This window comes from Hyunsoonleella ulvae (genome assembly GCF_016827605.1).
Classification (GTDB): Bacteria; Bacteroidota; Bacteroidia; order Flavobacteriales; family Flavobacteriaceae; genus Jejuia; species Jejuia ulvae.
In genome coordinates this window covers 921236-1151921 of record NZ_JAEPJQ010000001.1, presented here as the reverse complement: position 1 = coordinate 1151921, position 230686 = coordinate 921236, and the positions used below count along the sequence as shown (strand labels likewise).

Sequence of the window (230686 nt, the reverse complement as noted above, 5' to 3'; positions counted from 1 at the left end):
CAGCATCTGCAATAGAATCTACATCGTTACTATATATGTATTGTGCTATTTGTTTTGCTTGCATTAATGTTTGTTCCTCTGTTTTTATTCCAGCAACCTCTTTTTGGGTATAATCTTTTTTACCAAAATGTGTCGTAAGTGTTTCATCTGCACTTTTAAATTGCTGATAAATTTGGTCATATTGCGTTTTTCGCTGTGTCCATTTAGAGTATTCTTTATCATATTCAGCTTTTGCTGCAGCATAATCTGGATGATTGGTGTTTCCGCTAGCTAAAATCCTAACATATTCTAATTGTTCGTTATAACCTTCTCCTAAGAAATTCCACCCATGAACATCGTCGATATAACCATTGTTATCATCGTCTTTTCCGTTTCCTGGCTTTTCATCTTTATTAGTCCAAATATTGTCATCTAAGTCTTCGTGGTCAATATCAATTCCAGAATCTATAACAGCAACAATTACTTTTTTACCTTTCTTGTTTTTTATAATTTCTGTGTAAGCTTTATCTACACTCATTCCAGGAATGGTGTCTACTAACAAATCTAAATGCCCCCAGTTTTGTTTTTCTGCTTTAGTTAAATCAGAAACTTTTAATGGTATTGTATCAATATTTTCTTCTGGAGTTAATAGAATTGCTCCTGTGCTTCCACATCCTGACAGTATTGATGAAACCAATACTATTACTATTAGTTGTTTAAATGTTCTCATGTATGTATTTGAATTAGTCTTTCTTAATTAAAAATGTCTTTGGCAGATAAAATATTCTCTAGTCGCACGCCTTTATCTGAGTGTTTAACAGTTACAACCTCATTATGAGCATCATGCTCTAAAAACAAATAAGAACCATTATCTGCGGCCATATTTAAAAACTTCTCTTTTTCATTTAAAGTTTGTAAAGGGCGCATATCGTAACCCATAACATAAGGTAAAGGTGTATGGCCTGCGGTTGGTAGTAAGTCTGCCATAAAACAAATAGTTTTGCCTTTATAATGTATTATAGGTATCATTTGTTTATCTGTATGTCCATCAGCAAAAAAAACATCAAAACCCAAACTAGAGTTTTGAAGTAAATCTCCATTAGGAACATCAATAAATTTTAATCTACCACTTTCTTCAATGGGTAAAATATTTTCCTTTAAAAACGAAGCTTTTTCTCGGGCGTTTGGGTTGGTTGCCCATTCCCAATGGTTTTTATTGCTCCAAAAGTAAGCGTTTTTAAATGCAGATTCATAACCCGTTCTATCTTTATTCCATTGAATTGCTCCGCCACAATGGTCAAAATGTAAATGTGTTAAAAACACATCTGTAATATCGTCTCTATGGAAGCCATGCTTCTTTAAAGATGTGTCAATGCTATCATTACCCCACATGTAATAGTATCCAAAAAACTTGTCTGATTGTTTGTTTCCCATACCTGTATCAATTAAAATCAGCCTATTACCTTCTTCAATTAACAAACATCTTGCGCAAAGATCAATCATGTTTTTTTCATCGGCAGGATTGGTTCTGCTCCATAATGATTTTGGCACCACACCAAACATGGCACCACCGTCTAATTTAAAATTTCCTGAATTTATGGGATATAAAGTCATAGCGAACGAATTTACAAAATAAGATGAGAATGTTAAAAACACTTAAGAATTTATTAAGAAACCTCTCCTTTTTTAAAAAAGTGTATTCTTATACTTTTAAAGATTGATTTTTCAATTATATGAATTATCTTGTGCTTTCACTTAAATTGAAACCAACAAATATATTATGCTAGAACTTGCGGGCATTATTATTCTTGGAATTTTGGCACAATGGGTAGCTTGGAAACTTAAGATTCCTGCTATACTTCCATTAATCTTGATAGGATTATTGGTAGGCCCCATAGCCTCTGAGTTTTTAAGTGAAGATGGTACTAAATGGATAGAACCTATTTGGAATGGGGAAAAGGGCCTGTTTCCAGGAGAAGGCCTGTACTATTTTGTGTCTTTAGCCATTAGTATCATTCTTTTTGAAGGTGGGCTTACACTTAAACGCTCTGAAATACGAAACGTTGGGCCTGTAATAACGAAGTTAATTACTCTAGGCTCTGCCATTACTTTTTTTGGTGCAGGTGCTTTAGCTTACTTTATTTTTAACTTAAGTTGGGAGTTGTCCTTATTGTTTTCGGGTTTAATAATAGTTACAGGACCAACAGTAATTACCCCCATTCTTAGAAATATACCTCTTAAAAAAGATATATCTACGGTTTTAAAATGGGAGGGTATTTTGATAGATCCTATTGGTGCATTAGTTGCGGTTTTAGTTTTTGAGTTTATTAGCGTAGGAGGAGATAGTGGTTTTACTAAAACAGCACTTATAGAATTTGGAAAAATTTTGCTTTTTGGTACAACGTTTGGTTTTACGTTTGCACATGCGCTGGCTTTTGCGGTTAATAAGAAACTCATTCCGCACTATTTATTAAATGTAGTGTCCTTATCTGCTGTTCTTTTGGTGTTTGTAGAGTCTGAAATTTTTGCACACGAATCTGGCTTATTGGCCGTAGTTGTAATGGGTATGGTATTGGGTAATGGAAAATTAGAAAGTATTAAGGAGCTCTTATACTTTAAAGAATCGTTGAGTGTACTGCTTATTTCAATTTTATTTATCCTTTTAGCAGCTAATATCAATATAGAAGATATGCGACTGCTGTATACATGGAAAACAGCGGCTTTATTTGGCTTGGTAGTGTTTTTAATAAGGCCATTAGCTGTTTTTGCAAGTACACAAGGCTCTAAGCTAAAATTTAATGAAAAACTTTTTATTAGCTGGGTTGGCCCGCGAGGTATTGTAGCTGCGGGTATAGCTTCTTTATTTGGAAGTAAGCTTATAAAACAGGGTGTGCAAGGAGCTGAATATATTACACCTTTAGTATTTATGATTGTGCTTGGCACCGTATTGTTAAATGCAACTACTGCTCGTTTTTTTGCTAAAATAGTTGGTGTGTTCCTTAAGCGCTCTGAAGGTATTTTAATAGTTGGTGCATCCCCGTTTGCTAGACTTATTGGCGACTATTTAGAAAATAATGGAAGGCATGTAGTACTTATAGACAGCAACCAAACCAATATACAAATAGCACAAGAACAAGGCTTAGATGCCATTAATACTGATATTTATTCTGAAGAATTAAACAACAATATAGAGCTTAGTGATGTAGGTTTTTTAATGGCACTAACAGGGAGTAAAGACATAAATAATTACGCCATAAACCGTTTTAGGGGCCAGTTTGGGGAGAGTGGTTACTTTAGATTGATTACTTCTGATGAAATTGATGATCCTGACAGCATACCAAAGGAAGCCTTATTTTCTCCAACAGATGATTTTAGCTCTTTAACCGAGGTGTCCCGAAAATTTCCTGAAATACATGAAACAGATATTAACAGCAGAGCACATTATGAAGAACTCATAGAGATAACTAAAGCACAGGAAGATATGATACCACTTCTTGTAAAAGATAAAAAAGGAGTACTTGAAGTAATATCTTCCCATAATAAAGCGATTGAGAACGTTGGTGAGGGTTACAAATTTGTGTACTTGGGTAAATCAATTGATAGTAAAACTGTTGCTGCTAAGGCTAAAAAATAAACAAAACACATTTTTTAATAAAAAAAGCCTCCTAATTGGAGGCTTTTGCTTTTTAATTCACAAGATGTTTACCCAACAATATGTAACTCCGTAAACTCCTTTGTTAGGGTTAAAGAGTTGTCACCGTTTATTTTTAAGTCTTTTAAAGGTATATCTTCATTATCCACTTGTACCTTTTTAATCTTAAACGGTAGCCCGTGTAAGTCTAATTTAAAGGTTTTATAGGTAGTTGTGAATTTACCTGTTTTGTGTTGCTGAATGATAAGTTCTTTTTTCTTTCCAAGAAGTTTAAAACTGCGCAAGCTATATCTACCCTTTATATAGTCGTAACCGTCGCCAGCATCTTCATAAACCATAGACTCTTCCTTACCTTCGGTGTAGTACACATCTAAAAGTAATTCATCAATGGTTTTCTCACCTACGTATTGTTGTATCGGGTATTTTGGAATAATAGCACCTTTTTTTACAAAAATAGGCATACTGTCTAAATCTGCATCTACCCATATTTCTTGACCACCAGTAACTAATTCATCCGTCCAGAAATTATACCAATTACCTCTTGGGACATACATACGTCTTCCTTTTTGATTAGGGCCATTTACAGGACAAACCAAAATTTTCTCTCCAAAAACAAACTCATCATTTCTGTAATGCGTTTGTGGATCTTCTTGATCGTAAAGTACCAACGATTTTAAGATAGGAATACCTTCTTCGGCGTAACGCCAAAATGCTGTATACAAGTACGGTAGTAACTGATATCTTAATTCTATAAACTTACGCACTACATTGGTTATCGTTTCTCCAAAAGCCCAAGGCTCTTGATCTCCATGGTCTCCAGAAGAGTGTGTTCTACAGAATGGATGGAAAATCCCTAACTGGATCCAACGAGCATAAAGCTCCCCATTAGGTTGTTCTGCAAAACCACCAATATCAGACCCTACAAATGAGAATCCAGACATGGCCATACGTTGTGCTTGCAGGTTCGCAATATTTAAATGATCCCATGTTGCTATATTATCACCTGTCCAGCTTGAGGTATAACGTTGGGTTCCTGAGTATGCCGCTCTAGTAATTACAAAAGGGCGTTTAGGATACGAAAACTTTTTTAAGCCTTGGTATGTAGCTCGTGCCATTTGCATACCATAAACATTGTGTGCTTTTCTATGGCTACAAGGGTTTCCATCGTAATCGTGTCTTACATCATTAGGAAAAGTTTTTCCAGGAACGTCCATTACAGCAGGTTCGTTCATATCATTCCACACACCTTTTACGCCTATATCTTCAATAAGTTCCTTAAATAAATCAGACCACCAATCCCTTACTTCTGGTTTTGTAAAATCTGGGAAATAACACTCACCAGGCCATACTTTTCCTTTCATGTACGGACCATCAGCACGTTTACAGAAATAATCGTTTTCTAAGCCTTCTTTAAACACAGAGTAATCCATATCTATCTTAATCCCCGGATCTATAATCACAATAGTTTTAAAACCATCGTCAGCCAGCTCTTTTACCATGCGTTTAGGATCTGGGAAATATTCCTTACTCCAAGTAAAACACCTAAAGCCTTCCATGTAATCAATATCTAAGTATATGGCGTCACATGGAATCTGTAATTCCCTAAACTTTGCAGTAATTTCTTTTACGTTAGATTCCGGGTAGTAGCTCCATTTACATTGGTGATAACCCAAAGCCCATAAAGCAGGCATTTCATGAGGTTTTCCTGTTAAATCTGTATAGTTAGCAACAACTTCAGACATTTCAGGACCATAAATAAAGTAATAATTCATTTCCCCACCATGAGCCCAAAAACTTGTAATATTTCTACGTTCGTGACAGAAGTCGAAAAACGTACGGAATGTATTATCGAAAAATACACCGTAAGCTTTTGAATGATGTAATGCGGTGTAGAACGGGATTGCCTTATAGATTGGATCTGTTTCCCTTCCATAGGCATAAGAATCTGTTACCCAATTTTCAAAACGCTTGCCTTTAAGGTTATTATCTACAGGTTTATCACCTAAACCGTAAAAACTTTCTCCTGGTTGTGATGTTTTAGACATTTTTACAACATCGCCACCAAACTCATAGCTTTCTTCCCAATGGAAACCAAGTTCGTCTTCGCAAATTAAAGTATTGTCTTTGGCATCAAAAATAGAAGCTCTTAGATCTGTTTTTGAAATTTTACAAATTAACTTTGATGTTGTGATGATGTAGCTATCGTCATCTTCAGTTACCTCCAGATGGTTATATCCTCTACTAGAGTATTTTGTAATGGCATAAGAAAAATCATTTTCAAAAATACCAGTAGTTGTAAATCGAAAACGTAAAATACTGTCGCGACGTACTGTAACTTCTAAAACAACACCGTTTTCGGCAGTAAATGAGAGAACGTTAAGGTTTTTTTCGTATTTAACTATTTTGGAAGGAAATAAATTCCCTTTATATTCTAATTCTGTATTTAATATCATGGTATTGGTATTAAAATTAATCAACGAAAGTACTAAATTTTAGGTGTTTATGAAGTTTCATTTCAGTAAAAAAATCATTAAAAAAGAGAACAGAACTTAAATAAACTGATAAAAATTTAGGGAATTACTAATTGCGCGCAAAATGCATACTTTTTTATGCTATTTATAGCTAAATGAGAGATAAAATTGATAGCAATTTTAGAAGGAAAAAATAAAATTAAAAACACAACACACTGTGCGTCAGAATAATCAACAAGCCACAGGCGTAATTTTTTCTATTTTGACTATGGCTTGCTTTAAAAATATTAAGCTTTAAATTTAAAAACAGTTACAGCTAATGGTGGTAAAGTTATTTCTGCTGAATAGGCTTTACCATTCCATTCTGATTTTTTAATAGTAATTTGTTTTGCATTTGCAACGCCACTACCACCAAATGCTTTGGCATCGCTGTTAAAAATTTCAATAAGCTTCCCTTTTGCATTAACCCCAATCTTGTAGCTTTTGCGAACAGATGGCGTTAAATTACAAACTACAGCCACATTGTCTTCATCATTATACCCTTTTCGTATATAGGAGATTACACAATTTTCGTGATCACCGTAGCTAATCCATTCAAAACCTTCATGATCAAAGCCTTTTTCATATAGTGCAGGTGTAGACTTGTATAATCCGTTTAAGTGTTTAAAATAGTTCTGCATGTCTTTATGTGGTTTAAAATCTAGCAAGTTCCAATCTAAACTACCTTGAAAATCCCATTCGTTATACTGACCAAATTCGCCACCCATAAATAACAGCTTGGTACCGGGATGGGTAAACATATATCCATACAATAGCCTTAAATTGGCAAAGCGTTGCCACTCATCTCCGGGCATTCTTCCTAAAATTGAATTTTTACCGTAAACAACTTCATCATGAGACAGCGGTAACATAAAATTTTCTGTAAAGGCATAAGCTAAACTAAAAGTAATCTCGTTATGATGGTATTTTCTATAAACAGGGTCTTTTTTAAAGTATTCTAGAGTATCGTGCATCCACCCCATCATCCACTTCATACCAAAGCCTAAGCCTCCTGAAAATGTTGGTTTAGATACCATTGGGAATGCGGTAGACTCTTCTGCAATGGTTTGTACATCTGGGAAAGATGCATATACTTCTTCATTTAATTGTTTTAAGAAGTCTATAACTGCTAGGTTCTCACGTCCGCCATAAATATTAGGTTCCCATTCGCCATCTTCTCTGGAATAGTCTAAGAATAGCATAGATGCCACAGCGTCTACACGCAAACCGTCTGCATGATATTGATCTAACCAGAAAATGGCATTACTTATCAAGAAGGATCGTACTTCGTTACGCTCATAATTAAAAATTAAACTTTTCCAATCTTGATGGTATCCTTTACGCTTATCTGGGTGTTCATATAGATGCGAACCATCAAAAAAGCCTAAGCCATGAGCATCTTCAGGGAAGTGAGATGGTACCCAATCTAGTATTATTCCTATATCGTTTTGGTGTAGTTTATCTACTAAATATTTAAATTCTTCTGGATAACCATAGCGTGATGTAGGTGCAAAATAGCCTGTTATTTGATACCCCCAAGATGGGTCGTAAGGGTATTCCATTATGGGCATTAATTCTACATGAGTAAAATTCATTTCTTTTACATAGCTTACCAGTTCATCGGCAAGCTCAAAATAAGACATAAATCTGTTTTCCTCTACATGCTTTTTCCAAGAGCCTAAGTGTACTTCATAAACAGAATAAGGCGCATCTATAGCATTGTTTTTTTTACGGGTTTTCATCCATTTGCTATCCTTCCACTTATAAGTATCATCCCAAACAATGGATGCTGTTTTAGGTGGATGTTCACTGCGTCTTGCATAAGGATCTGCCTTTTCTGTTTTTACATCATTATGATGGCTTTGAATTTTATATTTGTAAATAGCACCTTTGCCTACCATTGGTATAAACCCTTCCCAAATACCGCTAGAATCCCAACGTACGTTTAATTGATGTTCGCCTTCCATCCAATAATTAAAATCTCCAATTACAGATACTTGTTTAGCACTTGGTGCCCAGACAGCAAAATATACACCTTCAATACCATCAACGGTTACAAGGTGTGATCCAAATTTTTCGTATAATCTAAAATGTTTTCCTGCTTTAAATAAATTAATATCAAATTCTGTAAATAAACTGTAAGGTTTAACGTGTGCCATGGTTTGTTGTTAGTTGTTTATAATGTTTGAAATTCCCTTTAAAGGAATAATTGCCCACCCAGGGCGAGAATTAAGCTCGTAACCTAACTCGTAAACAGCCTTTTCTAGTAAGGCGTATTTTAATAAAAATATGCGTTCTTGGTTGTAACCAATATTTAAATTGGCATTTCTTACTTCAGTAATGTATGTACCTAAAAAGAGTCCGATAATATAATCGTACAAGACTTCTCCTGCTTCGAAAAGTACTGGTGAATTATCTTCTTTTGATTGATTAAAAATGGTCGTGTAAATTGCATAATGAAAGCTTCTAAATAAACCTGCTACATCTTTTAATGGTGGTTGTTTAACTTTTCTATCGCGAATTGTACTTTCTGGTTCTCCTTCAAAATCTAAAATGTAAAAATCGTTATCTTTTACCAGAATTTGTCCAAGATGGTAGTCTCCATGAACTCTTATGCGTTGGCCTTTTAACTTTGTCCAATCGAAATTTACAAAGCGTTTACGGATGCTATTTTTTTTATCTAAAAACTCTTGGGCCAATTGCAAAGCCATTCCTTGAAGTTTACCCATATTGTTTTCTATGGTATTCAATCTATTTTGAAATTGATAGAGTAATCTATTTTTTAGCCATACTTCGTAATCCCCATTGTAATGTGTTGGTGTAAAAGCCATTTCCTCAAATTCAGAACCCAAAGCTATGTGCATTTCTGCTGTACGTTTTGCTAAGGTTTGGATTTTCTTTAAAAAATCAAGTCCTACCCAATCGATTAAAATGGGAGGCATATCATTGATGCTTAACTTTAAAAAACGTTCTGTTTTTGGAATATCATGCAATAAAATACCCTTGTCTAGAAATGCCTTAAAGATTTTTTGGAGTTCTTTTAACATATAATCCCAAGCGTCTCCTTCATTGGGAATTAACTTTTGCATCAAGGCAATGGTAATGATATCTTTTTCAGAATCTATAATATTTATACTTCCTAGATATGGCGGAGTGTTTGTAAATCCTTGTTTTTCAGAAAGGTATCTACTCATCTCGTAATCGGGATTTTTATCTGAATATATCCTTCTAAAAAACTTTAATACATATCTATCATTATAAATTATTGATGTATTGCTTTGCTCTAGTCCCATAAATTTAGAGGACTGGTAAGACGCTCCTTTTAGTTGTGCGCTTTTATGGTATCTTACTTTAGTAAGGTCGATAGGTTCAGCAGTTAGAATACGCTCAAAAACTAGTTTTCTAAAGGATTCTAGATTTACGGCGTCTATTATGTACCCCTTTTTACTTTTGATAGAAATGGGTAAAATCCTGTCTTTTTTTGCTAAGGTTTCATGTGTTACAAAAGCTATGGGTAGAAAATAGTGTTGGTAAAACGCCTCAACAAAATTAACTTCCAGAATTAAACCATAATAAACCTCTTCATTTTGTTGAATTCTGAAATATTCTGATAACTCGATATATTTTAACCTACTTGCTTTACCACCATACCATCGTTGTTTTTGAATATACGCTTCTAAAATATCAGAAAGAAACACCGACATAAAGTTTGAATCGTCAAGGAGTTGCTCCCAAGCCACATTAGTAGCCCATGGTGTTTCTACGTTATTTTTAGAAGAGGTTTCAACCATATATTACTTGTTTATTTGAAATATATGAAATGGTAATGTAGGGTGTAGCTCCACAAAATTCCACTCATTATGCCAGTTGTAGCGATTGTCTGTAATCAGATCATGCATCTCCATATTGTGGCCAGCATGTACACCAAGTTCGTGCAAAGGCATTTGTATTGTACCTTGTTGGGAATTGAGATGATCTAGGCTTATAACAACCAGTATGTGATTTGTTTTAGCTTCATTCCACTTGTAGAAAGCAATTAAATTATCATTTTCAACATAACAGAATTTAATGTTATTTGTTTGCTGAAGTGCTTCATTGTGATGCCTGATATAATTTATTTTTGCTATAACGGTGGTTAGTTTGTTTTGTATCGTCCAGTCGTAATGTGTTATTTGAAATTTTTCAGAATTTAAATACTCTTCTTTTCCTAATAGGGAATCGGATAGCATATATTCAAAAACAGGACCATAGATACCAATAGAAGAACTTAGTGTCGCTGCAAGCGCATAACGTTGAATGTGCTTAGAATCTCCGGTGCCTTGCAGATGAAACGGGTTAATATCTGGGGTGTTAGGCCAGAAATTAGGTTGCATGTATTCTTTGAGCTCTGTTTTGGTTAACTCCTCTACATACTCAATTAATTCGTGTTTATTGTTACGCCATGTAAAGTAGGTGTAGGATTGTGTGTACCCTTGTTTTGCGAGTTGTTGCATTACTTTTGGTGCTGTGAATGCTTCTGCTAAAAAGATGATATTGGGATGTTTTTCTTTTACTTTGGTAATTATCCAATTCCAGAAGTAAAAGGGCTTGGTATGTGGATTATCAACTCTAAATATTTCTATGCCACAATCAATCCAATGCATTAAAATATCTAAGCATTCTTCCCAAAGGGCTTTGTATTCTTCACTTTCCCAATATATTGGTAAAATATCCTGGTATTTTTTTGGTGGGTTTTCTGCATATTGTACAGTGCCATCGGGTCGCCATTTAAACCATTTTGGGTGTTCTTTTACCCAAGGGTGGTCTGGAGCTGCTTGCAAAGCATAGTCCATGGCAATTTCTAAATCTTGCTCTTTAGCCTTTTTTACTAAAGCTTTAAAGTCATCTAAATTTCCTAATTGAGGATGAATAGCTTTATGCCCACCAAGCTTGGAACCTACGCCCCAAGTAGAACCTACATCGTCTTCTTTGGCTTCAGTAGTATTGTTTTTTCCCTTACGGTTTACTTCTCCAATGGGATGTATTGGGGGTAGATAAACAACATCAAACCCCATATTTTTTATCCTAGGGAGTAAACGCTCACAGTCTTTAAAAGTACCGTGTACACCTTCATGCTCGGAAGCTGAACGTGGGAAAAACTCATACCATGTGCTAAACCGTGCTTTTTTTCTATCCACATAAACCTTGTAGGGGTTTGAGGTGTTTTCTAGAAATTTAATAGGGTTATTATAGAAAATATCATGAAGTTTATCTGAAATGGCTTCGTTAATTGCCTCTCCGTAGGTTTGCTCATTCTTAAAAATAGTTTCAAGATGTTTTAAGTAGGCTTTGTCCTCTTTTGAAGATACTTTTTTTAAAATCTGATTAATGTATTCGGCACCTTCTAGTAGTTCAGAAATAACATATTGGTTATCTTCAATTTTTCTAATAATACCATGTTGCCAATTTAGTGCATAATCTACCCAAGCCTCTACTTTATAGGTATAAAACCCTTGTTTTTCTACTGTAAAAGATGCCTGCCATTCATTATTAAAATCTAGCTGCATTCGGGTTTCTTTCCAGGTTTTTTCTTTTTCGTGCTTGTATAATACTGAAGCTCCTAAAACATCATGGCCATCGGCAAGAATAAAAGCTCTTACATTTACAATTTCGTTTACAACACGTTTTATATGAAATGTACCACAGTTTACGCTTGGCGATACATAATCTATTACAACACGTTTTTGGTCTAGCATCTTAATTATATTAAAAATGTTGGTTTATTGAATGGTAAATTTTTTCGGAAGGATAGCCCCTTTTTTAATCACTACTATCCCATCTTTAATAAAATAGGTGTCGGTTTCGGTGTCTTCTAGGTGTTTACCTCCGTTTATTCTAACATCGTCTCCTATTCTACAATTTTTATCTATAATGGCATTTTTTATAAAACACCGCTCACCAATACCCATTAAAATTTCAATTTTATCCCTATCTATTTCCAAAAGGTTTTCATATTTATCACAACCCATCATATAGGTATTTATTAAGGTGGATTCTGCACCTATTCTTGATCGAATACCAATAACAGAATTTTCAATTTTAGCAGCACCAATAATACACCCTTCAGCAATTACCGTTTTTTCGCACGTGGTATTGGATAGCTTAGTAGTGGGTAACATTCTTGCTCTAGTGTATATTCTTCTTTTTTTGTCATATAAGTCAAATAAAGGAAGATTGTCGGTAAGCTTTAGGTTAGCCTCAAAGAAAGAGTCGATATTTCCAATATCTGTCCAATACCCTTCATACTGATAACTAAGGGTTTTATGTTTTTCAATATTTTGAGGAATAATTTCTTTACCAAAATCAATTGTAGAGTCATCCTTCATTAAACTAGATAATAAATCTCTGTTAAAGATATAGATACCCATGGAGGCTAAATAGTTACGACCTTGACTTTTCATTTCATCACTTACCTCTGAGGTCCAATCTGGTAAGAGATCTGCAGCTGGTTTTTCAACAAATGAGGTAATAACGTTTTCATCATCAGATTTTAAAATACCAAACTCCGTAGCTTCTTTGGCTGTTACGGGAATAGTGGCTATAGATATTTCAGCGCCACTTTCTTCATGGGCATTAATCATCTCTTCATAATCCATCTGGTATAGTTGGTCTCCTGACAATATTAAGAAGTACTCAAAATCATGTCTTAAAAAGTGATGCATGCTTTGGCGTACAGCATCGGCAGTTCCTTGAAACCATGTTTTGTTTTGTGGTGTTTGCTCTGCAGCTAAAACATCAACAAAAGCACTACTAAAAAAACTAAAATGATATGTATTTTTAATATGACGGTTTAAAGACGCCGAATTAAACTGTGTTAGTACATACATTCTTTTAATATCGGCATTGATACAGTTTGAAATAGGGATGTCTACCAATCTATATTTTCCTGCAATGGGGACTGCTGGTTTTGATCTGTCTTTTGTTAACGGATACAATCTTGAGCCTTGCCCACCGCCAAGGATAATGGCTAAAACCTTATTATTAATCATAGTTAGAAATTTTAGTTAGTTGAATTTTTTATAGTAGTGATTTATACAAATCAGATGTTTGTTTTGCTATAGATACCCAGTCGAAATAGTCTTCTACGCGCTTTCTTCCTTTTAACGCCATGGACTCCCTTAGGTCTTTATCGTTAATTACTTTATTAACGCCATTTGCCAAATCTCTAGCAAATTTATCAGGGTCTATAGGCTCAAAAGGTGCCTCTGTTTGTTGTTCTAAAGGAATTAAAATACCTGTTTCGCCATCAACAACAACTTCTTTAATACCCCCCACAGCACTTGCTACCACAGCTGTATTACAGGCCATGGCTTCTATATTTATAATGCCAAAAGGTTCGTAAATTGATGGACAGCAAAACACATCGGCATGTGAATATAACTGAATAATTTCTGGTTTGGTTACCATCTTATCAATCCAAATTACATTGTTTCGTGTTTTTTTAACTTCATTAACGGCATCTTCCATTTCCTTGCCTATTTCTTTCGTATCGGGAGCACCGGCACATAATACAACCTGTGTGTCTTTGTCTATGTATTTAATGGCGTTTACCAGATGAATGATTCCTTTTTGGCGTGTAATTCTACCCACAAAAAGCACATAAGGTTTTGTTTTGTCTATACCATATTCATCTAAAGTTGAGGTTTCGGGTGTTTGTACATACTGTTGTAAGTTTATGCCATTGTAAATTACCTTAACCTTATCTTCATCAACATTAAAATGTTTTATCACATCTTCTTTGGTTTCTTCAGAAACGGCTATTAAGGCATCTGCCATTTCTATAGCTGTTTTTTCTACCCAAGAAGAAGCATCGTAACCTCTACCCAATTGCTCTCGTTTCCAAGGACGCAAAGGTTCTAGAGAATGAGTGGTTATTACTAAAGGAGTACCATAGCATAATTTTGAAACAATACCTGCAAAGTGGGCATACCATGTGTGGCAATGCACAACATCGGCATCTACCGCGTCTGCATTCATATGCAAACCAGTTGTTAATGTTTTAAAAACAGATTTTAATTTGTCATCAGCATCTTTAAAAACACCATCTTCAAAAGGATAACCTTTTACATTTAAATTATCATTTTTGGAATCTTGATCACCAAAACACCTTACATCCAAATCCATTAGTTTTGATAGCTCATCGGCTAAATATTCAACATGTACTCCTGCTCCGCCATAAACATAAGGCGGGAATTCTCTGGTGTAAAAAAGTGCTTTCATATAGAGATAATTGTCAATTTTTAGTAAAAATTTACTTCAAAAAAACGGAATTTTATAAACACCCTACTTTATATTAAGGTTATTATTTTAAAAATTATTAAATCGATTTTAGAACCTTGTAATCATTTGGGATATAATAAACTGCATCTCTAAAAATGCGAAATTGTTAATAACATTTTTTGTTTTTTTAAATTAAAACTCAATATTCCAAACGATTAAAAATATAGTATTTTTGCGGTTTTTAGCCATTTATCTAATAACAGACAAAGCTAGAGAGGTAATTTACAAAATAAATTATTAACATTTTTGAGGCTAAAAATTTTTGCCGAAAAAAGAGTGTTTTGCCAATAACAAGAAAATATCAATAAAAATTTTAAGGTAATGCTAAATACCGTTGAAGAATTTTAAGAGTTTATTCAAAAAAAATGAATAAAATAAAAAGGCTACTCTTTGTTTAAACAAAGCATAGCCTTTTATGTTATTTTTAGTTGAAATTTACCTTCTATTGGCCAATGCCCATACCAGAGAAATTCCGAAAATATTATTCTTATTAATTAGTCCCCAAGTACTATTATCTTTAAATTCCCCTCCGCCTTCTGGCTTAAACGTATTTCTTACATGTGCCAACATGTTGGTTTGTAGCATTAATGAAAGTTGGGTGGTTAAAATAATTTGGAAACCTACAACTAAAGCTAGGGTTAATCGTGTAAAGTCGGTTTTGCCATTATCAAATTTATCAGCCCCAAAGGCATAGGCAAGCATAAGCCCATACATAAAGTTAACTTGTTTGTAACGGGTAATAGGTGTAAACATAAGTGCCCTAAATTGTACTTCTATTAAAGACCTATTAAAGGTATTTCCACTTAGTCCACTATATAATGCACCTAAGGAAACATACAGTGCTGAATTCGCAAACATTGCTGCCCTTAGATAATAAGCTGCATGAAGACACCATAGTGTGTCATCGCTTCCAAACCCAAAGCCAGCACCAAGAGCTAATAAAGTTCTAGCAAAAATAGCAACGACCTCTTCTGGTTTTTGGTCTTCTATGGCATAGGAGTCTCTAAACTCATCTGTAATGCCAAATAGTTCATCGGATTGGGTTTCTAAATTTGTTTCTTCATAAGATGCAATAGCGAATGTATCCTGTGTATTGTCTAGAATTGCTTTAAAAATGTTTTCTTGCGAAAACATAGTGCTGGTAAACAGTAAAAGCAATACAATACAAACGAAATTAGGGTGTTTGGTTTTCATAATGAATGGTTTTAAATTGATTATGGCTAAAATTAGCTTGAAACTGTATTTAGAAGCAATACCAGAGTTCAGGTAGATTTTAAATGGAAATGGATGATAGTAGGTATTAAAAAACAAAGAGGTCTCAATAAAAATTGAAACCTCTCTTTATCAAGATTAGATATTTCATCAATTTAAAACATACATCTTGAATGGTTGCTTGAAAAACATTGATTAATAGCTTCTTTTAATTTTTTATCAATTTTCTTGTAATAGTTACATTTTCTGATGTTGTTCCCTTAACTATATATATACCTTTTGATATGTTTTTTATTGAGATTGAGTTGCTTCCAGATTCTAAAATTTGTCTTCCGTTTGTGTCATAAACACTTATTTTTTGTACTGTTTTATCTGAAAATGAAACAAGCCCTTTTGATGGATTAGGATAAATAGTAATATGTTTTTCGTTAAATGAAACGTCATTTACATTTAGAGTTAAGTTTGATATGTTTAAATCAGTTTTTAACAAGATTCCATAGTTGGTAAGGAAAACCATTAAAGCATGATTGGCATCATATTGTATAGCTTTAGCTTTTTTGATGATTAAATCTTTAGGTTGGTCTTTCGTGACCCAAGACACATCTGTTATATCTCTTTCTTCTGGTAATAAGTTTTTTGTTACTGGATCAATATTTTTAAGATAAACATATTTACCGTAAAAAGTAAGTGCTGAAGAAGTACTAAATTGTTCTAAACCTATTAGAATTGCTCCAATAAATTTTGTTGCCTCATCATCTGTAAGGATCAATTCTGTTACTACCTTTACATCTTCGTTGGTATTATCGTTATTAGTATCTGTTGTTATACTTGTAGTTTTGGTATTGCCATCATTAGCATCTTCAACTAGGTTTACAACATCTTCTTGGGGTGGTGCAAAAAATGAAGCAATATTTATTAAATCATCTAAAACAAAACTAAAAACTACAGGATCAAAACGGGGAAAGACATCATGTATTCTATCCCAGTTACTTACGGCTGGTTGGTTAGATTCCCAACTTTCACTAGTTCGTTTTAATGCTCCAGAGGCATCTGTTTTTACTGCAACTACATCTATTTTGTTTGTTGCAGGGTCTTCATTTGCGCCAAAAATTATATTTTTAGTAAGATCTCTATCGTTGGTAAAAATTTCTTCTAAGACAGAGCAGTTTCCAGTATTAGTATCGCACTGCGTTTTATACACACGATAATTAAAAGCAGCATCAAAGGCCTTGGTAAGGATATTAATGATGCCATCATCTGAATCCTCCAAAGCTGTTTTTTTGGAACTAATAACTAAATGATTTGATAAGTTATGACTAAAAGAGGTGTTATTATCATTCTCATCAATAAATGAGAAGCTTTCATTTGAATCAACAATAAAAAAACCATTATCACTTAATATTGAGAATGCTGGTTGTGGTAATGTTACTGATGTAGCAGGAGAGAAAGTTCCATCAAATGTTTCTGGTGTTATAGAAAAATAGAACAGTGTATCGCTTCCATTACAAGCACCAATATCATATTTACCATCTGATGTTTTACGTACATTCATATCTGTTACATAGTTTATATCCACTCGCAGAGGTGCTCCCATATAGTTAAAATCAATATAGTCACAAGAGTTCGTTGGGTTTGAAGGATCAAAAACATATGTATTCTCAGCAGATAACTGTGCACCGCTTGCTACAATTTTACCATCGGAAGGTGTGGATGAAAACTGAACCGTTTTAAACATATTCTCTTGTATACAGCTGTTGCCATCATTTGTAAAATTTTGCCATGTGCAGGTGTTAAAGTTTACGGTATAGAATCCAAAAGTATTGGCACTATTTGGTTGTGAAGTTCTTGCTACAATTTCTCCTGAATTGGGATGGACATCAAGCTCAAAAACAGGAGAAAAGCTAGGTGGTGTACATGATGTAATAGTACCATTAGGCTCTATTTTATTGATGCCTTCGTATGAGCCTACAAGAAGGTTGTCATTAGTATCAACAAACAAATCATTTATAAAATTACTTAATAGGTTAGAGTTATCCTTTGTATAATTTACCCATGTATCAGTCGCTTTTGTATATTCCCATAGTCCATTATTTGTATCTGCAATAAAAAGTTTTGTACCTGCGTTGTTTTCTATCATATCCTTGGGTCTTATACCGGGAGTAGCCACTTCAGTAAGTGTACCGTTTTCAAAAATTGAATAAGACTCATTGTTAGAATCATTTTCATTAAAAATATATAACACATTATTGTTATTGTAATATAGATTGGGTCCTGTAAAGGGGTTTACAGCATTTACACTAACTTGATTAGTTTCTACGCCATTGGTAAAAATAATAACGCGATCATTTTCACCTAAAGCAAAACTATTTCCATTATTCGGATTTACAGCAATAGAAAAACAGTTTCCAATTGCAGTTTTTTGTGTGGTTAAATTCTTTACTTCAATAGTATTAAAGTTATTGTCGAGCTTTTGGTAACCAATATTAGTAGCATAGTGATAATTTCCGTTAGGCCCTTTTACCATTTGGTTTATAGATAGTGGTCTTGCATATTGGTACCAGTTATTATTTTGTGCGTTTATTTGAAAACAAAGAAATAGAAAGGTTCCTAAAAATAATTTAGTAATCATAACATGTAGTTTTAAATTGATGGAATAAAACTAACTTAAGTACCATCGGAGCACAATACCAGAGTTCAGGTAGATTTAACGAAATTATATAAGATAAAAGGCTTCTCTGTTTTTGAGAAGCCTTTTTGCTTAGGAACAAAAATTAAACTAAAACTTATATCTCACACCTAATTTAAGTGGATTATCTTTGTTGAGCAGCAAGCTTGTTCCGTCAGTTTTAAACTCGCCTCCAGCTTCTGATTTAAACGTGGTACTTTCGTAAATGAAAACTGGAAACTGACCGAACAAAGACCAATTTTCGCATACCCTGATGTTTACTCCACCATAAGCACAGCCTACTATTCCTGTAACATCGTCTTTGGAAAAACCATTGTCGTTTGTTCCAAAATTATAGTTACCCATTAGACCTACTACGAGTTGGGTTTGTTTGCTCGGAGTAACTGCAGTATGATATTGCAGTTTGGGCCCGATTTTAATTCTATTAGATTTAGAATCGTTAAATGACCAACCAGAATAACCCACTTCAGCACCAACATACCAGGCATTCTCATCGCTACCATAGGTTAATTTTTTTAAATATTCAGCAGATACGCAGTATGATATTTCTTCAAAATCTTGTTGGGCACCAATACCTACGCCTCCACCTATATATTGTTCTGGCATTAAATCATCAATACTATCTGTTAATGGTTCAGATGAAATAGGTTCTTCTTTTATGGCACAACATTCCAGTGAATGAATGGTAATTTTAGAATCCTTAGGTTGGTCAAACGTCATTTTTGCGTGTGTAAAAATACCGTTTAGGGTTCCTGTATATTCATAACTGCCGCTTTTTACTTCTGTAGGGTCTAAACCATTGTTACAAATACAATTTACCGTTACGTAGGTGCTAATTTTCCATGTGATTTTTGGGTAGTTAAATTTTATAATTTTTACGTCAGAAGTAGCTTCTGTTCTGCAATTGCCATTCAAATCATTATCATGTTTGGGTGTAAACTCTAAACCATCTAAGAATTTTTTCAAGGATTTATAATAGGATCTTATTTCATCGATATCCTTGTAAACCATACCGCTACTTGATGTACGTTCCCCTTTAATGCCTCCTATATCTTTGCCTGTAAAACCATGTACGAAATCGGCGAAGTTTTTACTATTATTAATGGCGTTTAGCGCTTTATCTTCTAAGGTGTTAAACATACCTTTGTCAAAAGTTTCTGAAGTAATAGGAGGTTGTATGGTGCTGTATATGCCATTTATGGCAAAAGCAATATTACTGGTATCTATGGCTATAATTGAGGTGGGGACTTTACCCATTAAGTCTTTTACTTTACAAGGTTTTGTGTCTTTCCAGTTAACTATATTCTGTGTTTTATGCATGGTATTGAATGCACTAATTAAGTTTGCTGCTGCCTCTTGGTTTTTAGTGTACCTATAATTTGTGTTTTGCTGTGAAAAGCCAACAAAATAGGTAATACACGCGAGCAGGGTTAAAGTGTGTTTTGCTTTCATAATGAATTGTTTTAAATTGATTATGGGTAAAATTACCTTGAAAGGCTGTTAGAGCACAATACCAGAGTTCAGGTAGATTTTCAGGCTATGCTTTTAAACAAAAGAGGTTTCAGCCTAAAGCTGAAACCTCTAAACACAAGATATGTGCCTAATCAATTTAAAACATACATCTCGGTGGTTGGTTACGAGAACATCGATTAATAGCATTATTCTTTTTGAGATATAAGCGTTTAAAAAGATATTTTAAAAGTAGACCAATTAAGGGGTAGAATACAATACCAGAATTCTGGTAGATTTTAAATTATTTTGGTATTGAAATAAGAACAGATGTTCCTTTATTTGGAATACTATCTAAAGCGAATGTACCCCCTATCTGATGAACCCTAGATTGCATATTTTTAATGCCAAGTCCATTTTTAGTGTTTAAAACATCAAACCCATTACCGTCATCTTCAATTGAAATGGTAAATCCATCTTCAAGCCCCATAAGTTGTACATCTACCTGTGTTGCATTAGCGTGTTTTATGATGTTATTAAATGCTTCTTGAATTACTCTATATAAAGGCGTTACAATACTATCATCTAATGTTTTGGGGAATTGATAACTATTAAAATTTATCTTTAGTGACGTTTGGCTAGATAGTGTTTTTGCTAAATCTTCTACACTATCTTTAAATCCAACCATTGTTAAATCTGAAGGAGAAATTTCATGAGATAAATTTCTAACGTCGTTACATATGGTATCAATGGTTTCGGTAACTTTTTCATCCTTAAATGTATCTGAAACAAACCGTTTTAAATAACTTAATTGACTACCTATATTGTCATGAAGTTCTTTACCTATACGTTTGCGTTCTTGATCTTCGCCTTTTATAAATGCCGTTAGGTTTTCTTTTTCTTGCAACACTATTTTTTCTGAGAGTGTATTACGTTCGTCATAGATGTCCTTAACCATAAATACTACGGTAAAAGTCAATAATAAAATTTCTAAAAACGAAGTATAAAATAAAAGCGGTAAATCGTAAAAATAAGTATTTACTATGCCATAACTATGGTACAAAATACTGGCCATTGTTCCCAAAATCATAAAAATATAAGCCAAAGCAAAAAGAGATGTACGCTTATTGTTTTTTTTGTAGTAGATGACTATTTGCACTATAATGATGCAAATTAAAAATATAAAAAATGCATACCATATCTTCATAAACAAGGTAACAGCATTCTCAAAAACATGTGTAAATACAAAATGTATAGCTAATCTTATAATAATAACGATGCCTAAGAGGACTTCAATAGTTTTTTTAAGTTTGGGTGTATAAGTTTTAGCTTCAAGTATTTTTTGAGAGAATAGCGCAAAAAGAATTAATGAAATTTCACTAAAAACTACATAATTGGTGTATTTGTTTACGGTAGTATTTTCGTTGAGAAAAATTTGAGAAAACACACCAATATATGCACTAATAAATAAGCCTAAGAAAATAATATAGGCGGCATAGATTAAGTAAGTACTCTTTCTTAAAAAAGAAAAAATAAATAAACTAAAAATAACAGAAAGGAGGCTAACCCCAAAATAAGCGCCAATAATAATCTGCTGAATAGTGTTGTCTTTTGCAAATGTTTGTTCACTTTTTAAATATACCGAAGTAGCTAAAGGTTTACCTTTTTCTTTTTTTAATTTGAGTTGATAGGAGGCTGTTTCCTTTGGGTTTAATTTAATGGGCAATGTAAATAGCCTATGTTCAATAGGTTTTGTATCTATTTTATAGTTAATCCCTGTGGTTGCTTTGGGAACAAGAGTATTGTGTTCATATTTGCAGAGTACAATTTCTTGTATATATACATAAGTAAGTTGTAGAAAGATGGTTTTAGGGGAGCTTAGCTCATTTTTTAAAGTAAAATCAATAGTGTTAAAGATGTTGTTAAAGCTGAAGTAATAGTAATCTCTCTCATCATTTGTCTCAAGGCTATTTTTGTTAATTTTTGAGAAAGGTTTAAGGTTAATTGAAGAAAAGCTAGAGTCAATGAACAAAGTATCTACCTGCGCTTTCAAATTCAAGCAAAAGCTTAAACCTAAAATAAAAAAAAGAGCAATACAGTTATGATAATAACTTTTTCTCATTTACGAGTTTTACAAGGTCAATGGAATTATGAATGTTTAGTTTCTTGAAAATATTCTTCTTGTGCGTTTCAACGGTATGGGAACTAATAAAGAGCTTTTCAGCAATTTCTGGAACGTTAAGCCCTTCCATCAGTTCGGCTATTATTTCTTTTTCCCTTCTTGTAATATTAATTTTTTGAAGAAACCCATCTGTCTCTGTTACCTCATTTTTTACACCTTTACCTTTGTAAAAGGTATGATTTTCAAAAACGGCGTCCAATGCATTCAATAAATCTTCAGAAGAGCAATTTTTAAGTAAAAACCCATTGGCATTTAGTTGTTTTACTTTTTTAATAATACTTTCGGTATTATACATAGTAAGTATAATTACCTTAATTTTTGGGTGTATTAGTTTTACGTCTTTTAAAATATCAACCCCATTTTTATTGGGAAGGTTAAGATCTAACAGAATAGCATCAGGTACATATTTTTCAATGGCAGAAATTACTGTATTACCATCATTTATAAAGCCTATTACATGATAGTCAGGTTGATTTTTAAATATAGAAAGTAGCCCATCAATAACAATTTGATGGTCTTCGCAGATTAGGATTTTTTTTGGCTGGCTTTCCATGTAAGCAATCTACATGAAGAAAGATACAAAAAAGATTAATCATTCAACTTCAATACCGCCATAAACGCTTGCTGAGGTATTTCTACATTACCTACTTGTCGCATACGTTTTTTACCTTTTTTCTGTTTCTCTAAAAGTTTACGTTTACGTGAAATATCACCACCGTAACATTTAGCAGTTACATCTTTACGAAGTGCTTTTACCGTTTCACGAGATATAATTTTAGCACCAATGGCTGCTTGAATAGGAATATCAAATTGCTGACGAGGTATTAACTCTTTTAACTTCTCGCACATTTTTTTACCAATGGTCTGCGCATTTTCAGCATGAATTAGAGCCGAAAGCGCATCAACAGGTTGTGCATTTAATAAAATATCTAAACGCACTAATTTAGATTGTTTCATACCTATCGGGTGATAATCGAAAGACGCATAACCTTTAGAAACAGTTTTTAATCTATCATAAAAATCAAAAACAATTTCAGCCAAAGGCATTTCAAAAATTAATTCAACACGCTCAGTAGTTAAATAGGTTTGATTTGTGATAATACCACGTTTTTCAATACATAACGACATGACATTACCCACAAAATCTGATTTTGTAATGATGGTAGCTTTTATATATGGTTCTTCCACACGATTTAAGGTGGAAGGTTCTGGTAAATCTGATGGGTTATTTACAATGATGATGTCGTCTGGTTCTTTATTGGTATAGGCATGGTAAGATACGTTGGGTACGGTAGTTATAACCGTCATATCAAACTCACGTTCTAAACGCTCTTGAATAATTTCCATGTGTAACATCCCAAGAAATCCACAGCGGAAACCAAAACCTAATGCTGCTGAGCTTTCTGGTTGAAATACCAAGGAAGCATCATTTAATTGTAGTTTTTCCATAGAAGCACGTAGGTCTTCATAATCCTCAGTGTCCACAGGGTAAATACCAGCAAATACCATCGGTTTTACATCCTCAAACCCTTCAACAACATTCTGTGTGGGTTTTGCAAAATCGGTAATAGTATCTCCTACTTTTACCTCTTTAGCTGTTTTTATACCTGTAATTAGGTAACCAACATCGCCTGCTTTTACGGTTTGTTTTGCAACTTGGTTTAGTTTTAAAGTCCCAATTTCATCTGCATAATAGTCCTTATCAGTAGCTACGAATTTTATATGTTGTCCTTTTTTAATCTCCCCGTTAAATACTCTAAAGTAAGTTTCAATCCCTCTAAACGTATTGTAAACTGAATCAAAAATTAAGGCTTGTAATGGTGCATTGGGGTCACCTTCAGGAGCAGGAACACGCTCAATAATGGCTGCTAAAATATTATCAACACCAAAGCCTGTTTTTCCACTAGCGTGAATTACCTCTTCAGGATCGCAACCTAGTAAATCTACAATATCATCGGTAACTTCTTCAGGATTTGCACTTGGTAAATCTACTTTATTTAGTACAGGAATAATCTCCAAATCATTTTCTAAAGCCAGATATAAATTAGAAATGGTTTGCGCCTGTATACTTTGAGCAGCATCTACAATTAAAAGCGCACCTTCACATGCAGCTATGGAACGGGAAACTTCATACGAGAAATCCACATGTCCAGGAGTATCAATCAAGTTTAGAACATATTTTTGGCCTTTATATTCATAATCCATTTGTATGGCGTGACTTTTAATGGTAATACCACGTTCACGCTCCAAATCCATATTATCTAATAATTGGTCTTGTTTTTCCCTTGCGGTTACCGAACCTGTGTAGTCTAACAAACGGTCTGCAAGGGTACTCTTACCATGATCAATATGTGCAATAATGCAAAAATTTCTAATCTGCTTCATAAAGTAATCTTACCCTAAAATGTAGGGTGCAAATATAGCTGTTTTTTCGCTGTGAATCTCGTTGAAATATTACTCAAAAAAATCTTCATTATTTTTGATGTAAAACGCATAGTTCTATGGGATTAAGCAAAACAAATTTCATCAACAAAATCCACCTCGTAATTTCAGTAATTATAGTGGTTCCTGTAGCGTTTTTGTATGGTTTTAGTCCAAGTTCAGAGTTCAATATCCAACTTAATACTATTGACGAGCAAAATGCCTTTAAAGCCATTATGGGCTTGTATTTGGGTTTTTCAATACTATGGGTTTTAGGTGTTTTTAAAACCAATTTTTTAAAACTAGCTTTGGTTAGCAATATGATTTTTATGCTGGGGTTAGGTTTTGGAAGATTGTTGAGTTTAGTTCTTGACGGCACACCCACTTTCGCCTACGTTTTTGGAACCGCGGGCGAATTGATATTAGGGTTTTACGGACTTTGGATTTTAAAATCCGGCCATCATCGCTCCACAAATACCTAAACTGATAATCAGGTAAACTACAGCAATAATAAACAGTACTTTGGCTGCTTTTTTGTTTTTACTGCGGATGCTAAATCCGATAATAGTTAACAAAATTGATGGACCGAACATGATCAATAAAATGATAATGAACAAACCTGTAAAATCCATATTTGGGCTTAGAAGAGATATCATATTCAAACTTTTAAATCATCATACTTCCGCATACACCTAAACTGATCAAAAGATAAACAATTCCAATAACGTAGAAGGTTTTTGATTGTTTAGTGTTTTTGTTTCGTAAGCAGAATCCAATACTTATAAGTACTAGTGGTAAGCCAAAAGAAAAAAATATGGCTAGAATTATTGCAACTAAATATCCTAAATCATTTCCCATTATAATTGGTTTTTTAGTTCCTCCAAACGCTCCCGTTTATCATCCCGATATAATAAGTTCATGGTTTCAAACGGAATAATCTTATTGTCCTTATCCACAATATGAACACAAGATTTTTTTATGGCACGCACATCAAAGTTATAAGCATCAATAAATTGCATGATAATAATACGAAATAAATTGTCGTAACCCAGATTTGGCGCATCAATATTTGGTAAACAACACATAATACTTTTTAGGTTTTCCTCGGCAACCTCTACAGAATTCCCTGTGCTAAACACCTCAATCATTTTTCCATGCAGTTGTTCATCCTGTTCGTAAATAATGGTGTTTTTGCTGTTGTCCAGTAAATCGTTAGGGTTAATGTATCGGGTTAGCGGAAATACCTCGCCATCCAATTTTAAGGCGTACCCCATCACCAAAGCATCTGGATTACAAGGCACGGGCAATAAATCGTCCGAAGTAAAAATATCGGTCTGCTCCATGATATTTCGGCGTACTTCGGTAAGCGTCATTCTATCGGTTTCAGGATTAAAATTATCCAAGCGCCCTGCAATTTGAGTTGGCTGAAAGGTTACCCCTCGCACGCATTTTTGTTGCAATGCAAAGTCAATAATTTTTCCAATCTCATGGTCGTTCAAGCCTTTTTGAAGTGTTACAACCAAGGTAGTCGATAAATTCAGTGAATTTAAATGCTCTAAAGCCTGAGCGCGAATATCCCATAAATCGGCACCACGTAATTCTTGCAATACCGAATTCTCAAAAGAGTCAAACTGCAAATAGATTTCAAAATCGGGCGCATAGGTTTTTAGGCGTTTTGCAAACTCAAAATCCTTAGCAATTTGTATCCCGTTGGTATTTAGCATTAAATGCCGAATAGGTAACGATTTTGCATAATCCAAAATGTCCCAAAACTGCGGATGAATCGTCGGTTCTCCGCCTGAAATTTGTACCACATCAGGTTCTTTTTCGTTACGTACAATGGTGTCTAACATCTCTTTAACTTCTTCTAAAGTACGATGCCTACCATAGGTTGGCGAAGAGCCCGCATAGCAAGTAGGGCAAGTTAAATTGCAACGGTCTGTTACCTCAACCACCGTAAGGCACGAGTGCTGCTCATGATCTGGACACAACCCACAATCATAGGGGCACCCATAATGTGTTTTTGTGTTAAAGGTATATGGCGTTTCACTCGGTTTATTGTAGTTCCGTATGTTTTTGTAATAGTCAATATCGTCCGCGATCAACACCTTAGAATTCCCGTGCTCTGCGCAACGCTTCAGCATATACACCTTCCCATTTTCAAACACAATTTTCGCATCCACACGCTGTAAACACTCAGGGCACAAGCTCAAGGTAAAATCGTAATACGTATATTTTCTTGTTGGCATAGTTTAATTTTTATTAGGGCGTTACCCTCGATGTCACATCCGTCCGAAACATTAAACATTCATCCTCGGGTCGGGCTTTCGGCAGTCGCTCTCTCCTGCGTCGAGGAGCTTCAACAAATGCCTCAATCCCTAACGCGGGTGTGTTTGCTAAGGTAAGGTTTTATCGTTTTAATGGGACTTTTTTGAGAGTTGGTTTAATAGTTGTTATATGTAGGATTTTACATTTATAAAATCAACTTTAAAGTTTAAATATTGTTAATAAAGTGTTTAAAAATAAATTTTAAAGTTGATTTTTAAAGATGGTTTTCTATATTTGCAAAGAAATCAACGCATTAATTATGGTAGACAGATCAGTTGTAAAATCTTTTTTACAAGAACTGAAACAAATAATTAAAGTATGGGGTGTCATCTTCTCCAATCGCCCCAAGAATAGCATTCAGAATCTTGCAGATTTAAGTATTACAGCCAAAATGCGTGAAGAAATAATTTTCAATTTAGAGTTTGAAGATTATAGTGAAGGCCCTTTAGAGGAAACTCAACAAGGAGGAACAGAAATGTGGGTTTTTGGTAAAATAATCAAAGGCCAACAAGTATACATTAAGTTAACTATTTCTAGAATTTCAGGTGTCGCAATTTGCATTTCTTTTCATAAGGCTGAGTTTCCAATGAAATTCCCTTTTAAGGATTAAAAACTAATAAAATAAACGATTATGAAAAGTCCATTCACAGGTAAGGAAATGACCTTACAAATTGAAAAAAGTATTTTGGTTTTTCGAAAGGAAGAATTTGAGTATCACCACAAGAGTTATTATTGTGAAGATAGTGGGGAGTCATTTACAACAACCGAATTAGATGAGTTCAATTTGAATCAAGTTTATAATCAATATAGAGATAAACATAATATCCCGTTTCCTGATGAAATAATTAAACTAAGGGATACTTATGGCTTATCGGCTGGAATGATGTCCAGAATATTAGGTTTTGGTATCAATAGTTATAGAAACTATGAAAAAGGAGAAGTTCCAAGTTTGGCAAACGCTAACTTAATCAAGACAATTTCAAATAGTATACAGAATTTTAAATTATTGGTTGATTTAAACAACGATTTGAGCAGTAATGAAAAATCAAAAATTCTTAAAAAGATTAAAATTGTTATTGATAATTACAGGGAAAATAAAGACGATAATAAATATGTAGGTATTTTATTTGAAGATAGATTGCCAGATAATTTTTCTGGATATAGAAAGCCAAATATGGAAAAAATGGTACATATGATTATGTTTTTTGCCCAAAAGTTAAATCCTACAGAAACTACTATGAATAAGTTGTTGTTTTACTCTGATTTTTATAATTACAAAAGAACAGCTTACTCAATAAGTGGAGCAAATTATAGGGCCCATAATTACGGACCTGTTCCTTTTAGGTATAGTGGTATTTTTGATTATGCAGCCACAAAAGGATATATCTTTATGAATATTGAAGATTACGGTAATGGTTATTGGGGGAAATGTTTTTATAAATCAAAAAATAAAGATTTTAATTCAGAACTGTTCACAGTAGATGAACTAGAATCATTAAACTCGGTTTCCGAAAAATTCAAAGGCTTTAATGCAACAAAAATTATGGAGATAAGTCACGAAGAAAAAGCATGGATTGAGAATGAAAAAAACAAATCTTTAATAGATTATAACTATTCTTTCGAATTACTCCATGTCTAATATAATTTAGGCTTTTATGTTCTGAAAATATCTCACTCCATTTCAGTTCCTCCCCTATTAGGGAGGTTAGGAGAGGCTTTTAAATAATACACCCAACAAACTACGCATAAAATTGGAATCATACTCAATCCAAACACAAAAAACACATTCGGTTTTAAAAATTCAATACAAAATCGAAATCCGAAGTAGAGCATCATAAACCATTTAAACAGGTCGCCATTGGGTAATGCGCGGTATTTTTTGGAGCCATTTTAAACTAAAAAAAAGCAGAATTAAAAACACCAATTTATACAAAGAAGTTGGGTGTCGTAATAGGCCATCACCCAAATTGTTTAAGCGATTAAACCGCTATTATTTTTTACATTGTTGCAAGTAGTAGTTTTTCGAACTTTTTAAAAACTATATTTTATCCCTAACTGTGCTCTCCAACGAGAATTAAATAAATCTGTCACATAAGGTTCTGTTCCTTCTGGAATATTGAATTGAAACTGGGGTTCATTGTTTTCAATACCTCTAAAATCCAATAGGCTGAAACTGGAATTAACCACATTAGGAACAAACACTAAACGCCCCCAATCTTTATTAATAAAATTAAAAACGTTAAGCATATCCACAGATAAGGATATGGCATCGCCATTTTTTAAACTCAGTCCATATTCTAATTTCATATCTAGTTCGTGGTTCCAAGGTGTTCTGGCGCCATTGCGTTCTGCAACCTGTCCTCTTCGCTCTCTTAAATATGGGTCTCTTTCAATAAAGTTATTTAATCGTTGCCATTGTTCGGTGGCACTTACAGTTACATTTCCAGAGGCATCTGTGATATCAACTAAATTAATTTCAGAGGCATCTCTTGGAACATAAATAATATCGTTTCTTGAAGACCCATCACGATTTAAGTCACCTCTATAAACATAGGAAAAAGGACTACCTGCTCGCCCGTTGTATAGAAAAGAGATAAATCCAGTACTTTTTTTCCCAATATCAAAATTATAGGAATGGCTACTTACAAATTTATGTCTTAGGTCAAAATTTGAAAAGGATAACGATGGGTCATTGGCAATTAAAGCTTGATTCCATTCAAAATTTGCCGCTGGCGAACTGCGCACGGTACTGGATATATCTTTACTCACTCCATAGGTGTAACCCAAATATCCGCTGTAATCACCTGCCTGTTTACTAATACCAAAAGTAAGGTTATATCTAAAGCCTTTATCTGTATTGGTAAGTAAAAATACATTTGTGAAGTTAGGATTTATCTTTATAGCATCTCCTGTTTCTAAAAAGTATGGACGATTATCTGCGCCGCTAAAATTACCAACGTTGTTTTGTCTATTAATAGATTGAAAGAGTAATCCATTTACGACTTCGGTATAAGTCCCTTCTATATCTATTGTCCATTGATTTGGTAATTTGGCTTTAAATGCAATATTTGTTTTCCAATCTCTTGGAAGACTAAAGTCAGGGTCTAAAAGATTTATTTCCGCTAAATTAGGTTGTAGGCTTCTTAAGTCTTCCAGATTTTCGGTTAATGGTACGGCTTCGTCTGGCCTTAAATCAATATTAAAATATTCGGTACCCGAAATATATTCCGCGTAAGCGAACCATAAATAAGGAATTCTACCTGAGAAAAGTCCTGTACCACCTCTTATGGTAAACTTTCCATCTTCATCTATTTTGTAATTGAAGCCAAATCTTGGATTGAATTGTGGTGCTTTGGATATGGTGTTGTCAAATCTTGAAAATTCTGGGGTATTTTGCACTGCTTCGCTCACAGGCAATCGTTGTGTTAAATATTGAGCATCTAACCGAATACCTGCGGTTACTTCGAGCTTTTCGCTTACGCGAAAGTTGTCCTGAAAAAAAGCAGCAGCTTCCAATACCCCAATAGTGGCCGAAGGTCGACTATTTATAAATTCAAAACTATTATTATTGATATTGTAAACTCCTCGTATTCGTGCTGGTCTATCATTTAAAAAATCATCAACTGAGCGATATTCCCAACGACCGTTCCAAGCAGAAAGAAATCCGTAATCTACATCGTGTAATTGACCAAACACACCAGCGGTAAAATGGTGTTGCCCATAATCAAAAGTATAAGTGTCTGCAATCTGTAAAGTAGAGAAATCGGTGTTGTACACAGAGGCCTCTCTATAGGTTCCTGCAAAAATGCGAGCTGCCGAAGATGTAGCAATTTGAATATGAGGGAATACACGCCCCTCAAAATCACGATTTTCTTGTACTGTATTATATCCTACAGAAAGTTTATTGGTGCTTCCGGACTTGAAATTTGATTTTAATTCAACGGCAAGACTGTTTGCAACGCTATTATGGCGGTATCCCTGATTTCCAAAATTGAAGAACGTACTATTCCATTCCAAATTATCTGTAAAACTATTCACATAATTATTACGAAGTGTTATTTTATGTACATCGGAAAGGTTATAGTCCAATCGAGTAAATAATTTTGTACTTGCGGTTTGTAGGTCTGCACTTTTAAAAGCGCCAGGGTCATAGTTATACTCATTTAATAATCTGTCTCGTATTGCTGTAACATCTTCAATAGTAATGTTAGATGTACTGCTACCAGGTGCATTAAGCACAGGAAAGTTAGATAATGCTTGTTCAAAATTAACATAATAAAACAATTTATCTTTTACAATAGCACCACCAATACCACCGCCAAATTGTACATCAAAAAATGATTCTACATTCTGTTGAGCACCACCAGCAAAACTACCTATCAAATTTTGATTGTTACCGTAGCCATAAATTTCAGCTTTGGTTGTATTCGTTCCATTTTTGGTCACCAAATTAATGCTTGCGCCATTAAAATTACCAATACTAACATCAAATGGTGATAGTTTTACGCTCACTTGTTTAACGGCTCCAAGTCCAATAGGTTGACTTCGGGATAAACTCCCTGGCGTTCCGTTTGCAGAGGAACCCGATGCACCGCTTGCTGGTTCCTGAAAGCCTATGATATCGTTATTGGCTATACCGTCAATATTTAGGTTGTTAAATCGGTTACTCGCACCACCAAAAGAATTCAGGTTGTTTTCAGGAAGATTTTTTGTCAAATCTTGGATACTTCTATTAATGGTAGGCGTTGCTTTGATGGTTTTACGGTTAAGTAAAGTTTCATTTCCGCTTTTCTTAGGCGTGGATTCTGCAGTTAAAACAACTTCTTGTAATGATGTATTCTCTTCCAGTAAAACAAAATCCTTTATAGTAGCAGTACCCAAGTTAATGGTAATATTAGTTTGCTCAATGGTTTTGTAACCCAAAAATGAAATAACGATTTTATATGAATTCCCTGGTTGTATATTGTTAAGTCTGTAAAAACCATTTTCTTGTGATATCGCACCATAATTAAAATTGGTTTCTGTATCTGTTAAAACGATATTGGCAAAAGAAACAGGGTTATTTTGACTGTCTTTTAAGTTGCCTTGAAGACTTCCTGTGGTTTCTTGAGATAATGCTATTGTGCTTAATAATAGTGAAAATAGAGTAGTTAGGTTATATTTCATGTATTGTAAAAAGATACTAAGGCTTTAAAATTCATTATTTAAGCTTTACTCTGGTACTATATAAATAAGAAAAGTCGAAAAGAGCGGTTTTAAATTACAACCGTAGGGTGGAATCTTTATTATTTTTCAGTTTTAATATTCAGGGGATTGTTTCTTTACTATTACTAGCAATGGCTCACGGATATACCTGGTTTTAATGACTTATATCCGACGTTAAACGAAGTTATCGTTTTTTTCTGACAAAGTCAAGAAACAATCATAGCATACCACATTCAATTTTTAATTACTTTAACTATTGTGTTTCTGTAGTAAAGTAAACAAACTACACATAAAATTTGAATCGTACTCAATCCAAAAACATAAAACACATTCGGTTTTAAAAATTCAATACAAAATCTAAATCCAAAGTAGAGTATCATAAACCATTTAAAGAGGTCGCCATTTGGTAATTCACGATATTTTTGGAGCCATTTCAAACTAAAAAAAAGTATGACTAGAAACACCAATTCATACAAAGAAGTTGGGTGTCGTAATAGGCCATCACCCAAATCCATTCCCATAAAAAAATCGGTTACCTTTCCATAAGTAAATTCATTAATACCCGATAAAAAACAGCCAATACGCCCAATAAAAATTCCAAGAATAATAGGAAACACAAACAAATCGCCGGACGATTGGGTTTCACCAATATATTTTTTGGCGAGTTCTACACCTAAAAGCCCTCCAAACAAACCACCCATAATGGTTTTTGTATTCAACAACTGAATGATGTTTTGTTGCGACCATTCAAACACAGGGTTTTCTAAAATACCAACTACACGAGAACCAATCAACGCTCCCAAAGCAGCCCCAAGAATTATAGATAAGCGATTGTTTGATGAAATATGGTCTTTACTTTTTTGGCGTAATATCACATAATATCTAAATGCCAAAAAGAAGGCGAGATATTCTAAAATCAAGTGGATGTTTATGTTATAGCCTAAAACTTCGGGCTCAAAAGGAATTTGCAACAGCTGAAATTTTTATAAATATAGAGAAAAGCAGTAATTTTGTTGAAAAATTGAACCTTTGGTAAAAATAGACAGCATAGAATTGGGCGAATTTCCTTTGCTTTTAGCGCCTATGGAAGACGTAAGCGATCCACCGTTTCGTGCCTTGTGTAAAGAGCAAGGTGCTGATGTAGTGTATACTGAGTTTGTGTCTAGCGAGGGTTTGATTAGAAATGCTGCCAAAAGCGTAATGAAGCTGGATATTTATGAAAAGGAAAGACCAGTAGGGATTCAAATTTTCGGAGCCAATATGGATAGCATGCTCCAAACCATTGATATCGTGGAGCAATCTAAGCCAGATATCATCGATATTAACTTTGGATGTCCTGTAAAAAAAGTTGTGAGTAAAGGTGCGGGTGCAGGTATTTTAAAAGATGTGTGCTTAATGGAAAAGCTCACTGCGGAAATGGTAAAGCGTACTAATTTACCAGTTACGGTAAAAACACGTTTAGGTTGGGACCATGATTCTATTAAAATAGTTGAGGTTGCAGAACGATTACAAGATGTAGGTATAAAATCTATTGCCATTCACGGGCGCACACGAGCGCAGATGTACAAAGGTAATGCGGATTGGAAACCCATTGCAGCGGTTAAAAACAACCCTAGAATGCACATTCCTGTATTTGGAAATGGCGATGTAGATACGCCTGAAAAAGCTGCTGAAATGCGTGATAGTTACGGATTAGATGGTGCCATGATTGGACGTGCTAGTATTGGGAACCCTTGGTTTTTTAAACAAGTAAAGCACTTTTTTAAGACAGGAGAGCATTTAGTGCCTATTTCCTTAGAAGAACGTGTAGAAGCAGCGCGTAGGCATTTACAAATGTCCATAGATTGGAAAGGCGAAAAATTAGGTGTTTTTGAAACGCGTCGTCACTATACCAATTACTTTAAAGGGATTCCACATTTTAAAGATTACCGTATGAAAATGGTAACTAGCGACCACTCTGAAGATGTATTTGCTACTTTTGATGAGGTACTTGAAAAGTTTGCGGACTATCAGTTTACAGAATAGATTTGATGTAAACAAAGCCCAGAAATTTTAAGAGCTGATTTACAAATATCTTTAGTACATTTAGTCGTGTAACTATATACTAAAAAATCAGAACTCATGCGCCACTTTTATACTTTCATTTTACTTATAAGTCTTACATGTTATTACAGTGTACAAGCGCAAGAAAACACGATGCGATTTTCTGTAGACCATTACGCTATTAATGTTTCAGATTTGCAACGTAGCGTTGACTATTATCAATCTGTCTTTGGCATAAAAGAAATCTACAATGGTACAGAAAAGAAACATATTAGATGGTTTCGATTGGGAGACCAACAAGAACTACACGTTATTGCTGTAGAAACATTAAAATTGCAAATACCTAAAGGCGTACATTTAGCATTAACTACTGCAGATTTATCTTTATTTATCAAACATTTAGAAACATTAGAAATTACATACTATGATTGGCCTGGGAATAAAGGTTCAGTATCAGTAAGACCCGATAAGGTTAAACAAATATATATTCAAGATCCTGATGGATATTGGATTGAAATAAACGACGGAGAAAAACGCTTTAAATAATACATAAATAGATTAGCTATGTTAAAACGCCTATTTTTTTTCTTGATAGCCACATTTTCATTAAGCTTTATTCAAGCTCAAGAGGCTTATAAATTCACTGAAGTAATCGATTTAGATGCTACACCTGTTATTAGTCAAGGTAATACTGGTACGTGTTGGAGTTTTTCCAGCACTTCTTTTTTAGAATCTGAAATTATTAGGCTTACAGGTAAGCAAATTGATTTATCTGAGATGTACACTGTACGCAACACCTATCCCAAGAAGGCCGAAAACTTTGTAATGCGTCAAGGGAAAGCACAATTTAGTGAGGGCGGATTAGCACACGATGTGATGAATTCTGTTGCAGCGTATGGTTTGGTACCAAATTCGGCTTACAGTGGTTTGTTATTTAACGAAGTTAACCATAACCATGCAGAACTGTCGGCAGTTTTGCGCAGTATGGTGGAAACCTATGTGGATAATCCAGGTAGAACATTGAGTAAGAAGTGGAAAGGCGCTGTGGATGCAGTTTTATCGGTTTACATGGGAAAAAACCCTAAGTCTTTTGAGTATGAAGGGAAAACCTATACACCACAATCGTTTTTAGAAATGACAAAGCTAAACCCTAATGATTATGTGAGCATTACGTCTTTTACCCATGCACCATTTTATTCAAAGTTTATTTTGAATATTCCAGACAACTGGAGTAATGGTAGTTTTTATAATGTGCCTTTAGATGAAATGATGACTACTATTGATAATGCTTTGGAAAACGGATTTACAGTAGAATTAGACTGCGACGTTAGCGAGCGTACATTTTCATCAGAATACGGTGTTGCTGTTATTCCTGAAAATCCAGAAAACAACAAAAAAGCTTTAGAAGCTATTTACCCTGAAAAGCAAATTACCCAAGCATACCGACAAGACGAATTTGAAAACTACACCACTACCGATGACCATTTAATGCACATCACAGGTGTTTTAAAAGACCAAAACGGCACTAAATATTACAAAGTAAAAAACAGTTGGGGCACCGATGCCTCCAGAAATGCCAATGGCGGTTATATGTATTTTAGTGAAAGCTATATGCGCTTAAAGGCGATTAGTATTACGATACATAAGGATGCTATTAAGAAAAAAACTATGGAACAACTGCATTTTAATTAACTAAAGCCTGATAGTGCACAAAAAAATCAGAGGGAGTTATTTAGAAATTGATGCGCTATAACATCAACTACCTTATGATTTGCATCCCAAGAGTCATAGGTACTCCATGCCCACTTTTTTATCCATTCTTTAGTTTCAGATGGACTTTTTGGCTTTTCTAATATGTCTGTTGAAGTTATTAAACCACGTTGCATAGTTTCAGGAGGGATTAATACTTCATATTGTTTTTTTGATTTGTAGATGTTAAGCTGATTGCTAAGTTTTGGAGACATTTTGTACGTCCAATTGATATCATATTTAAATATTAGATGTAATCGAGTTAAATGAAAATGATTGCTCCATCTACCATGGATTTCAGGGTGTTGTAACGCATGCGCGTCAACAATCAAAAATTTGAAAATATGATTTTGAAGTTTAGAAACATCTATTCCAATATCTAAATTAAAGATTTCTAAACACTCGTGAATACCGTGTTTGGTGTTTGCACCGCAAAATTGGCATTTCCCTTTATCTAATAGAACAATGTTTTTTTTATGTGCAAAAGCGATGTAGTCTTGCATTACTTTTTTTCGAAATATATAATAATTATTAGAAACTCTCGCGAGAAGGATTGAACGGTATGTTTGAGCTCCTCGCAGAGAGCGAGTAGTGAAAGCCTGTTTGCCATTTTTTTTTGAAATGGCAACTTGCCCAAAAACACCTAATTACCTGTAACTAGTTTTTCTGTAACCCTTGTGGCACTTATTTTAGAGGAAAGTATACCTAAAATAGAGATTGTAAAAAATACTAAAATAAAGTTTTCTAATTTTATACTTACAGGGTATGCTAATGTTGGCGTGATAGCTACAAGCCCAAACGTTTGTTGTAAAAGTACGATGAGAAGCCCTAATATTAAACCAATACAACAACCAATAAGTGTAATTGCCGACCCTTGAAGGAAGAAGATTTTACGCATGTGTCTTATGGTAACACCCAAATTATATAAGGTGTTTAGAGATGATTTTTTTTCTAAAATCATCATGATAATAGAACCAATGACATTAAAAATAAGTAATGCTGAAACGAGTGTAAGTAACAGGTAAATAAGTAGGTTTTCACTGTTAAGCATTTTGTACAATGCATCGTTTAGTTGTACACGGTTTTTAATAGCTACTTTATTACCTAGAATATTTTGAAGTTGAGCTTTTATTGCGGTTTCGTCAGCGTCTTTGCTCAATTTAAATTCGATAGCTGAGATTTGATTGGGCTTATAGTTTAATAATCTCCGTGCTAAACTTATAGAGGAATACACATAAGTATCGTTTAACTTCTCATTAATATCAAAAATACCAACGTTTATGGCTCTTACGGTATTAAAAGCATTTTTTGTTGAAGTTATTTGTCCCTTTCCTGGTTTTGGTACATAAATGTTAATGCCTTTTGTATAATCTAAAACACCAAAAGATAGGTTTTGAGACACGCCCCAACCAGCAACAACTTGATTGGTTTTTTGCTCCAGCCAATTCCCATACTGCAATACGGAATCTATACTACTTACTTTATTAAAGTTTTCATCTACACCCTTTATGGTGGCCAAATAGTTTTTACCTTCAGAGTAAACAATAACGTGTTCTTCTATAATTTTGGAGTAGTGCGCAATCCCATTGATGTTATTAAGTTTTTGGCGTTGAGCATCATTTAGTACAAAGGATTTACCAATTATGGTTTCTACCTTTAAGTCTGGATCTACTACGGTTGAAAATTGAAGAGTAAAATCCTTTAATCCAGCAAAGCCAGATAGCACTACAAAAAGAGATGCTGCACCTATAATTACTCCTATTAGAGCAATTATGGTAATAAAGTTAATAGCATTGTTACTGCTTTTTGAGTGCAGGTAACGTTTGGCTATGTATAGCGGAAAATTCATTCTTCTAATGTAAAAAAGAAAAATAAATTTAGAACCATAAAATTCTTAAATGAAAGTTTTTCAAACCACACTAATTAGGACTTCTTTCTTTTATCCAATAAGTCAGGGTTTTCAATAGGATTGTCTTTGCCCTTTAGAGATTGTTCTATACGGTCTATATACTCCAAAGAATCATCAATAAAGAACTCAAGATTTGGCATGCGGCGTAACTGGTTTTTGGTACGTTGTGCCATTTCATGACGAATTAAAGGGGTGTTGCTCCTTATACCTTCTATCAATGCTTTTGCTTTATTATTTGGAAAAATACTTAAATACACTTTTGCAACAGATAAATCTACCGTTACTTTTACTTTAGAAACAGATATAATTACACCTTGCATACCACCTTGTGTTGCAGCTCCTTGGAGTACATCAACTAAATCTCGCTGTAATACCGAACCTATTTTTTTTTGCCTTTGACTTTCTTCTGCGTTACTCATTCTTAAGTTTTACACTGCAAAAATAGTGCATATTTTGTATCTTTCTGTAAAAGTAGTATTTAATGAACAAAATAGAGCATATTGGTATCGCAGTTAAAAGCCTAAAGGAATCTAATAGATTATTTGCAAAACTTTTTGGTAAGACTGAATATAAGATTGAAGCGGTTGAGACTGAAGGTGTAAATACTTCATTTTTTAGAGTAGGGAATAATAAAATTGAATTGTTGGAAGCGACAGAAGAAGACAGCCCTATTGCAAAATTTATTGAAAAAAAAGGAGAAGGGATACATCATATTGCATTTGATGTAGATGATATAGAAACTGAAATTAAACGCTTGCAAAGCGAAGGTTTTACTGTGTTGAATAAAACCCCAAAAAAAGGTGCAGATAATAAGTTGGTAGCTTTTTTGCATCCAAAATCCACAAACGGAGTATTAATAGAGCTTTGTCAAGAGATTAGCGAATAAATTTCTTGTAGAGTTTTAAGAAATATAGTAATATTGCACACTCTTATTTTTAAGAGGATTACATTTTATGTAATAGGGCCTATAACTCAGTTGGTTAGAGTATCTGACTCATAATCAGAAAGTCCCTGGTTCGAGCCCAGGTGGGCCCACCTTAGAAGCCTAAGCTAGAAATAGTTTAGGCTTTTTTTGTGCACTATTCTTTAGTGTAACTGCATTGTATGCATTAATTGCATTTTCTTTCTAAAAGTCAACTTATCAAGTTTCTTGGCAGAAAAAGGTTGCATATTAGGTTGCAATTCAAAATAAAAAGGTTGCAGTTATTTTAATGGATTATAATATCAACTTTCTCTCCGTTTTTAGCTATATGGGTCTTAATTAACTTGCTGTTTTCATCAAATTCCTGCATATCTCCTTCAATTAAATCATTCACATAAAGGGCTTTGTATTTAATATTGCCATTTTCAAAATATTCATAACCGTATCCCTCTCTTTTTCCATTTACAAAGGTAATTTCATGAGACAGTTTTCCATTTTCATAATAAGCTTTAATAAGACCATCATAGTTGTCGTTTATTTTTTTGAAAGATTGTTTTAATCTTCCATTTTTATGATAGTTATATATTATTTGGGAATATTTGGATGTAATAGTATCTAGGGTGGTAATTTCAATACCACTTAGAGTTTTATCATCAAAATAAAACTTACATGTATCTTTTGCTAAATCATTCCAATATTGACATTCCTTTTGGATATTTCCATTCTCATGGTACCTAATAGATTTTCCATGAACAATATTATCTTTTAAAAAATTAACTTCTTCAAGTTGTCCGTTTTTATAATAATGATAAGACTTACCGTTTTGTTTTCCATTAATATTAGTGGTCTTACTTTTTAATTTTCCATTCTCCCAATAGTCCTCTCGGATGCCATTCAAAGTATCATTTTTATACTCAACAATTTGTTTTATGGTTTCACCATCTTTATAATAGAATATCCATTTTCCTTGTTGCATATTGTTTTCATATACACCCTTTGCTTTAAGATGTCCTAGATTTGAATGATATTCATAATAATACCCGTTAATACGTGTAGTTTTTACAATGGAGTCTTGTCTGTAATAATCTGTGTATGTTAATTCATCGTTAAGATTAAAATATTTAATTATCCTATTAGGAAAACTATCAATAACTTTCATTTCAACATATCTGTTTCCATTTGGAAAGAAATAGGTTGAGAAAGATTTAGGTGGTTTGATTTCTAAATCTGGATTTATTTTTCTCCATTCCCCTGCTTTACCTTCTTCTTGATAAAAAACATAGTTTTCATTCCTATATCTTTCATTAGAAATATCGTCTTTACAAGAGAATAATATAGCCGTAAGGAATAAAAGGCAAATTGATTTCAAGAAACAACTTTGATTTAAGTGTCTTACAAATATAATTTTTTCCACTAAAAGAGATTATACAAATTTCTCTAACAACTAATCAATTAAGTTTTAAGAAATGAACTCAAATACCTATTTAATAGAATAAGAAAAGATAAAAGAGCCTCACTTTTGTGTAGAAAGACTTGATAGATAAATGTATTGTTATTCTTCTTAGATTTGCTCTACTAATCTTTCATTTTATGAAAAAAACATTATTTTTTGTTTTACTGTTAATTACTCTAAAAGGTTTTGCTCAGGATTCAAAATTTTCTATTGGAGTAAATTATTCAATTCCATTTGACCATAATTTTATTGCAGATAATTATAATGGCGTTATAGATTTAGGTCTAGATTACAAGTTATATTCAGCTAAAGTATTGAGTTTAGGACTAGCTATTAATGTAGGTCTTTTAATTAGTGATAATTCAGTTATTGATTTAAATATAAAATCTTATGTGATTCAACCTAAATTATTTGCTGAGTTTAATATCTCTAGATTTCATCCGTTTTTAAAAATTGGTTACTCTTCAATGATATTTAGAACTAAGGGGTTTAGTGATAGGTTTTTACGCTTTAGATTTGATGGTATGAGTTTAAATAATACACAAAGTGGTTTAAATATTAATCCTGGTTTAAAATATGATATAAATAATGATTTTTTTGTTCAGGCTCAGTATGATTACATTTTATTGGGTGCAGAATCACCAATACAAAACTCTAGATATAATGTAGCTGTACATATTATTAAGTTAGGGTTAGGAATAAATCTTTAACAAGATTACTTTGAGGATTATAGGTTAAAGAGTAGTTAACTTCCCTCTTTTCCTATATTATCAATTTCATCTTTAGGTTTTTTTCTAAGTAATTTATTGGAATATCTAAAACATAAATAGGCTAAAAGTCCAGCTAAGGCTAACGCTGTTAAATGTTCAAACTTTTCAACCGTACTTGTTCCTATTAATTTTCCAGAAAGTAAGCCCATAATATTTCCAATAATACTTAGAATAAAAAAAACTCCTAGTAAACGGATGAAATAAGCCCAAACTTTTTTAACCATTTAATCCCATCTATTAATTTTATTTTTTATTCAATCCACGTTTCAAAACATTCTGTATTCCTTCTAAATGCTCACTAAACTGCATCATTTGTGCAAGTACTTGTGCCATTTCATTTTTGTCCCCAAAACCTTTAAGTTTATTGTTTTTTACAAAAGTATCCTTAATAGCTTGCCAACGTTCTACATCAGTTTTATTTAAGGAGCCAGTAAGTGCTTTGTATTTTAACAAGTTGGCTTCGGCAGCACTAGTAAGTGTTTGCGATTCGTTTTCGTAATGAGATAGTAAAAGTGTTTCTAATTCTTTGGCATTCATTATGGGCACCACTTTGGCTACTAATTTACTCATATCTCTGTAAGACCCTTGTAGTTTAAATGAAGGTTCGGTACGATAACTATCATCCATAGCTGCCGACTTTATATATGTTTCATTTACCTTTAACACTGTATCTCTAATACTAACTACCTTATCTAATACAGCTAGATAATCTTCAACTTCCTGTTTCGTATGGTTGCCTTTTAATGTCAAACTTTCACGATTTCCAGATTCTACAACTTCAATTAGTTTGTAAATATCTTCAAAATATTTACTACTTAATTGGTGTAAGATAGGGTTAGAAGTTAGTGCATTTTCTATTAAACTTAGTTTGAATAAATCTGCTGTGTCTCCAATAATATCCCCTAAATTATAAATATCAGCACGATTAGCTAACATGTCTGGTATTTGAAACTTATCACCGCTTTCAGTATATGGGTTTCCAGCCATTATAACGCAAAACTTCTTGCTTCGTAAATCGTAAGTTTTAGGTTTACCATTATACACGCCTTCTATTTTACGTGTTCCATCGGCAAGAGAAATAAATTTCTGTAAAAACTCGGGATTACAATGTTGTATATCATCTAAATACAACATCACATTGTTACCCATTTCAAATGCAAGGTTAAGCTTGTTAAGCTCTTCTCTTGCAGCAGAGTTATTAGCTGTTAATGGGTCTACCGAGGTTACTTCATGCCCTATAGCTGGTCCATTTATTTTCATGAATATGAGCCCTAAGCGGTTTGCCATATATTCCATTAATGTGGTTTTACCATAGCCTGGTGGCGATATAAGCAATAGCATCCCCATACGATCTGTACGTTTGTTATCGCCTACGCTACCTAATTGTTTAGATAAATTATCGCCAATTAATGGTAAATACACTTGGTCAATCAATTTGTTTCTCACAAATGAAGACAGTACTCTTGGTTTAAATTCTTCAAGCTTTAACTGTGCTTTTAGTGTTTCGGTTACCTCATGTTTTGCCTCACGATACCTATTAAACGCAGGAACTTCTGTAAATTTAAAATTGTTTAACTGACTAATAAACTTATGATAATTAAATTTGAAATTACCGTTGTTAATAGTATTATGACTCCCTTTTAAGTTTTCAATAACTGTAAAAGGATTTACCTGTATAAGCCCAGAATTTGATTCTCTTTTATATAACGTTAATGCAATAACTTCATAAGTGTAATCTATGCTCTCGGGTGCTTTTACCTTTATAAAAGAACTTACCCATTGCAATACTAATTGTACTGCATCGGTAATTTCATAAGTATCACTTAACGCAATTTTGAGGGATGATTTAAATGCTGTTAATGCATTTTTACTTTCTAAAGATTTAATGAACTTTTCATGTAATTCATATGCTGTTTTACTTATGCAAAACGTGTCATCACTTTGTAGCTCATCAAAAAGATATGAAGCGGTTTCAAATTCTAGCTTATTGGTATTACCGCTATAATCTTTTGAAATGATATCTTGAAGAACAGATCTCTGCAATGCTGCACTTAATGCTTCAATAATAACTTGATATTCTTTGCTATCAGGAAAAACTGATAGTACTGCTCCTGAAGCTTTTATTTTTTGATTCCAAACTGTTTTATCGTCTTGGTTTAGTGTATTCCAAAATAACTGGCCGTAAGCTCTAACTACAGGCTGATAGCGTAGCAAACCTAGATCGTGATGCTTATTTACCAAGGTCTTTAAAATTTTTGAAGCATCTTCATCATGAACCCCTTTTATATATCCTTCAGAATAGTTTTTACTGCTTTCTATTTTTACAAATTCAAGTAACTCTGTTTCATTGAGGTTGTTTAAATCAGCAGTAGTTGTTGTAAATAATTTATAGGCTAAATACGACGACCTGTATATCGTTTCATTTTCTGAAACCAATTCTTGATTCCAATACTTTTGAGACGTAATTAATATTTCATTTTCAATAGTTTGGTAAAAATCAGTACCTGTAAGATGGTATTTTAACGTATCATCTTTGTAAACAATAGTAAGGTCTAAAGGTTGTTTGTTAACCCCAAATTTGTGCTTACCAAGTTTGATGATATTCTCGCCATCTTCATATAAATCTTGTTGGTCTTTTAGTTTTCTAACGGCATCTTCTTTAGCAACTTTTAAGCCAGTTTCAATAGCTTCGGCTTTTCCAACATCGTCAAGATCTTTAAGATCAGTTATAATGTCTCTAAGCTTATTAATCATTAAATCTGAAGCAAAATAACCATTGATTTCTGCTGTAGATTTAAAGGTTAATGCCTTTTTTGAAACTCCTTTTAAAATACGATTTGCGGCAGTTTCTAGTGTTACTGCTTTTTTGTTTCTAGCCTCAACAAGACTGTTTTTTCTAGCTTCAAAAGCAGCATAAACTTCTTCGCGCTTTTCAATTATCTGAGAGATAAAATCTTCAAAATCTGCAAATCTACCCTCTAAGTCTTCTAGTTGAACCGATACTTTGTTTAGTAGTTCATCGGTTTTTTCTGGAGTAGAAGCAATATCTAGATAATTGATAATACTTTGGTCTACAAGCTTGAGTTGTGCCGTAAATTCCGCAGAGGCTTCTTTTTTGCCAAGTGATTGTAACTTGTTTTTTAATCCTGCTTTAAGCTGATTAATAGTTGCAAAAATTAGAGAGATATTATCTATAATTTGAGTAGAGTGAGAGGCGTCTTCAATCTCCAAATTAGAAACGATATCAATTAGCATTTCTAAATCTGAGGCAATATGATTGATTTCTTCTTCTAATTTTTTAGCAGCAACTACCTTTTTGATGCCTTCCAGTTCTTTTTCTTTTTCAGCAACGCGGTTATGGTAGGGTTCTAAAGCCTTATCATTTAATAAAAATTGAACACAACGTTCTGAAATCTTATCGTTTTGAACTACAATGTCTTCCTCTAAAGTACTTATAAATGTAGTGTCAACATAACGTATATCATTTAATGCAATAACTTCGCCCCTAAGTGTTCTGAGTTGTGACAATACAGCGACAAAATCTTCAATAGACTTGAAAGAACTGCCTTTAATTTTGCCAAAAATAGCATCGGCTTTTTCTTGGGTTTCCTTTGTTGTATTAGCTGCTGTTTTTCTTAATTGTACGACCTTTTCAAACTCATCTATGGCAGCATTGGCTGCTGCATTTAGTTCCGTTAAAGGTTCATTTAAAAGAAAGGTTTCGGTCTCTGCAATCCAATAATAACTATTTAAAATGTCGTTAGAGAATTTAGAAATATCGTCATATAAACCATCATAGCTGTCTTCTTTATTTAATAGAGTAATTAGGGCTTGACATTCTGCCATGGCCTTTACAATATCTTTATTTCCTATTTTATAGATTAAGGTGTCTGTATGTTCTGAAGGGACTACATTGCCTTTGATAAAAGGTGTTTGCCATATTTGAATAACATGGTGTTTTGTTTGTTCGTCTTCAGTTTTAAAATAACATAATTCGCCATCATTTAAAATGGTGTAACCACTACAGACAATTGGTGTTTTTACTTCTTGTTCTATAACATTATAAGACATTAAAATATATAAGCCTCTTTCACTTTCATAAAACACATAGAGGAAATCTTCGCCGTTAGGAGAGCTTACTTTCTTTTTAAACTTAACATTTGAAATACTATTATCGAATAATTTGAAACCTCCCGATTGTAGATAATAACCTTCAGCAAAAATAATTCCTTGATTGTCAGGGAGCAGCACACAGGCGTCTGCAATGCTGTCTATTTTCTTTACCTCCTGTATCTTATGATTATAAACAAAATATCTGGGAGATTCTTGAAAAGGCTTAATTTCTAATGCTATTAAATTACCTAAGTCTGCATACTTATATTGACCATCATCTAAAGTTTGGTCTGGATGCTCTACAGGTTCATCATAAATGCCTTTACCATCATTAGTGTTATCTTCTATTTTAATGGTTAAATCGCCACCTATGGTTTCAACAAATACTTTGTCTAAAATTGATATGTGAGGATGTTCTCCATACACATGATGTTCTCTTGTGGGTTCTATCCAATTAAATTCATGCTGATTTGGGAATTTAAATTCATGTTCACTTCGGTTATCAATATATTTTAGTGTACCATCATTAATTAGCCATTTAAATGTTTTTATATCCGTGATACTCTCACTTAACTGAAATACCATGTGGAGGTAATTACCAACTATAGCAAATTTTGAGAAAATGGTATTTCTGTAGTATTTATAAAGATTGGTAAAGTCATTTATAAACGTAGGATCTTCTATTAAACTTATGGGTTGATCTGAAAAATGATTATTATCATAAGTATAAATGCTGAATACATCTTCTAGCGTAATATCGGTACGAAGTCCAAAATGTACGTTATAACCAAACAAACATTTATCGCCAATAGTTACAATGTCTCGTGCAATACAGTTGTTTTCTGTATTGATACGGTTGTTAGCAATAAGCTTAGTTTCAACATTACCAAAAATAGTTTTTCGGGCATCATTTAATTGAGATAATCTTGAAAGGAGTTCGCTTTTTTGTTTTTGTAAACGCCCTTGAATAATCTCGTAGGTACCGCCATCAAGCTGTATATTGTTATCTGAATTCGTTTGTTCCATGATTTTACTTCGATTGTTTACTATTTCTAAGTATCCTTTCTATTGCGGTTAAATTTTTATCAGAAAAACGTTTTCTATTTTCTACGTTTGGCATTAGCTCTACAATGGCAGATTCTAATATTGCTTTAGAAAAACAACCTTTTGATAAACGATATTTTACTGAATCTCCTTCATGAGAAGTTTTATAAATATCATAATTGGTTCTTATAATTATTTCATTATTTGATTTATCTTGGATGTAAAACAAATAGCCATTAGGATCATAAGTTGGTGTTTTTATAACGGTATGTCCTGTTCGACTATTATTTCCAGAAGCAGTGTAAGTAATTTTATTTATGTAACCTTTTTTAATGATAACTCCACGTTGGTATTCGTCTTTCGAGAATATATTATCTGCTACACCAATTAGTATTACACACAGAATTAATATTAATATGATCTTTACTTTTGACACTATATGATTAGAGATTGAAGTTTTAAAATAAAAAACGCAGCCAAAATCGGTATATTAATATCGTCTTGACTACGATTTTCTATCATACAAATTATTTCAATTTCTTATCAGACAATCCTAAACCTTTAGCAAGGTTAGATAAATTATCAAATAGAGTAGCCTCACTTGTATCGGTCGTTTTAGATTTTAAATCCATCAATAAATTAGCAACCGTTAAGTTTTTAATGTCTTCTGAAGAGATGCCATATTTTGTTGCAAAGTCTTTAATTTTATCTAAAAGATTGCCTTTTACATCGTCACTACCCAAAATAGCATCTTTAACTTCTGTAATGTTATCAGAATGGTTTACTAAACGATCTATACCTTTAGATTTAGTGATTTGCCCTATAATTTGATCGAAGAACATTGTTTCTCCTCCAACAATATCAATATTAGCTGCTTTAAGGGCTTCTCCAATCACGTTAGCTTGTGCATCTGCAATTTCTTTTTGAATATTAATTTCTGCTAAATCTACTTGTAATTCTTTATCTAAACGTAGCTTAAACTCTTCGTGTTCTTTACCAACGCCATCTAATTTCTTCATTGCCTCAGCTTTTTCTTCTATTCCAGCAGCTTCAGCAAGAGCTTGTTCTTTAATAACTTCAGCCTGTGCAATACCTTCTTCTTTAATAGCTTCAGCTTTAGCTAAAATACCAGCAGCTTCGGCTTTAGCTTTTTCCTCGATAATAGCGGCTTCAACTAAACCTTGACGCTCGTTAGCATCTGCTTTTGCATGCATTACTTGTGCTTCAGACATACCAATTGTAGCTTCTTCTTTTGCTTTAGCTTCGGCTAATGTTTTTCTAGCTTCAGCTTCTTTTTCACTAGCTTGCTTCTTTGCTTCAGCTTCAATATTTATTTCTTCAGCTTTTTGCTTAGAGGCTTCTTTTTCAGCTTCTGCAGCTTTTATAGTTTTAATTAAATCTTCTTGAGCATTAGCTTCAGCAATAGTAATCTTTACTTGCTTTTCCCTATCTGCAGTTTTAAAGGCCTCAATATCTTTCATATTTTCCTGCTCTTCTACCACGCCTTTTTCTAGCATTACTCTATCGCGAATAACATCTTGAATATTCTTTTTCTCAACTTCTACTACTTTTTCTTTTTCAATTTGAGCCAGTGTAACGATACGTTCTCTTTCTGTGGCTTCTAGCATTCTGTCTTTTTCTACACGTTCTGTTTCAACAGCATCAGTACGTTGTTTGTTTTTCGCAGCAACAATAATTTGGCGTGCCATATTTTCTTCTGCGACTTTTACTTTTTCTTCAGTAGAAATTCTAGCACTTTCAGACTTTAAGCGTTCTTCTTCAGCAACTTTTAAAGTTTCTGCTTCTTCGCGTGCTTTTATATTGGCAATCTCACGTTTTTGTTGCTCTTCTTTTTCAGCCAATTGTTTATCTAACTCTAAAATAGCTTCTCGCGCTTCCACATCTTGTTTTCTAATTACTTTCTCCTCATCACGTTTAATAAGGTTAGCCTTCATATTTTGTGCAGCGGTAAGCTCAGTGATTTTTTTAATCCCTTCAGCATCTAGAATATTATCAGCCTTTAAAAACTGTACAGAGGTTTGTTCTAAATAATCTATAGCACAATCTTCTAAAGTATAGCCATTAAGATCAGTACCAATGATATCTACAATTTCATCACGAAATTCTCTACGGGATTCATATAATTCAACAAAATTGAATTTTTTACCTACTGTTTTTAAAGCTTCAGAGAATTTGGCTTCAAATAATTCTTCTAAGGTAGAGATATCAGAAGCACGTTCACAACCAACGGTTTGAGCTACTTTTTTAATAAAGTCTACTTCATTGTTTACCCGTACAAAGAAGGCCACTTTAATATCGGCGCGCATATTGTCTTTACATATTAAACCGTTATCGCCAATACGCTCTATTTGAATTTTCTTTACCGAAATATCCATAATTTCAACTCTATGGAAAACAGGTACCACGTACAAACCTTTATCTGTTGCTACTTTAGTGCCTTTAAACCCTGTTCTTACCAGAGCTTCTCCTTGTGGTACTTTTTTATAAAACAGTGCAATTATTGCAAAGTAGATAATAATTAAAAATAGAATAAGCCCGATACCTATTCCAATAAATTGTGAGATGTTTTCCATTGTGAATTTTATTTTAAGAATTAATGTTTATGCTTGGTTTAGAATTCAACCTTGTCGAGGTTAAAGTTGTCATCGTTTTCATCTTCAAAGGGTAATACCCAATAAAAATTTTTATCGTCTGATTGTTTTATAATTACAATATTTTGTTTGTAGTCGATAGTCTTACCATCAAAAGATTTAACATAAATAGACATGGGGTTACCTTCAGCCATAACCTCTGCAGATCCCATTTTATTTTCATAAACTTTTGAGAGCATGACCCCTTTTTTACCTGCTAAATTTACAGGCATGTCACCATCAGGGTTTAGGTTTTTAAAAAAACCTTTAAATGGTGTAGTAAAAATTTTAGTTAAGATTAAAGAGGGTAAAATGCCAGCTAATAATAATGTGTATCCAAAATTGGTATTATATGAATTTGTAACACTTGTGGAAATTACTGTACATAACCACCACATAAAAATCCAACATGTAAAAGTGAACATAAACGGTAGTCCAACAAAGTTGAAATATACCAATACCATTTGCCACCATTCTAATTTTCTATGCGGATTTCTAATAACATCTTCTTCATTAATTTCGGCATTAGCAAGATCAGTAATATTGGTGGCAGTATCAATATCTGCATCTATATCCGCATCAATATCTACATCAACGTCTATATCCAAGTCAAAATCAATACCAGAAATCATATTGAAAAGCCAATATAAAATCAATAAAATAACAAGAAGACTAAGTATGAGATTTACAGATGAAAAGGCAACGTCAATAACTGATTTCAATTGATATTAGGTTTTAGATAGTTTGTGTTTTTAAAACGAAATTACCTTTAACAATAATAGGCAAAGTTTTTTACATTACAATCTGTATATTCTTATTTAGTGTATTGAAGATAAATCAGATTGATACTGTACTTATGGGTATTAGTTTTAAGTGAAGTGTTACAATAATTTTAAAAATTATTTGATGCACTTAGAAAGATTAACCTTGCAACACCGGTTTTTATTTCAGTGTTTAATAATTCTATTCTGGTACATATTTTGTGGCATTTTAAGAATTAGCCAGAGCATTAATTCTTAAAACTAAACCAAAATGAAAACAATTCACTTCTCTTTAATTTGTCTTTTGTGCTTAATATCAAGCCTATCTTTCAGTCAGGAAAACATAGATGAATGTAAAAACAAACTCTCTATCTTCCACGAGCATGTAAAAGCTAAAAATTATGTTGCGGCATATAAACCATGGGTTTTTGTAAAAGAAAATTGCCCAAAACTGAGTATAGCTATTTATGCTGATGGAGAGAAAATTTTAAAGCATAACATTAAAACGTCAGACACAAAAAAGCAGTTTTTAGAGGGATTGATTGAGTTATGGCAGATGCGAATGGAACATTTTCCCAATAAAGCCCCAAAAGGTATCTATGGCGCAAAGGCATGTCAGTTATTGTATGACAACAGAGCGTTGTTTCAGAAAAGTGATAGTGAATTATTTGATTGTTTTGATACTGTTTATAAAAAAGATAAATTAAACTTTACCCATCCTAAAAGTTTATATACTTATTTTTCATTGGTTGTAGATTTATATAAAGAAAATAAAAAATTAATTCAGGATGTTTTTGATACTTACGATGCTATTATTGAAAAAATTCAAGAAGAAGTAAAGAATTATTCAGAAAAGCTTAATACTTTAATTCAAAAAGAAGAAAATGGAGCAGTATTAACAAAAAATGAAAAAGATAAAATTAAAGCTTATAAAAGCTACCTTAAAAACTATGATTTAATTTCAAAAAACATAAATATAAAATTGGGTGTTATTGCCGATTGTGAAAACTTGATTCCACTATATACTAAAACTTTTGAGGCTAATAAAAATAATGCGGTTTGGTTAAAACGGGCTGTAAGTAGAATGTATCATAAAGAATGTACTGAAGATCCTCTTTATGAAAAACTAGTAAAAGCTTATGATGAAGTTGAGCCGTCTGCGGATACAAAATATTTTGTTGCTACCATTTTAATTAGAAAGGGAAAGTTTAAAGAAGCTGAAATATATTTAAAGGAATCTTATGATTTGGAAACAGATACATTTAAAAAATCAATAAGGGCCAATAGTAATGGTGCTCTCCTTAAGAAATTAAAAAGATATTCAGAGGCCCGTAAATATTTCAGAAAAGCACTAAAGCTTAATCCTTCTAGTGGAAGCCCTTGCTTAGCTATTGCAATGATGTATGCAGAGAGTGCTAAAAACTGTGGAGATTCTAATTTTAACAAAAGAGCAGTGTATTGGCTTGCGGCGGAGCAAGCAAAGAAAGCTATGCGTTTAGACCCTGTTTTACGTAAAAAGGCATCTCAGCTAGTAGAGAGATATAACGCTTTAGCACCCTCAAAAGAAGAAATCTTTAAATGTGCCTGCTCTGGTAAAGTTATAACAATAGGTTGTTGGATAAATGATAAAGTAACAGTACCAAAAATTAAATAAAAGTATATTAATTAATTGTTTTGATAATTTCCTTTTTTAAGAAGAAGTAATTAATTGTGCAAACATTTGTTAATAACTTGATGCTGTTGCTATTTAGGTCTTTAAATCTTTTATATATTTGTTTGGTAATAATATAATTACAGGGATTAATTTATAAATAATTATACTTTAAGGGCTATTTAAACGTTTAGATAATAGAAAGTTTGCTACATAAAATTTACTGTTTATCGATGATTTTTTACACTTTATAGATGATTTTTTAGTAAAAACCTTTTTCAAACTCTCTTTTTTTTATACATTTGCGTCCCAATGATGATACAAACTAAAAGAATATTAGCCTCAGTCTTATTTGTATTGATAAGCTTTGTGTGTGTTGCTCAAGGTGGTGGACCTCCTCCTCCTCAACCTAGTCCTCCTCCAGGTCTTCCAATTGATGGCGGTGTATTGGTAGGTATTCTAGTTGCTGTATTTTATGGTGGTAAGAAATTATTAAAAAAATAATTTTATTTATAGTTCTTCATTAGTCTAGCTACGTATTTACCAACAACATCAAACTCTAAATTTACTATTGTGCCTTTTTTAAAGGTTTTAAAATTCGTGTTTTCGTAAGTATAAGGTATAATAGCCACACTAAAAGTATTTGTTCCAGAATTAACTACTGTTAAACTGGTACCGTTTACAGTAATTGAACCTTTTTCAATAGTAATATTGTTTAAAGAAGTATCATATTCAAAAGAAAAAACCCAACTACCATTTGCGTTTTCAATAGCAGTACAAATAGCAGTTTGGTCTACATGCCCCTGTACGATATGGCCATCAAGCCTATCGCCCAATTTCATGGCACGTTCTAAATTAACAATTTCTCCTGTTTTAAGCGTATCTAAGTTAGTTTTATCTAGTGTTTCTTGAATTGCCGTAACAGTGTATACATCATCATTTATATCTATCACAGTTAAACACACACCGTTATGCGCAATACTTTGATCAATTTTTAGCTCATGGGTTATATTACTTTTAACTGAGATATGAAGGTTTTCTTTATCTTTTTCCAATTTAGTAATAGTACCTAGAGATTCAATAATTCCCGTAAACATAATATTATGTGTTTATTTGGTTAAATTTGCACCTCAAAATTACGAACAAAATTTAGGGTATTAATGAAGAATGAAGAAAATATCGTTGTAGGCATTTCGGTTGGAGATTTAAATGGGATAAGTGGCGAAATTATTTTAAAAACCTTTAAGGATTCCAGAATTCTTGAGCTTTGTACGCCTGTAATTTTTGCATCGGTTAAAGTGATGCAATTTTTTAAAAAACATTTCAACTCATCCATAGATTTTAATAGTGTTCATGATATTAACAACATAAGTCGGGGTAAAGTAAATGTATTAAATTGCTGGAAGGAACCAGTAACAATTAATTTTGGGCAAGAAGAAACCAAAATAGGAGAGTACGCATTAAAATCTCTGGAAAGAGCCACTAAAGCTTTAAAACAAGAGCAGATAGATATTCTAGTAACAGCTCCCATAAACAAACATAATATACAATCAGAGGCGTTTACATTTCCTGGACATACTGATTATCTCGCAAAAGAATTAGGAGGGAAAAGTTTAATGTTTATGGTAACCGATACCTTAAAAGTAGGACTGCTAACCGACCATGTCCCTGTAAAAGATGTATCAAATCATATTTCAGAAGAGCTTATTACAGATAAAATCAATACCGTTTATGAAACCTTGAAAAAGGACTTCAATATCATAAAGCCTAAGATTGCGGTTTTGGGTATCAATCCTCATACGGGTGATAATGGTGTTATTGGCAATGAAGATGATACTGTTATGCGACCAACTTTGAAAAAAATTAAGGAAGCAGGTAAATTAGTCTATGGCCCATATGCTGCAGATAGTTTTTTTGGGACTAATAACTACAAAAATTTTGACGCTATTATAGCGTCATATCATGACCAAGGGCTAATTCCTTTTAAAACACTATCATTTGGGCAAGGCGTTAATTTTACAGCAGGTTTAACGCGTGTAAGAACATCTCCAGACCACGGTACGGCTTACGAAATTGCTGGTAAAGGTATTGCTGATGAAGGCTCATTTAAGGAAGCGTTATTTACTGGAATTAAAATTTTTAGAAACCGACGTGATTTTGAGGAACTTACGGCAAACCCCTTAAAAAAGCAACCAAGAAAAGCTGGAGTAAAAAAATAATATTTTCCAAGTTGGCTTAAGCTAAAAAATTTATATATTTGCAGGCTCAAAATAGATGTGATAATGAAGCCAATGAAAGAATATATCATCCCATTTATTGGGTTAAAGGTTGGAAATCACGATTTTGAGTACAAAATAGACCAAACGTTCTTTGATTATTTTGAGTATGAAGATTTTAATGAAGTAAAGGTAAATGTTGATGTTTCTTTAAACAAAAAATCAACATTACTAGAACTACATTTTGAAATTTCTGGATACGTAAATATTAATTGTGATGTGACCAATGAGCCTTACAACCAAAATATTGAAAATAGTTTTGATTTGGTAGTAAAGTTTGGTCAAGAATACAATGATGAAAATATTGATATTTTAATCTTGCCACATGGCGAGTACGAAATTAATATTCAGCAATATATTTACGAACTTATTGTTTTGGCAGTACCAGCAAAACGCATTCATCCAGGAGTGGAAGATGGTACATTAAGTTCTGAAATACTTGATAAACTCGAAGAGTTAAGTCCAAAAGAAACAAAAGAAGAGGCAAACAAGGATATTGATCCACGTTGGAATACATTAAAAAAACTATTAACGGATAAATAAATAGAAAATGGCACATCCTAAAAGAAAAATCTCTAAAACTAGAAGAGATAAAAGAAGAACACATTATAAAGCAACTGCGCCACAGATTGCTACATGCCCTACTACAGGAGAAGCTCATTTATACCATAGAGCACATTGGCACGAAGGTAAATTATATTATAGAGGTCAAGTGTTAATTGATAATACTGAAGAAGAAAACGTAGCATAAATGCTATGTATGCATATATTAAAACGCTCACTTGTGGGCGTTTTTTTTATGATATGTATTTCTAAAAGGTAAAAAAGCTTTAATTTGCATCAAAATAATTCAAAATTCCCTATTTTTCGTCAAAAATTAGAGGATTTGGATGTATTTAGAGCGTTTTTCGTTCAAATTTATTAAAACGTATGAGTAAAATCTCAGCAGCAATTACCGCGGTTGGAGCTTATGTTCCAGAGTATGTATTAACCAATCAAATTCTTGAAACCATGGTTGATACTAATGATGAATGGATAACCACACGTACTGGAATTAAAGAACGCCGTATTTTAAAAGAAGAAGGTAAAGGGACTTCTTACCTAGCTATTAAAGCAGCACAGAATCTTATAGATAAAAAAGGGATAGACCCAAAAGACCTAGAGTTGGTAATAGTAGCCACGGCTACACCAGATATGAAAGCCGCTTCTACTGCCGCTTACACAGCTGCTAAAATTGGGGCAACTAATGCGTTTTCTTTTGATATGGACGCAGCATGCTCTAGTTTTCTTTACGGCATGTCTGTTGCAGCATCCTACATTGAGTCTGGACGTTACAAAAATGTACTTTTAATAGGTGCTGATAAAATGTCTTCACTCATCAACTACAAGGATAGGGCCACATGTATTATTTTTGGAGACGGGGCAGGTGCAGTTTTATTTGAGCCAACCCAAGAGGATCTAGGACTTAAAGATGAATATTTAAGAAGTGATGGAACAGGACGTGAGTTTTTGCAGGCCACTTATGGCGGTTCAGCACATGCGTTAACACATGAAGCACTAGATGAAGGCAAACATTACGCATTTCAAGAAGGAAGAACAGTATTTAAAAATGCCGTATTTAACATGGCAGATGCTACAGTTAAAGTTTTAGAACGAAATAATCTAGATAAAGATTCTGTAGATTGGCTAGCAGCGCACCAAGCCAATAAAAGAATTATTGATGCCACAGCCCAACGTATAGACTTAGCAGAAGAAAAGGTGATGATAAATATCCATAAATATGGAAACACAACCTCTGCTACATTACCATTATTGCTTAACGATTACGAATCGCAACTTAAAAAAGGCGATAATATCATATTTGCTGCATTTGGCGGCGGATTCAATTGGGGAGCCATTTATTTAAAATGGGCCTATAACTCTTAAAAACTAATCATTAAAACCAATAGCTGAATTATGGATTTAAAAGAGATTCAAAACTTAATCAAGTTTGTTGCTAAATCTGGAGCAAGCGAGGTTAAATTAGAAATGGATGATGTAAAAATCACCATCAAAACAGGATCAGATAACGATACTCCAACAGTACAATACGCACCTGTTGCTGCTCCGCAAATAGCGCAAGCACCAGCACCTGTTGCAGAAACTCCTGCTCCAGCCGCCGCAGCACCTGCAAAACAAGAGGCGCAAGCCGCTGCAGATGATACGTCAAAATATATTACAATAAAATCTCCTATTATAGGAACATTCTACAGAAAACCATCTCCAGATAAGCCTTTATTTGTTGAGGTGGGACAAACTATTGCAGAAGGAGATGTACTTTGTATCATTGAAGCTATGAAGCTTTTCAATGAAATAGAATCGGAAGTTTCAGGAAAAGTAGTGAAAATTTTAGTGGATGATGCTTCTCCAGTAGAATTCGACCAACCACTATTCTTAGTAGATCCATCATAACCTATTAAAAATTCCAATATACAAATCTCAAAATCCAATATTTGGAATTTGGCGATTGGAATTTGAGATTTTTAATTCAAGACGTTATGTTTAAAAAAATATTGATTGCCAATAGAGGGGAAATTGCGCTTCGCGTTATTAGAACCTGTAAAGAGATGGGAATAAAAACCGTTGCGGTATATTCAACAGCAGATGCGGATAGTTTGCATGTAAAATTTGCAGACGAAGCCGTTTGTATTGGCCCTCCAGCAAGTACAGATTCGTATTTAAAGATGTCCAACGTTATTTCTGCTGCTGAAATTACAAATGCAGATGCTATCCATCCAGGATACGGTTTCTTATCAGAAAATGCGAAGTTCTCCCAGATTTGTGAAGAACACGGTATCAAATTCATTGGGGCTTCGGCTGAAATGATTGATAAGATGGGAGATAAAGCCAATGCTAAAGCTACCATGAAGGCTGCTGGTGTACCTTGTGTGCCAGGAAGTGAGGGTGTTATCGAATCTTATAAGGAGTGCGAAAAATTAGCCGAAGAGGTAGGCTACCCCGTAATGTTAAAGGCTTCTGCTGGTGGTGGAGGTAAAGGTATGCGAGGTGTGTTCAAAAAAGAAGACCTTAAAGATGCATGGGACTCTGCAAGACAAGAAAGTAAGGCTGCTTTTGGCAACGATGATATGTACATGGAAAAACTCATAGAAGAGCCAAGACATATCGAAATACAAATTGTAGGAGATTCTCGTGGAAAAGCCTGTCATTTATCTGAAAGGGATTGTTCAGTACAGCGTCGCCACCAAAAATTAACTGAAGAAGTACCATCTCCATTTATGACTCCCCAATTGCGTAAAAAAATGGGAGACGCTGCAGTAAAAGCTGCTGAGTATATTAACTACGAAGGTGCAGGGACAGTAGAATTTTTGGTAGACAAACACCGTAATTTCTACTTCATGGAAATGAATACCCGTATTCAAGTAGAGCACCCAATTACAGAGCAAGTTATTGATTTTGATTTGATTAGAGAACAAATTTTAGTAGCTGCAGGTGTGCCAATTTCAGGTAAAAATTACGACCCAAAATTACATTCTATAGAATGCCGAATAAACGCAGAAGATCCTTATAACGGGTTTAGACCTTCTCCAGGAAGAATAACTACGCTACATGCTCCAGGAGGACATGGTGTGCGTTTAGATACCCATGTGTACGCAGGCTATACTATTCCGCCAAATTACGATTCTATGATAGCAAAGTTGATTACAACTGCGCAAACTAGAGAAGAGGCTATAAATAAAATGAAGCGTGCCTTAGATGAGTTTGTTATTGAAGGCATCAAAACCACAATACCATTCCATAGAGCACTTATGGACCATCCAGATTATATAGCTGGTAATTATACAACAAAGTTTATGGAAGACTTTGAAATGCCAAAAGCATAACTAAAAAACTCCGAAATTAATTTCGGAGTTTTTTTATATAGTAACCTAAGGTTTACTTTACCCATTGATTTTTATTTTAAATATTTCGTAAGTATTTAGCGAAATAAAGACATTTTACCCCCAAATCTAAATCATGTTACATAAACATAAAGCAGTAACTTAGCACTTATGCAACTCTCCTATTGGGAAATAAAAACATGGCTATCTAGCGTAGACTTTTGTATTGTTGGCAGCGGTATTGTAGGGCTTAATTGTGCTTTACAATTAAGAGAACGTTATCCAAAAGCAAAAATCATCATTTTAGAGCGCGGCACATTACCACAAGGCGCAAGTACCAAGAATGCAGGATTTGCATGTTTTGGTAGCTTAAGCGAAATATTAGACGATTTAAAATCCCATACACAAGAAGAAATATTTCAGCTAGTAAAACAACGCGTAGAGGGTTTAAAATTATTAAGGACAGTAATTGGAGATAAACAACTAAAGTTTCAACAATTAGGTGGGTATGAGCTCTTTTTAAAAAAAGATGAAGAATTATTTAACCATTGTAAAGCGCAAAAAAGACAGATTAATGCTTTACTAAAACCAATTTTTAAAGATGATGTCTTTAGCTTAAAAGATAATATTTTCAAGTTTAAAGCTATTCAAGAAGATTATATATTTAACCAGTTTGAAGGACAAATTGATACTGGATGCATGATGGAAGCATTGCTTGAATTAGTGCAAGCAAAAAGTATTAAGATTTTAAATACCGTAACTGTTGAAGATTTTTCAGAAGATATAAATTCAGTGATAATTAAAACCCGTCATTTTGAGTTTTCAGCATCTAAACTAGTAATAGCTACTAATGGTTTTGCTTCTCAACTTTTAAATGAAGGCGTCACACCTGCTCGTGCTCAAGTATTGATTACAAAACCTATTAAAAACCTTCGTATTAAAGGGACATTTCACTTAGATAGAGGTTACTATTATTTTAGAAATGTTGACAACAGAATTTTATTTGGTGGAGGTAGACATCTAGATTTTAAAACTGAAGAAACTTCAAAATTTGGAGAAACCAAAATCATTCAAAATACATTAGAGTCACTTTTAAAAACTATTATACTACCAAATTATTCTTTTGAAATTGAGCACTGTTGGAGTGGTATTATGGGTGTTGGTAAACAGAAAAAAGCAATTGTAAAACAAGTATCAAATAATGTATATTGTGGAGTGCGTTTAGGAGGAATGGGTGTAGCAATTGGTAGCTTAGTTGGAAAGGAATTAGCAGATTTGATATAACTACTTTTGCCATTAATGCGAAGGTAACAATCTCTTTTTTAAATGACTATAAAACAACAACTGTATAAACAATGCGAAGATTTTCTAAATAAGCGTTTAGAAGCAATACAGCATACAATTTCTGAAATTCAAAATTCATTACTGTCAGAAACTAAAAGTTCTGCTGGAGATAAGCATGAAACAGGTAGAGCAATGCTTCAATTAGAACGAGAAAAAGCAGGAAAGCAACTGGCTGAAATTCAAAAAGTAAAGGAAACCCTTTCTAAAATTAATATCGAAAAAAATTCAGAAACTATAAGTTTAGGATGTTTGGTATACACTACAACGCTTAATTATTTTATAGCGATAAGTGCTGGAGAAATAAACTATAATAATGATAAGTTTTATGCTATTTCTCCGTCTACACCTATAGCAAAATTACTATTGTCTAAAAAAGTTGGGGAACAGGTAACATTTAGAAGCCTTACCTTTACAATAGTTAAGATAGAATAATACTTACTTAGAATTTTATGTTATTACAACAGTGAAACGGTTACAGAATATCATAAAAACCATTATAAAATTTAGGCTAGCAATTATAGTGCTATTAGCCGTATTAATGGGGATTGCTGGCTACCAAACTGCCAATAAATTGAATATAGACAATTCTTTGTCTATTTGGTTTTTAGAAGATGATCCAAGCTATAAAGCGTATATAGATTTTCAAGAAGAGTTTGGTTCTGATGAGATTTTTATTGCCATGTTTCCTGTTGAAAATGCAATTGGTAAAGCAGAACGACAAACACTTTTACAATTGCATGAGCGTATAGAAGCACTGTCTTTTGTAAAAACATCGTTTAGTTTAGCAAAAGCAAAATATCCTATTTATAACAATGGCGCAATTGTTTTTGACGATTTGTACAATACACAGCGTAGTGAAAAGGGATTGAAAAATCTACTATCCAAATTACCTAACATAAGTACTCAATTACTGTCTAAGGATTTTAAGCATCAATTTTTTTACATTCAATTAAACCCAACGCCACAAATTGAGGAAAAAAGAGAAATTATTGCTGGAGAAATAAGAAGCGCTATTGAAAGTTATTACAACGACTATTATTTAACAGGCCCACCAGTGTTAAACGAAGCCTACAGTAAGGGCATATACAAAGAAAGTTTATGGTTTGGTGTTTTAACGGTTTTAGTCATTACCATAATGCTACTGTTTTTACTCCCTAACAAAAGGTATTTAATTATTTCCCTACTCTCTGTGGCAGTGCCAGTATCGTTGTTGTTTGGTATTATTACATCGCTTGGCTATACGTTGAATATGATATCCATGCTTATTCCAACTATTTTAATGGTGTACAGCGTAAGCGATGCAGTGCATATTATAAACATATACCACAAAGAAGGACTTACAAATAAAACACTAGGTAAAGTAGAACTTTTAGCATTAGCAGTGCGTAAAAGTATAACACCGTGTTTTTATACAACGCTTACCACGTTTGTAGGCTATTTTGCCTTGTATCTATCACCATTACCCGCATTTAAAAATATGGGCGTATTTACCTGTATTGGGTTAATATTGAGTTTTTTGTTAGTATATATTATCACAATTATTGGGTTTAGTTTTATGCATCTGGATTTTAAAGCAGCGAAGCCCATCCTATCTTTTAAAAGCTTTAGTCAAACTCGCTTTATTCATTGGATAAACCGTGTTACTTCACAATATAAAACAACTATTATTGTTGTATTTACCATAGTATTAGTGTACGGATTGTACTCTGTTTTCCAAGTTAAGATAGATACCGATTCTTTGGATCTTTTAGCAGAAGGAAAAGCTAAACAGGATTTAAGAATTGTGGAAGCGCAACTTCACAGCAGTTCTAGGTTACAATTAGATATTGCCATGGTGGATGGTAGTAGTATATTGAATAAGGAAGCCATGAAAGGCTTGGAAGATTTTCAAAATAAATTAGAAGGAAATCCAATCATTACAGCACCAGTGTCTATTGTTGATATTAAGGCGTTTTTAGAGAAAAGAACCCCTGTTTTATTTCAATCTAATATTTCAGAGGAAAGCATAAGGAATACTTTAGCCTCAGTTGAGAATACAGATAATAGTTTTTTTAAACTATTTGCAGACGATTTGAGTTCGGCAGGAATTACAATTAGCCTTAGGGATATAAAAACATCTCAGCTAGAACAATTATTGATAGATATTGAAGATGCGTTTAAAGCTACATTTGATACACGCGTGTATAGTTTAAAAATTAATGGGTTTGCTGTGGTATTTTCACAACTTAATAAATTTATTTTAGAAACGCAGTTCAAGTCGTTTTTTGCGGCATTTTTTGTGGCCTTTTTATGTTTATGGTTTTTTATAAGAAGTTTTAAAACTACCATTTTAGTTTTAATTCCAAATGTTTTACCGCTAGCCATTTTAGCTATTTTTATGAGTTTATTTGATATTCCTTTAGATGTTTCTACAGCCATGATTACGCCTATTATGCTAGGAATAGCTATGGACGACACCATTCATTTAGTACACAAGTATAGAAAAAGTAAAAGGATACAGGGAACTGCAGAAGAGCGTATGAATAATGCAATGCGTTATACTGGCAACGCCTTATTATCTACAACAATTGCTTTAGTTGGTGGATTTTTAATCATAGCTTCGAGTGCTACGCCATCAGTAAGTGATTTTGGTGCGTTGTGTGCTATTACCGTAGCGATAGCTTTAATTACTGATATTTTTTATTTACCAGCTTTATTAAAGAAGTTTGATCGTTGATGGTTATTTATCGATTTTTAGATAAACAATCTCGTTATACTTTAGAGGTATATTGTTTTCAAAAAAAATAGTATTGCCATTTAAATCAGCTTCAATTAAATAATAATGCCCTTTGAAATAAGAATGATTAACGGTTGCTTTTAAGTCTGATTGAGGTACCACTTTTAATTGATACGCATAGTAAATATTTTCATTAATCATGTTAAACTCCCCAAAAAAGGCTGCAATTAAAGGCAATTCTGGATTCTCAAAAAGTGTTTTAGGTGTTGCATTTGCTACAAAAGTGTTATCATGTAGCACGAGCATTCTATCAGCAAAACCAAGTACATCTTCTTTATCGTGAGTAGCTACTATACATGTAATGTTTTTGTCTTTTAAATATTTAAAAACACTACGCCTTAAGCTTTGTTTTTTAAAATTATCTATGTGGCTAAATGGTTCATCTAATAAAAATATCTCAGGCTGTTTTGCTAAAGCCCTAGCTAGCGCTACACGTTGCTTTTGTCCACCACTTAAAGACTTCACTTTTGTTTTTGCAAAAGCTTCTAGCTCTACTACTTTAATAAGTTCGTCTACCCGTTGTTGTGTTTCTTCAGGAAAAAATCGAGATAAGTGTTTTGCTATGTTTTCTTCAACTGATATGTAGGGCATCAAATCGAATTCTTGTGCCACATACTTCATAAAACTATAACCAATGACTAGGTTATGTTTAGGCCCTAAAATTTCTTGATCTTTCCAAAATATCTGCCCTTCATCAACATCTAATTCTCCATATAGCAGTTTTAAAAGCGTACTTTTTCCAGAACCGCTTTCGCCAATAATAGCAATATGTTCTCCTTGCTTTGCTTCAAAAGAAATTTGCTTTAAAACAAACTCTTTTTTGTATTTAAAAGAAAGGTTATTTACGTATAACATAGCCTAAGCAAAAGTAGTATAAAAAAACACGCTTCTTGTGAGGAAGCGTGTTTTAAAAAGTGCATTTTACATTTAATCTTTTAATTTTTCAATTGCTTTGTTAGGTAGTGTATTAAAACCCATATTGTATAATGTAAACCCAAAAATATCTGCGTATTGCTCAATAGTTTTGCTTACAGGTGTTCCTGCGCCGTGGCCAGCATTTGTTTCAATTCGTATTAATGTAGGGTTATCTCCGGTTTGCTTACTCTGTAATTCCGCAGCAAATTTAAAACTATGTGCAGGTACTACGCGATCGTCATGATCGCCAGTTGTAACCAGGGTTGCGGGATATTCCACGTTAGATTTTATATTGTGTAAAGGCGAGTAGCCTTTTAGGTATTGGAACATCTCTTTACTATCGTTAGCAGTACCATAATCGTAAGCCCAACCTGCTCCAGCAGTAAATGTATGATAGCGTAACATATCTAAAACACCAACGGCTGGTAAGGCTACTTTTGCTAAATCTGGACGCTGCGTCATAACTGCTCCAACTAATAACCCACCGTTAGACCCTCCTCTTAAAGCTAGATAATCTGATGAGGTGTAATTATTTTCTATGAGATATTCGCCAGCAGCAATAAAATCATCAAAAACATTTTGTTTTTGCATTTTGGTACCAGCAATATGCCATTTTTTACCATACTCTCCTCCGCCTCTTATATTTGGAACTGCTAGGATACCGCCTTGTTCCATCCAAACAGCATTTGTTATACTAAAAGATGGGTTTAAGCTTATATTAAAGCCTCCATAGCCGTAAAGCATGGTTGGATTTTTACCATTAAGCTCCAGCCCTTTTTTATGTGTGATTATCATTGGTACCTTTGTACCATCCTTAGAGGTGTAAAATACTTGGTTACTTTCGTAGTCTTCACTATTAAAGGCTATAGCGGGTTTCCAGTATAGCTCGGATTTACCTGTGCTTAAATCGAGTTTATAAATGCTAGATGGTGTATTGTAGTTTGTAAAAGAAAAATAATCTAGCTGCTCCTCTTTTTTTGCTCCAAAACCATTAGCATTACCTACACCAGGTAGTTTAATTTCTCTAACCAATCTTCCATTATAATCATACTGTAACACCTTAGAAATAGCATCTACCATATACTCAGCAATAAAGTAACCGCCGCTGGTAGAGGGCGACAATACATGTTCGGTTTCAGGAATGATGTCTACCCAATGTTCTGGTGCTGGGTTTGATGCATCAACAGCTACAATTTTTTTATTAGGCGCGTTTAAATTGGTCACTAAAAACAACTTACTACCTACATTATCAATCACATACGTGTCGCTATCGGTATGATCTAAAACAGTAATTAATTTACTATTGGGTTTAGATAAGTCTTTGATATAAAGTTTGTTGCCAGAGGTGGAAACTTTTGGAGAAATAATTAAATACTTGTTATCTTCGGTAACCGTACCGTAAATATAACGGTGCTTTTCTTCTGGAGTGCCTCCAAAGACGAGTGCATCATTTTGTTGCGGCGTGCCTAACTTATGGTAGTACACTTTGTGCTGGTCTGTTTTAGCAGATAATTCGCTGCCATCAGGTTTATCATAGCTAGAATAATAAAAGCCTTCATTTTTGTACCAAGAGATACCACTAAACTTTATATCAACAAGGGTATCTTCTATTATTGCTTTACTCTCAGTATCCATAATGAGAATCTTACGCCAATCACTACCACCTTCAGAAATGGAATAGGCAGCAATTTTACCATTTTTAGAGAAACTCACATTACCTAATGAAGTGGTTCCATCTTCTGAAAATGTATTGGGGTCTAAAAACGCAGTAGCTGTATCGGGGTCTTCTCCTGTTTTGTAACGATAAATCACATATTGGTTTTGTAAGCCATCGTTTTTATAGAAATAAGTATAATTACCCTCAATAAAAGGCGCGCTTACTTTTTCATAATTCCAAAGTTTAGATAAACGCTCTTTTAAATCTTTACGAAATGGAATGTTATCCAAATAGCCAAATGTAGTTTGGTTTTGTTGTTTTACCCATGCTTTGGTGTCGTCGCTTCTATCATCCTCTAACCATCTGTAGGGGTCTTTTATAGCAACACCAAAATAGGAATCAACGGTATCAACAGTTTTTGTTTCTGGGTAATTCACAGCGTTTTTTTGTTTTGTTTTACATCCCGTTACAATAGTTGTAATGAGTGCTATTAGTAATAATTTTTTCATCTAGTTATTTTTTACAAAAATAACTTATTGCTTAACCTGAAACTGTTTAGGTATTGTTAATGTTTTTGATTGTCTGCCGGTAACCGAGCTAAAAAGTATTATAAGCAGTATGACTGTTAAAGTTAGGTGGTTTCCTATAAACACATAACCTAGGCAAATATATTAATGCAAAAAAGGCTTCTAATATTAGAAGCCTTTAACACTAAAATTAGTAACACTTACACTAAATTATTCTCAATTAAATATTCTGCAATTTGTACAGTATTAGTTGCAGCTCCCTTGCGTAAATTATCAGCAACAATCCACATATTTAATGTATTTGGTTGCGACTCATCTCTACGAATACGTCCTACAAAAACTTCATCTTTCTCATGTGCAAAAATAGGCATTGGGTAACTGTTATTTGCCGTATCGTCTTGTACCACAACTCCTGGAGTGTCACTTAATAATTGACGTACTTCAGCTAAATCAAAATCATTTTCAAACTCTACATTTACAGATTCAGAATGCCCACCAGCTGTTGGAATTCTAACTGCAGTAGCAGATACAGAGAACGTTCTATCATTCATAATTTTTTGTGGCTCTCTAGCCAACTTCATTTCTTCTTTTGTATAACCATTATCCTCAAATACATCGCAATGTGGCAATGCATTTCTACCTATTGGATATGGATACGCCATTTCGCCCTCAATACCAGCAATTTCGTTTTCTAATTGACGAACAGCTTTAACACCAGTACCAGAAACAGATTGATAAGTTGACACTACAACGCGTTTCATTTTGTATTTTTTGTGTAATGGATTTAAGGCCATAACCATCTGTATTGTAGAACAATTAGGGTTGGCTATAATTTTATCGTCTTTGGTTAGCTCTTGTGCATTAATTTCTGGAACCACTAATTTCTTGGTAGGGTCCATTCTCCAAGCCGAAGAATTATCAACAACGGTAGTACCAGCTTCTGCAAACTTTGGTGCCCATTCTAAGGATGTACCTCCACCAGCTGAAAACAACGCTATGTCTGGTTGCATTGCAACGGCAGTCTCTAAACCAACAACGGTGTAATCGTTGCCTTTATAGGTTAAAGTTTTACCTACTGAGCGTTCTGACGCTACAGGGATTAATTCTGTTACAGGAAAATTACGTTCTGCAAGAACTTTTAACATGACTTCGCCCACCATACCAGTGGCACCAACTACAGCTACTTTCATCTGTTTAAATTTTTAATAAATGCGTCCGCAAAACTAAGTATTAATTACAATTCTGAGCATAAAAAAAGCCCTCATTTTAAGAAAACAAGGGCTTTTTAACAAGAAATAACAGCTTGTTATATATTTAACACATTGTTATTTTTTAAGCAAATCTCTAATTTCAGAAAGTAATTCTTCTTGAGATGGTCCTGCTGGTTCTTCAGGAGCTGGCTCTTCTTTCTTCTTCATTTTATTTACACCTTTTACTACTAAGAACATTACAAATGCAACAATAATAAAGTCTAACACATTGGTAATGAACTGGCCGTGCTCTAACCATACTTCTCCTACCATTTCTCCAGCGTCGTTTAGTGTACCATCTTTTAACTTCATTCTTAAATCTTTAAAGTCAGTATCGAATAACAATCCAATTAATGGGGATACTATACCTCCAGTAAACGAAGTTACTACTTCTTTGAAAGCAGCACCCATTACAAAACCAACAGCAATGTCTACAAGGTTGCCCTTCATTGCAAATTCTTTGAATTCTTTTAACATAATTTCTGATTAATAGTTAGTGAATAGCTAAAATACTAAAAAAAGACCAACATTAACATAGGTTAATTTTAAGTTTGAATTAGCATAAACGGGAACATTATATAGTCCCATCCCATTCTGAATAAAACTGTTTTAGGTAGAGTTCCATAAATTGATGTCGCTGTTTTGCCAATGCTTTACCTGTTTGGGTATTCATTTTGTCTTTAAGAAGCAGAAGCTTTTCGTAAAAGTGATTGATGGTTGGAGCTGTTGAAGCTTTATAGGCTTCTTTTGTCATATTTAAATTAGGTTTTACCTCAGGATCGTAAATTGCCCTGTTTTTAAAACCGCCGTAATTAAAGGTACGTGCTATGCCAATGGCACCTATGGCATCTAACCTGTCAGCGTCTTGTACCACATCCAATTCTTTTGATGAGACCTTTTTTTTACCATCCAAACTAGATTTAAAGGAAATATTTTCAATAATAGCAATTACATGTTCAATTACAGCAGAGTCTACATTCATTTTAAATAAAAACGTTCTTGCTATTTTGGGACCTACAGTTTCGTCGCCGTTATGAAACTTACTATCTGCTATATCGTGTAATAGTGCACCTAAGGAGACAATAAACACATCGACTGGCTCTGTTTTGGCTATTAACAGGCTGTTTTTGTACACACGTTCTATATGAAACCAATCATGGCCACCTTCTGCATTTTTAAGCGTTTCTTTTACAAAGGTTATGGTTTTATTTATAATGTTTTCGTTGGTCATTCTTATTTAATAACAGCAGGCGTTACCCATTTAAACTCATATGAATTTTCTGGAATTTTTATACGTTCTGACAAACGGTACATTCTGGCTGGCAATTTCATAAGGTAATCCCGAGCTTTTTCAGCGTCTTCGGTAAGATTAGTAATTTTATCAATTTGCCAACGATCAATCAGTTTTTGTAGAATATCTACATAATCTGTTGATGTATAAACGCCTATGCGCTGTGCGGTATTAGAGAATTCTTCAAAAGCAGTACTAATCTTTTCTCCAGATTCCCTCAAGAAATGAGCTGGCATGGTAATTTTTTGTTTCATCATGTAATGAAACGCTAGCATCATTTGGCTGGGATCTACTTTAAAAATGCGTTCTACAAATTCAGAATAGGCATGATGATGACGCATTTCATCTCCAGAAATAATTTGACACATTTTTGCTAAACGTTTGTTTCCTGTTTTTTTAGCAATTTTAGCCACACGGTTATGCGAAATATATGTTGCTAATTCTTGAAAACTGGTGTATACAAAGTTTTTATATGGGTCTCTATCAGTGCCAATATCAAAACCATCAGAAATTAAATATTGCGTGGTTTTTTCAATTTCTTTCATGTTTACACGTCCTGATAGATATAAATACTTATTTAGTACATCGCCATGACGATTCTCTTCAGCTGTCCAGTGCTTTACCCATTTACTCCATGCATTGCCACCGTTTTCAACTTGATCTACACCTTCTACATCCATTAACCACGATTCGTAAGTTGGTAAAGCTTCTTCTGTAATCATATCTCCAACTAGTACAACCCAAAAATCATAAGGGAGTTCTTTAGCCAGTTCTTGGATTTCTTTTATTTCATCAAAAAAAGTATCGGTTTCCGCATTGGGTAAAAAATCGGTAGGTTGCCAAATTTTTTCTATGGGTATAAGGTATTTTTTCATTAGGGAAGCAACATCTTTTTCTAAGAATTGCATCACTTCCAATCTTACATTTTTCAACGACATTTATATATGTTTAGGGATGTATATGGGCTTTAATTGTGCTTTCTACACGTTTAATAAGTTCTTGTTTTTCTGCAAAGGTAGCTAATTCTAAAGGCTCATGAACCGTAAATTTAATATGTGTGCCTAGTCCCATGGGAAAAGCACCATATCTTTGCATTTTCCATGAATTGTTTATTGAGATAGGAACAACTAGTGCCGAGGGTATCTTTTTAAATAAAATTTCTAAACCTTTGGTTTGAAAGGGTTTAGGAGTTCCGTTTTTACTGCGCGTACCTTCTGGAAAAATTACTGCAGCACGTTTGTTACGTTCTATATATTCGCCAAACTTCATAATTGCTGGTAGCGATTGTCTTGGGTTTTTCCTATCGATTAATGCAGATCCTCCATGGCGAAGGTTATAGGAAACACTCGGGATGCCCTTACCTAGTTCAATTTTACTTATAAATTTGGTGTGGTGCTTACGCATGTACCACATGATGGGTGAGATATCATACAAACTTTGATGGTTTGCTACAATAATTAAAGGTTTATCTGTTGGTAAATCATGAGGGTTGTTAAACGAGAAACGTGTACCCAAAATATTAGCGCATCTTAGTAGAAAAAATTGAAGTGCATCAACACTTATTTTATGGGCTTGATACCCAAATACATTAAAGCAAATCCATTGAATGGGATGAAAAACAACTAATGTTAATCCAAAAAACAGATAATAAACTACAGATATGGGATATGAAAGTAATTTTTGCATGTACCAAAATTAGTATAATATGGTATAGGGGTATAAAAAAACCACAAAAACGTGGTTTTATAATTTTCAGTGTTGCATGAAGTCCTCTCTTTTGGAGAGTTGTTTTTTAACAATGCTCGTTGTAAGCATCCATTAAATTTTCTGCGATTAATTCAGCTGGTCTTCCTTCAATATGATGACGCTCTAACATATGCACTAATTCCCCATTCTTAAACAAAGCCATACTAGGAGAACTAGGAGGAAACGGAATCATATACTCTCTTGCTTTTTCAACAGCTTCTTTGTCTACTCCTGCAAATACAGTTGTAATATTATCTGGGCGTTTGGCATTTTGTAAACTCATTCTTGCCCCTGGTCTTGCATTGGCTGCTGCACAACCACAAACCGAATTTACGACTACTAAAGTTGTACCTTCTTTTGCTAATGCAGCATCAACAGCTTCGGCAGTTTGTAACTCTTCAAAACCAACATTGGTTAAATCCTCTCGCATTGGTTTTACTAATTCTGCTGGATACATATTTTTAAATTTTAATAATTAACATTTTTTGGAGTTGCAAAGATACCAATTGTGTAACAAAATTAGGAATCAATCAACTAACAAATATTATATTTACGCTGAAAGTTAACATTTTATTAAGTTAGACAGCGTGAACCTATCTATACATATTTCTTCTTTTAAAAGAAGGATTTTGTTTGTAGGTTTGGTCATAATTAAAATCTATTTCTTACATGAGTTTTTCAAAATGGATAGGAGGTGCTTTAGGATGGTCTTTTGGTGGGCCCATTGGCGCCATAATTGGGTTGGCAATTGGTAGTGTTATTGATTCCATGGCTAATGGAAGTGGAGCACCGCTAATAGGAGAGCGTCAGTCTTCTAGAGGAAGAAGAACCTACAGAACACAGCCAAGACAGCGTCCACAAACCCAATCTGGAGATTTTGAAGTGAGTTTGTTGGTACTAGCTTCTGTAATCATAAAAGCAGATGGCGTACAAGATCAACGGGAATTGGATTATGTACGTAAGCAGTTTGTAAACATGTATGGTAAAGATCGTGCAAACCATGCGTTTAAATTATTTAAAGGGATTAGCAAGCAGAATATTTCTGTTCGCCCAGTGTGTTTACAGATTAAATCTATGATGGATCATCCATCCCGATTACAGTTAATACACTTTCTATTTGGCATTGCCAAAGCCGATGGCACTGTAACGCAGGATGAGGAGCGACAAATTTATACGATGGCTGGATATTTAGGTATTAGCTCTAGAGATTACGAGAGCATAAAAGCCATGTTTTATAGTAGTAAAGACAATGCGTATAAAATTTTAGAAATTGATAAAGATGCATCAGTAGATGAAATTAAAAAGGCTTATCGAAAAATGGCTAAAAAATACCATCCAGATAGATTGGTGCATTTAGGTAAAGAACATCAAGCTGGTGCCGAAGAAAAATTCAGGCAAGTACAAGAAGCTTATGAGCAGTTACAGAAGGAGCTGCGGTTTTAGGTTTTATGGAGTATAGGTAAACTTTCCATTAAGGTTGTAATTACTATTTACTTCAACATCACAAAAAATGAATGTTATTGTATTAGAATTATTCTCTACGTAAACTTTCTTCCCTTCAGAAGCTCTCCCTCCTCCCAAGCCTCCAATCCCAAAATCTGTAATTCTAAGGATTACTTCTCTATTAGATCTAATGGATTGATTATCGAAAGATCCCACTGTTAGATATTCTCCTGTTAAAGGTAAACTTCCATTAATTTCGTTAAAATTGAGGAATGTAACTAATGTCGAGTTGCCTATTCTTGTTTGAAATTCAACATTACCATCATTAAAGCCAAGAGACCTACTGTTTAAAACAACACTGTTAATTGAGAGTATACCATTTACATTATTTCCCGTATCAATTCTATTATCAATTGCAGGGGAGCAACTAGGTTCAGAATTTGTAGTGAATTCATAAACCTTACCATATCCAACACCAACTTCACTAATTCCATAAGCAGAACAATAATAAGTAGTGTTAGATTTTAATCCTTCGTATCTTTTAGAAAAACTCCCAATACGACTACCTTCTATTGTTTTGTTATCTTCAACGGTAGGAGGAAATGTTTCACTCCAAACAATACCAAATTCTTGAACATCTTTCCCTCCCTCACCTAAAACCGCACCACCCATAATAACAGAGTTAGTAAGTACGCTCGATGGTTCTTGTGTTCCAACAATAGGTGTTAAATAATCGATATTAACGATCTCACAGGTAAAAAATGATAGAAAAGTAAAAACTGAAAGTAATTTTTTCATTGTAAGTAATCTTTTGGCTAATATAACAGCCAATTTAATATATTTGCGTCTATTCAAACCAAATATGAGAAAATTTTTATGCTTAATTCCTTTATTATCATTTCTTAACCTTTTTGCTCAAGAAGATAGACTAGGTATATCGGTTGGGGCTACAAATTATATAACCGATGCAAGTTGGTTATTTTCAAAATCTGGAACAGGATATACTTTTGGAGTGGTGGCTACTAGAGAATTTACCGAACGATCAGCTTTATTTATAGAAATTAATTATAGTAAGCATTTTGTTAAATTTATTGGTAGAGAAACTGAGACTTCTAACCCAGAAGATATCAAGTTTAATTTAGAAAGATTTAGCGTCCCTTTTTTTTATAATTATTCTTATTTAATAAAAAATGATTTTAAATTTGGGGTAACAATCGGGCCTTCTTTTGAGTTTTATCACGATTACAGAGTTGTTGATGAATCTAAAGAAGAATACTTACTAGACCCTCTTTATGTGGCCGCACAGAGATTACAATTTGATTCATTAAGTACTGATGATACTATCTCCTTTAATTTATATGCTTCGCTAGGATTGAATGTACAATATCAAGAAAATTTTATGGTTAGTTTACGATATTATTACGGTATAACAGACCCTTACCGAAGGGCACTTGATGTTTCTCCAGTAGTTGATATAGAGGGACAGGATTCTTATTTTACATTCACTGTTTCTTATTTTTTTAATTAATGTTAAATAACGCCCAATGAAGTTAAAATCAACACTCATTTTTATTTTTATAACATGGTTTTTGTATCCTCAGGATATAAAAAAGGACATTACTACACCTGATCTATTCAAGTTGGAAAACTATGGTTTTACTTCTAATGGTAATTTTTACCTGTTGTCTAAGAGTAAAAACCCTAAAACCAAACAAAAAAGATTAAATTTTTCTGTTTATGATTTTAACACTTTTGATGAAGTGTTTACATACTCTCCAAAAGATAAGTTCAGGATAAGAAATATTTCACCAGATGGGAGGTCATTAATATACAAGCCTTCCTACTCTAAATTTAAAATGTTAAATAGTGAAAGAAAAGTAAAACTTTTGAGAGGATCTAAAATTGAAGGGAATTTATACAGAGAATATTCTAAAAGAAAATTGTTAAGAGACTCTGATTTAAGAGTTGATTTTATAGAATACACAACAAAAGATGCTCACTATGTAATAGCTCCTAAAACTAAACAAGGTATTAATCTTACTGTATTAAAAAGGCCATTTGATTTTACAACTTTGAGTTATTCAGAACTAAATATTCCCACTTTTGAAACTGATAGTGAAAAAATGTTTTGGACGTTAAATAGTCAGACTTCTGATCAATTGGTCTTTGTGGCAAAAGAATTGTTAGACAATAATAAGGACAAATATCATGTTGCTGTGTATAATAACGACTTTGTGCATTTACACAAATTGAGCATAGAAGTATCGTTACCAAAAGACTATTTCTGTTATTCCAATGACGGAAAAAACACATCTTGGTATAACTATATTTATGATATAAAAGATTTTACTGAAACAGGTACAAGAGCCATTTCTGGAGCAACTGGAAATTTATTTTTTGATAAAAAAAACAAAACATTTTATGCCTATGGTCTTTATTCAGATGATGAGAAATCAGATAGAATCATAAAGCCTACAGGGTTTTACGTATATAAGTTTGACTGGGAGGGAAAATTATTATGGCAACAAAAGCATAAGGTTACTTCAAATAAGAATTTTACAAAAAAACAATTTGCTTTTAATTTTTTGGTTAAATTCTATAGTTTAGGAAACAGTTTAGGTTTAGTTTTAAAACCGAAAGAAGGGAGTACAATACATTTTATAAATATAGAAGAAAGTACAGGAAGCATTACTGATGAAAAAGCAATTGTCTATTCAACTTTTAAAAGAGGTTATAGAGGTCTTACCAAAACTTTTTTTTGGTCTCCTTATCATTTTAAAAAGACCAATTATAGTGAAAAATTGAATTTTGATTTAGAGACAGCTACGGTAGCTTTCTTTAACACCGAATTCCAAGACTACCTAAAAACACTAGAAAACAAAAGTTACAGCTTTATTTCTAAGATAACTGATTCTGGAACTATAATTGCTCAAGCGGATGATAAAAAAGGTGAGTTAAAATTAATAAAATTTGATTGGTAGACACCAGAAACTGTAGCTTTTTAGTGAAGTATTTGTACTTTATAATTCAGAAATTGAATAGAATGTTTTTCCAGTTTCAAATCCATTATTATTGTAAGTTTTATCATCTGAAAATTAAGTAATAATATGTTCAGTTGTATTTATTTTTAAATCACTAAAAATAGTTTGGTGCATGTCAGATACCAAGGTGTTGAGTTTTTCTTTCGATAAATCGTAAAATTCCATTTTAAAACCTTTCATTGTAAGAATAAAATGAATAACTTATCCTTTCAATACTCATTAATCGAAATATATCAAATGAAAAACATTTTCAACACTACAGTAACTAATGAAGTAATAGGAAGAATTAACACACTAGAACCTTCAACAAAACCGCAATGGGGGAAAATGAGTGTAGACCAAATGTTAGCGCATTGTAATGTTACTTATGAAATGGCTTTTGAAGACAAACACAAAAAGCCAAATGGGTTTACTAAGTTGATGCTAAAACTATTTGTAAAAAATACTGTGGTAAACGAAAAACCATATAAAAGAAATGGTAGAACAGCACCACAATTTTTGGTAACGGATGCAAAGAATTTTGAAGAAGAGAAAAAACGATTAATTGGTTATATAGAGAAAACCCAAAATTTAGGAGCAGATTATTTTAACGGAAGGGAATCACACTCCTTTGGAGCATTAACCACACAAGAATGGAATAATATGTTTTACAAACATTTAGACCATCATTTAGCACAATTTGGAGTATAAAAAAGCCAGCTAAGTGAGAGATTAGCTGGCTTCGAGGGATTGTTGTTGATAATTATATTTATTTGCTTTTGTAGATTTTAGTGGTAGTACCTTTATCAAATACCATAACTAACTCTTCATTAGCATTCATATAAACAGATTTTAAAATCCAGCCATCTTCTTTAGAAGCTTCTAATAAACACTTTCTTACATCTGGATTGTAAAGATTTAAATCAGTATTAATAATATCATCAGCGTTAACACTTATAGATAATAAAAGCATTACGCTTGCAAGTAAAATTCTTTTCATAGGGAGATTTTTTATGGTTGCTATTTGAGTACAAGTTTACCGCAGATATCAATAATTCTTAAAATTAATAGGTAACATTGCAGAATAAAACGTTAAATGACGTTGTGTTACCATAAAAGGCATATTTGTTCGATTAATAACTGGCTAATAACTAGTAATTTATCGATTTTACAGTCAGTTTAAAGTGTTTACTCCTTTAAAATTGAAATAATTTTAGAATGAAATTATACTAGATGTTTTTTTAACTTCTAGCGTAATGGTTTTACCCAAAATTAAAGCCCGATTATCTTTTTCGTGACCAGCTTTCATGTTAAAAGCGATAGGAAACTTATATTCTGAAAGTACATCTAATATTAATTGTTCGATTGAGGAACCCCAAGGTGTCGTATTGCGCTTAATTTTTGTCATGTCTCCGATAATTACACCTTTGCAATTATCAAAATAGCCAGCACGCTTTAGGCTCTGCAACATACGGTCTATATGGTATTTATACTCACCTATTTCTTCAATAAAAAGAATTTTTCCCGAAGTATCTAGGCTCGTTTTAGAACCTAACATAGTATGTAAAATGGTTAGGTTACCACCAACTATAGGTGCAGACACTACACCTGGTTGATTATATTTTGAAGCTTCTAATGTGTAGTTTAGAGTAGTACCAAAAATAGCATCCTTAAAGGTTGAAATGGTTTCTTTTATGGTTTCGGCATCATCCTGTAGGCTTGTACACATCATAGCATGAAGCGATAGAAAACCTAGATTATGTACTTCGCTATGAATAGCCGTAATATCAGAATAGCCTATAATCCATTTTGGACTTTCATTAAAATTAGTCCAATCTAGTTTATCTAAAATTCTAACACTGCCATAACCACCACGAGCGCACCAAATGGCTCGTATTGATTTGTCATCCAAAGCATTTTGGAAATCCTCACAGCGTTCATCATCGGTTCCAGCAAAGTGTCTCCCTTGATTAAATATATGCTTGCCAACCACAGTATGTAGTCCCCAACGTTTTAAAAGTGTTTTGGCTTTGTTTATTTCTCCTACACGGTTTTTTAAAATACCAGCTGGTGCAACTATGGCAACAGTATCCCCTTGTTTTAAAAATTGTGGTTGAACCAAAACGTTATTTGTTTTTATACGTTGCTGAGCAAAAGAGCAACTTATTTGAAAAAATACAACTAGTAAAAATCGAAGTAACAAAATACGATTATATTTCATATTGTAAATGTACTATTTTTTAACTCTCACCTAATAAACATAAAATAATCTCTTTTTGAATATTTCTCGTAAATATTTAAAATTAAGCCTATTATAATCTAAAAATCTCTAGATGTAATAGAAATGATTAGATATATTTTCAATACTTTAAGAACTAACCCCAAAAAAACAACTACCATGAACAAATTATTTCTTTTTTTTCTAATCTGTTTTTCGTTTAAATTATATAGCCAAACTACCTCAAAATATATTGTTGTAGATCAATTTGGATACAGACCAAATTCCGAAAAAATTGCAGTAATTAGAAATCCTTTATCAGGTTTTGACGCTGCTGAGACTTTTATACCAAGCACTAATTACGCATTAATTAATGTTAACACAGGTGTTCAAGTTTTAACAGGTTCGCCTACGGCATACAAAGAAGGTTTAGAGGATGTCTCTTCTGGAGATCAAGCATGGTGGTTTGATTTTTCCGCAGTTGAAACTCAAGGAACCTATTATATTTTAGATATTGATAAGAATTTAAAATCGCATGATTTTTTAATTTCCAACAATGTTTATGAAGATGTTTTAAAACAGGCAGTTCGCACGTTTTTCTTTCAGAGGGCAGGTTACGAGAAATTGGCTCAACACACTGGTACTGCATGGCAAGATGGAGCTAGCCATGTTAACACATTACAGGATACACAGGCTAGGAAATTTAACGCACCCAACGACTCCTCTACAGAAAAGGATCTTAGTGGTGGTTGGTATGATGCTGGCGACTATAACAAATACACACCGTGGACTTCAAATTATATTTTAGATATGGTAGCTGCATACAAAGAAAAACCAACTGTTTGGGGTGACGATTACAATCTACCATATTCAGGAAATAGTATACCAGATATAGTCGATGAAATAAAATGGGGACTAGACCATTTACTAAAATTACAAGAGCCCAATGGCGCAATGATAAGTGTTGTTAGCCTATCTGAAAGCACTCCACCTTCTCAAGCCACAGGGCAAACTTTATACGGCGATGTCAATACAATTTCAGCGCTTAGTGCTGCTGCTGCTTTTGCTCATGGTGCTCAACTTTTTAAAGAATTAGGAAATGTAGCGTATAGCAACTTGTTAAAAAACAGTGCGGAAAACGCATGGCAATGGGCTATTGCAAACCCCAGAGTAATTTGGCAAAATAACAGTGCTGCATACAATTCTGTAGGTATTGGAGCTGGGCAACAAGATACTGAAGATGATTATGTAAGGTTTGCCCTTAAAATGAGAGCTGCTATATATTTGTATGAACTTACCAATAGTACTAATTATAAAGATTTTGTTGACAACAATTATCTGTCAATACATTTAATGCAATGGAATTTTGCCTTTCCTTTTGAACAAAATAATCAAGAAACATTATTGTATTACGCATCTCTGCCAACAGCAACTCCTAATGTGGCGTCCAGTATTAAAAACACTTATTTACTGGCAATGAATGGTACTCATAATTTTGCTGCATTTAATAATGAAGCAGACCCCTACATGGCATATCTAAAAGATTATACATGGGGTAGTAATGGTATAAAATCTCGAAAAGGACTAATGTTTACAGATTATATTAACCATAATGTAAATGCAGCCAACAACGACGAAGCGCTTAAGGCAGCCGAAAGATATATTCATTATATACATGGAGTTAATCCACTTAATTTATGTTTTCTCTCCAATATGAGTGCTTACGGATCAGAGCATAGTGTAGCAGAATTTTATCATACATGGTTTGCCGATGGTACAGATTGGGATAATATAAACAACGATACTTTTGGTCCTGCTCCGGGGTTTTTAGTTGGTGGCCCAAATCCCTCTTACGACTGGGATGGTTGTTGCCCATCAGGATGTAGCGGTTTTACTTGCGATAGCAATCAACGTGATAGACTTCGAAACCAACCGCATCAAAAGTCTTATGACCAATTTAACACCAGTTGGCCTATGAATTCATGGGAAATTACCGAAAACAGTAATGGTTATCAAACTGCGTATATTAGGTTATTATCAAAATTTGTACAAACAAGTGGTACTTTAACCGTACCAACTTTTAATACTTCTGATGATGTATTGTATTTTCCTAACCCGTTTGAAACAACACTAACACTAAGGTGTAAACAACCATTTAATTATACTGTGTTTAATTTAACTGGCCAACAACTTTCATCAGGTGCGTCTAATAGAGAGGGCATTACTAAAATTGGGCAAAATTTAAAAACTGGAATTTATTTTGTTGAAATTAAAGCGGATAATTATCAGGAAACTATTAAAATTATAAAGCAATAAGTCCTTAAAATATTGCTTTGATTAATAACTATCAACTAGAGGAGCAGTCCATATCTAATAATTTAATTTCTTTTTCTTAAACGCTTTTAATAATTGTACTTTTACGGGCAAATTTTGCAACTATGAGTACACCTAAAAGATATACCATTACTACCGCTTTACCTTACACAAACGGCCCCATACATATTGGCCACTTGGCTGGTGTTTATGTGCCTGCTGATATTTATGCACGTTATTTACGTTTAACAGGAAATGATGTAGCATTTATTGGAGGGAGTGACGAACACGGTGTGCCTATCACCATAAAAGCAAAAAATGAAGGTGTTACACCACAGGATATTGTAGATAAGTATCATGCGATTATAAAAAAATCGTTTGAAGATTTTGGAATTACTTATGATAATTATTCGCGTACATCGGCACCAATACATCATGACACAGCTTCAGAATTTTTTAAAACGTTGGATGCTAAAGGCGAGTTTATAGAAGAAACAACAGAGCAACTATACGATGAGGAAGCAAATCAGTTTTTGGCAGATCGTTTTGTAGTGGGTACTTGTCCTAAATGCGGATTTGAGGAAAGTTATGGCGACCAGTGTGAAAACTGTGGGACGAGCCATAATGCTACTGATTTAATCAATCCAAAATCGGCCATTACAGGAAACACTCCTACCTTAAAACAAACGAAACACTGGTTTTTACCTTTAGATAAGCATGAAGCGTTTTTAAAAGAATGGATTTTAGAAGGTCATAAAAAAGATTGGAAGTCAAACGTTTATGGACAATGTAAATCATGGATAGATGATGGATTACGTCCACGTGCAGTTACCCGTGATTTAGATTGGGGAATCCCTGTTCCCGCTGAAGGTGGCGAGGGCAAAGTACTTTACGTATGGTTTGATGCCCCTATTGGATATATCTCTTCTACTAAAGAATGGGCAGAACGCGAGGGAAAAGATTGGGAGTCCTATTGGAAAGATAAAGACACTAAATTGGTACATTTTATAGGTAAAGATAATATTGTATTTCACTGTATTATATTTCCATCTATGTTGAAGGCAGAAGGCAGTTATATTTTGCCAGAAAATGTGCCAGCTAATGAATTTTTGAATTTAGAAGGCAATAAATTATCAACATCTAAAAATTGGGCCGTTTGGTTGCCTGAGTATTTAGAGGAGTTTCCTGGACAGCAAGATGTATTACGCTATGCCTTAAATGCAAATGCACCAGAAACGAAGGATAACGATTTTACCTGGAAAGATTTTCAAGCGAGAAATAACAACGAGTTGGTAGCCATTTTTGGAAACTTCATTAACCGTGTGGTGGTACTTACCAATAAGTATTACGAAGGAGTAGTTCCAGAGCCATCAGAATTTAATGATGTTGATGAGGAAACTTTGGCGGCTGTAAAAGCATACCCAGATGTAATTGCAAGTTCTATTGAACGTTACCGCTTTAGAGAAGCAGGGCAAGAATTGATGAATTTAGCACGGTTAGGCAACAAATATCTAGCAGATGCAGAGCCTTGGAAAGTTATTAAGGAAGACGAAGCACGTACAAAAACCATTATGTATGTAGCACTGCAAATAGCAAGTGCTTTAGCAACGTTAAGTGAGCCTTTTTTACCATTTACTTCGGAGAAACTAAAACGTATCCTCTGTTATTCTGAACTTGATTCAGAATCTCAATGGAATGACATTAAAACTAATGAAGTTCTATTGCCAGCAAACCACAAAATAGGAAAAGCAGAATTGTTATTCTCTAAAATAGAAGATGCAACCATCCAAAAACAATTAGATAAATTAGAAGCCAGTAAAAAAGCCAACGAAGCTGCGAATAAAAAAGTAGAACCACAAAAAGACACGATTACTTTTGAAGATTTTACAAAACTAGACATTCGGGTTGGCACTATTCTAGAAGCTGAAAAGATGCCTAAAACTAAAAAGTTGTTAAAACTCAAGGTAGATACAGGTATCGATACACGTACTATTGTTTCTGGTATCGCAGAAAGTTTTTCTGCTGAAGAAGTTATTGGGAAGCGTGTTACTATTTTAGTAAACCTAGCTCCAAGAGCACTTCGTGGTGTTGAGAGCCAAGGTATGATTTTAATGACGGAAACCCCTGAAGGGAAATTGGTATTTGTGAATCCTGATGATGCTAAGGTTGGGAATGGGTTGCAGGTTAGTTAATTTGATTGTATGAAGTTTATATCTTTCTTGGTACTTATATTTTTAGCTGTATTTAATATTTATGGTCAAGAAAGTGCATGGTGTTATATAGATGCCAGTAGTAGTAAAGATTTCAGTGTACCTAAACAAGTATTTCAAGGGGTTGATGAAAGGTCTGGCGACCTGTCTTTCATAATTAATAACAAAGACGCTACTAAATTCTACTTATATGGTAAGGGACGTATATTAATTTCAGAATTTACGTTATCTAGCTTTCTTAATAAAGCAGAGAACTTTATTGGAGGTTTTTACTCAAATTCTATTCATGTACTTTTCTTTAAAAACAAAACAAATTCTCTGTTTGATAGGGTTGAGGTTAATTATAATACCAAATCAGTTAACACCAGCAAAATTGAATTAAACTTGAAGAAAGATTATGTTATAGAAACATTTAAGGCGGAAAATAGCATCTTTATTTTAAGTATAAGAAAGAATTCCTCTATTTTAAAATTATATAAAATACGACTTGATGGTAATGTAGAGGAAAAAACTATAGATTTATCACACGAAAGCTTTAAAAAATTTAATGGTTTTGAAACTACATTATATTATTTGATAACTAATAAACAAAATTTATCAAAAATACAATCAGCAAGTATCAAGTATAATGTGCCTACCTCTATTGAGACCACCTCAGCTGTAAATAAAATATACTTTAATAATGGTATCATTTCGTTAACTAATGATAACACCCCCAATGAAACTAATATAATTCAAATAGATATTAAAAAAGGGAATTATACATATTTTCAAATATCAAAAAGAGGTTTTTTGAAAGAAGAGTTAAGATCAGAGTCTAATTCATTTATCTTGGATAGTTTATATTTCAGTAACTACGTCACTACAGATAAATTAGTATTTGCTGTTTATGATTTAAATCAAAAAACTTTAGTTAAAGAATTTGAGGTTAATGATGATGATACTTTCAGTTTTAAAAATACACCAGTAATAATAGCTAGCGGTAAAAAAATAAAAGATAAGGATTCTAAAAACAGTAATTTTTTTCTTAGGCAACTTACTAATTCAAATGTTGGAGTATCAGCATACAAACATGATAAATATACTATTGTTTCGTTAGGAGGAAGTATAAAAGAGCAATCAGGAACACTTGCCTTTATTGGGGGTGTTTTTGGTGGGCTTACAGGTGCAATGTTACTTTCCGCTTTTGATTCTTACTCAAATACAAAATCAACAAAGGTAGATTGTCTATTTGATAAAAATTTTAATCATGTTGAAGGAGAAATTCCAGTTAACGGATTTGATAAGTTGAATAAATTCATTAAAGAGAATAACTTAAGAAAAGTTCCTTTACAAATCCTATTTGAATACAAAGACAACTATGTTTGGGGTTACCATAACAAGGGTACTGGAATGTATAATCTTTATAAATTTAAAAAATAGTATTTGAACTAAAATTAGTAAAAAGAAATTGTTTGATAAATTTTAGGTTAAAGGTATAGGAGAGGTAATTAATCGATTATTTAAAATTGTGTTTTCTTCTAACAATATACTTAAAATGTAATGTTTGTTAAAAAGTACAGACTAAGGCTACATGCAAAAAACATTTACCGAGTTTTCTACAAATGCTACACTTAAAATAGGAGACGAAGAACTTCTGGAGTCCTATAAAACGCCTAAGCAGCCAGAACTATATACATTTATAAGAACTACTAATTTTAAAGCTGAGATTATAGTAGATAGTATGCCCTACACTATTGAGCCCAATAGTATTTTGGCGTTAACGGTAGTGCAGTTTTTTCAGTTTGTTTCTGGTAAAGATTTGGTGGTGTACCAATTTAATAGAGAGTTTTATTGCATTAAGGACCACGACCAAGAAGTGAGTTGCGCAGGATTGCTGTTTTTTGGTAATGTACATATTCCAATTATCGAGCTAGATGCTAAGGAGCGTAGAAAGCTTGATGTGTTGCAAGAAGTGTTTTTAGATGAACTAGAAACTAAGGATACCATTCAAGCTGAGATGTTAAGGATGTTGATGGCACGTTTTATTATTATAAGTACACGATTGCTTAAAGCCAAAGAAGGTTTTGTAGAAACCGCAAAGAATACTAAAATAGATTTACTGCGGGAGTTTAATATGCTAGTAGAATCTCATTTTAAAATTGAGCATAGTGTATCTTTTTATGCGGATAAGTTATTTAAATCACCAAAAACATTATCTAATAATTTTGCTAAATTAAAAACAAGTCCTCTACAAATTATTCACGAACGTATCATCCTTGAAGCAAAACGACTCCTAATCTACACAGACAAAACAGCAAAGGAAATTGCTTATGATGTGGGTTTTGATGATGCCTCACATTTAAGTCGGTTATTTAAAAAACATACTGATTTATCGCCTTCAGACTTCAAGAAACAACTTAAAAAAGTGTTTTGATTATTATACATAGATACAACGTTACCCTCTTGCAAGCTTCCATATAATACTTTAATAGGTGTCAATTTTAAGATTAGGGAAAAATTGACAATCACTAGGGCAATCTAACCATTTTATAGCATCTTCTTTTCATGCATCTTTGTACTGTATAATTAAAACAATAAAGTCATGAATTTAAAACATATATCAGTTTTCAATTTGATTGAAATATTCAGAGGAAAAGGAAGAAAAGTGTTAAACACTATTTCGCCTAAAACACATTGTGAACAAAAGTATATCCACGATTTTTATTGTGATGCAGAAAGACCACATGTAGCAGATAATTCGATAGCATCAAATTTATAAAGGAAAAATTGACATGCTAAAAGGAAATCATTACATGGTATAAACTTTATAAGGGTTGCACCTTTGTACCAAGATAATTTAATAATAAAACAACAAAATAAATTTAGAAATTATGAGCACATTTAATGTACCAACAAGAGAAGAAGTAAGCGAAAATAACCAAGCTATTTTCGATAATTTAAACAAAGCTTTAGGCTTTGTACCAAACTTATACGCAACGTATGCACATAGTGATACAGCCTTAGAAAATTATTTAAATTTTTCGAATGCCAAAACATCGTTATCAGCTAAAGAACGAGAGGTGGTAAACTTAGCAGTAAGTGAAGTAAATAATTGTATTTACTGTTTATCTGCCCATACAGCCATTGGAAAAATGAATGGTTTTACTGATGAGCAAATTTTAGAATTACGAGCAGGAGAAGCCTCTTTTAACGAGAAGTTAGATGCTTTAGCAAGAATAGCTAGAAACATTACAGAAAACAGAGGTAAAACAGATGCTGCAGTTTTAGAAAATTTCTTTAGCGCAGGTTATACTAAAGGTAACTTAATAGATGTGATTTCATTGGTAGGAGACAAAACCATATCAAATTACATACACAGCACAACACAAGTGCCGGTAGATTTCCCTGAAGCTCAACCTTTAGAAACAGCAATAGTATAATTTAATATAAATCAAGTAATAAATAACCAGAGCAAAAGCTCACAACAATTAAAACAATGAAAAAAGTAATAGCAATTTTAGTAGTAGCATTAGGTTTCGCTTTTAACGGAAACGCACAAGATGCAATGATGAAAGATGAGGCTGTAAAAACCATCGCTTTAGAACAAACAGCAGGAGAGTTTACACAAAAATCTTTAACCGTAAGTGAAGGTACCTATATCTTCTCGGTATCAAATAACCAAGTAGGTAAAGATGTAGGTTTGGTTTTGGTACCAAAAGGAAAAGATGCCAGTAATCCAGAAAACCACATAGCAACAGCTTATGTAACCACTGTTGTAAAAGATGGGGAGGTAGAAACATCTAAAGCTACAAAATTAGCAAAAGGGGAGTATGTGTATTTCTGTCCGCTAAACCCAACACCACAATATACACTTACAGTACAGTAAGTCGAGGTTTGATTAATAGCTAAAAAAAGGTTGTCTTTGTAAAGACAACCTTTTTTTATGCCAATACAATTTTTCCAAGAAATTTAACATTTAAGCTTATTTAGATTTAATAAAAATAATTTATTTTTGTCGCAGATTTTGAATACAGTATTTTACCGTGGGCAAAAAAAAGAAAAAGAAACAGAAAAAGGCAATTAAAAAATTACAAGAATTAGGTATTGATGTACCTAATAAAGTAAAAAGTAGTTGCTGCAAAAAGTATAAAAAGGGCGAAAACAAACGCTGTAAAAAATGCCCGTGTTTCGATTTAATAAAAAAAGTAGCTTAGCATATACATATAGGCCTTATGAATTTAAAACGCGCAATACCAAAATGGTATTGCGCGTTTTTTTGGTAATTAACTTTAAATTTGTAAGTGTAGACTACAAATTATTCTACTTAATTAGTTTTTAAAATGAGTAATAAAATTAAAACAGGTGTTTTGTCTTTTGGCATGTCTGGAAGTTTGTTTCACTGTCCTTTTTTAGAATTGCATTCAGGTTTCGAGTTAACTGCTATAGTAGAAAGAAGTAAAAAAAAAGCGCAGCTAAACTATCCAAATATTAAAAGTTATGATAGTGTTGACGCATTACTTAACGATACTACTATTCAATTAGTAATTATAAACACGCCCAGCGCAACCCATTTCGAGTTCGCTTTAAAGGCCATCCAGCATAATAAACATATCGTAGTAGAGAAACCATTTACGATTACAGTAACCGAAGCTAAACTACTTTACAAAGAAGCGAAGACAAGAAATTGTTTAATAATGCCGTTTCAAAACAGACGCTATGATAGTGATGCCTTGTCTGTTAAGCAAGTTGTAGCATCTGGTAAGTTAGGGGATTTGGTAGAGGTGCATTTTCGTTACGATAGATATAAATACGAAATGAATGCCAACTTGAGTAAAGAAACCCCTATTGCGGGTAATGGTGTTTTGTATAATTTAATGCCCCACCTCTTAGATGCAGCGATAGATTTATTTGGAATTCCAGAAGCATGGGAAAAGACACTCCAAGGAAACCGCCCAGAAACGCAAATTGATGATTATGCACATTTACACCTTAAATACCCCAGTGGTTTACAAGTGTTTCTTACGGCAAGTCTTTTAGTAGCAAATCCAGGTCCAGCCTTTGTGTTATATGGCACAAAAGGTTCGTTTATTAAAGAAAGAACAGATGTTCAAGAAACACAATTAAATGCAGGAATAAAACCTAGTAATCCAATATTTGGAGTTGAAGCACCAGGGAAAGAAGGTATTTTAACAACGGTTAAAGACACGGTTAAAACTCAAGAAAAAATAGCGCCATTACAATCATCGTATTTAAATATTTTTGAAGCTGTATACCAAACCATGCAAAACAACGTGCCATACCCAATAACCGAAGCGCAGGTTGTTAAGCAAATTGAAATTTTAGAAAATTAATATAACATCCTTTTTTAAGTTAGATGATAGCTTTTATTACCTCCCAAACACAACTTCCAGAGCAATCTGTAAAAAATACGATAGCCTTACTTAATGAAGATTGTACCGTACCGTTTATTTCTAGATATAGAAAAGAGCGTACAGGGAATTTAGATGAAGTTCAAATAGGCGAAATCGTTAAGTTTAAGGAACAGTATGAAACTTTAGAAAAACGGAAAAAAGCCATTTTAAAGGTTTTGGACGAACAAGGTGTTTTAACTGCAGAGTTACAACAAAAAATAGATGCGTCTCAAGATATAACAAGCCTAGAAGATATTTATTTGCCTTACAAAAAAAGCCGGAAAACAAAAGCTGAAAAAGCAAGACAAAACGGGCTAGAGCCTTTAGCGAAAATTATTATGAGCCAGAATGCAAATAATGTGGAGTCTATTGCCTTTAAATATGTAAAAGGCGACCTGTCTTCTGCGGAAGAGGCTTTAGAAGGGGCACGCCATATTATTGCAGAATGGACTAATGAACGTATCGATATTCGGAACAACATTCGTCGTCAGTTAGAACGTTTTGCAATGATTTCTACAAAAGTGATAAAAACAAAAGCTGAAGATGAAAGCGCACAAAAATTTAGAGATTATTTTGATTGGGAAGAAAATTTAAGCAGAATACCATCGCACCGTTTGTTAGCGATTTTAAGAGCCGAAAAAGAAGGTTTTATTCGTGTAAAAATTGAAATAGATAACGATCGTGCTTTAGATGCTATGGAACGACGCATTATTAAAAGCAATAACGCTTGTGCAGAACAGATTAAAATCGCTATAAGAGATGCCTACAGAAGATTATTACTACCATCATTAAGTAATGAAGCCTTGCAACTTGCCAAAGATAAAGCCGATGCATCTGCCATTGCTGTATTTGCTAAAAACCTAAAACAATTGTTATTAGGTTCACCATTAGGTGAGAAACGCGTTTTAGCCATAGATCCCGGTTTTAGAACAGGCTGTAAAGTTGTATGTCTCGATGCACAAGGGCAATTAAAATACAATGAAACCATATATCCGCATCCTCCAAAAAATGATGCTGTTGGCGCGATGAAAAAAATAAGTTCGCTATGCGACGCTTATAAAATTGAAGCCATTGCTATTGGTAACGGAACTGCATCAAGAGAAACCGAAGCTTTAATAAGGAAAGTCCATTTTAAAAATGATGTACAAGTATTTGTGGTTAGTGAGGCTGGTGCTAGTATTTATTCGGCATCTAAAATAGCACGAGAAGAGTTTCCAAATTATGATGTTACGGTGCGTGGTTCTGTATCTATTGGGCGCCGCTTACAAGACCCACTAGCAGAATTGGTTAAAATAGATGCAAAGTCTATTGGTGTTGGCCAATATCAGCACGATGTGGATCAAACCAAACTACAAAAAAGCTTGGACGCTGTAGTAGAAAATTGTGTAAATGCAGTTGGCGTAAATATTAATACAGCCAGCAAATCACTGTTAAGTTATGTGTCTGGAATTGGCCCCAAACTCGCTGAAAATATTTTTAACTATAGAAATGAAAACGGTGTTTTTAAAAGCCGAAGCGACATAAAAAAAGTACCTCGCTTGGGCGGAAAAGCCTTTGAGCAAGGTGCGGCCTTTTTAAGAATTAAAGAAGCTAAAAATCCGTTAGACGATTCTGCAGTGCATCCCGAGCGTTACACTATTGTTACTAAAATGGCAAAAGACTTAGGGACATCTGTAAAAGCTATAATAGGAAATAAAGACCTGCTTAAAACACTAAACCTAAAACACTATTATACAGATTCGGTTGGCTTGTTAACCCTAGAAGATATTATAAAAGAACTTGAAAAACCAGGATTAGATATTAGAGAGCAAGCCAAAGTGTTTACCTTCAATCAAAATATAAAAACAATTAACGATTTACGAGAAGGCCAATTACTCCCAGGAATCGTCAATAATATTACCAATTTTGGATGTTTTGTAGATGTTGGTATAAAAGAAAGCGGCTTAATTCATGTGTCCAACCTATCAGATAGTTTTGTAAAAGATGTTAATGAACATGTACATTTACATCAACAAGTAATTGTAAAAGTATTGCAAGTAGATGTACCGCGAAAGCGCATTCAATTAAAGTTACATAAATAGTTGCGTTTTATCATTCCTGCGACATGTGCTGAACTTGTTTCAGTAAGGCAGGAATCCATTTTAAATTGATAATTTTTATAAAAAAAGATTCCTGCCTTCGCAGGAAAAAGAATGCTAAAAATAGCCTATCACAACATATACAAGCACCCATTGCCAGAAGGCCATCGCTTCCCGATGATTAAATATGAGTTGTTACCAGAGCAATTAATATATGAAGGTACATGTGTTAATGCTAATTTTTTTGAGCCAACCATTCCAGACGACGCACACATTTTAAGAGCACATACCAAAGCCTATTTAGAAAGTTTAAAAGCTCTGGCTTTAGACGCAAGAGCAATCAGAAAAATTGGGTTTCCGTTAAGTGAAAATTTAGTACAACGTGAAGTTATTATTGCAGATGGCACTATAAAAGCCAGCGAATTTGCATTGCAATATGGTATTGCCATGAACATCGCAGGAGGCACGCATCATGCCTATTCCAATAGAGGCGAAGCCTTTTGTTTGTTAAACGATCAAGCTATTGCGGCGCATTATTTATTACATAAAAAATTAGTTTCAAAGGTATTGATTGTAGATTTAGATGTACACCAAGGCAATGGTACTGCAGAAATTTTTCATAATACTAAAAATGTATTTACGTTTTCTATGCATGGTAAAGGCAATTATCCTTTTAAAAAAGAAAAAAGCGATTTAGATATAGCTTTAGAAAATGATACAGATGATGACACCTATTTGTCTATTTTAAAAGAAACATTACCTAGATTGATTAAAACTGAAACACCTGATTTTATATACTATTTGTGTGGTGTAGATGTGGTGGCTTCAGATAAATTAGGGAAACTGGGAATGACTCTGGAAGGCTGTAAAGAACGAGACCGTTTTGTATTACAAACCTGTAAAGACAATAAAATACCTGTGATGTGCTCCATGGGAGGAGGATACTCTCCAGATATTAAAATTATAATAGAAGCGCATGCGAATACATTTAGATTAGCTCAGGAAATTTTCTTTTGATTTTAGTATCTTGGGTTAAAAAGAAGAAGTTAATGTTTAGAAGCATTCCCCTTTTACTAATTTTTATGGCATGTATTGCCTGTAAGGAGGAACTACCGTTACCATACATTGATGTCAAAAACACAATGTTTACTAATATTCCCCCAAGCCATTCTGGTATAAATTTTAAAAATGAGATAGCAGAAACCCCAGATTTTAATTTTTTGAATTATACCTATATCTATAACGGTGGCGGTGTAGCTACAGGAGATATTAATAACGACGGGCTTGAGGATATTTATTTCACGTCCAACCAAAATACGAATACATTATATCTCAATAAAGGCAATTTTGTTTTCGAAGATATTACTGAATCAGCAGGTGTAAAAGACGATAAAGGATGGTCTACCGGGGTTTCGATGATAGACATTAACAATGACGGTTGGTTAGATATTTATGTATGTAAATCAGCTTCGGTAAAAGATAGAAGCTTGAGGCAGAACAAACTGTTTATCAATCAAAAAAATAACACTTTTAAAGAGGAAGCTTTAAAATATGGACTGAAAGATAACGGATTTTCTACGCAAGCTTATTTTTTCGATTACGATAAAGATGGTGATTTAGACATGTATTTAGTCAATCACAGTTTGGAGCCCAAAATGCAAACCTTATTAAATCCAAGTCTACAAACCAGAATAAATAAAGACGATTTAGATCGTTTATTTAGAAATGATAATGGCACATATGTAGATGTTTCCAAAGCAGCTGGCATACAAAAAGTAGCTTGGGGATTAAGTGCTTCTATTGGCGATTTTAATAACGATAATTGGCCCGATATATATGTGGCTAACGATTTTTTAGAGCCAGACTTCCTGTGGATAAATAATCAAGATGGCACATTTACAGATGAGGTTTTAACACGATTCAAGCACATATCCAATAACAGTATGGGTTCTGATTTTGCAGATACGAATAACGATCTACTACCAGATTTAATAGTTTTAGACATGTTGGCTGCCGACAGAAAACGAGGCAAAGAGAATATGGCAACTATGAGCACGGCTAAGTTTAATCGCATGGTAAGTAAAGGTTGGCACCACCAATACATGTCTAATATGTTACAGCTAAATAATGGTAACGGAACTTTTAGTGAGATTGGACAACTGGCTGGAATGGCAAAAACAGATTGGAGTTGGGCACCGTTAATCGCCGATTTTAATAACGATGGGTTTAATGATGTGTTTATAACCAATGGTATTGAAAAGGATATTGTCAATCAGGATTTTAGGCGCCAAATGAAACGAAAACTATCGCGCCATAATGAAACTAAAAATTTAGAAACGGCATTACAACTTATTCCCTCTGAAAAAATAGCAAACTACATGTTTCTTAGTACGGGGAGTTATGCTTTTAAAGATGTTTCTGAGAGTTATGGCTTTGATGCCAAAATAAATTCTAACGGGGCAGCTTATGTGGATTTAGACAATGATGGCGATTTAGATTTAGTACTAAATAATCAATCTGATGAAGCCTCTATATATCGAAATAATAGTGGTGGAAACTATGTAAAAGTAAGTTTAGAAGGACCAAAAGGAAACACCAATGGTATTGGGGCTAAAGTTCTGGTCTTTGCCGATAGTTTGCAACAAGTTAAAACGATGTACACCAATAGAGGTTACCAATCTTCAGTAAGCAACACCATGAATTTTGGATTGGGTAGCATAGGGGCTATTGATAGTTTAAAGGTCGTCTGGAATGATGGAAAGGAGCAGTTAATATCAAGTATTGATGCTAATCAACATATAAAGTTATCGTATAAAAATGCTGTAGCATTGGTTAAAAAAATTCAGTTTGATATATCGATTTTTGAAACAGTGCCAGCCTCTAAATTTGGAATTAATTACCAGCATAAATCTACACTTTTTAATGACTATGATTTACAAGTTTTATTACCACAAAAACAGTCGACTATTGATGCAACTATGGCTGTGGCAGATATTAATAATGATGGTTTAGAGGATCTGTTCGTTGGCAATACTTCTGGCTATGCTGCACAAATGTACCTTCAGGATGCATCAGGAAAATTTACGTTGGTAAATCAAGAATTATTTGAACGCGATAAAGCTTATAATGATAACAATGCCATGTTTTTTGATGCAGATGGCGATGGCGATTTAGATGTATATGTCGCCTCTGGTAATTACGGTACAAAGAAAAATGACAAACTCCAACAAGACCGATTATACATAAACAACGGAAAAGGTAAATTTTCAAAAGGAAAATTACCAAAAGTATCAGGTGTTACCAAAGCCATTGCCGCTAGTGATTTTGATAATGATGGGGATATCGATGTATTTGTTGGTGGAAGAATAATACCCGGAGAATATCCAAAAGTGCCCAAATCCTATTTGCTGGAAAATAGAAATGGGGTTTTTATTGATGTGATAAAAACACGGGCAAAAGCGCCACAAAATTTAGGTTTGGTAAATGATGCTATATTTTCAGATTATGATAATGATGGCGATACCGATTTAATTGTAATTGGAGAATGGCTGCACGTTACGGTTTTTGAAAATACCAAAGGTATCTTTAGTAAAAAAGAGTTGTCTATTGATGGTAAAATAGGATGGTTTCAAACCATAAAGGCTATAGATTTTGATGCCGATGGCGATGATGATTATTTTGTTGGGAATTTTGGAGAAAACAATAAATTTCATGCTACAAAAGAAATCCCATTACATATTTATGCCAACTATTTTGACGATAATGATACTTACGATATAGCATTAAGTAAATCGTATAACGGCGATTTGTTTCCGCTACGCGGAAAAGAATGCTCTACAGAGCAAACGCCTTTTTTAAAAGACAAGATTAACTCTTATAAAGCGTTTGCCAATTCTAATATTTTCGAGGTTTATGGAAAGGAAAGCATCAACAATGCGTTGCATTTAAAGGCTACTACGTTTAGTTCGTATTATATAGAAAATAAGGGCAAGGGTGGTTTTAAATTTCATCGTTTGCCAGATAGAGCACAATTTGGACCAACTCTAGATTTTGAGTTTTTAGACATTAATCATGACGGAACCCTAGAAGTTTTAGGCGTAGGAACCAATTACGATACCGAGGTGGAAACCATTCGTTACGATGCCTCTCAAGGTTATGTTTTATCTAGAATGGGTAAGCAATTCAACACTTCTTATGAAACAATTTCAAATGCAGAGACTAAAGCTATTGAGAAGATTACAATAAACGGCATCTTATATCTTGTATTACTAAATGCAAATAATACATTAGAATTTTTGAAGGTAAAATAAAAGCAGGCCTTACTTACAAAATGGTATTACACTAAATTTAAGTTAGTATAATATACCCCTTGCCCGTTCATAAAAGTGCTGTTTCTTGTATTTAAATTTAATCTTTTCCCATCAAATGCAGTGGCTTCAAGTTTAAGCTCACTGTAAATACAAGCTGTAGCGGCATAATCCCAAATACTGCCGCCTCCAAGTTTGTTTTTAGGGAGTTTTAAAAAACAGGCGGGGCCGTTTTCTAAAGCTAAAATGGCACACATTACAGCACCTGCTCCAGAAATTTCTTTAATGCCTTTTAATCCTAAGGTAGTTACGTGGTTATTGAGTATACGTTGAATTTCTTGTGCCTTTGGCGTATCCTTTAATTCTTTATCAGTAGTGTAAGTGAGATGTTTATTGGTGTTTTTAATGAGCCAAGGTTTTTGGTTTTTATAGGCACCATTTCCTTTTATGGCATGATACATCGTATTAGTACTGGGATTGAACACGACACCAATTACAGGAGTGCCGTCCTTGGCAATTAATGCAATAGATACAGAAAACCCAGCTTGTTTATTAATAAACGCCAATGTGCCATCCAAGGGGTCTATGCACCAAAAGAAATCTTTTTCTAATCGACTGCCATCATCTTTGGTCTCTTCAGATAGTAAACCAATATCAAATGTTTTGCAGGTTGGTATTAAATGCGAAAGAATGATGCTTTCACATTCGCGATCTACTTTTGTAACAACTTGGGAGGCGTAAGTTGAGCCGCCTTCTTTTTGTTCTACAACAATATCCTCCTTCATGTATTTCTGAATAATTTTTCCGGCAGAACATGCTGCTTCAATAGCAATATTTGCGAGGTGTTGTAAATCCATTTTCTTTATGTTATACGTGCCTTGTATATTTTAAAATCTGACAGGTCTCACTTTGTTAGGGTTCAATTTTCATAGATTTTTTATTACTTCTGTAGTGACATGTTCACTGTAGCTATTAATTTTCCAGTGCCCAGGACTCCAGCCTTTTAAAAACCTATGAAAATCTGCCCAAGCCACTCGGTATAAAGATCGCCATTCGTTTTCAAGGGCTTCATTTGTTGCGCCAAGAGCTTTATGTAAATGTGAAAAATAGGTGTCTAATATAGTTGATTCTAATCGTTCACAATCACTTTCATTAAAACAGCTTCCAATAAAGTAAGCCACATCTTTCATACCGCAACCACCACCAACATACTGAAAATCCACACCAGCAACTGCTCCGTTTTCTGAAAAACAAAAGTTGGCCAATTTAGCGTCCCCGTGAACAAAGGTTTGGAACCTGCAATTGTTCAATTTTTTATCAATAGCAGTAGCAGCATTTTTTAATGCAGTATCTTCTAAAACTTCTAGTTCTTGAGGTCTGGTTGCCAAATGCCAATAGGTGCCAATCTCCCAAAGTCCGTTGGGTGTTTTTCCTAAATAACTGGCATGAAATTGTGCCAACCATTCTAAACAGATATCGATATCTTGCCATTCCACATTGTGTTTTCGTAAAGGAAAGCCTGCTTTATCTAAATCTTCAAGAACTATAAGTACTTCATCTTGGTGGTGTTCTATAGCAAAACATTTTGGTAAGCGTGTCATACTTATTTTACTATACTCTTTATACCAAGTTGTTTCTACCTTATAGGATTTTAATTTTCTTTGATGGCCAATGTCCGAGTTCCATCCTCTGGGGTGATTATTTCTTCTTGGTAGTTGCACATGCTTTACAACCACACTTTCCAAATTGGCGTTTTCTAAAACAACACGAATGATTTTACCGTAACCACTCCATAGTTCTTGAATGACCTCTTTTTCAACTAAAGAAGTGGCGCCTGTTTTTTGTAGAATTATGGATTTGAAATGGTTGTTCATAGGGTGGTAAAGGTAGGGAATTGGGGATAATCGTGAATTTTATTTAATGTTTGATTTCTTTGCCAAGCCAAACACCGTATTCTCGATATTTTTCGTAAAAAACTATCCATTCAGTGATCCATGGAATCATTTTATACAACGGTATCCCGCTTAATAATGGTTTGTCAATCACAGGATGGTATAAACACAAAGACAAGTCTTTATATAGATGAATATCATCATTATATTTTATTGACTTGTCTCTTATATAAATTCTATCATGCCTGAAGTTAAAAAATGGTGAATAATAAAGCTCTACATCGTAACTTTTGGTATTAAATTTAAGATTTCCTTTTCCGTATAATAATTTCTTTTGATTATGTATTTTTAAAGAGAGCCATTGAAAATAATTTTCTACAAGCGCTTTTTCAGTATTTAAAAAAAGACACCAGTTTTTTTTAATTTCGTATATTCTATTTGCCTCCAAAGTTGTGATGAGGTTCATTCTTTGTTCCTTTATCTGAATTTATTTTTCCTTTAGAGTCAGTCATAGCACTATTTTCGATAATCAAACCACTTGAACGAGTAAAATCATCGTCTGAATTTTTTGAAAACATTTTAAGCTGTTCAGTAAGTGATTTTTTATAAATGCCTTCTCCGAATAATTCAATATAGTCAGTATTACTAGTTTCAAATGAATTTTTAAGATTTTGCCATTTTTTATGAAAATCAGATATGAAATTATAGAAACTATTGTAGTGATTTTGAGTCCACGAATCTGTAAAATCCTCATCTATATTTACAGGATTTAGTACCTTGAATCTATAACCTGTCTTAATCGAGTCTATATAACTATCTTTTATTTTTTGGATAACATTATCAATAGTGTCAAAAATTGAATCCTCACCAACATATAGCTTTGCTACCAATGTTGTAATTACAATACTTGAAACTCGATAACCTTTGTTTTTAAAATAAATATCTCTATATCTTTTAATAAGTTGAACAGCCCTTTGAAGCGGCGTCTTCATGTATAGTTCATCAGGTAATGGTTCTGTTTCTACTTTAGCCTCTAATAACGCTTTGGAATACAATTTTAATAAAGAAGAATCAACTGAATTGGCAATAGTAAGAAACCAATTTGCAAACCCTTTTGGGTTTCCAGAAGACCAGTTTTTTAATGCTTTTTCTGGTATTTTTATTTTTTCCTTATCAAAACTATCTGGCATACAAGCTGGTAAAATATCCATGTGAAAATCGCTTTTGTAATTAAGCCTTACACATCTTGTTTTCTTTTCCATTATTGATTTGTAATAGGTATCTTTTTCTAACGCCTTTATTAAGGCATTATACACCTGAATTGGCGAATAATTATAATACAGGTCGTAAATGTGAAGAACAGTATCTAAATCAAAGTCTTCATCATTTATCGGCTTTACAGTCGTACCGATTCTTTTTGAACCCTGAGCATAAATTTCAATTTCTAATTCATCAAAAAAATCTTCATCCTTTTTTAGAACTTCGGCTACCGAACGGTATGCAGTTTCCATTTTTTCAAGCCTTGTGTTATCTAATTGAAGTTCTTGAGCTATTCTTGCCAAAAGTTCCTCTCTTTGTAGTCTGTAATCTTTAAATATATCTAACATTTTTAAAATTTTTGATTGATTAATAATTTCGTATGTGCTCCTACACGGGCAATTTGTTTTCCTCTTTTCACAAACCGTAATTGTCTTATATCATCAGAACTAGCAATTGCATAGCCTTTTTTTAGATTGGTTTTCTTTTTATTTAAAGCCTTAAGTGCTTCCTTTTGTTCTTCATTGGGGAGTAGTTCAAAAACATCAAAAACGAGCACTTCAAAACAACTGAAAAATTCACTCCATTTGAGGTGTTTTGAAAATCTTCTAATGTGCTTATATTTTATTTGGCTAAACACGTTACTGTCTAGAATTGAAGTGTTTAGAAGTTCTTCTTTAAATTCCCTTTCTCCACTAATTTCTCGTTCTTTTCCCTCATCAAACCACCTAATTACCTTAACAACATTTTTACCAGCAACTTTAAATCGTAAATCGCCATCACTTTCTGAATCTACATCTAATCCATTTTTTTTGCTATCAGGTGAATAACCCCATTTTTCAAACAATTTATCGTCTCCATAACGTTTATAAACACCTCCAACAGGTTGTAATTGATTTTCTATTCTTCTATTAAGAACAAGCAAGTATTTATCTGTTTCGGGGATTTGAATTTTAAAGAGGTAACTGATTGAGAATCTTATATCTTTATTTCTATACTTGCCAAAAAGCGTTTTTAAATAAAGACTTAACATATCTTTATTTTCCCATAGTTTAACTACAGATTTTGTAAAGAGTGTTTTTAATAATGATTCTATCATATATAATTTATTTTTATTTAAAACTTGTAGTATTTTTACTTATTTGTAGTCATTTTCTTTGCTTGTGTCCAATTTATTCTTAGCTTTACTTACCTGCGCTCATTGTTAATACGCAAAAGCGTTACCAACGCTTTTGCGTATACAAATTGAAACCTATTGATGGAAGATTGGAAAAAGTTTGAAAAAGAAAGTACTTACAATTTAATCAAAATATTCCAAGACAGAAATCAGTCAGATAATATTAGGGATTTAGTGTTTTTTGCCTTGTGTTATAGATTTAGGAAAGATTTACTTAATAAGTGTGAAATTAATTGTAAAAGATTTAAGCATGATGTCAATGTCGCAGAACAGATTGCAGAATCAACATTTAAAAGTTATGCTCTTAAAGGAGACTTTAAAATTGAAAAAACTAACACTTCAAATATTGATAACTCATTTAAACTTTATTTGTATGGAATTGCTAGGAATGAGCTTACAGATTATTACAGACTACAGCAAAAAAAGAAAAGAGGCCATTTTTATGATGGATCTGAAACCATAGTAAAAGATTTACCTATTTTGCATAATGTAAAATTAAGTGTTAAAGACCAAATTAGATGGAAAGCCATTGAATCTCTTTCTCCTGCTCATAGAGCTGTATATTTAACATATAGGCAACATGAAAGAATGGGCTGTAATTTACCAAAAGAGTTACTCAAAGCATTACGAGAGTTTTTAGGAGGTGTTAAGCAATCAACAGTAAGAAGTTACAAGAAGGAGGCAAAAGATAAAATTATTAGTTATATGGAAGTGATGAATTTAACAAAAGAACTTTCAGATGGAGAATTCTAAATTTGATAATTTATTAGGAGCTTTAGGATTTGGTTTTCCTGAGAATGAAGAAGAATTAAATGCTTTTGATAAAGCTTTTGAAGATTATAAATTTGAAGGTAATATTAATAATATTAATCCTAAAAAAATTCTATCTGACTCAAAAAAGAATGATTCTAAAGCTACAAAAATTGATTATCATAAGAGAACAGTGCTTGCTGCTGAAATAGTATATAAGCTACAGAACGAATACACATTAGGTCATTTAAAACTTCAAAAGCTTATGTACTTATGTCAACATACAACATGTATGAGTCTACACACCAATTTTTTAAAGCAGGCCATGGGACCATATGATCCAAGATTAATGAGGTCAATCGATAAGCAATTTAAAATCAACAAATGGTTCGAATATAGTCCGAAAGATTATCCTAAGTATAAGGCATTAGATAAAGCTGGAGGTCATAAAGACTGGTATCAAATATATTTCAAGGAACAATTAGGTGATATAGATTTTTTATTAGAAAAATTTAGAAAGTTTAAAACGGATAAAGTTGAAATAATAGCTACTGTTTTTGCTTGTTGGAAAGAGTCTTTGGAATTCAATCAATTAGTAAACAATGAGTTAATTATTAAGAAGTTTTATGATTGGCATGAAAATAAATCTAAATATAAAAGAGAGAGAATAATTGATGCAATTAAATGGATGAATAAAGAAGGTGTATTTCCTAAATAGCTCTGGTATTAAGTACTAAGCCAGCAAACACCCTGCGTAATCGATTGAACGGCATGTTTGAGCTCCTCGTAGAGAGCGAGTAGTGGAATGTTTACATTCACGAATTCATTAATTTGATAATAAAATCCAAGAGTAAAGCGCGACCCCGCCTTTTTCGGCGGGGTTACGCCCAAAACACCTTATTTACTAACAGAGAAAATGTCCTTTAACCGTACTGCTATTCAAGTTTATTTATTCTTCCCCTTTTTCTTTGGCTTTTTAGAGGTCTTCTTTTTAGCCTTGGGTTTAGATAATTCTATCTTCTTTTTTATGCGCTTTTCCTCATATTGCATATAGCTGAAATACCTATCGTTATAACTATCTACCTTGGCATCCTTTAAATGCTCTAAACTTACTTTGTACTCGCCCTTAGTTTCATTTATGTAAGACAGTAACCATAACAAGGGTGCTTTACCTATTTCTGCAATGCTTAGCGCATGTTTTACAAGTTTTTCGGCGCGTTCCGTTTTGTTTCTCCATATTAAATACGTGGCGTACATTTGATATACTTCGGTATTCCCAGGATCTATGCCTATTACTTTATCAAAACAGTTAAATGCTTCATCATACATATGTAAATGCTCTGCATATATTTCGCCTAAAAGGCATAACGACGGACAATGATTTTCATCATAAGACAATGCATAGTTTAAAGCTTCGCAAACTTCATCCCAGTCACTAAAAATTCCACACGACGCTCCTTTCGCTTTTAAATAGTAAGCGTCAGCAATTGATAATCCCATTGTTTTAATTTTTAAATATTAAACGTGTTTAAGAAGTGTATTTGATACCTCTTAAATAGAATCGGATATAAATATTCTAGGAATAAAAAAATCCGAAACAGTTTGTTTTGCTTCGGATTTTTTTTCTGGAAAGTAATAATCTACAGAAAAAACCGAAGCCTGAGCCATAACTCTGGGTTACAACTCCAATCCTGAAATGCTATATAATACTTCAACATGGCTTTTAGTTTTTATATATCCTGAACTTACTTGTACTGAATTTATTTCAGTATTTCAGGATCTTATTAAATAAATTTTGTTTTACAGTTGTTTATCTAAAACTGCGCTGCAAATATAAAGTGGAATTTTTTAAACTTCCAAATAAAATTTCAATTTAATTTATTGAAAATCAATTATTTATAATTAATTTTAGACATAAAAATGACTGTCCGTTTTTCAACAGATACTTACGTTATATGGCAAAAGTTTGTCTCCCAATTGCTTACGCTTCAATGCCTATTATTTTAGTTTTTAAAATTCAGTTTCAAATTATTTTATTTTTTTCATCTGATAGTTAATATTTTTATTGGTCAGATGTAATTCGCAATCATATTTTATCTTTTTATTTATATTTCGTTGGGCTCATTTCATAAAAAAAGCGTCCAACATGTTGGACGCTTTTAAATTATATTGAATATCTAATTTTTATCTATTCATATTCTTTATTTGGTCCACAAAATCATCCAAATCAACACCGTTACTCACAAGTGTTAATGCTTTATCAACAATGTATTTTACATTTACTGCATGAAACCCAAGTCCAACACCAATCTTTTTCAATAATAACATTTCTGGTTCTCCAGTAATCGTATCTACATGAATCATACGTACTAAATCGTATAAACGCTCCAAACGCTGGTCGTAAGATACAGGGGGATTAATAGGGTGCGAGTTATAATTCTTTAATATGGATTTATAATCGCTATCTCCAATCTCCAATTTTCGAGCTAATCTGTCCAAAAAGGCTTTTTCATCATCAGTAATTACACCATCTGCCATTGCTACTCTAACAATTGCAGCAAAATGGCTTTCATTACGCTTCTTAAAACCACTGTCAAATAAATTTGAAAACGACATATATACTTCTTTTTTAGTGCTGCAAACCTACATATTTTTTTATTTTTATGTAAGTAAGAATTTAGTTTTTTTGTCTAACAGAGTTTTTAACACTACAATTCGTCTTTAGACCACTGTGCTCTTTTCATTAAATCGGGATGATTAGGTATATATGTTAGACCTTTATTGTATATGTTATACGAAGATTGATACTTCCCTTTATAGTAATAATAGTTTCCGGCTCTTAAGTATAAATCAACTATTAAAACCTTGTTTATTTCGTCCAGAATATTATTTGTATCCATTATATCTTCAAACTTGTCCCTATAATTTTTGGCTGTAGTTATACTTTTACTCTTGTAGTTCATTAAAGATAAGTTACCGTAGAAATGCGCTAGACTTATAAAATACCTTCTATCGGTTTTAAGAAATTCATATTTGTTTGAAGATTCTAAAAAGGAGTTTAAAGCCTTTATATCATACAAAGAATAAGCAACTTTTCTAAAAATAGTAAACTCAACAATTTCTTTCGCTATTTTACTGTTAGAATTAATCTTTAAAATACTATCAGCATGAATAATTGCTTCATCATATTCACTATTTGAGGCAGCTTTTCTTCCTAGGTATTCGTAAAGGAACTCAATGGCTTCATTTTTTACCTTATCATTTTTTATAGAACGAAACTTCTCAATAGTATTTAAGATAAATTCCGAGTCATTATCATCATGCTCTACAATTTTATAAAGGGAAGATTTTAAATTTGACAGGGAATAATCTTTAGGATAATTAGCTATAGACAAAAGTTCAATAAGAAAGTCTATATCATCTAGAGAATTAAAAACCAGTTCATTAACTTTTACAAACATAATGCTTTTAAGCAGGGGTTTAATGAGAGGGGAAGAATAAAAAGTTTTTGCTTTTCTAAAGTTATTTAGCGAAGTATCATAATCTAGAGACTCAAGTTTACTCAAGCCCTTGTTGTAATATTGCATACCAATTAAAGCACTTTTATCAATAAACTCCTTGCCGTAATAATAATCTTCGTAAAACTGCATATAGCCTTTTTCATTTACTTCGTTTTTAGTTACAATTTTATAAGCAATTAGTTCATCGATAATTTTTTTTACTTCAGGTTCTTTAGGTATGGAAAAACCATATGCACCTGGTGCCGTAGTTTCCAGGTATATATTAAAAGAATTAGGGTATGCTATTAAGAAAACATGGGAAGGGGTCTCTTTTATATGATAAGGTATGTTTAACTCATCAAACACATAGGCATACATCGCAGTAGCTGTAACACAATTATATGTTCCGTCTTTAAAAATATCACTGAAATATGAATTTAAATTGTATTTGGTAAAGAATGTATCGTGTATACTATTGTATATTTTTTTAATCCTTTTCTTCTCTTTTTTATCACTATTTTCTTTTTCAGGAAATGTTTTAATTAGTGATTTAATTTTTTCTTTTCTTTCTAATATTTCCTCCTTATCAATAATGGAATCCATTGCAAATAAACTTTCTATAAAATCATAATTAATAGAATCTTTAGCATATGAAGAAAATATTTCTTTTTCAAGATTACTAGAAAAATTTTGGCCATGAATTAAGAATGTTAAAGAAAAACTTAAAAAAGTAAATAGAAGCTTTTTATAAGGCATGAGACTTTAATTAAATTAGAAACTAATTTAGTTAAATCAAATAAAACAATTATTCTATAATAGCAGTATTATTATTCTAAATTAGAAGAAAACCCTGATTTTTGACCTTATTTATTATTGAAAAAAAGCTTCAAGCACTATATTTGCACTTCAAAACAAAAATAGGTGAGTAAAACCCATATCTCTCAAACCTATGTACAGGCTTTGCAAACGCAAAATCTGCGAAATACTATTGCCCAAACCCAATTAAAAACACATGTAAAAGGACTGGTTGGTTCTTCGTTTTCCTTTGTAATAGCCTCGGTTTTTAAGGAAGTGGAAAAGCCATTTCTTTTGGTGTTTAACGACAAAGAAGAGGCGGCGCATTATCTAAACGATCTAGAGCAGTTATTATCTGAAAAGGATGTGTTGTTCTATCCTGGTAGTTACCGTAGGCCTTATGATATTGAGGAAACCGACAATGCCAACGTATTACTACGTGCAGAGGTTTTAAACCGTATTAACTCACAAAAAAAACCAGCAATAATTGTTACTTATCCCGATGCGTTGTTTGAGCAGGTTGTTACTAGAAAGGAGCTGGAACGCAGTACGTTAAAAGTTGGTGTTGGCGATAGCGTATCTATTGATTTTGTTAATGAAGTACTTTTTGAATACAAGTTTAAACGCGTTGATTTTGTAACTGAACCTGGCGAGTTTTCGGTACGTGGTGGTATTGTAGATGTATTTTCATTTTCACATGATAAGCCCTATCGTATTGAGTTTTTTGGAGATGAGGTAGATTCTATTAGAACCTTTGATGTAGAAACGCAGTTATCTGTAGAGCAAATAAAAAAGATTAATATTATTCCCAATGTGGCGAATAAATTGGTAGAAGAAAAACGCCAAAGCTTCTTAAAATACATTGCCCAGAAAACAGTAATCGGTTTGAAAAATGCTGATTTACTCTTTTCAAGGATTGATGATTTTTATGTTAAAGCCGAGGAAGCCTTTGCTTCACTATCAGAAGACATCAAACATGCGCAACCTCATGAGTTGTTCTGTAATTCAGCATTACTTAAAAAACAATTACTAGATTTTTCTATCATAGAATTTGGGAGCTCTGCTGTGATGTCGAGCACGGTTGAGACATCTCATAATATTGAATTCAACACTACCCCACAACCCGCATTCAATAAGCAATTCAACCTATTAATAGAAGATTTAAATGCTAACCACGATAAGGGTTACACAAATTATATTGCCTGTGTAAGTGAGCAACAAGCCAAACGGTTCCATGATATTTTTGACGATGCCCAACTGGATGTTAAAGATTATCAAACAGTTATTTTAGCATTGCATCAAGGGTTTGTAGATCATGATACTAAAATAGTAGTTTATACCGATCATCAAATATTTGAACGCTACCATAAATTTCATTTAAAAAACGGCTATGCCAAAAAGCAAGCTATTACCCTAAAGGAATTAACTAACCTTGATATTGGGGATTATGTTACGCATATAGACCATGGGATTGGACGCTTTGGCGGACTCCAAAAAATAGATGTTGAAGGGAAGAAACAAGAAGCCATAAAACTAATTTATGGTGAGCGTGATGTCCTGTATTTAAGTATACATTCGCTGCATAAAATTACCAAGTTTAACGGTAAAGATGGTAAGCCACCAAAAATATATAAACTTGGTAGCAGTGCATGGAAAACACTTAAACAAAAAACCAAAGCACGTGTAAAACACGTCGCATTCAATCTCATAAAACTTTACGCAAAGCGGAAGACGCAAAAAGGCTTTCAATACAATCCAGACAGTTATATGCAACACGAGTTGGAAGCTTCATTTATTTATGAAGACACGCCTGACCAAAGTACTGCTACTGCCGATATTAAAGCTGATATGGAGAGCGAACGCCCTATGGACCGCTTGATATGTGGTGATGTAGGTTTTGGTAAGACTGAGGTTGCCATTCGTGCAGCATTCAAAGCCGTAGATAATGGAAAACAAGTGGCCGTTTTAGTGCCAACAACTATTTTGGCCTATCAACACTCGCGAACGTTTAAACAACGTTTAAAAGACTTTCCTGTTGTAGTTGATTATGTGAATCGTTTTAGAACAGCCAAACAAAAAAGAGAAACTTTAGAAGCTCTGGCTGAGGGTAAGGTTGATATTATTATTGGTACGCATCAGCTAGTAAATAAAAATGTAAAATTCAAAGATCTAGGGTTGCTCATTGTTGATGAAGAACAAAAATTTGGCGTTGCCGTAAAAGAAAAGCTAAAAACGTTAAAGGAGAATGTAGACGTGTTAACCTTAACGGCAACACCAATACCAAGAACCTTGCAGTTTAGTTTAATGGCAGCTAGGGATTTATCGGTAATTACCACACCGCCTCCAAACCGATATCCTATTGAAAGCCATGTGATTCGTTTTAATGAAGAAACTATTCGGGATGCGGTTAGCTATGAAATTCAACGTGGCGGACAAGTCTTCTTTATTCATAATCGTATTGAGAATATTAAAGAGGTAGCAGGCATGTTACAGCGTTTAATTCCTGATGCTAAAATTGGGATTGGCCATGGACAAATGGAAGGTAAAAAACTAGAGCAGTTGATGCTACAGTTTATGGATGGTGGTTTTGATGTGTTAGTAAGTACTACTATTGTTGAAAGCGGATTGGACGTACCTAATGCCAATACTATTTTCATTAACAACGCAAACAATTTTGGATTAAGTGACTTACACCAAATGCGTGGTCGTGTAGGCCGAAGCAACAAAAAAGCGTTTTGTTACTTCATAACACCAGAATATTCAGCAATGACCGAAGATGCCAGAAAGCGCATCACAGCTTTAGAGCAGTTTACCGAATTGGGTAGCGGTTTTAATATTGCAATGAAAGATTTGGAAATTAGAGGTGCTGGCGATTTATTGGGTGGCGAGCAAAGTGGATTTATTAATGAAATAGGATTTGATACCTATCAAAAAATTCTAAATGAAGCTATTGAAGAGCTTAAAGAAAATGAGTTTAAGGATTTGTATAAAGATGAAGGCGAGGACAAGATTTATGTAAAAGATGTTACCATTGATACCGACTTTGAGTTATTATTCCCTGATAGTTACATTAATAACATTGCAGAACGTTTAAATTTATATACACAACTCAATAACTTAAAAACAGAAGAGGAATTACAGAAATTTGAGTTAGAATTAATAGATCGTTTTGGAGAATTACCCCAACAAGTGACCGATTTATTAAATAGTGTCCAAATAAAGTGGTTGGCTACTAAAATTGGCTTTGAAAAAGTTATCATGAAACAAAATAAACTCATAGGTTATTTTATTAACGATCAGCAAAGTAGTTTTTATCAAAGTAGTAACTTTACCAAAGTATTACAGTTCGTACAAACCAATTCCCAAGTTTGTAAAATGAAGGAGAAACAAACCAGAAATGGTTTACGATTATTATTAACTTTTGAAAACATTACATCAGTAAAAAAAGCTTTAGAAGCATTACAACCCATTGTGGCTTAATTATTGATTTTATATGAATACACAAACATTAATTGTCATTTTGTCCCACCTACTATTGGGATTGTATCAGAATCTATTACAATGAAACTAAAGTATTTTTTAATTTTATTCTTAGTAGCACCATTTATTTTTTACGGGCAACACAGTATTAAAGGCACATTTACTCCTGCTGGTAATTTTGAACTTGCCCTGCTATACAAAGTAGAACCAACACATTCCAACTACGTAACTAATACACCTATTGCTGCAGATGGTAGTTTTGAAATTACATTAGATTCTACAATTACTAAGGGCATGTATCGCATTACCTATGCAGTGCCACAAGAAGAATACAATTTTGATGTAATTTATAATGGAGAGGAAGATATTGAGCTTGATTTTAATTCAGAAACGGGTGTGAAATTTTTATCATCACGAGAAAACAAATTATTAGAATCTTATACCAATAGTATGCTAATGATTACTAACAGTATTAGTAACTATTATGGGGATACAAGCGAAACAAAGGATACGCTTGCTTTGGCTGCTATTTTTAAAACCCAACGTGAAACCCAACAGGGGTTTGAAGAGGCTTCCAAAGGTACGATTGTATCTAATTTTATAAAGGCAAATAAACCCTATATTCCAAAACACGCTGTAGATGTTCAAACCTATATTCAAGGACTTAAGGACAATTATTTTAATTATGTAGATTTTAATAATGGTACGTTACAACGTTCTAAATTCCTTACAGAGCGTATGCTGAATTATGTTTTTGGAATGTCTTCTAATAATGGTAATGAAATTGAAGATTATAAGAGAAATATAGAAGTATTTAACAGTAAAATAAAAGATGCTGCTGATGTTATCAAGAAATCGTTATATACCGATTTGTGGGAGCAGATGGTTGACTTAAAGATGGAACCAGTAGCTAATTTTATTGCTGAAAAGTACCTGATGGATTTATCGGTTAAGTTAAACGACCAACTATTGTTACAAGCTTTAATTTTATATCAAGATACATCCATAGGAAACCCAGCACCTGATTTCTCCACAGAGGTTAAAGAAAAAGAGAAAACTGTTTTAAAACATTTAAGTGAGTTAAATATAGCAGAGCATTATATTATAGCGTTTTGGAGTAGTGGTTGTTCTCATTGTTTAGATGAAATTCCACAATTACATGAATTTAGTAAAGCATTAGAAAATGAAAAACTAAAGGTTATAGCTATTGGCTTGGAGGATGAACCAGATGGTTGGAAAAGCTTAACCTACGATTTTCCAAATTTTTTGCATGTTTACGGAGAGGGAAAATGGGATAATAAAATTGGTAATAGTTACGGGGTAACAGCAACACCAACGTATTTTATTTTAGATAAAGACAAAAAAATTGCGGCAAAACCTGAGGATTTAGAAGCGTTGAAACAGTTTTTTGAGAAATAAATTATTATTCTCAATGCGGCATCCTGTATAACGATGTCTTGTTGTGCATTCTTCATTCCGTAAGAAATAGTAATCTACTTATTATTTGAGATGCTTCTCTTTACCCGGGCATTTAAAAATGATAAAAAGCATTTTCTAAATGCTCAATGTTATAGGTTTTACTTTCTTTTACAATAGCGATAATATCAAACCTAACTTCTACATCTAAATCGTTTTCAGTGACGTATTCATCTACGGCCTTTACTAGATTTTTTATCTGTTTAGGTTTTACAAAGTCTTGCGGATCTCCAAAATCTGTCGTAGAGCGTGTTTTAACTTCAATAATGGCAAGAGTGTCATCTTTTTGGGCAATGATGTCTACTTCAGCCTTTTCAAAACGGTAGTTGCGTTCTATAATAGTGTAGTTGTGATTTAAAAGAAAATCTACTGCAAGCTGTTCGCCTTTTTTACCTAGTTCGTTGTGTTGTGCCATAATACAGCTTATCTCTTGTTATTTAATGAGGAATTAATACTGGAACTTTTAACCCAAAAAAAGAGTTGTCTTCATTAATAATAGAATTAAAATGAGGTATAGAAAAACTCCAAACATGATGCACAGGTATTTCATGATTTATTATCCTTATTTCTTCTAGTTTTAATTCATCTAGAGGTTTATTGAATTTAGTTTTTGAGAGTGTATTTCTTTTATTTCGGTAGACTGATCTTATAGTAGCTGTGATTTCCAGAAAACTTTCATATGTGGATTCTAAATCATACAAACTAAAAATAGCATTTTTGTTTTCAACCCATTGTATAGTTAAACGTTCCAATTCAGAGCTAGAGATGGTTTTGTTGTTGTAATAAATACTATTGTTTTTGAGTAATACGAATTCTGGATTGAGGTTTTCTTTAATAAAAAATGGGAAAGGAGCAGGAGGTGGTGGTGGAGAGTGAGGACTTTTTAATATTCCTGGAACATAAAAATCATTTTCCATAAGATAAGGAAGTTTTGTGTTTAAAATTTCATAATCATAATATAGCCCTTTAATTTCATTAAATTTTATATCAAAAGAATTTATAAAATTAATTTTTAGTTGATTTACTTTTTTAAGCTCATGAAAAATCCCTTCAACATACTTTAATGGAGTTGTTTTGTCAATAATCAAAACAGTTGTGAAAAATGGGGTTAATTCTTCTCTAAGGGAGGCTCTTTGAGAACTTAGAAATGCAGGAATATCATTTATTTCAGCATAGTGGTCATTCAACTGTAAACTGAACTCGTAGTTATCTATACGTTTACCAAAATAGATATAGCTTTTAGGGGTATAATTATTTACTTTTTCAAAGCTAAAGTATTTGGATTTTATTTTTGATAGTTCAATATTTAGAATTGGTTTATCCCACCACCAATTAAAAATACTGTCATTTTCATCTTTAACATAAGCTTTTTTATTTATAAATATCGTGTCTTTGAGTCTATCAATGTTTATTTTCCAATTATTGAATAGGAACTTGTTATGTTTAATCTCTAGAGGAAACACATGCCAGTGATCAAATGAATAGTAATTGAATTTTATAGAGTCGCTTTCTATATAGATATTTGTTGGGTAGTCAAGATCATTGTCGTTTAATCCTAATGGGTTTAGTCGCCACTTACCTTCATACTTTTTTGTAGTATCACATGAAATAATAAAAAAGGCACAAGTTAGTGTAAGAAATAAGTTTTTCATAATGGCTAGTTTTGAAATTAGCCACAATAAATATACCAAGACATAAGCTGAAAATAAGAGAGTCTTTTATAAACTGCATTATATAGGCTCAAACACCAAAACAACTTTATTGAAATCAGCTGCGCTATTTATAACTGTTCTGTATGCCTCAAAATGCTCTACTTCAATGATGTTTTTTCGGTAATGTTCGTCTGCAGTAATTTTTAATTGGTTACCATCTATTTCGTAATAAGAATCAAAAATTAAAATTTCTTTACCATCCTTTATATGGGTGTTTTTAATGTTGATATCATCTAAATTTGCAATTTTATAACCATCTGGAATGGTAATATTTATAGTTCTAAAATAGCTTCTGGTAAAATCATTTTCAACGGGTAGTACACGTTGCTTTTCCTGATACATTTCTATTTGTCTACCAATAAGTTCTCCTACTTTAAATAGGTATTTTTTACCTGCTTTTTCAGTAAACGCTTCAGATTCAAAATCTAGGACAAAATGTATAGGCTTTATACCAAATAATTCTGGATCTTCATTTACTATCTTTTTGCTGTTTATTGTAACATCTTTATGTAGATTAGTGGCAAAACCTTCAACTAATTCGTCTTTATTTTCTTCCTTTATTAAATTCATTATGGGGTGAAAATACATGCCATAGTACCCAGACATGGCACGGTCTAGCTTTACTTTACAATTCGCAATATTATCTGTTTCAAAAGAGATGTCGAGTATCATTTTATCCACAGTTTTTTCAGCAGGAATAGGTTTTATATATTTTATTTTACCTAATCCAGATGTAAAATCCCCTACTTTTACTTCTTTTATAAAAAGGCCATAATTATCTGTTAAACTTGCTGGTGGAAACCCATAACGCGAATCTAATTTAACGGGAGACATATAGGTTTTGTATGCGTTGAAGTAAATTAAGAAGTCTGTTAGAAAATTATTGGCTTCAAACTCCTTGTCGAATTTTAATTCCTTTCTGTCGCTTGTTAGTACTATTTCGTGTTTAATGCCCAAGTGTTTAAACAATGCCGTGTAGAGTTTTAAAACTCCTGCTTCATTCGCTACTTTATTTTTTATAACCTCATTAAGGTTTTTTAAGTTATCGCTACCACCTTCAGAAATAAAAATATTACTTTTTACATAGAGCTCTAATTTTCTGATAAGAGCTTCGCCCTCTAAACTTTTTTTACCTGTGGCTTCATCAATAAATTTTTTAAGCTGTTTTGTGGTTTTATCTGATATTTCTGGATAATAAAAATTATAAATATTTTGTGCTACTTTACTATACGATGAAATATCTCTTACATTGCTATATGTATTTCTGTCTAGCTTGTAAATTATAGAGCCTTTTAATGCATTGTAGGCAGAAACTTCTTCTTTTAAAAGCCCTTTTAGGTCGTTTATTTTTAACTGCCAATGCAGTTTTTCTTTCATTACTGTATCGCGCTCTACTTCAGGAATACCATTGTAGCTTTTAAACTCGAAAACTAGATTTTTGGGTGCATATAAATCGAATTCCAAATCTTTTATGTTGTAGCTTTTTTGAAGGGTAAGCCGTTTACCACTATATCTAGGGTAGCGTTTAACTACATAAAAATACTCTATAAAACTACCTTTTGTTACGCCTTCAAATGCAAAATATTTGTAGTTTCTACCAGTTTCCTCGTCTTGCGCGGTTAAAATTTTACTCTCGTCTAGCTCAATGATTTTATGGTTTTTAGTAATTACCCTAGCCTTGTTAATTTTTAATTCTGAAGAGTTATTGTAAGGCAAATATACTTTGTTGTATGCTTCAATCTTTTCATCAGAATTTAACCAGTACACCTTATGCTCTAAAAAATATTCTACCAAACCATCGTCTTCAAAATAGAACTCGGTAGCTATTTTATCTTTTACCCCCATAATGTGATCTTCTGTACCTTCTGGAACAGCATACTTTGGTGTTGTTTCCCAATCGTAATCACTAAAAAAGAGGGTGGTTTGTGCAGGGATTATCTGAACGACAAAAAGAATTACAAATAGTAGTTTGGATTTTATCATTATGTTATAATTTTTTAAGAATAATTACTTCTTTATAGGCTTTTTCAATAGTTTTTACCACTTTATCAACCTCTTTTTGCTCCTCTAAGGTTAGATTGATGAAGTTAAATGTAACATCGTGTTTGTATATTACTGTATTTTCACTTACTGTATAACTGATACTGGTACTTATTAAATTGTTTGAGACAGATACATTTTCAGGAATATAATCCACAGTATAACCTTCGGGAATGTTTAGCGTTGTGGTATAGTCAAAATAACTTTTGTAATCGTATTCTAAGTCGTTTTTACGATCGTCGTCCATTTTGTATGGGCTAAGCTCCTTATTTAAATTTAGATTGACGTAGATTTCATCGCCCAATTTTTTAGCGTAGCCATTCAAATTAAAGTTATAGTCTACTATTAAATTTTTATCGTAGTGGAACTTGTTGGTTTCAGTAAAATTTTCAATAATAAATCTGTTGTTACCTTTTTCTAATTGCTTTATGTAAAAGGTTTTTAGCTTTTCTGCTGTATTGGCATATTCTAGGGCGTCAAAACAATCCAATTTACGATACCCGCATATTTCTACTTTAGAGGTGCCTATTAAGTTCTCGCCTTCTAGATTTACAATTGTGGTATCGATTACTGCATTTTTTGCTGCAGGTACTACAGGTACTTTTTTAATTACAAAACCAGATGCTCCTTTAGAGATTAGGGCTTCTTTTCCTTGAATAAAAGGTGTTGGGTAATCTATGGGTATAAACCTTCCCGTAGCATCTAAAAAATACGTGTTATCTGCTGCGTCTGTATAGGATAAAATCATGTGGTTGTCTACAATAGGCGTAGGGACTTCATCATAGCTATAGGGTATTTTTCTGGTGCCTATCCATGTGAGATCGCCTTCAATACCAGCAATTTCTAGCATTTTAAATAGGATGCTTGAGTTGTCTTTACAATCACCATATTTTTTATTAAATACATCATTTGCCTGTCTTGGAATAAAGCCTCCCAAAGCATACTCAAAGGCAATGTATTTTATATTTTTTTGTGTCCAATAATAAATGGCTTTTACCTTTTCAAAATCGTTGGTTTTATCTGCCGTTAAATTTTCTACTACTTTTATTAACTCCTGGTTTGGTTCATCTTTATTGATATCTTTTACTAGCGAGTAGTACCATTGGTATAAATCGTCTACTTTATTTGCCAAAGCTATGGTATTGTTGTTGGCTTTATAGGACGTAATTATTGGAACTATGTGCGGAAATATTTTTTTATAAGTAGGGGAATTATACTCATACTTAAATTTGTCCATGTTTTTTAATTCCCATGTGTAGATAGTTGTATTTCGTTTTTCTTGTTTGTTAAATTTGATGTCTAAATCCTCAGTTTGAAATGCTTTGAATTTTAGGGTTATATTTTTATCTGCTACAATGGTAATTTTGTTATTGACAATAGGAGAGAAATCGCCAAAATAAAACGGACTTAAAAATCGTGGATTTTTTACGTTTTCAGAATATTTTAAACGTGATTTAGAGCCTTTTTGGAGGTTCGGGAAAATGAAGTTTAAAGACTTAGAATCATCATGAAACGATTGATCTAATTCGTCTTTTTCTGAAAACTCCTTGACTTCCATTTCTCTGTATTTTCCATCAGAAAACACGAAAGAGGATGCCTTAACATCTTCTAACTCAAAAAAAGAGGAAAAGTGTAATGATCTTTTTGCATTTCTACTTGCTCCTTCATCTAAATATAAATCTTCCTCAAAATGTTCTTGGGTAATGTCTATGTTTTCATTATTGAGTTTTATGGTAATAGTGGTTTCCTTGTTTAAGGTAACTGCTGTAGCGTTTGGGTATAGTGTTTTGTACCGTTTAAACTCTTCAGACTCTTGAGCTAAACACGTTAGGCTGAAACCTAATAAAAGGCACCATAAAATACGCATCTTAAAAAGTTTGGGTTTTGTAAATATCATCATTAAAGTAAAGCTCTTCTTTGGTTAACTTTCCATTTGTATCGTAATATTTTTTTGGGCCTTCTAAATAGTCGTTCACATAATGGCGCTCTTCTTTAACTTTGCCATTTTCGTGATATTTAGTGGTTACCCCCTGTAATATACCATGTTCGTAATTGTAAACGGCTTTTTTATTTCCGTTAGGGTAATAGTAAGTTATAGTGCCGTTGTAATCCCCATCTATGAAATTTAATTCACTTTCAAGCTGCCCTGAATAATAATATTCTTTGTAAAGATTCACTAAATTCCCATTTTTATATTCCATTTCTCGAGCAACGTTTCCGTTATCGAAAAACGATTTTATTTTACCTGTTTCATTTTTTATGGGAATCATAGGCAATTCGTTTCCTTCAGCGTCATGATAACTGTATCCTATAAGTCTGTTGTGGTTATAAAACCGTATGAGTTGCAATTTTCCTGAATAATCGTAAAATTCCATTCTACCGTGGGTTTTTCCATAGAAGCGTTCTGTTGTTTGGGATGTATTACCATTATTATGATGGGCTTCAGAAACACCAACTATTTTTCCAAACTCATACATTTCTTTTTTATCTAGCTTACCATTTTCATGAAAATCTAATAATTCTCCATTAAGGTTACCATCTCTGTAGTGTTTTACATAACTTTTAGTACCATTAGAATTGTACCATGTCCACACACTATCCATGCTGCCATTGTTGTAATATCCTTCTAATCTGGTGTTTCCGTAATAGTCATAACTAGTATATTTGCCATGTTTTACGCCATTTACATAATCTATTTCTATACCTGTTTTACCATTACTTTGCTTATAATCTACCTTATAATTGTTTTCATCAGGACGGTAGTTAATTTTCCCTAATACATTTCCTTCATGGTCATAATAGGTTTCAGAAAATAGTTTTCCTTGTTTATAGTAATAGGTACGTTCCGGATTTCCATTTACGGCAAAAAGTTCTTGTTTACCATATAGTTTTCCGCTATGGTAAAAGTTAATTTCTTTTAAAGTACCATTAATGTAGTATGTACGCCATTCGCCATGAGCTGCATTCTTTTTGTACCACCCTTGTTTTTGTAATTTACCGTTTATATGGTACGTGGTATAGTAGCCCGTTAAGGAATCGTTTTCATATTGAGATATTGATTTTACTTCTCCGTTGTTATAATAATCAATATGTTCCCCGGTAGCCTTATTGTCAATGTACTTTCCTTTACTTGTAAGTACTCCGTTTTCTGAATAGAATTTCCATAATCCTTTTTTTCCTCCTTTAATATCGTAAAGGCCCTCCGAAAATTTATTACCATGGGCATAATATCCTGCAAACTGAAATTCGCCACCTTTTTTTCGGGCTTCTTTTATAATTTCCCCTTTTTTATTGTAGTATTTATAAGCAATTACTTCGCCTTTACGATAGGTAAACTCACTGATTATTTTGCCATCTGTATCGTAGTATTTATTAATACCGTCTAAAGAACCATTACTGTAAATTTCATCACTTTCTACAACACCATCTCTGTAATAGGTTTTAAATGGACCGTGGTAAAAATCATCAACGCTATTACCTTCTTTATGAATTTTTCCATTTGTATGGTATGTTTTGTATGGGCCGTTTAACTCACCATTGGCATAACTTACTTCTGAAGCTATTTTTTTATTAAAGTGAAAATCTTTGTATTCCCCGTGTCTTTTTCCATCAACAAAAGGAATGTCGGCAAAAAGATCGCCATTGGCATAATATTCCTTAGCGACAGATTCTACTTTACCATCTTTGTAGGGTACATGCCATTCTAATAATTGTTTGCCAACTTTAAAATACGATTGGTATAATCCGTCTAATTTACCTTCTTTAAAATGTTTTTCTTCAATAAGTGCACCGTCATCATTGTAAACCAAATATTTACCGTCTAGTTTTCCGTCTAAAAAGTTTGCCACTATTTTAGGCTTTCCATTATCAAAGAAATGCAGGTTTTCTCCGTTTAATTTTGTGTTTTTATATATGGCTGTTTCTCTTACTTTACCGTTTGTATAATACCAAGTCCATTTTTGGTCGCGCTCTCCGTTTTCATCATAAATACCTTCAGAGGATAATTGCCCATCTTCGTTATAGATAAACCATTTGCCGACTGACGTTTCTCCATTCATTTTCCCGACAGCTTGTGTATAATTATCATAATAATAATTAGAAACTTCTTGAGATTTGCCATCAAACGCTATAGTGTTGGTTTTAAGAATGCTTCGCCATTTACTGTAGAATTTTTTGAGAAAGTCCACAATGTTTTTTTCATTGCTGTTTACAATCTTCTTATATTTTTCATTTTCTATTGGATAGCATAGTGTATAAATAAAGTTTTCAAAAAGATTATTTTCAGCAATCCATTTGTAAAGCATTACATATTTTTTATCCCAAAACCCTTCATAACCTTCAAAATCCTGTATTTGTTGTAATAGCGCATGATTTTGTTTGGTAAGCGAAATTTCAATTTTATGGCCAGTTTTATACTTTTTATTTAGGGCAATTTTGTTATTCAAGATTAAATCCAATTCATCAAAAGCTTCATCGTCCTTGGAAATTTCAATGTCAGGATCTGCTTTATTTTCATTTCTGGAAGCAACAATATTATTTAAAGACTGTAAGGTTGTAAAGGCATCCTCTTCATCTATTATTAAAATTAAATACACATTAAAGCACATTAGGGCTTGTGTAATGCGTTCTTGTTGGTAACAAATATTACCCAATTGCAAATGTGGCCTCGCATAGGTTGGTTTTAAAGTAATTGCGGTTTTATATGCTTGTACAGCTTCTTCAATTCTCGAAGCGTTTTCTAGGGCTAAGCCTTTATTGCACCATAATTCTGCATTTTTTGGATAGGTTTTTAAAGCTTCATCATAAACTTTTATGGCTTCATCATATTTTTCTGTAAGCACATAAATTAAACCTTTATTTATATAAAGTGAGGTATTTAAAGTGGTACAATCTCTTTTTAAACCTTCGTTTACGACATCAATGGCCTCGTCATATCGCTCTGAATTTAACAGGTAGTATGATTTAGTGACTAGTACATCGCAATAAGAAGAATCATTTTCACTTATCGTATTTAATAGCTCTATATTTTTTTTGTAATCCTCTTTTGTGTCTTCATCAGACAGTTGCTCGTAGATATCATCTAAATCGATAAAAGGAATTTTTTCTTGTGCAGAAATTTTGATGGTATATAGGGATATTACCATCAGTAGAATGTATTTCATGGGATTTGTTTAGTAAAATAAAAGTACGAAAACTTAACATTTTGAGTGCTAATGACTTTAACAAAAAAATAATTTTTTGATGAAATACACAATTATAGAGAGGAATGGGATTTTAAATTCATTGAAAGATTATAAATTTGGACGAGATGTAATGACCTATCCCCTAAATAAAAAGAAATCATCTTTCATGGCTTCAATTTGTGCGTCTTTATTTGTAATGATATAGTCGATAGCTTTGGAGGTAAAATCTTCGCCTTTTTCAGTTAAAGACACAACATTCTTTTCTAGTTGAATCATATTGTTTTTTAAAGCCAAATCCAAAACTGTTTTAGAGCGTACTTTGTGCCAATTAATATGTTCATTCAGATGATTAACGTGGCGCTCACGTTCTTCTGTATGATTTTTTAAGTGTAATAGGAAAGTGAGTAGGGACACTTCTGTACGTTGTTGTTTTTCACGATATAATACAGCAATAATGCCTCGGTTTGGAGCAAATAAGTATGTTATTAAGAAGATTAATCCCAACATTGTTGTGATAGATCCAGCAATTGATGCGTCTAGCCAATGTGCCACCCAATAGCCAGAAATGGCACTAAACACGCCAAAGCCGATAGCGTAAATAAGCATACGTTTTAATTTATTGGTTAATAAATAAGCTGTTGCTGCAGGGGCAATCATTAAAGCTACTACAAGTATTGCGCCTACGGCATCAAAAGCGCCTACTGTAGTTATAGAAGACACCGTCATCAATCCATAATGGATGATGGCTGGAGAAAAACCTAAAGACGCAGCTAAGCCAGCGTCAAACGTGCTTATTTTTAATTCTTTAAAAAAGGAGAATAATAGCCCTGTGGTAATGATGAGAATACTGCCTATAATCCATAGGGATTTTGGACCAATATCTACACCTGAAACCATTAAACGGTCAAAAGGCGCAAAAGCCAATTCTCCCAATAACACTGCATCAACATCTAAATGGATGTCGTTGGCGTTTTTTGCAATCATAATCACTCCAATACTAAACAAAGCAGGAAATACCAAACCAATAGCGGTATCTTCTTTTACAAGTCCTGTTTTTTGGATGTATTCTACCAAAACTACAGTTAAAATTCCAGTTAAGGCAGCAAGAATTATCAGTAATGGCGAATTTAAATCTTGGGTAATGAAAAAACCAACTACAATACCAGGCAAGATGGAATGGCTAATGGCATCACTTATCATAGCCATTTTTCTGAGTACTAAAAATGTTCCTGGAATGGCACAGGCAATGGCAACCAAACTCGCAATTAATTGTATTTCCAGCTGTGCGCTACTCATTGTTATTGTTTTGTTGATTGTATAGGTTTGATGCGGTTTTAAAACCATCTTCTGTTAAGCTCCACATACTACCATCAAGTTTTACGTAGTTTTTTTGAACTAATTTTTGCAATGTGCTTTTGGTGTAACCTTGAAAATTGTTTAGAATTTTTATGGCATGCGGATGCGAAATATTATCATGGCTTTCTACGATATTATACATAAAAGCTAAGGTTTTATGTAATTGCAGATCGCGACGGTTTTTTATGACCCTAATTTGTTTAAACAGTAAACCTCGACTTGGAGAAAAAACAAAGGATACTAAAACAAATATGCTAGCAATGATAACAATTACAGGCCCAGTAGATAAATTGTTTTGAGTGGCGCTAATGGCAGTTCCAAAAACCCCAGAAAATGCACCAAAAATGGCGGACAGAAACACCATAAGGCTTAAACTGTTTGTCCATTGTCTTGCGGCGGCGGCGGGAGCCAGCAACATAGCACTCATTAACACAACGCCAACTGTTTGGAGTCCTAGAACGATTGCCAAAACAATAAACGAGGTAATTAGGACATCAATAGTTTTTGTATTGAAACCAAGTGTTTTGGTATAATCTGCATCAAATAGAAGGATTTTAAATTCTTTCCAAAACAATAATAGAACAAACAAACAAATGCCTGTAACAATAGCCATCATCCAAACATCATGTTCTACCAATGTTGCGGCTTGCCCGAATAGATATTTGTCCAATCCTGCCTGGTTGGCGTTGGGTTGTTTTTGAATAAAGGTTAGCAATAACATACCAAAACCAAAGAACAGGGATAAAATCAATCCTAAAGCCGTATCCGACTTTAAATGCGTTTTTTTGATAATGCCTCGAATCCAGAATGTGCCTATGAGTCCGCTGATGAGTGCGCCCAATAGCAATACGTTGCTGTCTTTTGTGCCTGTAATTAAAAAAGCAATAGCAATACCAGGTAAAGCGGCATGCGAAATGGCATCGCCTAATAAACTTTGTTTTCTTAGTACGGCAAAACTACCTAGCATACCTGTAACGGCACCAAGAATGGCAGTGCCGAGTGTTATGGTTCTTAGGGTGTAGTCTGTGAAAACTAGTTTTATATATTCTGTTATGTCCATAATTTTTACGAAATCTGAGATTTTCTCCTTTTCGCATTTTCTATTTTGTCATCCTGAACTTGATTCAGGACCTAGTAATTTATTTATGTTCATTTTACCTTGATGCAAAACGAACCAAAAGATCATGTCAATCTGAGGAAATTGCTAAAAGCAACATTCGTTTTCGAAACTACATGCCAGATGCTTCGCATCGCACTTTTGTTTTTTCACTCATTATTTCAGCAGATTGACGATTCCGATTGTATCGGAATTCGGGACTTGACTTTCTGCTGACTCCATCCTTAGTTCTAACATAAATTCAAATTTATTTTTGAGTTAGTACTGTTTACTGCGACTGTAAACTGTATGCTCTCTTACTCCTGTATGCTCACTTTATAATTAATACCATAAGTTTTGGTAAGGTTATCATCATTAAAAATATCTTTCACGGGTCCAGTAGCAATCTTTTTTACATTTAAGAATGTTACCCAATCAAAATACTCTGGTACGGTTTGTAAATCGTGATGTACCACAATTACTGTTTTACCTGCTTTTCTAAGTTCTTTTAAAATGTTGATGATGGCAATTTCTGTGGTTGCATCTACCCCTTGAAATGGTTCATCCATAAAATAGATAGAAGCATTTTGTACCAGGGCCCTCGCTAAAAAAATACGTTGTTGTTGACCACCGGAAAGCTGACTAATCTGCCTACTTTTAAAAGGTAACATGCCTACTTTTTCCAGCGCTTCTAAAGCTGCCTTTTTTTGTTTTTGACCAGGGCGTTTTATCCAACCTAAACTACCGTAAGTTCCCATCATCACCACATCAAGGGCTGTAGTTGGGAAATCCCAATCTACACTTCCCTTTTGCGGAACATAGGCTACAAGTTGACGCTGTTTGTCGTAGGGCTTATCGTAAATACTAACGCTACCCGCAATGGGTTTTAAAATACCCAAAATAGATTTTATAAGTGTAGATTTCCCTGCGCCATTGGGTCCTACAATGGCCATAAGCACACCCTCTGGAATTTCCAGATCGATATCCCAAAGTACGGGTTTGTAGTTGTAAGCTACAGTTAGGTCGTCTACTTTTACGGCTATCACACCTGCGGAGGCAGGTGTCTCTATTTTTATATTATCATTTTTAGCCATACTTTACTTTTATTTGTATATTCATTTTGCCTTGATGCAAAACAAACCAAAAAATCAAATCAATCTGAGGAAATTCCTGCGGATTATTCGCTCTCGAAACTCCATGCTAGATGCTGCGCATCGCACTTCCGTTTCTTCGCTCATTATTTCTGCAGATTGATGATTCCGATTGTATCGGAAATTGGGACTCGACTTTCTATTATTTTATTTCTTATACTGAATTGTTTTTCAATTTTCTTAATTCCAATATTTAGGCAAATGTACAATTAGTACTGTTTTAACCTTTCTTCTACTGATAATTTAGCCTTGATAATCAATTCTTTGAATTGACTTGGATGTTGACCTTTTTGCTAAATCATTTCTTTATTTCAAATTGCTTTAACTCTTCATTTCTATGCAAGTGTTAAGTTCCTCCCCTTTGGGGAGGTTAGGAGAGGCTTATTTAAGCGCCTCTACAATAGTGTTTACATTATAATCAAACATTCCAATATAAGTACCTTCTACCGTTCCTGCATCGCCTAGTGCATCAGAATACAACTCTCCTCCTATAGTAACGTTATGACCTTTAGATTTTACTGAGGCTTGTAATGCTTCAATGGTGCGTTTTGGTACAGAGCTTTCTACAAAAATAGCTTTTACCTTATTTTCAATGATAAAAGCGGATAGTTTTTGTACATCTTGCACCCCAGCTTCAGTAGCGGTAGATAAGCCTTGTAATCCCACAACCTCAAAATCAAACGCTTTTCCGAAGTAATTAAAAGCATCGTGCGCCGTTACCAAAATACGTTGTGCTTTGGGAAGTTGTGCAATTTTAGCTTGTATGTTGGATTGTAAGCTGTCCAACTGTTTTAAATACGCATTTCCATTGGTTTCAAAATTAACCTTTTGTTCAGGAATGGCATCTGATAACGTATTAACCACATATTGCGTGGCTTGTTTCCAATAGTTGATATCAAACCAAATATGCGGATCATAGTTTGATGCAAAATACTCAGAGCCAATCAATGTCGTTTTGTCTACAGCATCTGAAATAGCAATTGTTTTCTTGTTTTTCATCTTCTCAAAAACCTCAACAAGCTTTCCTTCCAAGTGCAATCCGTTATAAAAAATAATATCTGCATTAGCTAATTTAGTAACATCGCCTTCACTGGCTTTATATAAGTGTGGGTCTACGCCACTTCCCATTAAACCTTGTAAATTGATGTGGTCTCTGCCAATATTTTTAACCAAATCGGTTATCATCGTAGTAGTGGTTACCACGTTTAGTTTCCCATTGGTGTTTTTTTCGTTTTTACACCCTAAGCATAATAACCAAATAAGAGAGAGTAATAGTAATTTTTTTGATAGTGTGATCATATTTTAATGTCAATCATAAGGTGTTTAATAATTGTTTAGATGTGTAATACTCAAAAATACGTTCTTTAATCTGAAAATTTTTATCTAAAAGTAATATTGCGGGCAAAGAAAATGGTTTGTCTTCTCGTGAGGCCAATAATAGAGGCAATTCATGGATGCCGTTGCGTTTTTTCTCAGCTTCCGTATTTACAAAAGTAACACCATCAAATACAATGGTATCTTTGGTTTCTACATCCATTTCTACAGCATAATAATCGGTATTTACTTGTTGTATTACAGATGCATTGGTAAACACTTTGCGTTTCATTTTTTTACAATATGCACACCAATCAGCATGAAAAAAAATTAATACGGGTTTTGGTTCCTCTTTTAAAGCGTTTTCCAGTTGCGACCATGATAACCAATTGATTTTTTCATTTTGGGAAAATGTAGGTAGAATGGAGATACACAACAACAAAAAAAAGACGATATGTTTTATTTTAAACAGCATTAAAAATCTCCAAATTTTAATCCAATAAACACAGTTCTTGGTCTGCTAGGACCATAAACATAATCAGAATCCCTACCAGCACCTGTATCAAAATCACTTTGATAACTATTAAAAAGGTTTTGTACACCTCCACTTAATTCTACATGAAATGTATCTTTGAGATCAAAATGATAGCTCAATTTGGTTGTCATATCCAAAAAGGCTTCAGAATTTACTAAATCAATAAATCCAGAATCACTAATAACGCGTGGTACAATCATAGATCCTGTATAGCTTCCTGTAACATCCAGCTTTAGTGCATCACTAATTTGCCAATTAGAATTTATAAAACCATATACATTTGGTGTACGGGCAAATTCATCTAAAATAACATCTTGTTCTCCAGGTATGCTTCCATCAGTTTCAAACAGTATTTGCTCCTCTTTGTAGATGGACTTTTGAAAAGTGGCACCTACTTGAAAAAATAAATCTGGATCGGGCGATATACTCATTTCAATATTTGCTCCAGCTACGTAAGCTCCTGAGCCATTTCTGGATTCTTCTAAAATAGAACCATTGGGGAGTGAGTTTCCCGTACTTACAATGGTAAACGGATTTGTTAATGTTGTATAAAAACCTTCTACCAAAAGATTGGTTTGGGTTTTGTTGAAATCTTTAGTGAAATCTAAGGAGGCAGTGTAGGCGTTAGAAAATTCACTTTCAAGATTATTTGACAAGATAACAAAACGTTGTTCGCCTCCTACAGAAGAAATGTGCAAATCTTCATTAAAGGCTTGTGGTGCCCTGAAACCTCGGGCATAACCGCCTCTAAACTGGAGTGCGTCTGTAATATTATATAATAATGTTAAACGCGGACTTAATACGGTTTCTGATACATTAGAACTACGAGCGATGTCTTGTATGGTATAAAAACCATCAACATTTACGTTATCTAAACGGGCACCAATAAGTGCCGAAAACTTATCTGAAGGTTTCCATTGGTACTGTGCGTATAATCCTAGGCTTTTTACATTTTGGTCTACCACACGGTTATAGCCAATAATGGCATCATCAGTGTCGTTTAATTGATATTCTACACCTGTAGTAATAACATCATTATTGGTAAATTCATGATTAAATTTAGCTCCTGCTACAAACGCAATATCTTTGGTTACACCAAATGCATTATTTGCTAGTATGGAGTCTGTGGCGGTTCTGCCCCCACCAAGACCACCGTAATAACTATCTCTATTTGTATACTGTAACGAGGTGTATACGCTTAAGTTATTAGTGCGTTCATCATTAAATAATTCGTAATCGAGACCAGAAAACACTGTATTGTGGTCTAATTCTTCAGTAATATCTGTAAACTGAGGGGCTAAATCCAGTTGGCTTCCACCACGTCTGTATTCTCGAATACCAGTAAAATCAAAGCCTATTTTACTGTTGTCGTTAGGCCTTAAAAATGCTTTAGCACCCAAAGAATTGTTGTTTAATTCTGTGATTTCTGTAAATCCGTCTCCATTAGCATCATAGGCATCACGATCACGAAAAATGCCATAAACGGTAATACCACTCATCAAGTCCTCACTAACCACAGAGGCGTTTATATTTACATTTCTATCTGCCGTTGTACCATCAATAATACCAAGTGTGGAATTTACTTCCCAACTGCTATTTACAGGTTCTTTGGTAATTACGTTTATTGTTCCTGCAATGGCGTTGGACCCAAATAGTGCCGAACCTCCACTCCTTACTACTTCTACATGATCAATGATATTAACAGGTATTTGCTCCAAACCATAAACACCATTTAATGCGCTAAATACGGGACGACTATTTACCAAAATTTGAGTGTATTGTCCTTCTAAACCATTTAAGCGTACTTGTGTAAAGCCACAGTTTTGACAATTCGTTTCTACACGCACTCCGGGTTGGTAATTAAGTCCGTCAGCTAAAGAAAGCGATTGTGTAGCTTTAAATAGTTTAGGGCTTAGCACTTTTACAATAACAGGAGCTTCCTTTTTACTGATGCGATTTCTTGTGGCGCTTACTACTATTTGATTTAAACCAAGTGCATCTTCAACTAATGAGAAATTAATGGTTTTAGTTGATCCAGCTGTAAGGGAAATATTTTTACTAACAGAGCGATAGCCTTGAGACTCTACTATTAAGGTAACATTTCCGGCAGGAATAATGAGTTCGTATACTCCGTTTTCATCAGCACTAACCCCTTGTGTGCCACCTTTTACATAAATGCTTGCATATGCAACAGGTAAGTCGTTAGAGGTAATTTTACCTGAGATTTTAGCCCCTTTATTTTGTCCAAAAAATAAACATGGCATCAACAAAAGGATGAAACCGAAGTATTTCATATACATCTATTTTTATGCAAATATAAAACAAAATTTAGATTAGTCTAAAAATTATTTTGTGTTGTATATTTATTATATCTTTGAATTATCTAATTAGTTAAAGAATGATTACGCTCACCGAAGAAAATTATATAAAGGCTATTTATCATTTGGGAAACCAGGGTACCGCTAATGTAAGTACCAATGCCATTGCTAAAGAGATGGAAACCAAGGCCTCTTCGGTTACTGATATGGTAAAGAAACTGTCTGACAAGGGCTATGCAGATTACAAAAAATACCAAGGCGTGTCTTTAACAGAAAAGGGACATATTATAGCTATTAACATAATACGAAAGCATAGGTTGTGGGAGGTGTTTTTGGTGGAGAAATTAAATTTTTCTTGGGATGAAATTCATGATGTTGCAGAGCAACTAGAGCATATAAAGTCTAAAAAGTTGGTTACACAATTAGATGCTTTTTTGGGCTATCCAACACACGATCCGCATGGTGACCCTATACCTGATGCCTCAGGAAAAATAAAGAAGATTGATAAAATTTTATTATCTGAAGCTAAAGTTGGTGATACTTGCATTTGTGTAGGCGTTATCGATTCTTCTACAGAATTTCTTCAATATTTAGATAAGCACAGCATTGCTTTAGGATGCCATTTAAAAGTTTTACAAATTGAACCTTTTGATAATTCTATAACCATACAAATGGCAGATAAATCATTGGTAATATCAAGTTTAATTGCAAATAATTTATTTGTTAAGGTGGCTTAAGGTTTGAAACATTTGGTATGGTAGTTGATGCCTTTTTGTAAACCATACCAATGAAACCAATACAATTATTATTATCTTTTTTGCTTTGTGCCTCATGCATTCCGTTAAGAATAGCTCCTAGTATTGAAACCGATAAGGTAATGGTTGCCAAAAAGTTTAAACGCCAGTTACCTAAGCAACATGCATTTATTTTTGAAGACCCAAAAGATGCAGATGAATTTTATAATTACATTAACACGAAATACGAATTGTACCATCAAAATGTTGAGTTTAATGTTCCTTTTGAAATAAATGGTAAATCGTTTTACTTTTCTTTTTATGAAGTAGAGATACCAACAAAAACACTAAATCTTTTTCCTGTTGTTGTTGATGCCGTACTAGAGAATAAAGAGTTGGAGCCGATGTTTGAAGATGTTTATACTTCTAGAAAAGGCAATTGGTATGTGGTAATTACAGTTGTTGATGATGCGTTTAATGATGCTCTATCAGGATCATGCCCAGATAAAACACAAATAGTAAACTACTTAAAGGCAATGCGTACAGAATATTTAAATACGCATAATTATTTAGAGGTTTTATTCAAACAATAGGATAATATTACTCTCTAAGTCTTACCTTTTCTTTAATAAAATCTGGAAACTCAGTAATTGGGGTTATCGTCATGTTTTTATAGTAACACTCGGCCGCTTCTGATTGAATTTGTATTTGTCCTTCAGTCAAAGGTTTATCGGTTTCTGGGTTTATTGCATTTTCAACAACCATAACAATGTTACCATTTACAACATGCACAGCATTGTTACCAATAACATATAGCTCTAAGTGATTCCAACTTCCATGTGGGTTTTGAGGTTCTAGATACGCATGGATATAACCTTTGCCTTCAAAATAACTGTTGGAATTTGGGTTGTATTGCTTCTTTTCATCAGTAACATCGCCTCTAATCATAACTTTAGGCCCTCCAGGATTTGGTTTAACAGCATTTGCTGGTAGTGAGATGAAATCGCCTAGGTCTGTTTCCTGTACCTGAAACTCTAAACAGGTTTTCCAGGTATTCCAAAACCGTCCGTAATCGCCATAGCTATGGTATAAAATCCCAGAGTCTTTTCTTCTCTCCAATCGAGGCTCCCATTTTTTTACACCCCACCTAAATAGGGTGCTAAAGTGGTAGTTACTATAGTTGTCTTTGGTGGTTATACACCCGTAGATTTCTCCGCTAATATTTAATATGGTTTCTCCAGCTATATTTGTTGTGGTAAATACGTGTTTTATATCGTTGTTAAGTCCAAGAGGTGTTCCTTTTCTAACATCATCTGATTGATAAGTATCCTCTGGCAAACCAACAACGGTACTATGAGGCACACCAATAAAGGTATTAAAATTTGTGAGGTTGGCATCTAATAAATTAATGGTTTTATCTTGGGCATACGCGTACATAGAACACAATACAGCTACAATATAAAGAACGGGATTTTGCTTCATCTTATAAAAAGTTAGAAATAAGAATATTTAAATTTTAAGACAAAATAGTCATATAAGTTGAACTATTGGGACGTTCAATCTTCAAATTGTATTTATATTACTTAAAATTTTAGCAAATTACTGATGGCAACCACAACCATCATTTCCACAGGCTTTTTTTGCTTTTGGTTTTTTCCAGAAGAATTTTTTAACCAAAAACATAACAGCCAAAGCCACAGAGGCAAGCATCAGTATGTTTTGAAATATAATATTCATAATTATTATGGTTGTATTTTCAATCGTATTATTTCAAAAACTGAAACGCAATTAACGCCACAAGATACGCAAAACCACTCATTATTACCAATTGTAGTGTAGGCCATTTCCAGCTATTGGTTTCCTTTTTTACAATAGCCAATGTACTCATGCATTGCATAGCAAACGCATAAAAAAGTAATAATGAAATACCAGAAGCTAATGTGTATACTTTAGAGCCATCACTAAACACCTCTTGTTTCATTTTATGTTTTATGATGGATTGCGATTCGTCTTCATCATCCATATCATTCGCACTTCCAATGCTATAAATGGTGGCTAATGTCCCTACAAAAACCTCTCTTGCTGCAAACGATGTTACCAAGCCAATGCCTATTTTCCAGTCGTAACCCAGGGGTTTAATTACGGGCTCAATGGTTTTGCCAATAATTCCTATATAGGAATGTTCTAATTGAAACTCTGCTACCTTGTCGTCTAGAACCTTACCGCTAAGATTGGGGTTTTCTATTGTTACTATATCTTCAGCATTGTTAAAATTATCCCCGGGACCGTAAGAGGCTAAAAACCAAAGAATGATTGAAATGGCGAGTATAATTTTCCCAGCTTCAAACACAAAGGCTTTTGTTTTTTCAAGAACTGTGATGCCCACATTTTTAAGTAATGGTAGTTTATAAGTAGGCATCTCTATAAGAAAATAGCTTTTACTCTTTATACGTAATACTTTATTAAGAAGCATTGCAGAGAGGATGGCGGTTGCAAAACCAAGTAGGTATAGTAGCATTAGGGTTAAGGCTTTATAGCTAAAACCTAAAAAACTACCCTCTGGAATAACCAAGGCAATAATAATAAGGTATACTGGTAATCTAGCAGAGCATGTTGTAAAAGGCGTTACCAAAATGGTAATCAAACGCTCTTTCCAACTTTCAATATTTCGTGTAGCCATAATTGCAGGAATTGCGCATGCTGTACCAGAAATTAAGGGGACAACACTTTTTCCGCTGAGTCCAAAACGTCGCATAACCCTATCCATCAAAAACACGACACGGCTCATATAGCCACTCTCTTCAAGGACGGCAATAAATAGAAATAAAAAGGCAATTTGTGGAATAAAAATAACGATACCTCCCAACCCGGGGATAATACCTTCAGCAATTAAATTGGTAAATGCTCCCGTAGGCAATGTATTCTTTGCCCATTCACTTAAACTGGCAAAAGCGCTATCTATCAAATCCATTGGTGTTTCGGTCCAATCATATATAGCTTGAAACATCAATAGTAATATAAATGCAAAAATGGCATAACCCCATATTTTATGGGTTAAAATTCTATCTAATTTTATACGTAGGTCTTTAGCTTTGCTTAAATCTACAGTTAGTCCTTTTGCTAAGGCTTCGTTAATATATTGGTAGCGTTTAATAGTTTCCTTTTGCTGCAAACGTTTTAAATCGCTTTTACTTTTAGTTTTAAAATCGGCTACCGCATCAAAGGCTTTCCTGTCTACTTTTCCAAAATTTACATCTTGGGTTATTACCAACCAAAGCTTATACAATAACTGGTTTGGAAATGTCTTTTTTAAGTTGCCAAAGTAAACAGGGTCTATGGTAGTAGTATCTATACAAGGTTTAGAAGATACTGTCCCGTAATTGGTTATTAGCGCTTTAAGGGTGTCTATACCTTCATTTTTTCTGGTGCTAACTAGTGCAATTTTGGTTTGCAGTTTCTCCTCTAGGTAGTCAATGTCTAAAGTAATCCCTTTATAGCTCATACGATCTGCCATATTAATGACAAGTATCGTTGGGATTTCCAAATCCTTTATCTGGGTAAAAATGAGTAAATTTCGTTTTAAATTCTCAACATCGGTAACTACAACAGCAATATCAGGGAAATCCTTGTCATTTTTATTTAGTAGCAATTCAATAACAACACTTTCATCAAGAGAAGAAGCATTTAAGCTGTAGGTTCCGGGTAAATCAAGTATACGTGCTTTTACGCCTGTTGATAATTTGCAAACACCTTGTTTTTTCTCAACTGTAATACCTGGATAATTACCAACTTTTTGGTTTAAACCTGTTAAGGCATTAAATACCGAGGTTTTTCCAGTATTGGGATTTCCTATTAAAGCAACATTTATCTGTTTACCCATGCGTTACTTTTTCAATTAAAATGTGAGTAGCAGTTTCCTTTCTTATGGCAAGGTGTGTACCATTCACGTTTAAATACATAGGGTCTTGTAATGGGGCCACTTGCAAAAGCGTTACAGGGTTTCCCGGTAAACATCCCATTTCCAGAAGTTTTAGTGGTATTTCTGTAGAAGATACATCAGTAATCACGGCATGTTCCCCTCGTTTTAAATCTGCTAATGTTAACCCCAAACTTATTTAGATTGATTTTAAAGAAGCAAAAATACAGCAAACTTCTTTTGTTTAAAAGTTAAAGTGTAATTATTTGGGCGTTGCCACAAGGGTCGGGCTTTCACTACTCAATCCCTCCTATGTCGGGGATTTCATCCCGCACATGCGGGACAATCCCTAACGCAAAGATAACATAGAACATATTTAATTATATTCTTTTTTTAAATGTGCAATATCGTCAAGTAATTGCTCTATATCTTCTATACTAGTCCCATCGTAAAACCCGCGTATTTGTCTCTTTTTATCAATAAGCATAAAGTTTTCGGTATGCACCATATCAAAAGGTCCCCCATCACCACTGGTTTTTACAGCTAAATAGCTTTTTCTGGCCAGCTCGTAAATTTGTTTTTTATCGCCAGTCACTAAATTCCATTTCTTATCATTTACACCTTTTTTTATAGCATATCTTTTCAATTGTGCTACCGTATCTATTTCTGGAGTAACCGAATGTGATAAGAGCATAACTTCATCATCATTTATAATTTTTTCCTGAATTTTAACCATGTGATCTGTCATAATAGGACAAATAGTTGGGCAGGTGGTAAAAAAGAAGTCTGCAACATAGATCTTGCCTTTGTAGTTGTCTTGAGTAACAGTTTCCCCGTTCTGGTTGGTCAAACTAAAATCGGCAATCCTGTGGTATTTTTTTTGGTGTTGTATGGTGCTATCTACTAACACAGGGTCTACTCTAGATGGTGCATAAATATCTAGTGGTTGGTATGTGTTTAATGTATTGTAGATTAATGAGATAATGATGATGGAGATAATGCCAAAAACAATGGCAAATACTTTGTAACCTTTAAAAAAAGATAGCATTTTTAAGCATTTTGGATTAAAGTTAGTGCAAAAATACAATGATTTTAAATCGCATGAAACCAGCGCTTCACTTAAATTACTGTTAAAACACATAGCAATCGTTCAATCGCTTTTTAAACTAGGTTGAAAACCTTACTTTTGTGCGGTTATTTTAAATCTGAAAAGATTCTATGGATTTTATTATAAAAATATCTCAATTTTTATTGAGTTTATCCTTACTTATTGTGTTACATGAACTTGGGCACTTTATACCTGCCAAAGCGTTTAAAACAAGAGTAGAAAAGTTTTACTTGTTTTTTGATGTAAAGTTCTCGCTGTTCAAAAAGAAAATTGGTGAGACCGTTTACGGTATAGGTTGGTTGCCATTGGGTGGTTATGTAAAAATATCAGGAATGATAGATGAGAGTATGGATACTGAGGCTATGAAGGAAGAACCTAAACCATGGGAATTTCGTTCTAAACCTGCATGGCAACGTTTAATAATAATGTTGGGCGGTGTAACGGTTAATTTTATTTTAGCTATTCTTATCTATATAGGGATGAGCTATGTTTATGGCGATATATTTTTACCTAACGAAAATATTAAAGATGGTTTAGAAATCGAAAGTACCGTTGCTAATAAGGCAGGCTTACAAACAGGAGATAAGATTATTGCTGTAGATGGAGAAAATATCAATACATTTTCTGAAATAACAGAAAAAGTACTTTTTGGAAAAGAAATTTTAATAGAGAGAAACGGAGCACAATCCACTATCCAAATGCCTCAAGATTTTCTATCCCAACTTATGGATGCTAAGGAACGAGGATTTATTAACTTAAGACAACCTTTTGTTGTGGTTGAGGTGCCAGATACATCAGCAAATGTTTCAAGTGGACTTAAAAAAGGCGATATTATAATAGGATTAAATGATTTTAGAACAAAGTATGCTGATCAAGTAAGATCTGGACTTGAAAAATTTAAAGGGCAAGAGGTTAGTGCTACGATAAGAAGAGATAATTCTGAGTTTACAACGCCTTTAAAAATTAGTGATGAAGCAAAATTAGGTTTAGTATACGCTCCTCAATCTACTTCTGAAACATTAGAAGCTCTAGGTTATTATAATTATCAGGTAAAAAAATATGGATTCTTTGAATCTTTTCCTGTTGGTTTGAAAAAAGCTAAAGATAAACTATCGTCTTATTGGGACCAGTTAGGTGCTATTTTTACACCAAGTACTGGCGCATACAAAGGTGTTGGAGGTTTCAAAGCTATTTATGATATTTTTCCAAGTTTTTGGAGTTGGCAAGTGTTTTGGAGTATTACAGCCTTTTTATCCATTATGTTAGGGGTTCTTAATTTGTTACCAATTCCTGCTTTAGATGGTGGTCATGTGATGTTTTTACTCTATGAAATGATATCAGGTAGAAAACCAGGAGACAAGTTTATGGAGTATGCACAAATGGTAGGATTCTTTATTTTAATAGCCTTGGTTTTATTTGCCAATGGTAACGATATTTACAAAGCTATTTTTGAGTGATTTTTTTAATCATTAAGTTTGTTGTAAATAAAAATTAATATATATTTGCGCTCGCAAAAGCGAAACATAACCTTCCTCAGTAGCTCAGTTGGTTAGAGCATCTGACTGTTAATCAGAGGGTCGCTGGTTCGAGCCCAGCCTGAGGAGCGAAAAACCTTAACTAAAACGTTAAGGTTTTTTTATTATGTATTATATCTACGTTTTATACTCCGAAACTTATGACAGGTTTTATATAGGTTCGTCCAATAACCCATGGAAACGTTTGGAGACGCACAATTCAATAAAGTTTACTACTTACACATCAAAATATAGGCCTTGGACGTTAAGGGCAGTTTTTGAAGCTGGATTTACTAGAGGAGAAGCGGAAAAGTTTGAGAAATTTATAAAGAAGCAAAAAAGCAGGAAGCTTTTAGAGAAGTTAACTGATAAAAATTTCATATTAGAAGGTTATTTAGCTCAGTTGGTTAGAGTCCCGCACCTGCGGGATTAATCAGAGGGTCTATTGTAGATACGGGAAATACCTGAGGAGCGAAAAGCCTTAACATTTTTAGTTAAGGCTTTTTTAATTTTGGCTCCATAGTTCAAGGGATAGAACAAAAGTTTCCTAAACTTTAGATCCAGGTTCGAATCCTGGTGGAGTCACATTTATTTCACTGCGTTTTTTACAGCTTCTACAGTTTTCTTGGAATTACCAATAAAAATACTGTCATCTATAAATATTACTGGTCTTTTTAAAAAGGTATAATGCTCAAGAATGTAATGCTTAAAATCTTTCTCTGTTAAATCTTGATTTTTCAAATCCATTTTTTTGTAGAGTTGGGCACGTTTACTAAACAAGGCTTCGTAACTACCAGCCAGTGCTTTCATCTCATCTATCTGAGTAACAGTAATGGGTTCAGTTTTTATATCCTGTAGTGTAAATTCAGAAGATAAATTGAGTGTTTTTAAAATTCTTTTACAAGTATCACAAGTCTTTAAATAATATACTTTTTTCATGGTTTTATGTATTTCGAAAAACAAATTAAAACTATATTTATCGAAAATTTTAATTTTATGGATTTTACATTTCAAGTTCTGAACAATACCAGAAGTATTTTAAAACAAATTATTGAAAACAATACGCTAGAGGATTTAAATAAAGTCCCGCAAGGTTTTAATAATAATATAATTTGGAATATAGGGCATGTTTTGGTTTCAGAGCAACTATTAGCGTATAAATTATCTGGTTTGGACACTTCACTAACTGATGAAATGATAAATACATATCGAAAAGACAGTAAACCTAAGGGAAACATATCTCAAACTGAAATTGACGAAATAAAAAGTTTACTCTTACCCACTATAGAAAAAACTAAAAAAGACTACAACGATACTATTTTTAAGAACTACAATGCATATACTGTATCCACAACAGGCAATACTTTAAATAACATTGATGAAGCTTTACAATTTATAGTAATTCACGAAGGGTTGCACTACGGTTATGTATTGGCACTTTTAAAAGCAATCAAAAATTCTAAGTAGTAATTTCTTTAGATAAGGGTTCCTATCTTGTAATTTACAGGCAAATGAATACCAAATAAAGCGGAGATTAACTAGTTTAAGTAGTAGATATAGCCTACGTTGAGCCAAAGTAGCCAATCATTATTTTTGTTATCAACAAGATTGTGATTTAACCCGTCCACCCAATCATCAAAATAATATTGCCATCTTAAATCAAGCATAAGGTCTGAAAGTTTACCAACCTTATACCTAAATCCAACACTAGCAACAGTGGACCATGTGCTTCCAGGAGCAGGATCAACTGATCCAGGTGCCCAATTAGAATAGAAATTATTAGGGTCTCCTATGTTTCCAACATCATTAGTGCCATTATCATAGGTTGTTATAACCTCAGGATTAAATGAAGTGTAGTGGATACCTAAACTTACGAATGGAGCTAAACGGTAACCATAAGCTTGAAACGAACGAATACTTAGGGGGAAAAATTCTAGTTGGGTACCAATATCCAAGTTTTTAGCATAACCAGTGTGGCCTCTAAGTCTATCTGCATTATCACTAGTTCTGTCTGGTTGAACCCATCTACCCAAATGCTCTAGTTTTGTTTTATTCCATGAAATCTCATTTCTTAATTTAAAATGATCGTTGAAATATGTGTCTGTTGAATAGCAATTACAATCAGCTCTGTAAGAGAAATTTATATAATGTACTAATCCAATTCCAATACCAGAATTGCCAAAATTGGTACGTTCATCCTGACGGCTACCAAAATCTGACCTAAATTGCACAGGACCTGTAATAACGCCTATTTCATGCGAAAAGCCTAATTGAGAGTGTGATGTTTGCCACAAGGCAAACACACAGAGAGCAAGAGCTAAACGTTTTAAGTCAAGCATCATAAAGATTATATTTTCGAGGCGTTAGCGCAACAAATATATAAAAAGCCGATGAACTACCAAATTATTCTGATGAAGCGCATTTAGCTTTTGTATTATATTGCGAAAAATTAAAAAAAAACTTAAATTTTTTAAAGATAACGTATCTTTGCACTTCTAAATTGTATATTCATTAAAAATTAAACATTTATTGATACATGAAAGAAATTATTGCAGATTTTTTGGATTTGGTAAAGGAGCGTAATGCTCATGAGCCAGAATTTTTACAAGCGGTTGAAGAAGTGGCAGAAACCGTTATTCCTTACATTGTTCAAAATGACATTTATTATGGTAAAAATGTCCTACTTCGTATGGTAGAGCCAGAACGATTAGTTTCGTTTAGGGTATGTTGGGTTGATGACAAAGGAGAAATTCAAGTTAACAGGGGTTACCGTATTCAAATGAATTCTGCTATTGGCCCATATAAAGGAGGCTTACGTTTTCATCCCACAGTTAACGCAAGTATTTTGAAGTTTTTAGCTTTTGAACAAGTTTTTAAAAATAGTTTAACTACACTACCAATGGGAGGAGGTAAAGGAGGTAGCGATTTCGACCCAAAAGGAAAAAGCGATAATGAAATTATGAGATTTTGTCATGCCTTTATGAGTGAACTGTTTAGGCATATAGGTCCAAATACTGATATTCCAGCAGGTGATATCGGTGTGGGACAAAGAGAGATAGGATTTTTGTTTGGTATGTACAGAAAACTAAGAAATGAATTTACAGGAGTACTCACAGGTAAAGGAATGACTTGGGGAGGATCTCTCATTAGACCAGAAGCTACAGGATATGGGACTGTGTATTTTGCTGAGAATATGCTAAAAACCAAGAATGATAGTTTTGAAGGAAAAACTGTTGTGATATCTGGTTCAGGTAATGTTGCGCAATATGCGGCAGAGAAATCTATACAGCTAGGAGCTAAAGTGGTTACGCTATCAGATTCTTCAGGGTATATTTATGATGCAGAGGGAATAGATGCCGAAAAACTAAAATTTGTGATGCATCTTAAAAATGAAAAAAGAGGCAGAATAAGTGAATATGTAGAAGCATATCCTGATGCAAAATTTTCTAAAGGAGAAACTCCTTGGAATGAGAAATGTGATATAGCTTTACCTTGTGCTACACAAAACGAATTGGATGGTAAAGATGCGAAAGCTCTATTGTCTAATGGGTGTATGTGTGTGAGCGAAGGTGCAAATATGCCTTCGACGAAAGACGCAATTGCCGAATTCCATAAGGCTAAAATTTTATTTGCTCCAGGAAAAGCATCCAATGCAGGAGGTGTTGCTACATCGGGCCTAGAGATGACGCAAAACTCACTCAGATACAAGTGGACCAGAGAAGAAGTTGATAAAAAGCTTAAGGAAATTATGGCTGATATACATCAATCTTGTACAGACTACGGTAAAGATGATAGTGGTTATATCGATTATGTAAAAGGGGCAAATATAGCAGGCTTTGTAAAGGTTGCAGATGCAATGTTGGCTCAGGGAGTTGTTTAAAACAATGAAGTAGATTATACTTAGATTTTTAAATTACGATAGAAATAAATTGAACCAGAGTGTTAACACCTCTGGTTTTTTTATTTAGGACATATTTTTTTTAGATAATACTCGTTAGTTATAGATATATTTGAAAACAGAAAAAGAGCTATGCTGAAAAAGTTTTTAATATTATTTATTTTTCTATTGCCATTTATACAGTCTGCACAAGACTTTTCGGCGTTATGGGAGGGGCATTTTTCATATTTTGATATTGTTGATGTGGCTAGAAGTGATTCAAAGGTTTACGTTGCAGCTGAAAACGCAGTGTTTATCTATGATCTAAATACCGAGGAAATTGAAGAAAAAACTACAGTTAATGGATTGTCTGGCAGTAACATTTCAACTTTACACTACAGTAGCACATACGAACTTTTATTAATAGGCTATGAAAATGGTCTTATTGAAATTGTTTTAGATAATGACACTGATATATTAACGATAGTAGACATTGTAGATAAGGTAACAATACCTCCTTCTAACAAAGGAATAAATCATTTTAACGTTTTAGATAATTTGGTATATATCGCTACAGATTTTGGCATTTCAGTTTTCGATTTAGAGCGACTAGAATTTGGAGATACTTATTTTATTGGAGACCAAGGTAGCCAATTAAGTGTAGGCCAAACAGCAATTTTTAATAATTATATATATGCAGCTTGTAGAAATGCAGGCATAAGAAGAGCATCTTTAGACAACACAAATTTAATAGACTTTCAAAATTGGGAAACCATTATAAATGGAGATTTTTTGGGTATTGCATCTTTAACAAATACTCTTTATGCCACAGCAAGTAACAGGGTTATTTACGAAATACAAAATAACTCTAATGCGATTAATCGTTTTCAATATGAAAGCCTTCCTCTTAAACTAACCAGTGTTAATGAAAACCTAGTAGTAACCACAGATACTACTATTTTTGTTTATGATGAAGCTTTTAATATAGTATCTGAGATTGGTATTAATGAAAATTTTGAAACACAATATACATCAGCTACAATAAGTAATGATGCAATTTATATTGGTACTACCGATTTTGGTATATTAAGAACAACATTAAACGGTTCTGATAATTTCGAAGAAATACATCCCGATGGCCCACTTTTAAATCGGCCTTTTTCTCTAAAAGCATTTTCAAATAACTTGTGGGTAACATACGGAGACTTTACACCATTTTATAATCCATCACCACTGAGGAGCTATGGAGTTAGCCATTTAAAACCTGAGGGTTGGATAAATATTCCATACGATAGTTTATTTGCATCAAGAAATTTGAATATAATTGCGGTTAACCCCTTTAAAACAGATCAAGTTTTTATAAGTTCATTTCAAGATGGTCTATTAGAAATTAATGATGATGTACCAACAATAAGGCATGATCAAACCAATAGTGGTTTGGAATCACTTGTGCTTGCTAATAATCCTGACTTTGTAAGTTTAAGACTTTCTGGTTTGCAGTTTGATGAAGAAGGTCTATTATGGTCTATCACATCACTTACACAAAGCCCGCTAAAATCCTATAACATATCTACAGGACAATGGAGGAAATATGATTTCACTGAAATAATAGCAAATGCTATTGGAGATAATCTGGGTTTTAATAACATAGTAATTGCACCTGATGGTACAAAGTTTATTAGTTCTTTTTCTAAAGGACTCATCGGTTTTAATGAGAATGGCGGTAATCCTTTGTTGAAGAATATTTCCTCCGAGGAAGAAAATTTTCCGGATAAGTCAGTAAGGTCAGTTGCCTTGGATAGGCGTAATCAATTATGGATAGGTACTCACAGTGGCCTTCGGGTCTTATTTAATACTACCAACTTTTTTGATGAGGACAACACAAGGGTTGATGAAATAATTATAGAGGAAGATGGTATTGCTAAAGAGCTATTATTTGAACAGTTTATCTCAGATATTGAGGTAGATGGTGCAAACAATAAATGGATTGCAACATTCGAGTCGGGTTTATTTTTCCTATCTCCAGATGGGCAAAGAACAATTTTTCATTTTACAACAGATAATTCTCCTCTACCTTCTAATAGTGTAAACGATGTGTCTTTAGACGTGTCTAATGGTGTTCTATATATAGCTACAGAAAAAGGGTTAGTATCATTTAGAACAGGAAGTTCTTCCACATCAGAAGACTTTTCAAAGTCTCATGCTTATCCAAACCCAGTTAGACCAGGATTTGATATTGTGGAAGACAAAGTGAAAATTACCGATCTTCCAGAAAATGTAAATATTAAGATTACAGATATTGAAGGGAACCTGGTCGCCGAAGCTCAATCTAGAACCAATCAAAGATTTCAGGGGTTTAACTTAGAAATTGATGGCGGTATTGCATATTGGAATGGAAAGAATCTTGCCAACAATATTGTAGCTTCAGGAGTATATCTCATTATGCTTTCAGATTTAAATAGTTTTGAAACCAAAGTAGTTAAATTAATGGTGGTAAGGTAATGTTAAGCACCACAAACGCTATTGTATTATCAAAATTAAGATATCGTGATAACGATTTAATTGTAAAATGTTATACCCAGCAATATGGTGTAATAAGTTTTTTGGTTAGTGGGGTTTTAAACTCTAAAAAATCCAGTGCCAAGACAGCTTATTTTCAGTTATTGTCACAAATTCAAGTTGTTTTTAATTACACAAGAACACGTGCTCTTTACACCATAAAAGAGGTAAAAACTAATGTTGTTTACAGTAGTTTGCACTCCCACATATTAAAGAGCGCGGTAGTTATGTTTCTTTCAGAAATATTAGCAACTACTCTTCAAGAAGAAGAGCAGAATGAGGCACTTTACAGTTATATAGAAACTACACTATTATGGTTTGATGCAGATAATGAATACTCAAACTTTCACTTATTGTTTTTGTTAAACCTTACTAAATATCTGGGTTTTTATCCCGATACAACCAATATTGAAATGACATTTTTTAATTTAGAAGATGGTAGTTTTCAGGATAAAAACACAAGCAAATACAATGTTTCAGGAGAAAATATAATTCTTTTAAAAACTTTATTAGGTATAAAATTTGATGCATTACATACTGTAAAGATAAATGCAGCAAAAAGACAATCATTTTTAAATATGATTTTGCTTTATTTTGAATTACATTTGGGGAGTTTTAGATCCCCGAAGTCACTACAGATTTTTAATCAAGTTTTTAGTTAGAAAATGAAGCGCAACTATATGCTTTTAATGTTTTTATTACTTTTTAAAGTAATAGATGCACAGGACATAAAAGTGTTAAATACCATTACCGAAGAGCCTATTTTTGGAGTTGCGATTTTTGATGCAAATAAAACAAAGAGTGTTATAACCGATTCTAAAGGTATTGCCAATGTAAATAAGTTTGCATTAACAGATACGCTTTATTTTCAGCATTTATCTCATGTTACCAAAAGCTTAACAAAGGCTGAAGTATTGAAAACTAAAACCGTGTATTTGGATGCCAATACAAGAGGATTAAAAGAAATTGTAGTTTCTGCCTCAAAATTTGAGCAGCATAAACGCGACATCTCACAAAAAATTGTAAACAGCAATGCCGAAATAGTTGAGTTTACTAACCCGCAAACCACAGCAGATGTGCTTCAAAATACAGGTGCTATTTTTGTTCAGAAAAGTCAATTAGGAGGAGGAAGCCCCATGATTAGGGGTTTTTCAACAAATAGATTGCTTATCACGGTTGATGGTGTTAGGATGAATAATGCTATTTTTAGAGGAGGCAATATACATAATGTTATTGCTGTAGACCCGCTTTCAATTCAAAATACAGAGGTTACTTTAGGCTCTGGTTCTGTTATTTATGGGAGTGATGCCATTGGGGGCGTTATGAGTTTTTATACAAAAACCCCTGAATTGTCGCATATAGACTCGCTATTAATTAAAGCAAATACCCTAATACGATATGCTACGGCCAGTGATGAGAAAACATCCCATTTAAATCTTAATATGGGTTATAAAAAATGGGGTTTTTTAACTAGTGTAACTTACACCGATTTTAATGATTTAAAAATGGGTTCTAAAGGCCCAGATGATTATTTAAGACCAGAATTTGTTATTTCTAACAATGGAAATGATGCAGTTGTTGAAAACCCAAACCCTAGAGTACAAAAATTTTCTGGTTATAACCAATTGAATCTGATGCAGAAGGTAAGATTCGAACCTTATAAGAATTTGAGTTTCGATTTGGGTTTGCACTATTCAAAATCGTCTAATATCCCTAGGTATGATCGCCTTATTCGCTACCGCGGTAATGAATTACGTTCAGCAGAATGGCATTATGGACCACAACAATGGTTTATGTCTAATTTGCATATTACAAAACTCAGTAGTAGTTCTAATCTGTACGACAAAATAAAGGCCACCCTAGCCTATCAAAATTTTCAGGAAAGTAGAATAGATCGTGACTTCGGAGCAGTTGAAAGGCGACAGCGCGAAGAGGCTGTTGATGCCTATTCCTTTAACTTAGATTTTGAAAAACGACTAAGTGAAAAAACACGACTATTTTATGGTATAGAATATGTATTTAATAAAGTGTCTTCTAGTGCTGTAGTCCAGGATATTTCTAACGGGAATATCTCCGAAACAGTATCTCGCTATCCCAATGATGCCACTTGGGCTTCAGCTGCAGCTTATACAAGTATAAAATATAAACCAAGCACTAAATTTGTATTTCAATCAGGATTGCGGTTTAACCACGTAGCCTCAGATGCAGATTTTACAGAGAATAATAGATTTTTGAATTTACCATTTCAAAGTTCAAAAAATACAGCGGGAGCTTTAACAGGTACTACGGGTTTAACTTGGTCTCCAAATGAAACTATACAATGGAAACTTAATGCGGCATCAGCATTTAGAGCACCTAATATAGATGACATAGGAAAGGTATTTGATTCTGAACCAGGGTCTGTTGTGGTGCCAAACCAAATGCTAAGACCAGAATATGCTTATGGCGGGGAAGTAGGGTTGAAATTGGATTTTAATAAGAAACTGGTACTAGACTTAAGTACCTATTATACGTATTTAGATAATGCTCTTGTACGTAGGGACTATACTTTAAATGGAGAAACACAAATAATGTATGATGGAGCGTTAAGTAACGTACAAGCCATACAAAATGCGTCAAAGGCCTGGATTTATGGTTTTGAGGTTGGATTAAAAATGCAGTTTAGCAAGGCTTTGAATTTAACGTCTCAATACAGTGTAATAGGAGGTACTGAGGAGAATGATAATATCGAAGTACCAATACGACATGTGGCTCCTAATTTTGGGAATACACATTTGGTATGGAAGCATAAAGGCTTAACAATAGATGCTTTTGCAATGTATAACGGAGAGCTCTCTTTTAATGAATTGGCGCCTTCAGAAGTTGAAAAAGATTTTATTTATGCTTCAGATGAAAATGGTAATCCATTCTCACCATCTTGGCATACTTTAAATATAAGAACCCAGTATAAGGTAAGTGCTTCTACTATGCTAACTGCTACTTTAGAAAACATTACAGACCAACGTTACAGACCCTATTCATCTGGGATTGCTGCACCAGGAAGAAACCTAATTTTAGCCTTAAAATATAGCTTATAAAAAACACGTCATCCTAAATTTAGGATGACGTGCATGTTATACTGTTAAGAAAACAGCGTTACTTTTTTATGAATTTCTTACTTAAGGCTGTGCCATTTGCAAGTTCTATAGTTGCAATATATACAGAGCTCTTTAAAACACTTAAGTTATAAGTTTCATCATTACTGTTAGCATCCAACTTATATAATGTTCTCCCAAAAAGATCATGTATGGTTATGGATGTAAAGTTAGAAGTTTCGGTAGTGAACTTTACATTGTTACTATCTAACTGTACAATTTTAATAGTGTTAGTGTCTACTCCAAAAGTGTCGTTAGATAGCGAAGAGGCATTAAATGCAATTTCAAAACGCTCGTTAAACTCCCCAACCTCAGAGGTAAAACTGTAATCACTATCAGATAAATTGTGTACGGTATTGGTTAAGAGGTCTCTTAAATAGATGTTTTTGTTTGATAAAAAGTCGCCTTCAAGTCGTGCAATGGATAAAGTGTAGCTAGTAGCGATATCAATAGATGTATTAAAACCAAGTTTTATAATTTCATCAGTGTTTAGGCTGCTAGTAGCTTTACCTTGGATGGCATATTTATCATTATCATTTTCTATGATTGAGTACAATATTGCAGCATTTCCAGAACTAACGATTCTTTTAGCATCATAAAAAGCACCATCACTAAAATCCGTGGCCCCAGTAACGTATCCAACGCCTATTTGGCTAAAAACACCGTTATCTGTTGTTAGGTTTACCCATAACTTATTATTAGAGCTAGAAGAGGAATCATCTTTAGATGAAGTATTTTTAAAAAACTGGCTATTATTATTTGAAGCTGCACGCATAGAGTTGTTAAAAGTAACATTACCTGCTGCCAATGCTTCTACAAAAAAGCCTTGACAAGAGGCTACAAAACCATTAGGTTGAGCACCACTACCTGCTCTAGCTCCAATACCCATTGTTCCATTATATGTAGCATAATCGTCTACTGAAAAATTTTGCCCTTGGCTACCACCAGAAGTATCGCTTTCAGGTGTTGCTTGATCCCAAAAATATAATGCTCCTACTAGAGCACTGTTTACTGATAGAAACTGATCAGCATCAATAGCACCAGGATATGGGTTTCCTATAAAGTTCCAGTCATTGTAAGCGCCGCCACTATTATTAATAAGAGGTACTTGAATGGTACCATTGTTAAACTCTCCTATAAAAGTAAAACTTTCAGTACGAGGAAACACAGGTCCAAATTGACTAGCAATTGCAGCATAACCAACCCCTGGTTGCATGGTGCCGCTGGCTATTTGCCAGTCGTCACCGTTATCATCTATATCGTCAGATCCAGGATTAAAAACTCCTGTATTTCCAACTTCTTGCTGCACGTCTACAAAATTGGCTGCATTAAACGAAAAACGTCTATCTCCCTGAACAGTACTGAATACTTGTTCTATCGTCTCATCTACAATTGGAGAGCTCCAATAGGTGTAAGAAAATTTTCTTGGAAAAGTTTTGCCTTTAACAACACGTACACCATTAGTAGAATTATCAGTAAAAGTTGCTGTATCATTATTTTGTACAAAATTCCCTTGAGACTGTACAAATAATTCCCCATTTATGGTAACATCGTTTTCAACTACAATAAATCTACTATTAGCAACATTTAAATTTACGCCAGCATTTACTGTTAAAGTACAGGCGTTAAAGCTACCATTGGTATTAGTATCATAATTATCCGCAATAACTACAGGAGTATTAATAGTTGGACCACTTGCAGGAACCCAACCTCCAGAAGTCCATGTTACAGTTGAACCTGAACATGGATTTAGTGTAACACTACCACCTATACTTAACTCGTTTCCATCTAGTCTGCCAATAGCAAAAGTTCCTGATCCTGAAACTGCACCCCATGCATAGAGGCGAAACGTTATTGTTGTACCTGATGGAACATTCTGAATATCTGTAACTGATGACAAATCAATTTGGGTTTGAGCTGTACCACCTCCTCCATTAACAGTATAAGTAATTTGCGAACCTAAATTTGTAAAACTACTACCATCTGTACTATAAGTCCATAAAAAAGTAGTTGGACCTTGATTAGATCTTCTAAAGTTTACGTCCAATGTGCTGAGTGATACTTGATATGTGGGTGCTGCAGAAATATCAAACTCTATGTATTCATTATTAGTTATAGCATCAGTAATAGTACCTCCTGCAGTATACGAAGACGAAGAAAAAGACCTCGCTAAACTAGAAGGGTTAATTCCAGATCCTCTTCTCAATGTTGACATGTTCAGGTTGAGGTCTAAAGTAGTAGCATCTAAAGTAACTTCATTCCCAGCCGTATTTGTTGGTTGTGCTGGTGGTACCATACTCCAAGCTACGATTTGTCCATAACTTAGATTTGCTACCAAAATCAGCGTAAGTATTAAAATAATTTTTTTCATAATGTTAAGTTTTTAAAACTAGATTTGGATCTATTAATTTTAATCATTTTTCAATTATTATTTTTGAGTTCTATATTATGAACACAAAAAAAACATATACGGTACAAGAGGCTACTCGAAAACTAGAGCGCTACTGTGTGTACCAAGAACGCTGTCATAAAGAAGTACGGCAAAAACTAAAATCCATGCACATGATACCCGAGGCTATCGATGTGATCATAGTTCATCTTTTGGAACATAACTTTCTTAATGAAGAACGTTTTGCCAAAACATTTGTAAGTGGTAAGTTTAAAATAAAGGCTTGGGGCCGACGTCGATTAACTTATGAATTAAAGCAAAAAGACATAGGCAAAGTTAATATAAATCAAGCACTTGCTGAAATAGAAGCATCGGAATACATCGAGGTTTTCAATGATTTAGCCGAAAAAAAAGCCCGTTCGCTGTCTGTGGGAGATAAAAACAAAAAAAAGCGAAAATTAATCGATTATCTGCTCTATAGAGGCTGGGAAACGCACTTAGTGTATGAAAAGGCTAGGGAGCTTTTCGGGTAAATCCATAAAAAAGCGGATAAAGTGCAACCTCATCCGCAGTTTTTAAGATATTGTTGGTTTTTATTTACAAATTAAAACTTGCACCAAAATTAACCGTAAATTGGTTGTGTAACATTTCAGCTGGTGTTAAAGTACCTGAATTATATTTTGCTAAAGGCGTATTTAATTCTGTATAAATTCCAAAACCGTCTGTAAAGAAATAACGCGCACCAATATGCCCTCCAAAATTCTTTAATCCTAAACTTAAGCCAGGATATACATCAAAATTATTACCTGCATTAATAACGTTTCCTAGGTTAGCATTAAATCGTGCTCTTACATCAAAACGGTCTGCAAAATCAGCATTTATCATATCTTCAACTCCTAGAAGGTAAGTTGAAGTAAAACCAAAAGAAATGTTCTCGCCAAAGCCATAATCGTAACTAATGTTGATACCTGTACCATTGTCTTGGGCATTTAAACCAACTTGAAACTTGTTATCGTTTTTACCAGTGTATGCTTGTGCATTAATAAGTGATACGCTTAAAATTGCTACTATTAAAATTAGTTTTTTCATTTTTAAAGTTGTTTACAATGATTTGAGTTTTTTAGTGCGCAAAGATATCACAAGTTTTAAAACTGTAAAGATTTTTTACAGATGTTTGTGCGTTCTAATTATGGCTTGTTCATTTTTCCAATCTATCCATTTTTGTCCTTTTAAACGCCTCATAATATTGTCGAAACTGCGCATTACAAAAACATTGTAGACGGCCTTTCCAAAGTTTTTAGGATTTCTGGCTATGGCTCTCAAACTCATGGAAAATCCTGGGGTAACATATCGCATATAATGCCAATAGCCTTCTGGCATATACAATACCTCACCGTGATTTAATTCTGTTTTGTAACCTCTAGCTTTTTTTAACATAGGCCACTTTTTAAAATCTGGATTTTTAAAATCTATATCTTCCCTTGTAATCAAGGAGTGGGGGATTTTATAGAGATAATCACTTTGTTTTTGGTCAAACAAGATACATTCCTTTTTTCCTTCAAAATGAAAATGAAAGATGTTGGCCAGATCAATATCAAAATGCATAAAGGTATGGGAATCTCTACCGCCAAAAAACAACATGGGTATGCCTTTCATTAAACGCAATCCAAAATCTGGGAATGTAAAATCTTTTTGTAATTGTGGAATTTCCTTAAGGGCATTCCATAAAAAAATTCGATATTTTGTAGGTTCACGTTTCAACAAATCAACATAATCGCTTAATTTCATCTTAGCGTGTGGCTCATTAAAGCCATCCTTATAATCTACTGGTCTGTCATCGTATAAAGGAACTGTTAAGTCCCCGCCAATAGCCTTAAAATAATCTAGGTTCCAAGTTTTGTAAGCAGGCCAATCTTCTATAAACCGCTCAATAACCACAGGTTTTTGTGGCTTAAAGTAGTGTTCTAAAAAATCCGATTTGGTAATCGTTTTTACACGCGGAATATCCTGTAGGTTTAACGTCAAAGAAAGTTTTGTTTAGTTATTCAAAGTTAAGAAAACGTTATGAAATGTAAAATAGTATTTAGGGCGTACTAATGTAAAAAGCACCTCAATCCCACACATGCAGAACCTCAATCCTTAGCACAGAGTAACATCTAGACAAACAAAATAAAGTGTATTTACTTTACAGCTTTAGCCTTTTCCTTTGCAGCTTCATTACGCTCAATAGTATGCTCTGGTCTTGTCCATTTGGGCTTTTCTCCGAGAGATTGGTATTCAGAATCTTCAGCTTCCACAGTTTTAGGCTGCATTTTTTTAATGAATGGTTTTTGTGGATTTAATCCTAACAGTTTAAACATTTCCATGTCTTCGTTAACATCAGGATTGGGCGTAGTTAACAGTTTATCTCCTGCAAAAATGGAATTTGCACCAGCAAAGAAACACATGGCTTGTCCTTCTCTGGTCATTTGGGTTCTACCAGCACTTAAGCGCACTTGAGTTTCTGGCATTACAATTCTGGTTGTTGCCACCATACGTACCATATCCCAAATAGAAACAGGTTCTTGGTCTTCAAGTGGCGTACCTTCAACAGCTACTAAAGCATTGATTGGTACTGATTCCGGTTGCGGATTAAGTGTAGATAGTGCCACCAACATCCCTGCTCTGTCTTCAGTTTTTTCGCCCATGCCAATGATACCGCCAGAGCAAACTGTAACATTGGTTTTTCTAACATTATCGATAGTTTCTAGGCGATCTTCAAAACCACGAGTAGAAATCACTTCTTTATAATAGTCTTCGGAGGAATCTAAATTATGGTTATATGCATACAAACCAGCTTCGGCTAAACGTTTTGCTTGATTTTCGGTAAGCATGCCTAAAGTACAGCACACCTCCATATCCAATTTATTAATGGTACGTACCATTTCCAAAACATTATCAAACTCTTCGCCATCTTTTACATTTCTCCATGCAGCACCCATACACACACGAGAACTACCACTAGCTTTAGCTCTTAAGGCTTGTGCTTTAACTTGCTGTACACTCATTAAATCATTACCTTCAATGTCGGTATGGTAACGTGCTGCTTGTGGGCAATAGCCACAATCTTCTGGACAACCACCTGTTTTTATAGAAAGTAAGGTAGATACTTGAACCGTATTAGGGTCATGGTATTCACGATGAATTGTAGCCGCATCGTAAAGCAATTCCATTAAAGGTTTGTTGTAGATATCTAAGATTTCTTCTTTAGTCCAGTTGTGTTTTGTTGCGCTCATTTAAAATGAAATTTTTACAAAAATAGTTATAACCATTTAGATTCTCTTTGAGTGGCATCTAAAATCTTTATGTTTAGCACTTGAGCAAGATATTTAGCGTTATCAAAAGCATCATTTATATCGTCGGTAATATATGCCTCTATTTTTCTATTTCTATTGTAAAATAGGTTTAATTCATATACTTGATTAGAAAAATTAGAAGACGCTCCCATTCCTTGTACTCTTTTGTTTTCTTTAGTTTTAAAAACAGAAACATACTCTACATTTGGTAGATCTTTCCACTTACCTATTGTAACACCCATAAATGAACGAATTTCTCGATATCTTTTGGATGCCAAATCTATTTGGGAACCTTCACGTTGCATTAAAAAAGCACCAATTCCTGATAAAACAAGGTTGAATATATTATTAGTTAGTGCTCCATAAATACCTAGGCAAAATAGAACAACGCCCAAAACCAACTTCATTGTGGGAACTTTTCTAAGATGCTGTAGCGTTGTTTTGTTCATAACTAAATTAGTTTTTACGTAACAATATTGATACTGCATTTCCACCAAAACCTACTGCATTAACCATAATTGTGTTGATTTTTTTAGGTGTTTTTTCGTCTTCTAAAAATGGAATACCAATAAACTGTTGTTTCTGCAACATCAAAACGGCAAGTTCTAAACTCAATGCCCCAGAAGTACCAAATGTGTGTCCTATTTTCCATTTATTAGATGTTAAAGCAGGTGTATTAGTGGTAAATACTTTTTTAATGGCCTTGTATTCTGAACTATCTCCTTTAATTGTACCAGGTGCGTGCATTACAATGATATCGACATCTTTAGGGTTAAAATTACCCACAGCCATCTTCATGGATTTTTGAAAACACTTGGCATCACTAGAAATAGATATGTTGTGCTTTAAAATCTCAGTGGCATAGCCTATACCAATAATTTTTGCTAAGGCATTCTGCTTATTTCCAGCTTCTAAACATAACATGGCAGCACCTTCTCCAAGTACCATAGTGTTTTTGGTTTTTTCTAAATCTAAAGCGCGACATGGGAAAGCTATTTCGTTTTGCGATGAATTATATGCAACTTTAGAATATATTTTGAGCGCTTGCATTTGGGCAATAGTGAACGGTGTTAAAGGAGCTTCGCTACCACCTACAAGAAATTTATCGCACATACCAGAATTAATCCAGGCCACGCCATTTAATACACTGTGTAGCGCTGTAGAGCAGGTTATGGAATGACTAATTTCTGGACCTTGGGTCTGCAAATCATGAGCCACCCATGACGAGATGTTTCCCAGCGTAGTTGTGGGAGAGCTTAAAGTATCGGATGTGTTGGTTTTTAAAAATGACTTATGATAGTTTTCAAATAGGGTTGTTGCACCACGAGAAGAGCCTATGTTTATTCCAAAGTTATCTTGTGCTTTCCAACCAGCAGAAGCAATGGCTTGTCTTGAAGCATAAATGGCATAAAGCACGGTGTCGTCTAATGTTTTATACTTACTGTCTGAGTTTCTTAGCAATACAATTTCTTTTTTTGCTTCATCTGAAAGGTTAGCCACCCAAACACTTTTATCAAAAAATTTTTTAGGATTTAAATAATGATGAGGCTTAAGATAGCTTTTCCATACTTCTTTTTCAGATACTCCAAGAGGAGAAATGGATGTTATAGCTGTTATGGAAATTGGTTTTTGCAATTGGGTATATTTTGGGCAAATGTAAGTTTTAATGTAGTTAAATCATATATTTTATACATTGAAATATACGCAGTGGATAGTAGGTATAAGGTTATTGAACCATATCTAACGACGCTTCGATAGTATCATAAACTTTCTGTAATTCTTCTTGAGAAATCACATAAGGCACCTGTATGTAAATGGTATTTCCTAGAGGTCTTAAAAACACGCCTCTATTCATAAAAAATTTGAGGAGCTTATTGCGTAAATCCCCATAACGTTCCATATTTGTATCTAAATCTAATGCGAAAATAACCCCTAAATGCCTTGCTGTTTTTACTTTTGGGTGTGTTTTAATTTTTTCTTCAAATTTTTGATGTGCTTCTGTAATTCGTTTTATACTGTCTTGAATATCATTTGAAGTTAATAATTCAATACCTGCAATAGCCGCAGCACAGGCTACTGGGTTTGCCGAATAGGTGTGACAATGAAAAAAACCTTTACCTATATCGTTACTTAAAAAACCATTATAAATATCTTGTGTACAAGAGGTTATGGCCATGGGTAGCAAACCAGCAGTTAGCGCTTTACTTAAACATATAATATCTGGTTTGGTTGTTATGTAATCTGAAGCAAAATACCTCCCAGTTTTCCCAAAGCCTGTCATTACCTCGTCGGCAATTGTTAGAATGTTTTGAGACTTACAGAATGTTAATATGTCATTTAATCCTTCTGCGTCATGAATTTTCATACCAGCCGCACCTTGTATAAGTGGTTCGTAAATAAAACCAGCAATATCAAAATCTGAAACGTATGCTTTTAGTTGATTTAAAATGGCTTGATGATTAAAGCCATTTGGTGTGGGGATACGTTTTACTTCAATTAAAAAATCTTCAAAAGGACCATTATAAACCGAGAGTCCTGAAACACTCATAGCCCCAAAGGTATCGCCATGAAAACCGTTTTCTAAAGCAATAAATAGGGATCGTTTTTCGCCTCTGTTAAAATAATATTGTAATGCCATTTTTATGGCAGATTCTACAGCTGTAGACCCATTATCATTAAAATATATCTTGTTTAGATTATTGGGTAGAATTTTGATTAATTCTTCTGATAGTTTTACGGCAGGTTCATGTGTAAAATCACTAAACATTACATGGTCTAACCGCAGCATTTGTTGGTGTGTTGCCTCAATAATATAATCATTACAATGTCCATACATACAGGTATACCAAGATGAAATCGCATCTATGTACTCGTTTCCATCTTCATCTGTTAAAATACAACCTTTAGCTTTTACTATAGCCAAACTTTCAGGGTTTAGCTGATGCTGCTTTAATGGGTGCCACAGGTGTTTTTTATCTCTTTCTTGTAGACTCATATATTTTTGTCATTCCTGCGAAGACAGGAATCTATTTTTTGGTTATTTTATGCATTCCTGCCTTCGCAGGAATGATAAGCCTTATTAAAGCTTATCACAGAGTTTATTGGCATACTCTTTAACCACATTTTTATCAAAATAAGGCTCTTCATTTATTCTTCCAATTACAGGAACATTAGTCATTTTTGTTATAATGTCTTCAGTAGATTTATGTTCATCTCCGCTAAAAAGAATAGACACATCAAAACCTTTTTCTTTTAGCGTATTTACCGTTAGAAGCGTGTGGTTGATACTGCCTAAATAATGACGGGATACCACAATTACTTTATAATCTGGGAGAATTAAATCTAGAATGGTGTCTTTATTATTTAAAGGGACTAGTAGGCCTCCTGCGCCTTCAATAACCAAATGGTTTTTAGTTTTTGGTGCCTTAATGGTTTTTACATCAATCGTAACACCGTCTATATCTGCAGCACCATGCGGACTCATAGGTGTGTTTAAAGCATAAGCATTAGGATGAAATTTAGATTTGGAATTAGATACTAAGCGCTCTACTTTTTTGGTATCGCAATTATCTAGATCTCCAGCTTGTACAGGCTTCCAATAGTCTGCTTCTAAAGCTTCAGTAATGATTGCTGAAGCTACAGTTTTACCCACATCGGTTGAGATTCCTGTGATGAAATATATTGTCATTTTAAATCAAATTCGGTTTTACAATCTTCACATCTATACTTGTGTCTTGTATAAAATGGAAGTGCAGAAAATAGCACCCCAAAAATAAAGGCAAAAAATGATTTAACATCCTTTATTGTTGAAAATAAATCAATACGATGGCTTTTACAATTTGGACAGCTTATTGTGTTGCCCTCATCATCAATAGAATATTTATTTATGGTTTTTAGAATATGTTGTGCTTTTAAAGCATCGGTTGAAAGTACTTTTAGTTTTACACCTCCAATAGCATTACTTACCAGCGGGTCTGTATCTATGGTAATGTTATCCGATAGAAATACTTGAATACCCTCAGCTTCTAAGCGACCTTTTATAATTTGTGCTTCTGTAGAATACTGAAACCTGGCAATGGTTTTAAATGTGTTACTCATACGTTTATAAAAGTAGCTAACAATTGCAAAACTTTTGATACATCTTCTTGGGAATTATAGCTGTGTAAACAAAATCGTAAACGTTCTTTACCTTCTGGAACTGTTGGAGATAGAATGGGTTTAACATCAAAACCATTGTTTTGAAACTGTTCTGCAATAGATTTTACGTTAGTATTACCTGAAACGACACAACAATGGATAGCTGAATGTGATTCAATAAAAATATCCTCAAGTTTACTTCTTTTTATTTCAGCTTTAAAGTGGTTAATATTTTTGTGCAGTTTAGTAATATTATTAGTATCCTGCAATGCATTGTAAGCTGTATATATAGTTGCTAAGCTATGCGGAGGTAAACCAGTGGTGTAAATAAAAGATCGTGAAAAATTAACAAGATACTCTTTTAAAGTATTACTCCCTAAAATAGCAGCACCGTGGCATCCCATTGCTTTTCCAAAGGTTACAATTCGTGCGAAAATAACATCTTCAATATTTAAATTTTGAACGAGACCTTCCCCTTGTTTCCCTAATACGCCAACTGCGTGTGCTTCATCAACAATTAAATAAGCTTGATATGTTTTGCTTATTTGTGTCAAAGCAACTAATTCTGGTGTATCGCCATCCATAGAGAAGACAGATTCTGTAACAATGTAGATATTAGCTTCTTTTGGGCTTCTACTTCGCTCAGTCTGACATCTTTTTTCTAAATCGTCTAAATCATTATGTCTAAACTTATAGCCTTTAGCGTAACTCATACTAATGCCGTCACGAATTGAGGCATGAATATATTCATCATAAAAAATAATATCTCCCCGCTGTGGCACACTTGAGAAGAAACCAATATTTGCATCGTATCCCGAATTAAAGATTAAAGCAGATGAACTATTATGAAACTCGCAAATTTGTTGTTCTACTATGTCATATAACTTATGGTTTCCAGAAAGTAAGCGAGAACCTGTAGAGCCATTGTATTTAATATTATTTTCAATCAAAAAATTATGGGTAGTATCAAAAATAGTTGTGCTTTTTGAAAATCCTAAATAATCGTTTGATGAAAAATCTACTAAATCATCTTGTGCACCTAGTTTGCGTAAGGCATTATTCGCCTTGCGTACTTCTAGTTTTTGATTTAGTTTTTTTGGTAAGCCTTTCATCTAAAAACAAATATAAATAATGCTTTAATCATTTATCGCTTTTAAGTTTTTTAATTAAAAATTATTGTTTTTCAATAATTTTATTTAATTTTGTTATCGTAAAACAATAATTTATATAAAATGAAGACTATTGAAGTTTTGCGGAAACTAATAAACATGTATTATTATTTATTGCTATTAGTACTTGTTGGAATAGTTATTTTCATTCCAATTAAGATTCAGCAGGGTAAGGCCATGGATTTAAAAATGATTGAAGACTATGATACTTCAAGCTTAAGTATTCCCAGCTTGATTGCTATAGTGGTAGTGCTAACCGTTATCTACATACTATTTGTTAGAGCGGTTTATTTACTAAAAGACACGCTAAAGGATTTATCTGAAGGCAACTATTTTTCTGAACTGATTACCAATAATTTTAAAATGATTGGTAAGCTTATATTAATTTGCGGGATTTCTTATGCAGTTTTTAAATTCGTTATGCGATTGTTACTGTTGAAAGATATTAGACTTGGAATAGATTTTTCTTTGATTACTCCCATTATTATTGGCTTGTTTTTTATGTTTTTGAGTGAAGTTTTTACGAAGGCAAGATTAACCGAACAGGAAAATAATTTAACAATTTAGATAACATGAAAAAACTCGCCTATATTTCAGCAACAATAGTATTCTATTTCATTGCAACTGTACTACTTTTTATATTCATATTTTCTGCTCTCGCATTTTTAAAATATAAGTTTGAAATAGATATTCCATTTGTGGATATTATTGATGGTAGAGGAAAAGTGCATGTGCCTCTAATAGGGCTAAACATCAATGTGCCTTTTAACTACGCTATTATTATCATGTGGGTAGCCATGGGGTATTACACCATTTATTTTTATGCATTTAAGGAATTTTTAAAGGTTTTTGTTGAAAAAAGAATGTTTGAAACTAAGTCATTAAAGCGACTGCGCTTTTTCTTAAAATTGAATATACTTCCAATAGTATATATTGTGCTATTTACAGCTTCCTTTTTAATAAAAGGAACACCTATCCGTTTTGAAGACGATTATTTTATTGTATTTGCACATTTAGTTATTGCATTTTTGATGTATCTATATTTAGACGCTTTGAAAAAAGGAAGTCATATACAGGAAGAAAACGATTTAACCATATAATTAAGTTTTGAAAACGATACAAATGAAAAGTATTGCACCTTGGTTTTTGATAGTTGGTATTGTGACTATGTTTGTTTTGATGACACTTTCACAAATAGGGCTTCATCATCTATTTGAAACGGCTAATTATACATTCTTGCCTTTTAAAATTGTTTCAATGAAAGTAACAGGGCATTTAACTGCAGGATTGGTTATTTTATTTTTTGCATGGAGAGAATGTAAAAAGCTGAAACAGTCAATTTTAAGTAGGCTCGGTTTGATAAAACCTAAAATATCATGGTTAGATATTTTGGCATTAGCTTTGGGTTCCCTAGCTTTTGGTTGGTTGGCAAGACAGCTAACGGGTGTATTGGTAGAACTATTCTCTTCTCAGATGCCTTCTGAGGGGCCAAGTCCAATATCTGCTTTTGAAGATCTTACAACTGTATGGGGTATCTTGATTGTTTTGTTAATAGCGCTGGCTCCGGGTTTCATTGAGGAAATAGCTTATAGAGGATTTTTGCAAAGGGGATTACTAAAAAGGTATAAACCCATTGTGGCCATAGCGATATCGTCTATTATTTTTGGTTTGGCACATATAGAACCTCAAGAAATAATTTTTACAACTTTTATGGGATTGTGGTTAGGTATTATTGCGTATAAAATGAATTCAATTTGGCCTACGATAGTATGTCATATTGCAATTAATGGTTGGTCAGGTTCTTATCTAATAGGAAAGCAACTTTGGGGGTTTCCTGAGACGCCTCCCATGATTTTTAATGGGCTCTTCTTCATTGCTTTAATTTATGCCATAACCATTTTAATTCGTAAAAAGGCCAAAGTAGATATAGCTAGATATCCCGTTGATGTTTTTTAACCAAACTTAATCATGAAAAGAATAAAACTTTTATATCAATTTCTAATTTTAATAAATAGCGCGCTTCTTGTATTGTTGATCGTTATCTTATTCATTTTAGTTATTCCAGATTTTATTTATCAGAAAGTATATACCGACAAAGTGCTAGGCATGTTTCACCATTTTTTTGTTTTTGTACGTGGTTTATTGCTACTAATAGCATTATTCAAAATACAGCAGGGTTTGCGCGCTATCATTAAACACGGATTTTATAACGCTATTAGCGAAACTAAATTCAAAAGTGGAGGCTTCTTTTTATGTGTTGTTGGAATTATAGCTATTGTTCTTAATATCATTTTGAAAAGTGAAACTGAATTAAATATATTCATCACAAATATCGTACACTCGTTTTTTATTATGCTTATTGGTCTCGGGTTGTATATACTTGCCGATTTTATTAAAAGTGGGGGAATCCTTAAAGAAGAAAACGACCTAACCATTTAATTATGCCAATAATTGTAAACTTAGATGTAATGCTTGCCAAACGGAAAATGAAGAGCAAAGAATTGGCTGAAATTATTGGTATTACCACCGCTAATATGTCTATCTTAAAATCAGGTAAAGCTAAAGCGGTTCGGTTTTCAACTCTAGAAGCTATTTGTAAAGCGTTGGATTGTCAACCTGCTGATATTTTAGAGTATGTTGAAGATTAAATTGTATTTTTGAGGTATACCAATTTGTATACTTTTTAATTATGAAATATATTTTTTCTAGTCTCTTGTTTTTAATGTCGTTTTTAAGCTTTTCTCAAGACAACCATATTGTAAAAACTGATGATGGACGGCGTGTATTGTTAAAAGCCGATTTTACTTGGGAGTATATAGACATACAACCTTTGACCCTTGTAGATAGTGCAAAAATAAAACAACTTAAACCTATAGTTTCAAATTCTTGTGGTATGCCAGAAGGTTTTGAGGAACCTAAATTGGATAAAAAAATACAAGCACAACTCAAGAAAGGTAGAGCAACTATAGGTCATGTTAAAAAGAAAGTTGCTAAAGATTATAATTGCACTGTTGAAGAGGTAGTATTATTATCAGTTTCTGAAAAGAAAGCATCAGGAAACTATACGTTTTGTGCTAATGGTAAAAAGGTATTCTACAAGCGCAATGGACATAAAGTTGTAGAGAAGGGGAAGTTATTTTAGAGTATTATGTGTTAAGACAATACAATTTCGTAGATTATACGTATATTACACGTAAATTAAACGATTATGATACGTGATAAAAAAAGAAAAGAAATTTCATTAGATAATGATACTTTAGCTTTGTTACAGATTCAAGCGGATAAAGAGGGGAGAAAACTCAAAAATTATATGGAGCATGTTTTAAAAGAAAAGGCTAATAGTTTTGAGTTAACTGAAGAATACAAAGCGATGATGGATGATATGCTAGGTAGACATGAAAAAAACGAGTTAAACTACATTAGTGAAAGTGAGTTTCGCAAACTTACTGCTCGTAAATGAAATATACAGTAAAATTTGAAGAAGGTACTTTGGATAATTTTCATGATGCCATATCGTATTACGAAAAAATATCTGACAACCTTGCGGATAGATTTCATGACGAATTTTGGGCTAAAATTGATACTGTAAAAGAAACGCCCTTACATTATCAGGCTAGATATAGAAATATTAGAATAGCTTACACTAAAACATTTCCTTTTAGTATTCATTTTTTAATCGAAGGCACCATAATAAGAATATTAAAAATTCTTCATCAGAAGCAATACTATAAATAACAGGTTTCCAAAATGTATGCCCTAGTAGATTGCAATAATTTTTATGCCTCTTGCGAGCGGGTTTTTAACCCTAATTTGCAACACAAACCCATTGCCATTTTAAGCAATAATGATGGCTGTGTTATTTCCCGTAGCGATGAAGCCAAAGTATTAAAATTGCCTATGGGTGCCCCTATTTTTAAATGGGAAAGTTTTTGTAAGGCTAATGATATAGAGGTATTGTCTTCTAACTATCCGTTATATGGAGATATGAGCCATAGGGTAATGACTATTTTAGAGCAGTTTACGCCAGATGTTGAGGTGTATAGTATTGATGAAGCTTTTTTAGAATTTAAAGGTTTTGGGGATCATGATTTTACTGATTATGGGAATCAAATTTGTCAGCGTATTTTAAAATGGACAGGTATCCCAACCTCCATAGGTATTGCCCCAACAAAGGCATTGAGTAAGGTTGCTAATAAAATAGCCCGGAAATTTCCTGAAACCACAAAAGGAGTATATGTTATAGATTCTGAGGAAAAACGAATTAAAGCTTTAAAATGGATTACAATTGAGTCTGTTTGGGGCATAGGCAGGGGCTTACAAAAACGTTTAAAAGCAAAAGGTTGTAAAAAAGCTATTGATTTTGTTAACCTGCCCGATACGTGGGTTCGTAATAATTTTGGTTCTACAGGATTTAAACTTAAAAAAGATTTGGAGGGAATCCCTCAATTAGAACTTGATACCCCTATTACTAAACGAGCTATAGCAACTACGCGTAGTTTTGATTATTCTTATGATGACTTAAACTATATAAAAGAGCGTGTTTCTACCTTTGCTACAAGTTGTGCAGAGAAATTGCGTAAACAAGGTTCTAGCTGCCATTTGGTATATGTATCATTACAAAGTGATAGGCATAAAAGAAACGCAAAGCAGCATAGGGAAAGTAGGGTAATAAGTTTACCATATCCAACGGATTCTAGTTTAGTTATTAGTAGAGAAGCGGTTCGTATTGCTACACAAATTTTTAAGAAAGGTATTAAATACAAGCGTGCTGGCGTTATAGTAATGGGACTAGTTCCCACAGATAACCATCAGTTACAGATGTTTGATACTGAAAACCCAAAACATAAACCTTTAATGCATACTATTGATGTATTAAATGAAAAGTATGCAGATTATAAAGTAAAGTTGGGCAATCAAGATTTAGAGCGTACCTGGAAAATGCGCCAAGAACGATTATCGCCAAGATATACAACCAATATAAATGAAATTATTGTGGTAAAATAGTATACCAATTCTACTATATTTGCTACTAAGCCATATACACATGAAACAGCTATCGCTATCCTTAATTTTTATCTTATTTACAGCTGTTATATTTTCCCAAGAGTTTACTAGCAAAGTATCGGATTCATTATACAAAGAAGATCAATTCTACATTGGGACCACCTATAATTTATTGATGAATAGACCTGATGACTTAAAGCAAAATAGTTTTTCGCTAGGATTTCACTTAGGCTTTATTAAAGATATGCCTATTAATAAGCGAAGAAACAAATCCATAGGTATTGGGTTGGGGTACTCTACAAACTCCTACATTCAAAATATGTTGATACAACAAGATAATTCTGGAAGCTTTAGCTATAGTATTATAGATACCGAGATAATAAACTTTACTAAAAACAAGTTTTCTGAACATGTATTGGAATTGCCTATAGAATACAGATGGCGCACTTCTACTAAAACCTCTTATAAGTTTTGGCGTATTTATGCAGGGGTAAAGTTTGGATATGTATTTGCCAATAGAAGTAAGTTTAAAGGAAGTTTAGGGGAATTAAAATACAATAACAATAAAGATTTTAATGCATTTCAATACGGACTTACCTTAAGTGCAGGCTACAATACATGGAATATTTTTGTGCATTACGGATTAAATTCTGTTTTCTCTAATACTGCTCAACTAAATGGAGGAGATATAGATATAAACGTTATGAAGATAGGCTTGATGTTTTATGTTCTCTAAAGCCATTTGGTCACTAAAATTAGTTGGGGGAATATCCCAACAAAAATCCCCATGAGTAATTCTGGATAAGTATGCGCCTTTAAATGTAACCTAGATGTGGCTACGGCCCCAATAACAATACTCATTAAGGCTAATGTACCATTAATGTTAATGCTAAAATGTATACTTAGCGCAATAAAAAACATAAACACACCAGAAATAGCAATCATATGTATACTGGCTTTAAACTTAAAAATTGCTAGTATTAAGCACGCTAGGGTAGAAATTAAAACACCTACAAAAAAATAGTAAAGTTCAATGTAAGGGTCTGGTCTTAGTATACGTTGAATTACCAATAGTATTACAATGGCATTTAAAACCAGAGGGATAATACGCTCTTTGGTGCTTTTTAGGTAGATAGAGTTAACCCTTCCTAAAGTTTTTAAAAGAAAATATAAAAGGATGGGTAAAACAATAGTAAGTATGGAGAGCGAAACTAGTTTTGCCCAAATTACTTCCCTATCTATAAACCTAGGAGTTTTAGCAAAATAAAACAGAACACCTGCAATTGGCATTAACAACGGATGAAAAATAACCGAAACACTTTTTAAAATGTGATGCATCAAATTTTCTTTCTTAAACGTGCTACAGGAATATCTAACTGTTCTCTATATTTTGCCACTGTACGTCTTGCAATAGGGTACCCCTTTTCTTTTAGGATTTTTGCTAAGGCTTCATCTGTCAAGGGTTTCTTTTTGTCTTCTTCTTCAATAACAGTTTCTAATATTTTTTTAATCTCTCGCGTAGAAACATCTTCACCTTGGTCGTTTTTCATAGACTCAGAAAAGAACTCCTTTATAAGTTTAGTACCGTAAGGCGTATCTACATATTTACTGTTGGCAACACGGGATACTGTGGAAACATCCATGTCTATTTCATCAGCGATATCCTTTAGGATCATAGGTTTTAATTGCCGCTCATCACCAGTTAAAAAATAATCTTTTTGGTAATGCATTATGGCACTCATGGTTACAAACAAAGTTTGCTGGCGTTGTTTTATAGCCTCGATAAACCATTTTGCCGCATCTAGTTTTTGTTTGATAAAAAGTACCGCATCTTTTTGGGATTTACTTTTGTCCTTAGAGTCTTTATAGCCTTTTAGCATATTATTGTACTCTCTAGAGACATGCAATTCTGGTGCATTTCTACCGTTAAGAGTGAGCTCTAGTTCCCCATCAACAATTTTAATGGCGAAATCGGGTACAACATGTTCTACAATACGGTTATTACCAGCATAAGAACCTCCGGGTTTCGGGTTAAGATGTTCAATTTCACTTATGGCATCTTTAAGTTGAAGCTCTGAAATATCAAATTTTTGAAGTAGTTTTTTGTAGTGTTTTTTGGTAAAAGCATCAAAAGCATTATCAATAATAGCTATGGCTAAATCAGTATCTGCAGTTTTCTCTTTTCTGTGTAGTTGAATACTTAAGCATTCCTGTAAATTTCTAGCACCAACCCCTGCAGGATCTAATTGATGTACTATTTTTAAAACGCTTTCGATATTGTCTTCTGTAGTGTATACATTTTGGGTAAATGCCAAATCATCCATAATATCAGAAAGCGAACGGCGTATATATCCGCTTTCATCAACGCTACCTACCAAAAACTCAGCGATATCTCGCTCTTCCTCAGTTAATCTGTATGTGTTTAACTGGTTTATTAAATGTTGCGTGAATGATGTGCCAGCAGCGTAAGGTATAGATTTCTCGTCATCATCACTACTGTAGTTGTTGGCTTGGGTACGATAATCAGGAATCTCATCGTCACTTAAATATTCATCAACATTAATATCTTCTGCGTTAATGCTTTCATTATCATTAAAATCATCATTACTATTTTCAAATTCAGCATCAAAATCAGTATCCTTCTCCTCTTTTCCACCCTCAAGTGCAGGATTTTCTTCTAGTTCCTGTTTTATGCGCTGCTCAAAAGCCTGTGTAGGCAACTGTATCAATTTCATTAATTGAATTTGCTGCGGCGATAGTTTTTGAGATAATTTAAATTGTAAATGTTGCTTGAGCATATTCTGATTTGGTTTAAGATAAAAGTATAAAAATTCTTCTAGTTAAACGCTAATATGAAAAAGTTATGCCAAAGTCGATTTAGAATTCTGCATTTTGTGGCGTTCTAGGATATGGAATCACATCTCTAATGTTATTCATCCCAGTTACAAACATGACCAAACGTTCAAAACCAAGTCCAAAACCAGAGTGTACTGCAGTACCATATTTACGTAAGTCTAAATACCACCACAATTCTTCTTCAGGAATATCTAGAACTGCCATTTTTTCTTTTAGTATATCCAGACGTTCTTCACGTTGTGAACCCCCAACCATTTCGCCAATGCCAGGAAATAAAATATCCATGGCTCGCACAGTTTTACCATCTTCGTTCAAGCGCATGTAGAATGCTTTTATATTGGCAGGGTAATCAAATAAAATAACTGGACATTTAAAATGTTTTTCTACAAGAAAACGCTCATGTTCACTTTGTAAATCGGCACCCCACTCGTTAATAGGGAACTTAAATTTTTTCTTTTTATTCGGTTTGCTGTTGCGAAGAATATCTATAGCTTCTGTATAGCTTACACGTTTAAAATTATTGTCTATAACGAACTTTAATTTTTCAATTAAGGTCATATCGTTACGTTCGGCTTGAGGTTTTGTTTTCTCCTCATTTATTAAACGTTGCTCTAGAAAATCTAAATCGTCTTTATTATTTTCCAAAACATAATTAAGCACATATTTTAAGAAGTCTTCAGCCAAGTCCATATTCCCAGGTAAATCCATAAAGGCAACCTCAGGTTCAATCATCCAAAATTCAGATAAGTGTCGGGATGTATTGGAGTTTTCAGCTCTAAAGGTTGGTCCAAAAGTGTACACTTTACCTAAGGACATGGCGTAGGTTTCAGCTTCCAGTTGTCCAGAAACGGTTAGGTTTGTTTCCTTGCCAAAAAAATCTTTAGAGTAATCTACTTTGCCATTATCGTTTAAAGGTGGAGTTTTAGGATCTAATTTAGTAACGTTAAACATTTCTCCTGCACCCTCAGCATCACTACCAGTAATAATGGGTGTGTGCATGTAATAAAACCCATTTTCATTAAAATACTTGTGTATGGCATACGATAATTTAGAACGTAAACGCATTACCGCACTAAATGTATTGGTCCGTGTTCGCAAATGCGCATTTTCACGTAAAAATTCAAAAGAGTGTTTTTTGGGTTGAATAGGGTAATGTTCAGGATCGGAATCGCCTAAAATCTCTAAATGGTTTACCAAGATTTCTACAGTTTGTCCCTTACCTTGACTTTCAACCAATTCGCCTTTAATATGTATCGCAGCACCAGTGGTTATGCGCTTTAAAATTACTTCATCAGTATTTTCAAAATCAACAACACACTGAATACTATTTAAAGAAGATCCGTCGTTTAATGCAATAAACCGGTTTGCCCTAAATGTTCTAACCCAGCCTTTTACTTCTACTTCAGGTAGTGCATTTTCCTGTTTTAATAATTGAGAGACGGAATATAACTGCATATTCATGGATTTTGGACAGTAAATATAAGGGTTTCGATGTTTAAAATTAAAATAAAAAACAGTAAAAATTTAACAAAATCCGAATTATTTTAACAAAAGAGATTCTAAATTGTAATTAGTATTTATCACTAGTATCTTTCTCATCATCATCTTCCTCTGGTATGATATTAATAGGTGGTTTTTTAAGTACTTGTTTGTTAGCTATACTTCTTTCTAATGATAATAACAATGAGGGTAACAATAGTAAATTAGAGAGCATGGCGAATAGTAAAGTGGCAGAAACTAAAGCACCTAAGGCTACCGTGCCTCCAAAATCTGAAATCGTAAATACCGAAAAACCAAAGAACAGTACTATTGATGTATAAAACATACTTACACCTGTTTCTTTTAAAGCACCATAAACGGATGGTTTTATTTTCCATTTATTGGCTTGTAATTCTTGACGGTATTTTGCCAAGAAGTGAATGGTATCATCTACTGAAATACCAAATGCAATACTAAACACGAGTATGGTTGAGGGCTTTATAGGTACACCAATGTATCCCATAACACCAGCTGTTACCAAAAGAGGTAAAATATTTGGGATAAGCGATACGATAATCATTCTTCCTGACCTAAACATGTAGGCCATAAAAAGTGATATCAGTAAAATGGCCAGTGATAAGGAAATTGCAAGGTTTTTTACCAAATACTTTGTACCTTTTTGAAATACCAATGCCTTACCCGTCATAGTAACATTGTAACGTTCCTCCGGAAATACTTTGTCAATTTTATCTTGAAGGTTTTCTTGGATACGTTCCATTTTATCAGTTCCTATATCCTTCATAAATGTGGTAATACGTGCATATTGTCCTGTACTATCTACAAAATTCTTAAGCAAATCTACATTGGATGATGAATTTTTTGCATAGGAAAGGATAAAACTGTTTTCTTGGGATGTAGGCAATTGATAGTGCTTTGGGTTACCGTTGTAATAGGCCTGTTTGGAGTATTTTACTAAACCAACTACTGAAACAGGTTTAGAGAGTTCTGGTGTTTCTACTATAAACTCTTCAAGCTTATCCATACGTTTAAGGGTAGATAATTTCATAACCCCTTTTTTGCGTTTGGTATCTACCATAATTTCAACAGGTAAGATGCCATCAAATTCTTCCTCAAAAAAACGTATATCGTTTACAAATTTAGATTCTTGAGGCATATCTTCAATTAAACTTCCAGAAACCTTAATTTGGTTTATCCCTATCATACTAATGGTTAAAAGTAAAACCGAAATGGCATAAATGGCAATACGTTTGTTTTTTACCATATATTCCATCCAATTTACAAACCCACCAATCCATCGCTTATTTAAATGTTCTAGGTGGCGATCTTTAGGAAATGGTAAAAAGGTATATATGATAGGAATAATAAGTAAGCACAGAATGAAAATGGCTAGGATACTTAGCGACGCTACAATACCAAATTCTTTTAAAAGTTTACTTTCTGTTAAAATAAATGTGGCAAAACCAGAGGCTGTGGTAACGTTGGTCATTAGCGTAGCATTACCAATTTTTGTAATAACACGCTGTAAAGATTTTACTTTGTTACCATGAAGCTTAACCTCGTGTTGGTATTTGTTAATTAGGAAGATACAGTTGGGAATACCAATAACAATAATTAATGGTGGTATTAAGGCTGTTAAAACAGTAATTTCATACTTCAGTAAACCAATTATACCAAGCGTCCACATTACTCCAATGCAAACCACAATCAATGAAATAAATGTGGCTCTAAACGATCTAAAAAAGAAAAAGAAAATAATGGAGGTAACCAATAGCGCTGCTATTACAAACTTTCCAATTTCATCAATAATATTTTCTGAGTTTTTAGTACGTATGTATGGCATCCCAGAAATACGGATATCTAGATTGTATTCTTGCTCAAAAGCTTCAATTTTAGGTTCTAAGTCATTAAGCACAAACTCTTTTCTGGCAGAGGTGTTTACTAAAGACTTTTTTAAGTAAAGGGCTGTACGTACCGTTTTAGTGTCGCTATTGAATAAAAAATTATCGTAAAATGGATATTTTTCAAACAGTTCGTTTTGCAGTGTTTCAACTTCTTGAGGAGTTGAAATAGAGTCTTTTATAAAGGGTTCTAGCGTAAAACGTGCTTCATTAGTATTTTTTACGAGTTTCTGTAAGTCCTTTATGGAAATTACAGCTTCTACGGCATCATAATTATTAAATTCTGAAGAAAATGTATTCCAAGCATTAAGTTTATCAACAGTAAAAAGCGTACTATCTTTTACTCCAATAACAATTAAATTGCCCTCTTCTCCAAAAGTATCCAGAAAATTGTTGTAAGCGATATTTGCTTCGTGGTCGTCGGGTAATAAATTCGCTTCGGTATTACTAAAACGCATATAATCCCATTGCGTACTAAAGAGATATGTGGCTATAATAATAGCTATAAGAATTGCAATTTTATTCCTTAGAATAAGTCTTGCAGTTACATCCCAAAAATCTTTTGTAAACAATTTAAACATACGCTGTTATAAAAGCAGCGCAAAGGTAGAAAAAACAATGTATTAACCGTTGTAAATCAACTACAATGTTAGGTTAAATGTAAATTTAAAAGCTACATTATCTGCAATAGAAGGTAAATGATAAGCGCCATAACGATAGGTAAAACTTAAACCAAAACCAAAGAGTAGTTTGTTAAGCTCAAAACCAGACTCTGTATATCCTTTGTTTAAGGAACCAAAAACGATGTTTTCATGCTGGCTTGGATTTTCAATATCACCAATAGCAAACCTTGAAATTAACACCAATTGGGGTTTGAAACGTTGCGATACTTCAAAAGGTTTTAAAAAATGTTTAAATTGAACTGTAGTAAACTTGTCTGAGAAAAACTCGTTAAAAAACATGGTTTCAAAACTAGTAATACCAGCTACCGAGAAACGTTGTAGTATGGTTTCTTTATTTATGTTGTTTGGGTACGCATGATATAAATGGGTTAGGGGAACGTCTCCACTAGCTATTCCAGACACTAAGGTTAGCTCTGATACATTTTTGTTTTTGTGTAAATGTCGATGTATCGTTTTAAAATCTACTTTTGAAAAATTGAAATCACTTTTAAAAATACCTTTTACACTTTTGGTAAATTGTAGCGTAAATTTAGGATAAGCATCTTTTATGTTTTTGGTTAAGTTGTCTTCAATTTTAAATTTGCTGAATGGGCTCCACTGCATAGACACTGTAGTTGTACTAAACTGAAATTTATTGAAAGATGTTCCATTTAGATTAAAAACATAATTGTAAGTAGGTTCTACATTGCTGGTAGCAAACTGTGCTTCGGTAGACAATTTAGGATGAAACTTGTGTTTTATTGAAACGGCTTGTGTAATATGCCTGTGAAACAAGTCAATATTCAATAAACGGGGTTCAAAGAATTGAAAAAATCGAGTATCGGTTAAAAATTTAGAGCTTCCTGTTTCTTGTAAATCATCGGTATACGAAATACTTAGCCATGTATTCGTTTGTTTGTTTAGCCTTACGCTCCCACCTATACTGTATTTGTATGCATCATCTCTAAACCCATACACGGTATAGCCATTAACCTTAAATTTTTCTGAAAAATTTTTACTTGTAACACCACCAAGACCAGTTCTTAACCCTTCATACTGATTGTATTTTACGAGGTATCTCAAGTCAAAATTAAAATATTTAGTAGGGAAATAGCCGTTGCCTAGCTGTTTTAGAAAAAAGTTTTTTTTGACGGTATCTTGTTTAATTTCAAAAAAACGTGTTGTAGAACTTTGCGCTTGTGCCGTATAAAAAGAGATACATAAGATAAAGGCACAATATTTTGACATTATATTAGTGAGAGCTTATTTTAAATGAGAAAAAAAGCGACATTATTGTCGCTTTTCCTTAAACTGTCATGATTTCTTTTTCCTTGTTATCAAAGATATCATCTATTTTCTTAACGTAACTATCCGTCATTTCTTGTACATCAATTTCAGCATTTTTTTGCTGATCCTCAGAAACATCATCAAGCTTTTTAATATCGTTATTGGCTTCCTTACGCGCATTTCTCACACCAACCTTAGCATCTTCAGCTTCTGATTTAGCTTGTTTTGCCAAGGTTTTACGACGTTCTTCTGTTAAAGGCGGTACATTTATAATGATACTCTCTCCATTATTCATAGGATTAAAACCTAAGTTAGCAATCATGATACCACGTTCTATTTCTTGCAACATACTTTTCTCCCATGGTTGTACGGTTATAGTTCTACCATCAGGTGTGTTTACGTTAGCTACTTGATTTAAAGGTGTCTGTGAACCATAATAGTCAACCATTACACTTCCTAGCATTGCTGGAGATGCTTTACCAGCTCTTATGTTAACCAATTGTTTTTCAAGATGCTTAAGTGCAGCGTCCATGGCTTCCTTGGCTGTATCTAGTATAAATTGTAAGTCCTCGTTCATCTTTTTAAATTTTAAATTATCTGTAAAGATTCAAAAATTACGCCATTTTTAGATATTAACTTCTGTTCCTATGGATTCTCCAGAAACCACTTTTAATAAATTCCCTTTTTTGTTCATATCAAAAACAATAATTGGTAATTTATTTTCTTGGCTTAATGTAAATGCTGTGGTATCCATCACTTTTAAGCCGCGTTTTAACACATCGTCAAATGTAATATTGCTAAACTTGGTAGCGTTACTGTCTTTTTCAGGATCGGCATTATATATACCATCTACTCTAGTACCTTTTAAAATCACATTTGCTTCAATCTCAATAGCTCGTAAAACAGCAGCGGAATCTGTTGTAAAATAAGGATTTCCAGTACCACCACCAAAAATCACTACGCGTCCTTTTTCTAAATGGCGCATTGCTTTTCGTCGAATAAAAGGCTCGGCTACTTCATTAATTTTTATGGCAGTTTGTAAACGCGTGGGGATATCAGCATCTTCGAGAGCGCTTTGTAAAGCCAAACCGTTTATTACTGTGGCTAGCATCCCCATATGATCTCCTTGAACTCGATCCATACCTTGACTTGCACCTGCGACACCTCTAAAAATATTACCTCCACCAATTACTATGGCAACCTGTACGCCTTTGTCGGTTATGGTTTTTATATCTTGTGCATATTCGGCTAAACGTTCTGGATCTATACCATATTGACGACTGCCCATTAAGGCCTCACCTGATAATTTTAGTAGTATTCTTTTGTATTTCATTAGTCTTTTCTGAAGTTTAGCAAAACTACATATTTTTTTTATTTCTTGAATGTAATGTTATTTAGATTTAAGGCATAAAAAAACCACTACCCTTTTCAGAATAGTAGTCGTTATATATGATTTTTAAAAAGTATTACCCTAAAGTAACTCTTTTAAATCCTGTAATTTCAATTTTACCATAAGAAGACACATATGCTTCAACCGTTTTCTTCTCGTCTTTGATAAAATTCTGGTTTAATAAACACTGCTCTTGATCTAGCGTTGTGTTATCTGAAATAAAACGTTGCATCTTACCTGGTAAAATTCTATCCCAAATTTGCTCTGGTTTACCTTCAGCTTTTAACTCAGCTTTTGCAGCTTCCTCAGCTTCAGCAATCACTTCAGGAGTTAATTGTAATTGAGAAATGTATTTTGGTACATTTTTCAATGTTTTACCTAAACGTTCTAATTCTTCATTATCTTTCTCAATAGCTGCAATTCTAGCTTCAGTTTCAGATGCTACGTATGCAGGATCGAAATCTTTATAAGATAATGTAGTCGCTCCCATAGATGCGATTTGCATAGCTACATCTTTAGCTAAAGTTTCTACATTGTCTACAACACTTGAAAACCCGACAATTGCAGCAATTTTATTAATGTGTACATAAGAACCAACATAAGCAGCTTCAACTTTTTCAAAAGCTTTGATGTCTAGTTTCTCACCAATCACACCTGTTTGTTCTACTAATTTATCAGCAACTGTCATACCGTCAAAATCTGTAGCTAGGAACTCTTCTTTTGACGCAGTATTTAAAGCAATGTCTCCTAATTGACTTGCTAATGCTAAAAAGTTTTCGTTTTTTCCAACAAAGTCAGTTTCACAACCTAAAACGATAGCAACGCCAACAGTATTGTCTGCATTTACTTTTGCCACAGCAGCCCCTTCACTAGATTCTCTATCCGCTCTTTTTGCAGCAACTTTTTGTCCTTTTTTACGTAAGATTTCGATAGCTTTATCAAAATCCCCTTCAGCCTCAACTAAAGCTTTTTTGCAGTCCATCATTCCTGCACCAGTAGCTTGTCTAAGTTTATTAACTTCTTGAGCTGTTATTTTTACTGTAGTACTCATAGTATTATAATTTAAAAAAAGTCGTTTAATTTTTAAGGTTTAGATTCCCGTTTTCACGGGAATGACATTTAAAAGGAAATCCTGATGTGAAAAACATCAGGAAAAACTTTTGCGCCTAAACGACTTAATTATGTTGTATTAATGTTATTTATTCTTCTTCTTCAGCTACAACGGCTTCAGCTTTTTTAGCTTTAGCTTTTGGAGCATCTTTTTCAGCAGATGCCGCTTCTTTTTCAGCTTTACGCTCAGCTAAACCTCCAGCGATAGCATCAGTAACATGAGTTAAAATCTTATTGATAGATTTAGAAGCATCATCGTTTGCAGGGATAACATAATCCACTTGACGAGGATCTGAGTTTGTATCTACCATTGCAAAGATTGGAATGTTTAACTTTTGCGCTTCTTTAATTGCGATGTGCTCACGCTTAATATCTACCACAAACAACGCTCCTGGTAAACGCGTCATGTCGCTAATAGAACCTAAGTTCTTTTCTAATTTAGCTCTTAAACGGTCTACTTGTAAACGCTCTTTTTTAGATAAGGTGTTAAATGTACCATCTTTCTTCATTCTATCGATAGCAGCCATTTTCTTAACTGCTTTTCTGATAGTAACAAAGTTAGTTAACATACCACCAGGCCATCTTTCTGTGATGTAAGGCATGTTAATAGCACTTGCTTTTTCAGCAACAATATCTTTTGCTTGTTTTTTGGTAGCAACAAATAAAATTTTACGGCCTGATGCTGCAATTTTTGCCAATGCTGCTCCAGCTTCATCAATTTTAGCTGCTGTTTTGTAAAGGTTGATAATATGGATACCGTTACGCTCCATATAAACGTAAGGAGCCATGTTTGGGTCCCACTTACGTGTAAGGTGTCCAAAGTGTACACCTGCTTCTAGTAGTTCTTTTACTTCTACTGCCATTTTTGTAATAGTTTACGTTCTGTTGAATTAGCAATGATTAAGTGGTCATTTTTCAAATCGCCTTACCATTTAGATGCTAAACTAAATCTTCACGCCATAGCGTGATAGACAACAATAACTGGTTTCATGCCCTGAACTCGTTTCAGGATCTTTTCAATAAAATAAAGTAATTCAGAATCTGAAAACTCAGATTCTGAATTAAGAGTTTTGGAATATTAACGTTTAGAGAACTGGAATTTCTTACGCGCTTTCTTCTGACCGAATTTTTTACGCTCTACCATTCTTGGATCTCTTGTTAACAAACCTTCTGGCTTTAGGATACCTCTGTTTTCAGCATCTACTTCGCACATTGCGCGAGAGATAGCTAAACGTACAGCTTCTGCTTGACCAGTGATACCACCGCCATATACATTTACTGTAATATCAAAGTTGCCATCATTGTTAGTCAAAGCTAAAGGTTGCTTTACTTTGTACTGTAAAGTAGCTGTAGTAAAGTAACTTGCTAAGTCTTTTTTGTTTACCGTGATGTTACCCTTTCCAGCAGCAACATACACACGTGCAACAGCCGTCTTTCTACGGCCGATTTTGTGAATTACATCCATTTACTTGAATTCATTTAAATTGATTGCTTTAGGTTTTTGAGCTTCGTGTTTGTGCTCAGTACCCACTACAACCGTTAGATTACGGAATAAAGCTGAACCTAATTTGTTTTTAGGCAGCATTCCTTTTACTGATTTTTCTACTAAACGTGTTGGGTTTTTTCCAAACAATTCGTTAGCAGTTAAACTTCTCTGACCACCTGGGTAACCTGTGTGACGAATGTATGATTTATCGTTCCACTTGTTTCCAGATAAGTTGATTTTTTCAGCATTAATAACAATTACGTTATCGCCGCAATCAACGTGTGGCGTGAAGTTTGGCTTGTGTTTACCTCTTAAAAGTTTTGCAACTTTAGAAGCTAAACGACCAAGCGTTTGATTTTCAGCATCAACAACAACCCACTGCTTATCAACAGTAGCTTTGTTAGCAGAAATCGTTTTGTAGCTTAATGTGTCCACACTAAATTATTTTTCTGATTAAACATTCCTCTTTCTAAAAAAGAGTTTGCAAATCTACGATTATATATTTGATTACCAAATAGTGTAGGGTATTATTTTAGCTGAAAAAATAGAGGTCTTTTTGGATTTAAAATAGAGCTATAAAAACCCAACCCCTAATAAAGAAATTTTATGTTAGGGTTGGGTTAACCAAACTAAAAACATTATAATAAATTAGTTTTAGTTTTTATCTACAAATTTAAGGTTGATACCTACCGAGAATAAAAAGCTTCTATCTGTGAAATATTGTGGCACCGTAAAACTGTTTCCGTATTCGTTTAAAACTTTGCTGGTAACAAAATTAACTTCACTATTAAATGGAAGTGTACCATTGGTCCATGCGTTTAAAGGTAAATTGGCTCCAAAGCCCCAAGTAAGTCCTCTTTTGTTGTCTGTAACCCAAGCGCCTTCTCCAACTTCTTTTGGTCCTGAAGGAGGACGTTTCTCAAAGTAGTATCCTAATCTAAAGGCCAAGGTTTTCATAAACCAAGCTTCAGCGCCTATACCAAAAGCAGTATTATTTTCATGGTTTGCATTTTTAATTGTTTCCTTGGGGCCAGGAAGTACATCTCTAAATTGTAAGTGTACTGCCAAGTCTAATGTTTTTGGAGCACCTTTAAAAAATCCCTTTCCTTCTGTGAAGTTTGGTTGGATTGCAAGCGTTGCTTGATAAGCAGCTCCAAATGTTAGATGAATTGGTAAATCTCTAAAGTTTAAGAAATCTTGATAGGTTTGCTCTATCCTATTTTTCATTAACACATTTACTAAACTTGTTGCAAATCTTATGTTTTGATTGCTGATTTTTTCGTTTTTAATCCAGTCTACTTCTTTATCATATATAGCTCCAAATGACAGTATAAATTCTGTATTGGTAACATTTTTTGGTACTGCGCGATCTACTAAATAATTACCAGATACCCCCACATTTAATCCCGGAATTACTTCGTAAGCAGCTACTGCTGTATATGCTGATTGACTACGTCGATCTTCATACGATTCTTCATAACCGCCAATTATAGTAGACCAAGGGGAATTTTTTTCATCCACCCAATTTAAGGTGCTAATACCTACAATTAGTTTGTTATTTATGCGATAAGATACGCCCAAGAAAGGATATTGTCCGCCCTTACGAACTTGACTTCCTGACGCATAATTTAAATGCACGTTAATAGTTTCTTCGGTAAGCCCAATTGTGGCAGGATTGTAAAATGCATTTTCAATACCTTCTAAAGTAATGGTTGTTAAACCCATTCCAGTTGCTCTAGCACTTGAAGGTTGCCCGTGAAAAATACCCCGATAATGTGTTGGTACATAATAATCCCGTTGTGATTGAGAAAAACTAACGGATTGACATAGAATAGCAAATAAAGTAGCTCTTAATAACAATTTCATGATATATAATGTTTGATTAGTTGTCAATACATCGATATCATAAAAAAATGTCATCACACTTTCATAGGCAAACGACTTGTTTTATCTGTTTTTTACCAAAAATTTTAGGGTGCAGTATATATCTCGGGATCTGGATAAAATGCTGCAATTGCAAACCAATAGCTCATCACAGATTTTACTGGTGTTAAGTTTTCTCCTGTTCTAGGGCCACTTAATGCTTCTCCAAAAATAGACCATGTATTGCCTTCGTTATCTGTGAATAAAGAAGGGGATGCATTATGTTGTTCGTATTCAAAATTTAGATTGGCGTGTGCTTCTTCTAGTTTAAAACCATAAATTATATCGTTGTTCCCGTAGATAAGGTAATTGTTACCATTAAAACTGTCTTTAATTACATTACCGGCATCAAAATCAGAAAACCTATATACTTTCGAGATATTGTCATCAATTATAGTATAAACACGCTCTTTATTAGGTAGGACATCATTAAAAATAGCTGGTCTGAAAATAAATCTACTATTGTTAGTAGCGTAATCACCATAAGGGGATACACCATAATTTCTTGAAAAGCCTGTTTGGGTGCTTAATACTTGAGTGTTGGGATAAAGCGCTCTCCAGGTTTGCCAATTGGTTTCAACGGTGTTGTATAGTTTGGGTTTATCGTTTATTAATGCGCCATTAACGCACTCTAGTCTTAATTGAGACCAATTGCTGTCTGTGTTTCTGTCGTACATAATAAGATTTGCATTATACAACAAGCCAGATACACCAAATGTGGTTCTGGAGTTATTTGTTCTGCTTTCCCAAGCAAAAGCGGTACCGGTTAAAGGGCAATAATTTAAAGTAAAAAAGGAGGTATTAATATCATCATTTACAACTTCATGCCAGTCTAAAACTATATGCGGATAAGCTCTGGCAACACCGTCTTGAAAAATGCCAACTACTAAATCATTATCATTTAAAAATGAAGCTTCAGAGGCGTTTATAAATTGAGGATTATCAATTGAAGGGATACCATCTTTCCCTGGGCCTCCATCTCTAATTTCGTTTACAGGAATGGCCCATTCCGTAAACTCATTTAAAGGTCTTTCATCTTGAATATTATCAGTTGTGCTGCTGCAAGCAAATAATAATATAGTAATTGTACTAAGTAAAATAAGGTTTTTCATAGCTGTTTTATTTTATGTTGAACAATTTTTGTTTTGGTTTAAGCTTTAATAGAATACCACTAGTAACTCTATAGGTTGGGGTAAGTTGTGTGCCATCTACGTTGCTGTACAAGGGTAATTCTATTCTGGTTGAAAACGCAACATTAGGCTTAAGTTGTATTGAAAAATCTGGAATTATAAATAGCCAATTTCCTCCTGTGTTATCTAGATTAAAACCATCAATTTGGTCTAGATCTGCATCGCGATATTTAAAAGTAATACTTGGATTTGCTAGGGTTTTAAGCATTTGAAATTGATCAGACACACCTAAGAACGCCTGAATTTCATTTCCAAATTTATAACTAGAGTTTCCTAGATAGGTGTTATTTGTGCCTGTATTTCTGTAAATTACTCTAGAGGAGATAGTCATAGAAGGCCTAAATGCTGGTTGTTTACTACCAGCGATATAATACACAATATCCCAGGCGTTACTGCCGGGTTGTAAATCGGCATTTAATACAATATTTTGTTCGTTGGCTTCTGTAGATGAGCCAAAAGGGATTTTAGTGCCCAAACCAATTTCTGTACTACTATTTTTGCCAAGTAGATTATTAAAGTTGTATTTAAGCAGTAATAGTCCATCTCCTACTCCAGAGGTAGTATCTAGATTTTCGCTACCAAACTGGGATATGTTGCGGCGTTGGTTTACCCATGTAAATAAACCTTCAATAGCTATCCTATTTGTAATGGCATAACTTGTATTTAGTAATATGGAATGTGTTATTCTTAATCTAGAATTATCATTTAAAGTTTCAGAGCCATTGTTTAATGTGTTTAGATTATTATAATCATAATTAATGCTTATTTGAAATGTCCCCTTGTTTTCAACAGTCATTCCTATGTTATTAGACAAAGGAATGCCTCCAGAGCAACAGGTTTGCGCATTTACGTTGTAGATACAAACCAAAATTACACCTAAAATCAATTTTTTAAGTTGCATACTTTTTATAGCTATACTAAAAAAGGTCGTTACAAATCAGGTATGCTTACTTGTTGTTGAGTTTAGACGCGAAAAAAGGGAAATTTTGACAAGATTTTTTACTTGAGGCTTGTAGCTCTTTGTAATCTGTCGTTTACAGATTTTCCTAAACCTATATCGGGTAATATTTCGGCAATAATAATATCTAAATGCAAACTGTCTAGTTGATGTAAACTATAATATAGGTTTGAAGCTGCTTCATTCACATCTCCAGTTTTAGACAATATAGTTAGAGAAGAAATTGCATCACTTTTAATTTTAGATTTAAATGATAACACCCCAATACGTTTCCCTTTATGGTTTTTAATGTCTTGTGAAATATCATTTGATAAAATTGTTTTTGTCCTAGGGGCATAGTGTTTAAGCAACATGCCTGGAGCATTAGGATTTTGTTCTTTTTTGTTTTTTACAGAAACGCTACCTACTATTGCTTCTATATCTTCGAGTGTTAGAGATCCTAAGCGATATATGATAGGTTCATTATTTTCAAAACCAACAATAGTGGATTCTATACCTTTTCTACAAGAGCCACCATCTAAAACCATTTTAATGTTGTTTTTAAAATAAGCTTCAACATGTTGGGCAGTGGTTGGGCTAATTCTATTAAAAGGGTTGGCACTGGGTGCTGCTAATGGAAAATCTAGTGTTTTTAAAAGTTCTAAAGTTACAGGATGATTAGGTATTCTTACTGCAACAGTATCTTTTCCTGCAGTAATGATATCAGGAATTACATCTTTTTTTGGTAGTACCATTGTTAAAGGTCCTGGCCAAAATTGTTCTGCCAATAATCTGGCTTTTTCAGGGATGTAGCTTACCACATTTTCAAGGTATTCTATATTAGGAATATGAACGATAAGCGGATTAAACAAAGGGCGTTGTTTTGTGTTGAAAATGGCTTTAATAGCGGTTTCACTATAAATATTACCAGCTAAACCATATACGGTTTCGGTAGGTATGGCTACCAACTCGTTATTGTTTAAAAGCGCAACAGCCTTTGCTATGTCTTTAGAAATGATACTCATTACACAAAATAGGTTGCAAAACTAAATAAAATAATGCAGAACTTTTATGGGAAACATTATGCTTGCAAGTATGCCCTGCATTAAGGATAGTAGTGGAAAGCCCACAGGTTTTGCGCTTAAGCGCATAAGCGAGGACTTGCAGCGGATAGCCTGCCTGTCGGCAGGCAGGCCTGACCCCGCCTTAAGCGGGGTAACTCCCAAATAAAACATACACAGTATACAAGCGTTAATTTTTGTGTATTTTTGCAACGCTATGCAGGAGTTGAAACTTTCTAGTTGGTTGCCTACCACAAACAAAGAGGTAAAAATTCGCGGGTGGGATGCGCTCGATGTGATCCTTTTTAGTGGCGATGCGTATGTGGACCACCCAACGTTTGGACCTGCTGTTATAGGACGTTTATTGGAAAGTTTTGGGTTGCGGGTGGCTATTGTGCCACAACCTAATGTGAATGATAATCTTCAGGATTTTGTGAAATTGGGAGCACCAAAATTGTTTTTTGGGGTTACAGGTGGGTGTATGGACCCAATGATTAGTAACTACAACGCTAATAAGAAACGCCGAAAAAAAGATGCTTATACGCCTAATGGTGATATTGGGTTTCGTCCTGATTATGCTACTACAGTTTACACTAATATTTTAAAAGAGAAATGGCCTGATGTACCGGTTTTAATTGGTGGTATTGAGGCATCGTTACGTCGTGTTACCCATTACGATTATTGGAGTAATACATTAATGCCTACTATTTTAGAGAGTTCTAAGGCGGATATGCTAGTTTATGGCATGGGAGAGCAGCCGTTACGTGAGGTGGTAAGGCTTTTGCAAAAAGGGGTGCCTTTTAGTAGTATTACTACCGTAAAACAAACTGCAGTTTTATTGAATGCAGATGCAAAAATCCCTAAAAATAGCAATTGGGAGGATGTTGAGATTAAATCACATGAGGTGTGTTTGAAGGATAAGAAAGCTTATGCTTCTAATTTTAAGATAATAGAGCAGGAGAGTAATAAACTTGCGGCACGTAGAATTTTTCAGAAGATTGAGGATAAAACGTTGATGATTAATCCGCCATATCCTACCATGACTGAGGAAGAAATTGATGCCTCTTTTGAGTTGCCTTATACAAGATTACCCCATCCTAAATACAATAAACGTGGACCAATTCCTGCGTATGAGATGATTAAATTTTCCATAAATATTCATCGTGGATGTTTTGGGGGCTGTAGTTTTTGTACCATTTCTGCGCATCAAGGAAAATTTATAGCTTCCCGAAGCCAAGAGTCGGTATTGCGAGAGGTTGATACTGTAGCAAATATGCCAGATTTTAAAGGCTATTTATCTGATATTGGCGGTCCAAGCGCCAACATGTATAAAATGAAAGGGAAGGTGCAGGAGATTTGTGATAAGTGTGTGGCGCCGTCGTGTATTTCGCCTGTAATTTGTAGTAATCTAGATACGTCTCATAAACCTTTAACTGATTTATATCAAGCTGTTGATAGTCATCCAAAGGTTAAAAAGTCGTTTATTGGTAGCGGTATTCGCCATGATATGTTAGTGCCAGAATTCAATAAAAATGCTGATGCTAAAGAGTTGGATGATTATACTGAAGAGGTAATGACCAAGCACGTTTCTGGACGCTTAAAAGTGGCTCCTGAACATACCAGTGATCCTGTTTTAAAATTGATGCGTAAACCTTCGTTTAGCTATTTCCATAAGTTTAAAGAGCGTTTTGATAAAATTAATATCAAAAAAGGTTTGAAGTTACAATTGATTCCATATTTTATTTCGAACCATCCTGCTTGTGAGGCTGAGGATATGGCTAATTTGGCTGCCGAAACCAAAGATATGGGGTTTCAGTTAGAACAAGTACAAGGCTTTACACCAACTCCCATGACGGTGGCTACTGTGATTTACTACAGTGGGTATCATCCCTATACGCTTAAAAAAGTAAAAACACCAAAAACCCAAAAAGAAAAGGATGAACAGCATCGTTTTTTCTTCTGGTATAAAGATGAAAATAAGGCGTGGATAAAGAATACATTAAATAAACTAGGACGACAAGATTTATTGGACGTTTTACTTCCTAAAAAGGAGGAAAAATGGCGTAAAAACAGACCTGGTAAACCTAAACATACGTTTGATGACGCGGTGCCTTTTAATAAGCGGAAGAAGAAGGCAAAGTTTCGTTCTAAAAATAAGCGCAGGTAAGTTTTTTAATTTTTAGTGATGACAATCTCTTCATATGTCGATGTGTAATAAAAACACATTAATTAATTCATATGAAAACTACCAAATTTTTTTCAGTATTACTAATATTACTATTTACAGTATCGTGTTCGGAATCATCGAATGAAGATATGCAAGACAAACAAGTATCTTTTGAAGGTGTGTGGCAATTAAGAGATATTGATTTTTCAAATGCCTCTATTCCTGCTGAAGTTTCTGGAGATATAGTTGATTTTGTTCAATTAATACTCAATGAGGGTTGCGAAATGATGGTTTTCGAGTTTAGACCTGATAAATCAGTTATATTAGAGCAATATGATGTGAATGATTTCAACCCTACTGAAGAGGAAGTAGAGTATGTTGTAAATTGTGAAAATATAGACACATTTATTGGTACATGGGATTTACAGGAGAATCAACTTACTATTTCGGGAGAAGATGATGAGTCTAGCTCTTTTTCCATTAGATTACAATCTAGTATAATGATTTTAGAAGATGTTCCTCTTGGAGCGATTTTACCTGTAGATGGACAAGGAGATTTTGTTTTTGAAAAGCTGGGCAATGGGTAATGAATTTAATGCGCCTCCAACCAATTATCGCCAATATCTAAATCAACATCTAAAGGTACTTCTAGTTTATAAGCGTTTTCCATTTCGGTTTTTACAATCCTGTAGTCCCCTCAAGGGGACATCGGTTTACGCCTTTGTTAATCCAACCATAGAACATTAATAGAATTAATAACTAAAATTCTAATCTGCTTTTTTAAAGTTATGAGTGGTGTCCCCTTGAGGGGACTTTAGGGGTGTTCCATAAGAGTAAGTCATTCACTTAATTCCTTTACTTTTTCTTCAATAACAAGTAAAACACTAAACATATTCTTTTTCACTTCATCGTTAGAAAATCTTAAAAAAGTAACACCATAAGCTTCAATTTTACCCTGTCGTTTAGCATCATACAAGACACTATGGTCATGACTTTTACCATCAATTTCAATAGCTAAACCAATTTCGTGACAATAAAAATCAACGATGTATTCCAACATTGGCACTTGTCTATGGAATTGTACGCCTAGAGCCCGTTGTTTAATGTTTTGCCACAATAATACCTCTGGTAGAGAACTATTTTTTCTCAACTGTCTAGCTAGTTGTTTAAGTTCTGGTTTGTATGGAATTATTTTGTTTCTCATGTTTTGATCTGACACCCCTGTGGTCCCCACAAGGGGACAATGGTTACCGTTTAATTTTTAAACTAAGTTATATATTTTATAGTTTGGTTGTTCTTCTAAAAGGAGAAGGTGTGATTAAAAGTTTGAGTGATGTCCCCTTGAGGGGACTTTAGGGGTGTTTCTACAGATATAAGATAGATTATTCTTACTTTTATTAAAAATATATTTTATGTCTAAAATATTGAATAACCTTCCCGTTGAAGATTTAAACGAAGACAATGACTATTTAGGTATAATTGACAAAGGTCAAATAATAAAAACGTTTTTAGAAAGTAATACAGAAGAATTTAAAGACATCAAAATGTTTTCACTTTATGGCGAATGGGGAAGTGGAAAGAGTACTTTGATGTTATATTTACAAGACCAACTAAAAGAAACTTTCAATACATTCTTTTTTGAAGCTTGGGAATTCGAAAAAGATGATAACTTACCAATATCTCTTTTGGATTTTTTACTTAATGAAAGTAATACTGTAAGCGAAGAATTTTATGGAGATATTTTGAAATATGGAGGCAAGATATTAAGAGGTTTTGGTAACTCAATAAAATTTAATGTGCCTTTATATCCTAAAGGACCTAGCATTAGGGTTGATCCTTCGAAGTTTATAGATGAATTTAATAATGAGAATAAAAGTTCATTTTTTAAATCACGTGACAATTTTAAAAGTTCTTTTAAAAAATGGGAAGGACTGAGAAACGAAAATAAGAGGCATGAATATAACGTAGTTTTTATAGATGATTTAGATAGATGTGAACCAGAAAATGTGTTGAATTTACTATCAGCATTAAAATTGTTTTTTACCTATGGGCAGAAAACTATATTCTTTTGCGGTGTGGATAAAAAAGCTGTTGATGAAGCTGTAAAAACAAAATATGGAGAGGTGGTTATTGCAAATGAATACTTAGAAAAGATTTTTGATATTTCTTTTTCAATGCCTAAACATGACGATTTATTAAAATTGGTAAGTCAGTATTTTGATAATAACGAAGTTGAAATTCTAGGTGATAATTTAGATTGGAGTATTTCCAATTTTTTTAGAGAATTAGACTTTACAAATCCAAGAAGAGTTAAAAAAGTTTTAAACAAGTTTCTAGTTCTCAAGAATGTAAAGTCAAATTTACCAAAAGGCTCAGAATATATTGGATATATACCATCATTTATTGATGGAGATGAAGGTAATTATTTTGAGACAATTTTAACCTTATATTTTATTTTGGCAATGGAATTTGAGCCAACTGCCTTGGAATGTGTTTTTAACCTAAAAAGGAAACATTTAAACTTTTGTAAAACCCTTAAAGATAATGTAAACCATAATAATCTTAATAATAATATACAAAGCTTGGAATGGTTAATGGATGATAATATGATTAATGAACAGTTGAAAATATTTAATTCAACGAATCAATATAGAAGTGTTATTTATACTTTTTTACCACTTGATGCGATTGTGATTAGTACTCAGGCTTTACAGATGAAAGATTTCAATAAAATAAGAGTAGCAAACGACACTTTAGAATACAAATTTGTTAAATATTTAGTCGATAACGTTGAGATGTTTCATTCAGCTAATAGTTTTTCAACTTGTTCATTAAACTCAATAAAACATATTATAAGAAGAACAATATAGTTTTAATGCGCCTCCAACCAATTATCGCCAATATCTAAATCAACATCTAAAGGTACTTCTAGTTTATAAGCATTTTCCATTTCGGTTTTTACAAGAGTTTTGATGGTCTCTAATTCTGGTTTGTACACATCAAACACCAATTCATCATGCACTTGTAGTAGCATTTTGGTTTTAAAATTGCCTTCTGATAGCTTATTATGAATATTAATCATGGCAATTTTAATAATATCAGCAGCACTACCTTGTATAGGTGCATTTACGGCATTACGTTCTGCGGCACCTCGTACAACGGCGTTTCTGGAATTAATGTCTTTTAAATACCGACGGCGACCTAGAACAGTCTGTACATAGCCATTGTCTCTTGCAAAATCTACCTGTTCGCTAATGTAGTTTCTAAGTTTAGGATAAGTAGCATAATAGGTGTCAATCAATTCTTTAGATTCTGCTCTAGACAAATTAGTTTGGTTACTTAATCCAAAAGCGGAAACACCGTAAATAATACCAAAATTCACGGTTTTGGCATTGCTACGTTGCTCACGTGTAACGCTATCAATAGGTACGTTAAATACTTTTGAAGCGGTTGATGCATGAATGTCTTCTCCGTTTTGGAATGCAGAAATCATCGTTTCTTCTTTACTTAAAGCCGCAATAATCCTTAATTCTATCTGCGAGTAATCTGCTGCTAAAAGCGTGTAATCTTCACTTCGCGGAATAAAGGCTTTACGTACTTGTCGTCCACGTTCGGTACGAATCGGAATATTTTGAAGGTTAGGATTGTTGCTACTCAATCGCCCTGTAGCTGCAACGGTTTGCATATAATCAGTATGTACACGCCCTGTGGCATCTTCAACCTGATTTGGTAAGGCATCTACATAGGTGCTTTTCAATTTAGATAACCCTCTAAAGTCTAATATATTTTGAATAATTTCATGGTCTTTTGCCAAATAGCTTAGTACATCCTCAGCTGTAGAATACTGTCCAGATTTTGTCTTTTTAGGTTTATCCACCAACTTCATTTTTTCAAAAAGTATAATACCTAATTGTTTTGGAGAAGAGATATTAAATTCTTCTCCTGCGGCTTCATAAATTTTAGCTTCTAAAGTTTTAATGTCTTTATCAAGTGCTAGAGATAAGGTATTTAAAAAGTCTTTATCTAAGTTAATACCTTCTAGTTCCATATCCGCTAAAACTCGAAGTAAGGGTACTTCAATATCATTAAATAGTTTTTGGGTATTGGCTTCGCCCAACTCATTTTGAAAATGTTCTTTTAATTGTAATGTAATATCTGCATCTTCAACCGCATATTCGGTTTGTTTTTCCAGTGGTACCTCGCGCATCGATAATTGATTCTTCCCTTTTTTACCAATTAAAGTTTCAATAGAAATGGGTGTGTAATTTAAATAGGTTTCAGCCAGCACATCCATATTATGACGCATATCTGGATTGATAAGGTAATGCGCTAACATAGTATCAAAGAGTTTTCCTTTAACATCAACGTTGTATTTCGCTAAAACTTTAATATCATATTTTAAATTCTGACCAATCTTCTCAATCTTCTCACTTTCAAAAAACGGACGCAGTTGCTCTATTAGTTCTTGGGCTTCGTTTTTATCTTCAGGAAATGGTACATAAAAGCCTTTGCTGACTTCCCAAGAAAAAGCAATACCTACTAATTCAGCAGTTAAGGGATTCAATCCTGTAGTTTCTGTATCAAAACATACAGAAGTTTGATTCATTAAGTTTTTAATAAACAATTTAGTCGCCATTCCAGAGGCCACACTTTGGTAGAAATGAGATGTCGTTTCTGCAGTTTTTCTTGTGTATTCTGGTGTAGTTTCAGCATCGTTTGATGGATCTGCTCCAAATAATGAAAACTGACCAGCACCAGCAGATTTAGTCTCTTTAGGTGTTGGTTTGCTAGCTGTATTTTGAGTATTAGATGATTGGTTTGATGCTGTTGTAGCATCAGCATCTTGTGTAAAGGTTTTTACAAAATTTTCAGTGAGTCTCCTAAATTCTAATTCTTGAAAAATAGCTTTTACTTTTTCAACATCGGGATGGTCTAGTTCAAAATCTTTAGCATTAAACTCTACAGGAACATCTAGCATAATGGTTGCCAGTTTTTTCGAGAGTAAGCCTAACTCGCCATTAGCTTCTACCTTCTCCTTCATCTTACCTTTTAGCTGATCGGTGTTTGCTAATAAACCTTCCATACTGCCAAATTGTGCCAAAAACTTTTTCGCAGTTTTTTCGCCAACCCCAGGAAGTCCTGGGATATTATCACTGGAATCGCCCATCATTCCTAAAAAGTCAATAACCTGCATAGGGTCTTCAACCTCAAACTTTTTTTGTACTTCTGGGATGCCCCAAGTTTCGTAACCGCCGCCAAAAACTGGGCGATACATAAAAATATTCTCGGTAACCAATTGCGCAAAATCCTTATCTGGTGTTACCATATAGGTTTTGTAACCCTCTTTTTCAGCTTGTCGCGAAAGTGTGCCAATCACATCATCGGCTTCATAGCCTTCTTTTACCATAATGGGAATGTGCATCGCCTCTAAAATATTGCAAATATGCGGAATGGCAGTTCGAATGCCTTCTGGGGTTTCGTCTCGGTTGGCCTTATACGCTTCGTACATTTCAACACGATCTACACTACCACCTTTATCAAAACAAACGGCTAAGTGATCTGGACGTTCGCGTTTTATCACATCCAATAACGAATTCATAAACCCCATAATGGCTGAGGTGTCCTCTCCTTTAGAGTTGATTCTTGGATTTTTTATAAAAGCATAATACCCACGAAAAATTAAAGCATAAGCATCTACTAAAAAAAGGCGTTTTTGGTCTGACATTTTATGTGTTTTGATAGAGAACCAAAGCTACAAAAAGTTAGAACCTAATTGAAATTAAAAGAATAGAAAAGCAGTGTCTTCTATATTTATTATTTCTAAACTGGTTTTATGGGACACTCATTCTTGAATAATTGCTAAAGCTCGGAACACCAGCCATAAACCAACCTTTGTCAGATTTATTAATCGTTGAGAGCTTAATTGTTCCAATGAATTTACCATTAGTGAATTCTAAGCGTGTTGAACGAGCTTCAATCCCATTACTTCGAGGCGAATAACTAACTTTTGAAAACTCTACATTATCCCAATTGGTCAATCCTTTAGAGATTGCGTCTGCTTTAATTTCATCAAAAGCTTCAATAAGTTTTGGATAATATTCTTCGTGCCTATTTCTGGCTCGTTCAGCATTTATAGGTTTACCATAATTCTTGATAAAATATTCAACTTCATATTTAGTATAGATGTATTCTGTAAATAGATCTTTATCATTTTGTTTCAAAGCGTAAAGTACAGATTTACCTAAATCTTCAGGCGTAACATTTCCAACATCTCCATCAGAAATACAAGATGTAAACAAAAAGATTATAATTAAGGATATACTTATATGATTATATTTTGTTTTCATAATCAATTTATTTTTTAGATATTATTTTTAAGTACAATAAAACTTTTAAAGATATTTGAGCTAGTTCTCTTATTAATCCTAAATATAGGGGCGAGAAATAAGTGCCAACTAGCATACTTACAAAGATTCCAAAACCACCATAAGGGGATTTCATTCCAGCAATAATTGAAACTATTATACCTACAGGGTAGGTTAAAAAAATGAGTGCATTAAATATGCTGATTAACCAAATATATAGTGGAAAGTCCAGTGCTAAATTACTTTCTTCAGAATCGTCAGCTTTACTGTTAGATAGTGCTATTAATGCATTTTTAAAAATTTTAAAAGGCAACGTTAGTGGTTTTACAATAATGAGTTCTAGAGTTTTTAGAACTACTTTGCCGTAATCTATTTCTTTAAGCTCCATAAATGTGAATTTAGTTACAGTTTGCAGATGCTTTTAAAAGTGCTTTTTTAAATTTCTGTTTTTCTTCTAATGAAGAATATTTAGCATCCATTTTTTGAATCAAACGAGAAGCTTCAGTCATAAATTCTTGTGCATCTTCCATGCTTGATGTATCGCCTGAAATAGCTTTAAGTTGAAGATTTTTTGCTTTGCATTGTAGGTCTGCTACTTCTTGGGCATCTTTAGAGATTGAATTACCACAACTTGTTAGGAATAATGTTGCAAATAATAATATACTTGATAGCAATAACTTTTCCATTTTTGAGAGGGTTTTTAAGTTGAGCTACAAACTTATAAATCAGGTAGCTAAGATTTGTACGGTTTCCCGTAAATCACTCAAAAACAGACAGTAAACTAGATAAATCTCAAATAGAAAAGATAAAAGACATGATAATTTCTTTAAGATAAATGTAGATCAATTTCAGTAACGAGAAATAATCTTTAGGATAGATTTCAAGTTTTGAATCGAAATTTTACTAAAGTTTTACCCAAGCGCCAGCTTCAAATCCCCAAAAACCAATTGTTGTAAATGTAGCATTAGTGGAGGTTACATAAATAAAATCTCCATCAACAGCCGTTAATGCGCTTGCTTGTGCAGCTGTAAACCTACCAGATTTAAATACATTTTGATCAGCCACCTTTAAATCGCCATTGATTTCAATGTTATTGGTTTGAAAATCGCCATAGATTAATGGGGCAGTAGTACTAGAGTTATCAATATATAATTTATTATTTCCAGATTCTTGCATTCCAGATTGATAACCAATAAACACATTTCCCGATTTATTTTCAGTAGTTCCAGTATTGGTTTCGGGGTCATAATTACCTCCACCAGATTCAAATCCTATGTATACATTATTTGATGAATTTACATCTGAATTTCCTGAATTAGCTCCAATAAACACATTTCTATCATTATTTAAATCCGATGCATTGTCATCATCTAACGATCTTCCAGCATAATCTCCCACAGCAGTATTATTATCTCCATAAATGTTAAATCTAAGCGATTGGTTTCCAATAGAAGAATTGTTTATTCCAAATATATTTTCTCCTAAAGAAAACGCACCTATAGCTACATTTGATGAACCAGAAGTATTGCTGTTAAGTGCATTTCCTCCAATGGCTGAATTATTTCTTCCAGAAGTATTTGCAACTAATGTGGCAAAGCCAATAGCGGTATTCCTTAAACCATCAACGTTATTAGTTAGAGCATTATGTCCTATAGCTGTATTATTTCTTCCAGAAGTGTTTGCGTCTAGAGTAGATGAACCAATAGCAACATTGTAACTACCAGAAGTATTTAATTGTAAAGACTGAAACCCTATAGCAATATTCTGTTCACCTTGATTAGCTGTATTACCAATAACATCATTTAAGGCATTTAATCCTATACCAATATTTCTGTTATGTGAAGCATCATCAGCATTACCTGCACCGATACCTAAAAATATAGATGAACCATTATTTGATCCATCAATATCAGATTTTCCATCAGATAGGTCGTTTATTTGTTTAACAAATGGAATCCATGATGTTGTAGCATTGTCCCAATAGTAAAATCCTTCTGCTGGAGTACCACTACCAGTAACAAAAACAAGCATACCATTTTGATTCACACCTGGATTAGTAGCTGGAAACTCATCAATTTTAGGAATTAAAATACCATCAGTATTAGCTGGAGTGGCTTGATTACTTGAAGATATATGTAAAGCTGAATTTGGAGTAGTGGTATTTATACCAACTTGTGCTATTGTGAATTGAGAGGATAAGATACAAAAAAGTGATAATAACAATTTGATTTTCATGAGATTATGGGGTATTTTATTAAAAAATATAGAGCGTTGTTTTTAATTAATAACAATCCTTTTGACGACTTGCTTATTCTGTTGGGATTTAATTTTTAATATATAAATTCCTGATTCTAAAGAACCAATGGATAGCTTATTCTGGCTTTTAACAGATATTATTTTTTTGCCCTGTATATTGTATAATTCTAATGTGTCGAACGACTTGTTTGAGTGTATATTTATAACATCATTCGTAGGATTAGGGTAAACCCTAACATCTGCATTAGTAAAAGTAGTAGTACTTAAGCTATTTGCAATTGAAATATTGAAACTCGTATTTGCCGTGTTGTCTGCCAAATCAATAGTTCTAAATACTCTAATCCAATAGGTGTTATTTGCTGACAAATTGGTAACAGTTCCAGATTCTTCAAAACACGCTAAGCTATTATTGGCCATACAGTCATCGAAAAAGGCAAAATTATTCCAGGTAATATTGCCATCAATTTCAATATCGCCATTCAGAGGCATTTCAAAACTGTACCAGATATCTACATAGTCTTCATTTGTTCCAGTTGTACACCCTGTTTCATTATTAACTGTTGCCCCACCAATTTCAAAATTAATAGTGGTAATACTGCCTTCGGTTACCGTAAAGTTTTCTGCTGAAGCACACGTATCATTAGTAACTTCCTCGAATGCTTGTATGCCGAAACTTGTAAATGCGTTGTCAGCCAGAGAGACAGTTCTAAACACTCTTAATTTGTAATTGGTTCCATTAGTTAATCCACTAATAAATTGATTGTTATTTCCGCATTGAATCATATTGCCATTGCAGGCATCGTATAGCGCAAAATTGTTCCAACTGGTAACACCATTTATATAGAGGTTACCATTAACTGGCATGGTAAATTCGTACCAGATGTTTACATAATCGGCTGTACTATCGCATCCAACTTCGTTAAGCACCTCAGCCCCGCCAATGTTAAAATCATATGTCAATGCTTCGGTTGTAACTGTAATAGTTTCTGCTGTAGCACAGGTATCATTAGTAACTTCTTCGAATGCTTGTATGCCGAAACTTGTAAATCCGTTGTCGGCCAGAGAGACAGTTCTAAACACTCTTAATTTGTAATTGGTTCCGCTAGTTAGCCCACTAATAAATTGATTGTTAGTTCCGCATTGAATCACATTACCATTGCAGGCATCGTATAGCGTAAAATTGTTCCAACTAGTAACAGCATTTATGTAGAGGTTACCATTAACTGGCATCGTAAATTCGTACCAAATATCTACATAATCCGCTGTACTATCGCATCCAATTTCGTTAAGCACCTCAGCCCCACCAATGTTAAAATCATATGTCAACGCTTCGGTTGTAACCGTAATAGTTTCTGCTGAAGCACACGTATCATTAGTGACCTCTTCGAATGCTTGTATGTCGAAACTTGTAAATGCGTTGTCAGCCAGAGAGACAGTTCTAAACACTCTTAATTTGTAATTGGTTCCGCTAGTTAGCCCACTAATAAATTGATTGTTAGTTCCGCATTGAATCCTATTGCCATTGCAGGCATCGTATAGCGTAAAATTGTTCCAACTAGTAACAGCATTTATGTAGAGGGTACCAGTTACTGGCATAGTAAATTCGTACCAAATATCTACATAATCCGCTGTACTATCGCATCCAATTTCGTTAAGCACCTCAGCCCCACCAATGTTAAAATCATATGTCAACGCTTCGGTTGTAACTGTAATAGTTTCTGCTGCTGCGCAAGTGTCATTAGTAACTTCCTCGAATGCTTGTATGCCGAAACTTGTAGATCCGTTGCTGGCTAGAGCGACGGTTCTAAATACCCTTAATTTGTAATTGGTTCCGCTAGTTAATCCACTAATAAATTGATTGTTATTTCCGCATTGAATCACATTACCGTTGCAGGCATCGTATAGCGCAAAATTGTTCCAACTGGTAACACCATTTATATAGAGATTACCATTAAACGGCATGGTAAATTCGTACCATACGTCAACATAATCAGCAGTGGTAGTACATCCTAATTCGTTATTGACTGTAGCATCAATGATTTCAAAGGTAAAGGATGTGAGCGAAGTGTCTATAGTAATTAGTTCTGCATTGGCACAATCGTCGTTTGCAGGTTGACCAAAAGTTATTTGTAAACAAGCTAAACATAAAATGAGGTAGAAGTGTTTCATGATATTTTTTATTCACATTTTAATTAATGATATAGTTCTTCATACATATATTCATAAAATGCATATCGGTGGATATTTGATTTGGGTTTAAAGTGTTTGGATTGTTTTTACCATAATCTCTCAATGTATGTAGCTTATTGATAGCCACAAGCCTCGGGATAACTTGATAATAAAACATGATATTTTTGTGTTACCATAAGTATCATGCAGTGGAATACATGATACAATGGTGTTTAAATATCATTAAAGAATTTTTTAATATTTGAGGTTCCCATAACGAATAGAATTTTGTGATTAATAGCCTTGCAAATCTATCTTTGAATTGAAAAATTGAAGTGGACTATTTTTTCAAAAGCGGGTAGTATTTTGTCAAATAGAAGAAATTAAAAGGCCATGCCTTTTTAAAACACAATAGTTTTAATTTTGATAATCAATTAGTTACGAAAATTAGAAGGACTACCGTCAAACTCTTCCTTAAAAGCTTTACTAAACCAGTTGGGATTATTAAATCCTGTAGAATATGCGATTTCTGAAACAGAAAGTTCAGTGGTTTTTAGTAGTTTTTTGGCCTTTTCCAAACGGACTTTCCTAATAAAAATTGCTGTACTAGTATTTGAGATGGCTTTTAATTTTCGGTAGAGCTGCGAGTCGCTCATGGCCATGTGTTTTGCTAATTCTTTAGCTCCAAAATTAGGGTCTTCTATATGTTGATGAATAGCATCTAAAGTAGTATTTAAGAAGATGAGGTTTTTATCTGTGGGTTGGTTGTGCTCACATGAAGATTCAACGATTTTAGTAACGGTATAACGTTCTTGTAATTTCTTTCGTTTTGCAATTAGCATTTGCATACGCAAACGTAGTTCTTGTTTTTGAAAAGGTTTAGTTAAATAAGCATCTGCACCACTGGTAATTCCTTCTAGTTTATCCTCTTGCATGGCTTTTGAGGTTAACATTATTATAGGAATATGATTTGTATTGTTATTAGATTGCAGTTTTTGTGTAAGTTCAAAACCATCCATGATAGGCATCATAACATCAGTGATCACAATATCTGGGATTTGTTTTGTAGCAAGTTCTAAGCCTTTTTTGCCATCTTTTGCAACTGTAACTTTATAATCTGGTTTTAAACAAGAGGCTATATAACGTGCCATATCGGTATTGTCTTCTACAATAAGCACACTATTAGCATCTTCGTTTGCAATAATAGCATCAATTTGAGGTACTACCGGACCAATAGTTGTTTTTTTGGTATTAATACTTGGATCTTTTAGTTCCTCATTATTTGTAATAGGTAATGTTATTGTAAATGTAGAACCTTGCCCCAACTTAGAATGTACTTCAATTTTACCTTTAAAAAGTTTTACCAATTCTTTAGTTAATGCTAAACCAATTCCTGTACCTTGTGATACTTTTTGATCAGCATTTTCTATTTGGTAAAAACGATCAAAAATAAAAGGTAATTCTTCTTCTGAAATTCCATAACCTTGATCTATCACTTCCAATCGTAGAGTTTTATTATTTAGTTTTTCAAGATTGATTGTTAATTCTGATTGCTGACGTGAAAATTTTAATGCATTAGAAATGAGGTTAGTGAGTATTTGACGCCATTTTTCGGCATCATAATCCATGATTATTTTATCTGGCTTTGAATTAAATTTTAACGCTATGAGTTTATCAGAAGCAATGTTTAGAAAGCTATCCACAATATGATTCGTATAAGTTACGATATCATTCTGAATAAGATTGGTATTGAGCTGTTTCTTTTCGAGCTTAGCTAAATTTAGCATTTGGTTTACTAAATCCAGTAAATTATTACTGTTTTGCTCTATGGTTTCTAATGATGTTTTAATATCCTCTTTACTTGACCCCTCCTCTTTTAAATTATCTAAATAACCATTTATTATGGTTAGAGGTGTTCTAAACTCATGAGTAATATTTGTAATAAAGCGAGATTTTAGGGTGTCTAATTCTTGTAAACGTTTAGATTCTTGTCTTGCAATTTGCCGTTGCAAGCTTAACCTGTAGAATATATAAGCCAAAAATAAAAATGTTAGAATGTAAAAAGCGTAAGCAATATTACTTTGATACCATGGTGGAATAACTTTAATTCTTAACTCTAAAGGTGGCTTGTTCCAAATCTTATTACGTGACTTCCCTTGTATTTTTAATTGATTTAGTCCTTTAGGTAAACTTAATATCTGGAGTTCTTTGGAGTTTCTTAGTTCATTCCATTGGTTATCATTTAATGCATATATAAATTGATTGTTTTTATTGGGTCTAAGGTCTAAATCTGAAAAATTAATATAACATGGGAAATCATCATGATTTAATACAATCTCTTTAGTTTTTGTAATACTCTTTTTTGTAATTTCTGGGTGACTTAAGGAATTTATCTCTTCGTCCTTAATTCGAAGAGACGTGAATGTAAGGTTTCCGGGGACGTCTAGCTCTGAAACTCTTTTCGGATTAAAAATATTAAATCCCTTAACACCTCCAATATAAATATTGCTGGTCTCTTTATCGTATAAATGTGCACCAAGGTTAAACTCTCTGCCTTGAATACCATCGCGTTGGTTATAGTTTGTAAACTCTTCAGTTAATTTATTAAACTTAAAAAGACCACCATTGGTAGTGAGCCATAAATTACGATCTACATCTTCTGTAATACTATAGACCACTGTATTGGTTAAGCCTTGTGCTTTTTCATAGCGTTTAAAGGTTTTACTTGTAGTGTTAAACTTGTTAAGACCTTCTTGGGTAGCAATCCATAAGGTTTTATCTGCATCATGCCACGTATGTAATGTTGTATTATTACTAAGGCTTGTGTTATCATTATCTATGTTAAAGTAATTTGTAAACTTAGGTTTTTTGTAATTGATGTCTTCAAATTGTAGCTTATTAAGTCCATTTTCAGAAGTAATCCAATAGTTTAAATTGCTATCTTGAGACATATTATAAGTGAAGTTTGAACTGATTGCGTTTGAATTAGCATCAACTTTATAATGATCAAAAGTGAAGCTTTTAGCTTGTATGTTTCCAGTAAATCTATTAACGCCACCGCCATATGTCATAATCCATATACTGCCTTTGTGGTCAACATATACGCCTCTTGTAGCATCATTGCTCAAGGATGTATTATCCTCGATAGTATTAAATAAACTTATTATTTTGGGTTGACTAGGGTTAAAGTTATTAAGGTCTATGATAGAAAGTCCTTTTAATGTTGCAACCCATAAATAGTTTTTATGGTCTATAGCCATCCCTCTAATTACATTAAATGCTAATGCGTTATTAGTGTTTTCTTTTGTAATGTAAATGGCATTTTGGTTGGAATCGATACAATTAATTCCTTTACGTGTTCCTACAAAAGTATAATCTTTGTTTTTAGCAAAAGATAAAATGAATGCATTGTTAAGTGCAATATTTGATGTTGTATTAATAGTTTTAAATACAGGTTCTGTTGATGTAGTTACATCTAGATTATGAGTACCAACCCATAGCATTTTTCCATCTGTAAAGGTATCGTGAACACGATCTGAAGTAATAGAATTAGTGTTTTTTTGTTTGGCTTTGTAAACTACAACATCTTTGAATTTGCCAGTTTCTTCATTAAACCCTTTAGCAATAAAAAGCCCATTAAAAGTGCCTATGTAAAACGTATTGTTATATGCGTCTATTGATGAGATATTTAGATTTTCATTCAGCTGTATTTCTTTTTCTAATACTATTTTAGAAAGTTTGTTCTCAATGGTATTGAAAACAAACAAACCATTTGTAGTACCTATAAAAATAGTATGGTTTTTTACAAATAAAGTATTTATGCTTACTAAAGCTTTGCCTAAATCTATCTCTTTAAAAGTTGGTTTATGGTTTAAAGTTATTTCAGCAGTAAATAGGCGACCATCTAACGTACCTATACACACATCATTACCATTGGCGAAGGAGGCACTATATTGTGATTTTTTATTTGATCTAATAATTTTTTCTGATTTGTGTATTGTGCCGTTTTTATCGAAAATAACTATGCCCTTATTCAAGATAGTGGCTATAATCATACCACTAGCAGTTTTAGATAAACTGTTACATTTACCCTTACTTATAGCAGTGGTTTTAAAACTATTTATATTAGGATTGTAAATACATATACCATTATTGTTAGTACCAATCCAAATATTACCATCATCATCTTCAATAAGTGCATTTATATAATTACCAGAAATACTTGAAGCATTATTTTTTTCGCTTTTGTAGATTTTGAAAGTAGTACCATCAAATCTATTTAAGCCTTCTTGTGTACCAATCCACAAAAATCCATTCGAATCTTTTAAAATAGACCTAATCGTTGTTTGTGATATACCATCATCTAATCCATAATGGTAAAAATTCATTTCTTGACCAGATAGGTTTGAAAAAACAATTGCTACAAATAAGGTAATTAAAGTGTGTTTTAACATAGACATTACTTAATCTACAACCACAAAAATATAATCTTAATAAGTTACATTTTGCTTGTCTAAAACAGTTTTAGCTCTAAACGCATAGAATATAAGATAAACAAAGCAGAATACTGCAATCCAGTAGGAAGATTGAATACTAAAAACATCAGCTAATTTTCCTTGTACTGGCGGTATAATAGCACCACCAAGAATCATCATTACTAAAAACGCCGATCCTTGGGATGTGTATTTTCCCAAACCAGCAATACTCAATGTAAAAATACAAGGCCACATAATAGAGCAAAATAGTCCACCAGATAAAAATGCAAATAAAGCTATATTTCCAGACGAAAATAAACCAATTAACATGGCTATTCCTCCTAATAAACTAAAAGTTTTTAATGTGGTTACAGGATTATCTTTAGCATAGAAAAATCCAAGAATTTGTACAGCGATACATATTGAGAAGAATAGAATTTCATCAGTAGTAAACACATATTTTATAGAATTTACCAAAACAATAACACCAAGTGCGATGTATGGAACAATGATGAGTAATGCTTTTTTTAACCCCTTGCTTGGGTTGAAAACTGTAATGGCACCAACCCAACGACCAATCATTAAACCACCCCAGTAGAGTGAAATGTATTTGCCCAATTCAGAATCATTTAAAACGGGTAGTCCTATACCATTTAATCCAGAATCTCCCACTGCTTTCTTTAACAGTTCGCCTAAATTACTTCCTATGGTTACCTCTGCACCCACATAAGTAAATATGGCTAACATCCCTAAAACCAGTTGCGGATATTTCATGGCACCCCAGCCCTCAGGTTTTTTGGCAGCACTAGAGTTTGCAATAAAAATTGCGGCTACTACAGTAAAAAGAGTAACAAAAAGCACTACTAAACGCTTTTGTTCTAAATCTTCTGTTGCAATAGAATTCCCAGAATATGTGCTAAAAATATAACCAAAGCAGACTATGATGATAAGCGTTAGTATAATTAATAAATTCCTAGCTTTATTAGCAGGTTCAAAAGCGGTATCAGATTTTAAAGCAGGTAATTTTTTTGAAAAATAGAATAAAGCTGCGGCGAGTAAAAACAATAATCCCACACCTACATAAAGCCATTGTACCGTAATTAAAGTAATCTCGTTATTCTTTATCATGCTAGCCAATTCACTAGTAGACCAAGAGGCAGACCCAAATATTACTAAGCTTACTACCACAGGACCAATAGTTGTTCCAAAAGAATTAATGCCACCGGCTAAATTTAAGCGATGGGAACCTGTTTTTGGGTCGCCCAAAGCAATAGCAAAAGGGTTTGCGGCAGTTTGCTGTAACGAAAAGCCCAAACCAACAATAAATAGCACGATAAGTACAAAATAGAAAATAGCTGTTTGCCCTTGTTCTGCCCCAGAAGTCGCAGGAAACATTATAAACGCACCAATCGCTGATAACAATAAACCATACACAATACCGTTTTTATACCCCCAGTTATTTAAAATATCTCTTTTTACAGCACTGGAAAGTACAAATAGCAATAATGCTCCTATGTAATAGGCACCGTAAAATGCAAAATCAACTAACTGTGATTGAAACTGGTCGATATTAAAATAGGTTTTGCAAAAAGGAATGAATACACCGTTAGAAGCAGCAATAAAGCCCCAGAAGAAGAATACTGTAACTAATGTAGCTAAAGCTGATTTGTTATTTTGATTTGTCATTTTTTAAAGTGTTAGTTAGGTTTATTTAGAATAAATAATGGTCAATATCGTCTTTTTTCCCTAAACCGTATTGTTTTTTTAGACGGAAGTATGGTTTTACTATGGTATTCGTCATCTAAGTATTCGTAAAAAGCTATTTGCCCTCGAAATGGGATAAAAAGATTTGTATTTTTGGTGTAAACGCAACTAAATGGTTTATATGTATTTAAGGTTGGTATTATTTTTTTTAATGGTTACTTCTTTTAATTGTAAATATGAAGAGGGACATACACCTAATACGTTTAGTGGCATTATTCCACAACCATCACTTGTTAAAACTAAGGAATCTGTATTTATTTTAGATGAGAAAACCGGGCTGTCTTTCGACACCAAGTTTTCGCAGAGCGCAAAATTTTTAAAAACATATATTGTTAACGGTAATGGCATTAACTTAAAACAGGGTAATGGCATCATATTTCAAGATGATGCTTCCATACCTGTGGAAGGTTACACATTACGTATAACTCCAAACCAAATTCTAATAAAGGCGTCATCCGATCAAGGGGCTTTTTATGCAGTACAATCCTTAAGGCAGCTGCTTCCTGTATCGTTTGAAAAGAAAAGCAATAGTAAAAAGCGTATCAATATTCCGTGTTTGGACATAAGCGATAGTCCAAGCTTTAAATATCGCGGTATGCACCTAGATGTGTCTCGTCATATGTATTCTGTAGATTTTATAAAACAATATATTGATGCAATAGCTATGCTAAAAATGAATACATTTCATTGGCATTTAACAGACGACCAAGGTTGGCGTATCGAAATAGAAAAGTATCCAAAACTTAATACAATATCCTCGTTTAGGGATGGTACATTAATAGGACATTACAACGATACGCCCCATAAATTTGATGAAAAACGATATGGAGGTTTTTACAGTAAAGAAGATATAAAAACGATAGTAGCTTATGCTAAAAGTAGGTTTGTTACCATTATCCCCGAGATAGAAATGCCAGGGCACAGTCAAGCTGTAATTGCAGCCTATCCTGAATTAGGATGTACAGGAAAACGGGTTGAGGTGCCAAAAAAATGGGGTGTTTTTGAAGAGGTGTATTGCCCAACAGAAAATGTGTTTAATTTTTTAGAAGATGTTTTAGATGAAGTGTTAGAGTTGTTTCCAAGTACATATATTCATATTGGAGGCGATGAAACCCCCAAAGTAAGATGGGAAAATAGTGTATTCTGCAAGCAGTTTATGGCAGATAACAATCTCAAGGATGTTCACGAATTACAAAACTATTTTATCTCTAGAATAGAAAAATATCTTAATAGCAAAGGACGTCAAATTATTGGCTGGGACGAAATACTAGAAGGAGGGTTAGCTCCTAATGCTACAGTAATGTCTTGGAGGGGTACAAGTGGAGCTGTAGAGGCCGCAAAATCTGGACACAATGTAATTTTAACACCAACATCCCATTGCTATTTTGATTATTATCAATCAGATAACGAAAATGAGCCATTGGCCATTGGCGGTTTTTTGCCATTAGAAAAAGTATATAATTATAACCCCATTCCAGAAGCGTTAAATAAAGAAGAATTAAAATTTGTACTTGGGGCACAAGGTAATGTTTGGACCGAATATATGCCTTCTGAAGATAAAGTAGAATATATGGTGTTTCCTAGGATAATAGCAATGAGCGAGGTAGTTTGGACCAAGCAAGAACATAAGAATTATAAAGATTTCACGAAGCGTTTAGAACAGTTTAATAAACGCTTAACAGCGCTAGATATTAATTATGCAAATCATCTTTACGATATTGAAGGTAATATGGTAATCATGAATGATAAAGCGTATTATGTACTGGAAACTTTAATGGCGGATAAGACGATTAAATACACTTTGGATGGAAGTAATCCTAGTTTAAAGTCAGAAAATTATAAAGGAAAAATACCAATTGAAAAAAGTACAACATTACGAGCTGTGGTTTACGATAATCAAGAACAAATAGGTAAGCCTTTTGAGCAATATATAAATTACCATAAGGCAGTGGGAGCTAAAATAAAAATAGATAAAAGTCCCCACAAGGCATATTCAGGAAGTGGTGCAGAAGGTTTAATTAATGGTATAGATGGGAGCAGTTCAAGATATGGGGATAAAGAGTGGCTAGGGTTTGAAGGGGAGGATTTTGAAATTACAATAGATTTAACAAAGGAAAAAGAAATCAACTCTATTCAAACAAGGTTTTATGAGGGTAACGGTCAATGGATTTACATCCCCAAAAGTATTCATTATAGATTATTTGATGCAAACGGAAATGCTATTACTGATTTAAAACCAATTACATTACAAAACAAGAAACTTACATCTAAACATACTTTAAAAACAGTAACCAATATGAAGGGGTTAAAGGCAAAACGTATTAAAATGTATGTTGAAAGTTATGGTATAATACCCAATGGTAAGCAAGGCGCAGGTAACAAGGCATGGACATTTATAGATGAAATATCTGTTAATTAATCTATACTTTTAAAAGTAGTAAAAACAACAACCATTAACATTATCATAAGATTTTAAGGTGTTTTAATCAGTATCTTTACAGCAAAAAAACTATGCTTCGCTGGATTATTTTCTTGCTCATTCTCATAGCTGTAGATGTATATGCATTTCAGGCGTTTCGTACCATATCCAAAAATGTATGGCTTAGTGTGTTGTATTGGGGTATAGCACTGTTGGTAATTGGAAATTTTGTATATCAGTATTATGGTATAAATAGAGGCGATTTTGGGAATCCTCAGGCTTATGCGTTTGCTTTTCTCATCGCTTTTTTGGTGCCTAAAATGATAATATTGGGGCTTATGTTTGCCGAGGATATTTTTAGAGTACCCCAAGCTTTATTTCGATATTTTACAGAGGGATCAAACACAGGTGTAAAATATATGCCCTCTCGCAGAACCTTTATTTCTAAAATAGCTTTAGGTATTGCAGCCATCCCTTTTGGTGCTATTCTTTATGGTGTTTATAAAGGCAAATACAACTTTAAAGTGTTAAACTATACATTAACATTTAAGGATTTGCCTGATGCTTTTGATGGATATAAGCTTACGCAAATTAGCGATGTGCATTCTGGTAGTTTTGATAATATGGATAAGGTGTCTTACGCTATAGATTTAATTAACGAACAAAAGAGCGATGTCATTTTGTTTACTGGCGATATGGTTAATAATGAAGCCAAAGAAATGGAACCTTACCTGGATATATTTAAAAAACTCAAAGCTAAAGATGGCTTGTATTCCGTTCTAGGGAATCACGATTATGGTGATTATATAAGATGGGAGTCCACAGAAGCAAAGCAAAAAAACTTGGAGAACTTAAAGCAAATTCAAAAGAAAATAGGATTTGATGTGCTCTTAAATGAAAGTAGGTATATAGAAAAAAACGGAGAAAAAATAGCTTTAATAGGTGTTGAAAACTGGGGAGCTGGAGGCTTTAAAAAAGCGGGAGACCTAAAAAAAGCATCCCGAAACATTGATGCAAAAGATTTTAAAATACTGTTGAGTCACGACCCGTCACATTGGGAAAAACAAGTGATTAATGATGATTATCACTATCACTTAACATTAAGTGGGCATACCCACGGCATGCAGTTTGGTATTGAAATTCCTGGTTGGTTTAAATGGAGTCCTGTAAAATGGCGTTATAAATATTGGGCTGGTATTTATCAAGAACTAGGTCAGTATATAAATGTAAACAGAGGTTTTGGGTATTTAGGTTTTCCTGGACGTGTTGGAATTTGGCCAGAAATAACTGTGATAGAACTTAAAAAGGATACACATAGTGTGTAATTACATGGAAATGTTATATTTACTGTAAAAATTTGTTATTTTTATCAATAAAGTCAGACTCAGCCTATCGAAAAAAGTAGATTCTTGGTATTAAAATCTATGAGATTTGTATATGATGTTTCACTAAAACATTAAAAATATGTCAAAATTTGGAGAACTAATAGATGTCGAAGTTCCCGTTCTGTTCGATTTTTATGCAGAATGGAACGAACAGTCTATTGCCATGCATTCTGTTCTTCGAGATGTTGCAGCAGCCCTAGGAGATAAGGCTAAAGTCATTAAAATTGATGTTGAAAAGAATCAAGAACTATCAGAGGCACTCCGTGTAAAAGGGTTACCCACTTTAATTATCTACAAAGATGGCGAAATGAAATGGCGCCAAAGTGGCGAGCAAGATGCCAATGCCTTAATTGAAATCGTACAGGATTATATGTAGTCCTATATTTTATATTTTTTAGTTACCTGTCATGCTTTTCGGGGTGGTTGCCCACATAGGTCTTGTTGGTCTGTTCTCACTACTCAATCCCTAATATAGCCATGTGTACTAAAATCTTTTCTAGACTAAGTTGTTGTGTTTTTTGGAGAGGTTCGTTTAACTTTAGAGGATATGTGTTGTTTTAATGACTTATTATACGACGTTAAACGAATTTATAATTTTTTTCTGATAAACTTAACTATAGACTAATCAGTAAACTCTTCGTTAAAAAGTATTTAAACTCTTAAACTGATATCCTGCTTCGGTATAATGTTTTAAAACTTTAGGAAGCACATATTGCATGTTTTTTGAAGCTTTTAAACTATCATGAAACACAACGATACTTCCATTTTGTGTTTTTGAAATTACATTGTTTAAGCAATCTTCTTTTGTAACTGTTTTATCCCAATCATAAGATAATACGTCCCACATGATAATATTGTAACCTTTTTCTAGGAGTGCTTTACCTTGTTTGGGCGTGATTTTGCCATAGGGTGGACGGAATAAATTCTGAATTCTGAATTCTGAATTTAGGATATTAGATTTAATTATTGTCTGGGCTTTTTCAATGTCTTTTAAGTACGCTTTAGTTTTTGTTTTCCAACCTTTTATGTGATGCTGCGTGTGGTTGCCAATACTATGTCCTTCTTTTAAGATATCCTGAAAAATATTGGGATACCTTTCTATATTCGTCCCAATAGAGAAAAACGTAGCTTTAGCATTATATTTGGCAAGCGTATCTAGTGTCCATTGAGTAATTTCGGGTGTGGGACCATCATCAAAAGTAAGGTAGATGTCTTTTTGTAAAGTATCGATATTCCAGATATAATTTGGAAATAAGGACTTTACAACTTTAGGTGTCTTTACAGGCGTAAAAGGCATAATTTTGCCAGTATTTAATCTACTGCTTCAATGGTTGTAGCACTGTCATTAGCGATATCTTCATCGATACTTTTCACATCAGCTTCATCCTCCTCTCCATAAAAGTTGAACAACCTAAGATAGTTGTTAAAAATATCTTTTTCTTTTTCAGCTAATTCTTCATCATAGTTGGCCAATACATCAATCAAACCTTTATAACGTTGAATATCAATATAAATATCTTCAAACAAACGCTCTTGGTTATCTTGCGATAAGCCGCTATAATACGTTAAATTTTCTTGGTACTTATTACTCACTTTAAAATATAAGTCTCTTGCTTTTTCTTTTGCGTCTACTTCGTAATAAGCACCTATGTAAGGTTCAAGCAAGGTATAATATCCAAAATATTCCACAGGCATATTATTCATGGCAATATCTGCTACTTCTTCAGCTTTTTCTAGTTCCTCTTCATTAATAAGCTCTTCAACTAATCGTGCTAAATTACCTCGGTAAGTAATAGAGTTTTTACGTGTTTCAGGATCATGGTAAATATCAGGACTACCGCTATTACCCCAATTCCATGTCTTCACTTTTTCGTACATCAAGTCTGTATCAATTCGTCCCATATCAAAAGGATTTGCCCTGTCAACTTGGGTTTTAATGGGTACAAGTTTATAACACATACCATCAAGTTGTAAGTAGTCTTTCATCCAAATATAATCATCATCCCCAAAGCTACCTCCAGTAAAATATATAGGACGTTTCCACTCGTTATTAGCAACTACATCTAGCATCAATAAACGGTTTTTGTATATAGCACCGCCTTTTATGGAGATGTCAATAAAAGGTACAATTTTATCGGCGTCTTTAGCTTTAACAATACCGCTTTTTAGCGCATTATTTTTGTTAACATCAATACGAACGTTACGAGTAAATAAATAATTAGAGTTTAAATCTTGGGCTCTAACATTGCTAATGTCGTAACCTTGCTTTTCCATTAAATATTTATACTTGGTTTTGGGAGCATCATCCTGAATAAAATTTAAAGCATATTTTAAACTTATGGTATCTTGGGTAAGAGGTTCTATCCTAACGTAATCGTTAGCACCATAGAGATAATCTTTATGCTCTAGCTGAGATGGAATAGGGTCACTTTCATAAGCCTTTCGTTTCATTTGATCTATATACCAGTCTGTTTGAAATAAACTGGTATTTACTACTCTAACATCGGTACGATAGCCTTCAATTTCCTGTGCATACCAGAGCGCAAAAGTATCATTGTCACCAATGGTAAACAGTATAGCATTTTCAGCACAAGAATCTAGATATTTCCTAGCCATGGCCTGGGCTGTGTACTTGCCAGAACGATCGTGATCATCCCAATTATTTGCTGCTAATAATCCTGGAACAAGCACTAAGCATACAATTGTAATAATTGGGGCGGCTACTGTTTTTGGAAGCTTATCTTTTAAAGCATGGTATATGCCATATACCCCAATACCAATCCATAAGGCAAATACATAAAAAGAGCCAACTACTGAATAGTCACGCTCACGAGGTTCAAAAGGACGAACATTTGTGTATACTTGAATGGCTAGTCCTGTAAACAGGAAAAATACTAACATTACCCAAAATAGTTTTTTATCAGAGTTTAACACAAAAAACATACCTATAAGACCCAAGATAAGGGGTAGAAAATAATAAGTGTTTCTGGCTTTATTGTTTAACGCATCGCTCGGTAAATTATCTTGCGATAAGCCTAAATGCAACTCATCAATAGGTTTGATACCGCTAATCCAATTACCATTATTATCCAATTTACCCTGTATATCATTTTGTCTACCAACAAAATTCCACATAAAATAGCGCCAGTACATGTACCCTAATTGGTACTCAAATAAATATCTAATGTTACTGGCTAGGTCTGGTTTTTCTATATCTAAATTACTTTGTTCCCTTTTCAAAAAAGCATTGTAATCTTCATAATCAACATTACCCTGCGCAACTTGATTTTTAAATTCGTTTATTTTTCTTTTGTATTGGGTAACTTCATTAAGCGCATAAGTGTTGGCTTGTTCTTCACTGGCTCCTGCCGAAATTGCACCTCGATAATAAGATTTGTAAAGACCTGGGCTTACAGAGAAATTTAAAAACCCAGTATACCTCATATAATTTTCGGCATGCTCACTACTCCACATTCTTGGTAATATAGATGCATGATCAGAATTATAATTCTGCTTCGCATCCTTGTAATCGTTTACTATAACGTATGTGCCCTTTTCTTCATCTTTTTCATACTTAGGTTTATCGTCTATATAAGGGTTGTTTTTATCTAAATACGCATACATATCTGTAAACTGCGGCCCATAAAACAGATGTGTTTCTGGGTATTGTTCCAAGTTATAATATGCTAAAAGTTCACGTGCACTTGAAGGGTTGTTTTCATTAATCACAACATTGGCATTAGCACGAATAGGTAACATTAGCCATGTGGAAAACCCAATAATGATGAATGTTACGCAAAGTATTCCAGTGTTTAGATGTACATAGTTCTTTTGTTGAGAATAACGCAACGCATAAAAAATAACTGCAACCAATACCAAACCAGCTATAATAGATCCGGAATTAAATGGTAAGCCAACACTGTTTATAAAGAAAATCTCAAAAGCACTGAAAATTTTGAGGATGTTTGGAGCCAATAATTTAAATACGAACAACAGAATTGCAACCGAAACTACATTGGCAATAATGAAATTTTGAATGGTAATGGTTTTGTAATTCTTGAAGTAATAAATGAGTCCAATTACAGGAATAGTAAGAAGCCCCATAAAATGAACCCCAAACGATAGTCCAATAATAAATGCAATTAATATTAACCAACGGTTACCGCGTGGTTTGTTCATATCCTGTTCCCAGCGTAGGGCCAACCAGAATAGTGAGGACATGATTAAGGTTGCCATGGCGTATACTTCAGTTTCTACCGCATTAAACCAGAATGAATCTGTAAATGCAAAGGCTAAACTTCCAACCAAACCACTACCTAAAATGGCTTGAAGTTGTGATTTTGACAATGTATTATCCTTAGCATCTTTTTCTGTATTGAGATGTACTACCAGTTTTTTTAGTAGTAGGGTAATCGTCCAAAACATAAACAGGATAGTAAAAGCACTAGCTACGGCACTCATCATATTCATCATCCATCCAATTAGCTCATTATTTCCAAAAGTAAAGGTCGAGAAAAACGCGCCAAGCATTTGGAATAAGGGTGCTCCTGGGGGATGCCCTACCTGTAATTTAGATGATGTTAAAATATATTCTCCCGCATCCCAAAAACTTACGGTAGGCTCTACGGTTAAGCTATAGGTAATTAAAGCAATTAAAAAAGAGAACCATCCTAAAATAGTGTTCCATTTTTTAAAATTAAAATCCATCATCTAAAATCTGTGTTTGTTAGCTGTGGCGAATTTAATAATAAATATCAAACAGCGATAAATATTATATAACCCTTAACATTAACGTTTTTCACTCATGAAGATTATATTGTAATATATGTTTTTTAAACACTTGAGTTTATAGAAAGCTTATTTTTCTAAAAAAAATCTTGTGCAAACAAAACTTTGTGCTAAATTTGCACCTGCTTTGCCAGCAGGCAGGCTCACAAAAACACATTGGCCTATGGTGTAACTGGCAACACGTCTGGTTTTGGTCCAGAAGAGTCTAGGTTCGAGCCCTAGTAGGCCAACGTTAATTAAGAAAGCTTCCAATTTTATTGGAAGCTTTTTTGTTTAGTGAATCCTGTAATAATTGGCATTAAGACTTATGTATCAAAAGTATATCCGTTTGTTATAACATATATGATTGTAGGCAACATTATAATACTCCTCCTGATTTTCACAAAAAAATCTCTTGAAAAGTTTAAAGTTTAATGTTACAACACTAGATTCAATAATTTAAAAAAAGTAAGCTGATAACTTAGTAACTGTATTGCAAGGTCTTTCCATAAGAAGCTGATAAATATGTATTGAATCCTATTTCTAGGATGTCATATATATAATAGATAAACAAGGTCAAAGAAATATGAACCGAATTTTCAAGTTTTAGTAGAAAGATTTGAAAAACTAGAAGATAAACTAAAATCGTAAAAACATTCTCAAATTACCACAAAAAATAGAAGAGTTAACACTTTACACAATAGAACAAGAGAAACAATTGGAAGCTCAAAATAGTAAGATAGACAAGTTAGAAAAAGAAAATAAGGAACTCAATATTCTATCAGAACGTGTGGCGAAAATTGAGGCATTGCTGAATAACCAAAAACGATAAATTGATAGCGTTTTTTAAAAGATAAAGCAAAGTCACATAAACTCTAATAAAAACAGCCGTAAATGCTTTAAAAATCAATTTAATATATTATATTTGCGCCGTTGAAAGGCGAAATTAACTATGAGGGGACGGAAAGTCCCCTCTTTTTATACTAAAATGTTTAAGGATACGGTTTTTAGCTTATTAGAAGATGCATTAGGCGAACGTCCAGATTTATTTTTAATAGATTTTGATGTTAACGCAGCAAACCACATTAAAGTAATTGTTGATGGCGATAATGGCGTGTTGGTAGAAGACTGCATGTTTTTAAGCAGAGCTATTGAGCATAATTTAGATAGGGAATTACAAGATTTTTCTCTGGAAGTGATGTCTGCAGGCGCCTCATCGCCTTTGGTAAACAAGAGGCAGTATAAAAGACATATAAACAGAACACTTAAAGTTAAAACCGCCTCAGAGAAATTGGAAGGTGTTTTAACCCAAGCCTCAGAAGACACTATTCTTTTAGAGTGGAAAGTCAGAGAACCTAAGCCCGTTGGTAAAGGAAAGGTTACTGTAAAAAAACAAGCCAATGTGGCTTACGAAGATATTGTAGAAGCAAAAGTTATGATTAAATTTTAATTCAATTAGAGTTATGGAGAATGTTGCGTTAATTGAATCTTTTTCAGAGTTCAAGGACGATAAGTTAATAGATCGTGTTACCCTTATGGCGATTTTAGAAGATGTATTTAGAAGCGCCCTAAAACGAAAGTTTGGAGACGATGATAATTTTGATATTATTGTAAATCCAGATAAAGGTGATTTAGAAATATGGAGGAACCGTATTGTAGTTGCCGATGGCGAGGTAGGGGATGAAAACCAAGAAATTTCATTAAGTGAAGCTAGAAAGATTGAGCCAGATTTTGAAGTAGGGGAAGATGTATCTGAAGAAGTGAAATTAGTAGATTTAGGACGACGTGCTATATTGGCATTGCGCCAAAACCTAATTTCTAAGATCCATGAGCACGACAATACAATTATCTATAAGCAATTTAAAGATTTAGTCGGCGAAATTTACACAGCAGAAGTACACCATATCCGTCATCGTGCAGTGATATTGTTAGATGATGAAGGAAATGAGATAGTATTGCCAAAAGATAGACAAATACCATCAGATTTCTTTAGAAAAGGAGATAATGTACGAGGTGTTATAGATAGTGTAGAGCTCAAAGGTGCTAAGCCAACAATAATCATGTCTAGGAGCTCACCTGTGTTTTTAGAAAAATTATTCGAGCAGGAAATTCCAGAGGTGTTTGATGGATTAATAACCATTAAAAAAGTAGTAAGGATCCCAGGAGAAAAAGCCAAAGTAGCCGTGGATTCTTATGATGATAGAATAGATCCTGTAGGGGCTTGTGTAGGGATGAAAGGTTCCAGAATTCATGGTATTGTTCGTGAGTTGGGTAACGAAAATATTGATGTTATCAATTATACGAATAACTTACAATTATTCATTACAAGAGCATTGAGTCCAGCACGTGTTACTTCTATTAAAATTGATGAGGAAAGCAAGCGCGCAGAGGTAATTTTAAAACCAGAAGAAGTAAGTAAGGCTATTGGTAGAGGCGGACACAACATTCGTTTGGCAGGACAATTAACAGGTTACGAAATAGACGTATTTAGAGAAGGTGCTGAAGAAGATGTAGAATTATCAGAGTTCTCAGACGAAATAGAAGAATGGATCATCCAAGAGTTTAGCAAAGCAGGATTAGATACCGCTAAAAGTGTTCTAGAGCAGGATGTAGACGATTTAGTGAAAAGAACAGATTTAGAGGAGGAAACAATAAATGATGTTATTAGAATTCTAAAAGAAGAATTCGAAGATTAATACCAACTGAAATTTAAAAGAAGTTTTATCAGTAGCGGTATTATAGTATATTTGAGATTTTAAAGGCAATTTATGGCTGAAACAATAAGATTAAATAAAGTTTTACGAGAACTAAATATTTCTTTAGACCGTGCTGTGGAATTTTTAGATTCCAAAGGCATAGAAATAGAGAAGCGTCCCACCACAAAAATTTCTGAAGAAACATATAATGTGCTTTCAGATGAATTTGAGACGGATGCTAATAAGAAGATGAGGTCCCAAGAAGTTAGTGAAGCTAAGCTAAAAGAAAAGGAAGATTTACGTATTAAACGTGAAAAAGAGCTGGAGGAAAAGCAAAAAGCTCAAGAAGCTATAGAAAAAGCTGAGGTTGTTAAGGCTTCTTCAACGCTTTCTGGTCCTAAAACTGTTGGTAAAATAGATTTAGAACCGAAACAAAAAGTTAAAGAAGAACCTGTTGCCAAAGAAGTTGTAGAAGAACCTGCAAAAGAAGAGCCAGTAAAAGTAGAGGAAAAAGAGCCTGTAGTTAAGAAAGAAGAGGTAAAGTCAGAGAAAAAGGAAAAGCCAAAACAAGTAATTGTTGATGACGAATTGGTTACACCTGAAGAGAAGGTAAAAACGCAATACCAAAAACTTACAGGGCCAAAAATTGCTGGGGATAAAATAGATTTATCCCAATTTAATAAGCCAAAGAAGAAAAAAGAGGAGAAAAAAGAAGGAGGAGCTTCAACTGGCAATGCAAACAAAAAGAAAAGACGTCGTATTAGTAAAGCGGGTCCTAGTGGAGGGCAAGGCGGTAATAACCAGAGAGGAGGTAACCGTAATAATGATAGATTTAAAGGAAAAGGACGTCGTAATGTTGTAAAAGAAGAACCTAGTGAAGAAGATGTAAAAAAACAAGTACGCGAAACACTTGAGAAATTACAAGGTAAATCTTCAAAGGGTAAAGGAGCAAAATATCGTAGAGAGAAGAGAGATCAACATAGAGATCAAACAGAAAAAGAATTACAAGCAGAAGCTGCAGAAAGTAAAGTTCTTAAGGTAACAGAGTTTGTTACAGCAAGTGAGGTAGCAACTATGATGAATGTAGGGGTTACAGAAATTATTTCTGCATGTATGTCTTTAGGGATGATGGTAACCATGAACCAACGTTTAGATGCTGAAACCCTCTCTATCGTTGCTGAAGAGTTTGGATACCAAGTAGAATTTGTAACTGCTGATATTGAAGAGGCTATTGTAGAAGAGGATGACAGGCCAGAGGATTTAAAATCTCGTGCGCCAATAGTTACAGTAATGGGGCATGTAGATCATGGTAAAACTTCGTTATTGGATTACATCCGTGAAGAAAACGTGATTGCTGGAGAATCTGGTGGTATTACGCAGCATATTGGTGCTTATGGCGTAACATTAGAAAGCGGACAAAAAATAGCATTTTTAGATACACCAGGTCACGAAGCGTTTACAGCAATGCGTGCACGTGGAGCCCAAGTAACAGACATAGCAATTATTGTTGCAGCAGCAGATGATGATATTATGCCGCAAACAAAAGAGGCGATTTCCCATGCACAGGCAGCAGGAGTCCCTATTGTGTTTGCTATAAATAAAATAGATAAACCAGATGCCAATCCAGACAGGATCAAGGAAGGTTTAGCTAACATGAACTTATTGGTAGAAGATTGGGGAGGTAAAATCCAATCTCACGATATATCTGCCAAATTTGGAACAGGAGTGCCTGAGTTATTAGAAAAAGTGTTGTTAGAAGCAGAACTTCTGGAGTTAAAAGCAAATCCAGATAAACCAGCTGTGGGAACAGTTGTGGAGGCTTTCCTAGATAAAGGAAGAGGTTATGTGTCTACTATTTTAGTACAGGCAGGTACGCTACGTGTTGGCGATTATGTATTAGCAGGTCAGCATAGTGGTAAGGTAAAGGCGATGCATGATGAGCGTGGCAAAGATATTAAAGCAGCAGGACCTTCCACACCAGTATCCATACTCGGTTTGGATGGTGCACCACAGGCAGGAGATAAATTTAATGTATTTGAAGATGAACGTGAAGCGAAGCAGATTGCTGCAAAGCGTTCGCAATTACAGCGAGAGCAATCTGTTAGAACACAACGTCATATTACACTAGATGAAATTGGGCGTCGTATTGCACTTGGTGATTTCCAAGAATTAAATATCATACTTAAAGGAGATGTGGATGGTTCAGTAGAAGCATTAACAGATTCGTTCCAGAAATTGTCTACTGAAGAAATTCAAGTAAACATTCTTCACAAAGGCGTTGGAGCCATTACAGAAAGTGATGTGTTGCTAGCATCTGCTTCCGATGCCATTATTGTTGGATTTAATGTAAGGCCCGTTGGAAATGCCAGAGATATTGCTGATAAAGAAGAAATCGATATCAGAACATACTCTATTATTTATGATGCAATTAACGATCTTAAAGACGCTATGGAAGGTATGTTGTCTCCAGAGCTTAAAGAAGAAGTTACAGGTACTGCCGAAATCAGACAAGTGTTTAAGGTGTCTAAAATTGGAAGTATTGCAGGTTGTATGGTTACTAACGGAAAAATATTCAGAAACTCAGGAATACGTTTAATACGTGATGGTGTTGTAGTACACACAGGAGAATTGGCATCATTAAAACGTTTTAAGGATGATGTTAAGGAAGTTTCAAAAGGATATGATTGTGGTATGCAAGTCAAGAATTACAACGATATAAAAGAAGGGGATATCATTGAAGCCTTCCATGAAGTTGAAGTAAAGAAGAAACTTAAGTAAAACAAAAGAAAAGCGAACTTTTTAGGTTCGCTTTTTTTATAGGATCACTTTTTCTTGGGCTTAAAGATAAAGGCGGCAGGAAATTTCCGTTTTACACGTTTTAAGGCTCTATCGGCTTCCATACGTGTGGTAAAATTACCAACCCAAACTTTAAAATTTGGTGGTTCGTAATGCATTACAGGGCGCCAATCGCCAAAAGCTTCTGCAAAATCATTTTGCGCGTTTTTTGCACCATTCCTATTCCCAGAATAAATTTGAATTTTATAACGTTTAGGACTAGTTTCATCCTTATTCATTTCCTTCTTTAACTCAAGAAGATCTGTAATACGCTTATCTTGATTTATCGTTACATGCCCTTCTTGGGCGTTACCAATAAAAAAAGAGAAAACGACGTAAAGAGCTGATAAATAAACGCTTTTTAAATTCATTGTAATTAGTTTTTAATTGTCATATCGCAAATATATACGACATAAACGAAAACATTGGTCATTTTTTTATTTAGAATCCCTCTAAATTAGCAATTAACAGTTCCCTAACATTTTGGGAATCGACTTTAAGTATTACTTTTGCCTGAGGTTTTATGACTGTGTTTTTTCAGTGTTTTTAATGAAAAAATCATACCAAAATTTAGAAGTTAATATAACTAACAATATGAAACAGGTGATTCACCGTAAATTAAGCAAGTATGTTCTTCGCACGAGCTTAATTGTATTATTAGCATTTACATTCTCTCTTTCGGCTCAAGAAGGAGATCCGGCAAAAGGAAAATCTTTATTTAACGCAAATTGTGCTGCTTGTCATCAACTAGATAAAAAAATGACAGGACCTGCATTACGTAATGTTGAGGCAAGATTGTCAGAAGAGCAAGGTCTAGATAGAGATTGGATTTATGCTTGGATTAGAAATAGTTCGGCTATGATTAAATCTGGCGATGCCTATGCTAACAAAATTTACAACGAGTATGGTGGGGCTGCTATGACCGCCTTCCCTCAGTTGTCTGATGCCGACATTGATAATATTCTTGCGTATACCGCTGAAGAGAAAAAAGCGCCTGTTGCAGCTGCTGTGGCAGTGACTCCAGAAGGAGGTTCAGGAGGTAATTCTGGCGGTATTTCAAATGAGATAATTCTTGGGGCTCTAGCTATCCTATTCATATTATTAGCAGCGGGATTATATTTAGTAAATAAAACACTACGCCGTTTTGCTTCAGCGCAAGGTATAGAGTTGCCAGAAGCAACTAAGAGAACACCGCTATGGAAAGCATTTGTGCAAAATCAGTTTTTAATGATTGTAGTGGCGATTTTTTTCTTGCTATCTAGTGCGTATTTTGTTTACGGTTATTTATCACAAATTGGTGTAGATCAGGGTTACGAACCTGTGCAACCCATTCATTACTCTCACAGAATCCATGCAGGAGATAATGGTATCGATTGTAAATATTGTCACTCATCCGCAAGAGTAAGTAAGCATTCAGGAATTCCTTCTTTAAATGTTTGTATGAACTGTCACAAATCAATCTACCAAGTTGCAGATGAAACACAACAAGAAGGTTTAAGCGAATATGGTATCGATTATAATGCAGAGATTAAAAAACTTTACGAAGCAGTAGGATGGGATGATGAAAATCAAAAATATACAGGAGAAACAAAACCTGTAAAGTGGGTTAGAATTCACAACTTACCAGATTTCGCATATTTTAATCACTCACAACACGTTACGGTTGCTGGTGTTGAATGTCAAACGTGTCACGGACCAGTAGAGGAAATGGAAGTGATGTATCAGCATGCGCCATTAACTATGGGATGGTGTATAAATTGTCATAGAGAGACCAATGTTGCTGTAAAAGACAATGCGTATTATGAGAAGATTCATGAAGAATTGTCTAAGAAGTATGGCGTTGAGAATTTAACAGCAGCCCAAATGGGAGGTCTGGAATGTGGGAAATGCCATTATTAATAAAAAAGAAACAGTTTTAGTTTAGAAGTAATTCTAAGAACTAATGACTAACAACTAATAACTAGTAAAAATATGTCATCAAACAAGAAATACTGGAAAAGTGTTGAAGAGCTAAACGAAAACAGCTCTATTGTTGAGACGCTAAAACAAAACGAATTTGTAGAGGAGATTCCTACCGATGAATTCTTAGGAGACAAGGAGACTTTAGAGTCTACATCTACAACACGTCGTGATTTCTTAAAGTATGTTGGTTTTACCACAGCAGCGGCTTCATTAGCGGCATGTGAGGGGCCAGTAAAAAAATCAATTCCTTATGTAGTGCAGCCTACGGAAATTATTCCTGGTGTTGCTAACTATTATGCAACTACGATTGCAGATGGTTTTGATTTTGCAAGTGTTTTAGTAAAAACTCGAGAAGGTCGTCCAATCAAAATAGAAAATAATGCAATGGCAGCTACTAATGGTAGTGCAAATGCTAGGGTACATGCTTCTGTTTTGGGCTTATATGATAGTTTAAGGGTGCAAGGGCCAAAAAAAGGAGGCGAAGCTATTTCTTGGAGTGATTTTGATGCTGAAACTTCCAAGGCATTAACGGATGTGGCTGCAGCCAATAAAAACATTGTGTTATTAACGCAAACCTATGCAAGCCCATCTACAAATAAGTTAGTAGCTGAGTTTTCTGAAAAATATGGTAATGTAAGCCATGTGCAATATGATGCGGTTTCAGAATCGGCAGCGTTAGATGCATTTCAAACAAAATACGGAGAAAGAGGTTTAGCAAATTACGATTTCTCTAAAGCAATGACAATTGTATCTGTTGGAGCAGATTTCTTAGGCGATTGGCAAGGAGGAGGATTTGATTCTGGATATGCTAAAAATAGAATTCCAGATCATGGTAAGATGTCACGTCATATCCAGTTTGAATCTAACATGAGTCTTTCTGGTGCAAACGCTGATAAGCGCGTGCCATTAACACCAAGTCAACAAAAACAAGTATTAGCTAAATTATACAGTTTAGTTGTTGGAGGTTCTGTATCTACTGATTTACCAGAAAACATCAATGAGGCGGTTGCAAAAGCAGCTTCAGAATTAAAGAAGGCAGGAAGTAAAGGTGTTCTAATTACGGGTATTCAAGATGTAAATGCACAAACTGTAGCTTTAGAAATAAACGAGGCTTTAAACAGTAAAGCATTCGATTCTAAAACACCTATAAAAATAAGACAAGGTAACGATAAAACAGTAGCGCAATTAATTGCTGACATGAAAGCAGGTAAAGTAGGCGCTATCATAATAAGTGGTGTAAATCCAGCTTATACGTTACCAAACTCAGCAGACTTTTTAGAAGGTTTAAAGAAAACAAAATTGTCTGTAGCGTTTTCATTGAAAGAAGATGAAACAGCTTCACAATGTCAATATATAGCAGCAGCGCCACATTACCTAGAGTCTTGGGGCGATGTAGAAATAAAGAAGGGTCATTACGCCTTAACGCAGCCTACAATACGTCCTTTGTTTGATACAAGGCAATTTCAGGAGGCGTTATTAAAATGGACTGGTAATGATACTTCTTATCATGATTATATTAAAGCAATCTGGGGTTCTGATATCTTAGGAGGTGGTTCATTTAACAAGGCTTTACACGATGGTGTTTATGTAGGTACACTAGCTGAGGAAGTAGAAGCAGTAGAAAATGAAGATGCTGTTGAGACCCCATCTGGAAATGCAGCAAGAGCATTGGCAGCCTCTGCAAAATCTAACGGTTTAGAATTAACATTATATACCAAAGTAGGTATGGGTGATGGGCAACAAGCCAATAACCCATGGTTACAAGAATTTCCAGACCCTATTACAAGAACAGCTTGGGACAACTATTTAACAGTTTCTAAAGCAGATGCAGAAAAACTAGGTTTAATTAATACTAATGTTGCTAATGGAGCATTAAATGGTAGCTACGCTAAAGTTTCTGTTAATGGAGTTTCTGTTACTGCGCCTGTGATTATTCAACCAGGTCAAGCAAAAGGTTCTGTTGGTTTAGCTTTAGGGTATGGAAAAAAACTAGGGTTAAAAGAAGAAATGCAAACAGGTGTTAACGCCTATCCTTTATATCAAAACTTCAATACGGTTCAAAATGTAACTGTAGAAGCAGCAGGTGGAGAGCATGAATTTGCTTGCGTACAGTTGCACAATACCTTAATGGGACGTGGAGATATTGTTAAAGAAACTACGTTAGAGGTATTTAATACAAAAGATAAGAAATACTGGAATCCAGTACCAGTAGTATCATTAAATCACGAAGAGACTCCAGTAACATCTCCAGAAGTAGACCTATGGGATGAGTTTGATCGTTCTATTGGGCATCATTTTAACTTATCTATAGACCTAAATGCTTGTACTGGATGTGGAGCTTGTGTAATTGCATGTCACTCAGAAAATAACGTGCCAGTTGTTGGAAAAACAGAAGTACGTCGTAGCCGTGATATGCATTGGTTACGTATTGATAGATATTATTCTCATCAAGAAACTTTTGAAGGAGATAACCAAGAAAAAGATTCAGCTGATGGACTTGGTTTAGGGAACTATGTATTTGGAGATGGTCAAGGAGATGGTTCTCTATCTACATTCAATAGAATGGAAGATCCATCAGAAAATCCACAAGTGGCTTTCCAACCAGTAATGTGTCAACACTGTAATCACGCACCGTGTGAAACAGTTTGTCCAGTGGCAGCAACATCTCACGGACGTCAAGGACAAAACCATATGGCATATAACCGTTGTGTAGGTACAAGATATTGTGCGAACAACTGTCCTTATAAAGTACGTCGTTTCAACTGGTTCTTATATAACGGAAACGATGAGTTCGATTATCATATGAATGACGATCTAGGACGAATGGTATTGAACCCAGACGTTGTGGTACGTTCTCGTGGAGTTATGGAGAAATGTTCTATGTGTATTCAAAAAACACAAAAAACCATCCTTGATGCGAAGCGTGACGGGCGTGAAATTAAAGATGGAGAATTCCAAACAGCATGTTCTGCAGCGTGTAGCTCTGGTGCAATGGTATTTGGAGACATTAATGATAAGGAAAGTAAAGTTGCAAAACTTAAAGAAGATAACCGTATGTATCACTTGTTAGAACATGTTGGCACAAAACCAAATGTGATTTACCAAACAAAAGTGAGAAATACAACCGAAGCATAATTTTAAGTAACAAAGTAAAAGTTAGAAAGTTAAAAGTAATATTGCTTTAAGCTTTTAAACATATAAACAATTAAACAATTAAATATGGCGTCTCATTACGAAGCACCTATTAGAAGACCTTTAGTTACAGGCGAAAAATCATACCACGATGTTACTGTGGATGTAGCAAAACCTGTAGAAGGAAAAGCCAATAAGCACTGGTGGATAGTTTTTGGTATCTCACTTGCAGCTTTTCTTTGGGGAATTGGATGTATATTATACACAATATCAACGGGTATTGGTACTTGGGGTCTTAACAAAACTGTTGGTTGGGCCTGGGATATTACAAACTTTGTTTGGTGGGTAGGTATTGGTCATGCAGGAACACTTATTTCTGCGGTATTATTACTATTCCGTCAAAAATGGAGAATGGCAATTAACCGTTCTGCTGAAGCAATGACAATTTTCTCAGTAGTTCAAGCAGGTTTATTCCCAATTATCCACATGGGGCGTCCTTGGTTAGGGTATTGGGTGTTACCAATTCCAAACCAGTTTGGATCACTATGGGTTAACTTCAATTCGCCACTACTATGGGACGTATTTGCGATTTCAACGTATTTATCAGTATCACTCGTATTCTGGTGGACTGGGTTATTACCCGATTTTGCCATGTTGCGTGATAGAGCCATAAAACCATTTCAAAAGAAAATATATGCATTATTAAGTTTTGGATGGTCTGGAAGAGCTAAAGATTGGCAACGTTTTGAAGAAGTATCTTTAGTACTTGCAGGTTTAGCAACACCACTTGTACTTTCTGTACATACTATTGTATCGTTTGATTTCGCAACGTCGGTTATTCCTGGTTGGCATACTACAATATTTCCACCATATTTCGTTGCTGGTGCCGTATTCTCTGGATTTGCCATGGTAAACACACTTCTTATTATCATGAGAAAAGTGTGTAACCTAGAAGATTATATTACAGTACAGCACATCGAGTTGATGAATATCGTAATCATGATTACGGGTTCTATTGTAGGTGTGGCATATATCACGGAGTTATTTATTGCTTGGTATTCTGGGGTAGAATACGAGCAGTATGCATTCTTAAACAGAGCAACAGGACCTTATGCTTGGGCATATTGGGCAATGATGACGTGTAACGTATTTTCTCCACAGTTTATGTGGTTTAAAAAGCTACGTACAAGTATCATGTTCTCTTTTATTATTTCAATTGTAGTAAATATAGGGATGTGGTTTGAGCGTTTTGTAATTATCGTAACATCATTGCATAGAGATTACTTACCATCATCATGGACCATGTTCTCGCCTACGTTTGTAGATATTGGGATCTTTATAGGAACCATAGGATTCTTCTTTGTATTGTTCTTGTTATACTCAAGAACCTTCCCTGTAATTGCTCAAGCAGAAGTAAAAACAATATTAAAATCCTCAGGAGAAAAATATAAGAACTTAAGAGAGTCAGGTAAAAGTTTAGTAGGAACAGGTGCAGATGAGAGAACTTCTGGAAGTGCGCTTCAAGCAGAAGCTCCAAAAGCTGATATATCTGATGCAGACAAGTCTGAAATGACAAATTCTCTACTTGAAAGTATTGGAACATTTGATGCTTCAACCCAAACAGCAGATGATTTAAAGAAAATCAGTGGTGTTGGTCCAAAAATGGAAGAAGTATTAAACAGTATTGGTATTTACACGTTCCTTCAGGTAAGTAAAATGACCAAAAAAGAATATGATTTGTTAGATAGCATCACAGGGTCTTTCCCAGGAAGAGCAGAACGTGATGATTGGTCTGGACAAGCTAAAAAATTAATAAACTAGAATAGAGTCAATGGAAGCTTCAAAAGTTATTCACGCTATCTATACTGATGATGATGTATTAATGTCTGCCGTTAAAAAGGTAAAGTCAGAAAAACATCATATTGAAGAAATATATACACCATTTCCAGTACATGGTTTAGACAAAGCTATGGGACTAGAACCAACTCGAATTGCAATTACAGCATTTATGTATGGTCTAGTAGGGTTAACAGTTGCAATTGTAATGATGAATTTTATTATGATTAAAGATTGGCCACAAAATATTGGAGGAAAACCAAGCTTTAGTTATATAGAAAACATGCCAGCTTTTGTTCCAATTATGTTTGAGCTAACGGTATTTTTTGCTGCACATTTAATGGTAATAACATTTTATTTAAGAAGTAGAATGTGGCCATTTAAAAAAGCTGAAAATCCAGATCCTAGAACAACAGATGATCATTTCTTAATGGAAATTGCTGTACATGGTAATGAAAATGAGCTGCAAAGCTTATTAGCTGAGACTGGAGCAGTAGAAATTAATATAGTAGACAAAGAAGCGCATTAATATAGTTTTATGAAGAGCTTAATTAAAATTTTGGTAATAGCAGTAGTGTTTGTGGCTGTATCTTGTAAAAAAGATTCTGCACCAAACTATCAATTTATGCCTAATATGTATGAATCTGCTGGTTATGAAACTTACGGAGAAAACCAAATGTTTGAAAACGGAATGGAGGCCAGAACGCCTGCTCCTGGGAGTATTCCAAGAGGATATATTCCATTTGATATTGAAAATTCTACCGAAGGTTATGATTTAGCAAAGGCAACCTTAAAAAGTCCTTTAGATTCTACAGCTGTAGATTTGGAAAGAGGCAAAGAATTATATGAAATTTATTGTGGTATATGCCATGGCAATAAAGGTAACGGACAAGGCAAATTGGTAAAGCGTGAAAAGATATTAGGTATTCCTAGTTATGATGATGCAGGTAGAGCCATAAACGAAGGAAGTATTTATCATACAATTTATTACGGTAAAAACTCTATGGGAAGCTACGCAAATCAATTAAACGAAGAAGAGCGTTGGCAAGTAGTGGCTTACGTTTTAAAGTTAAAAGTAGATTTAGAAAAGTAAGAAGATAAGATTATATAGATATGTATACATTTTCAAATAAATTAAAGACATTTTCTATTATCCTAGTAGTACTTGGAATATTAGGAGTAGGATATGGTTTTATGACATCTCATAAATCTTTTGAAGAAGTTGAAACCTTACTTGAACATGAAGAGCATCATGGAGGGGGACATGGAGAAGAAGCGTCTCATGCAACTTCTGGTCACGACACACATGCAGTAGCTGATACTCATGGAAACAACCACGGTAATAACGATGCCCATGGAGGAGAAGATGCTCACAAAAAACATGTTGAGCATGTCATGCATCAAATAGCGAATAGACCCTGGGCAGCACTTTACGTTGCAGCATTTTTCTTTATGATGATTGCATTGGGGTGTTTAGCGTTTTACGCCATACAAATTGCATCTCAAGCAGGATGGTCTCCTGTACTGTTTAGGGTAATGGAAGGTATTACAGCTTATTTATTACCAGGTGCTGTAATAGTACTTTTAATAGCTATTGCTTCTGGTACTATAGGACATTACAATTTATTTATTTGGATGGATCCAGATGTAGTAGCTCACGATAAATTAATACAAGGTAAATCAGGGTGGTTAAACCTTACAGGATTTGCCATTCGAGGCGTAATATTCATAGCAGGTTGGGTAGCGTACAGACATTTTTCTCGTAAATTTTCTATAGCTCAAGATACGGCAGAAGATAAAAGTTACTTCAAAAAGTCATTTCGCATATCTGCAGCATTTTTAGTATTCTTTATTTACACAGAATCTATGATGTCTTGGGATTGGATTATGAGTGTAGACCCTCACTGGTTCTCAACACTATTTGGTTGGTACGTATTCGCTAGTATGTTTGTGAGTGGAATTACAGTAATTGCATTAATTTCTATTTACTTAAAATCTAGAGGATATTTAGAGTTTGTAAATGAAAATCACTTACATGATGTAGCTAAGTTTATGTTTGCGATGAGTATTTTCTGGACCTACCTATGGTTCTCTCAATTCATGTTGATTTGGTACTCTAATATTCCGGAAGAAGTAACGTACTTCATCTCACGTTTCAATGATTACAAATTACCGTTCTTAGGTATGGTAGTTTTAAATTTTGTTTTCCCAATATTGATGTTGATGAATGCAGATTACAAACGTATTCCTTGGTTTGTTGTAATGACAGGTTTAGTGATTCTATTTGGACACTATATTGACATATTCAATATGATTATGCCAGCAACCGTTGGAGATAGATGGTTTATAGGTATTCCAGAAATAGGGTCAATATTACTATTCGCAGGACTATTTATTTTTGTAGTATTCACTGCATTAACAAAAGCACCTCTACTGGTAAAAGGGTACCCATTTAGAAAAGAAAGTGAAGATTTTCATTATTAATTAAGATATAAATAAAGACGACTGATAACAATGACTGCTTTATTAACAATTATAGTTTTAGTATTTATTTTAATTGCCATTTGGCAAATGGTTAAAATTTTCGACTTAGCCCAAGCTAAAAACGAAAACGCCATTGCTGGTGTTGCTACAGATAAGGATAATACCATAAATGGATACTTAATGATGGGCTTTTTAGCTTTCATCTATGTAATAACCATTATAAGTTGTGTTAAATGGGGAGATTTACCTTTATTATCTAATTCGGCTTCAGCGCATGGCCCTACTATAGATAATTTAATGGTTATCTCTTTAGTTATCATTTTCTTTGTACAAACAGTAACACAGTTTTTACTACACTATTTTGCGTTTAAATACAAAGGAGAGAAAGGAAAGAAAGCTTTATTCTTTGCAGACAACAATAAATTAGAGTTCATTTGGACCATTATTCCAGTTATCGTATTGGCTGGTTTAATTATATACGGGTTAAACACTTGGATTAATATTATGGGTGTAGATGAGAGTGATGATCCATTAGTTGTAGAATTATATGCTCAGCAATTTAACTGGAAAGCAAGATATGCTGGTGCAGACAATACTTTAGGAAAAGCTAATGTTAGATTAATTGACATAGACCGTGCAAATATTTTAGGTTTAGATGAAGCAGATCCAAATGCACAGGATGATATTATAACTACAGAATTACACTTACCAGTAGGAAGACCAGTATTGTTTAAAATGCGATCTCAAGATGTACTGCACTCAGCTTACATGCCACATTTTAGGGCACAAATGAACTGCGTGCCAGGTATGATTACCCAGTTTGGATTTACGCCAACAGTTACTACTGTAGAGATGAGACAAACCCCTGAAATGCAGGATAAGGTTAAGAACATCAATAACATACGATTAGAAAAAAGTAAAGCATTAACCGCTAAAGGCGAAGATGCTCTAGAACCCTATGAGTTTGACTATCTTTTAATATGTAATAAGATTTGTGGAAAATCGCATTACAACATGCAGATGAAAATTGTGGTAGAAACACAAGAAGAATATGAAGCTTGGATAAAAGAGCAAAAAGAATTCAAAAACTCTTTAATTAACTAATACAAAAAAGAAAAACGATATAAGATTATGTCAGCACACGCAGATACTCACGCTCACGACGACCACGGACATCATCATAAAGAAACGTTTATAACTAAATATATATTTAGTCAAGACCATAAAATGATTGCTAAGCAGTACCTTATTACAGGTACAATTATGGGAGTTATTGGTGTAATGATGTCTTTAATGTTCCGTATGCAAATCGCATGGCCAGAAGAACCTAATGTGCTTTTTGAAGCATTATTAGGCAAGTGGGCACCTGATGGTGTTATGGATGCCGATATATATTTAGCGTTAGTTACGATACATGGTACTATAATGGTGTTCTTCGTTTTAACTGCAGGGTTAAGTGGTACATTTAGTAACCTATTAATTCCGTTACAAATTGGAGCACGAGATATGGCCTCAGGATTCTTAAATATGGTTTCCTATTGGTTATTCTTTTTATCTAGTGTTATCATGGTAATTTCTCTGTTTGTTGAGGCAGGACCTGCAGCAGCTGGATGGACTATATATCCGCCATTAAGTGCTTTACCATTAGCACAAGGAGGTTCAGGTATGGGTATGACGCTATGGTTGGTCTCAATGGCAATATTTATTGCTTCATCTTTACTTGGATCATTAAATTATGTTGTTACAGTAATAAACTTACGTACTAAAGGGATGTCTATGACCAGACTTCCATTAACAATATGGGCCTTTTTTATCACAGCAGTAATAGGTATTATCTCATTCCCTGTGTTATTATCTGCGGCACTATTGTTAATTATGGATAGAAGTTTTGGAACATCATTCTTCTTATCAGATATATTTATACAAGGAGAAGTATTACACTATCAAGGAGGATCACCTGTTTTGTTCGAACACTTATTTTGGTTTTTAGGACACCCAGAGGTATACATCGTGATATTACCTGCGATGGGACTGGTTTCTGAAATTATGGCATCCAATTCACGTAAACCAATTTTTGGTTATCGTGCCATGATAGCCTCTATTTTGGCAATTGCGTTCTTATCTACAATAGTATGGGGGCACCACATGTTCGTGTCAGGAATGAATCCATTTTTAGGATCGGTATTTACATTTACAACGCTATTAATTGCCATACCATCAGCAGTAAAAGCCTTTAACTGGATAACCACCATTTGGAAAGGTAATTTACAGATGAATCCAGCAATGTTATTCTCTATAGGCTTTGTGTCTACATTTATTACTGGAGGACTAACAGGTATTATTTTAGGAGATAGTGCGCTTGATATTAATGTTCATGATACTTATTTCGTTGTGGCACACTTCCATTTAGTAATGGGTATATCGGCTTTATATGGGATGTTCGCAGGTATTTATCATTGGTTTCCCAGAATGTTTGGTAAAATGCTTAACAAAAACTTAGGTTATATTCACTTTTGGGTAACGGCAGTTTGTGCTTATGGTGTATTTTTTCCGATGCATTTCATTGGCATGGCAGGATTACCACGACGATATTACACAAACAGTAACTTCCCGTTATTTGATGATGTAGCCAATGTAAATGTTATCATCACTATATTTGCCTTAGTTGGAGGTGTTGTACAAATTGTTTATTTATACAATTTCTTCGCTAGTATATTCTTTGGAAAGAAAGCTGTTCAAAACCCATGGAGGTCTACAACCTTAGAATGGACAGCACCAGTAGAGCACATACATGGTAACTGGCCAGGAGAGATTCCACACGTACACCGTTGGGCATACGATTATAGTAAACCAGGACATGATGAAGACTTCGTACCTCAAAATATACCTCTAAAAGACGGAGAAGAAGAGCTACAGCATTAAATAAATAAAAAATATCTTACGTTAAAACCCGCCTATTTAGGCGGGTTTTTCAGTTTAAGTGGTTATTTTTTTCGATAAAAAGTAAAATTTATCATTAAAAATCGATGAAATACAAAAAAATCAGTTAAATTGCAGTCGGAAAAATATTAAGATGAAAATTTGCTTATAAATATCATCATTAAAGTTTCCTTGCTATTAAATATGATTTTTAACCATTTAAAATGAAAAACAAACCTACCTCAAAGAATATATACTTAGGTATATACTTTAGTTTATTGTTTTTGTTAGTGTCATTTTCCATGACTGCGCAATGTCCCACAATAAGCGATCCAAACCCTCCTCCAATATGTGATGCCTCTGGCTATACATTTAGTGATTTAAATACGCTTGCCACAGATAATGGCGATGGTATAGTATGGTACGATGTGCCTACAGGGGGTACACCTTTTAACATTAATCAACTTGTAACAGAGGGCACATATTATGCTGATGATAATTCTGGTTCATGTGTCGTTAGACCGTTTATTACAATTGACTTTCAAGTAAATCCTTCTGGAGAAAATCTTGATCGTATTTATTGTAGTAACGAAAGTGCCACAATCCAAACCTATATTGATGATGTGCTTCTGGGGAGTATTCCTTCAGGAGGCGCAGTTGAAGTGTATAATGATTTCGATTTAACGAATCAAGCCAATCCAACAGATGCTATTCCCGTTGGAGCCTCAAACTACTATATTGTTTTTGTGGATAATGGAGGCTGTAGAAGTCAAATTGAAATAGGTCAAGTAGGTGTCTTTACAGCGCCAACTGATCCTACGCCAGCCACACCTCAAGAATTTTGTGCTGATACTAATCCACAGGTTGGAAATTTAGATCCAGGAACAGCATCAACAAATTTTCTATGGTATGACAGTTTAGATGGTTCTGGCGACCCAATACCACCAGCCTTATCATCAACAACACCGTTAGTAGATGGTAATACATATTATGTTCAGGTAGATGATATATTTTGTGTAAGTAATCCAGTAGCGGTTACGGTAAATATTGATACACCAACAGAAGCAGGAAGCTCATCAAGTTTAGAGTATTGTGATGATAGCTTACCAGGGGCTTTTGATTTATTTGATGAATTGGGAGGAACACCCGATAACACAGGTACATGGGCAGGACCTTTAACAACTACAAATGGTTTTAGAGGTACAGTAAACATATCAGCATTAGCAGCTGGTACTTACATATTTACATACACAGTTCCAAGTACTGGAGCTTGTCCAGATGCAGTCGCAACAGTAACAATACAGATTTTTGAAACATTTAGTTCGGGAACGCCATCAGCAGCTAACCCTGCTTCATATTGTGAATCTGGCTTACCAACTGATTTAGATTTATTTTCATTATTGGATAATGAAGATATAGGAGGGCAATGGACACAAGGTACATCAAGTACAGATCCAGTGGTAACATCTCCAATAGATTTAACTACGGGAGCTTTTACACCTGGTACTTATAATTTTACCTATACGCACAATCTGTTACCAAATCCCTGTCCGGAAGTATCTACTACGGTTCAGGTTATTGTTTTGGCAGATCCAGATGCTGGAAATGCAGTAAATCAAACATTTTGTGAAAATGATTTAACAGGAAACTCGCCATTTAATTTATTTGATGCCTTAGATGGTTCTCAAGATAATAATTCTGGTACATGGACGGATGCTGCCGATACCACAGTAACTAATCCTATAGACATTACAAGTTTTACAGTAGCGGGTAGCCCTTATTTGTTTACATATACAATAGATAACGGTACATGTACAGACGCTGAGCAAATATCAATTACAATTGAAGATGCTCCAGAATCAGGAACACCAGTAGCTACTTTCCCAGAGTTTTGTGAAGGATCAGCACCGTCAAGTTATGATTTATTCGATTTGTTAGAGAGTGAAGATCAAACAGGAACATGGTATGTGGGTACAGACAATACAGGAGCCACAACTCCAAATACTGTAGATTTATCTGGGCTGATGTCAGGAACGTATAATTATACTTTTGATGTGGACGCTATAGGGAGTTGTGATGACCCATTGGTAACGGTTCAGGTAATTATCAACCCATTACCAAATACAGGTACACCATCGCCTGCTACATTTTGTGAAAATGATGTAGTAGCAAATTCGCCTTTAGACTTATTCGGTCAGTTAACAGGAGAAGACGCAGGAGGTACTTGGACAGATGATGATACAACAGGCGCTTTAACAGGAAGCGATGTAGATTTGACAGTATTAGCTATAGGGAGCTATAACTTTACTTACACCATTACAGATGTAAATAATTGTACAAATAGTACAACAGTAGTTATTACAATTGAGGATGCTCCAGAATCAGGAACACCAGTTGCTGCTTTCCCAGAGTTTTGTGAAGGATCAGCCCCATCAAGTTATGATTTATTCGATTTGTTAGAGAATGAAGATCAAACAGGAACTTGGTATGTGGGTACAGACAATACAGGAGCCACAACCCCAAATACAGTGGATTTATCTGGGCTGATGTCAGGAACGTATAATTATACTTTTGATGTGGATGCTATAGGAAGTTGTGATGACCCATTAGTAACGGTTCAGGTAATTATCAACCCATTACCAAATACAGGTACACCATCTCCCGCCACATTTTGTGAAAACGAATTGGTTGCAAATTCGCCTTTAGATCTATTCGGTCAGTTAACAGGAGAAAACGCAGGAGGTACTTGGACAGATGATGATACAACAGGTGCTTTAACAGGAAGTGATGTAGATTTAACACAGTTGGTCATAGGGACATACAGTTTTACATATACTATTACAGATGTAAATACATGTACAAATAGTTCAACCGTAACAGTTACAGTGGAAGACGCTCCAGAATCAGGAACTGCAAATACACCTGTAGAGTTTTGTGTCTCAGAAGTTACTACAGGGCAAACCTATGATCTATTCGATTTATTAGCGGATGAAGATCAAATAGGAAGTTGGAACGATGATGATACTACAGGGGCGCTTACAGGAAATATAGTAACTATTGATGGTCTTACAGTAGGAACATATAATTTTACTTACGATGTAGATGCTATTGGAAGTTGTGATGATGTTAATATAACCGTGAGTATCGTTATAAATGATATTTCAGCTCCAACGGCTTCAGCAACTCAAGAATTTTGTGATAGTGCTACAATAGGGGATTTAGTAGCTACTGGGACAGATATTAGATGGTATGACGCTTTAACTGGTGGAAACTTACTTTCTAACGGAGACACCTTAGTTGATAATACAATATATTACGCATCTCAAACCGATATTGCAGGTACTACATGTGAGTCTTCGGTAAGAACAGCGGTAACAGTAAGAGTATATCAAACTCCTAATGCAGGAAACCCTAACACTACAGCTATTACAGCATGTAACGATAATAACAGTATTGATTTATTCAATGGTTTAGATGGTACAGAAGATGCAGGAGGTACATGGAATGATGATGATACAACAGGAGCTTTAACAGGAAGCATTTTTGATGCATCAGGATTAGCCGCTGGCACTTACAACTTTACATATTTGGTATCTGCCAACGCTCCGTGTGTTGACGATAGTACCTCTATTACGGTAACAATTGAAGAACCACAAAGCGCAGGAACAGATGCAAACATAGATATTTGTAGTTCTGATGCAGTAATAGATTTATTTACACTATTAGGTGCTGCAGATACAGGAGGAACATGGTCTCCTGCCCTAACAAGTGGTACTGGAGATTTCGATCCTGCAATAGATACATCAGGAATATACACATATACCATTACAAATGCTTGCGGTACAGTAAGTAGTGATGTAGAAGTAAATGTGGTTGAAGCACCAAATGCAGGAGTTAATGCATCATTAGCAGCATGTGCTGGAGATGGTACTACAGATTTATTTACACTTTTAGGAACCGATGCGCAAACAGGAGGAACTTGGTCTCCAGCTTTAATTAGTGGTACAGGAGTGTTTGATCCTTCAGTAGATACAGCTGGTACTTATACCTACACAGTAACTGCAACAACACCATGTTCTCCAGATGCAACAGCCGATGTTACAGTGACTATCGATGATAGTTTACCAGTAATTATTTTAGAGCCTAACCCTACATTTTGTTTGGCAGATATGCCAGTTGTGGCTGATTTAAGCAATAGCATCCGTGCCACAGGAACTGTAAATTGGTACGAAGATGCAGCGCTAACATCCCCAGTTACAGATACAGATGCATTGGTAGATGGAGAAGATTACTACGCTACACAAACAAATAATACTGGATGTGAATCATCAGTGGCAGAACGTGTTGATGTTACTATAAATGATGCACTAACACCTACATTAGAAGATAGTACAGAAACATATTGTATCAATGATGGTCCAACGCTAAGTACATTATCAGATAATATTGTAGAATACGAAGCTACATTAGACAATATAGTGTGGTATGACGCACCAATAGGCGGAAATCAAATTTCAGAAGATACCGAATTGGGACCTTTTACATATTATGCCGCTTTAATCGACCAAGCTACAGGATGTGAGAGTTCTGTAAGATTAGAAGTAGTACCTGATATTACGGCTTGTGGAAAATTAAGTTTACCCGATGGATTCTCGCCAAATGGAGATGGTGTAAACGACACTTATGATATTGACAACTTAAGTATCATTTATCCAAATTTTGAATTAGAGATATTTAACAGAAACGGAAATATAGTGTACAAAGGTAATGCAAACACACCACGATTTGATGGAACATCAAACCAAGGACGAGTTGTTGTAAAAGGCGACTTACCAGTAGGTGTGTACTTCTATATTTTTAGATTTAATAACGGGGTGGATGCCCCAGAACAAGGACGCTTATACTTAAGCAGATAATTTATAGATAAAGCAAAATTTAGACAAATGAAACATTTAAATATATATCATAAAATAGCTGCTTTGTTAAGTTTGACGTTCCTGTCATTACAAAGTTTTGCACAACAAGATCCACAGTTCACACAATATATGTATAACATGAGTGTGATAAATCCAGCTTATGCAACAGCAGAAGAAGGTATTTTAAACCTTGGTGGATTATATAGAACTCAATGGGTAGGCTTAGAAGGGGCACCAAGAACCGGAACCTTTTTTGCCCATACACCCATTAACGATAAAATAGAGATGGGCGTGTCATTTACCAACGATAACATTGGCGATATTGTAAACGAGAATAACATTTTTGCAGATTTTGCTTACGTATTACCTGTTGGTATAGAAACAAAAATTTCTTTCGGATTAAAAGCAGGTGTGCGCATGTTTGATACCAACTTTAATGGTTTGCAATTACAAAACGGACCAGCAAGTGGAGATATCGCATTTAATGAAAACCTTAATCGTGCGTTCCCAAATTTAGGTATAGGAGCATTCTTTTTTACAGAGCATTATTACTTAGGTATTTCGGCACCCAATATGTTATCTACAAAACATCTTGAAAATGAAAACGGTATTAAAGCAACAGGTGTAGAAAGTGTACATTATTTCTTTACAGGAGGTTATATTTTCGATCTTAACTCAAAATTAAAACTAAAGCCCGCATTCATGGCGAGATCAGTTAAGGGAGCACCATTAGCTCTAGATATTACTGCTAACGTTTTAATAAATGAAAAACTAGAAGCAGGTTTAGGGTACCGTTTAGGAGATGCGATGAGTGCTCTGGTAAATTTTAGAGTTACTCCAGATTTAAGAATAGGGTATGCTTACGATTATACTACCAATAATTTAGGAGATTTCAATTCAGGATCTCACGAAATATTTATTCTTTTTGATGTGGATTTATTCGGATTTAAAAATGGGTATGATCGTTCCCCAAGATTCTTCTAACATTTAATACTAGGAAACATGAAAAAACATATATATATACTTGCAAGCCTTTTATTAGTTAGTGGAATAGGGTTTGCTCAAAAGAAAAATTTAAAGCGTGTAAATAAGCTTTTTGAAATGAGAGCTTATAAAGATGCAGCTGAAATTTATGAAACTAAAGAACGCAATCAAGAAGTATTGCAGAATTTAGCAGATAGTTACTACTACAATGCCAGTCTTCAAAAAGCCATTAAAACATACAGGGAATTGTTTGTGGAATATGGCGATTCTATAGATATTGAATATCACTTTAGATTTGCCCAGGCCTTAAAAGGAGTTAAGGAATATAAAGAAGCAGACAAACATTTAAGACGCTATTACAATAAGCAAATAAATACTTTAGCTTTTATTGAGGAAACAGATAAAACAACCCCGCATACCTTTAAATTAAAGCAAATAGAAAACAGAAACTCTAGTAGTGATTTTGGCTTGTCGTTTTATGGAGATGATAAAGTAGCTTTTGCATCCGCAAGAAATTCAGAAAACCCAGCATATTCTTGGAATAACTTACCGTATTTAGATTTGTATAGCGGCACTTTAACTAGTGAGAATGTCTTAGAAAATGTAGAACCATTTTCAGCATCAATAAATACAGAATCCCATGAGAGTAGTGCTGTGTTTACAAAAGACGGTAAAACCATGTATTTTAATAGAACAAATACAACGCGAAAGAAAACAGATGAACAGCGCATTGCACATATTAAAATTTATAAAGCAGAATTGGTAGATGGGGAGTGGACCAATGTTATCGCACTACCATTTACATCAAACGCATATAGTACAGAGCACCCAGCGTTGAGTAAAGATGAGAAAACCTTGTATTTTGCTAGTGATATGCCTGGGACTTTAGGGAGTTTTGATATTTTTAAAGTAGCCATAAATGAAGATGGTACCTATGGCGAACCTGAGAATTTAGGTGAAACGATTAATACCAAGCACCGAGAACAATTTCCTTTTATAAGTAAATATAATGTATTGTATTTTTCATCAATAGGACATTTAGGTTATGGCGGATTAGATGTATTTAGAAGTAATATGGTAAATGGCGAATTTGATACCCCAGTAAACTTGGGAAGCACGATTAACAGCCCTTTAGACGACTTTGCCTATGTAGTTAGAGAAAAAGATAATAGAGGTTTTGTGTCTTCCAACCGAGGAGGCTACGATAGATTATTTGGTTTCAAAAGAGAAAAGAACCCGCTTACATTCTATCAAGTTGAAGGTGTGGTAGAAGATTTAAATAGCAAGGAGTTATTATCAGGAGCTTTGGTAACCTTGTTTGATGAATCAGGAACTGTAATTCAGGATACCATTGTAGGAGACGATGCCTATTACATATTTAAAATAGAGCCAAATAAAAAGTATAAAGTAAGAGGTACACGAAAAGCATACATTCCTCAAGATGTAGAATTCTCTACAGATAGCAAAGGAAAAGTGCAACATAATATCTACCTAAGTTTGGAGTCTTTTGCAGATGCAGAAGAGCGTGTTAAAGAAAAAGATACAGATCTTGTACAAGTAGAGCTGGATAAAATTTTCTTCGATTTTGATAAATCAGATATTAGAGAAGATGCTGCTACTACCCTTAATGTTTTAGTAGATTTAATGAAAAAGTATCCATCTATGGAAGTAGAAGTTTCTGCACATACAGATGCACGAGGTCCAGACCAATATAATTTAGAGTTGTCAAAACAACGTGCAGCCTCAACCTTAGAATATTTGGTAAGCCAAGGCATAGCCAGAGATAGATTAAAAAGTATAGGTTATGGAGAAATGCAGCCACTTAACAAATGTGTTAAAGAAGGTATTTGCACTGATGAAGAATATGATATTAACCGACGTTGTGAATTTACAATCCTAAAATAACCAACATAACCCAACCAAAAGCCGAAAGGGCCTTTCTACTAACTACGGTTAGATGTGAAAGGCTTTTTGTTTATATTTGTTTTAAATGAAAGCATATATTTTTGTCGTTTCTGCAAAAGTAGGAACCTGCCAAAAAATCTTTTAAAAAGCAATCCCTACTTTTATTTGAAGTTGTAATGAACGAAAACCTAGATCCAACAAACGATAATTTTTCTCCAGAAGAATTTGATGTAGAAAAAAAGTTGAGGCCATTAGCCTTTAATGATTTTACGGGGCAAGACCAAGTGTTGGAAAATCTTCAAATTTTTGTAAAAGCAGCCAATTTAAGAGGAGAAGCTTTAGATCATACTTTATTTCATGGACCTCCAGGATTGGGTAAAACGACGTTAGCCCATATTTTAGCAAATGAGTTAGATGTAGGGATAAAAGTAACCTCAGGTCCAGTTTTAGATAAACCAGGGGATCTTGCAGGTTTATTAACCAATCTAGATGAGCGTGATGTACTATTTATTGATGAAATACATCGTTTAAGCCCAATTGTTGAGGAATACTTGTACTCCGCTATGGAAGATTACAAGATTGATATTATGATTGAAACAGGGCCTAATGCCCGTACAGTCCAAATCAATTTAAGTCCGTTTACGTTAGTAGGAGCAACAACACGTTCGGGTTTATTAACCTCTCCCATGCGTGCGCGTTTTGGAATACAAAGTAGGCTGCAATATTATAAAACCGATTTATTGACTACTATTGTACAGCGAAGTGCTTCTATTTTAAATGTGCCTATCACAATGGAAGCTGCTATAGAAATAGCAGGACGTAGTAGAGGTACACCAAGAATAGCTAATGCATTATTGCGACGTGTTAGAGATTTTGCACAAATAAAAGGAAACGGCAGTATTGATATAAAAATAGCAAAGTTTGCATTAGAAGCATTAAATGTAGATGCCCATGGTTTGGATGAAATGGACAACAAGATTTTATCTACCATCATCGATAAATTTAAAGGAGGTCCCGTAGGGATTACTACCATTGCGACAGCAGTAAGTGAGAGTCCTGAAACTATAGAAGAAGTATATGAACCCTTTCTTATCCAGCAAGGGTTCATTATGCGTACTCCTCGTGGACGCGAAGTAACAGAGCAAGCGTATAAACATCTAGGTAAGATAAAAGGGAATATTCAAGGAGGTTTGTTTTAGTATCTAAATCTCATCAAAATTCTACTTCGATTGTTGCTAGTGTAGTTAATAGTATAAAAAAAACAGTTCATCGCAATTTTGACTCGACAACTAATTTTTAGGTTGTTCAACAAATTATTGTAAGGTTTTTATGTGTTGGATTTAGCTTTGCGGTAAATAACCCAAACTATTTACTCATGAATGCCTTAAAAATATTCAGCGTTTTATTGGTTTTTGTATTGATTGTAAGCTCCTGTGCTGTCGATAATGACGATTATGTAGAAACTCCAATAACATCCCTCTTAGAAAAACAAATTCAAGCTACAGCAGGTTCAAAAACTATTTTAATATTGCCAGCTTCCAACGATTTTAATGCTATCCCAAGTGATCTTAACAATAGTATAACTATGGCAAAAGTTAAACTGGGACAGTTACTTTTCCATGAAACAGCCTTGGGGAAGAACCCAAGCAAAGCGCAGGGAATGAACACTTACTCATGTGCAAGTTGCCATCATGCAGCTGCAGGCTTTCAAAGTGGTATACAGCAAGGTATTGGAGATGGAGGTATAGGGTTTGGTAACCATGGTGAAGGTCGTCTTAAATCCCCCGATTACTTAGAGGCAGATTTAGATGTGCAACCTATTAAAAGTCCAAGTATTTTAAATTCAGCCTTCCAAGAAGTGATGTTGTGGAATGGTCAATTTGGGGCTATTGGAGCAAATATAGGTACAGAGGCTAATTGGACTACAGGCACTCCAAAAGAAGCTAATACGTTTGGTTTTGAAGGGGTGGAAACACAAGCAATTGCAGGTTTAGATGTACACCGACTTATAATAGAGGAAGATTTTATTATCAATTCAGATTATAAAGCGTTATTTGATGTCGCTTTTCCGAATGTTTTAGAAAACGAACGTTATACAAAATTGAATGCAGCATTGGCTATAGCAGCTTATGAAAGAACAGTTTTAGCGAGTGAAGCACCATTTCAAAAATGGTTAAAAGGAGATGAAAACGCTATGAACGATGACGAAATGGAAGGAGGTATTCTGTTTTTTGGCAAAGGAAAATGTTATTCTTGTCACTCAGGACCTGGGCTTAATGGAATGGAATTCCACGCTTTAGGTATGAAGGACTTGGCAGGTTCGAATATAATGACTGAAGTGGACGAAGCTACCAAAAAGGGAAGAGGAGGATTTACTGGAAACCCAGATGATGATTATAAATTTAAAACGCCGCAACTTTATAATTTAACAGATGCAGGGTTTTATGGGCATGGAGGTAGTTTCAAATCTATCCGAGAAATTATAAGCTATAAAAATAATGCCATAGCTGAAAATACTGATGTACCCTCAAATAAATTGTCTTCACAATTTCAACCCTTAAATTTAACAGAGTATGAAGTGGATTTGTTAACATCCTTTGTTGAAAATGCTTTATATGATAACAATTTAAAACGCTACCAACCAGAAAGCTTACCAACAGGGAACTGTTTTCCAAATGCTGATGCGCAATCCTCAATAGATATGGGTTGCAATTAAGTAGCTTATTTATATGAAAATTGTAATTTAGGTGCTTTAAACTTAACGTGAAAAAAGCAACATATTCTAATATCATAAAAACCGAAGCAAAACGCCTCGGTTTTTTATCTTGTGGTATTAGCAAAGCCGAATTTTTGGAAGAAGAAGCTCCAAGGTTAGAGAAATGGTTAAACCAAAATATGCACGGAGAGATGCGTTATATGGAAAATCATTTTGATAAACGCTTAGATCCCACAAAATTAGTTGAAGATTCAAAGAGTGTAGTATCCTTGTTACTGAATTATTTTCCTTCAGAAACACAAAACACAGAAAGCTACAAACTATCAAAGTATGCCTATGGTACAGATTACCATTTCGTTATTAAAGACAAACTAAAATCATTATTACATTTTATTCAAGATGAAATTGGGGAAGTTAATGGAAGAGCTTTTGTAGATTCAGCACCTGTTCTAGATAAGGCTTGGGCAGCAAAATCTGGTTTGGGATGGATTGGGAAACACTCTAATTTACTAACACAGCAAATAGGTTCTTTCTATTTTATTGCTGAGCTTATTATTGATTTAGAGTTAGAGTACGATACACCAGTAACAGATCATTGTGGCACTTGTACGGCATGTATTGACGCCTGCCCAACAGAAGCTATTGTTGAGCCTTATGTTGTAGAAGGCAGTAAATGTATTTCATATTTCACAATAGAACTCAAAGACAATATACCTACAGAATTCAAAGGTAAGTTTGATGATTGGATGTTTGGTTGCGATGTCTGTCAAGATGTATGCCCATGGAATAGGTTCTCAAAATCGCATAGTGAGCCACTATTCAATCCACATCCAGAATTATTAAGTATGTCAAAAAAAGATTGGGAAGACATCACAGAAGAAACGTTTAGAAAGGTATTTAAAAAATCAGCAGTAAAACGCACCAAATATTCGGGTTTAAAAAGAAACATCAATTTCTTAAAAGATTAAGTAATATTAGTTTTTGTTGATGTTCTAACAATCAAATCTGTTTCTAAAACCACGGTTTTAGGTTCAAAGGGTTTCTCTTTTTTACGGGCTTTAATTTCTTTAAAAAGTTGTTTAAAGGCGCTTTTTCCCATTTCGAACCCTGGTTGGTTTATAGTGGTAAGACTTGGGGATATTACTGATGACATAAACCAATTACTAAACCCAACAATACTAATGTCTTCAGGAATTTTTACGCCCATTTCCTGAAATGCAGTCATGGCACCTATAGCAACCAAATCGGTATTTATAAAAATACCATCAGCGTCATCATGATCTTCTAACAGTTGTTTTGCATTTTTTTTACCCTCTTCAAAACTCATATCGCCGCATTCACAGATATACACCAAGGACGGATCGTAAGGCAAGTCATTATCTAATAAAGCTTTTTTGTAGCCTAAAAATCTATCAATAGAGTTTTGTGGTAACAGAGCTCCTCTAAAATGGGCAATGCGCTTGCAACCAATATCAATTAAATGTTGTGTTGCAGTATAAGCCGCTTTTCTGTCATCTATTATAACTTTTGAACATTTTACCATTTTAGCAATTTTATCAAACATTACCAAAGGTTTTCCTTGAGCGATAATTTCATTTAAATGATCATACTTTGCAGTTCCATTAGCCAAAGAGATAATAACACCATCTACACGTTGACTTAATAATAATTCAAC

The 230686-nt window shown here is 33.9% G+C and carries 185 protein-coding genes and 4 tRNA genes (2 of these 189 cut by a window edge); 86 read left to right on the top strand and 103 right to left on the bottom strand.

The window, feature by feature from the left end; genetic code table 11:
• Together JS605_RS05160 and JS605_RS05155 are read right to left on the bottom strand one after the other, a co-directional pair.
• On the bottom strand, positions 1 to 709 hold the start of the coding sequence (locus JS605_RS05160; protein ID WP_203256585.1) for a S8 family peptidase. 899 nt of this gene lie to the left of the window's left edge; the window shows 709 of its 1608 coding nt (coding positions 1-709); the start codon lies at positions 707 to 709; the stop codon falls past the left edge of the window.
• Between the two features lie 23 nt (positions 710 to 732).
• Entirely contained in the window at positions 733 to 1593 is an 861-nt protein-coding gene (locus JS605_RS05155; RefSeq protein ID WP_203256584.1) for an MBL fold metallo-hydrolase, read from the bottom strand.
• Positions 1594 to 1759: 166 nt separating this feature from the next.
• On the opposite strand from JS605_RS05155, the gene JS605_RS05150 reads away from it, so the two are divergent.
• Complete coding sequence (locus tag JS605_RS05150) at positions 1760 to 3613, top strand: cation:proton antiporter (RefSeq protein ID WP_203256583.1); 1854 nt, start codon at positions 1760 to 1762, stop codon at positions 3611 to 3613.
• 68 nt (positions 3614 to 3681) lie between these two features.
• Here the strand turns inward: JS605_RS05150 and JS605_RS05145 are convergent, their stop codons facing one another.
• The 12 genes from JS605_RS05145 to lepA form a co-directional block, all read right to left on the bottom strand.
• A complete protein-coding gene (locus JS605_RS05145) occupies positions 3682 to 6084 on the bottom strand; it encodes a glycoside hydrolase family 31 protein (RefSeq protein WP_203256582.1) in 2403 nt (800 codons plus the stop codon).
• Positions 6085 to 6389: 305 nt separating this feature from the next.
• Positions 6390 to 8300 carry a 1,4-alpha-glucan branching protein GlgB gene (glgB, locus tag JS605_RS05140; protein ID WP_203256581.1) on the bottom strand — a complete coding sequence of 637 codons (1911 nt, stop codon included), beginning with the start codon at positions 8298 to 8300 and terminating at the stop codon, positions 6390 to 6392.
• Positions 8301 to 8309: 9 nt separating this feature from the next.
• Positions 8310 to 9932 (bottom strand): trehalose synthase, encoded by a 1623-nt coding sequence (locus tag JS605_RS05135; protein WP_203256580.1) that lies wholly within the window; start codon positions 9930 to 9932, stop codon positions 8310 to 8312.
• A gap of 3 nt (positions 9933 to 9935) precedes the next feature.
• Complete coding sequence (locus JS605_RS05130; RefSeq protein WP_203256579.1) at positions 9936 to 11876, bottom strand: alpha-1,4-glucan--maltose-1-phosphate maltosyltransferase; 1941 nt, start codon at positions 11874 to 11876, stop codon at positions 9936 to 9938.
• Positions 11877 to 11900: 24 nt separating this feature from the next.
• The gene (locus JS605_RS05125) at positions 11901 to 13169 is read right to left on the bottom strand and encodes a glucose-1-phosphate adenylyltransferase (protein ID WP_203256578.1); all 1269 of its coding nucleotides are present in this window, start codon (positions 13167 to 13169) and stop codon (positions 11901 to 11903) included.
• 28 nt (positions 13170 to 13197) lie between these two features.
• The gene (gene glgA / locus JS605_RS05120; RefSeq protein WP_203256577.1) at positions 13198 to 14400 is read right to left on the bottom strand and encodes a glycogen synthase; all 1203 of its coding nucleotides are present in this window, start codon (positions 14398 to 14400) and stop codon (positions 13198 to 13200) included.
• Between the two features lie 495 nt (positions 14401 to 14895).
• Complete coding sequence (locus JS605_RS05115) at positions 14896 to 15654, bottom strand: hypothetical protein (protein WP_203256576.1); 759 nt, start codon at positions 15652 to 15654, stop codon at positions 14896 to 14898.
• 226 nt (positions 15655 to 15880) lie between these two features.
• Positions 15881 to 18301, bottom strand: a complete 2421-nt coding sequence (locus JS605_RS05110) for a T9SS type A sorting domain-containing protein (RefSeq protein WP_203256575.1) — start codon at positions 18299 to 18301, stop codon at positions 15881 to 15883.
• Positions 18302 to 18448: 147 nt separating this feature from the next.
• On the bottom strand, positions 18449 to 19810 hold the full coding sequence (locus tag JS605_RS05105) for a hypothetical protein (protein WP_203256574.1): 1362 nt from the start codon (positions 19808 to 19810) through the stop codon (positions 18449 to 18451).
• A gap of 301 nt (positions 19811 to 20111) precedes the next feature.
• The gene (locus JS605_RS05100; protein ID WP_203256573.1) at positions 20112 to 21866 is read right to left on the bottom strand and encodes a sensor histidine kinase; all 1755 of its coding nucleotides are present in this window, start codon (positions 21864 to 21866) and stop codon (positions 20112 to 20114) included.
• A gap of 40 nt (positions 21867 to 21906) precedes the next feature.
• A complete protein-coding gene (locus JS605_RS05095) occupies positions 21907 to 22542 on the bottom strand; it encodes a response regulator (protein ID WP_203256572.1) in 636 nt (211 codons plus the stop codon).
• Positions 22543 to 22577: 35 nt separating this feature from the next.
• Positions 22578 to 24374 (bottom strand): translation elongation factor 4, encoded by a 1797-nt coding sequence (lepA, locus tag JS605_RS05090; RefSeq protein WP_203256571.1) that lies wholly within the window; start codon positions 24372 to 24374, stop codon positions 22578 to 22580.
• Between the two features lie 116 nt (positions 24375 to 24490).
• Here lepA and JS605_RS05085 point away from each other — a divergent pair, with 116 nt between their 5' ends.
• Positions 24491 to 24892 (top strand): DUF4345 domain-containing protein, encoded by a 402-nt coding sequence (locus tag JS605_RS05085; protein WP_203256570.1) that lies wholly within the window; start codon positions 24491 to 24493, stop codon positions 24890 to 24892.
• A 375-nt stretch (positions 24893 to 25267) separates the two neighbouring features.
• Here JS605_RS05085 and JS605_RS05080 read toward each other — a convergent pair whose 3' ends face one another.
• Positions 25268 to 26659 carry a radical SAM protein gene (locus JS605_RS05080; protein WP_203256569.1) on the bottom strand — a complete coding sequence of 464 codons (1392 nt, stop codon included), beginning with the start codon at positions 26657 to 26659 and terminating at the stop codon, positions 25268 to 25270.
• 338 nt (positions 26660 to 26997) lie between these two features.
• Between JS605_RS05080 and JS605_RS05075 the strand changes: the two genes are divergently transcribed.
• Positions 26998 to 27348 carry a type II toxin-antitoxin system MqsR family toxin gene (locus tag JS605_RS05075; RefSeq protein ID WP_203256568.1) on the top strand — a complete coding sequence of 117 codons (351 nt, stop codon included), beginning with the start codon at positions 26998 to 27000 and terminating at the stop codon, positions 27346 to 27348.
• A 21-nt stretch (positions 27349 to 27369) separates the two neighbouring features.
• Positions 27370 to 28377 (top strand): type II toxin-antitoxin system antitoxin SocA domain-containing protein, encoded by a 1008-nt coding sequence (locus tag JS605_RS05070; RefSeq protein WP_203256567.1) that lies wholly within the window; start codon positions 27370 to 27372, stop codon positions 28375 to 28377.
• Positions 28378 to 28409: 32 nt separating this feature from the next.
• Here the strand turns inward: JS605_RS05070 and JS605_RS17495 are convergent, their stop codons facing one another.
• The 3 genes from JS605_RS17495 to JS605_RS05055 all read right to left on the bottom strand — a co-directional run bounded on the left by JS605_RS17495 (position 28410) and on the right by JS605_RS05055 (position 32914).
• Positions 28410 to 28571, bottom strand: coding sequence for a prolipoprotein diacylglyceryl transferase (locus JS605_RS17495; RefSeq protein ID WP_239000277.1), 162 nt, complete (start codon positions 28569 to 28571; stop codon positions 28410 to 28412).
• Positions 28572 to 28769: 198 nt separating this feature from the next.
• Positions 28770 to 31904: a TonB-dependent receptor gene (locus JS605_RS05060; protein ID WP_203256566.1), complete on the bottom strand. Its 3135-nt coding sequence runs from the start codon at positions 31902 to 31904 to the stop codon at positions 28770 to 28772.
• Between the two features lie 272 nt (positions 31905 to 32176).
• Entirely contained in the window at positions 32177 to 32914 is a 738-nt protein-coding gene (locus tag JS605_RS05055; RefSeq protein ID WP_203256565.1) for a prolipoprotein diacylglyceryl transferase, read from the bottom strand.
• Positions 32915 to 32972: 58 nt separating this feature from the next.
• Between JS605_RS05055 and dusB the strand changes: the two genes are divergently transcribed.
• The 3 genes from dusB to JS605_RS05040 all read left to right on the top strand — a co-directional run bounded on the left by dusB (position 32973) and on the right by JS605_RS05040 (position 35678).
• Positions 32973 to 33968 (top strand): tRNA dihydrouridine synthase DusB, encoded by a 996-nt coding sequence (gene dusB / locus JS605_RS05050; RefSeq protein ID WP_203256564.1) that lies wholly within the window; start codon positions 32973 to 32975, stop codon positions 33966 to 33968.
• Positions 33969 to 34064: 96 nt separating this feature from the next.
• Complete coding sequence (locus JS605_RS05045; protein ID WP_203256563.1) at positions 34065 to 34532, top strand: VOC family protein; 468 nt, start codon at positions 34065 to 34067, stop codon at positions 34530 to 34532.
• An 18-nt stretch (positions 34533 to 34550) separates the two neighbouring features.
• Complete coding sequence (locus JS605_RS05040; protein WP_203256562.1) at positions 34551 to 35678, top strand: C1 family peptidase; 1128 nt, start codon at positions 34551 to 34553, stop codon at positions 35676 to 35678.
• A gap of 26 nt (positions 35679 to 35704) precedes the next feature.
• On the opposite strand, the gene JS605_RS05035 is transcribed toward JS605_RS05040, so the two are convergent.
• The 3 genes from JS605_RS05035 to rbfA all read right to left on the bottom strand — a co-directional run bounded on the left by JS605_RS05035 (position 35705) and on the right by rbfA (position 38063).
• Positions 35705 to 36238, bottom strand: coding sequence for a DUF5946 family protein (locus JS605_RS05035; protein ID WP_203256561.1), 534 nt, complete (start codon positions 36236 to 36238; stop codon positions 35705 to 35707).
• Positions 36239 to 36378: 140 nt separating this feature from the next.
• On the bottom strand, positions 36379 to 37584 hold the full coding sequence (locus JS605_RS05030; RefSeq protein ID WP_203256560.1) for an ABC transporter permease: 1206 nt from the start codon (positions 37582 to 37584) through the stop codon (positions 36379 to 36381).
• Between the two features lie 74 nt (positions 37585 to 37658).
• Positions 37659 to 38063 (bottom strand): 30S ribosome-binding factor RbfA, encoded by a 405-nt coding sequence (gene rbfA, locus JS605_RS05025; RefSeq protein ID WP_203256559.1) that lies wholly within the window; start codon positions 38061 to 38063, stop codon positions 37659 to 37661.
• A 62-nt stretch (positions 38064 to 38125) separates the two neighbouring features.
• Here rbfA and mce point away from each other — a divergent pair, with 62 nt between their 5' ends.
• Both mce and JS605_RS05015 read left to right on the top strand, forming a co-directional pair.
• On the top strand, positions 38126 to 38530 hold the full coding sequence (mce, locus tag JS605_RS05020) for a methylmalonyl-CoA epimerase (protein ID WP_203256558.1): 405 nt from the start codon (positions 38126 to 38128) through the stop codon (positions 38528 to 38530).
• 75 nt (positions 38531 to 38605) lie between these two features.
• Positions 38606 to 38679: transfer RNA gene (locus JS605_RS05015), tRNA-Ile, on the top strand.
• A gap of 173 nt (positions 38680 to 38852) precedes the next feature.
• On the opposite strand, the gene JS605_RS05010 is transcribed toward JS605_RS05015, so the two are convergent.
• Positions 38853 to 39935 (bottom strand): toxin-antitoxin system YwqK family antitoxin, encoded by a 1083-nt coding sequence (locus JS605_RS05010; protein WP_203256557.1) that lies wholly within the window; start codon positions 39933 to 39935, stop codon positions 38853 to 38855.
• 221 nt (positions 39936 to 40156) lie between these two features.
• Between JS605_RS05010 and JS605_RS05005 the strand changes: the two genes are divergently transcribed.
• On the top strand, positions 40157 to 40729 hold the full coding sequence (locus JS605_RS05005; RefSeq protein WP_203256556.1) for an outer membrane beta-barrel protein: 573 nt from the start codon (positions 40157 to 40159) through the stop codon (positions 40727 to 40729).
• 35 nt (positions 40730 to 40764) lie between these two features.
• Here JS605_RS05005 and JS605_RS05000 read toward each other — a convergent pair whose 3' ends face one another.
• From JS605_RS05000 to JS605_RS04980, 5 genes are all read right to left on the bottom strand, one after another.
• Entirely contained in the window at positions 40765 to 41013 is a 249-nt protein-coding gene (locus JS605_RS05000) for a hypothetical protein (RefSeq protein ID WP_203256555.1), read from the bottom strand.
• 19 nt (positions 41014 to 41032) lie between these two features.
• Positions 41033 to 45928 carry a DNA repair ATPase gene (locus tag JS605_RS04995; protein WP_203256554.1) on the bottom strand — a complete coding sequence of 1632 codons (4896 nt, stop codon included), beginning with the start codon at positions 45926 to 45928 and terminating at the stop codon, positions 41033 to 41035.
• 4 nt (positions 45929 to 45932) lie between these two features.
• Positions 45933 to 46382, bottom strand: a complete 450-nt coding sequence (locus JS605_RS04990; protein WP_203256553.1) for a hypothetical protein — start codon at positions 46380 to 46382, stop codon at positions 45933 to 45935.
• Positions 46383 to 46473: 91 nt separating this feature from the next.
• A complete protein-coding gene (locus tag JS605_RS04985; RefSeq protein WP_203256552.1) occupies positions 46474 to 48540 on the bottom strand; it encodes a flotillin family protein in 2067 nt (688 codons plus the stop codon).
• A 38-nt stretch (positions 48541 to 48578) separates the two neighbouring features.
• Entirely contained in the window at positions 48579 to 49319 is a 741-nt protein-coding gene (locus JS605_RS04980) for a hypothetical protein (RefSeq protein WP_203256551.1), read from the bottom strand.
• Between the two features lie 310 nt (positions 49320 to 49629).
• Between JS605_RS04980 and JS605_RS04975 the strand changes: the two genes are divergently transcribed.
• Together JS605_RS04975 and JS605_RS04970 are read left to right on the top strand one after the other, a co-directional pair.
• Positions 49630 to 51012 (top strand): tetratricopeptide repeat protein, encoded by a 1383-nt coding sequence (locus JS605_RS04975; protein WP_203256550.1) that lies wholly within the window; start codon positions 49630 to 49632, stop codon positions 51010 to 51012.
• A 309-nt stretch (positions 51013 to 51321) separates the two neighbouring features.
• Positions 51322 to 51513 (top strand): PID-CTERM protein-sorting domain-containing protein, encoded by a 192-nt coding sequence (locus tag JS605_RS04970; RefSeq protein ID WP_203256549.1) that lies wholly within the window; start codon positions 51322 to 51324, stop codon positions 51511 to 51513.
• 2 nt (positions 51514 to 51515) lie between these two features.
• Here the strand turns inward: JS605_RS04970 and JS605_RS04965 are convergent, their stop codons facing one another.
• A complete protein-coding gene (locus JS605_RS04965) occupies positions 51516 to 52106 on the bottom strand; it encodes a riboflavin synthase (RefSeq protein ID WP_203256548.1) in 591 nt (196 codons plus the stop codon).
• 63 nt (positions 52107 to 52169) lie between these two features.
• On the opposite strand from JS605_RS04965, the gene pdxA reads away from it, so the two are divergent.
• From pdxA to JS605_RS04920, 9 genes are all read left to right on the top strand, one after another.
• On the top strand, positions 52170 to 53228 hold the full coding sequence (gene pdxA, locus JS605_RS04960; RefSeq protein WP_203256547.1) for a 4-hydroxythreonine-4-phosphate dehydrogenase PdxA: 1059 nt from the start codon (positions 52170 to 52172) through the stop codon (positions 53226 to 53228).
• A 63-nt stretch (positions 53229 to 53291) separates the two neighbouring features.
• Entirely contained in the window at positions 53292 to 53828 is a 537-nt protein-coding gene (locus JS605_RS04955) for a YceD family protein (RefSeq protein ID WP_203256546.1), read from the top strand.
• Positions 53829 to 53835: 7 nt separating this feature from the next.
• Positions 53836 to 54036, top strand: coding sequence for a 50S ribosomal protein L32 (gene rpmF / locus JS605_RS04950; RefSeq protein ID WP_130936604.1), 201 nt, complete (start codon positions 53836 to 53838; stop codon positions 54034 to 54036).
• 179 nt (positions 54037 to 54215) lie between these two features.
• Positions 54216 to 55211, top strand: coding sequence for a beta-ketoacyl-ACP synthase III (locus JS605_RS04945; RefSeq protein WP_203256545.1), 996 nt, complete (start codon positions 54216 to 54218; stop codon positions 55209 to 55211).
• A 30-nt stretch (positions 55212 to 55241) separates the two neighbouring features.
• A complete protein-coding gene (gene accB, locus JS605_RS04940) occupies positions 55242 to 55736 on the top strand; it encodes an acetyl-CoA carboxylase biotin carboxyl carrier protein (RefSeq protein WP_203256544.1) in 495 nt (164 codons plus the stop codon).
• 86 nt (positions 55737 to 55822) lie between these two features.
• Positions 55823 to 57166: an acetyl-CoA carboxylase biotin carboxylase subunit gene (accC, locus tag JS605_RS04935; protein ID WP_203256543.1), complete on the top strand. Its 1344-nt coding sequence runs from the start codon at positions 55823 to 55825 to the stop codon at positions 57164 to 57166.
• A 168-nt stretch (positions 57167 to 57334) separates the two neighbouring features.
• Positions 57335 to 58447, top strand: coding sequence for an NAD(P)/FAD-dependent oxidoreductase (locus JS605_RS04930; RefSeq protein WP_203256542.1), 1113 nt, complete (start codon positions 57335 to 57337; stop codon positions 58445 to 58447).
• A gap of 42 nt (positions 58448 to 58489) precedes the next feature.
• The gene (locus JS605_RS04925; RefSeq protein ID WP_203256541.1) at positions 58490 to 58939 is read left to right on the top strand and encodes a GreA/GreB family elongation factor; all 450 of its coding nucleotides are present in this window, start codon (positions 58490 to 58492) and stop codon (positions 58937 to 58939) included.
• A gap of 31 nt (positions 58940 to 58970) precedes the next feature.
• Positions 58971 to 61223, top strand: a complete 2253-nt coding sequence (locus JS605_RS04920) for an efflux RND transporter permease subunit (protein ID WP_203256540.1) — start codon at positions 58971 to 58973, stop codon at positions 61221 to 61223.
• Positions 61224 to 61226: 3 nt separating this feature from the next.
• Here JS605_RS04920 and JS605_RS04915 read toward each other — a convergent pair whose 3' ends face one another.
• From JS605_RS04915 to JS605_RS04880, 8 genes are all read right to left on the bottom strand, one after another.
• Positions 61227 to 62138, bottom strand: coding sequence for an ABC transporter ATP-binding protein (locus JS605_RS04915; RefSeq protein ID WP_203256539.1), 912 nt, complete (start codon positions 62136 to 62138; stop codon positions 61227 to 61229).
• A 72-nt stretch (positions 62139 to 62210) separates the two neighbouring features.
• Positions 62211 to 64364 (bottom strand): prolyl oligopeptidase family serine peptidase, encoded by a 2154-nt coding sequence (locus tag JS605_RS04910; RefSeq protein WP_203256538.1) that lies wholly within the window; start codon positions 64362 to 64364, stop codon positions 62211 to 62213.
• A 218-nt stretch (positions 64365 to 64582) separates the two neighbouring features.
• Positions 64583 to 65572, bottom strand: coding sequence for an aspartate-semialdehyde dehydrogenase (locus JS605_RS04905; RefSeq protein WP_203256537.1), 990 nt, complete (start codon positions 65570 to 65572; stop codon positions 64583 to 64585).
• A gap of 135 nt (positions 65573 to 65707) precedes the next feature.
• Positions 65708 to 66109 carry a large-conductance mechanosensitive channel protein MscL gene (gene mscL / locus JS605_RS04900; RefSeq protein ID WP_203256536.1) on the bottom strand — a complete coding sequence of 134 codons (402 nt, stop codon included), beginning with the start codon at positions 66107 to 66109 and terminating at the stop codon, positions 65708 to 65710.
• 97 nt (positions 66110 to 66206) lie between these two features.
• On the bottom strand, positions 66207 to 66863 hold the full coding sequence (locus JS605_RS04895) for an HD domain-containing protein (protein ID WP_203256535.1): 657 nt from the start codon (positions 66861 to 66863) through the stop codon (positions 66207 to 66209).
• 2 nt (positions 66864 to 66865) lie between these two features.
• Positions 66866 to 67861 (bottom strand): acyl-ACP desaturase, encoded by a 996-nt coding sequence (locus tag JS605_RS04890; protein WP_203256534.1) that lies wholly within the window; start codon positions 67859 to 67861, stop codon positions 66866 to 66868.
• A gap of 10 nt (positions 67862 to 67871) precedes the next feature.
• Complete coding sequence (locus JS605_RS04885; protein ID WP_203256533.1) at positions 67872 to 68609, bottom strand: lysophospholipid acyltransferase family protein; 738 nt, start codon at positions 68607 to 68609, stop codon at positions 67872 to 67874.
• 106 nt (positions 68610 to 68715) lie between these two features.
• Positions 68716 to 69126 (bottom strand): BrxA/BrxB family bacilliredoxin, encoded by a 411-nt coding sequence (locus JS605_RS04880; protein WP_203256532.1) that lies wholly within the window; start codon positions 69124 to 69126, stop codon positions 68716 to 68718.
• A gap of 212 nt (positions 69127 to 69338) precedes the next feature.
• Between JS605_RS04880 and JS605_RS04875 the strand changes: the two genes are divergently transcribed.
• Entirely contained in the window at positions 69339 to 70112 is a 774-nt protein-coding gene (locus tag JS605_RS04875) for a TerB family tellurite resistance protein (RefSeq protein ID WP_203256531.1), read from the top strand.
• 3 nt (positions 70113 to 70115) lie between these two features.
• Here JS605_RS04875 and JS605_RS04870 read toward each other — a convergent pair whose 3' ends face one another.
• Positions 70116 to 70910 (bottom strand): hypothetical protein, encoded by a 795-nt coding sequence (locus tag JS605_RS04870; RefSeq protein WP_203256530.1) that lies wholly within the window; start codon positions 70908 to 70910, stop codon positions 70116 to 70118.
• 64 nt (positions 70911 to 70974) lie between these two features.
• Between JS605_RS04870 and JS605_RS04865 the strand changes: the two genes are divergently transcribed.
• The 3 genes from JS605_RS04865 to JS605_RS04855 all read left to right on the top strand — a co-directional run bounded on the left by JS605_RS04865 (position 70975) and on the right by JS605_RS04855 (position 73843).
• The gene (locus tag JS605_RS04865) at positions 70975 to 71640 is read left to right on the top strand and encodes a porin family protein (protein WP_203256529.1); all 666 of its coding nucleotides are present in this window, start codon (positions 70975 to 70977) and stop codon (positions 71638 to 71640) included.
• 16 nt (positions 71641 to 71656) lie between these two features.
• Positions 71657 to 73093 carry a hypothetical protein gene (locus tag JS605_RS04860; RefSeq protein ID WP_203256528.1) on the top strand — a complete coding sequence of 479 codons (1437 nt, stop codon included), beginning with the start codon at positions 71657 to 71659 and terminating at the stop codon, positions 73091 to 73093.
• 297 nt (positions 73094 to 73390) lie between these two features.
• Positions 73391 to 73843, top strand: coding sequence for a DUF1569 domain-containing protein (locus tag JS605_RS04855; protein ID WP_203256527.1), 453 nt, complete (start codon positions 73391 to 73393; stop codon positions 73841 to 73843).
• A 58-nt stretch (positions 73844 to 73901) separates the two neighbouring features.
• On the opposite strand, the gene JS605_RS04850 is transcribed toward JS605_RS04855, so the two are convergent.
• Both JS605_RS04850 and JS605_RS04845 read right to left on the bottom strand, forming a co-directional pair.
• Entirely contained in the window at positions 73902 to 74132 is a 231-nt protein-coding gene (locus tag JS605_RS04850) for a hypothetical protein (protein ID WP_203256526.1), read from the bottom strand.
• Positions 74133 to 74345: 213 nt separating this feature from the next.
• On the bottom strand, positions 74346 to 75353 hold the full coding sequence (locus JS605_RS04845; protein ID WP_203256525.1) for a S66 peptidase family protein: 1008 nt from the start codon (positions 75351 to 75353) through the stop codon (positions 74346 to 74348).
• Between the two features lie 177 nt (positions 75354 to 75530).
• Here JS605_RS04845 and JS605_RS04840 point away from each other — a divergent pair, with 177 nt between their 5' ends.
• The 11 genes from JS605_RS04840 to JS605_RS04790 all read left to right on the top strand — a co-directional run bounded on the left by JS605_RS04840 (position 75531) and on the right by JS605_RS04790 (position 91654).
• Positions 75531 to 77666 (top strand): glycoside hydrolase family 9 protein, encoded by a 2136-nt coding sequence (locus JS605_RS04840; protein ID WP_203256524.1) that lies wholly within the window; start codon positions 75531 to 75533, stop codon positions 77664 to 77666.
• 122 nt (positions 77667 to 77788) lie between these two features.
• A complete protein-coding gene (gene metG, locus JS605_RS04835) occupies positions 77789 to 79855 on the top strand; it encodes a methionine--tRNA ligase (RefSeq protein ID WP_203256523.1) in 2067 nt (688 codons plus the stop codon).
• 9 nt (positions 79856 to 79864) lie between these two features.
• The gene (locus JS605_RS04830) at positions 79865 to 81295 is read left to right on the top strand and encodes a hypothetical protein (RefSeq protein WP_203256522.1); all 1431 of its coding nucleotides are present in this window, start codon (positions 79865 to 79867) and stop codon (positions 81293 to 81295) included.
• A 151-nt stretch (positions 81296 to 81446) separates the two neighbouring features.
• Positions 81447 to 82289 (top strand): helix-turn-helix domain-containing protein, encoded by an 843-nt coding sequence (locus JS605_RS04825; RefSeq protein WP_203256521.1) that lies wholly within the window; start codon positions 81447 to 81449, stop codon positions 82287 to 82289.
• Positions 82290 to 82457: 168 nt separating this feature from the next.
• Positions 82458 to 82634 (top strand): hypothetical protein, encoded by a 177-nt coding sequence (locus JS605_RS04820; RefSeq protein ID WP_203256520.1) that lies wholly within the window; start codon positions 82458 to 82460, stop codon positions 82632 to 82634.
• A gap of 112 nt (positions 82635 to 82746) precedes the next feature.
• Positions 82747 to 83295 (top strand): carboxymuconolactone decarboxylase family protein, encoded by a 549-nt coding sequence (locus JS605_RS04815; RefSeq protein ID WP_203256519.1) that lies wholly within the window; start codon positions 82747 to 82749, stop codon positions 83293 to 83295.
• A gap of 56 nt (positions 83296 to 83351) precedes the next feature.
• The gene (locus tag JS605_RS04810; protein WP_203256518.1) at positions 83352 to 83741 is read left to right on the top strand and encodes a cupredoxin domain-containing protein; all 390 of its coding nucleotides are present in this window, start codon (positions 83352 to 83354) and stop codon (positions 83739 to 83741) included.
• A 454-nt stretch (positions 83742 to 84195) separates the two neighbouring features.
• Positions 84196 to 85206 carry a Gfo/Idh/MocA family oxidoreductase gene (locus JS605_RS04805; RefSeq protein ID WP_203256517.1) on the top strand — a complete coding sequence of 337 codons (1011 nt, stop codon included), beginning with the start codon at positions 84196 to 84198 and terminating at the stop codon, positions 85204 to 85206.
• A gap of 23 nt (positions 85207 to 85229) precedes the next feature.
• Positions 85230 to 87347 carry a Tex family protein gene (locus tag JS605_RS04800; protein WP_203256516.1) on the top strand — a complete coding sequence of 706 codons (2118 nt, stop codon included), beginning with the start codon at positions 85230 to 85232 and terminating at the stop codon, positions 87345 to 87347.
• 111 nt (positions 87348 to 87458) lie between these two features.
• Complete coding sequence (locus JS605_RS04795; protein ID WP_203256515.1) at positions 87459 to 88361, top strand: histone deacetylase family protein; 903 nt, start codon at positions 87459 to 87461, stop codon at positions 88359 to 88361.
• A 125-nt stretch (positions 88362 to 88486) separates the two neighbouring features.
• Entirely contained in the window at positions 88487 to 91654 is a 3168-nt protein-coding gene (locus JS605_RS04790) for a VCBS repeat-containing protein (RefSeq protein ID WP_239000252.1), read from the top strand.
• Positions 91655 to 91680: 26 nt separating this feature from the next.
• Here JS605_RS04790 and JS605_RS04785 read toward each other — a convergent pair whose 3' ends face one another.
• The 5 genes from JS605_RS04785 to JS605_RS04765 form a co-directional block, all read right to left on the bottom strand.
• Positions 91681 to 92508 carry a 3'(2'),5'-bisphosphate nucleotidase CysQ family protein gene (locus tag JS605_RS04785; RefSeq protein ID WP_203256513.1) on the bottom strand — a complete coding sequence of 276 codons (828 nt, stop codon included), beginning with the start codon at positions 92506 to 92508 and terminating at the stop codon, positions 91681 to 91683.
• A gap of 69 nt (positions 92509 to 92577) precedes the next feature.
• Positions 92578 to 93525 (bottom strand): oxidoreductase family protein, encoded by a 948-nt coding sequence (locus JS605_RS04780; protein ID WP_203256512.1) that lies wholly within the window; start codon positions 93523 to 93525, stop codon positions 92578 to 92580.
• Between the two features lie 43 nt (positions 93526 to 93568).
• Positions 93569 to 94009, bottom strand: coding sequence for a hypothetical protein (locus tag JS605_RS04775; protein ID WP_203256511.1), 441 nt, complete (start codon positions 94007 to 94009; stop codon positions 93569 to 93571).
• Positions 93978 to 95150, bottom strand: coding sequence for a nucleotidyltransferase (locus JS605_RS04770; protein WP_203256510.1), 1173 nt, complete (start codon positions 95148 to 95150; stop codon positions 93978 to 93980). The genes JS605_RS04775 and JS605_RS04770 overlap by 32 nt, the downstream gene beginning before the upstream one ends.
• Positions 95151 to 95152: 2 nt before the next feature.
• Positions 95153 to 95899 carry an SMODS-associated NUDIX domain-containing protein gene (locus JS605_RS04765; RefSeq protein ID WP_203256509.1) on the bottom strand — a complete coding sequence of 249 codons (747 nt, stop codon included), beginning with the start codon at positions 95897 to 95899 and terminating at the stop codon, positions 95153 to 95155.
• Positions 95900 to 96058: 159 nt separating this feature from the next.
• Here JS605_RS04765 and JS605_RS04760 point away from each other — a divergent pair, with 159 nt between their 5' ends.
• Positions 96059 to 96730 (top strand): sigma-70 RNA polymerase sigma factor region 4 domain-containing protein, encoded by a 672-nt coding sequence (locus tag JS605_RS04760; RefSeq protein ID WP_203256508.1) that lies wholly within the window; start codon positions 96059 to 96061, stop codon positions 96728 to 96730.
• Positions 96717 to 97445: a hypothetical protein gene (locus JS605_RS04755; protein WP_203256507.1), complete on the top strand. Its 729-nt coding sequence runs from the start codon at positions 96717 to 96719 to the stop codon at positions 97443 to 97445. The genes JS605_RS04760 and JS605_RS04755 overlap by 14 nt, the downstream gene beginning before the upstream one ends.
• 227 nt (positions 97446 to 97672) lie before the next feature.
• Here the strand turns inward: JS605_RS04755 and JS605_RS04750 are convergent, their stop codons facing one another.
• From JS605_RS04750 to JS605_RS04740, 3 genes are all read right to left on the bottom strand, one after another.
• The gene (locus tag JS605_RS04750; protein WP_203256506.1) at positions 97673 to 98227 is read right to left on the bottom strand and encodes a tetratricopeptide repeat protein; all 555 of its coding nucleotides are present in this window, start codon (positions 98225 to 98227) and stop codon (positions 97673 to 97675) included.
• A gap of 684 nt (positions 98228 to 98911) precedes the next feature.
• Positions 98912 to 99343, bottom strand: a complete 432-nt coding sequence (locus tag JS605_RS04745; RefSeq protein ID WP_203256505.1) for a tellurite resistance TerB family protein — start codon at positions 99341 to 99343, stop codon at positions 98912 to 98914.
• 92 nt (positions 99344 to 99435) lie between these two features.
• Positions 99436 to 100983: a hypothetical protein gene (locus tag JS605_RS04740; protein WP_203256504.1), complete on the bottom strand. Its 1548-nt coding sequence runs from the start codon at positions 100981 to 100983 to the stop codon at positions 99436 to 99438.
• 165 nt (positions 100984 to 101148) lie between these two features.
• On the opposite strand from JS605_RS04740, the gene mfd reads away from it, so the two are divergent.
• On the top strand, positions 101149 to 104502 hold the full coding sequence (gene mfd, locus JS605_RS04735) for a transcription-repair coupling factor (RefSeq protein WP_203256503.1): 3354 nt from the start codon (positions 101149 to 101151) through the stop codon (positions 104500 to 104502).
• A gap of 81 nt (positions 104503 to 104583) precedes the next feature.
• Positions 104584 to 105921 (top strand): TlpA family protein disulfide reductase, encoded by a 1338-nt coding sequence (locus tag JS605_RS04730; protein ID WP_203256502.1) that lies wholly within the window; start codon positions 104584 to 104586, stop codon positions 105919 to 105921.
• 112 nt (positions 105922 to 106033) lie between these two features.
• Here the strand turns inward: JS605_RS04730 and JS605_RS04725 are convergent, their stop codons facing one another.
• The 11 genes from JS605_RS04725 to JS605_RS04675 all read right to left on the bottom strand — a co-directional run bounded on the left by JS605_RS04725 (position 106034) and on the right by JS605_RS04675 (position 122659).
• A complete protein-coding gene (locus JS605_RS04725; protein ID WP_203256501.1) occupies positions 106034 to 106393 on the bottom strand; it encodes a YraN family protein in 360 nt (119 codons plus the stop codon).
• Positions 106394 to 106415: 22 nt separating this feature from the next.
• Entirely contained in the window at positions 106416 to 107630 is a 1215-nt protein-coding gene (locus JS605_RS04720) for a hypothetical protein (RefSeq protein WP_203256500.1), read from the bottom strand.
• 78 nt (positions 107631 to 107708) lie between these two features.
• The gene (locus JS605_RS04715; protein ID WP_203256499.1) at positions 107709 to 109673 is read right to left on the bottom strand and encodes a DUF3857 domain-containing protein; all 1965 of its coding nucleotides are present in this window, start codon (positions 109671 to 109673) and stop codon (positions 107709 to 107711) included.
• A 4-nt stretch (positions 109674 to 109677) separates the two neighbouring features.
• Entirely contained in the window at positions 109678 to 111597 is a 1920-nt protein-coding gene (locus JS605_RS04710) for a DUF3857 domain-containing protein (RefSeq protein ID WP_239000251.1), read from the bottom strand.
• A gap of 1 nt (position 111598) precedes the next feature.
• Positions 111599 to 114892 (bottom strand): tetratricopeptide repeat protein, encoded by a 3294-nt coding sequence (locus JS605_RS04705; RefSeq protein ID WP_203256497.1) that lies wholly within the window; start codon positions 114890 to 114892, stop codon positions 111599 to 111601.
• 156 nt (positions 114893 to 115048) lie between these two features.
• Entirely contained in the window at positions 115049 to 116209 is a 1161-nt protein-coding gene (locus JS605_RS04700; RefSeq protein ID WP_203256496.1) for a metal ABC transporter permease, read from the bottom strand.
• Positions 116202 to 117329 carry a metal ABC transporter permease gene (locus JS605_RS04695; RefSeq protein ID WP_203256495.1) on the bottom strand — a complete coding sequence of 376 codons (1128 nt, stop codon included), beginning with the start codon at positions 117327 to 117329 and terminating at the stop codon, positions 116202 to 116204. The genes JS605_RS04700 and JS605_RS04695 overlap by 8 nt, the downstream gene beginning before the upstream one ends.
• Positions 117330 to 117682: 353 nt before the next feature.
• Positions 117683 to 118459 (bottom strand): metal ABC transporter ATP-binding protein, encoded by a 777-nt coding sequence (locus tag JS605_RS04690; RefSeq protein WP_239000250.1) that lies wholly within the window; start codon positions 118457 to 118459, stop codon positions 117683 to 117685.
• A gap of 438 nt (positions 118460 to 118897) precedes the next feature.
• Positions 118898 to 119815 carry a metal ABC transporter solute-binding protein, Zn/Mn family gene (locus JS605_RS04685; protein ID WP_203256494.1) on the bottom strand — a complete coding sequence of 306 codons (918 nt, stop codon included), beginning with the start codon at positions 119813 to 119815 and terminating at the stop codon, positions 118898 to 118900.
• 13 nt (positions 119816 to 119828) lie between these two features.
• Positions 119829 to 120305 carry a thioredoxin family protein gene (locus JS605_RS04680; RefSeq protein ID WP_203256493.1) on the bottom strand — a complete coding sequence of 159 codons (477 nt, stop codon included), beginning with the start codon at positions 120303 to 120305 and terminating at the stop codon, positions 119829 to 119831.
• Positions 120305 to 122659 carry a TonB-dependent receptor gene (locus JS605_RS04675; RefSeq protein ID WP_239000249.1) on the bottom strand — a complete coding sequence of 785 codons (2355 nt, stop codon included), beginning with the start codon at positions 122657 to 122659 and terminating at the stop codon, positions 120305 to 120307. The genes JS605_RS04680 and JS605_RS04675 overlap by 1 nt, the downstream gene beginning before the upstream one ends.
• Before the next feature lie 104 nt (positions 122660 to 122763).
• Here JS605_RS04675 and JS605_RS04670 point away from each other — a divergent pair, with 104 nt between their 5' ends.
• Together JS605_RS04670 and JS605_RS04665 are read left to right on the top strand one after the other, a co-directional pair.
• Positions 122764 to 123420 carry a metal-dependent transcriptional regulator gene (locus JS605_RS04670; RefSeq protein ID WP_203256491.1) on the top strand — a complete coding sequence of 219 codons (657 nt, stop codon included), beginning with the start codon at positions 122764 to 122766 and terminating at the stop codon, positions 123418 to 123420.
• A 50-nt stretch (positions 123421 to 123470) separates the two neighbouring features.
• Entirely contained in the window at positions 123471 to 124010 is a 540-nt protein-coding gene (locus JS605_RS04665; RefSeq protein ID WP_203256490.1) for a hypothetical protein, read from the top strand.
• A 7-nt stretch (positions 124011 to 124017) separates the two neighbouring features.
• On the opposite strand, the gene JS605_RS04660 is transcribed toward JS605_RS04665, so the two are convergent.
• From JS605_RS04660 to JS605_RS04640, 5 genes are all read right to left on the bottom strand, one after another.
• A complete protein-coding gene (locus JS605_RS04660; protein ID WP_203256489.1) occupies positions 124018 to 124899 on the bottom strand; it encodes a 3-keto-disaccharide hydrolase in 882 nt (293 codons plus the stop codon).
• Between the two features lie 117 nt (positions 124900 to 125016).
• A complete protein-coding gene (locus tag JS605_RS04655; protein ID WP_203256488.1) occupies positions 125017 to 125154 on the bottom strand; it encodes a FeoB-associated Cys-rich membrane protein in 138 nt (45 codons plus the stop codon).
• A 28-nt stretch (positions 125155 to 125182) separates the two neighbouring features.
• Positions 125183 to 127297 (bottom strand): ferrous iron transport protein B, encoded by a 2115-nt coding sequence (gene feoB / locus JS605_RS04650; protein ID WP_203256487.1) that lies wholly within the window; start codon positions 127295 to 127297, stop codon positions 125183 to 125185.
• Positions 127290 to 127526, bottom strand: a complete 237-nt coding sequence (locus JS605_RS04645; protein WP_203256486.1) for a FeoA family protein — start codon at positions 127524 to 127526, stop codon at positions 127290 to 127292. The genes feoB and JS605_RS04645 overlap by 8 nt, the downstream gene beginning before the upstream one ends.
• Positions 127527 to 127709: 183 nt before the next feature.
• Positions 127710 to 128381: an SCO family protein gene (locus JS605_RS04640; protein WP_203256485.1), complete on the bottom strand. Its 672-nt coding sequence runs from the start codon at positions 128379 to 128381 to the stop codon at positions 127710 to 127712.
• Between the two features lie 170 nt (positions 128382 to 128551).
• Here JS605_RS04640 and rseP point away from each other — a divergent pair, with 170 nt between their 5' ends.
• From rseP to JS605_RS04620, 4 genes are all read left to right on the top strand, one after another.
• The gene (rseP, locus tag JS605_RS04635) at positions 128552 to 129898 is read left to right on the top strand and encodes an RIP metalloprotease RseP (RefSeq protein ID WP_203256484.1); all 1347 of its coding nucleotides are present in this window, start codon (positions 128552 to 128554) and stop codon (positions 129896 to 129898) included.
• Positions 129899 to 129971: 73 nt separating this feature from the next.
• A tRNA-Asn gene (locus JS605_RS04630) sits at positions 129972 to 130045 on the top strand.
• 37 nt (positions 130046 to 130082) lie between these two features.
• Positions 130083 to 130388 carry a GIY-YIG nuclease family protein gene (locus tag JS605_RS04625; protein WP_203256483.1) on the top strand — a complete coding sequence of 102 codons (306 nt, stop codon included), beginning with the start codon at positions 130083 to 130085 and terminating at the stop codon, positions 130386 to 130388.
• A gap of 80 nt (positions 130389 to 130468) precedes the next feature.
• Positions 130469 to 130540, top strand: a tRNA-Arg gene (locus JS605_RS04620).
• Positions 130541 to 130543: 3 nt separating this feature from the next.
• Here the strand turns inward: JS605_RS04620 and JS605_RS04615 are convergent.
• The gene (locus JS605_RS04615) at positions 130544 to 130894 is read right to left on the bottom strand and encodes an arsenate reductase family protein (RefSeq protein WP_203256482.1); all 351 of its coding nucleotides are present in this window, start codon (positions 130892 to 130894) and stop codon (positions 130544 to 130546) included.
• A gap of 57 nt (positions 130895 to 130951) precedes the next feature.
• On the opposite strand from JS605_RS04615, the gene JS605_RS04610 reads away from it, so the two are divergent.
• Entirely contained in the window at positions 130952 to 131422 is a 471-nt protein-coding gene (locus JS605_RS04610) for a DinB family protein (protein WP_203256481.1), read from the top strand.
• A gap of 71 nt (positions 131423 to 131493) precedes the next feature.
• On the opposite strand, the gene JS605_RS04605 is transcribed toward JS605_RS04610, so the two are convergent.
• Complete coding sequence (locus JS605_RS04605) at positions 131494 to 132294, bottom strand: THC0290_0291 family protein (protein ID WP_394369019.1); 801 nt, start codon at positions 132292 to 132294, stop codon at positions 131494 to 131496.
• Between the two features lie 197 nt (positions 132295 to 132491).
• On the opposite strand from JS605_RS04605, the gene gdhA reads away from it, so the two are divergent.
• The 4 genes from gdhA to JS605_RS04585 all read left to right on the top strand — a co-directional run bounded on the left by gdhA (position 132492) and on the right by JS605_RS04585 (position 139468).
• Positions 132492 to 133835, top strand: coding sequence for an NADP-specific glutamate dehydrogenase (gene gdhA / locus JS605_RS04600; RefSeq protein WP_203256479.1), 1344 nt, complete (start codon positions 132492 to 132494; stop codon positions 133833 to 133835).
• 150 nt (positions 133836 to 133985) lie between these two features.
• The gene (gene porZ, locus JS605_RS04595; RefSeq protein WP_203256478.1) at positions 133986 to 136334 is read left to right on the top strand and encodes a type IX secretion system anionic LPS delivery protein PorZ; all 2349 of its coding nucleotides are present in this window, start codon (positions 133986 to 133988) and stop codon (positions 136332 to 136334) included.
• Positions 136334 to 137053: a DNA repair protein RecO gene (recO, locus tag JS605_RS04590; protein WP_203256477.1), complete on the top strand. Its 720-nt coding sequence runs from the start codon at positions 136334 to 136336 to the stop codon at positions 137051 to 137053. The genes porZ and recO overlap by 1 nt, the downstream gene beginning before the upstream one ends.
• Before the next feature lie 3 nt (positions 137054 to 137056).
• Positions 137057 to 139468, top strand: coding sequence for a TonB-dependent receptor (locus tag JS605_RS04585; RefSeq protein ID WP_203256476.1), 2412 nt, complete (start codon positions 137057 to 137059; stop codon positions 139466 to 139468).
• Between the two features lie 58 nt (positions 139469 to 139526).
• Here JS605_RS04585 and JS605_RS04580 read toward each other — a convergent pair whose 3' ends face one another.
• Entirely contained in the window at positions 139527 to 141896 is a 2370-nt protein-coding gene (locus JS605_RS04580) for a T9SS type A sorting domain-containing protein (protein WP_203256475.1), read from the bottom strand.
• A gap of 77 nt (positions 141897 to 141973) precedes the next feature.
• Between JS605_RS04580 and JS605_RS04575 the strand changes: the two genes are divergently transcribed.
• Positions 141974 to 142447: a regulatory protein RecX gene (locus JS605_RS04575; protein WP_203256474.1), complete on the top strand. Its 474-nt coding sequence runs from the start codon at positions 141974 to 141976 to the stop codon at positions 142445 to 142447.
• A 64-nt stretch (positions 142448 to 142511) separates the two neighbouring features.
• On the opposite strand, the gene JS605_RS04570 is transcribed toward JS605_RS04575, so the two are convergent.
• The 9 genes from JS605_RS04570 to JS605_RS04530 form a co-directional block, all read right to left on the bottom strand.
• Positions 142512 to 143003 (bottom strand): DUF6646 family protein, encoded by a 492-nt coding sequence (locus JS605_RS04570; protein ID WP_203256473.1) that lies wholly within the window; start codon positions 143001 to 143003, stop codon positions 142512 to 142514.
• Positions 143004 to 143078: 75 nt separating this feature from the next.
• Positions 143079 to 143939, bottom strand: a complete 861-nt coding sequence (locus JS605_RS04565) for a cupin-like domain-containing protein (protein ID WP_203256472.1) — start codon at positions 143937 to 143939, stop codon at positions 143079 to 143081.
• A gap of 155 nt (positions 143940 to 144094) precedes the next feature.
• Positions 144095 to 145189 carry a biotin synthase BioB gene (bioB, locus tag JS605_RS04560; protein ID WP_203256471.1) on the bottom strand — a complete coding sequence of 365 codons (1095 nt, stop codon included), beginning with the start codon at positions 145187 to 145189 and terminating at the stop codon, positions 144095 to 144097.
• 26 nt (positions 145190 to 145215) lie between these two features.
• Positions 145216 to 145698 carry a hypothetical protein gene (locus JS605_RS04555; protein WP_203256470.1) on the bottom strand — a complete coding sequence of 161 codons (483 nt, stop codon included), beginning with the start codon at positions 145696 to 145698 and terminating at the stop codon, positions 145216 to 145218.
• 7 nt (positions 145699 to 145705) lie between these two features.
• On the bottom strand, positions 145706 to 146884 hold the full coding sequence (locus tag JS605_RS04550) for a beta-ketoacyl synthase N-terminal-like domain-containing protein (RefSeq protein ID WP_203256469.1): 1179 nt from the start codon (positions 146882 to 146884) through the stop codon (positions 145706 to 145708).
• A gap of 91 nt (positions 146885 to 146975) precedes the next feature.
• The gene (bioA, locus tag JS605_RS04545; protein WP_203256468.1) at positions 146976 to 148244 is read right to left on the bottom strand and encodes an adenosylmethionine--8-amino-7-oxononanoate transaminase; all 1269 of its coding nucleotides are present in this window, start codon (positions 148242 to 148244) and stop codon (positions 146976 to 146978) included.
• An 84-nt stretch (positions 148245 to 148328) separates the two neighbouring features.
• On the bottom strand, positions 148329 to 148937 hold the full coding sequence (bioD, locus tag JS605_RS04540) for a dethiobiotin synthase (RefSeq protein WP_203256467.1): 609 nt from the start codon (positions 148935 to 148937) through the stop codon (positions 148329 to 148331).
• Entirely contained in the window at positions 148934 to 149347 is a 414-nt protein-coding gene (locus tag JS605_RS04535) for a putative signal transducing protein (RefSeq protein WP_203256466.1), read from the bottom strand. Before JS605_RS04535 ends, bioD begins: the two co-directional genes overlap by 4 nt.
• The gene (locus tag JS605_RS04530) at positions 149344 to 150498 is read right to left on the bottom strand and encodes an aminotransferase class I/II-fold pyridoxal phosphate-dependent enzyme (protein ID WP_203256465.1); all 1155 of its coding nucleotides are present in this window, start codon (positions 150496 to 150498) and stop codon (positions 149344 to 149346) included. The genes JS605_RS04535 and JS605_RS04530 overlap by 4 nt, the downstream gene beginning before the upstream one ends.
• Before the next feature lie 120 nt (positions 150499 to 150618).
• Here JS605_RS04530 and JS605_RS04525 point away from each other — a divergent pair, with 120 nt between their 5' ends.
• From JS605_RS04525 to JS605_RS04480, 10 genes are all read left to right on the top strand, one after another.
• A complete protein-coding gene (locus tag JS605_RS04525) occupies positions 150619 to 151122 on the top strand; it encodes a DUF2975 domain-containing protein (RefSeq protein ID WP_203256464.1) in 504 nt (167 codons plus the stop codon).
• A 5-nt stretch (positions 151123 to 151127) separates the two neighbouring features.
• Positions 151128 to 151655: a DUF2975 domain-containing protein gene (locus tag JS605_RS04520; protein ID WP_203256463.1), complete on the top strand. Its 528-nt coding sequence runs from the start codon at positions 151128 to 151130 to the stop codon at positions 151653 to 151655.
• A gap of 22 nt (positions 151656 to 151677) precedes the next feature.
• The gene (locus JS605_RS04515) at positions 151678 to 152511 is read left to right on the top strand and encodes a CPBP family intramembrane glutamic endopeptidase (RefSeq protein WP_203256462.1); all 834 of its coding nucleotides are present in this window, start codon (positions 151678 to 151680) and stop codon (positions 152509 to 152511) included.
• A 12-nt stretch (positions 152512 to 152523) separates the two neighbouring features.
• The gene (locus tag JS605_RS04510) at positions 152524 to 152994 is read left to right on the top strand and encodes a hypothetical protein (RefSeq protein ID WP_203256461.1); all 471 of its coding nucleotides are present in this window, start codon (positions 152524 to 152526) and stop codon (positions 152992 to 152994) included.
• Between the two features lie 2 nt (positions 152995 to 152996).
• A complete protein-coding gene (locus JS605_RS04505; RefSeq protein WP_203256460.1) occupies positions 152997 to 153203 on the top strand; it encodes a helix-turn-helix domain-containing protein in 207 nt (68 codons plus the stop codon).
• A 41-nt stretch (positions 153204 to 153244) separates the two neighbouring features.
• Positions 153245 to 153697 (top strand): DUF3157 family protein, encoded by a 453-nt coding sequence (locus tag JS605_RS04500; protein WP_203256459.1) that lies wholly within the window; start codon positions 153245 to 153247, stop codon positions 153695 to 153697.
• Between the two features lie 66 nt (positions 153698 to 153763).
• On the top strand, positions 153764 to 154015 hold the full coding sequence (locus tag JS605_RS04495; protein WP_203256458.1) for a hypothetical protein: 252 nt from the start codon (positions 153764 to 153766) through the stop codon (positions 154013 to 154015).
• Positions 154012 to 154290 (top strand): type II toxin-antitoxin system RelE/ParE family toxin, encoded by a 279-nt coding sequence (locus JS605_RS04490; RefSeq protein WP_203256457.1) that lies wholly within the window; start codon positions 154012 to 154014, stop codon positions 154288 to 154290. Before JS605_RS04495 ends, JS605_RS04490 begins: the two co-directional genes overlap by 4 nt.
• Positions 154291 to 154302: 12 nt before the next feature.
• The gene (locus JS605_RS04485; protein ID WP_203256456.1) at positions 154303 to 155559 is read left to right on the top strand and encodes a Y-family DNA polymerase; all 1257 of its coding nucleotides are present in this window, start codon (positions 154303 to 154305) and stop codon (positions 155557 to 155559) included.
• Between the two features lie 40 nt (positions 155560 to 155599).
• Complete coding sequence (locus tag JS605_RS04480; RefSeq protein ID WP_203256455.1) at positions 155600 to 156295, top strand: porin family protein; 696 nt, start codon at positions 155600 to 155602, stop codon at positions 156293 to 156295.
• Here the strand turns inward: JS605_RS04480 and JS605_RS04475 are convergent.
• The 15 genes from JS605_RS04475 to JS605_RS04405 all read right to left on the bottom strand — a co-directional run bounded on the left by JS605_RS04475 (position 156292) and on the right by JS605_RS04405 (position 172823).
• Positions 156292 to 156897, bottom strand: a complete 606-nt coding sequence (locus tag JS605_RS04475) for a hypothetical protein (RefSeq protein WP_203256454.1) — start codon at positions 156895 to 156897, stop codon at positions 156292 to 156294. The genes JS605_RS04480 and JS605_RS04475 overlap by 4 nt on opposite strands.
• Positions 156897 to 158357: an RNA polymerase factor sigma-54 gene (gene rpoN / locus JS605_RS04470; RefSeq protein WP_203256453.1), complete on the bottom strand. Its 1461-nt coding sequence runs from the start codon at positions 158355 to 158357 to the stop codon at positions 156897 to 156899. Before rpoN ends, JS605_RS04475 begins: the two co-directional genes overlap by 1 nt.
• Before the next feature lie 79 nt (positions 158358 to 158436).
• Positions 158437 to 159870, bottom strand: a complete 1434-nt coding sequence (gene asnS, locus JS605_RS04465) for an asparagine--tRNA ligase (RefSeq protein ID WP_203256452.1) — start codon at positions 159868 to 159870, stop codon at positions 158437 to 158439.
• Positions 159871 to 159985: 115 nt separating this feature from the next.
• Positions 159986 to 162394, bottom strand: a complete 2409-nt coding sequence (locus tag JS605_RS04460) for an efflux RND transporter permease subunit (protein ID WP_203256451.1) — start codon at positions 162392 to 162394, stop codon at positions 159986 to 159988.
• Positions 162395 to 162454: 60 nt separating this feature from the next.
• The gene (locus JS605_RS04455; protein WP_239000248.1) at positions 162455 to 163558 is read right to left on the bottom strand and encodes a DUF5686 family protein; all 1104 of its coding nucleotides are present in this window, start codon (positions 163556 to 163558) and stop codon (positions 162455 to 162457) included.
• Positions 163559 to 163781: 223 nt separating this feature from the next.
• On the bottom strand, positions 163782 to 164339 hold the full coding sequence (gene frr, locus JS605_RS04450; protein WP_203256449.1) for a ribosome recycling factor: 558 nt from the start codon (positions 164337 to 164339) through the stop codon (positions 163782 to 163784).
• Positions 164340 to 164387: 48 nt separating this feature from the next.
• Positions 164388 to 165095, bottom strand: a complete 708-nt coding sequence (gene pyrH, locus JS605_RS04445) for a UMP kinase (RefSeq protein ID WP_203256448.1) — start codon at positions 165093 to 165095, stop codon at positions 164388 to 164390.
• Positions 165096 to 165228: 133 nt separating this feature from the next.
• A complete protein-coding gene (gene tsf / locus JS605_RS04440) occupies positions 165229 to 166203 on the bottom strand; it encodes a translation elongation factor Ts (RefSeq protein ID WP_203256447.1) in 975 nt (324 codons plus the stop codon).
• 148 nt (positions 166204 to 166351) lie between these two features.
• Positions 166352 to 167125, bottom strand: coding sequence for a 30S ribosomal protein S2 (rpsB, locus tag JS605_RS04435; RefSeq protein ID WP_203256446.1), 774 nt, complete (start codon positions 167123 to 167125; stop codon positions 166352 to 166354).
• 215 nt (positions 167126 to 167340) lie between these two features.
• Positions 167341 to 167727 (bottom strand): 30S ribosomal protein S9, encoded by a 387-nt coding sequence (rpsI, locus tag JS605_RS04430; protein ID WP_130936495.1) that lies wholly within the window; start codon positions 167725 to 167727, stop codon positions 167341 to 167343.
• A complete protein-coding gene (rplM, locus tag JS605_RS04425; RefSeq protein WP_130936496.1) occupies positions 167728 to 168183 on the bottom strand; it encodes a 50S ribosomal protein L13 in 456 nt (151 codons plus the stop codon).
• 219 nt (positions 168184 to 168402) lie between these two features.
• The gene (locus JS605_RS04420) at positions 168403 to 169614 is read right to left on the bottom strand and encodes a PorV/PorQ family protein (RefSeq protein WP_203256445.1); all 1212 of its coding nucleotides are present in this window, start codon (positions 169612 to 169614) and stop codon (positions 168403 to 168405) included.
• Positions 169615 to 169718: 104 nt separating this feature from the next.
• Complete coding sequence (locus tag JS605_RS04415; RefSeq protein WP_203256444.1) at positions 169719 to 170783, bottom strand: DUF3179 domain-containing protein; 1065 nt, start codon at positions 170781 to 170783, stop codon at positions 169719 to 169721.
• Between the two features lie 7 nt (positions 170784 to 170790).
• Positions 170791 to 171762, bottom strand: coding sequence for a hypothetical protein (locus tag JS605_RS04410; protein ID WP_203256443.1), 972 nt, complete (start codon positions 171760 to 171762; stop codon positions 170791 to 170793).
• 98 nt (positions 171763 to 171860) lie between these two features.
• Positions 171861 to 172823, bottom strand: coding sequence for an L-threonylcarbamoyladenylate synthase (locus JS605_RS04405; protein ID WP_203256442.1), 963 nt, complete (start codon positions 172821 to 172823; stop codon positions 171861 to 171863).
• Between the two features lie 253 nt (positions 172824 to 173076).
• On the opposite strand from JS605_RS04405, the gene JS605_RS04400 reads away from it, so the two are divergent.
• Together JS605_RS04400 and JS605_RS04395 are read left to right on the top strand one after the other, a co-directional pair.
• On the top strand, positions 173077 to 175026 hold the full coding sequence (locus JS605_RS04400; protein WP_203256441.1) for a YgiQ family radical SAM protein: 1950 nt from the start codon (positions 173077 to 173079) through the stop codon (positions 175024 to 175026).
• Between the two features lie 71 nt (positions 175027 to 175097).
• Positions 175098 to 175613, top strand: coding sequence for a lipocalin family protein (locus JS605_RS04395; RefSeq protein ID WP_203256440.1), 516 nt, complete (start codon positions 175098 to 175100; stop codon positions 175611 to 175613).
• Between the two features lie 251 nt (positions 175614 to 175864).
• On the opposite strand, the gene JS605_RS04390 is transcribed toward JS605_RS04395, so the two are convergent.
• The gene (locus JS605_RS04390) at positions 175865 to 176230 is read right to left on the bottom strand and encodes an endonuclease domain-containing protein (protein WP_203256439.1); all 366 of its coding nucleotides are present in this window, start codon (positions 176228 to 176230) and stop codon (positions 175865 to 175867) included.
• 208 nt (positions 176231 to 176438) lie between these two features.
• Between JS605_RS04390 and JS605_RS04385 the strand changes: the two genes are divergently transcribed.
• Positions 176439 to 177896 carry a KAP family P-loop NTPase fold protein gene (locus JS605_RS04385; protein ID WP_203256438.1) on the top strand — a complete coding sequence of 486 codons (1458 nt, stop codon included), beginning with the start codon at positions 176439 to 176441 and terminating at the stop codon, positions 177894 to 177896.
• A 2-nt stretch (positions 177897 to 177898) separates the two neighbouring features.
• On the opposite strand, the gene polA is transcribed toward JS605_RS04385, so the two are convergent.
• From polA to JS605_RS04345, 8 genes are all read right to left on the bottom strand, one after another.
• Positions 177899 to 180751 carry a DNA polymerase I gene (gene polA, locus JS605_RS04380; protein WP_203256437.1) on the bottom strand — a complete coding sequence of 951 codons (2853 nt, stop codon included), beginning with the start codon at positions 180749 to 180751 and terminating at the stop codon, positions 177899 to 177901.
• A 106-nt stretch (positions 180752 to 180857) separates the two neighbouring features.
• A complete protein-coding gene (locus JS605_RS04375) occupies positions 180858 to 181373 on the bottom strand; it encodes a hypothetical protein (RefSeq protein ID WP_203256436.1) in 516 nt (171 codons plus the stop codon).
• A gap of 7 nt (positions 181374 to 181380) precedes the next feature.
• Positions 181381 to 181779: a hypothetical protein gene (locus JS605_RS04370; RefSeq protein WP_203256435.1), complete on the bottom strand. Its 399-nt coding sequence runs from the start codon at positions 181777 to 181779 to the stop codon at positions 181381 to 181383.
• Positions 181780 to 181789: 10 nt separating this feature from the next.
• On the bottom strand, positions 181790 to 182077 hold the full coding sequence (locus tag JS605_RS04365; protein WP_203256434.1) for a hypothetical protein: 288 nt from the start codon (positions 182075 to 182077) through the stop codon (positions 181790 to 181792).
• Between the two features lie 217 nt (positions 182078 to 182294).
• Entirely contained in the window at positions 182295 to 183626 is a 1332-nt protein-coding gene (locus JS605_RS04360) for a hypothetical protein (RefSeq protein WP_203256433.1), read from the bottom strand.
• Between the two features lie 42 nt (positions 183627 to 183668).
• Positions 183669 to 185816, bottom strand: a complete 2148-nt coding sequence (locus tag JS605_RS04355) for a T9SS type A sorting domain-containing protein (RefSeq protein ID WP_203256432.1) — start codon at positions 185814 to 185816, stop codon at positions 183669 to 183671.
• Between the two features lie 434 nt (positions 185817 to 186250).
• Positions 186251 to 190270: a hybrid sensor histidine kinase/response regulator transcription factor gene (locus tag JS605_RS04350; protein ID WP_203256431.1), complete on the bottom strand. Its 4020-nt coding sequence runs from the start codon at positions 190268 to 190270 to the stop codon at positions 186251 to 186253.
• A 36-nt stretch (positions 190271 to 190306) separates the two neighbouring features.
• A complete protein-coding gene (locus tag JS605_RS04345; RefSeq protein ID WP_203256430.1) occupies positions 190307 to 191977 on the bottom strand; it encodes an MFS transporter in 1671 nt (556 codons plus the stop codon).
• Positions 191978 to 192176: 199 nt separating this feature from the next.
• Here JS605_RS04345 and JS605_RS04340 point away from each other — a divergent pair, with 199 nt between their 5' ends.
• The 3 genes from JS605_RS04340 (at position 192177) to JS605_RS04330 (ending at position 196235) form a co-directional block, all read left to right on the top strand.
• On the top strand, positions 192177 to 194474 hold the full coding sequence (locus tag JS605_RS04340; RefSeq protein WP_203256429.1) for a beta-N-acetylhexosaminidase: 2298 nt from the start codon (positions 192177 to 192179) through the stop codon (positions 194472 to 194474).
• A 92-nt stretch (positions 194475 to 194566) separates the two neighbouring features.
• Positions 194567 to 195799: a metallophosphoesterase gene (locus tag JS605_RS04335; RefSeq protein ID WP_203256428.1), complete on the top strand. Its 1233-nt coding sequence runs from the start codon at positions 194567 to 194569 to the stop codon at positions 195797 to 195799.
• A gap of 139 nt (positions 195800 to 195938) precedes the next feature.
• Entirely contained in the window at positions 195939 to 196235 is a 297-nt protein-coding gene (locus tag JS605_RS04330) for a thioredoxin family protein (RefSeq protein ID WP_203256427.1), read from the top strand.
• Positions 196236 to 196499: 264 nt separating this feature from the next.
• Here the strand turns inward: JS605_RS04330 and JS605_RS04325 are convergent, their stop codons facing one another.
• A complete protein-coding gene (locus JS605_RS04325) occupies positions 196500 to 197156 on the bottom strand; it encodes a polysaccharide deacetylase family protein (RefSeq protein ID WP_203256426.1) in 657 nt (218 codons plus the stop codon).
• 14 nt (positions 197157 to 197170) lie between these two features.
• Positions 197171 to 200569, bottom strand: a complete 3399-nt coding sequence (locus JS605_RS04320) for a DUF2723 domain-containing protein (RefSeq protein ID WP_203256425.1) — start codon at positions 200567 to 200569, stop codon at positions 197171 to 197173.
• A gap of 235 nt (positions 200570 to 200804) precedes the next feature.
• Here JS605_RS04320 and JS605_RS04315 point away from each other — a divergent pair.
• From JS605_RS04315 to infB, 4 genes are all read left to right on the top strand, one after another.
• A tRNA-Gln gene (locus tag JS605_RS04315) sits at positions 200805 to 200877 on the top strand.
• Positions 200878 to 201614: 737 nt separating this feature from the next.
• A complete protein-coding gene (gene rimP, locus JS605_RS04310; protein ID WP_203256743.1) occupies positions 201615 to 202076 on the top strand; it encodes a ribosome assembly cofactor RimP in 462 nt (153 codons plus the stop codon).
• 13 nt (positions 202077 to 202089) lie between these two features.
• On the top strand, positions 202090 to 203322 hold the full coding sequence (gene nusA / locus JS605_RS04305) for a transcription termination factor NusA (RefSeq protein ID WP_203256424.1): 1233 nt from the start codon (positions 202090 to 202092) through the stop codon (positions 203320 to 203322).
• A 72-nt stretch (positions 203323 to 203394) separates the two neighbouring features.
• Positions 203395 to 206100, top strand: a complete 2706-nt coding sequence (infB, locus tag JS605_RS04300) for a translation initiation factor IF-2 (RefSeq protein WP_203256423.1) — start codon at positions 203395 to 203397, stop codon at positions 206098 to 206100.
• A 44-nt stretch (positions 206101 to 206144) separates the two neighbouring features.
• Here infB and JS605_RS04295 read toward each other — a convergent pair whose 3' ends face one another.
• Positions 206145 to 206528 (bottom strand): SPOR domain-containing protein, encoded by a 384-nt coding sequence (locus JS605_RS04295; protein WP_203256422.1) that lies wholly within the window; start codon positions 206526 to 206528, stop codon positions 206145 to 206147.
• 223 nt (positions 206529 to 206751) lie between these two features.
• Between JS605_RS04295 and JS605_RS04290 the strand changes: the two genes are divergently transcribed.
• The 14 genes from JS605_RS04290 to queG all read left to right on the top strand — a co-directional run bounded on the left by JS605_RS04290 (position 206752) and on the right by queG (position 229979).
• On the top strand, positions 206752 to 208056 hold the full coding sequence (locus JS605_RS04290) for a c-type cytochrome (protein ID WP_203256421.1): 1305 nt from the start codon (positions 206752 to 206754) through the stop codon (positions 208054 to 208056).
• A gap of 72 nt (positions 208057 to 208128) precedes the next feature.
• Entirely contained in the window at positions 208129 to 211254 is a 3126-nt protein-coding gene (locus JS605_RS04285) for a TAT-variant-translocated molybdopterin oxidoreductase (RefSeq protein WP_203256420.1), read from the top strand.
• Between the two features lie 84 nt (positions 211255 to 211338).
• The gene (nrfD, locus tag JS605_RS04280; protein WP_203256419.1) at positions 211339 to 213072 is read left to right on the top strand and encodes an NrfD/PsrC family molybdoenzyme membrane anchor subunit; all 1734 of its coding nucleotides are present in this window, start codon (positions 211339 to 211341) and stop codon (positions 213070 to 213072) included.
• A 10-nt stretch (positions 213073 to 213082) separates the two neighbouring features.
• On the top strand, positions 213083 to 213616 hold the full coding sequence (locus tag JS605_RS04275) for a DUF3341 domain-containing protein (RefSeq protein WP_203256418.1): 534 nt from the start codon (positions 213083 to 213085) through the stop codon (positions 213614 to 213616).
• 9 nt (positions 213617 to 213625) lie between these two features.
• A complete protein-coding gene (locus JS605_RS04270; RefSeq protein ID WP_203256417.1) occupies positions 213626 to 214180 on the top strand; it encodes a c-type cytochrome in 555 nt (184 codons plus the stop codon).
• 20 nt (positions 214181 to 214200) lie between these two features.
• Positions 214201 to 215571: a quinol:cytochrome C oxidoreductase gene (locus tag JS605_RS04265; protein WP_203256416.1), complete on the top strand. Its 1371-nt coding sequence runs from the start codon at positions 214201 to 214203 to the stop codon at positions 215569 to 215571.
• Between the two features lie 30 nt (positions 215572 to 215601).
• Positions 215602 to 216675: a cytochrome c oxidase subunit II gene (locus JS605_RS04260; RefSeq protein WP_203256415.1), complete on the top strand. Its 1074-nt coding sequence runs from the start codon at positions 215602 to 215604 to the stop codon at positions 216673 to 216675.
• Positions 216676 to 216702: 27 nt separating this feature from the next.
• A complete protein-coding gene (locus JS605_RS04255) occupies positions 216703 to 218493 on the top strand; it encodes a cytochrome c oxidase subunit I (RefSeq protein ID WP_203256414.1) in 1791 nt (596 codons plus the stop codon).
• A 221-nt stretch (positions 218494 to 218714) separates the two neighbouring features.
• A complete protein-coding gene (locus JS605_RS04250) occupies positions 218715 to 223406 on the top strand; it encodes a gliding motility-associated C-terminal domain-containing protein (protein ID WP_203256413.1) in 4692 nt (1563 codons plus the stop codon).
• Between the two features lie 27 nt (positions 223407 to 223433).
• Positions 223434 to 224390, top strand: coding sequence for a PorP/SprF family type IX secretion system membrane protein (locus JS605_RS04245; RefSeq protein WP_203256412.1), 957 nt, complete (start codon positions 223434 to 223436; stop codon positions 224388 to 224390).
• 18 nt (positions 224391 to 224408) lie between these two features.
• Positions 224409 to 226295, top strand: a complete 1887-nt coding sequence (locus tag JS605_RS04240; protein ID WP_203256411.1) for an OmpA family protein — start codon at positions 224409 to 224411, stop codon at positions 226293 to 226295.
• Between the two features lie 176 nt (positions 226296 to 226471).
• Complete coding sequence (gene ruvB, locus JS605_RS04235) at positions 226472 to 227494, top strand: Holliday junction branch migration DNA helicase RuvB (RefSeq protein ID WP_203256410.1); 1023 nt, start codon at positions 226472 to 226474, stop codon at positions 227492 to 227494.
• Positions 227495 to 227670: 176 nt separating this feature from the next.
• Positions 227671 to 229011, top strand: a complete 1341-nt coding sequence (locus JS605_RS04230) for a cytochrome-c peroxidase (RefSeq protein WP_203256409.1) — start codon at positions 227671 to 227673, stop codon at positions 229009 to 229011.
• Positions 229012 to 229058: 47 nt separating this feature from the next.
• Positions 229059 to 229979 (top strand): tRNA epoxyqueuosine(34) reductase QueG, encoded by a 921-nt coding sequence (queG, locus tag JS605_RS04225; RefSeq protein ID WP_203256408.1) that lies wholly within the window; start codon positions 229059 to 229061, stop codon positions 229977 to 229979.
• On the opposite strand, the gene JS605_RS04220 is transcribed toward queG, so the two are convergent.
• Positions 229976 to 230686 carry the 3' portion of a LacI family DNA-binding transcriptional regulator gene (locus JS605_RS04220; protein WP_203256407.1) on the bottom strand. It continues 327 nt past the right edge of the window, so the window shows 711 of its 1038 coding nt (coding positions 328-1038); its start codon lies off the right edge, out of view; its stop codon occupies positions 229976 to 229978. The two genes, queG and JS605_RS04220, sit on opposite strands and share 4 nt — an antisense overlap.

Bases quoted from the DNA above. Each gene is read 5' to 3' on its own strand.
- JS605_RS04405 (WP_203256442.1), bottom strand. From the start codon at position 172,823: ATGAGTATCATTTCTAAAGACATAGCAAAGGCTGTTGCGCTTTTAAAC.
- JS605_RS04240 (WP_203256411.1), top strand. From the start codon at position 224,409: ATGAAAAAACATATATATATACTTGCAAGCCTTTTATTAGTTAGTGGA.
- JS605_RS04830 (WP_203256522.1), top strand. From the start codon at position 79,865: ATGAAGTTTATATCTTTCTTGGTACTTATATTTTTAGCTGTATTTAAT.
- JS605_RS04270 (WP_203256417.1), top strand. From the start codon at position 213,626: ATGAAGAGCTTAATTAAAATTTTGGTAATAGCAGTAGTGTTTGTGGCT.
- ruvB (WP_203256410.1), top strand. From the start codon at position 226,472: ATGAACGAAAACCTAGATCCAACAAACGATAATTTTTCTCCAGAAGAA.
- JS605_RS04760 (WP_203256508.1), top strand. From the start codon at position 96,059: ATGGAAGATTGGAAAAAGTTTGAAAAAGAAAGTACTTACAATTTAATC.
- JS605_RS04955 (WP_203256546.1), top strand. From the start codon at position 53,292: ATGAAGCCAATGAAAGAATATATCATCCCATTTATTGGGTTAAAGGTT.
- JS605_RS04555 (WP_203256470.1), bottom strand. From the start codon at position 145,698: ATGAACAAAACAACGCTACAGCATCTTAGAAAAGTTCCCACAATGAAG.
- JS605_RS04255 (WP_203256414.1), top strand. From the start codon at position 216,703: ATGTCAGCACACGCAGATACTCACGCTCACGACGACCACGGACATCAT.
- JS605_RS04640 (WP_203256485.1), bottom strand. From the start codon at position 128,381: ATGCTATCTTTTTTTAAAGGTTACAAAGTATTTGCCATTGTTTTTGGC.
- JS605_RS05080 (WP_203256569.1), bottom strand. From the start codon at position 26,659: ATGCCAACAAGAAAATATACGTATTACGATTTTACCTTGAGCTTGTGC.
- recO (WP_203256477.1), top strand. From the start codon at position 136,334: ATGTTAAGCACCACAAACGCTATTGTATTATCAAAATTAAGATATCGT.
- JS605_RS04395 (WP_203256440.1), top strand. From the start codon at position 175,098: ATGAAAACTACCAAATTTTTTTCAGTATTACTAATATTACTATTTACA.
- JS605_RS05135 (WP_203256580.1), bottom strand. From the start codon at position 9,932: ATGGTTGAAACCTCTTCTAAAAATAACGTAGAAACACCATGGGCTACT.
- JS605_RS04345 (WP_203256430.1), bottom strand. From the start codon at position 191,977: ATGACAAATCAAAATAACAAATCAGCTTTAGCTACATTAGTTACAGTA.
- JS605_RS05110 (WP_203256575.1), bottom strand. From the start codon at position 18,301: ATGATTACTAAATTATTTTTAGGAACCTTTCTATTTCTTTGTTTTCAA.
- JS605_RS04625 (WP_203256483.1), top strand. From the start codon at position 130,083: ATGTATTATATCTACGTTTTATACTCCGAAACTTATGACAGGTTTTAT.
- JS605_RS04615 (WP_203256482.1), bottom strand. From the start codon at position 130,894: ATGAAAAAAGTATATTATTTAAAGACTTGTGATACTTGTAAAAGAATT.
- JS605_RS04720 (WP_203256500.1), bottom strand. From the start codon at position 107,630: ATGAAAAACTTATTTCTTACACTAACTTGTGCCTTTTTTATTATTTCA.
- JS605_RS04765 (WP_203256509.1), bottom strand. From the start codon at position 95,899: ATGATAGAATCATTATTAAAAACACTCTTTACAAAATCTGTAGTTAAA.
- JS605_RS04800 (WP_203256516.1), top strand. From the start codon at position 85,230: ATGATAGCTTTTATTACCTCCCAAACACAACTTCCAGAGCAATCTGTA.
- JS605_RS05040 (WP_203256562.1), top strand. From the start codon at position 34,551: ATGTTAAAACGCCTATTTTTTTTCTTGATAGCCACATTTTCATTAAGC.
- JS605_RS04685 (WP_203256494.1), bottom strand. From the start codon at position 119,815: ATGATCACACTATCAAAAAAATTACTATTACTCTCTCTTATTTGGTTA.
- JS605_RS04340 (WP_203256429.1), top strand. From the start codon at position 192,177: ATGTATTTAAGGTTGGTATTATTTTTTTTAATGGTTACTTCTTTTAAT.
- mscL (WP_203256536.1), bottom strand. From the start codon at position 66,109: ATGTTAAAAGAATTCAAAGAATTTGCAATGAAGGGCAACCTTGTAGAC.
- JS605_RS04500 (WP_203256459.1), top strand. From the start codon at position 153,245: ATGAAATATATTTTTTCTAGTCTCTTGTTTTTAATGTCGTTTTTAAGC.
- JS605_RS05105 (WP_203256574.1), bottom strand. From the start codon at position 19,810: ATGAAAGCAAAACACACTTTAACCCTGCTCGCGTGTATTACCTATTTT.
- JS605_RS04770 (WP_203256510.1), bottom strand. From the start codon at position 95,150: ATGTTAGATATATTTAAAGATTACAGACTACAAAGAGAGGAACTTTTG.
- pdxA (WP_203256547.1), top strand. From the start codon at position 52,170: ATGAAGAATGAAGAAAATATCGTTGTAGGCATTTCGGTTGGAGATTTA.
- JS605_RS04845 (WP_203256525.1), bottom strand. From the start codon at position 75,353: ATGAAATATAATCGTATTTTGTTACTTCGATTTTTACTAGTTGTATTT.
- JS605_RS04675 (WP_239000249.1), bottom strand. From the start codon at position 122,659: ATGAAATACTTCGGTTTCATCCTTTTGTTGATGCCATGTTTATTTTTT.
- metG (WP_203256523.1), top strand. From the start codon at position 77,789: ATGAGTACACCTAAAAGATATACCATTACTACCGCTTTACCTTACACA.
- JS605_RS04730 (WP_203256502.1), top strand. From the start codon at position 104,584: ATGAAACTAAAGTATTTTTTAATTTTATTCTTAGTAGCACCATTTATT.
- polA (WP_203256437.1), bottom strand. From the start codon at position 180,751: ATGTCAGACCAAAAACGCCTTTTTTTAGTAGATGCTTATGCTTTAATT.
- JS605_RS04505 (WP_203256460.1), top strand. From the start codon at position 152,997: ATGCCAATAATTGTAAACTTAGATGTAATGCTTGCCAAACGGAAAATG.
- JS605_RS04655 (WP_203256488.1), bottom strand. From the start codon at position 125,154: ATGAATATTATATTTCAAAACATACTGATGCTTGCCTCTGTGGCTTTG.
- porZ (WP_203256478.1), top strand. From the start codon at position 133,986: ATGCTGAAAAAGTTTTTAATATTATTTATTTTTCTATTGCCATTTATA.
- JS605_RS04665 (WP_203256490.1), top strand. From the start codon at position 123,471: ATGAAACCAATACAATTATTATTATCTTTTTTGCTTTGTGCCTCATGC.
- JS605_RS04515 (WP_203256462.1), top strand. From the start codon at position 151,678: ATGAAAAGTATTGCACCTTGGTTTTTGATAGTTGGTATTGTGACTATG.
- JS605_RS04350 (WP_203256431.1), bottom strand. From the start codon at position 190,270: ATGTTAAAACACACTTTAATTACCTTATTTGTAGCAATTGTTTTTTCA.
- frr (WP_203256449.1), bottom strand. From the start codon at position 164,339: ATGAACGAGGACTTACAATTTATACTAGATACAGCCAAGGAAGCCATG.
- JS605_RS04910 (WP_203256538.1), bottom strand. From the start codon at position 64,364: ATGAAAAAATTATTACTAATAGCACTCATTACAACTATTGTAACGGGA.
- JS605_RS05045 (WP_203256563.1), top strand. From the start codon at position 34,065: ATGCGCCACTTTTATACTTTCATTTTACTTATAAGTCTTACATGTTAT.
- JS605_RS04410 (WP_203256443.1), bottom strand. From the start codon at position 171,762: ATGCAACTTAAAAAATTGATTTTAGGTGTAATTTTGGTTTGTATCTAC.
- JS605_RS04360 (WP_203256433.1), bottom strand. From the start codon at position 183,626: ATGAAAATCAAATTGTTATTATCACTTTTTTGTATCTTATCCTCTCAA.
- JS605_RS04480 (WP_203256455.1), top strand. From the start codon at position 155,600: ATGAAACAGCTATCGCTATCCTTAATTTTTATCTTATTTACAGCTGTT.
- JS605_RS04945 (WP_203256545.1), top strand. From the start codon at position 54,216: ATGAGTAAAATCTCAGCAGCAATTACCGCGGTTGGAGCTTATGTTCCA.
- JS605_RS05145 (WP_203256582.1), bottom strand. From the start codon at position 6,084: ATGATATTAAATACAGAATTAGAATATAAAGGGAATTTATTTCCTTCC.
- JS605_RS04390 (WP_203256439.1), bottom strand. From the start codon at position 176,230: ATGAGAAACAAAATAATTCCATACAAACCAGAACTTAAACAACTAGCT.
- rimP (WP_203256743.1), top strand. From the start codon at position 201,615: ATGTTTAAGGATACGGTTTTTAGCTTATTAGAAGATGCATTAGGCGAA.
- JS605_RS04745 (WP_203256505.1), bottom strand. From the start codon at position 99,343: ATGTCGTTTTCAAATTTATTTGACAGTGGTTTTAAGAAGCGTAATGAA.
- infB (WP_203256423.1), top strand. From the start codon at position 203,395: ATGGCTGAAACAATAAGATTAAATAAAGTTTTACGAGAACTAAATATT.
- JS605_RS04580 (WP_203256475.1), bottom strand. From the start codon at position 141,896: ATGAAAAAAATTATTTTAATACTTACGCTGATTTTGGTAGCAAATCTA.
- JS605_RS04605 (WP_394369019.1), bottom strand. From the start codon at position 132,294: ATGCTTGACTTAAAACGTTTAGCTCTTGCTCTCTGTGTGTTTGCCTTG.
- bioA (WP_203256468.1), bottom strand. From the start codon at position 148,244: ATGAGTCTACAAGAAAGAGATAAAAAACACCTGTGGCACCCATTAAAG.
- JS605_RS04520 (WP_203256463.1), top strand. From the start codon at position 151,128: ATGAAAAAACTCGCCTATATTTCAGCAACAATAGTATTCTATTTCATT.
- JS605_RS04290 (WP_203256421.1), top strand. From the start codon at position 206,752: ATGAAACAGGTGATTCACCGTAAATTAAGCAAGTATGTTCTTCGCACG.
- JS605_RS04385 (WP_203256438.1), top strand. From the start codon at position 176,439: ATGTCTAAAATATTGAATAACCTTCCCGTTGAAGATTTAAACGAAGAC.
- JS605_RS04905 (WP_203256537.1), bottom strand. From the start codon at position 65,572: ATGAAAGTAGCTGTAGTTGGTGCCACTGGTATGGTGGGCGAAGTCATG.
- JS605_RS04510 (WP_203256461.1), top strand. From the start codon at position 152,524: ATGAAAAGAATAAAACTTTTATATCAATTTCTAATTTTAATAAATAGC.
- rseP (WP_203256484.1), top strand. From the start codon at position 128,552: ATGGATTTTATTATAAAAATATCTCAATTTTTATTGAGTTTATCCTTA.
- JS605_RS04890 (WP_203256534.1), bottom strand. From the start codon at position 67,861: ATGTCGTTGAAAAATGTAAGATTGGAAGTGATGCAATTCTTAGAAAAA.
- JS605_RS04250 (WP_203256413.1), top strand. From the start codon at position 218,715: ATGAAAAACAAACCTACCTCAAAGAATATATACTTAGGTATATACTTT.
- JS605_RS04415 (WP_203256444.1), bottom strand. From the start codon at position 170,783: ATGAAAAACCTTATTTTACTTAGTACAATTACTATATTATTATTTGCT.
- JS605_RS04875 (WP_203256531.1), top strand. From the start codon at position 69,339: ATGAGTTTTTCAAAATGGATAGGAGGTGCTTTAGGATGGTCTTTTGGT.
- JS605_RS05130 (WP_203256579.1), bottom strand. From the start codon at position 11,876: ATGCTAGACCAAAAACGTGTTGTAATAGATTATGTATCGCCAAGCGTA.
- JS605_RS04400 (WP_203256441.1), top strand. From the start codon at position 173,077: ATGCAGGAGTTGAAACTTTCTAGTTGGTTGCCTACCACAAACAAAGAG.
- JS605_RS04475 (WP_203256454.1), bottom strand. From the start codon at position 156,897: ATGCATCACATTTTAAAAAGTGTTTCGGTTATTTTTCATCCGTTGTTA.
- rbfA (WP_203256559.1), bottom strand. From the start codon at position 38,063: ATGAGTAACGCAGAAGAAAGTCAAAGGCAAAAAAAAATAGGTTCGGTA.
- JS605_RS04355 (WP_203256432.1), bottom strand. From the start codon at position 185,816: ATGAAACACTTCTACCTCATTTTATGTTTAGCTTGTTTACAAATAACT.
- JS605_RS04870 (WP_203256530.1), bottom strand. From the start codon at position 70,910: ATGAAAAAATTACTTTCAGTTTTTACTTTTCTATCATTTTTTACCTGT.
- JS605_RS04895 (WP_203256535.1), bottom strand. From the start codon at position 66,863: ATGACCAACGAAAACATTATAAATAAAACCATAACCTTTGTAAAAGAA.
- JS605_RS04460 (WP_203256451.1), bottom strand. From the start codon at position 162,394: ATGTTTAAATTGTTTACAAAAGATTTTTGGGATGTAACTGCAAGACTT.
- bioB (WP_203256471.1), bottom strand. From the start codon at position 145,189: ATGAGCGCAACAAAACACAACTGGACTAAAGAAGAAATCTTAGATATC.
- JS605_RS05030 (WP_203256560.1), bottom strand. From the start codon at position 37,584: ATGAATTTTCCGCTATACATAGCCAAACGTTACCTGCACTCAAAAAGC.
- asnS (WP_203256452.1), bottom strand. From the start codon at position 159,870: ATGCAGTTATATTCCGTCTCTCAATTATTAAAACAGGAAAATGCACTA.
- JS605_RS04530 (WP_203256465.1), bottom strand. From the start codon at position 150,498: ATGAAAGGCTTACCAAAAAAACTAAATCAAAAACTAGAAGTACGCAAG.
- JS605_RS04780 (WP_203256512.1), bottom strand. From the start codon at position 93,525: ATGAACAACCATTTCAAATCCATAATTCTACAAAAAACAGGCGCCACT.
- JS605_RS04985 (WP_203256552.1), bottom strand. From the start codon at position 48,540: ATGGAAAACATCTCACAATTTATTGGAATAGGTATCGGGCTTATTCTA.
- JS605_RS04525 (WP_203256464.1), top strand. From the start codon at position 150,619: ATGAAGACTATTGAAGTTTTGCGGAAACTAATAAACATGTATTATTAT.
- JS605_RS04930 (WP_203256542.1), top strand. From the start codon at position 57,335: ATGCAACTCTCCTATTGGGAAATAAAAACATGGCTATCTAGCGTAGAC.
- JS605_RS05035 (WP_203256561.1), bottom strand. From the start codon at position 36,238: ATGCAAGACTACATCGCTTTTGCACATAAAAAAAACATTGTTCTATTA.
- accC (WP_203256543.1), top strand. From the start codon at position 55,823: ATGTTTAAAAAAATATTGATTGCCAATAGAGGGGAAATTGCGCTTCGC.
- JS605_RS04230 (WP_203256409.1), top strand. From the start codon at position 227,671: ATGAATGCCTTAAAAATATTCAGCGTTTTATTGGTTTTTGTATTGATT.
- JS605_RS04925 (WP_203256541.1), top strand. From the start codon at position 58,490: ATGACTATAAAACAACAACTGTATAAACAATGCGAAGATTTTCTAAAT.
- JS605_RS04840 (WP_203256524.1), top strand. From the start codon at position 75,531: ATGAACAAATTATTTCTTTTTTTTCTAATCTGTTTTTCGTTTAAATTA.
- nrfD (WP_203256419.1), top strand. From the start codon at position 211,339: ATGGCGTCTCATTACGAAGCACCTATTAGAAGACCTTTAGTTACAGGC.
- pyrH (WP_203256448.1), bottom strand. From the start codon at position 165,095: ATGAAATACAAAAGAATACTACTAAAATTATCAGGTGAGGCCTTAATG.
- JS605_RS04725 (WP_203256501.1), bottom strand. From the start codon at position 106,393: ATGGCACAACACAACGAACTAGGTAAAAAAGGCGAACAGCTTGCAGTA.
- JS605_RS04585 (WP_203256476.1), top strand. From the start codon at position 137,057: ATGAAGCGCAACTATATGCTTTTAATGTTTTTATTACTTTTTAAAGTA.
- JS605_RS04660 (WP_203256489.1), bottom strand. From the start codon at position 124,899: ATGAAGCAAAATCCCGTTCTTTATATTGTAGCTGTATTGTGTTCTATG.
- feoB (WP_203256487.1), bottom strand. From the start codon at position 127,297: ATGGGTAAACAGATAAATGTTGCTTTAATAGGAAATCCCAATACTGGA.
- JS605_RS04535 (WP_203256466.1), bottom strand. From the start codon at position 149,347: ATGAGTAACACATTTAAAACCATTGCCAGGTTTCAGTATTCTACAGAA.
- JS605_RS04610 (WP_203256481.1), top strand. From the start codon at position 130,952: ATGGATTTTACATTTCAAGTTCTGAACAATACCAGAAGTATTTTAAAA.
- JS605_RS05070 (WP_203256567.1), top strand. From the start codon at position 27,370: ATGAAAAGTCCATTCACAGGTAAGGAAATGACCTTACAAATTGAAAAA.
- JS605_RS04790 (WP_239000252.1), top strand. From the start codon at position 88,487: ATGTTTACTAATATTCCCCCAAGCCATTCTGGTATAAATTTTAAAAAT.
- gdhA (WP_203256479.1), top strand. From the start codon at position 132,492: ATGAAAGAAATTATTGCAGATTTTTTGGATTTGGTAAAGGAGCGTAAT.
- tsf (WP_203256447.1), bottom strand. From the start codon at position 166,203: ATGAGTACTACAGTAAAAATAACAGCTCAAGAAGTTAATAAACTTAGA.
- JS605_RS05075 (WP_203256568.1), top strand. From the start codon at position 26,998: ATGGTAGACAGATCAGTTGTAAAATCTTTTTTACAAGAACTGAAACAA.
- JS605_RS04965 (WP_203256548.1), bottom strand. From the start codon at position 52,106: ATGTTTACGGGAATTATTGAATCTCTAGGTACTATTACTAAATTGGAA.
- JS605_RS04795 (WP_203256515.1), top strand. From the start codon at position 87,459: ATGCTAAAAATAGCCTATCACAACATATACAAGCACCCATTGCCAGAA.
- JS605_RS04265 (WP_203256416.1), top strand. From the start codon at position 214,201: ATGTATACATTTTCAAATAAATTAAAGACATTTTCTATTATCCTAGTA.
- JS605_RS05085 (WP_203256570.1), top strand. From the start codon at position 24,491: ATGGGATTAAGCAAAACAAATTTCATCAACAAAATCCACCTCGTAATT.
- JS605_RS04275 (WP_203256418.1), top strand. From the start codon at position 213,083: ATGGAAGCTTCAAAAGTTATTCACGCTATCTATACTGATGATGATGTA.
- JS605_RS04775 (WP_203256511.1), bottom strand. From the start codon at position 94,009: ATGAACCTCATCACAACTTTGGAGGCAAATAGAATATACGAAATTAAA.
- JS605_RS05115 (WP_203256576.1), bottom strand. From the start codon at position 15,654: ATGAAAACCAAACACCCTAATTTCGTTTGTATTGTATTGCTTTTACTG.
- JS605_RS04325 (WP_203256426.1), bottom strand. From the start codon at position 197,156: ATGCCTTTTACGCCTGTAAAGACACCTAAAGTTGTAAAGTCCTTATTT.
- JS605_RS04245 (WP_203256412.1), top strand. From the start codon at position 223,434: ATGAAACATTTAAATATATATCATAAAATAGCTGCTTTGTTAAGTTTG.
- JS605_RS04365 (WP_203256434.1), bottom strand. From the start codon at position 182,077: ATGGAAAAGTTATTGCTATCAAGTATATTATTATTTGCAACATTATTC.
- JS605_RS04715 (WP_203256499.1), bottom strand. From the start codon at position 109,673: ATGATAAAATCCAAACTACTATTTGTAATTCTTTTTGTCGTTCAGATA.
- JS605_RS04885 (WP_203256533.1), bottom strand. From the start codon at position 68,609: ATGCAAAAATTACTTTCATATCCCATATCTGTAGTTTATTATCTGTTT.
- JS605_RS04680 (WP_203256493.1), bottom strand. From the start codon at position 120,305: ATGCTGTTTAAAATAAAACATATCGTCTTTTTTTTGTTGTTGTGTATC.
- JS605_RS05150 (WP_203256583.1), top strand. From the start codon at position 1,760: ATGCTAGAACTTGCGGGCATTATTATTCTTGGAATTTTGGCACAATGG.
- rpmF (WP_130936604.1), top strand. From the start codon at position 53,836: ATGGCACATCCTAAAAGAAAAATCTCTAAAACTAGAAGAGATAAAAGA.
- JS605_RS04915 (WP_203256539.1), bottom strand. From the start codon at position 62,138: ATGTTATACGTAAATAACCTTTCTTTTAAATACAAAAAAGAGTTTGTT.
- JS605_RS04690 (WP_239000250.1), bottom strand. From the start codon at position 118,459: ATGGCTAAAAATGATAATATAAAAATAGAGACACCTGCCTCCGCAGGT.
- glgA (WP_203256577.1), bottom strand. From the start codon at position 14,400: ATGAAAGCACTTTTTTACACCAGAGAATTCCCGCCTTATGTTTATGGC.
- bioD (WP_203256467.1), bottom strand. From the start codon at position 148,937: ATGACAATATATTTCATCACAGGAATCTCAACCGATGTGGGTAAAACT.
- JS605_RS17495 (WP_239000277.1), bottom strand. From the start codon at position 28,571: ATGCTCTACTTCGGATTTCGATTTTGTATTGAATTTTTAAAACCGAAT.
- JS605_RS04335 (WP_203256428.1), top strand. From the start codon at position 194,567: ATGCTTCGCTGGATTATTTTCTTGCTCATTCTCATAGCTGTAGATGTA.
- JS605_RS04995 (WP_203256554.1), bottom strand. From the start codon at position 45,928: ATGGAACAAACGAATTCAGATAACAATATACAGCTTGATGGCGGTACC.
- JS605_RS05125 (WP_203256578.1), bottom strand. From the start codon at position 13,169: ATGATTAATAATAAGGTTTTAGCCATTATCCTTGGCGGTGGGCAAGGC.
- JS605_RS04970 (WP_203256549.1), top strand. From the start codon at position 51,322: ATGATGATACAAACTAAAAGAATATTAGCCTCAGTCTTATTTGTATTG.
- JS605_RS04850 (WP_203256526.1), bottom strand. From the start codon at position 74,132: ATGAAAAGAATTTTACTTGCAAGCGTAATGCTTTTATTATCTATAAGT.
- JS605_RS04670 (WP_203256491.1), top strand. From the start codon at position 122,764: ATGATTACGCTCACCGAAGAAAATTATATAAAGGCTATTTATCATTTG.
- JS605_RS04755 (WP_203256507.1), top strand. From the start codon at position 96,717: ATGGAGAATTCTAAATTTGATAATTTATTAGGAGCTTTAGGATTTGGT.
- JS605_RS04285 (WP_203256420.1), top strand. From the start codon at position 208,129: ATGTCATCAAACAAGAAATACTGGAAAAGTGTTGAAGAGCTAAACGAA.
- JS605_RS04695 (WP_203256495.1), bottom strand. From the start codon at position 117,329: ATGGACATAACAGAATATATAAAACTAGTTTTCACAGACTACACCCTA.
- JS605_RS05155 (WP_203256584.1), bottom strand. From the start codon at position 1,593: ATGACTTTATATCCCATAAATTCAGGAAATTTTAAATTAGACGGTGGT.
- nusA (WP_203256424.1), top strand. From the start codon at position 202,090: ATGGAGAATGTTGCGTTAATTGAATCTTTTTCAGAGTTCAAGGACGAT.
- JS605_RS04815 (WP_203256519.1), top strand. From the start codon at position 82,747: ATGAGCACATTTAATGTACCAACAAGAGAAGAAGTAAGCGAAAATAAC.
- mce (WP_203256558.1), top strand. From the start codon at position 38,126: ATGAACAAAATAGAGCATATTGGTATCGCAGTTAAAAGCCTAAAGGAA.
- JS605_RS04825 (WP_203256521.1), top strand. From the start codon at position 81,447: ATGCAAAAAACATTTACCGAGTTTTCTACAAATGCTACACTTAAAATA.
- JS605_RS04820 (WP_203256520.1), top strand. From the start codon at position 82,458: ATGAATTTAAAACATATATCAGTTTTCAATTTGATTGAAATATTCAGA.
- JS605_RS04785 (WP_203256513.1), bottom strand. From the start codon at position 92,508: ATGGATTTACAACACCTCGCAAATATTGCTATTGAAGCAGCATGTTCT.
- JS605_RS04740 (WP_203256504.1), bottom strand. From the start codon at position 100,983: ATGCCTTATAAAAAGCTTCTATTTACTTTTTTAAGTTTTTCTTTAACA.
- JS605_RS04295 (WP_203256422.1), bottom strand. From the start codon at position 206,528: ATGAATTTAAAAAGCGTTTATTTATCAGCTCTTTACGTCGTTTTCTCT.
- JS605_RS04805 (WP_203256517.1), top strand. From the start codon at position 84,196: ATGAGTAATAAAATTAAAACAGGTGTTTTGTCTTTTGGCATGTCTGGA.
- JS605_RS05060 (WP_203256566.1), bottom strand. From the start codon at position 31,904: ATGAAATATAACCTAACTACTCTATTTTCACTATTATTAAGCACAATA.
- JS605_RS04860 (WP_203256528.1), top strand. From the start codon at position 71,657: ATGAAGTTAAAATCAACACTCATTTTTATTTTTATAACATGGTTTTTG.
- JS605_RS04485 (WP_203256456.1), top strand. From the start codon at position 154,303: ATGTATGCCCTAGTAGATTGCAATAATTTTTATGCCTCTTGCGAGCGG.
- JS605_RS04810 (WP_203256518.1), top strand. From the start codon at position 83,352: ATGAAAAAAGTAATAGCAATTTTAGTAGTAGCATTAGGTTTCGCTTTT.
- JS605_RS04375 (WP_203256436.1), bottom strand. From the start codon at position 181,373: ATGAAAACAAAATATAATCATATAAGTATATCCTTAATTATAATCTTT.
- lepA (WP_203256571.1), bottom strand. From the start codon at position 24,374: ATGAAGCAGATTAGAAATTTTTGCATTATTGCACATATTGATCATGGT.
- JS605_RS04370 (WP_203256435.1), bottom strand. From the start codon at position 181,779: ATGGAGCTTAAAGAAATAGATTACGGCAAAGTAGTTCTAAAAACTCTA.
- accB (WP_203256544.1), top strand. From the start codon at position 55,242: ATGGATTTAAAAGAGATTCAAAACTTAATCAAGTTTGTTGCTAAATCT.
- JS605_RS04880 (WP_203256532.1), bottom strand. From the start codon at position 69,126: ATGTATCCAGCAGAATTAGTAAAACCAATGCGAGAGGATTTAACCAAT.
- rpsB (WP_203256446.1), bottom strand. From the start codon at position 167,125: ATGGCAGTAGAAGTAAAAGAACTACTAGAAGCAGGTGTACACTTTGGA.
- JS605_RS04495 (WP_203256458.1), top strand. From the start codon at position 153,764: ATGATACGTGATAAAAAAAGAAAAGAAATTTCATTAGATAATGATACT.
- JS605_RS04575 (WP_203256474.1), top strand. From the start codon at position 141,974: ATGAACACAAAAAAAACATATACGGTACAAGAGGCTACTCGAAAACTA.
- rpoN (WP_203256453.1), bottom strand. From the start codon at position 158,357: ATGCTCAAGCAACATTTACAATTTAAATTATCTCAAAAACTATCGCCG.
- JS605_RS05000 (WP_203256555.1), bottom strand. From the start codon at position 41,013: ATGGTTAAAAAAGTTTGGGCTTATTTCATCCGTTTACTAGGAGTTTTT.
- JS605_RS04330 (WP_203256427.1), top strand. From the start codon at position 195,939: ATGTCAAAATTTGGAGAACTAATAGATGTCGAAGTTCCCGTTCTGTTC.
- rpsI (WP_130936495.1), bottom strand. From the start codon at position 167,727: ATGGATGTAATTCACAAAATCGGCCGTAGAAAGACGGCTGTTGCACGT.
- JS605_RS04710 (WP_239000251.1), bottom strand. From the start codon at position 111,597: ATGCGTATTTTATGGTGCCTTTTATTAGGTTTCAGCCTAACGTGTTTA.
- JS605_RS04705 (WP_203256497.1), bottom strand. From the start codon at position 114,892: ATGAAATACATTCTACTGATGGTAATATCCCTATATACCATCAAAATT.
- JS605_RS04855 (WP_203256527.1), top strand. From the start codon at position 73,391: ATGAAAAACATTTTCAACACTACAGTAACTAATGAAGTAATAGGAAGA.
- JS605_RS04260 (WP_203256415.1), top strand. From the start codon at position 215,602: ATGACTGCTTTATTAACAATTATAGTTTTAGTATTTATTTTAATTGCC.
- JS605_RS05005 (WP_203256556.1), top strand. From the start codon at position 40,157: ATGAAAAAAACATTATTTTTTGTTTTACTGTTAATTACTCTAAAAGGT.
- JS605_RS04320 (WP_203256425.1), bottom strand. From the start codon at position 200,569: ATGATGGATTTTAATTTTAAAAAATGGAACACTATTTTAGGATGGTTC.
- JS605_RS04975 (WP_203256550.1), top strand. From the start codon at position 49,630: ATGAAAACAATTCACTTCTCTTTAATTTGTCTTTTGTGCTTAATATCA.
- JS605_RS05095 (WP_203256572.1), bottom strand. From the start codon at position 22,542: ATGGAAAGCCAGCCAAAAAAAATCCTAATCTGCGAAGACCATCAAATT.
- JS605_RS04865 (WP_203256529.1), top strand. From the start codon at position 70,975: ATGAGAAAATTTTTATGCTTAATTCCTTTATTATCATTTCTTAACCTT.
- JS605_RS04700 (WP_203256496.1), bottom strand. From the start codon at position 116,209: ATGAGTAGCGCACAGCTGGAAATACAATTAATTGCGAGTTTGGTTGCC.
- JS605_RS04490 (WP_203256457.1), top strand. From the start codon at position 154,012: ATGAAATATACAGTAAAATTTGAAGAAGGTACTTTGGATAATTTTCAT.
- JS605_RS04750 (WP_203256506.1), bottom strand. From the start codon at position 98,227: ATGGGATTATCAATTGCTGACGCTTACTATTTAAAAGCGAAAGGAGCG.
- JS605_RS04420 (WP_203256445.1), bottom strand. From the start codon at position 169,614: ATGAAATTGTTATTAAGAGCTACTTTATTTGCTATTCTATGTCAATCC.
- glgB (WP_203256581.1), bottom strand. From the start codon at position 8,300: ATGGCACACGTTAAACCTTACAGTTTATTTACAGAATTTGATATTAAT.
- JS605_RS04570 (WP_203256473.1), bottom strand. From the start codon at position 143,003: ATGAAAAAACTAATTTTAATAGTAGCAATTTTAAGCGTATCACTTATT.